Annotated in this window: 168 protein-coding genes and 1 tRNA gene; 60 read left to right on the forward strand and 109 right to left on the reverse strand. The window is 68.6% G+C overall.

Annotated elements, in window-relative coordinates:
- The first annotated feature begins 427 nt into the window (after positions 1-427).
- From H521_RS0111880 to H521_RS26675, 3 genes are all read left to right on the forward strand, one after another.
- The gene (locus H521_RS0111880; RefSeq protein ID WP_022893243.1) at positions 428-2101 is read left to right on the forward strand and encodes an HAD domain-containing protein; all 1674 of its coding nucleotides are present in this window, start codon (positions 428-430) and stop codon (positions 2099-2101) included.
- Positions 2102-2202: 101 nt separating this feature from the next.
- Positions 2203-3072, forward strand: a complete 870-nt coding sequence (locus H521_RS0111885) for a hypothetical protein (protein ID WP_156891404.1) — start codon at positions 2203-2205, stop codon at positions 3070-3072.
- Between the two features lie 244 nt (positions 3073-3316).
- Positions 3317-3577, forward strand: coding sequence for an HNH endonuclease signature motif containing protein (locus tag H521_RS26675; RefSeq protein ID WP_425393594.1), 261 nt, complete (start codon positions 3317-3319; stop codon positions 3575-3577).
- A gap of 15 nt (positions 3578-3592) precedes the next feature.
- Here the strand turns inward: H521_RS26675 and H521_RS23080 are convergent, their stop codons facing one another.
- On the reverse strand, positions 3593-4339 hold the full coding sequence (locus tag H521_RS23080; RefSeq protein ID WP_084512313.1) for a class E sortase: 747 nt from the start codon (positions 4337-4339) through the stop codon (positions 3593-3595).
- A gap of 116 nt (positions 4340-4455) precedes the next feature.
- Here H521_RS23080 and H521_RS0111900 point away from each other — a divergent pair, with 116 nt between their 5' ends.
- The 6 genes from H521_RS0111900 to H521_RS23085 all read left to right on the forward strand — a co-directional run bounded on the left by H521_RS0111900 (position 4456) and on the right by H521_RS23085 (position 8448).
- Positions 4456-5232, forward strand: a complete 777-nt coding sequence (locus H521_RS0111900) for a metal-dependent hydrolase (protein WP_169513990.1) — start codon at positions 4456-4458, stop codon at positions 5230-5232.
- Between the two features lie 373 nt (positions 5233-5605).
- Entirely contained in the window at positions 5606-6112 is a 507-nt protein-coding gene (locus H521_RS0111905; protein WP_022893248.1) for a DUF7239 family protein, read from the forward strand.
- Entirely contained in the window at positions 6109-6624 is a 516-nt protein-coding gene (locus H521_RS0111910; RefSeq protein ID WP_022893249.1) for a hypothetical protein, read from the forward strand. The genes H521_RS0111905 and H521_RS0111910 overlap by 4 nt, the downstream gene beginning before the upstream one ends.
- Positions 6625-6634: 10 nt before the next feature.
- Positions 6635-6904, forward strand: a complete 270-nt coding sequence (locus H521_RS0111915) for a hypothetical protein (RefSeq protein ID WP_211215505.1) — start codon at positions 6635-6637, stop codon at positions 6902-6904.
- Positions 6901-7128 (forward strand): hypothetical protein, encoded by a 228-nt coding sequence (locus H521_RS0111920; RefSeq protein ID WP_022893251.1) that lies wholly within the window; start codon positions 6901-6903, stop codon positions 7126-7128. The genes H521_RS0111915 and H521_RS0111920 overlap by 4 nt, the downstream gene beginning before the upstream one ends.
- Before the next feature lie 300 nt (positions 7129-7428).
- Entirely contained in the window at positions 7429-8448 is a 1020-nt protein-coding gene (locus H521_RS23085; protein ID WP_022893252.1) for an ArdC-like ssDNA-binding domain-containing protein, read from the forward strand.
- Positions 8449-8771: 323 nt separating this feature from the next.
- Here H521_RS23085 and H521_RS0111930 read toward each other — a convergent pair whose 3' ends face one another.
- From H521_RS0111930 to H521_RS0111960, 6 genes are all read right to left on the reverse strand, one after another.
- A complete protein-coding gene (locus tag H521_RS0111930) occupies positions 8772-9122 on the reverse strand; it encodes a hypothetical protein (protein WP_022893253.1) in 351 nt (116 codons plus the stop codon).
- A 182-nt stretch (positions 9123-9304) separates the two neighbouring features.
- On the reverse strand, positions 9305-9766 hold the full coding sequence (locus tag H521_RS0111935; RefSeq protein WP_022893254.1) for a hypothetical protein: 462 nt from the start codon (positions 9764-9766) through the stop codon (positions 9305-9307).
- 207 nt (positions 9767-9973) lie between these two features.
- Entirely contained in the window at positions 9974-11455 is a 1482-nt protein-coding gene (locus H521_RS0111940; RefSeq protein WP_022893255.1) for a UvrD-helicase domain-containing protein, read from the reverse strand.
- A gap of 496 nt (positions 11456-11951) precedes the next feature.
- Positions 11952-12257 (reverse strand): glutaredoxin family protein, encoded by a 306-nt coding sequence (locus H521_RS0111950; RefSeq protein ID WP_022893257.1) that lies wholly within the window; start codon positions 12255-12257, stop codon positions 11952-11954.
- A 128-nt stretch (positions 12258-12385) separates the two neighbouring features.
- Positions 12386-12892: a hypothetical protein gene (locus H521_RS0111955; RefSeq protein WP_022893258.1), complete on the reverse strand. Its 507-nt coding sequence runs from the start codon at positions 12890-12892 to the stop codon at positions 12386-12388.
- A 12-nt stretch (positions 12893-12904) separates the two neighbouring features.
- Complete coding sequence (locus H521_RS0111960) at positions 12905-14659, reverse strand: PD-(D/E)XK nuclease family protein (protein WP_084512316.1); 1755 nt, start codon at positions 14657-14659, stop codon at positions 12905-12907.
- A 626-nt stretch (positions 14660-15285) separates the two neighbouring features.
- Between H521_RS0111960 and H521_RS0111965 the strand changes: the two genes are divergently transcribed.
- From H521_RS0111965 to H521_RS0112005, 9 genes are all read left to right on the forward strand, one after another.
- The gene (locus H521_RS0111965; protein WP_156891408.1) at positions 15286-16224 is read left to right on the forward strand and encodes a hypothetical protein; all 939 of its coding nucleotides are present in this window, start codon (positions 15286-15288) and stop codon (positions 16222-16224) included.
- Positions 16225-16242: 18 nt separating this feature from the next.
- Positions 16243-17925 (forward strand): FtsK/SpoIIIE domain-containing protein, encoded by a 1683-nt coding sequence (locus H521_RS0111970; protein WP_022893261.1) that lies wholly within the window; start codon positions 16243-16245, stop codon positions 17923-17925.
- Positions 17926-18006: 81 nt separating this feature from the next.
- Positions 18007-18525, forward strand: a complete 519-nt coding sequence (locus H521_RS0111975) for a hypothetical protein (RefSeq protein ID WP_022893262.1) — start codon at positions 18007-18009, stop codon at positions 18523-18525.
- Positions 18526-18829: 304 nt separating this feature from the next.
- A complete protein-coding gene (locus H521_RS0111980; RefSeq protein ID WP_211215506.1) occupies positions 18830-19969 on the forward strand; it encodes a Fic family protein in 1140 nt (379 codons plus the stop codon).
- 48 nt (positions 19970-20017) lie between these two features.
- Positions 20018-21019 (forward strand): hypothetical protein, encoded by a 1002-nt coding sequence (locus H521_RS0111985; protein ID WP_022893264.1) that lies wholly within the window; start codon positions 20018-20020, stop codon positions 21017-21019.
- Positions 21020-21217: 198 nt separating this feature from the next.
- A complete protein-coding gene (locus H521_RS0111990) occupies positions 21218-22435 on the forward strand; it encodes a hypothetical protein (RefSeq protein ID WP_022893265.1) in 1218 nt (405 codons plus the stop codon).
- A 350-nt stretch (positions 22436-22785) separates the two neighbouring features.
- Positions 22786-25041, forward strand: coding sequence for a hypothetical protein (locus H521_RS0111995; protein ID WP_022893266.1), 2256 nt, complete (start codon positions 22786-22788; stop codon positions 25039-25041).
- An 801-nt stretch (positions 25042-25842) separates the two neighbouring features.
- Positions 25843-26973 (forward strand): tyrosine-type recombinase/integrase, encoded by a 1131-nt coding sequence (locus H521_RS0112000; protein ID WP_022893267.1) that lies wholly within the window; start codon positions 25843-25845, stop codon positions 26971-26973.
- 241 nt (positions 26974-27214) lie between these two features.
- Complete coding sequence (locus H521_RS0112005; protein ID WP_022893268.1) at positions 27215-28174, forward strand: hypothetical protein; 960 nt, start codon at positions 27215-27217, stop codon at positions 28172-28174.
- Positions 28175-28183: 9 nt separating this feature from the next.
- Here the strand turns inward: H521_RS0112005 and H521_RS23090 are convergent, their stop codons facing one another.
- The 12 genes from H521_RS23090 to dusB form a co-directional block, all read right to left on the reverse strand.
- Positions 28184-29437: a tyrosine-type recombinase/integrase gene (locus tag H521_RS23090; RefSeq protein ID WP_169513991.1), complete on the reverse strand. Its 1254-nt coding sequence runs from the start codon at positions 29435-29437 to the stop codon at positions 28184-28186.
- A 4-nt stretch (positions 29438-29441) separates the two neighbouring features.
- Entirely contained in the window at positions 29442-29648 is a 207-nt protein-coding gene (locus H521_RS0112015; protein ID WP_026482225.1) for a helix-turn-helix transcriptional regulator, read from the reverse strand.
- A 194-nt stretch (positions 29649-29842) separates the two neighbouring features.
- Positions 29843-29915: transfer RNA gene (locus H521_RS0112020), tRNA-Asn, on the reverse strand.
- 88 nt (positions 29916-30003) lie between these two features.
- Positions 30004-31023: a D-isomer specific 2-hydroxyacid dehydrogenase family protein gene (locus H521_RS0112025; RefSeq protein ID WP_022893271.1), complete on the reverse strand. Its 1020-nt coding sequence runs from the start codon at positions 31021-31023 to the stop codon at positions 30004-30006.
- Positions 31020-31877 carry an ATP-binding cassette domain-containing protein gene (locus H521_RS23095; protein WP_022893272.1) on the reverse strand — a complete coding sequence of 286 codons (858 nt, stop codon included), beginning with the start codon at positions 31875-31877 and terminating at the stop codon, positions 31020-31022. The genes H521_RS0112025 and H521_RS23095 overlap by 4 nt, the downstream gene beginning before the upstream one ends.
- Positions 31877-33568 (reverse strand): ABC transporter ATP-binding protein, encoded by a 1692-nt coding sequence (locus H521_RS0112035; protein ID WP_022893273.1) that lies wholly within the window; start codon positions 33566-33568, stop codon positions 31877-31879. The genes H521_RS23095 and H521_RS0112035 overlap by 1 nt, the downstream gene beginning before the upstream one ends.
- Positions 33565-34638, reverse strand: a complete 1074-nt coding sequence (locus H521_RS0112040; protein ID WP_022893274.1) for an ABC transporter permease — start codon at positions 34636-34638, stop codon at positions 33565-33567. The genes H521_RS0112035 and H521_RS0112040 overlap by 4 nt, the downstream gene beginning before the upstream one ends.
- A gap of 1 nt (position 34639) precedes the next feature.
- Complete coding sequence (locus tag H521_RS0112045) at positions 34640-35731, reverse strand: ABC transporter permease (protein ID WP_022893275.1); 1092 nt, start codon at positions 35729-35731, stop codon at positions 34640-34642.
- Positions 35732-35830: 99 nt separating this feature from the next.
- Complete coding sequence (locus tag H521_RS0112050) at positions 35831-37459, reverse strand: ABC transporter substrate-binding protein (RefSeq protein ID WP_022893276.1); 1629 nt, start codon at positions 37457-37459, stop codon at positions 35831-35833.
- Positions 37460-37650: 191 nt separating this feature from the next.
- Positions 37651-39516: a DNA primase gene (gene dnaG, locus H521_RS0112055; protein WP_022893277.1), complete on the reverse strand. Its 1866-nt coding sequence runs from the start codon at positions 39514-39516 to the stop codon at positions 37651-37653.
- 55 nt (positions 39517-39571) lie between these two features.
- Positions 39572-40828 (reverse strand): deoxyguanosinetriphosphate triphosphohydrolase, encoded by a 1257-nt coding sequence (locus H521_RS0112060; RefSeq protein ID WP_022893278.1) that lies wholly within the window; start codon positions 40826-40828, stop codon positions 39572-39574.
- Positions 40829-40830: 2 nt separating this feature from the next.
- The gene (gene dusB, locus H521_RS0112065; protein WP_022893279.1) at positions 40831-41988 is read right to left on the reverse strand and encodes a tRNA dihydrouridine synthase DusB; all 1158 of its coding nucleotides are present in this window, start codon (positions 41986-41988) and stop codon (positions 40831-40833) included.
- A gap of 92 nt (positions 41989-42080) precedes the next feature.
- Here dusB and H521_RS0112070 point away from each other — a divergent pair, with 92 nt between their 5' ends.
- Positions 42081-42557: an aminoacyl-tRNA deacylase gene (locus H521_RS0112070; protein WP_022893280.1), complete on the forward strand. Its 477-nt coding sequence runs from the start codon at positions 42081-42083 to the stop codon at positions 42555-42557.
- A 60-nt stretch (positions 42558-42617) separates the two neighbouring features.
- Here the strand turns inward: H521_RS0112070 and H521_RS26590 are convergent, their stop codons facing one another.
- Positions 42618-42749, reverse strand: a complete 132-nt coding sequence (locus H521_RS26590) for a hypothetical protein (protein ID WP_022893281.1) — start codon at positions 42747-42749, stop codon at positions 42618-42620.
- Positions 42746-43411 (reverse strand): DsbA family oxidoreductase, encoded by a 666-nt coding sequence (locus H521_RS0112080; protein WP_026482227.1) that lies wholly within the window; start codon positions 43409-43411, stop codon positions 42746-42748. The genes H521_RS26590 and H521_RS0112080 overlap by 4 nt, the downstream gene beginning before the upstream one ends.
- A 116-nt stretch (positions 43412-43527) precedes the next feature.
- Between H521_RS0112080 and H521_RS0112085 the strand changes: the two genes are divergently transcribed.
- Genes H521_RS0112085 through H521_RS0112095 form a run of 3 tightly spaced genes read left to right on the forward strand, consistent with a single transcriptional unit; the run spans position 43528 to position 46494 of the window.
- The gene (locus tag H521_RS0112085) at positions 43528-44097 is read left to right on the forward strand and encodes a P-loop NTPase family protein (protein WP_022893283.1); all 570 of its coding nucleotides are present in this window, start codon (positions 43528-43530) and stop codon (positions 44095-44097) included.
- Between the two features lie 46 nt (positions 44098-44143).
- Complete coding sequence (locus H521_RS0112090) at positions 44144-44728, forward strand: PadR family transcriptional regulator (protein WP_022893284.1); 585 nt, start codon at positions 44144-44146, stop codon at positions 44726-44728.
- A 50-nt stretch (positions 44729-44778) separates the two neighbouring features.
- Positions 44779-46494 (forward strand): ABC1 kinase family protein, encoded by a 1716-nt coding sequence (locus tag H521_RS0112095; protein WP_022893285.1) that lies wholly within the window; start codon positions 44779-44781, stop codon positions 46492-46494.
- Positions 46495-46536: 42 nt separating this feature from the next.
- On the opposite strand, the gene H521_RS0112100 is transcribed toward H521_RS0112095, so the two are convergent.
- On the reverse strand, positions 46537-47340 hold the full coding sequence (locus H521_RS0112100) for an isoprenyl transferase (protein ID WP_022893286.1): 804 nt from the start codon (positions 47338-47340) through the stop codon (positions 46537-46539).
- Positions 47337-48074 (reverse strand): DNA repair protein RecO, encoded by a 738-nt coding sequence (recO, locus tag H521_RS0112105; RefSeq protein ID WP_022893287.1) that lies wholly within the window; start codon positions 48072-48074, stop codon positions 47337-47339. The genes H521_RS0112100 and recO overlap by 4 nt, the downstream gene beginning before the upstream one ends.
- Before the next feature lie 125 nt (positions 48075-48199).
- On the opposite strand from recO, the gene H521_RS0112110 reads away from it, so the two are divergent.
- Together H521_RS0112110 and H521_RS0112115 are read left to right on the forward strand one after the other, a co-directional pair.
- The gene (locus H521_RS0112110) at positions 48200-48946 is read left to right on the forward strand and encodes an SDR family oxidoreductase (RefSeq protein WP_022893288.1); all 747 of its coding nucleotides are present in this window, start codon (positions 48200-48202) and stop codon (positions 48944-48946) included.
- Positions 48943-49602: a trimeric intracellular cation channel family protein gene (locus H521_RS0112115; protein WP_022893289.1), complete on the forward strand. Its 660-nt coding sequence runs from the start codon at positions 48943-48945 to the stop codon at positions 49600-49602. Before H521_RS0112110 ends, H521_RS0112115 begins: the two co-directional genes overlap by 4 nt.
- 78 nt (positions 49603-49680) lie before the next feature.
- Here H521_RS0112115 and leuA read toward each other — a convergent pair whose 3' ends face one another.
- From leuA to hrcA, 13 genes are all read right to left on the reverse strand, one after another.
- Complete coding sequence (gene leuA, locus H521_RS0112120; RefSeq protein WP_022893290.1) at positions 49681-51456, reverse strand: 2-isopropylmalate synthase; 1776 nt, start codon at positions 51454-51456, stop codon at positions 49681-49683.
- 224 nt (positions 51457-51680) lie between these two features.
- On the reverse strand, positions 51681-53078 hold the full coding sequence (locus tag H521_RS0112125) for an FtsX-like permease family protein (protein ID WP_022893291.1): 1398 nt from the start codon (positions 53076-53078) through the stop codon (positions 51681-51683).
- A complete protein-coding gene (locus H521_RS0112130) occupies positions 53078-53839 on the reverse strand; it encodes an ABC transporter ATP-binding protein (protein ID WP_022893292.1) in 762 nt (253 codons plus the stop codon). Before H521_RS0112130 ends, H521_RS0112125 begins: the two co-directional genes overlap by 1 nt.
- A 76-nt stretch (positions 53840-53915) precedes the next feature.
- Complete coding sequence (locus H521_RS0112135) at positions 53916-54593, reverse strand: response regulator (protein WP_022893293.1); 678 nt, start codon at positions 54591-54593, stop codon at positions 53916-53918.
- A complete protein-coding gene (locus tag H521_RS23100) occupies positions 54590-55780 on the reverse strand; it encodes a sensor histidine kinase (protein ID WP_040424645.1) in 1191 nt (396 codons plus the stop codon). The genes H521_RS0112135 and H521_RS23100 overlap by 4 nt, the downstream gene beginning before the upstream one ends.
- Positions 55781-55896: 116 nt before the next feature.
- Positions 55897-56805 (reverse strand): GTPase Era, encoded by a 909-nt coding sequence (gene era / locus H521_RS0112145; protein WP_040424628.1) that lies wholly within the window; start codon positions 56803-56805, stop codon positions 55897-55899.
- A complete protein-coding gene (locus H521_RS0112150; protein WP_022893296.1) occupies positions 56783-58099 on the reverse strand; it encodes a hemolysin family protein in 1317 nt (438 codons plus the stop codon). The genes era and H521_RS0112150 overlap by 23 nt, the downstream gene beginning before the upstream one ends.
- Before the next feature lies 1 nt (position 58100).
- A complete protein-coding gene (ybeY, locus tag H521_RS0112155; RefSeq protein ID WP_022893297.1) occupies positions 58101-58562 on the reverse strand; it encodes an rRNA maturation RNase YbeY in 462 nt (153 codons plus the stop codon).
- A 22-nt stretch (positions 58563-58584) separates the two neighbouring features.
- Positions 58585-59601, reverse strand: coding sequence for a PhoH family protein (locus H521_RS0112160; protein ID WP_084512335.1), 1017 nt, complete (start codon positions 59599-59601; stop codon positions 58585-58587).
- Between the two features lie 70 nt (positions 59602-59671).
- Complete coding sequence (locus H521_RS0112165) at positions 59672-60034, reverse strand: HIT domain-containing protein (RefSeq protein ID WP_022893299.1); 363 nt, start codon at positions 60032-60034, stop codon at positions 59672-59674.
- Positions 60035-60058: 24 nt separating this feature from the next.
- Entirely contained in the window at positions 60059-60793 is a 735-nt protein-coding gene (locus H521_RS0112170) for a 16S rRNA (uracil(1498)-N(3))-methyltransferase (RefSeq protein ID WP_022893300.1), read from the reverse strand.
- Positions 60794-60805: 12 nt separating this feature from the next.
- On the reverse strand, positions 60806-61906 hold the full coding sequence (gene dnaJ / locus H521_RS0112175) for a molecular chaperone DnaJ (RefSeq protein WP_022893301.1): 1101 nt from the start codon (positions 61904-61906) through the stop codon (positions 60806-60808).
- A 73-nt stretch (positions 61907-61979) separates the two neighbouring features.
- Positions 61980-63002, reverse strand: coding sequence for a heat-inducible transcriptional repressor HrcA (gene hrcA, locus H521_RS0112180; RefSeq protein ID WP_022893302.1), 1023 nt, complete (start codon positions 63000-63002; stop codon positions 61980-61982).
- Positions 63003-63198: 196 nt separating this feature from the next.
- On the opposite strand from hrcA, the gene H521_RS0112185 reads away from it, so the two are divergent.
- Both H521_RS0112185 and H521_RS0112190 read left to right on the forward strand, forming a co-directional pair.
- A complete protein-coding gene (locus tag H521_RS0112185; RefSeq protein ID WP_022893303.1) occupies positions 63199-63603 on the forward strand; it encodes a DUF4870 domain-containing protein in 405 nt (134 codons plus the stop codon).
- A gap of 108 nt (positions 63604-63711) precedes the next feature.
- Positions 63712-64095 (forward strand): DUF4870 domain-containing protein, encoded by a 384-nt coding sequence (locus tag H521_RS0112190; protein WP_022893304.1) that lies wholly within the window; start codon positions 63712-63714, stop codon positions 64093-64095.
- On the opposite strand, the gene hemW is transcribed toward H521_RS0112190, so the two are convergent.
- The 4 genes from hemW to lepA form a co-directional block, all read right to left on the reverse strand.
- Entirely contained in the window at positions 64079-65329 is a 1251-nt protein-coding gene (hemW, locus tag H521_RS0112195) for a radical SAM family heme chaperone HemW (RefSeq protein WP_022893305.1), read from the reverse strand. The two genes, H521_RS0112190 and hemW, sit on opposite strands and share 17 nt — an antisense overlap.
- 3 nt (positions 65330-65332) lie before the next feature.
- Positions 65333-65983: a DUF1990 domain-containing protein gene (locus H521_RS0112200; protein WP_022893306.1), complete on the reverse strand. Its 651-nt coding sequence runs from the start codon at positions 65981-65983 to the stop codon at positions 65333-65335.
- Positions 65984-66102: 119 nt separating this feature from the next.
- Positions 66103-67077, reverse strand: coding sequence for a S66 peptidase family protein (locus H521_RS0112205; RefSeq protein WP_022893307.1), 975 nt, complete (start codon positions 67075-67077; stop codon positions 66103-66105).
- Positions 67078-67164: 87 nt separating this feature from the next.
- Entirely contained in the window at positions 67165-69018 is a 1854-nt protein-coding gene (gene lepA / locus H521_RS0112210; protein ID WP_022893308.1) for a translation elongation factor 4, read from the reverse strand.
- 85 nt (positions 69019-69103) lie between these two features.
- On the opposite strand from lepA, the gene H521_RS0112215 reads away from it, so the two are divergent.
- From H521_RS0112215 to rpsT, 4 genes are all read left to right on the forward strand, one after another.
- A complete protein-coding gene (locus H521_RS0112215) occupies positions 69104-70375 on the forward strand; it encodes a sensor histidine kinase (protein WP_245560983.1) in 1272 nt (423 codons plus the stop codon).
- Positions 70372-70995, forward strand: a complete 624-nt coding sequence (locus tag H521_RS0112220; protein WP_022893310.1) for a response regulator — start codon at positions 70372-70374, stop codon at positions 70993-70995. The genes H521_RS0112215 and H521_RS0112220 overlap by 4 nt, the downstream gene beginning before the upstream one ends.
- A gap of 3 nt (positions 70996-70998) precedes the next feature.
- Complete coding sequence (locus H521_RS23105) at positions 70999-71811, forward strand: alpha/beta fold hydrolase (protein WP_022893311.1); 813 nt, start codon at positions 70999-71001, stop codon at positions 71809-71811.
- 117 nt (positions 71812-71928) lie between these two features.
- Complete coding sequence (gene rpsT / locus H521_RS0112230) at positions 71929-72189, forward strand: 30S ribosomal protein S20 (RefSeq protein WP_022893312.1); 261 nt, start codon at positions 71929-71931, stop codon at positions 72187-72189.
- A gap of 98 nt (positions 72190-72287) precedes the next feature.
- Here rpsT and holA read toward each other — a convergent pair whose 3' ends face one another.
- The 10 genes from holA to H521_RS0112280 all read right to left on the reverse strand — a co-directional run bounded on the left by holA (position 72288) and on the right by H521_RS0112280 (position 88239).
- Positions 72288-73331: a DNA polymerase III subunit delta gene (holA, locus tag H521_RS0112235; protein ID WP_022893313.1), complete on the reverse strand. Its 1044-nt coding sequence runs from the start codon at positions 73329-73331 to the stop codon at positions 72288-72290.
- A 26-nt stretch (positions 73332-73357) separates the two neighbouring features.
- On the reverse strand, positions 73358-75802 hold the full coding sequence (locus tag H521_RS23110) for a ComEC/Rec2 family competence protein (protein ID WP_022893314.1): 2445 nt from the start codon (positions 75800-75802) through the stop codon (positions 73358-73360).
- 1 nt (position 75803) lies between these two features.
- On the reverse strand, positions 75804-76493 hold the full coding sequence (locus H521_RS0112245) for a ComEA family DNA-binding protein (protein WP_022893315.1): 690 nt from the start codon (positions 76491-76493) through the stop codon (positions 75804-75806).
- A 104-nt stretch (positions 76494-76597) separates the two neighbouring features.
- A complete protein-coding gene (gene leuS, locus H521_RS0112250; RefSeq protein WP_022893316.1) occupies positions 76598-79171 on the reverse strand; it encodes a leucine--tRNA ligase in 2574 nt (857 codons plus the stop codon).
- A 73-nt stretch (positions 79172-79244) separates the two neighbouring features.
- Positions 79245-80693: an aminodeoxychorismate synthase component I gene (gene pabB, locus H521_RS0112255; protein ID WP_022893317.1), complete on the reverse strand. Its 1449-nt coding sequence runs from the start codon at positions 80691-80693 to the stop codon at positions 79245-79247.
- A 73-nt stretch (positions 80694-80766) separates the two neighbouring features.
- Positions 80767-82302: a M20/M25/M40 family metallo-hydrolase gene (locus H521_RS0112260; protein ID WP_022893318.1), complete on the reverse strand. Its 1536-nt coding sequence runs from the start codon at positions 82300-82302 to the stop codon at positions 80767-80769.
- A gap of 106 nt (positions 82303-82408) precedes the next feature.
- Complete coding sequence (cydC, locus tag H521_RS0112265) at positions 82409-84163, reverse strand: thiol reductant ABC exporter subunit CydC (protein ID WP_026482232.1); 1755 nt, start codon at positions 84161-84163, stop codon at positions 82409-82411.
- Positions 84156-85808: a thiol reductant ABC exporter subunit CydD gene (gene cydD / locus H521_RS0112270; RefSeq protein ID WP_026482233.1), complete on the reverse strand. Its 1653-nt coding sequence runs from the start codon at positions 85806-85808 to the stop codon at positions 84156-84158. The genes cydC and cydD overlap by 8 nt, the downstream gene beginning before the upstream one ends.
- Before the next feature lies 1 nt (position 85809).
- Positions 85810-86814, reverse strand: a complete 1005-nt coding sequence (gene cydB, locus H521_RS0112275) for a cytochrome d ubiquinol oxidase subunit II (protein ID WP_022893319.1) — start codon at positions 86812-86814, stop codon at positions 85810-85812.
- Positions 86815-86826: 12 nt separating this feature from the next.
- A complete protein-coding gene (locus H521_RS0112280; RefSeq protein WP_022893320.1) occupies positions 86827-88239 on the reverse strand; it encodes a cytochrome ubiquinol oxidase subunit I in 1413 nt (470 codons plus the stop codon).
- A 108-nt stretch (positions 88240-88347) separates the two neighbouring features.
- Between H521_RS0112280 and H521_RS0112285 the strand changes: the two genes are divergently transcribed.
- The 3 genes from H521_RS0112285 to H521_RS23115 all read left to right on the forward strand — a co-directional run bounded on the left by H521_RS0112285 (position 88348) and on the right by H521_RS23115 (position 90506).
- A complete protein-coding gene (locus H521_RS0112285; RefSeq protein WP_022893321.1) occupies positions 88348-88722 on the forward strand; it encodes a BlaI/MecI/CopY family transcriptional regulator in 375 nt (124 codons plus the stop codon).
- A gap of 2 nt (positions 88723-88724) precedes the next feature.
- Entirely contained in the window at positions 88725-89660 is a 936-nt protein-coding gene (locus tag H521_RS0112290) for a M56 family metallopeptidase (protein WP_022893322.1), read from the forward strand.
- Between the two features lie 117 nt (positions 89661-89777).
- On the forward strand, positions 89778-90506 hold the full coding sequence (locus H521_RS23115) for a DedA family protein (protein WP_022893323.1): 729 nt from the start codon (positions 89778-89780) through the stop codon (positions 90504-90506).
- Here H521_RS23115 and H521_RS0112300 read toward each other — a convergent pair.
- From H521_RS0112300 to H521_RS0112320, 5 genes are all read right to left on the reverse strand, one after another.
- Positions 90503-91429, reverse strand: coding sequence for an ABC transporter substrate-binding protein (locus H521_RS0112300; protein WP_022893324.1), 927 nt, complete (start codon positions 91427-91429; stop codon positions 90503-90505). The genes H521_RS23115 and H521_RS0112300 overlap by 4 nt on opposite strands.
- Positions 91426-92169 carry an ABC transporter permease gene (locus H521_RS0112305; RefSeq protein ID WP_022893325.1) on the reverse strand — a complete coding sequence of 248 codons (744 nt, stop codon included), beginning with the start codon at positions 92167-92169 and terminating at the stop codon, positions 91426-91428. The genes H521_RS0112300 and H521_RS0112305 overlap by 4 nt, the downstream gene beginning before the upstream one ends.
- Positions 92166-92855, reverse strand: a complete 690-nt coding sequence (locus tag H521_RS0112310; RefSeq protein ID WP_022893326.1) for an ABC transporter permease — start codon at positions 92853-92855, stop codon at positions 92166-92168. Before H521_RS0112310 ends, H521_RS0112305 begins: the two co-directional genes overlap by 4 nt.
- On the reverse strand, positions 92852-93664 hold the full coding sequence (locus H521_RS0112315; protein WP_022893327.1) for an ABC transporter ATP-binding protein: 813 nt from the start codon (positions 93662-93664) through the stop codon (positions 92852-92854). The genes H521_RS0112310 and H521_RS0112315 overlap by 4 nt, the downstream gene beginning before the upstream one ends.
- A 106-nt stretch (positions 93665-93770) precedes the next feature.
- The gene (locus H521_RS0112320; RefSeq protein WP_022893328.1) at positions 93771-94433 is read right to left on the reverse strand and encodes a TetR/AcrR family transcriptional regulator; all 663 of its coding nucleotides are present in this window, start codon (positions 94431-94433) and stop codon (positions 93771-93773) included.
- Positions 94434-94542: 109 nt separating this feature from the next.
- Between H521_RS0112320 and H521_RS0112325 the strand changes: the two genes are divergently transcribed.
- Entirely contained in the window at positions 94543-95601 is a 1059-nt protein-coding gene (locus tag H521_RS0112325) for an App1 family protein phosphatidate phosphatase (RefSeq protein ID WP_022893329.1), read from the forward strand.
- A 61-nt stretch (positions 95602-95662) separates the two neighbouring features.
- Here H521_RS0112325 and H521_RS0112330 read toward each other — a convergent pair whose 3' ends face one another.
- From H521_RS0112330 to H521_RS0112445, 24 genes are all read right to left on the reverse strand, one after another.
- Entirely contained in the window at positions 95663-96715 is a 1053-nt protein-coding gene (locus H521_RS0112330; protein ID WP_022893330.1) for a quinone-dependent dihydroorotate dehydrogenase, read from the reverse strand.
- Positions 96716-96755: 40 nt separating this feature from the next.
- Positions 96756-97229, reverse strand: a complete 474-nt coding sequence (gene nrdR / locus H521_RS0112335) for a transcriptional regulator NrdR (RefSeq protein ID WP_022893331.1) — start codon at positions 97227-97229, stop codon at positions 96756-96758.
- A gap of 70 nt (positions 97230-97299) precedes the next feature.
- Positions 97300-98607, reverse strand: a complete 1308-nt coding sequence (hisD, locus tag H521_RS0112340; RefSeq protein WP_022893332.1) for a histidinol dehydrogenase — start codon at positions 98605-98607, stop codon at positions 97300-97302.
- A 43-nt stretch (positions 98608-98650) separates the two neighbouring features.
- Entirely contained in the window at positions 98651-102184 is a 3534-nt protein-coding gene (gene dnaE, locus H521_RS0112345) for a DNA polymerase III subunit alpha (protein ID WP_051159295.1), read from the reverse strand.
- Between the two features lie 101 nt (positions 102185-102285).
- Positions 102286-103206, reverse strand: a complete 921-nt coding sequence (locus tag H521_RS0112350) for an RluA family pseudouridine synthase (protein ID WP_022893334.1) — start codon at positions 103204-103206, stop codon at positions 102286-102288.
- Positions 103206-103832 (reverse strand): signal peptidase II, encoded by a 627-nt coding sequence (gene lspA / locus H521_RS23120; RefSeq protein WP_022893335.1) that lies wholly within the window; start codon positions 103830-103832, stop codon positions 103206-103208. The genes H521_RS0112350 and lspA overlap by 1 nt, the downstream gene beginning before the upstream one ends.
- Positions 103822-104514: a DivIVA domain-containing protein gene (locus tag H521_RS0112360; RefSeq protein ID WP_022893336.1), complete on the reverse strand. Its 693-nt coding sequence runs from the start codon at positions 104512-104514 to the stop codon at positions 103822-103824. The genes lspA and H521_RS0112360 overlap by 11 nt, the downstream gene beginning before the upstream one ends.
- A gap of 114 nt (positions 104515-104628) precedes the next feature.
- Complete coding sequence (locus H521_RS0112365) at positions 104629-104946, reverse strand: YggT family protein (protein WP_022893337.1); 318 nt, start codon at positions 104944-104946, stop codon at positions 104629-104631.
- Positions 104947-104952: 6 nt separating this feature from the next.
- Positions 104953-105429, reverse strand: coding sequence for a cell division protein SepF (locus tag H521_RS0112370; RefSeq protein WP_022893338.1), 477 nt, complete (start codon positions 105427-105429; stop codon positions 104953-104955).
- Between the two features lie 33 nt (positions 105430-105462).
- Positions 105463-106170 (reverse strand): YggS family pyridoxal phosphate-dependent enzyme, encoded by a 708-nt coding sequence (locus H521_RS0112375; RefSeq protein WP_022893339.1) that lies wholly within the window; start codon positions 106168-106170, stop codon positions 105463-105465.
- The gene (gene ftsZ, locus H521_RS0112380) at positions 106167-107357 is read right to left on the reverse strand and encodes a cell division protein FtsZ (protein ID WP_022893340.1); all 1191 of its coding nucleotides are present in this window, start codon (positions 107355-107357) and stop codon (positions 106167-106169) included. The genes H521_RS0112375 and ftsZ overlap by 4 nt, the downstream gene beginning before the upstream one ends.
- 178 nt (positions 107358-107535) lie before the next feature.
- Positions 107536-108663 carry a cell division protein FtsQ/DivIB gene (locus H521_RS23125; protein ID WP_022893341.1) on the reverse strand — a complete coding sequence of 376 codons (1128 nt, stop codon included), beginning with the start codon at positions 108661-108663 and terminating at the stop codon, positions 107536-107538.
- Positions 108664-108676: 13 nt separating this feature from the next.
- Positions 108677-110080 (reverse strand): UDP-N-acetylmuramate--L-alanine ligase, encoded by a 1404-nt coding sequence (gene murC, locus H521_RS0112390; protein WP_022893342.1) that lies wholly within the window; start codon positions 110078-110080, stop codon positions 108677-108679.
- A 112-nt stretch (positions 110081-110192) separates the two neighbouring features.
- Complete coding sequence (murG, locus tag H521_RS0112395; RefSeq protein WP_022893343.1) at positions 110193-111293, reverse strand: undecaprenyldiphospho-muramoylpentapeptide beta-N-acetylglucosaminyltransferase; 1101 nt, start codon at positions 111291-111293, stop codon at positions 110193-110195.
- Positions 111290-112570: a putative lipid II flippase FtsW gene (gene ftsW, locus H521_RS23130; RefSeq protein WP_022893344.1), complete on the reverse strand. Its 1281-nt coding sequence runs from the start codon at positions 112568-112570 to the stop codon at positions 111290-111292. Before ftsW ends, murG begins: the two co-directional genes overlap by 4 nt.
- A complete protein-coding gene (murD, locus tag H521_RS0112405) occupies positions 112530-114071 on the reverse strand; it encodes a UDP-N-acetylmuramoyl-L-alanine--D-glutamate ligase (RefSeq protein ID WP_022893345.1) in 1542 nt (513 codons plus the stop codon). Before murD ends, ftsW begins: the two co-directional genes overlap by 41 nt.
- Positions 114071-115168, reverse strand: coding sequence for a phospho-N-acetylmuramoyl-pentapeptide-transferase (mraY, locus tag H521_RS0112410; RefSeq protein WP_026482235.1), 1098 nt, complete (start codon positions 115166-115168; stop codon positions 114071-114073). Before mraY ends, murD begins: the two co-directional genes overlap by 1 nt.
- A gap of 151 nt (positions 115169-115319) precedes the next feature.
- Complete coding sequence (locus H521_RS0112415) at positions 115320-116732, reverse strand: UDP-N-acetylmuramoyl-tripeptide--D-alanyl-D-alanine ligase (protein ID WP_026482236.1); 1413 nt, start codon at positions 116730-116732, stop codon at positions 115320-115322.
- Positions 116729-118276 carry a Mur ligase family protein gene (locus H521_RS0112420; RefSeq protein WP_022893348.1) on the reverse strand — a complete coding sequence of 516 codons (1548 nt, stop codon included), beginning with the start codon at positions 118274-118276 and terminating at the stop codon, positions 116729-116731. The genes H521_RS0112415 and H521_RS0112420 overlap by 4 nt, the downstream gene beginning before the upstream one ends.
- A gap of 13 nt (positions 118277-118289) precedes the next feature.
- Complete coding sequence (locus tag H521_RS0112425; protein WP_026482237.1) at positions 118290-120098, reverse strand: peptidoglycan D,D-transpeptidase FtsI family protein; 1809 nt, start codon at positions 120096-120098, stop codon at positions 118290-118292.
- A 26-nt stretch (positions 120099-120124) separates the two neighbouring features.
- A complete protein-coding gene (gene ftsL, locus H521_RS23135; RefSeq protein ID WP_022893350.1) occupies positions 120125-120694 on the reverse strand; it encodes a cell division protein FtsL in 570 nt (189 codons plus the stop codon).
- On the reverse strand, positions 120691-121644 hold the full coding sequence (gene rsmH / locus H521_RS0112435) for a 16S rRNA (cytosine(1402)-N(4))-methyltransferase RsmH (RefSeq protein WP_022893351.1): 954 nt from the start codon (positions 121642-121644) through the stop codon (positions 120691-120693). The genes ftsL and rsmH overlap by 4 nt, the downstream gene beginning before the upstream one ends.
- Positions 121645-121747: 103 nt before the next feature.
- On the reverse strand, positions 121748-122179 hold the full coding sequence (gene mraZ / locus H521_RS0112440; RefSeq protein ID WP_026482238.1) for a division/cell wall cluster transcriptional repressor MraZ: 432 nt from the start codon (positions 122177-122179) through the stop codon (positions 121748-121750).
- A gap of 320 nt (positions 122180-122499) precedes the next feature.
- Positions 122500-122889 carry a DUF3040 domain-containing protein gene (locus H521_RS0112445; protein WP_022893353.1) on the reverse strand — a complete coding sequence of 130 codons (390 nt, stop codon included), beginning with the start codon at positions 122887-122889 and terminating at the stop codon, positions 122500-122502.
- A gap of 74 nt (positions 122890-122963) precedes the next feature.
- Between H521_RS0112445 and H521_RS0112450 the strand changes: the two genes are divergently transcribed.
- On the forward strand, positions 122964-124076 hold the full coding sequence (locus H521_RS0112450) for a polyprenyl synthetase family protein (RefSeq protein WP_022893354.1): 1113 nt from the start codon (positions 122964-122966) through the stop codon (positions 124074-124076).
- Between the two features lie 30 nt (positions 124077-124106).
- Here H521_RS0112450 and H521_RS0112455 read toward each other — a convergent pair whose 3' ends face one another.
- Complete coding sequence (locus H521_RS0112455; RefSeq protein WP_022893355.1) at positions 124107-124445, reverse strand: Rv2175c family DNA-binding protein; 339 nt, start codon at positions 124443-124445, stop codon at positions 124107-124109.
- A 174-nt stretch (positions 124446-124619) separates the two neighbouring features.
- On the opposite strand from H521_RS0112455, the gene H521_RS0112460 reads away from it, so the two are divergent.
- Complete coding sequence (locus H521_RS0112460; protein ID WP_022893356.1) at positions 124620-125873, forward strand: muramidase family protein; 1254 nt, start codon at positions 124620-124622, stop codon at positions 125871-125873.
- Positions 125874-125967: 94 nt separating this feature from the next.
- Entirely contained in the window at positions 125968-127899 is a 1932-nt protein-coding gene (gene pknB, locus H521_RS0112465; RefSeq protein ID WP_022893357.1) for a Stk1 family PASTA domain-containing Ser/Thr kinase, read from the forward strand.
- Positions 127900-128000: 101 nt separating this feature from the next.
- On the opposite strand, the gene H521_RS0112470 is transcribed toward pknB, so the two are convergent.
- From H521_RS0112470 to H521_RS0112480, 3 genes are all read right to left on the reverse strand, one after another.
- Positions 128001-129371 (reverse strand): class II 3-deoxy-7-phosphoheptulonate synthase, encoded by a 1371-nt coding sequence (locus tag H521_RS0112470; protein WP_022893358.1) that lies wholly within the window; start codon positions 129369-129371, stop codon positions 128001-128003.
- Positions 129372-129451: 80 nt separating this feature from the next.
- Positions 129452-130141, reverse strand: a complete 690-nt coding sequence (locus H521_RS0112475) for a lysophospholipid acyltransferase family protein (protein ID WP_022893359.1) — start codon at positions 130139-130141, stop codon at positions 129452-129454.
- A gap of 49 nt (positions 130142-130190) precedes the next feature.
- Entirely contained in the window at positions 130191-131147 is a 957-nt protein-coding gene (locus H521_RS0112480; RefSeq protein ID WP_022893360.1) for an ROK family glucokinase, read from the reverse strand.
- Positions 131148-131297: 150 nt separating this feature from the next.
- Between H521_RS0112480 and H521_RS0112485 the strand changes: the two genes are divergently transcribed.
- Positions 131298-133130 (forward strand): AMP-dependent synthetase/ligase, encoded by a 1833-nt coding sequence (locus H521_RS0112485; RefSeq protein WP_022893361.1) that lies wholly within the window; start codon positions 131298-131300, stop codon positions 133128-133130.
- A gap of 83 nt (positions 133131-133213) precedes the next feature.
- On the opposite strand, the gene def is transcribed toward H521_RS0112485, so the two are convergent.
- The 3 genes from def to H521_RS0112500 are packed head-to-tail and all read right to left on the reverse strand — an operon-like array spanning position 133214 to position 138548.
- On the reverse strand, positions 133214-133705 hold the full coding sequence (gene def, locus H521_RS0112490; protein WP_022893362.1) for a peptide deformylase: 492 nt from the start codon (positions 133703-133705) through the stop codon (positions 133214-133216).
- 12 nt (positions 133706-133717) lie between these two features.
- On the reverse strand, positions 133718-135106 hold the full coding sequence (locus H521_RS23140; RefSeq protein WP_022893363.1) for a MinD/ParA family ATP-binding protein: 1389 nt from the start codon (positions 135104-135106) through the stop codon (positions 133718-133720).
- 37 nt (positions 135107-135143) lie between these two features.
- Positions 135144-138548, reverse strand: coding sequence for a pyruvate carboxylase (locus tag H521_RS0112500; protein WP_022893364.1), 3405 nt, complete (start codon positions 138546-138548; stop codon positions 135144-135146).
- Between the two features lie 74 nt (positions 138549-138622).
- On the opposite strand from H521_RS0112500, the gene H521_RS23145 reads away from it, so the two are divergent.
- Entirely contained in the window at positions 138623-139456 is an 834-nt protein-coding gene (locus tag H521_RS23145; RefSeq protein WP_022893365.1) for a ParA family protein, read from the forward strand.
- 110 nt (positions 139457-139566) lie between these two features.
- Here the strand turns inward: H521_RS23145 and H521_RS0112510 are convergent, their stop codons facing one another.
- The 4 genes from H521_RS0112510 to H521_RS0112525 all read right to left on the reverse strand — a co-directional run bounded on the left by H521_RS0112510 (position 139567) and on the right by H521_RS0112525 (position 142072).
- Positions 139567-140121 carry a MerR family transcriptional regulator gene (locus H521_RS0112510; protein WP_022893366.1) on the reverse strand — a complete coding sequence of 185 codons (555 nt, stop codon included), beginning with the start codon at positions 140119-140121 and terminating at the stop codon, positions 139567-139569.
- Positions 140122-140233: 112 nt separating this feature from the next.
- Positions 140234-140926, reverse strand: a complete 693-nt coding sequence (ftsR, locus tag H521_RS0112515; RefSeq protein ID WP_022893367.1) for a transcriptional regulator FtsR — start codon at positions 140924-140926, stop codon at positions 140234-140236.
- Entirely contained in the window at positions 140926-141339 is a 414-nt protein-coding gene (locus H521_RS23150) for an FHA domain-containing protein (RefSeq protein WP_245560989.1), read from the reverse strand. The genes ftsR and H521_RS23150 overlap by 1 nt, the downstream gene beginning before the upstream one ends.
- A gap of 109 nt (positions 141340-141448) precedes the next feature.
- A complete protein-coding gene (locus tag H521_RS0112525) occupies positions 141449-142072 on the reverse strand; it encodes a CDP-alcohol phosphatidyltransferase family protein (protein ID WP_022893369.1) in 624 nt (207 codons plus the stop codon).
- A gap of 32 nt (positions 142073-142104) precedes the next feature.
- Here H521_RS0112525 and H521_RS0112530 point away from each other — a divergent pair, with 32 nt between their 5' ends.
- Positions 142105-142935, forward strand: a complete 831-nt coding sequence (locus H521_RS0112530) for a DUF1295 domain-containing protein (RefSeq protein WP_022893370.1) — start codon at positions 142105-142107, stop codon at positions 142933-142935.
- A gap of 24 nt (positions 142936-142959) precedes the next feature.
- On the opposite strand, the gene H521_RS0112535 is transcribed toward H521_RS0112530, so the two are convergent.
- The gene (locus H521_RS0112535) at positions 142960-143409 is read right to left on the reverse strand and encodes an NUDIX domain-containing protein (protein ID WP_022893371.1); all 450 of its coding nucleotides are present in this window, start codon (positions 143407-143409) and stop codon (positions 142960-142962) included.
- 55 nt (positions 143410-143464) lie between these two features.
- On the opposite strand from H521_RS0112535, the gene H521_RS0112540 reads away from it, so the two are divergent.
- Together H521_RS0112540 and H521_RS0112545 are read left to right on the forward strand one after the other, a co-directional pair.
- Positions 143465-143836, forward strand: coding sequence for an RNA-binding S4 domain-containing protein (locus tag H521_RS0112540; RefSeq protein ID WP_022893372.1), 372 nt, complete (start codon positions 143465-143467; stop codon positions 143834-143836).
- 24 nt (positions 143837-143860) lie between these two features.
- Entirely contained in the window at positions 143861-144154 is a 294-nt protein-coding gene (locus H521_RS0112545) for a GNAT family N-acetyltransferase (protein ID WP_022893373.1), read from the forward strand.
- A gap of 96 nt (positions 144155-144250) precedes the next feature.
- Here H521_RS0112545 and H521_RS26085 read toward each other — a convergent pair whose 3' ends face one another.
- Both H521_RS26085 and H521_RS25500 read right to left on the reverse strand, forming a co-directional pair.
- Entirely contained in the window at positions 144251-144394 is a 144-nt protein-coding gene (locus H521_RS26085) for a hypothetical protein (RefSeq protein WP_022893374.1), read from the reverse strand.
- 66 nt (positions 144395-144460) lie between these two features.
- Positions 144461-145303, reverse strand: coding sequence for an aggregation-promoting factor C-terminal-like domain-containing protein (locus H521_RS25500; protein ID WP_022893375.1), 843 nt, complete (start codon positions 145301-145303; stop codon positions 144461-144463).
- Positions 145304-145453: 150 nt separating this feature from the next.
- Between H521_RS25500 and H521_RS0112560 the strand changes: the two genes are divergently transcribed.
- Entirely contained in the window at positions 145454-145870 is a 417-nt protein-coding gene (locus H521_RS0112560) for a YchJ family protein (RefSeq protein WP_022893376.1), read from the forward strand.
- 24 nt (positions 145871-145894) lie between these two features.
- Here the strand turns inward: H521_RS0112560 and H521_RS0112565 are convergent, their stop codons facing one another.
- The 3 genes from H521_RS0112565 to H521_RS0112575 all read right to left on the reverse strand — a co-directional run bounded on the left by H521_RS0112565 (position 145895) and on the right by H521_RS0112575 (position 147605).
- Positions 145895-146359 (reverse strand): VOC family protein, encoded by a 465-nt coding sequence (locus H521_RS0112565; RefSeq protein WP_022893377.1) that lies wholly within the window; start codon positions 146357-146359, stop codon positions 145895-145897.
- A 34-nt stretch (positions 146360-146393) separates the two neighbouring features.
- Positions 146394-147017, reverse strand: a complete 624-nt coding sequence (locus tag H521_RS0112570) for a flavodoxin family protein (protein ID WP_040424667.1) — start codon at positions 147015-147017, stop codon at positions 146394-146396.
- 96 nt (positions 147018-147113) lie between these two features.
- Positions 147114-147605, reverse strand: coding sequence for a carboxymuconolactone decarboxylase family protein (locus tag H521_RS0112575; protein ID WP_022893379.1), 492 nt, complete (start codon positions 147603-147605; stop codon positions 147114-147116).
- 47 nt (positions 147606-147652) lie between these two features.
- On the opposite strand from H521_RS0112575, the gene pdxR reads away from it, so the two are divergent.
- A complete protein-coding gene (pdxR, locus tag H521_RS23155; protein WP_022893380.1) occupies positions 147653-149095 on the forward strand; it encodes a MocR-like pyridoxine biosynthesis transcription factor PdxR in 1443 nt (480 codons plus the stop codon).
- Positions 149096-149120: 25 nt separating this feature from the next.
- On the opposite strand, the gene H521_RS23160 is transcribed toward pdxR, so the two are convergent.
- Positions 149121-149957, reverse strand: a complete 837-nt coding sequence (locus tag H521_RS23160; protein ID WP_022893381.1) for an MBL fold metallo-hydrolase — start codon at positions 149955-149957, stop codon at positions 149121-149123.
- A gap of 131 nt (positions 149958-150088) precedes the next feature.
- Between H521_RS23160 and H521_RS23165 the strand changes: the two genes are divergently transcribed.
- On the forward strand, positions 150089-150814 hold the full coding sequence (locus H521_RS23165; RefSeq protein WP_022893382.1) for a GTP pyrophosphokinase: 726 nt from the start codon (positions 150089-150091) through the stop codon (positions 150812-150814).
- Here the strand turns inward: H521_RS23165 and H521_RS23170 are convergent.
- Entirely contained in the window at positions 150793-151515 is a 723-nt protein-coding gene (locus tag H521_RS23170; RefSeq protein ID WP_022893383.1) for an ArsR/SmtB family transcription factor, read from the reverse strand. The two genes, H521_RS23165 and H521_RS23170, sit on opposite strands and share 22 nt — an antisense overlap.
- 65 nt (positions 151516-151580) lie before the next feature.
- Here H521_RS23170 and H521_RS25855 point away from each other — a divergent pair, with 65 nt between their 5' ends.
- Positions 151581-152513 (forward strand): cytochrome P450 family protein, encoded by a 933-nt coding sequence (locus H521_RS25855; protein WP_022893384.1) that lies wholly within the window; start codon positions 151581-151583, stop codon positions 152511-152513.
- Positions 152497-153297 (forward strand): isocitrate lyase/PEP mutase family protein, encoded by an 801-nt coding sequence (locus H521_RS0112605; protein WP_022893385.1) that lies wholly within the window; start codon positions 152497-152499, stop codon positions 153295-153297. The genes H521_RS25855 and H521_RS0112605 overlap by 17 nt, the downstream gene beginning before the upstream one ends.
- A gap of 1 nt (position 153298) precedes the next feature.
- Here the strand turns inward: H521_RS0112605 and ligD are convergent, their stop codons facing one another.
- The 4 genes from ligD to H521_RS0112625 all read right to left on the reverse strand — a co-directional run bounded on the left by ligD (position 153299) and on the right by H521_RS0112625 (position 156120).
- Positions 153299-154318 (reverse strand): non-homologous end-joining DNA ligase, encoded by a 1020-nt coding sequence (gene ligD / locus H521_RS0112610; protein WP_022893386.1) that lies wholly within the window; start codon positions 154316-154318, stop codon positions 153299-153301.
- 62 nt (positions 154319-154380) lie between these two features.
- The gene (locus H521_RS0112615) at positions 154381-154671 is read right to left on the reverse strand and encodes a DUF2277 domain-containing protein (RefSeq protein WP_022893387.1); all 291 of its coding nucleotides are present in this window, start codon (positions 154669-154671) and stop codon (positions 154381-154383) included.
- A 65-nt stretch (positions 154672-154736) separates the two neighbouring features.
- On the reverse strand, positions 154737-155531 hold the full coding sequence (locus tag H521_RS0112620; RefSeq protein WP_022893388.1) for a lysophospholipid acyltransferase family protein: 795 nt from the start codon (positions 155529-155531) through the stop codon (positions 154737-154739).
- Positions 155532-155613: 82 nt separating this feature from the next.
- The gene (locus H521_RS0112625; protein WP_022893389.1) at positions 155614-156120 is read right to left on the reverse strand and encodes a nitroreductase family deazaflavin-dependent oxidoreductase; all 507 of its coding nucleotides are present in this window, start codon (positions 156118-156120) and stop codon (positions 155614-155616) included.
- A 148-nt stretch (positions 156121-156268) separates the two neighbouring features.
- On the opposite strand from H521_RS0112625, the gene H521_RS0112630 reads away from it, so the two are divergent.
- Positions 156269-156502, forward strand: a complete 234-nt coding sequence (locus H521_RS0112630) for a hypothetical protein (protein WP_022893390.1) — start codon at positions 156269-156271, stop codon at positions 156500-156502.
- A 48-nt stretch (positions 156503-156550) separates the two neighbouring features.
- Here H521_RS0112630 and H521_RS0112635 read toward each other — a convergent pair whose 3' ends face one another.
- Both H521_RS0112635 and H521_RS26440 read right to left on the reverse strand, forming a co-directional pair.
- Positions 156551-157615: a YihY/virulence factor BrkB family protein gene (locus tag H521_RS0112635; RefSeq protein ID WP_022893391.1), complete on the reverse strand. Its 1065-nt coding sequence runs from the start codon at positions 157613-157615 to the stop codon at positions 156551-156553.
- A gap of 112 nt (positions 157616-157727) precedes the next feature.
- Positions 157728-158645, reverse strand: a complete 918-nt coding sequence (locus H521_RS26440; protein WP_245560984.1) for an aggregation-promoting factor C-terminal-like domain-containing protein — start codon at positions 158643-158645, stop codon at positions 157728-157730.
- A gap of 254 nt (positions 158646-158899) precedes the next feature.
- Here H521_RS26440 and msrB point away from each other — a divergent pair, with 254 nt between their 5' ends.
- The gene (msrB, locus tag H521_RS0112645; protein ID WP_022893393.1) at positions 158900-159361 is read left to right on the forward strand and encodes a peptide-methionine (R)-S-oxide reductase MsrB; all 462 of its coding nucleotides are present in this window, start codon (positions 158900-158902) and stop codon (positions 159359-159361) included.
- Positions 159358-159879, forward strand: a complete 522-nt coding sequence (msrA, locus tag H521_RS0112650) for a peptide-methionine (S)-S-oxide reductase MsrA (RefSeq protein WP_022893394.1) — start codon at positions 159358-159360, stop codon at positions 159877-159879. Before msrB ends, msrA begins: the two co-directional genes overlap by 4 nt.
- A gap of 120 nt (positions 159880-159999) precedes the next feature.
- On the opposite strand, the gene H521_RS0112655 is transcribed toward msrA, so the two are convergent.
- The 3 genes from H521_RS0112655 to H521_RS25510 form a co-directional block, all read right to left on the reverse strand.
- Positions 160000-160935, reverse strand: coding sequence for a serine hydrolase (locus tag H521_RS0112655; RefSeq protein ID WP_022893395.1), 936 nt, complete (start codon positions 160933-160935; stop codon positions 160000-160002).
- The gene (locus tag H521_RS23180; RefSeq protein ID WP_156891414.1) at positions 160892-161458 is read right to left on the reverse strand and encodes a hypothetical protein; all 567 of its coding nucleotides are present in this window, start codon (positions 161456-161458) and stop codon (positions 160892-160894) included. Before H521_RS23180 ends, H521_RS0112655 begins: the two co-directional genes overlap by 44 nt.
- A gap of 86 nt (positions 161459-161544) precedes the next feature.
- A complete protein-coding gene (locus H521_RS25510; protein ID WP_084512332.1) occupies positions 161545-161697 on the reverse strand; it encodes a helix-turn-helix domain-containing protein in 153 nt (50 codons plus the stop codon).
- A 211-nt stretch (positions 161698-161908) separates the two neighbouring features.
- Between H521_RS25510 and bla the strand changes: the two genes are divergently transcribed.
- The 7 genes from bla to H521_RS0112695 all read left to right on the forward strand — a co-directional run bounded on the left by bla (position 161909) and on the right by H521_RS0112695 (position 170505).
- Positions 161909-162682 carry a class A beta-lactamase gene (gene bla, locus H521_RS0112665; protein WP_425393595.1) on the forward strand — a complete coding sequence of 258 codons (774 nt, stop codon included), beginning with the start codon at positions 161909-161911 and terminating at the stop codon, positions 162680-162682.
- A gap of 122 nt (positions 162683-162804) precedes the next feature.
- The gene (locus tag H521_RS0112670; protein WP_022893397.1) at positions 162805-164142 is read left to right on the forward strand and encodes a purine-cytosine permease family protein; all 1338 of its coding nucleotides are present in this window, start codon (positions 162805-162807) and stop codon (positions 164140-164142) included.
- 58 nt (positions 164143-164200) lie between these two features.
- Complete coding sequence (locus tag H521_RS0112675) at positions 164201-165748, forward strand: hydantoinase/oxoprolinase N-terminal domain-containing protein (RefSeq protein ID WP_022893398.1); 1548 nt, start codon at positions 164201-164203, stop codon at positions 165746-165748.
- Between the two features lies 1 nt (position 165749).
- Positions 165750-166853: an S-methyl thiohydantoin desulfurase family protein gene (locus tag H521_RS23185; protein ID WP_022893399.1), complete on the forward strand. Its 1104-nt coding sequence runs from the start codon at positions 165750-165752 to the stop codon at positions 166851-166853.
- Positions 166850-167947: an S-methyl thiohydantoin desulfurase family protein gene (locus H521_RS0112685; protein ID WP_022893400.1), complete on the forward strand. Its 1098-nt coding sequence runs from the start codon at positions 166850-166852 to the stop codon at positions 167945-167947. The genes H521_RS23185 and H521_RS0112685 overlap by 4 nt, the downstream gene beginning before the upstream one ends.
- A 9-nt stretch (positions 167948-167956) precedes the next feature.
- Positions 167957-168997, forward strand: coding sequence for an S-methyl thiohydantoin desulfurase domain-containing protein (locus tag H521_RS0112690; RefSeq protein WP_022893401.1), 1041 nt, complete (start codon positions 167957-167959; stop codon positions 168995-168997).
- Complete coding sequence (locus H521_RS0112695; RefSeq protein ID WP_022893402.1) at positions 168994-170505, forward strand: PucR family transcriptional regulator; 1512 nt, start codon at positions 168994-168996, stop codon at positions 170503-170505. Before H521_RS0112690 ends, H521_RS0112695 begins: the two co-directional genes overlap by 4 nt.
- A gap of 54 nt (positions 170506-170559) precedes the next feature.
- Here H521_RS0112695 and soxR read toward each other — a convergent pair whose 3' ends face one another.
- Complete coding sequence (gene soxR, locus H521_RS23190) at positions 170560-171060, reverse strand: redox-sensitive transcriptional activator SoxR (protein ID WP_022893403.1); 501 nt, start codon at positions 171058-171060, stop codon at positions 170560-170562.
- A gap of 59 nt (positions 171061-171119) precedes the next feature.
- A complete protein-coding gene (locus H521_RS0112705) occupies positions 171120-171803 on the reverse strand; it encodes an SDR family NAD(P)-dependent oxidoreductase (RefSeq protein ID WP_022893404.1) in 684 nt (227 codons plus the stop codon).
- A gap of 152 nt (positions 171804-171955) precedes the next feature.
- On the opposite strand from H521_RS0112705, the gene H521_RS0112710 reads away from it, so the two are divergent.
- From H521_RS0112710 to fdxA, 3 genes are all read left to right on the forward strand, one after another.
- Positions 171956-172816 (forward strand): helix-turn-helix domain-containing protein, encoded by an 861-nt coding sequence (locus H521_RS0112710; RefSeq protein ID WP_022893405.1) that lies wholly within the window; start codon positions 171956-171958, stop codon positions 172814-172816.
- Complete coding sequence (locus H521_RS0112715) at positions 172813-173466, forward strand: NADPH-dependent F420 reductase (RefSeq protein ID WP_022893406.1); 654 nt, start codon at positions 172813-172815, stop codon at positions 173464-173466. Before H521_RS0112710 ends, H521_RS0112715 begins: the two co-directional genes overlap by 4 nt.
- A gap of 87 nt (positions 173467-173553) precedes the next feature.
- Positions 173554-173741: ferredoxin (gene fdxA, locus H521_RS0112720; protein WP_022893407.1), on the forward strand; the 188-nt coding region annotated here is incomplete at its 3' end.

Consider the following 173741-nt stretch of genomic DNA (forward strand, 5'->3'; position numbering starts at 1 on the left):
GTCGTCGTATGCAAAGTCGGCGCTGCTGTGACCGGAGAAGTCGAAGAGGAAGACCTCGGCCCCCGCGTAGACCCGGGCTGTCGCAATCCGCTCAGGGGCGGTCACAGGAGACAGGGTGACTACGAGGTCCTCGCCCGCGCCCTTCCCCGACGTCAGCGTCCACTCTTGCCCCGGATGCCGAGCCATGAAGCCTGGGACCAGGGCGGCAAGTTCAGGTGTGTCCACAGGCGAAAGTAAAGCACGGCCAATGAAGGCCCCGGTGTATGGCAGGAGACCAACCGGATGCGGCCGCCGTCCTCCACGCTGGCATTGTCTGGGCAAAGCACTTGTCAGACATGCCCTAGGCCTGTTCGGCACGAGTGGCGCCGGGAAGACCGCGTCAGCGCAAGGACTCGTCTACGCGGCGCTCTCAAATCGTGCCGACACAGTGATCATCGACACGCAAAAGCATGGCGCGGATTTCAAGTTCGCGAAGTCCCGGTCGATCGCGTTCGTCACCTCGCTCCACGAGGCGGCCGCCACGATGAGAGCGATCTATGCGGAGGTGCAAAAGCGCGCGCGGTTGAACGCGGAGTACGGAGTCGGCTCCTGCCGTGATCTGCCAAGCGCGGTGCGCCCACGCACGATTGTCGTGTTCATCGATGAGTTCCTCGGGGTCATCATGGCCGGCAAACAGCCGCCCCGACAGCCTGAGGATGAACCGGAGCGCGAAGCACGGCGCATGGCGAAGTGGGCTGAATTCAACGCGAAGAAGGACATCGCGTTCCTGTCGGGCCGCATTGCGGCAGAGGCCCGGTCCGGTGACGTGCACCTGTTCCTCATGACGCAGAAGCTCATCGCCGCCGTCCTCGACGATGAGGTTCGCGACCTCAAGACGAACATGGCGAGGATTCTGCTTGGCAAGGCGAACTCTGGTGAGCGTATGAGCGCACTCCGGGATCCAGAAAGCGCCCCGGACCTAGGCGATGAGGTCCCGAAGGGCCGCTGCATCTGGGAATCAACGATGGAGGCGCCTCAACTCGCGCAGTTCTGGTACGCCGAGCAGGACACGTACTCCGCGGAGCTGGAGAAGCGAGTGCCTGAGCTCAGAGCCGATCAGTTCCTCGACATAGCTCCGTTCCAGGAAACTTCTGCCGGTGGATCGTTAACCGCCGATGGCACAGCACCGCAGGATTCGGGGGCGTCCTCGGACCCGTTCGCCGACTTTGAGGGCGAGCCGGATGTCGAGGTGCTTGAGGAGTTCGAGTTCGAATTGGACCTCGACGACCTCAATCTCGACGGCCGAGGCGAGAACGAACACACACAAGCACGAGCACTCGTCACGTCCGACTTTGAGGGCGATGACGAGGCTGTCGACACGGTTCGGAGCCAGCGCCTTGGTACGGAGCCCAAGCGCAAAGATACGGCCGGCATACGTGCGAGCGCGGCGATCTTGGATGCTCCGCCGATTGACTTGAGCGCGATCCTCTTGGACGTTGACGGGGTGGTCAGCCCGATCGGTGGCAACGTCGACACATGGCCGGACGGTGACCTCATCGACTCTCCCTTCGGCGCCGCCTGGTGCTCGCCTGAGATGCTCCGCGCGGTGCATGCGATTGGGGTTCCGGTCCTTTGGGCGACCGATTGGAAGTCAAATGCTGAGGTCGTGTTCGCGCCTATCGCCGGTACCCGTGCGGCCGCAACGCTGCTGCCCGGCTCGGGCGACGGCGGTTGGTGGAAGCTAGACGCGATGTCGCGGCTCCTCGACAGGTACCGCGGAATCCGGTCAATCGTGTGGGTTGACGACCTGCTCGACGCCGAAGACGACATAGGCGTGCGATACTCCGTGATCGCGCACGAGATCGCCGACCACTATGGAGTTCGTCTCAAGCTCATCGTCCCCGATAGCGCGGTTGGACTTACACCAGGAGACGTCGACCGGATCGCTACGTTTCTCGGCGCCCCGATTCAGTCTTCGTTCGCTGAAGAGATCTCGGCGGAGGAGCCGGAGCGGTCCCACGGCACCGAGCCAACTCCGACGGAGCCGCCAGCGACTGACCGAGCAACGATCGTCTCCCTAGCCGGGAACCCGAACGTCGACGACGATGATCCGTTCGCCTGATGTCGCAGCATTACGCATGAGCAGCTGCCCCAAGACAGGCCGGGAGGCATGCACGATCGCTCCCCTGCCCGTTTTAGCTATCCGCCGCCCTTATCAGTGGCATGAGCATTCAGACCCGCCAGCCTCCCGGTCAGCCGATCGGCGGCCAGTTCGCCGCTGCCAACCGCGCCGAGTCCGGCGTCGGTCTAACATCCACTTCATCGAGCTCTGCGACCGATGCTGCTCTCGCGAGGTACCAGGAGGCGGAGGCTCGGATGGACCTCGCTCGCCAGGCAGTGCACCAGGCCGCGCTCGATTCGCTCGAACAGGAGGCCGCCGAGCGGTTCCCGGAGGCCCGGGCCGTGCACCTCACCTACCTCGAGCAGTTCGACGGGACGATGGGCATCCAGATCGACAGCCTCGTCGACGAGGACGGCAACGAGGTCGCCCACGGCAGCTCGCTCCGCTCGCAGCTCCGGTCCTTCGAGGACTATGAGGACGTCGGGCGCACCTTCGATGCACGCGACGAAGCCCCGAGCCCCGAGTACGGCGAATTCAGTTATACCCTCACCGCACCGTCATCCGATGATCCCGCGACGACGACCGTCACCAGGCGCGACCGGCGGGCGACGGCCTGGGTGGATGCGCAGGTCGAAGAGGTCGATCGGCAAGCTCGCGAGCTCAATCAGCGCACCTTCGAACTCGGACGGGATGGAAGCATCGCCGTCGTGCTCTCCAAGTTCCCCGACGCGACAGAAATCTCCGTCTGGAACGCCGGTGCCGACGACGGCGAGATCCTCTTCGAAGTCGACGAGGTCCGCGGGCCGAACGGGGTCTGCTGGAGCAGCCAGGTTGACGGCGGCTGGGAGAATCCCTTCGCGGAGCAGCTCCGCGAGTACACGGTCATGACCGATCGACTCGGGATGGAACACCTCCTCCAGCCAGCCGACGAAACCCACGACCGACCCTGGCACGGGTTCGTCATCCGCTGAGCTCAGAAGGAATTGGCGCATGAACGCTTATCGTCATCCCGCAGCTCAGCCGATCGGCGGACGATGGGTGAGAATTGCCAGAGAATTCCGGCAGCGTCGGAGTTGCGCTTGACGGGAGGGTGCCACGGTCGTGTTCAACCTCGAGCAGCTTCCAGAGTGCGTTCGCGACCGTGTCCAGGTCAGCAGCGGCTGTTGGATCTGGACCGGCGAGAACAACGGACACCCTGTGCGACCGTACGGGCGGATGTCCGTACTTGGACGCCGGGTGCGAGTTCATCGATGGGTCTATGAACTGGCGAACGGCCCGATTGCTCACGGGGACGTGATCGACCATGTTCAAGCGCGGGGGTGTGGCAGCACCTTGTGCTGCAATCCAGCGCACTTGGAATCCGTTTCGGTCGCGGAGAACACACGACGTGGGCGGCTCGCCCGCTGCGCAAGGCTCGGCAGCTGCGGGCCATTCCTCGGCAGGGGTTCGTGGTGCCAGACCTGCACTCTCAGGTGAAACGGCCCGGAGCCGTCACTGTTTGTCTGCGAAAACGGCCGGGAACGTCGGAACGACCTCCTTCGGCGGGCCGTCCTCCAGCGGCTGCCAGGACTCGAGCGATCCGATCGCGACTATCCGCTCATCGGTCGAGTAAAGCGGGTTGCAGGTGATGAGCGTCACGTAGGACACATCGCCGAGGCGGCCCTCGACGCTCGGGAGCGGGTTCAGCACCTCGACCTGTGCGGGGTCGACGTAGATGTAGTTCCGGAACCGATAGGTGTACCAGCCCTGCGCGGTCTGAATCACGATCGGGTCTCCGAGTCGGAGCTGCTCGATCTCATGCATGCTGCCGCCATACGCAGAACGATGCCCGGAGATCACGAAGTTCCCCTCCTGCCCCGGGAGCTGGGTACTCGAATAGTGGCCGACGCCGAGCGTCTCCGAATCGAGCACGTCCGACTGGCTCACGCCCTCAGCGATGACGCGCTGCGAGTTCTCGCCGAACCGGGGCACGAACATCACCCCGAGAGGCTCGCCTGCGCCGGATGCCGGCAGCGTGACCGGCATCCCCTCAACACCGCGTTCGACCGGCTCCTCAGGACGCGATGACGCCAGCGTTCCGGAGAACTGACGCGCCTCGTCAGCCTGCGTTGATGCTGCGATCGCGTCTCCGATGAACAGTACCCACGCCATGTAACCGAGCCCTGATAGCCCGATCGCACCGAGCACGATCGCGGTGATCGTCCAGCCGCTCATCCGGCGCCTATTCTTCTCTGCCATGCGCACCTCCGACCTGCATATGCGCGGCGACGAAACGGCGAGGGTCCGCCGCGCATATGCAGGTCGGATCGGGCGACCATTGCCCGTGAGGAAGGACCGACACCTCCATGATGGGCGTGAACCATGCCACCAGCGGCGCCGCAGTCTGGGTCGCCGTGACCGGGGCGATGCCGTACCTGACGACCGGCGCGTATCCGCTCACCCCCGTCAGCGTGATCGCTGGTGCATGCGTGTGTGCGGGAGCTGCGCTCCTGCCGGACGCCGATCATCACAACGCGACGATCGCCCACTCCGTCCCCGTCCTCGGCCGTGTCGCTGCAGGCGCAGTCGGAGGGATCTCCGGCGGGCACCGGCACGGCGCTCACTCCCTCGTCGCCGCGGCGATCGTCGGCGTCGGCGCGTGGGCACTCACCTTCCTCACCGTCACCTGGGACGTGATCGGCACGATCTCGCTCGGCACGGCCATCGGCTCCGCCGCGCTCATCTGCTTCGCACTGAAGGTTCGCGGCCTGGTGAAGTCGTGGCTGAAGGCGTGGATCGTCGGCGCCGTGTTCGGGCTGCTCATCGCGATGTTCGTGCCCGCGAGCGTCGTGTGGTTCCCGATCGCCGTCGTCCTCGGATTCGTCGCGCACCTCGGTGGAGACTTCCTGACGACGGGAGGCCTGCCGGGCCTGCTGTGGCCGATCAAACCACGGCCGCCGAAGGCGCTCCAGAAGATGCCCATCATCTCGAGCATCTGGATGCCGAACGGGTACGTCGCGCTCCCCTTGCTCGGCAACACCGGCTCCGCGCGCGAGATGATCCTCGGCTTCGCACTCGCGCTCTACGTCCTCTACGGGGCCATCCACGAGACCCTTCGCGGATTCGGCATTGACCTGTTGAACATCCTCTGACCGGTGCCGCGCATATTCACGGCATGAGCTTGAACGCATCCAGCAAGGTCCTCAGGACCTCACCGGCGACGACGTCCTGGAGGCTCGCGAGTGGTCTGAATGCCGGAAGACAACGATCGTGACTGAGGAGCGACTCTTCGTGTCCCAAATTACCCCCGACGTTGCAGAGGAGGCCGACCCTGGCCGCTGACGTGATCCCCGATGAAGACGGCAACCGCAATGTCGCGCACGCCGAGTGCGACGAGTGTCCCGAAGGGTGGCGCGGGCCGAACCGAAAATACTGGGCGGTTGCGAAGAGTGATGCGCTCCGGCACAACGGGCGACTCCACCCTGAACCCGACGATGCACCGTTTCATGCAGAGGAGGTCTGCCCTTGAGCCCGCGCGACTACTGGCTTGAAATCGAGGCCCCCGACGAGCGTGAATCCCGACTGCCCAAGTGGGCGCAACGCCGCATGCAGGCGCTACGCCGAGAGGCCGAGCGATTGCTTCGCGGCACCGTCGAGAAGGCGGCCATAGAATCGGAGGATCGGATTGCGCTCAACATCGGGAGCAACGGCCACGGGGAGAGTCTGGTCCGTGTGGTGCCGAATGGCTCGGAAGTGATCTTCCGAGTAACCGGCGGTGCGATGCACGTACAGCTCGCGAAATTCGGGAACCGGTATCGCTTGCGAGTTGTGGGCATGGGCGCATGGGATCACTTGCTCGGGGAGCGCAACGAAATCGCGGTATTGCCCGCCCTGGGGAACGTCGTCGAGGTCGCCTTCGTCATGCCAGTGCCAGAGACTCTAGCGCCGCCGCTGCTCGCATTAGAAGGCGGTACGTCAGCGCTCAACCCTGTACCGAATGGCCAAGCCGACGGGGCGGGGAGCGGTCAATGAGTACCGATCTGCCTGACCGGATCGCGCGCTATGAGCAGCGACGTGAGCGCGGCGCTGACACCGCGGTTGAGCATGAGGCGCTCTATGCGCGGATCAAAAGGGAGTGTGGTCCGGCGGTCGCTGAGTTCTTTGACCGAGAGCACATGATGCCGTACGAGACGCGCCCGCATTTGCCGTGGCCGATGCGACCACGCGGCGCATTGACGTTCTTCTTCTACAGGCTGCTGCTCACCGTTGGAGGCTTCCTCGCCGCCATGTTGGGCGCTGGGCACTTAGGCTTGTCTGGACTGGGGTGGAGCCTTACGGCGGGCTTCGTGGGCGCGGCGGTCGTCTACGGCTTCTTGACTGTGCTGCCGAAACTTGTCCCGCCGAGGGATTTGGAGCTTCGGGAACGTCTTGTGCAGGAGTTCACCTCGATGCTGCGTGCTGAGTCGGCTCAGGCAGAGCGTGCAGCACATGGACGACGAGACGAGCGGCGGCTTCGCGAGATGGGGGCAGCTGATGGGCAATAGCAACGGCTTCGTGAACGAAGCACTTATCGCATTCGCGATCCTGTCGGTGCTGGCTGGGATCGCAGTGCTGCTGCTCGCGCACAATCGTTTCGTGCGCACGCTCGGGGGTCTGAACTCGTTCTCCGGCGCGCTGTTGCTGATCGGAAGACTCGTTGAGTCATTTGGCGGGCCATCGTGGATGGTACTGGCACTGTTGGGCGGCCTGGCAGTCGTGGCTGTGATGGCTACGCTATACGTTTTCTGGGGCGGCCTTGACACCGCGGTTCGGAGGGCGAAGTGATCTCGGAGTGGGCCGCTGAAAATGCCGACCGATTGAACACCCTGGCGCTCGTCGTTGGAGCGGCCTTCGTGGTGGCATTGTTCGCGAAGGGAGCCTTCTGGGCGTTGGGGGCGGCGGCAGGTTGGTTGAACGCTCGCCACCGCGCAAAAGCCATGGAGGCGAAAGAGGCGGCATACGCGGCGGCGCGTGAGCGGGCTGTTCGCTCGCGGATCACGTTCGACTGACGCCTCCGCGTCCGCGCTGGCCCGGCTCTCGCTCTTCGGGGCGGGGCCGCTTTGCTGTGCGGGGCGGTGCCGCCGTCTCGCGCGTTCGAACCGCGACTGTGTATCGGGGCGGGCACGCGCACCGCGAGAACGCGAAGTTCCGGAAAGCGACCGACCCCGGCAGCTTCGGGTCACCGCATACGTGGGGTTCCGAGATCCGAAGCCGCATTGAGGCCAAGGTCTCTGAGCAGGCCGTGTAGAACCAGGTGCGGCGAAAGCTTGACCCTCTCACACCGAGCCAGCGCCGCCCTTATCCCGGGCATGAGCATCACTGCGCCGCGCACCCGCCAGCCCAAGGGCCAGCCGATCGGCGGTCAGTTCGCCCAGGAGACCCGAGGCGAGTCGGCCACAGGGCTGACCGCGCCCCCCGCTGAGGAGAGTGCCTTCCGTCGCCGCTACGACACGATGGAACAGAACATGCAGGCCTTCCACGGCGAGCTCGAGAAGCAGGTCGAGGATCTCGCCGATGACGAGAACTGGAACGCGTACCTGCGCACGATGTCGCAGTTCCATCGGTATTCGCTGTCGAACCAGCTGCTCATCGCCGTTCAGAGTCCTGGTGCGACCCGCGTCGCCGGGTTCAAGAAGTGGCAGGAGCTCGGCCGCCAGGTGAGGAAGGGCGAGAAGGGTATCGCGATCTTCGTGCCCAAGCGCATCCGCGTCGACCGCAAGGACGGCGAGGGCAAGGTGCTTCTCGGCGACAACGGGAAGCCGCTCAAGGACTCGATCACGGTCGGATTCACCACCGGCACCGTGTTCGACGTCTCGCAAACCGATGGCGAGGAACTGCCCGACATCGTCCGCGAGCTCAGCGAGACGCCGCCGGCAGGTTTCAAGGAGGACCTCCAGCACGCGATCCAGGACGCCGGCTTCACCGTCAGCTACGAAGACATCCCCGGGGGCGCCTCCGGCTTCACGACCGTGGACGGAAGCAACCGCGTCGTCATCCAGACTGGCCTCACGCGAGGATCGGAAGCAGAGGTGCTCGCGCACGAGCTCGGGCACATCAAGGCCGGCCACATCGAGCGGCATGACCAGTACCACACCGGGCACGCAGGGCACCGCGGCGCGATGGAAGTCGAGGCCGAGTCGATCGCGTACGTCCTCTGCCGCTCGAACGGCATGAGCACGAAGGTCGGCGAGGTCTCTGCGACCTACGTCGCCGGCTGGTCCCGCAAGGAGCCGGAGCACATCAAGGAGTCGGCGACGAAGGTCTCTTCGGTTGTCCGCGAGCTTCTCGGTAACGGCTCGTGGCGGAACGCGTTCGCGGATCAGAGCTGAGGCGACCCCAGCACGGCGGTCGTCACTTCCGGTGGCGGCCGCCTCTCGCGCGGACGCGGAGACCCTCGACGAGGGGAACGGGCTTGCCGGATCGCCTGGACGATGAGCGGTCCGATTTGCCGGGCGGCCTGGATGACGGAGGCGATGCAAGTGAGGGCGCGGGTGATCGCGATGGGATCCATCTCTGGCTCCTGACGTTGACGGTGATGGTTGGTCACCGAATACCCTGCGGCAGGTTCGCCATCTGCCAGACCAACCTCCGCCGCCCGCGCCGCGAGCTGGTGCCTACCGTTATCATCGGTAGGCCCGTGTCACCGCTGAGCTCAGACCGCATCGACCCAGTGGCCGAAGCTCCCGCGAGATACCGCCGTGAGCACGGCGTCGACGACCTCGATCGGGGTGTCGGTATCCATGAGCACCAGCGGCGCGCTTGCCCAGCCGCCGCGGCCGTCGAAGGCTTCGGGAGCGAGGATGACGATCGGCTCGGTGCCAATGCAGGTGTTCGTGTGCCGCTCAGCGCCGGACGGGCCGTCGATCGTGTGGACGGGACTCACGCTAACGAGGACCTGGTCTCGGTTTGCCGGGTCTATGTCGATGCGCACGTCAAAGTCAGCGGCATGGCGCGCGGCATCTGTCAGCTTGGCGGTCACCGCCGGCGCGATGGTCGTGTGCATGGTGTCCCCTTCCGGTGGGGCGATGACTCGCCCGTGCAGTCGGGATATGCGCGGCACGGATCACATTCAGGCCAACAGCCCCTCACCGGATCTCAACACGGACCGTGGATCGGGATTGAGTCGAATACCTCAACGTTGTCAGCCTGGGCTCCTCCCCGTGCCCGGCTCCTCGGCAAGGATCGCTACCGTGAATCCCGCTCAGGGTCAGGACGCGACCCGCCTCGAGATTCCATCCACCTGTCGACCAGGAAGATCGCGGTGAGCTGCTTGGCCTGAATGGCGGGGATTCTCACGAGTCCCGCCATGATCCACACACCGAGTCGAACGAACGCCTCCATGTTCAGAAGGGTGGAGGTCAGCATTGCAGCCACGACGATGCTGCCGAGGCCGGCAGCGTTCCAATCGTCCGCTGCCTTGAGAGCGTTCTGGTTGAGGTTGGCGAGCCACATCATGGCGTCGGCACCGCGGCTCAGCAGCGTTGCTGCGATGAGCTGAGAGGCGATCGTCAGTGGCTGTCGCACCCAGAACCGCCACCTGGTCTCAGAGGCGAGTGCACTGATCGAGCCAAGAATGCGCGAATCACCGGACGAGCGATACGGGGACGCTGCATTCAGGATGCTCTTGAAGAGTTGGATGATGAGCATTGGTCGATCCTTCCGTTGTGATCATCTTCTCGACGGCTGCTGATGGCGACGGCGCTCAGATCTCCTCGAACGTGCCTGTGTGCTTGCGGTTGTGATGCTTCTCGGAGTCGCAGACGCACGTTGCGCGCCCTCCCATGACGTCCCATCGGGCAGGGCACCAACGATGTAGGCCGACGATGCAGAGCACGTTCCAAGCCCACGTGTACATCAGACGAACCCGCCGGTGAACGTGTGGACCCAGGAGAGCGCCTTCGCGTCGAGGTGCCGCTTCGCGCGCGTGACGGCGACGTACGCGAGCATGGCCTCGGATTTCTGGAGCGGCTTCTGGTTGCCGTCTTCGTCGCGGCCGGGCTCGCGCCAGTCCTCCTCGGAGATGCGGACGTGCCGCCACTCGAGTCCCTTTGCGACGTGCCCCGTCGCGACGACGAGCTCGGCCTGATCGGCGGGCACGCACGAGTCGATCGCGGCGAGGATCGCCGGGGCGCCGTAGGTGTTGATGATGCCGACGAGCGGGGCGAGGTCGGCACCGTCTTCGGTCTCCGAGTATTCGACGACCGCACCCCACGTGGTGAACATGCAGAGGTCGGGATGCCGGGTCGGCTGGCCACTGAGGAGGTCGAGCGCCGCGGCCGCGAGTGAGCGGATCTGGTTCGCGCGGCTCTCCCCCGCGATGGCGACGGAGACGCCCGTCTCGTGCGCGCGCATGAGCTCGACGATGACGCCAGCGTTCGTACGGCAGAGGATCGCGTCCGGCGCTCGGTGCGAGTGCTTGTCGCGGTGGACCGACGAGCGGGCGCCTTCGAGCCCCCGCAGGCGGAGGTCGCTGCCGAGCAACTCCAGCCAGACGTTTGCCTCACCTGCGATCGCGTCGCCGAAGCGGAACGCCTGGGTGAGCCGGAGACGGTCGCCGCCGAAGCGGTCGAGAGCGTCGGTTGCACCGCGCCAGCCGTAGATCGCCTGGCATCGGTCGCCGACGGAGATGACCTGGGCGTGCTTCTGCCGGCGGACGACATCGACCATGAGAGTGTCCGCGTCCTGAGCCTCGTCGAAGAGGATGAAGTCGACGTCGAGCTGCGGCTTCGAGAGCGCCCACAACTTCAGGTAGTGGTCGTGGTCGACCGGGAGGCCGCCGTCGAGGTCGACGACGTCGTCCCAGTACGCCTGCGCGAACCGCATGATGGCCGGGGTGATCTGCTCGAGGTGCGCATCGGTGGCGCCGAGGCCGAGAAGCCGCGGGTGCATCGATACGTGGTCGGCGACGATCCGCTTCTTGCCTGACTTGCAGAACTGGTTCACCGTCTCCTGCACCATCGACATCACGATCGGTGCGGGGATCGCCGACAGGGCCGATCCCGGGATCGCGACGGGGAGGTTCCGGACGCCGAGGTAGCGCTGCTTCTCCCAGATCGGCATGCGGCCGCTGAGGCGGTCCCGACGCGGCGAGCCGAACTCGCGGAACGCGAGCGAGTGGGCAGTCTTCGCCAGCACGCCAGTACCCTCGAACGTGCGCTGTGCCTCGGTCGCGACCGACTTGTTGAACGCGAGGTACAGGCCTCGGCGCTTCGGAGTTGACCGGGCGATGAGCTTCAGCGCCGTCGTCTTTCCGGTGCCGGCGCCTGCTTCGAGGACGACGTTGCTTCCACTGCGGTAAGCGTCGATCGCGGCCTGCTGCTCATCGGTCGGCTTCATGGATAGTCCTTCTCTTCCGGAGTGCCGTCGTTCGTGGCGGCCAGCTCTTATATGCGCGGCGTCGGTTGTTCGCGGGCTCGCTCATCGCAGAGTGATGACGAAGGCATGATCGAGCACCCGACGGCATGAACAGCCGGGACGATGGTCGACCCGATGATGATCAGCGCGGCGGCTAGGGCGAGTACTACGATGACCCCGCTCGCGACGAAGAATCTGGCCTCGGCTCGGCTGACCACGGTTGCATCGCTGGAGGGAGCGAAGAGGAGCTCGATGTCCAAGTCGAAGTCGCCGCCCTCGGCCGTGCGGCTCTGAGGATCACGCGCTGGAGGTGCCGAAGGCCTCAGCTTCAGCCGTCTTCGGAAACACGCGATGCGGTCAGTGTCGGAGTCGAGCAATGCCGTGATCTCGACGTGAAGTGCTTTCGCGTGGAGCCGCTTGGGCTCCGGTCGGTCGATTCGAGGTACGGCGCCGGGGATGGTGCTGGGCTCCTGCCGGCTCACGCGTTGACGAGCGTTTCGCGCTGCGCGATGAGCAGTGCGGCGGCCTCTTCGATCTTCGACGGGTTGAACCCAGTCCACTGCTGGGATTCACCGGATTCGAGGTCGTCGACCATGAGTACGGGCATCTGGCGAAGGCCCGACTCCATGAGGAAGTCGTAGGCGTCCTTGTCCTCAAACGCGTCCCGCACGACGAAATCGGCGTGATCCGAGTCAGGCTTGATGCCCTTGCTCTCGAAATGGCGATAGGTCCCTGTGCATTGGACGCAGTCGGGCTTCGTGTACATCGTGACGGTTGTCGCCATGGAGATGCTCCTCGGTTAGTGTCGGGCGCCAATTGTGTGGGCCATCCCAGATAAGGGCGGCGACTCCCGCCTGAAAATGGTTCGGCCGCCGCACCGGCAGGTCAGGTGCGGCGGCCGTACTTCATCGATCAGTCGGCGCCTTCGGTCTCGGCGACACCGTTGTCCTCGAGGTGGCGGAGGATGCGGACCTTCTTGTTCGGGTCCTTCGCCATCTGCTCGATCTCCACCCACAGCGTCACGTCGTGTCCCTTCAGCGACCGTGCGAGGCGGGCCATCGACATGCCGTCAACGTTGTCGGTGCGCTCGGTGCGGACCTGCTCCTCACCGCTCGGGTTCTGCTCGGTGGGGCGGCCCTTCAGGCTGATGATCGCGCGCTTGGAGCTCTTCTCCAGCGAGACCCGGACGATCGTCGAGCGGAAGACCTTCGTGTTCGGGCCGCTGACGCTCGTGATGGTCTTCTGCTCGGCCGAGCTGTCGCCTAGGGCGATCGTGAACTCGCGGATGAGGCGTCGGACCTTCTGCTTCCACTCGGTGACGGGGTCGAAGCTCTTGTCATCGGGCGCGGGGCCGGGCGCGGGCTGCGGGCCAGCTGCCTGGAAGGCGGCGAGGATGACCTGCTGATTGATGTCGCTCATGGTGATTCCGATCTACTTGGTGGGGGCTTCGGTCAGCGGGGCGTACGCTTCAGCGCGGAACTTCTTGGCCTTGAACAGGCCGATGGCGGTGTCGGTGATCGTCTCGGTGAGCGTGGTCGCGTCGTCGATCCATTCCTCCCACGCCTCGATGGGCTTGCCGAACGGCAGCGGGTGGACGCGGATCGCCGTTCGCAGGGAGTCCCGCATGCGGTGGTTCGCGCCGTCCTCCCACCCGGTCTCTCCGGTTAGCTTTCGCTGACTGCTGATGACTACCTGCGCGAGCGTGGACGAGAGTGCGCGGACGTTCTTCTTCGTCGGCTCGTAGCCCGCAGCGACCACCAGTTCAGCGGCGTATTGCACGACCCAGAACACGGCGGTGGCTGCATACGAGTTCGGGTTCAGTGTGCCGCCGGCGGTGGGGTTCCACGGCTTGTCTTCCATGAGGGTCACGGTGTTCTCCTGATCTGCTGTGTGCTCGACCGGGATATGCGCGGCGGCCGCGGCTTCAGCGGAGACCTGGGTTCGCTGGTGTTCGACGGCGGTGAGCTCGGCCTCGCGCTGCGCGATCGCGGCGTCGGCTTCATGGTCTCCGCGCTTCCGCTTCACGGGCTTCGCCGGCTTGGCTGGCTTCTGCGTGTCGGTGGGCCTCTGGAACGACGGCAGGGCAGGCGCGGGCTTCTTCACCGTCGGGATACCGAGGTCGACCCTCGACGGGGCGGTCTTTACGAGGTTCGGGTCGACCACTCGCTTGGTGCGGCCGCCGGGGCTGGGCACCTTTACCGTGTCAGTGAGGTCTTCCTTCCCAGCGTCTTGCGCGGCGGGACACGAGTTCACAAGGCTGCACCATCCGCAAAGCGGGCTGACGGACACCTCGAAGAGGTCGTTATCGGCATACCGATGCATGGTCTGAGCAGAGTTCCTGAACCGCCGGCTGGACTTCGCGACTGCTTCGTCGGAAAGATCGATGTCGCGGATCTTGCCCTCCGCCACGTAGATGAGCTTCCCGCCGATGACGGGGAGTCCGGTGACGGCCTCGACGACAACGCGGTAGTCGCGCACTTGGTCGCCGTGGTCGTCCTCGACCGGCCTTCGGTACTTCTTCGACTCCTCCTCCGGATCCTTGAACTTCCCGAACTTGTAGTCGGTGACGATCAGGCCGATGATCTCGCCCGCCTCATCGCGGACAACCTCGATTCGGTCGACTTTTCCGCTGAAAGGGATGCCTTTGATGGACGCCTTCAGCTCGTTCGGTCGCTTCTCCGCCCAGTTCCAGCCGCCGATCGCGAGCTCGTTCGCGTAGACCTCGACCGTGGTCGGGTCCTCGACTTCGAAGATGCCGACGGCGCGAGTGTGGACTTCGACGTACCAGCGCTCGCGATGTTCAACTTCTAGCGCGGCGACGTTGCCTGAGAGGATCTCGCCGAGCATCTCGGTCCGGAAGCCGTCGTCGTCTTGGAGGCGGGAGGTGATCGCGGCCACCGTGTCTCGGGTACGCGCGTGAGGCTCGCCACTGAAGAGCGTCTCGAGGACAGCGTGCGCGGCGGTGCCGAGTGAGTTCGCTCCGAACGCGAGTTCCTCGCGCGGCATGAGCCGGTCGGCAGCCATCGAGGCGCCGCATCCGTCGAGCGCGAAGGACATCGACGGGCTGAGCTCACGCCTCCGGAGCTTCTTGCCGAGGGCCGCCTCGGTAATGGTCAGGCCGCCCTTGGTCCACGCGGTACCGGGGAGCAAGGACGTGGATGTCTTCGATTCGGTCACATCAGGCATATGCGCGGCGCCAGTTCACAGTGGCCAGGCGTCGGATATCCCGCGGAATCACGCGGAAGTTGAGGCGGCGGCGGGGCTCAGGCTGTCACCGGAACACTTTTCTGAAGCCGAACGGAACGGCAGAATCCGCGGAATCACGCGGAAGTTGGGCGCTGGAACACCATTTCCGGAACACTAGATCACTTTTCAGAAGTGAAAAGTGATCCGGCAAAACCCGCGCCGTTGCTGGGCAAGAGGCCCCTATAAGTAAGTAAGTATTAGTGGAACATTCCGAGACATATATATATAAGAGAGAAGGGGTTGCATATCCCCCTCAGAGCACCCATATACAACACCCCACTTCTCTCTATATAGGTCCTGTCCGGGGTGAAACGGTGTTCTTCTGTTCCAAAACCCCCAGATCCGCATGATTCCGCGGAACTTCGCCGGAACAGCAGAAATACACCCCTTGACCCCCAAACTGTGCCGAACCGCGAAACCCCAGATCAACGCGAAAAGTCGAGTGTTCTAAAGTGTTCCAATCCTGATGTCGGCAACTGTGCCGGTCGCCGCTTGCAGTTTCGCCGCATTGGCACCTGTGAACGCATGTACCGCCTCCGGGCGGCGATCACAGACGGAGACCGGACATGACCAGCACCTACCGACGACGCCCGTTCCTCACCGAACCGGGTGAGCGGCTCATAGTCGCTTCAAACGCGTGGGACGTTGCGACCCGTTTCACCGACATGGTTGACGCGACCGGCCTGCCCGGCGACTTCATCCACACCACCCCGCTCGTAGCTGTGCCCCTGCCGATCCGAACCGTGCACGGCGACGAGCGCACCGGCCGCCGCTGGCCCTCGACTGTCCACCCCGAGTTCATGTGGCACCCGTTCATGTGGCTGCCCGACCGTGTCGCCCTCCGATACCGGATCGCGAGCGACGACGACCCCCGCGGGTACACGCTCGAGACGGATGCCGAGTGGGCCGTCCGCGTCGCGCTCGAGGTGACCGCTACCGGTCTCTACGACACCGCGACCGGCACCTGGCTTGACGTGCTCGACACCGTCGGACTCGACATCGACAACAGCGTCGACCTCGCCCGAGTCGAGGAGTGGCTGAACGGTGAGCCCGATGCGGACCTCGACCGGATCGACATCAGCGACGCCTTCGCCGCCGACGGCGAGGACGAGCACTGGGCGTTCGAGGTCGCATCCGGCCTCATCCCCCAGCTGCAGCCCGCCTCGTGGGCGATCATGGCCGACAGCCTCATCGCCACGGTGAGCAACGACATCCAGGCGAACGCCGACACGGCCACGATCGCCAAGGAGGCCCGGTGGGTCGTCGGACTCGCGAAGGGCATCCTCAGCGAGGTGCCCGCTGGTGAGGACGGCAAGTCGCCCGAGTCAACCTGGGACCGTATCGACGAGGAGCTCGGCGCGCCCGGACTCAGCGCTGCGGCGATCATGGCCGGCCCCGTCAACGAGTTCACCGAGGCTCTCTACGGCATCCGTGACGACTACTGGTCGTTCGTCGACCAGTTCAGCAAGGTCGCCGCCGAGCAGCCGGCCGGCGCCCCCGCCTGACCCACCCGAGGATCCGTGATGAACCGCATCCAGCGAATCTCCGTGAAGCTCCCGAAGGAGTTCGACGCCGACCGGCATGTCCGGGCCATGGAGCGAAAGGTCACCGACAAGCATGGCGCCGGGTGGGAGCTCTCTCACATCGACCCTGCAGAACGCGTCGCGATCTTCGAGCGCCAGACGAACGTCGCCGAGGTCACCCGATCGCAGAAGATTGCCGACACCCTCGACGTGTCCCTGCCGAAGGGTTCGAAGCCCGCCGACGGCGACCGGATCGCGACGAAATACGAGGCCCAGTACGATGGCTACGTCCTCACGCGCTTCGAGCCGTATCTCGGCACAGCGGTGATGTCGAAGCTGCGGCCCGAGACGATCCGTGCACGAGGAGCGATCGCGAACGTCCTCGGCGTGAAGCCGTGGGAGGTCCAGATCCGCGACCGCGTGGACGGTGGCTTCGACCTCATCCTGCCAAACCGTTACTCATCGTCGAAGCACGACGAGAAGCTGTTGGACACGGTCGAGAATGACATCGGCTCCCCCGGCTGGTACGTCGTAACCAATTCGCAGAAGCTCACCGCTTCGATAATTCCGGCCGAGCCGCCCAGCTTCCCCGCCGCGATCAAGTACCCGTTCGGCGCGAAGATCACCGCAGGCGACGCTCGCCTTCCGATCGGCGTCCAGCTCGGCAAGGGCAAGGAGCCCGGGCCGATCCAGTACCTCGACCTCGACGCCGCGCCGCACTCCCAGGTCTCGGGTACCAGCGGGTCTGGGAAAACGGTTGGGTTGAACGCGATGATCGCAGGCGCGCTCGCGCGGGGTATGGAACTCGTCGTCGTCGACCTGCCGAGCAAGTCCGTCGACTTCCTCTGGTGCAAGCCCTACGTCCGCCCTGGCGGATGGGGGTGTGACTCGCTGAAGGCGTCCGTGGCGACGATGTCGATGCTCTACGAGGAGGGCGGTCGACGCGCGGCGCTGCTCGCTGAGCACAGGGTCACGAAGATCGTTGAGCTCCCAGCGCGGCTGCGCCCTCCGGACATCTTTGCCGTGGTTGACGAGGTCACCGGACTCTTCATGCAGGAGGCGGTGCCTCGCGGTCTGCCGAAGGACCACGAGCTCGTCATCGAGCCGCAGGAGGTGAACCTCCACAAGGCGGTCCTCGAGTCGAAGATCGCGAAGGCCGCCGCTGAGCTCCGATTCGTCGGAATCAAGCTCGTGCTGAGCTCCCAGGTCTCGTCGACGACGACCGGTGTGTCCACCGCGATCCGGCTGAACCTCGCGAACAAGATGCTGCTCGGGACGAACCCGACCGATAACAACCGGAAGATGTCCCTCTCTGACTCCCTCGCTGCGCCGAAGGTGCCCGACAACATCCGGTCAGACGAGTCGGGCTCCGGCCGCGGTGTCGGCGTAACCGAGTTCGAAGGGCAGAAGGCCGCGGTCTTCAAGAGTTACTACGCCTCGACCACCGACTACGCGAAATGGCTCGCCAAGCTCGGGGTGTCGAGAACAGACCGTCCTGCCCCGACCCCCACGGAGATCGCTCGCTATACACCGTCGCTCGACGACCGCAGCGCCGACGTGCGCCAGACTTCGCGGTTCGATGAGGGCGGGTTCGGTCAGGACGGGCGTGATGCGCCGGCGCCGAGGCTGAAGGGAGCAGCGGCCGCCGCTCAGGCACTGAAGGCCGCCGAGACCGGCCACTGAGACGAATCCACACCTGTTGGACCACCTGCTGCATAGGACTAGGCGAGGGCAAATTTTCGGCCCCGAGAGATTGGATCGACCATGACCACCCTGACCACCACCGATGACCTGTCGGCGGGCCTGCCCGCGCGCGCGGACGGCACGCCTTGGCCGCTCGCGATGACGACCGCTGAGCACACTGTCTTCGCCGACACTGCGACCGAGCTCGTCAGCCACCTCATCGACGGCTACGACCAGATCGACGACAGCGACGAGGGTCACGACCGCGCGCTCGTCGCACGCCGCGACGCCGCCGCCTCCCTGGCCGCCCAACTGCAGGCGGGGATCGCGGCCGCGCTCACTGAGGAGCAGAAGTTCGACCCGGCAACCGAGACCGAGGAGACGCTCACCGCGATCTTCAGCGACCGCGAGACATTCGTCGCAGATTTCCCGACCTGGGACCACACGGTGCCGCTCATCCTCGTGCGCACCGACTACGCCCCGTTCACGGAGCGCCCCGCGCCGGAGGGCAATCTCGGCTGGATCGACCCGGCGACGGAGACTTCGCTGCTGCGCAGCCTCGACGAACTCGGCGCGATCACCTTCCTCGGGCACGCGTAGCCAGGCAGTACCTCGACCTCGTCCCGTAGTCGGTGATCGGCTGCGGGGCGCGGTCGTTCGATGGTGTCGCCGTCAAGACCCTCGGGTGAACATTCACCTGCCTCTAGTTTTAGTGAATGTTATGCTTCTATTATTCACTAATACCGCGAGGAAGTGAAGGATGCAGATGGTCCAGCCGAGGAGGCCGAAGGGCCAGCCGGCCGGGGGCGAGTTCGCCGCCCGAGACCGGTCTGAGTCGACCGCGTCGCTGCCCGCGGCGGTGACGACTGCCGTCACCTACGAGGAGCGCCCCTGGGAGCCGACCGTGCCACTCGACGCGTTGCCGGTGAGCACTCGAGATCGCATCACGCGGCCGTATGGGGCCGCCGTCACTCCGCGGATCGCTGACCTGCAGCTCACGCTTCCGGGGGATCTCGCGGACGCCGTGCAGAATGCGCAGCAGCAGCTCCTCCGCTTCGACACCGAGGTGGGCTCGATCACTGCCCCGTTCGCATCGATCCTCCTGCGGAGCGAGTCCGCCTCGAGCTCCCAGATCGAGAACCTCACGAGCGGCGCCAGGGCCATCGCCGAGGCCGAGCTCGGCGAGCGAATCGACGGGAACGCCCCGCTGATCGTCGGTAACGTCCGCGCAATGGAGGCAGCCCTCAATGTCGCGCACGACCTCAACCAAGACGCGATCATCGCCATGCACAGGGAGCTCCTCGAGCGCACGGACCCTGCCATCGTCGGCCGATACCGCACCGAGCAGGTCTGGATCGGCGGCGGCAACCTCACGAACTACTCTCCGCACGGCGCCGACTTCATCCCGCCGCACCACACCCGGGTCGAAGCCGCGCTGGACGACATGATTGACTACTCGCTGCGGCCGTCGGCGATTCCGCTGGCGAGCATCGCCGTCGCGCACGCGCAGTTCGAGACGATCCACCCGTTCCCCGACGGCAATGGCCGCACCGGTCGCGCGCTGGTACAGGCAGCTCTCCGCCGGTCGGGCCTGACGCGGTCCGTGACTGTACCGATCTCGGCCGGCATCCTCCAGCAGCGCGACCGGTACTTCGACGCTCTGGGCAGCTTCCGCCGCGGCGACTATGGGCCGATCGTGGAGGTGTTCGCAGACGGCGCGGTTCTCGCCGTCGTGAATGGACGACAGCTCGTACGCGACATCCAGTCCACGAGGGGCGCCTGGGAGGAGAAGATGCAAGGGATCCGCTCGGACGCCGTTGCCCGCCGCATCGCCGACCTTGCGGTCGAGCATCCTGTCCTGAACTCACGGCTCATCCAGGACAGGCTCCCTCAGTCCGGGCGCGCTATCTTCACGGCCATCGACACGCTGGTCCAGCGCGACATCCTCGTTCAGGGCAACTCGAAGCAGCGCAACCGCATCTGGGTCGCGCGCGAAATCATCGCGAACCTCGACGCGTTCGCCGACCGCAGCCGCCGAACGTAGCGCCACTCAACCTGCAGTCCCGGCTTTGCCGCCGCGCTTATGCGGTGCATGAGCACTCAGAAGCGTCAGCCCGCTGGCCAGCCGATCGGCGGCCAGTTCGCGCAGGAGCCGCGAGGCGAATCCACCATCTCGCTCGGTCCAAGCGGCCGAACCCTCGAGGAGCGCGACGTCCGGCGCACAGCGCTCGAGAACGGCGGGTACGTGAGCCCGATGGCCGGCCGTGCGCTCGACGCGCCGGCATCCTCGGAGGGCCGAGGTCAGTGGTGGGATACGCACTTCGTCCGCGCCGAGTACCAGCAGGTGGGCGCTGGCTACCCGCAAATGCCCGACGACTACACCCCATCGATGACGTCCGGCCACTCGATCAGCGGGAATCGGCGCACTCACCGAATGGCGTACGCGGGAGCCGGCGTGACGCTCCGCATGCCGTCGGTGACCTCGCTCAAGCGGTTCGCCGACGAGCAGCACGGGCGTACTTTCGATGTACCTGTCTCCGCCGAGTTCCCCGGCGGTACCGTCTCCGGATGGGTACGGGTCACCCGTCATGGGAAGCACGAGTGGTCGGTGTCCGGTCTCGGGTTCGGCGAGCAGGAGAAGGCGTACGTCACAGAGGCGGTATCCGCGGTGCTCGAGGCGCGTCGCCCGTCCCGTGCGCTCGCGCAGGTCGGCAATCTCCTGGAGCGACGTCGGGCCCGGTTCGCGGCCGGCGGCACGAAGATCGACCCGACCGAGCGGTCCTCGTTCATTTCCGGCGTCGGCTACGACCGCGGCAGCGGTTCGATGCTCGTGAAGATCGGATCCCGCTCGTACGGCTACAAGGTTTCGATGCAGAAATTCGAGGCCGTGCGCGGTGCGAAGCATCCCGGCCAGGCGTACAACGCGATCGTGAAGGGCCAGACGCGAACCGAGATCGCCTCGTGCGAGAAGTGCAGCCGCTTCTACTCTGCCGGCACCGCGCACCGTTGCCCGTCGCGCCATCGCGACCCTAGCGAGGCACCCTCACGGCAGAATCTGGCGGCTCGGGCACGTGCCACGAAGTCGGTTGTCTAGATCACGTCACGATTCGGCCGGACCGGCATCTCTTCAGTGTGAGGTGGTCGAGCACGGCACTAGCGGCAACGGATGCCGCGCATATAGCAGTCGACAGCAACGCGGGTCGACGGAAAGTCCTCGACCATCCCACCCCAAAGACCGGGGTGGCGTTCGCTGCGCGATGCCTACCTGGTCCATAATTCCAGGAGACATCCCATGAGCACCGACAACACAGAGAGCGCTGAAGGCGCCGACAGCGCCGCCGCTGAGGTGGAGACTCCCGAAACGAAGGGCGCTTCCTTCTTCGCCCGCATCCCGAAGCCGGCCAAGATCGGTATCGCTGCTGGCCTCGCCCTCGCGCTGATCGTGGGCGGCACCGCTGCCGGGTTCGCCGGAGCGAGCGCGATGCAGGAGCAGGCCGCGAAGGATCGCTACGCGAGCGCCGTGGCCGAGCTGCGAGCTGCCATCTCCGCTGACGCGAGCGCGACCGGCGACCTGGCAGCAGCGTTCACCGCCGCCGCCGAGTCACACACCGCCAGCGCTGCGCTGGCGCACGCTCTCACTGGCCTCGTCGACCAGACGAAGCTCGACGAGCTGAACTCCGCGGTCGCGGCTCTGCAGGAGGCGACCGACAAGGCTGCTGCCGACGCTGCAGTCGACCTGGCCGCTGAGAAGCTCCTGGTCGAGTCCGGCTCCCAAGTGAAAGTCGACAAGACTTCCACGACCGCGTTCAGCATCGAGAAGCTTGACGCGCGCACTGCGGTCGCCGAGAAGGGTACTTCGGCTGAAATCGAGTCGGCCGAGGAGCAGCTCGCCCTCGCCGCGAACCTCACGGATGCAATCACCGCGGTGGACGAGACGATCATCGCCCTGTCTGCGGGTCTCGGTGACCTCGCAATCGCTCAGGTGAACGCGAACCCGTCGGCTGGCCAGGCGGAGAAGGACGCGACCACCAACACTGCGACCGCGGCGGTCAAGGCCGCCGCAGAGAAGAAGCCGTCCGCTGGCGACGTGGCCGAGTCCCTGACGACCTACGCGACTGCGGTCGCGGCGCTGAAGAACTCGCACACTACTGCCGAGGCTCAGAAGGCGGCCGAGGCAGCGCTGAAGGCCGCGCAGGAGGCTGGCGAGGCCACGTACACCGATCCGAGCACCGGGGAGGTTCGCCAGAACCCGTCGTACAACGGGGGCGGCGACTCGGGTGGCTCGTCGGATGGCGGCGACTCTGGCGGATCCTCGGGTGGCAACAGTGGCGGTGACATCCCGCCGAAGCCCTCGATCTCCTACTACGGCACTTGTCATTCGGGCCAGTACGGCACGAACACCGGTGGCGGCGTCCCGACTGGAGCAAGCGTCGTGAACCAGTACTGGGACGGCAATTCATGGAAGGCCGACTGGCAATGCCCGACCGACCCGATCGGCGAGGACTGGTGACAGCCCGCTGATCGACCCGAACCGCGCCTCCTTGATCCGATTTGAGGGGGGCGCGGTTCCGCGTTTCCAAGGCAACAGATCCCGGAGTCGGAGCCGTCGATCGGGGTGATTTCGCTAGCACCCATGAGGCTCGCCACGTTCGGCACGACCCGGGTATACGCGGACCTACTCGCGCACGGGCCGCCTGATTGCCGCGCATATCCGCCGCTGAGACCTACCCGACCCCCGGGAGGTCCAGGAAAAATTCAGCCCGAATCGGGGCTCGACCGCCGTTCTTCTCGTTTTCGCCGCATTTGTAATAGTGAGGCGCTGACCCGAGATGCGCCTGTCGAGTCCTGGAGAGGAACAACATGGAACAGACCATCGCGTCGCGTCGACGACGCGTCCCGACGAAGACGAAGGGTGTCGTTGCCGCATTCGCGGCTGCGTCCATCGTCGCGACGGGCGCGTTCGGCGCCGTACTCGCATCCACCGGATCACCCGCCCAGGCCGCGCCGCTCGCGGCCGGCTACGACGGCGCTGACGGACTCCTCGGCGGTGTGTGGCTGAACGGGAAGATCGTCTACTGCGTGAACCCGTGGGGTTCGGAAGCGACGAGCATCCCCGATGGCACACCGTCGGCTGGCTACAGCAGTGTCGGCCTGAGCGCTGATAACGCGGCCAAGCTGAATTTCGTCGTCTCCACGTACGGACAGCAGGGTGACAACGTCGCATCTGCTGCGACCGAGCTCTATTCGTGGACCGCGGTCGGCCAGATTGTGCCGTACGCCCAGTCGACCGGCTACTCAGGCTCCGACCCTCGGGGCGCAGCGGAGTGGTTCTCGGTTCGGGCCGGCGGCGACGCCAACGCTGTCATGGCAAAGTACGACGAGATCATCGCCGCGGCCGCGGGCGTGACCGCAGGTTCGTCGAACGGCGGCAGCTTCGGAGACATCCGACTCAACGTCGACTCTACGAACAACTACGTCGGCACCATCGACGTGTCGAACGTCACTCCCGCCGGTGCGACCGGCACGATCACCCTCACACACGGCATCTTCGACGCCACGGGGACGAACACTATCAGCGGGGTCGGTGAGGGCTCACTCGCCATCCGGGGAGTTCCGCCGGAGGGTGAGGTCGAGTACAAGATCAGCGCGGCCCTCGCCTACACCGGCGGCGGGTCGGGATACGCAGGTAACGTTGAGCACTACCCAAACTCCGCTCAGGATGCTGTCGGCCCGGGTGAGCGCAGCAAGGTTGACTTTTCCGATCAAGTAAGTGACCCCGCACCGCGAACCACGATCTTCAGCCCCGCGCTCACGACCGAGGTCGGCTCGAAGTTCTACCCGAACGGCGAGAAGCCCGTGGACGTCGTGGACTTCCGTGCGATCGCTGATCCGAGCGGCCGTATCAACGAGTGGCTCCGCTCCACCAAGACGGGCAACTACGCCCCGATCACTGCGAAGGGCACCTACTACTACTCGGAGACCAACCCCGAGCTCGCGCAGGGTGCCATTCCGGATGACGCGATCGTCGCCGGTCACGCGGAGGTCACGACCGACGCGCAGGGCCCGACTCACTCGTATGAGGTGACCGGCGACACGGCGATCGAGAAGGCCGGCTACTTCACCTGGGTGTGGGAGATCGAGTTCGCTGACCAGATCGACTCGGTCAAGAAGTTCCTCCCAGCCGACTACTCGTTCGTCGACGAGTACGGCCAGCGCGCCGAGACCTCGATCATCGCCCCGAAGGTGACGACCGAGTCGAAGCCGCTCGAGGCGCTCGGATTCCCTGCGCACGACACCGCGATCGTCGAGGGCGCAGTCTTCGACGGCGCCACGGTCGGCTTCGAAGCGTTCAAGCAGGACATCGACCCGGAGACCGGCCAGCTCGTCGGCGACCCGATCTGCACCCCGGACACGCTCGTGTTCACCTCGGAGCAGAAGGAAGTCACCGGCCCTGGAAAGGTGGACTCCGACAAGGTCGTGTTCGAGGAGATCGGCAAGTACTTCTGGGTCGAGAAGCTCTTCTACACGGACCCGGACACCGGCGACCAGACCGTCGTGCACGAGGGCGAGTGCGGTGCTGAGAACGAGACGACCATCATCAAGCAGGTCATCGTGAAGACGAAGGCCACGCCCGAGGTCGAGCTCGGCACCCCCGCGAAGGACACCGCGTCGATCCGCGGCACCCTCCCGGACGGCGCCAAGCTCACGTTCAACGCCTACAAGCAGAACGGCGCTGAGCCCGTCTGCACTCCGGACACGCTCGTCTTCGACGGCACGAAGCAGCCCGTGGGCGTCACCCCCGGCGTAGTCGACGGCGTCGAGTACACCGGTCCGTCCACCGTGTTCAACGAGATCGGCACTTACTACTGGGTCGAGACCCTCATCGATCGCGACGGCAAGGTCGTCCACGAGGGCGAGTGCGGTGCTGAAGGCGAGACGACCATCGTCAAGCCCGTCGCCGGCAACGGCAACTCCGGTGCGGCCGCCCAGCTCAAGAACACCGGTGTCGACGGCAACGTCTTCGTGGTGGCCGGTGCGGGCCTGCTTGCGCTGATCGCGGCAGGCGTTGCGCTGCTCATCGCGAAGCGTCGACGCGCTTCGCGCCAGGGCGAGTAACCCACGCCCCGCAGGGACCCTCCTCTCCACAGGGCGAGGAGCGGCCTCTGAGGGTCGCTCCTCGAACGCCCGGCATCTTCCACTCGGACGGTGCCGGGCGTTCCCTCGTTGTGCCGCGCATATCCGGACCAATGAAGAGAACGCGGAAGCCCATGACGCCGGTACGCCATCGGGCGGGCCGGGAGCCGGGCAGACCCCGCAGACGACCGGGCCGTCACTCGAACGGAAAGGTACGGGCGCGAACAGAGCTCGACATCTGGCTGGGCAGGAGCGCCCGCGGTCGCGTGCTGCTCGCCTGCGTCGTCGTCGCCTTGGCGATGCAACTGCTCGCGATGCTCGGGACGTGACCGCGACTCCGCGTGTGGAATCCGTCTCCGCGGCTGGTCGGGCGCTTTCGATCGTCTCGCTTCACCCCCACCCGGGATTGACTACGATATTTCTACTTATCCGAGCAATACCCTGTGGCGGTCGTACTGCGACAACGAACGGCTCCAAGCCGATTCCGGCCGCATGAGAGGCTCTTCTTGAACCGCGCCGGATTGGCTAGTGTCGGTGAACCCTCGCGGCATCGAGAAAGATATCCAGATGCTCGTTCCTGCCGGCTGCGACGTAGCCGGGGCCGCTTGGAGTGGTAACCCGCTGGCCGCACTTGAATCGGATGTGCGTAACGCTCATGCCGTGATGAATGCGGCGGGCTGACCGCACCGAATAGACACGGGGACGATGCCGTTTCGTGCGGTCTAGGGTCAGCTTCGCCGCATTGGAGAGGGTGAGGAGCGCGCACGGCCAGCGCGGCGGAGCATGAACGACGTCAATCCCAGTACCGCGGAACCCGGCAAGCTTGAACAGCCCAGGCCGGATCTCCTCCGGCTTCTTGGCGCGCGGGATCGCGCGCTCGAGTTCGAGGCCGAGTCGCAGGCGCCGAACACTCGCCGCGCGTACGAGAGCGACTGGGCCGCGTTCGAGACCTGGTGCGCAGAGGTTGGCGCGAATGCGCTCCCGGCGTCGTGGGAGTTGCTCGCGATGTACGTCTCGGAGAAGGCATCCATCCAAACCGTGAGCGGCGGATGGATGTACGCTCCGTCGACGATCAGCAGGTGGGTGACAGCAATCAACGGCAGGCATGCGATCGAAGGGCTCCAGCGGCCGGGGTCCGACCGACGATTCCAGGCCGTGCTCGCCGGCATCCGTCGCGACCACGCACGCCCGACCAGACGGATGGCGCCGCTCCTGCTGGCCGAGCTTCGCCAGATCGTCGCTGCGATCGACATGGCCGGCTATCCGGCCGGTGTCATCGGCGTCCGCGACCAGGCAATCCTCGTCATGGGCTTCGCAGGAGCGTTCCGCCGTTCCGAGCTCGCCGCTCTCCGAATCGACGATGTCTCTCGGCATCCGGAAGATGGCCTGCACGTCCGCGTGCAGCGTTCGAAGACGGACCAGGAAGGCGAGGGTCGCGTGAAAGGTCTGCCGTACGGCGCGAATCCGGCGACGTGTCCGCCGTGCGCATGGGCGCGGTGGTTGCGCGTCCTCGCAGCGTCCCCGTCACGCGCAGCAGTCATGGCCGTGCTCCGTGCGACGACGCTCGACGAGCACGTCTGCCGAGGGCCTCTCCCCCAGCTGCCGGAGGCGATCGATGCGACGGGCCACCTCTTCAGACGGATGGTGAAGGGCGGCACGGTCACCGACCAGCCCATGAGCGGCCACGCTGTGAACGAGATGCTGAAGCGCAGGGTGACCGCGGCAAGCCTCGACGCCACTCGATTCGGCGGGCACAGCATGCGCGCCGGCTTCGTCACTCAGGCGCTCCGCGCGGGCGCCAGCACGTCTGAGGTGATGCGACAGACATTCCATCGGGACCCCGCGATGGTCGAGGTCTACGCCCGCGAGTACGACCCGTTGAAGGGCAACGCGGTCACGAGGCTCGGGCTGTGACCGCTGACATCGGACTCGCAGCAGACACCGCGGACGATTGCCGGGCCGCGCGGTCGACAGCGCCCGCGGACATGGCCGTCCCTGCGAGAGGGACCGCTGACCGCCGTCACGGTCGCCTCGATCTCGCTGACATCCCCGCGTTTCCGCGGATGTCTGGCTCGCCTGTAAGTCTCCAGTGCGGCCGAAGCGGACGCATCAGCCGGACACTCGGTGGTGCATTGAGCCCTGCTGGGCGGACACGGTGACCAACGAACACGGCGGCGAGCCCCGCCCCAGAACCGACACGGACACGGACAGGGCGGCAGTGTCCGAGGCGATGTCCGTGCGCCTGTCCGCGCATTGGTCGCTGTACGTCGACTGGCAGGCGTCACATGGCCGGGCGACGGGCCCCGCTGACCTCGAGCAGATGCAAGCGTTCGCGAACGAGTGCCCGGCGTCCAGTGAGGTGCTCGCCGAGCGGGTCCGAGCCGTCCGTCTCGGCCACGAGCTCCAGGGCATGCCGTGGCTCGCGGCGGAGGCCAACGTAGCTCCTCGTGCGTTCCCGCCCGGCTGGCTCGACCCCCGGGAGGTACTGGCTGGCCTTCCGACCAGGCGATTCCCGGTCGGGTTCCGGGGCCGCCGCGACGGCTACCTCATCGTCCTCGCCGCCGAACTACGCATACCCCGTCGCAAGGTGCTCGCAGTCGAGCACGGCGACGTTGTGCTGCAACCGACGCTCGTGGTGGCTGGCCGAACGATCCCCATGGACGACGACCCTCGGCGCTGCCCACGGTGTGCCGTGACCCGTTGGATGCGCGTGCTCGGTGAAGTAGGCTTCGGCGGCCGCGGCGCTGGGCACGCGACACTCGCCCCCTCGGTGCCCTCGGGCGGCCACGACTGTGAGCTGCCGCTTGACGGGTGGTGGCGCCGAGCAGCGGCACTGGCGCCACAGATCGACCGGTACGGCTGGATGGGCGCGACGCTGTCTCAGCGATCGCTGACCGCTATCCTCAGCAGCCGTCTGCGTGATAGCGGCCTCCCCGCCGGCGAGCACCCGGACGCGTGGACCGAGCGCGGTTACTCGGGCCGGTTTGCGGGCTCCTCGAGCGCGGAGCTCGCGGACGCACAGGACGACGTCGATGCCCGTCTCGCAGCGCTTCTCGCCAGATCGAACGAGCTCATCGACCAGGCGAACCGCGATCTCGACTTCCTCGGCGGGTGAGGCCGCCGTCTACTCGAACCCAAACGCGTTCGGGTCGAACTTCAGCTCGTTGGTACCGAACATCGAGTTGAGCAACGTCGCAGTCAACGGGTTCACCTGGTCGAGTGGCTGAACGTAGTGCCTCTTGGTCGTGGACTCGTTCGCGTGACCGAGCGCCGCGGCGGCGAGGGCAAGGCCAGCCTCGGCGGAGAGAGCGCTCGCGACTGTCTTCCTGAACACGTACGGAGGCATCTTCTCGAGGTCGTCCGTGCCAGCGAGCCTCGGGTGCTGTGCTCTGAACGCTCGCCACTGCCGGCCTATGTTGTTCGGCCAGACCGGGCGCCCGTTGCGCGTCTGGAAGAGGAACGCGTTGTCTGGTTGTCCAGCTGTGCTGAGAACGAGTTCGCGGATGGCATCCGCTGCGAAGCCAGGGAGCACGAAGATGCGGTGTTGGCGAGGATCCTTCGTGTGCTCCTGCCGTTCGATCGTGCCATTCACACGTACGAGCGTGCCCGTGATGCGAATCCGCGTCTCCTCGGCCGACAGGTCGCAGTCGTTGCGGCGGAGCGCGAGTACCTCACCTGGCCGCGCCGAGGTGCCGAGCATGATGTCGACGAACTGACGGAGTTGTCCGTTCGGGCGCGGACCAGGCCTGTCATACTCGCGCGCCCATCGGCGGAGCGTGAGGCGGATTTCAGCGACTTGCTCGGTCGAGAGCGCCATGACCTTCTTGACCGCATCGGTCCGCTTCCGTTTCGACCAATCGCGCGTCTCCCGCATCGGATTCGTGGCAATGGCTCCCTTCCGGACCGCGAGACTCATCATCTGCTTCAGGATGATCCTGGCGATCTTCGCGGCTGTCGGTGACCTGTCACGACGCACCGCGGCGAGGAAAGCGTCTGCAGTACCCACTGTGAGCTCATTGAGAGGGAGGTTCCCCAATGAAGGTGCGATGATCCGGCGAATGTCGCCTTCGTACTTCGCAAGCGACTGAGGAGCGAGGCGCTCTTCGTGCTTCTCCTCGTCGAGCCAGTACTGCGCGAGCTCTGCGATCGTGGAGTCACACGTAATCGCATCGATGCCGCCGAGTCCGCGCATGATCTCAGTGGCAGTGCGCTTCAGGTCTTCGAGCGCCTCTGTTTCCGAGCGTCCGTAACCTCGCGGCCTCCTCTGGACCCCGAAGAGGTCCCGCATCCTCGCGCGGGCTATTACGGTGCCGTCGGGCTTCGTCTCGAATGCCGGGCTACCGATATCCCCAATGCTTGTGCGTGGTCGTCCGGTCACGAGGTTATTCCGCCTCTGTCTGCAACTCGAGCCAAGCATCGACCGCTTCGCGACGCCACCGAAGGTGTTTCCCCAGCTTGATCGCGGGCGGGCCCTTCTTCTTCTTGGCTGCGCGCCAGTCGTAGATCGTCGTCACAGGCACCTGGAGGTAGTTGGAGAGTTCCGTGATCGACATCAGGTTCATGCTCGGCGCTGCTGTGTTGCTGCTCATGTCCCAGATAAGGGCGGCGGATTCTGAAACCACCCACACCCTGATCCGGGACAACCCAAAAGGACAGCGCAGGGTTCGGACTAGATTCTGCCGTCGGCCATTGAATAGTGCGTTTCCGGCCCACTTTCCGGCCCACGCATGTGATTTGATTCAACATAAAAGCCCCGCATTCACTTGGAATACGGGGCTTCTCGCTCCCCCACTTGGACTCGAACCAAGAACCTACCGGTTAACAGCCGATTGCTCTGCCAATTGAGCTATGGAGGATCGCTTGTTCAGCATCGATACTCTAGCAAAAGGTTGGCGCGAGTCCCAATCCGAGGCGGCCTCGACAACGCGCCCACCGCCGCACTGCTCAGTAGCCTGCACCGAGATCGATTCGGCCCTCGAAGTCGCCGGCGCCGAGGAACGCGCGCACGTTCGAGGCGATGCGTTGAGCGAACAACGGCACTGTCATCTCTTCAGTGTCGGCCACGTGCGGGGTCACGATGCAGTTCGGCGCGCTCCACAGCGGATGCCCCGCCGGCAACGGTTCCGGGTCGGTCACGTCGAGACCTGCGCCACCGAGGTGACCGGACTCGAGGGCTGCGACGAGGGCGTTCGTGTCGACGAGCGCCCCGCGCGCGACGTTCACGAGCACCGCGCCCCGAGGCATCCGCTGCAGTTGGTGCGAACCGATGAGGCCGCGCGAGTCAGTCGTGAGGGCGGCGGCGAGCACCACGACATCGGCATCGGCAAGCGCCTCGCCGAGCTCGGCCACCGGCAGCGTGCGCGTCGCACTCGGCACGAGTGCCGCGCTTCGGCGGACGACGGTCGTGCGGGCGGCGAACGGCTCGAGCAGGCGCAGCAGCTCCATCGCGATGCCACCGGCGCCCACGATGACGACGTTCGCGCCGTAGAGCGTGCGGCCGGCCTCGTCGGCGTGCCAGGCACTCGCCGAGACCCTCCGCGGCAGTTCGCGCAGCAGTGCGAGCACGAGCATGAGGGCGTGTTCGGCGACGGGCTGAGCGTAGGCGCCCTTCGCGCTGGTCCAGACACGTCCGTCACCGTCGGCGCGCGCGAGCAGCGGTGCGAACGCGTCGACGCCCGCCCACGGCAGCTGCACCCATGCGATCGATGGATGCGCATCGAGCATCGCCTCGAGATCAGCGTCTCCCGACGCAGCGGTCCACACGAGCCCACGGGTCGCGGCCGAGAGCGGTGCCACCGTGCCGCCGGCCTGCTCGACGGCATCGACGAAGGCTGTGGCTGCATCGGGCACGATCGCGATCGGCCCGGCCGTGACGGGTGTCGGCGCGTCAGGCTCGATGGCCTGCGCCCCGGCGACGACGCGGTGCCGAGCGCGCCGCTCGGGCACCGCGGCATCCGTGGTCATGCCGAAGGGCCGAGATCGAGATCGTCGATCACCGCGTGGCCGGCATCGAGTGCACCGGCAAGGGCCTTCACGTACGGATGCTTCGGGTCGTCGAGCACCTCGTCGATCGTGCCGATGGCCGCCAACTCACCCTTGTCGAGCACGGCGACGCGCGCGGCGGTGCTTCGGAGCACCGGCAGGTCGTGGCTGATGACCACGGCCGAGAACGTGTGCTCCTGACGGAGTTCGCCGATGAACTGCGCCACGACGTCGCGAACGGTGAGATCGATGCCCGCCGTGGGCTCGTCGGCGACGAGCAGCGACGGCCCGAGCACGAGCGCGCGGGCGAAGGCGACACGCTGCCGCTGCCCGCCCGAGAGCTCGTAGGGGTACTTCTCGAGCATGCCGAGCGAGAGCCGCACGCCATCGAGCATCGTCGCGACCCTCGTCGCCAGGGCGCGCCCGTTGTAGCGCCGGTCGCGCTCGAGGATCGGCTCCCCGATGATCTCGGCGACGGTTCGGTCGGCCGGCAGCGTCGACGCGGCATCCTGCGGAAGGTATCCGACATGGAAGCGGTACTCGGGCACCTTGCGCTTCGGGATGCCGCGCAGCGGGTGCCCGAGCACAGTCGCGTCACCCCCGGTGATCACGGGACGTCCGTCGGTCGATCGCGTGTCGAACGCGGCTCCGGAGAGCACCTTCGCAAGCGTGCTCTTGCCGCTGCCTGCACTGCCGAGCACGCCGAGCACCTCCCCCGGCGCCACGGTCAGCGTGAGGCCGTGGAGCGCGACGTACGCCGGACTCGCTCCGTGCGCCGGATACTCGACCGACAGGTCGTTCAGCACGATCGGGAAGCCATGGGCGGCACTCCGCATCACACGGCCTCCCGCAAGCGGCGGAGCTCTTCTCGCCGTGCGGCCTGCGCCACCGGGTCGGGAACCGGCAACGAGGCGAGCAGGCGCTGGGTGTACGGATCACTCGGGGCGCCGAGCACTTCGGCGCCGGTGCCCTCCTCGACGAGTGAGCCGCGATACAGCACTGCGATGCGATCGGCGAGGATGTCGACGACCGCGAGGTCGTGGCTGATGAACAGCGACGCGAAGCCGAACTCGCGCTGCAGTTCCGCGAAGAGTTCGAGCACGCGCGCCTGCACCGAGACGTCGAGCGCCGAGGTGGGCTCGTCGGCGATCAGCAGCTCGGGTTCGAGCGCGAGGGCCCGTGCAAGGCTGGCGCGCTGGCGCTGCCCGCCCGAGAGCTCATGCGGGTATCGGTCGCCGTAGGCACGGGGCAGCTGCACCGCCTCGAGCAGTTCATCGACTCGAGCGCGTGCCTCTCGAGGGTTCGCCGCCCGGCCATGGATCACGAGCGGTTCGGCGACGCACTCGGCGATCGTCAGCAGCGGGTTGAAGCTCGACGCGGGGTCTTGGAAGACGAAGCCGATGCGACTGCGCAACGGCCGGAACTCGCGCTCGCGCAGTCCGTTCATCTCGTGGCCGAGCACTCGCAACGAGCCGCCCGTCACCTTCGTCAGGCCCGCGATGGCACGGCCGATCGTGGTCTTGCCCGAACCGGACTCCCCCACGAGACCGAGTACCTCGCCCGGTCGGATGACGAAGTCGACACCGTCGACGGCCCGGAATCCAGGTCGACCGAACCGGCCCGGGTAGACGATCTCGAGACCGGATGCCTCGACGACCGGCGCCTGCTCGGCCCAGCCCGCTGGCCGTTGCTCGGCTCGCTCGATCGCACTCGCCGTTCCGGTGCCCACGTAGGGCACCGCAGCGAGCAGGGCCTTCGTGTACTCGGCCTGCGGCGACGCGAACAGCGTCTTGGCGTCGGCCTCCTCGACGACCTGCCCCTGGTACATCACGGCGACGCGGTCGGCGAGATCGGCGACCACGCCCATGTTGTGGGTGATCAGCACGATGCCCATGCCGAATTCGTCGCGGCAGCGGCGCAGGAGGTCGAGGATCTCGGCCTGCACGGTCACGTCGAGCGCGGTCGTGGGCTCGTCGGCGACGATGAGCCCGGGATCGAGCACGAGTGCCATCGCGATCACGATGCGCTGCTTCTGACCGCCCGAGAACTGGTGCGGGTAGTGGTCGATGCGGTGCTCGGGGTCGGGGATGCCGACCCGGCCGAGGATCTCGACGGCTTTCGCGCGAGCCTCCTTCTTCGAGAGCTTGTCGTTGTGGGCGCGAATGCCCTCGATGATTTGCCACCCGACGGTGTAGACGGGATTCAGCGCCGACGACGGCTCCTGGAACACCATCGCGACATCCGTGCCCCTGACCGCGCGCAACTGCTTCTTCGACAGGGTGATGACGTCGCGCTCGGCCGTGCCGGCCTTGTTCGAGAGCACGACGGCGCCGCTCGCGGTCGCCGTCTCGGGCAGGAGCCCGAGAATGGTCTTCGCGGTCACGGTCTTGCCGCTGCCGGACTCGCCGACGATCGCGAGCACCTCACCGCGCTCGACCTTCAACGAGACGCCATCGACGGCCTTCACCGGGCCGGCGTCGGTGGCGAACGAGACGCCGAGTCCTTCGATGCTGACGACCGTGCTCATGAGCGGACCCCGATTCCGTGCTCGTCGAATGATTCGCCGTCTTCGAGGCCCGAGAGCCCGCCAGGACCGGCGGAGAGCGTGCCGCCCGGAACGACGGAGGTCTCGGCGACCACGCCCGAGGCCTGGGCGACTCGACGACGCCCGCGCAAGCGAGGATCGGCGAGGTCGTTCAGGCTCTCGCCCACGAGCGTGATGCCGAGCACCACGAGCACGATGGCGAGGCCGGGATACAGCGCGGTCCACCAGATGCCGCTCGAGACATCCGACAGCGCCTTGTTGAGGTCGTAGCCCCACTCCGCCGCCGCCGTCGGCTCGATGCCGAATCCGAGGAAGCCGAGACCCGCGAGCGTCAGGATCGCCTCGGACGAGTTCAGCGTGAAGATGAGCGGCAGGGTGCGTGTCGCGTTGCGCAGCACATGGCGGAACATGACCCGGCCACTCGATGCACCGAGCACCTTGGCCGACTCCACGTAGGCCTCGGCCTTGATGCGCACCGTCTCGGCGCGGATCACACGGAAGTACTGCGGAATGAAGACGACGGTGATCGAGATCGCGGCCGCGAACACGCCGCCCCAGAGGTTCGACTGACCGCCCGAGATCACGATGGACATGACGATCGCGAGCAGCAGCGACGGGAACGCGTAGATCGCGTCGCAGACGACCACGAGCACGCGGTCGAGCCAGCCGCCGAAGTATCCGGAGACGAGACCGAGCAGCACACCGGCGAAGATCGACAGGATGACCGCGATCACGATGACGAACAGCGCGGTCTGCGCACCCCACAGCACACGCGACAACACGTCGTAGCCGCCGACGGTGGTGCCGAACAAGTGCTCGGCCGACGGCGCCTGCTGGCTGCCGAAGGGGCCCTCGGCATCGCGCAGCTGTGCAAAGCCGAACGGAGCGATGAGCGGCGCGAACACCGCCGTCAGGATGAAGAGGCCGGTGAGCACGAGGCCGGCGATGAGCATGCCTCGCTGCAGGCCGACGCTCTGGCGCAGCTGGTGCACGACGGGCAGTCGGTCGCGAAGACGCCGTTTCGGCGCGCGAGTGACGATGTCGGTCGACATGTCAGTACCTCACCCTCGGGTCGATGAGCGCCGCGATGATGTCGACGATGAAGTTGGTGAGCGCGACGATCACGGCGAGCAGGGCGACGATGCCCTGCACGGCGACGAAGTCGCGGGCCTGGAGGTACTCGGCGAGCATGAAGCCGAGGCCCTTCCACTCGAAGGTCGTCTCGGTGAGCACCGCGCCGCCGAGCAGGAGTGCGATCTGCAGCCCGATGACCGTGATGATCGGGATCAACGCCGGCCGGTAGGCGTGCTTCTGCACGAGCCGGTACTCGCTGACACCGCGCGATCGCGCCGCGTCGACGTAGTCGGTCGCGAGCGTGCCGATGACGTTCGTGCGAACGAGCCGCAGGAAGACGCCGGCGGTGAGCAGCCCGAGCGCGATGGCCGGCAGCACGGCGTGGGCGAGCACGTCGCCGAGTACGGCCGGATTGCCCGTCATGATCGCGTCGATCGTGTAGAGGCCCGTCTTGTTCGGCAGCACCTCCATCTGCAGTTGCGCGCTCGTCGAAGCGCGCCCGGCGACCGGCAGCACCTTCAGCCAGACCGAGAAGATGAGCTTCAGCAGCAGGCCGGCGAAGAACACCGGGGTGGCGTAGCAGAGGATGGCGAAGATGCGCAGCGCGGCATCTTGACCTTTGTCGCGGAAGTACGCGGCGACGAGACCGAGCGGGATGCCGACGACGAACGCTACGAGCAACGCGTAGAACGCGAGCTCGAGGGTCGCGCTGCCGTACTTGACGAGGATGTCGGTGACGGGGCGGTTATCGGTGATCGTCGTGCCGAAGTTGCCGGTGAAGATCTGCCCGAGGTACTCGAAGTACTGCACGAGGATGGGCCGGTCGAAGCCGGCTGCGTGGATGCGCTCGGCGAGCTGGTCGGGCGGCAGCTGGCCGCCGAGTGCCGCGGTGATCGGGTCACCCGTCGATCGCATGAGCACGAAGACGAGGGTGACGAGGATGAACACCGTCGGGATGATGAGGAGCGCCCGCACGATGATGTATCGGCCGAGGCCGCCACCGGAGGATTTCGGCGCTCGCCGTGTTTCAGGGGACGCGCTGCTGGCGGGCGCCGTCGTCGTTGAGGTCAATGTTCGCCAATCGGGAGTGGGCCGGAACACAGGGTGGCCCGCTCCGGAGAGCGGGCCACCCGTTCCTTGCGTAGAAGAGACTCTAGCCGTTCAGCCGGCTCAGCCCTTCGAGAGCGCCGCGTACCGGAACTTGAACGATGCGTCGAGCGTCTGGTCGGTGCCCTCGACATCGGTGCCGGTCACGGCGACCTGAGCGCCCTGCAGGTAGGGCACGGTCGACAGGTCGGCCGCCACCTTCTGCTGGATCTCCTCGATCTGCGCGGTGCGCGCGGCGGGGTCGGGCTCGGACGCCTGCTTGATGATCAGGTCGTTGACTTCCTGGTTCACGTAGTGGTTGCCGAGGAAGTTCTCGATCAGGAAGAACGGCGTGACGTAGTTGTCGGCGTCGGAGTAGTCGGGAAACCAGCCGAGCTGGTACGCCGGGTACACGTCGGACGTGCGGTCCTCGGAGTACTGCACCCACTCCGTGGTCTGCAGGTTCACCGTGAACAGGCCGCTCGCCTCGAGCTGGTCTTTGATCAGCGCGTACTCGTCGGCCGACGAGGGGCCGTAGTGGTCGTTCGAGTACTGCAGGTTCAGCTCGATCGGGGTGGTCACGCCTGCAGCCTCGAGTGCCGCCGTCGCCTTGTCGGCGTCGGGTGCACCGGCGCCGTCGCCGTAGAGCTCCTTGAGGGGCTCGATCGAGCCGGCGATGCCGGCCGGCACGTAGGAGTACAGGGGCGTGTAGGTACCCTTGTAGACCTGCTCGGCGAGCTCGTCGCGGTCGATGAGGTCGGCGACCGCCTGGCGCACGGCGAGCGCCTTGGCCGGGTCGGCCTCGGGCGTCTTGGCACCGTAGGGCTGCGTGTCGAAGTTGAAGACGATGTAGCGGATCTCGCCACCGGGGCCTTCGACCACGTTCACTGCATCGTTGCCCTTGAGGTCGTCGATGTCGGTCGCGGAGAGGCTGCGGTAGGCGACGTCGATGCCGCCCTCCTGCACGTCGAGCTTCAGGTTCGACGACTCGGCGTAGTACTTCAGGTTGACCGTCTCGGTCTTCGCCTCGGCGAGCAGGCCCTTGTACTCGGGGTTCTTCTTGAACGAGATGAGCGTGTTGAAGTCGTAGCTCGTGATCATGTACGGGCCGGCGAACGCGTTGGCCGCGACGATGTCGTCGTCGGACGTCAGCTCATCGGCGGCGAAGACCTCTTCGTCGACGATGGCGCCAGGGAAGCTCGTCAGGATGAGCGGGAAGACCTGGTCGTTCTCGGCCTTGAGGTGGAAGACGACGGTCGTGTCGTCGACGGCCTCGGTGCTGTCGAGGTTGTACAGCAGGCTCGATGCACCGTTCGGGTCAGCGATCGCGATCTGGCGGTCGAACGAGAACTTCACGTCGGACGCGGTGAGATCGTTGCCGTTGGCCCACTTCAGGCCCTCGGGAAGCGTCACCGTGTACTCGGTCGGCGCGGTGAACTCGGCCGACTCGGCGAGGTCGGGCACGACCTCGGTGCTCTGGTAGTCGGTGTTCAGCAGGTACGGGAAGACCTGCGTCTGCACGGCGAGCGAGCCGTTGTCGTACGAGCCGGCCGGGTCGAGCGTCGTCACCTTGTCGGTCGTGCCGATGGTGAGCGTGCTGCCCGAGGCCTCCTCGCCGCCGCCTGCCGAGCAACCGGCGAGTGCGAGGGCTGCGACCGAGAGACCGGCCACGACGGCGAAGCCGCGGCGCCCGTTCTTGGATGCGGATGTCATATCCGTCTACCTCTTCCTGTCAGGACTGAATCGCGCCCGCGCACAGCGCCGACACGTTTTCGTATCCCCAAGACCTAGCACACGGCGTCTGAATGCTGCTTGGTGCGGCGCCTGGACGGGCGAATATTTACCGATCTGCAACCTTCGACGCAACCGATGCGCGTTGAAGGCCATCTTCGAGCGGATGCCGCTCAGTCGACCTTGAGCGCTTCACGCTCGCGATCGATCTCGACGATCGCGCGACGCACGCTGTCGTACGTCGCCGGATCACTCGGCCCGAGCCGGGTGAGACGCCCGGTCAGCTCGGCCTTCTGGCGAAGCAGCTCACGGTCGATCAACGAAGCGAGCACGCCGCGCACGTAGCCCGCGATGCGAGCCTGGGTGCTCTGCGGCACCGGCAGCACCGCGAGCTGCTGCACGAGCCCTGCGAACGGCGCAGGAACCTCGGCCATGACCCGGTCGACGCGAATGGCGGGATCGGGCGAGGCGAGCACCGAAGCGATGCCGTCGCGGATGACGGCGAGCGACGGGTTGCCGAACCGGCTGTCGATGGCCTGGCGCAACAGATCGAGGCCGACGGAGTCTGGGTACTGCAGCATCGCCTGCAGTGCGTCGCGTTCGAGACGGGTCGCCGGGTCGGCCGGCAGTTGCGTGATCGAGAACGGGCGCTCGGCCGGCTCCGCCGCGGGTGCCGCGCCCGCCGTGCCGGAGGGCGTCGATCGTTCGCCGTCGGGCTTCGCGCGACCGGTCGCCGAGCGCACCGCCCGGGTCACCTCGGCCAGTTCGACGCCGAGCATCCTCGCGAGCTCGCGAGTGTAACCCGGCCGCATGGCGGGGTCGCGGATCTCGGCCACCACCGGGGCAGCGGCCCGGAGCGCCGCGACGCGGCCCTCGACGGTCTCGAGGTCGTAGCGGGCCAGCGTGTGCTTGATCACGAACTCGAACATCGGGATGCGCGAATCGATGAGGGTGCGCACCGACGCGTCGCCGCGCGCGAGCCGCAGATCGCACGGGTCGAGCCCGTCGGGCGCGACCGCGACGAACGTCTGCGCCGCGAACCGCTGCTCTTCGCCGAATGCGCGAATCGCGGCCTGCTGGCCGGCCGCGTCGCCGTCGAAGGTGAACACGACCTCGCCGACACCGGAGTCGTCGCCGAGCACGCGCCGCAGCACCTTGATGTGGTCGACGCCGAAGGAAGTGCCGCACGTGGCGATCGCGGTCGTGACACCGGCGAGATGACACGCCATGACGTCGGTGTACCCCTCGACCACGACCACCCGGTGCGTCTTCGAGATGTCGCGCCGGGCGAGGTCGAGCCCGTAGAGCACCTGCGACTTGTGGTAGATCGCCGTCTCGGGGGTGTTGAGATACTTGGGCCCCTTGTCGTCGTCGAGCAGCCGCCGGGCGCCGAACCCGACCGTCTGCCCGGTGACATCGCGGATCGGCCACACCAGGCGGCCGCGGAAGCGATCGTAGATGCCGCGGTCGCCTTGCGAGACAAGGCCGGATGCCGCGAGCTCATCGGTCGTGAACCCGCGACCCTTGAGGTGGTCGGTGAGGGCGTCCCAGCTCTTCGGCGCGAACCCGACGCCGAAGTGACGCGCCGCCTCTGCGTCGAAGCCGCGCTCGCCGAGGAAGCGGCGGCCGACGTCGGCGTCGGGCGCGCTCAATCGCTCGAGGAAGAACTCGGATGCAGCCTGGTTCGCGGCGAGCAGCCGCGCCCGGTTGCCGTGATCGGAGGCCTGGCCGCCGTCTTCGTAGTGCAGCTCGAGGCCGATGCGACCCGCAAGGCGCTCGACGGCCTCGGTGAACGAGACGTGATCCATGCGCTGCAGGAAGGTGTAGACGTCGCCCGATTCACCGCACCCGAAGCAGTGGTAGTAGCCGAGACCCGGGCGCACGTGGAAGCTCGGGCTGCGCTCGTCGTGGAACGGGCAGAGCCCCTTCATCGAGCCGACGCCGGCGGACTTCAGGCTGACGTGCTCGCCGACGATGTCGGCGATGTTGGTGCGGGCCTTCACCTCATCGACATCGCTCTGTCGAATTCGGCCCGCCATGGCTCTCATCCTAGTTCGCCGTGGCGATGCTGCGACCGGTCGGCCGCACCAGTGGTCACCGCTGCACGAGACGCTCGTACCAGGCGAGCGCCGACTGGTCGGTGAGGCTCGCGACCTGGTCGACCACGACGCGCTTGCGAGCGGCGTCGTCGTCGGCCGCGCGCCAGTCTTCGGCGAAGCCGGCGTCGAGGTGCTGCTCGCCACTCGCGTGCAGCACGTCGGCCAGCGAGGTGAGCACCTCGCGCTGCTGGTGGTAGATCGGCTGCCGGGTGTTCTTGGACATCACGAACGCCGCCACGATGCCCTTCAGCACGGCGATCTCCGCCTGGATCTCGCGGGGGACGACGACGTCGGCGTCGAACCGGATGAGGCTCGCCAGCGGGTACGCCGACCGCGTCGCCGACGTCGCGGCATGGGCGAAGCGACCGATGAGCTGGCTCGTGAGGTTCTTCAGCCGGCCCTGGTCGAAGCGGCTGCCATTCCAGGTGTCGAGCCAGCCGTCGAGGGAATCGAGGCGGTCGAACGCCGCGATGAGCTCGTCATGCGAGACCGACCCGCCGATCCACTCGTACATCGAGGTGACGAGGCTCTCGTGATCGACCCGGGCGCCGAGTGCTGCGACGTCGATGTAGCCGTTGACGATGGCGTCTTCGAAGTCGTGCACCGAGTAGGCGATGTCGTCGGAGAGGTCCATGACCTGCGCTTCGATGCAGAGGCGTCGTTCGGGAGCGCCGGCGCGGAGCCAGCGGAAGACCTCGACGTCGCTCGCGTAGAAGCCGAACTTCGCGCGGCCCGACGGGTCGGCGACGCTCGTGGTGTCGGGCCAGGGGTACTTGCAGCTCGCGTCGAGGCTCGCCCGCGTGAGGTTCAGCCCGTAGCTGCGGCCGTCGGGGCCGAAGACCTTGGGTTCGAGCCGAGTCAGCAGGCGCAGCGTCTGGGCGTTGCCCTCGAACCCGCCGACATCGGCCGCCCAGGTGTTGAGTGCCTTCTCGCCGTTGTGGCCGAACGGCGGGTGACCGAGGTCGTGGGCGAGACATGCCGTGTCGACGACGTCGGGATCGAGACCGAGACTCGACGCGAGCTCACGACCGACCTGGGCCACCTCGAGCGAGTGCGTGAGCCGGTTGCGGGCGAAATCGAGCCCTGCCGTGGGGCTCAGCACCTGCGTCTTCGCCGCGAGCCGGCGCAAGGCACTCGAGTGCAGCAGTCTCGCCCGATCTCGCGCGAAGTCGCTGCGACGCGACGAGTGCTCTTCGGGCAGCCAGCGTTCGGTGTCGGCGGCCTCGTAGCCGCCGAAGAGTCGTTCGCGCACGCTCAGCCGCCGCTCGTGTCGAGTTCGGCGTCGACGAGCGTCACTCGGTCGTGGCCGACGAGCTCTTGCGAGTCGAGCCACCCCTCGGGCAGCGCCGGCTTCTTCGGCGTGCCGGCTCGGCCGCGCGGGCCCTCGGCCCCCTCGCCGGGATACGGCATCGACCAGTCGAGCGTGCCGAGCAGCTCGTCGAGCTGGGCGAGCGACTCCACGGTCGCGAGGCGCGCCCGTGGATCACCGCCCACCGGGTAGCCCTTGAAGTACCAGGCGACGTGCTTGCGGATGTCGCGGCAGCCGCGCTCTTCGCTGTCGAAGAACTCGGTCAGCAGCTCGGCGTGCCGGCGGAAGGTCTGGGCGACCTCGCCGAGCCCGGGCTGGGCGGTGTGCTCCTCACCACGGAACGCCGCGGCGAGATCGCCGAACAGCCACGGCCGCCCGAGGCATCCGCGCCCGACGACGACGCCGTCGCAGCCGGTCTCTGCGACCATGCGCACCGCGTCGGCCGCGGACCAGATGTCGCCGTTGCCGAGCACGGGCACGCTCGTGACCGCCTCTTTCAGCTTCGCGATGGCCGACCAGTCGGCCTCGCCGGAGTAGAACTCGGCGGCCGTGCGCGCGTGCAGTGCGACCGCGGCGACACCAGCACCCTCGGCGATGCGACCGGCCTCGAGGTAGGTGAGGTGATCGGCGTCGATGCCCTTGCGCATCTTCACCGTGAGCGGGATGTCGCCTGCGGCTCGCACCGCACCCTCGACGATGCCGCGGAAGAGCTCGTTCTTCCATGGCAGAGCTGCTCCCCCGCCCTTGCGGGTGACCTTCGGCACGGGGCATCCGAAGTTCAGATCGATGTGATCGGCGCGGTCTTCGGCCACGAGCATGGTGACCGCCTCGGCGACCGTCTTCGGGTCGACGCCGTAGAGCTGGATCGAGCGCGGCGTCTCGGACTCGTGGTGCGTGATCAGCCGCATCGACTCGGGGGTGCGCTCGACGAGCGCACGCGAGGTGATCATCTCGCTGACGTAGAGGCCGGCGCCGAACTCGCGGCAGAGCCGCCGGAACGCCGTGTTGGTGATGCCCGCCATGGGAGCGAGCACGACGGGCACGTCGAGGGCGAGCCCGCCGATCGTGAGCGGGCCAGCAGGAAGCGTGGTGGTTGAAGACATCACCGTCGATTCTCCCAGAGTTCGGGGGCGTCTCGCCCGCTCCGGGCTCGCGCGCCTAGGATTCACGGGAGGACGAGGCTGGGGAGGACGAGATGTCAGAGCTCACGGGCACCGATCGGGTGCGAGCGGATGCCGCGGCGCGCGGCCTCGACGTCGAGATCATCGAGCGACCTGCCGCGAGCAGCCTCGAAGAGGCCGCCGAGCTGATGGGCATCACGCCCGCCGACATCGTCAAGTCCCTCGTGGTCAAGCGGAGTGATGACACCTACGTCTTCGCCCTCGTTCCCGGCGGTCGCAAGATCTCCTGGCCGAAGCTGCGTGCGCTCCTCGGCGTCAACAAGCTGCGCCTGCCCGAGGCGTCGCTCGCACTCGCCGCCACCGGGTACGAACGCGGCACGATCACGCCCCTCGGTTCGACGAGGGCGTGGCCGGTCGTGGCCGACGAGTCGATCACCGGGCGGCGGGTGTCGATGGGTGCCGGCGAGCACGGGCGCAGCCTCTTCGTCGACGCCGACGCGCTCATCGTCGCGTTGGACGCGACCGTCGCCGACATCAGCGACGCCGAGTAGGGCGAGGTCTCGATACGGCGCCGAGGCGCCTACTCGACCGGCGGGTCGGGGCGCGAGCGCCTACTCGGCCGACGCGCCGGGGATGTAGCAGACGTCGCCCTCGCACACCATCGCCGACGGGTCGCCCGCGATCATCGCGAACGGCGTCGGCGTCGCGGCATCCGTCGCCTGCGTCGTCTCGGGCGCACTCATGCGGCCGCCCCGTCGCGCTCGCCGGCGACCTGGGTGAGCGCCTGCGCGAAGACCTCGGCGGGCTGCGCGCCCGAGATGCCGTACTTGCCGTCGATGACGAAGAAGGGCACGCCGTTGATGCCGTAGGCCTGCGCCTGAGCGATGTCGGCCTGCACTGCGTCGCCGTATCGGCCCGACTCGAGGGCGTCGCGTGCCGCGTCGGCGTCGAGGCCGACCTCGGCCGCGTAGGCGACGAGCTCATCGATGCGGTTGACTCGCCCGCCTTCGACGAAGTACGCCTTCAGGAGACGCTCCTTCAATTCGAGCTGCTTGCCCTCGGACTTGGCGAAGTGCAGCACCTCGTGGGCCTTGAGCGTCTTCGTGTGGGCAACCTTCTCGAAGTGGTAGTCGAGCCCGGCCTGCGCCGCAACGCCAGTGACATGGTCGAGCATCTGCTCGACGCGCTCGACCGGCATGCCCTTGCGATCGGCGAGGTACTCGACCGTGGATCCCTCGAAGTCGAGCGGAGTGTCGGGCGAGAGCTCGTACGAGTGGTACGTGATGTCGACCTCGGGCGCGCCGTCACCGAGCGAGGCGATGCCGCTCTCGAGGTGGCGCTTGCCGATGTAGCACCACGGGCACGCGATGTCGGACCAGATGTCGATCTTGATGGGTTCACTCACGAAGTATGCGAACGGATGCTTCGGCTCGCGTATTCCCGCGTCGGCGCCGTGCTTGCCCGCGAGCCCGCGCGTCATCGACCGAGGCATCGTGAGCAGACCCGGTTTAGGGTGAGCGGATGCCTCACGCCGCCGATGCCCCACGCGAACACGTACCCCGGCGCATCCTCGTCGCCGGCACCAGCGGAGCTGGCAAGTCGACCCTCGCACGGCGGATCGCCGCGGCATCCGGAGTGCCGTACGCGGAGATCGACGCGCTGTTCCATGGCCGGGATTGGACGCCGCGTCCGACCTTCGTCGCCGACGTGGACGCGTTCACCTCGCAGCCCGGCTGGGTGACCGAATGGCAATACGACCCCGTTCGGGAACTCCTCGCCGACCGGGCGACGACGATGGTCTTCCTCGACTACTCCCGGGCCCGTGTGATGCGGCAGGTCGTCGCGCGCACTGTGCGGCGCCGCACACAGCGCGAGGTGCTCTGGAACGGCAACGTCGAGGCGCCGCTGCACACGATCTTCAGCGACCCCGAGCACATCATCCGCTGGGCGTGGAACACGCACGCCACGCGAGGCGAACTCGTCGCGGAGGCCGCCCGCCGCCGGCCGCACCTCGACGTCGTGCGACTGCGGCATCCGCGCGAGGCCGAAGCCTGGCTCGCCGCGACATTCCCCTTCCATCTGGAACCGTAGCGATATATCGTTGAGTATCGTTCAAGTCGAACTCCGGGAGGTCATCATGAACAGTCAGCGCCCGACAGGCGGATTCGGTGGAGCAGGTTTCGGGGGTGAGCGCGGCTTCGGCGCCGGCAGCCCCGGCGCTGCGATCTGGGAGGCGATGGAGCAGTTGCGCTCCACGTTCGACCCGCGGCCGGGAATGAAGCGGATGGCGCGAGGCGATGTGCGCGCTGCCGTGCTCGCCTTGCTCGCCGAGCAGCCGATGCACGGCTACCAGATCATCCAGGAGATCGAGGAGCGCAGCGGCGGCGCGTGGAAGCCGAGCGCCGGATCGGTCTACCCCACACTGCAACTGCTCGCCGATGAGGAACTGATCGTCGCCGAGGAGCTCCGCGGCCGCAAGACGTACTCGCTCACCGATCTCGGCCGCGCCGAGGTGGAGGGCGCCGCCGACCGTGCCGCCCCCTGGGAGTCGTCGTCGCCCCACGGCGCCGAACACCATCGCGCGCTCTCGAAGGCCGCCGTCGAACTCGCGGCTGCCGCCGCGCAGCTCGGCCGCAGTGGAACGCCCGACCAGGTGAAGCAGGCCGTCACCGTGCTCGACGGCGCCCGTCGCGCGCTGTACTCGATCCTCGCCGAGAGCTGACACGTGCCGCTGCTGCCTCCCCGTCGGAGTACCGACGAGAGCACGGTGCGATGAGCGACGGTGCACGCCGTGCGCGCTCGCGCCGCATCCTGACGTTCGCCGCCCGACGGCTCATCCAGCTCTGGTGGTTCGAACTCGCGCTGCCGAAACTCGGCCTCGCCGGCGTCGCCGAGCGCACGCGCGAGCGACGCATCAGACGGCTCGCCGAGGACTTCCGCACGCTCGCGGTCGAGCTCGGTGGCCTCATGATCAAGGTCGGACAGTTCCTCTCCTCCCGGCTCGATGTACTACCGCCCGAGATCACCTCGGAGCTCGAGGGGCTGCAGGACGAGGTGCCGCCGGTGCCGTTCCCGGCGATCCGCGAACTCGCGGAGGCCGAGCTCGGGGCACGTCTCGGGCAGGTCTTCGATCGGTTCGACGAGGTGCCCGTGGCGGCAGCATCGCTCGGGCAGGTGCACCGCGCCCGGCTCTCCGACGGAGACGCCGATGAGACCGGCCTGCGTGACGTCGTCGTGAAGGTGCAGCGCCCCGGCATCGACCAGATCGTCGCCGTCGACCTCGCCGCGCTCCGACGGGTCGCCGGCTGGCTGCGACGGGTGCGCGTCGTGTCCGACCGAGTGGATGCCCCCGCCCTCGTCGAGGAGTTCGCCCAGACGAGTCTCGAGGAGATCGACTACCTGCACGAGTCCGCGAGTGCCGAGCGCTTCGCGGAGTCGTTCGCCGACGATGCCCGCGTGTACGCCCCTGCCGTGGTGTGGGAGCGCACGACACGTCGGGTGCTGACTCTCGAAGACGTCACGGCGATCAAGATCAACGACACCGACGCCCTGAAGGCCGCGGGCATCGCGCCCGCCGACGTCGCCCGGGTCTTCGCCGAGATCATGTTCGACCAGGTCTTCACGCACGGCTTCGTGCACGCCGACCCGCACCCGGGCAACATCTTCGTCACCCCGCTGGCGCCCGTGGCCGCTCGCGGCGACGGGCAGAGCGACACGTCCGGCCCGGCCTGGCGGCTCACGTTCGTCGACTTCGGCATGATGGCCGAGGTGCCGACCGAGCTGCGCTCTGGCCTTCGGGCACTCGTCATCGCCGTGGCCGCCCGTGACGGCCGAGCGATGATCGAGGCCGCCCGCGAGATCGGGGTGCTCATGCCGTCGGCCGCGACCGGCGAACTCGAGCGTGCGCTCGCGCAGCTCTTCGAGCGCTTCGGCGGCATGGGCTTCGCCCAGCTGAAGGACGTCGATCCGCAGGAGTTCCGCGAGTTCGGCACGGAGTTCGGCGATGTCATGCGCTCGCTCCCGTTCCAGCTGCCCGAGCGGCTGCTGCTCCTGATCCGATCGATGGCCCTCACCTCGGGCATGTGCAGCGGGCTCGACCCCGAGTTCAACGTGTGGGATGCCGTCGAGCCCTACGCCGCCCGACTCCTCGACGAGGAGCGGGTCGACATCGCGCGAGATCTCGCTGCTGAGGCGATGAAGAGCGCGGGACTCCTCTGGCGCATGCCGCAACGCGTCGACGCGCTCATCACGAAGGCCGACCAGGGCCGGCTCTCGTTCGACACGTCACGTCTCGAACGGCGACTCGATCGACTCGAGGGCGTCGCCCGCCGTGTCGTGTCGGCGGTGCTGTTCGCCGCTCTGCTCATCGGCGGCGCGGTGCTCGCCGGGCCGAACCCCGTGCTCGGAACGACGCTGATGATCGCCTCGGCCCTGCCGCTCATGCACGCCCTGTTCGCCGGGGTGATGGGCCGCCGCGGACGCCGCTAGTCGGTCACTCAGCCGTCACCCGGTCGTCAGCCCGTCGGCGCGTCAGCCCGTCGGCGCGTCGATCGCACCGCCGAAGCGGCGATTGCGTCCCGCGTAGAGCTCGATGGCCTGCCAGAGATCGGTGCGCGAGAAGTCGGGCCAGAGGGTGTCGAGGAAGACCATCTCGGCGTAGGCCGACTGCCAGAGCATGAAGTTCGAGGTGCGCTGCTCACCCGAGCTGCGCACGAAGAGGTCGACGTCGGGCAGCTCGGGCACGTAGAGCCGGTTCGCGATGAGCTTCTCGGAGACAGCTGACGGGCGCAGGCGACCGGATGCCACGTCGTCGGCGATCGACCGCACGGCGTCGGCGATCTCGTTGCGACCGCCGTAGTTGACGCACATCGTGAGCGTCAGCGTGTCGTTCCCCGCCGTCAGCTTCTCGGCGAACTGCAGTTCGCTGATGACCGACGCCCACAGGCGAGGGCGGCGCCCGGCCCAGCGGATGCGCACCCCCCACTCGTTGAGCTGGTCACGGCGGCGGTGCAGCACGTCTCGGTTGTAACCCATGAGGAACCGCACCTCTTCGGGTGAGCGCTTCCAGTTCTCGGTCGAGAAGGCATAGACCGAGAGGTGCTTCACGCCCGCCTGGATGGCGCCGGCCACGACGTCGAGCAGTGCGACCTCGCCCGCCTTGTGCCCCTCGATGCGCGTGAGTCCGCGACGATTGGCCCAACGCCCGTTGCCGTCCATGACGATGGCGACGTGCGCCGGCACCGCGCCCTTCGGCAGCTCGGGCGGGTAGAGCCCAGTCCAGTCGACGGGTCGGTAGGCGACCGCGTCGCGGTGCGTGTAGGGCTTCGGGCTCACTGGTCGGTCGTCTCCCTCGAAACGTGGGGCAACGAGCGGAGGCCGCGCTCGAGATGCCATTGGGTGTAGGCGGCGATGATGCCACTCGCTTGACCGCGATCGCGATCGCTCGACGCCTTCGCGAACACCCAATCGCCCGAGAGCAGGGCGCCGAGCAGCGCCACGGTCGAACTCGCGATGCGCGGGGTGCCGGGCGGCGCGCAGTCGTCGCAGACGACACCTCCGAGCTGCACGACCACGGCGGTGTGTTCGCCGACCCGGCCGCACCGGGCGCAGTCTTGAAAACTCGGCGCCCAGCCGGCGAGGGAGAGCGCTCGCAGCAAGTACGAATCGAGCGTGAGGCTCGCCCCGTGCTCGCGCCTCGACAGCGAACGGAGAGCCCCCACGAGCAGCAGGTACTGCTGCAGCGACCCCTCGGACTCGGTCAGCTTGTCGGCGGCCTCGACCATGGTGTTCGCCGCGGTGTAGGCCGAGTAGTCCTGTGTGATCAGCGCGCCGTAGGCGCCGAGCGACTCAGCCTGCGTCACGACGTCGAGGCTGCGACCCTCGTAGAGCTGCAGGTCGGCGACCATGAAGGGCTCGAGTCGCGAGCCGAACTTCGAGCCGGTGCGCCGCACGCCCTTGGCGACCGCGCGGACCTTGCCGTGCTGCCGGGTGAGCAGGGTGATGATGCGGTCGGCCTCGCCCAGCTTGTGGGTGCGGAGCACGACGGCTTCATCTCGATAGACGGGCACCCTTCATTCTCCCACCCCGCAGCGGCGAACTGACTGAAGCGGATGCCGCGGCGGGCCGGATCCGCATGCTTGACTTGGCTCGGCCGTACCCGCCGCGGCCGAGCCCCGAACCGGAGAGGCAGCGCATGGGAGACATCCTCGTCACCGGAGCGACCGGAAGGGTCGGTCGCCTGCTCGTCGATCGGCTCCGCGCCCGCGGCGACGTGGTGCGTGCGCTGAGCCGCCGCAGCGGCCGCGGCCTCGTGACGGGCGATCTCACCACGGGCGCGGGCATCGAGGCCGCGGTCGACGGGGCCGAAACGATCGTGCAACTTGCGACGACGAACCGTGACGACTCGGGAATCGCCAGAACCCTCGTGAAGGCGATCGGCCCCGACCGCCGCCCGCACCTCGTGCTGCTCTCGATCGTGGGCATCGACCGCAACCCGCTCCCGTATTATCGCGGCAAGCTCGCGACGGAATCGGTCGTGACCGCCTCAGGAGTGCCGCACACGATTCTCCGGGCGACGCAGTTCCACACCTTCGTGACCTCGCTCCTCGACGCGCAGCGGTACTCCCCCGTGCTCATCACTCCGTCGATCAGCCTGCAGCCGGTCGACGTCGGCGAGCTCGTCGATCGCCTCGTCGAACTCGTCGACTCCGCCCCGGCTGGGCGGGTGCCCGACATCGGGGGCCCCGAGGTTCGCTCGTTCCGCTCGCTCGCCGAGTCGTATCGCGCGTCGCGAGGCTGGCATCGCCCGATCATGCCGTTGCGGCTGCCCGGCGCGACGTTCCGCGCCTTCCGCTCCGGCGCCGCGCTCGTGCCCGAGGGCGAGACCGGCGAGCGAACCTTCGAGCAGTTCCTCGCGACGCGTGATTCACTGGTGCCGTGAGCTCCGCACTCTTCGTCATTCCGCTCTGGCTCGACCTCACCGCCGTGGCGATCGGAGCCATTCAAGGAGCGATGTTCGCGGCCCGCCTCACCGAGCGCCGCATCGATCTGCTCGGCGTCGCGCTCATCGGCGTGCTCGTCGGGCTCGGCGGCGGTCTGCTCCGCGACGTGCTCCTGAACCAGCCGCCCGCGGCGATCTTCGACAACTGGTACCTCCCTGTCGCGACCGCCGCCGCACTGCTCGGCATGCTGCTGCTCCGGGTGTTCGCTCGGCTCAACGGGCTCATCATCGCCCTCGACGCGGTCACGATCGGCCTCTTCGGCGCAATCGGCACGACGAAGGCGCTCGCCTTCGGGGCGCCCGTGGTGCCGGCCGTCTTCGTCGGCGTGCTCTCGGCCGTCGGCGGCTCGATCCTGCGCGACGTCGCCCTGAACCTGCCGATCGCGCTCATGCACGTCGGCTCGCTCTACGCGATCGCCGCGACCGTCGGAGCGGCGCTTCTCGTCGTGCTCGTCGCCCTCGGGGTCAACGTGGTCGTGGCCGGCAGCGCCTGCGTGGTCGTGACCACCCTGATCAGGCTCGGCTCCGTGCGCTTCGGCTGGAGCCTCCCCGAGCAACGAGCGCTCGGCTCATGGAAGGTCTGGCGCCGCGCCTGACGCCCGCGCCCTGAAACGAGCGGATGCCGCGTGCGCACCTCGTGCACGCGGCATCCGACCTCGATCAGATCTCGACGATCAGACCGCGACGACCTCGCGCTCGGCACCCGACGGAACCGTGTTGCGGAGCGCGCGGTTGACCGCTGAGACGACGGCCTTCAGCGACGCCGTCGAGATGTCGGCGTCGATGCCGACACCCCAGAGCACCCGGCCCTCGACCTCGAGCTCGACGTAGGCGGCAGCGAGCGAGTTGCCGCTCGCGGCGAGCGTGTGCTCGACGTAGTCGCGCAGCTGCACGTCGACACCCTCGGTGCCGAGCACCGCGAGGAACGCCGAGATCGGTCCGTTGCCGCTCGCGTCGGCCTCGACGCGCTCGTCGCCGTCACGGAGGCCAACCCGCACGTTGACCACGCCGTCGAGCGCGCTCTCGGTGCGCAGCGACAGCAGTTCGAAACGGCCCCACTTCTCGTCGGGGTGATCAGCCGGCGCCGGCAGGTACTCGTCGTTGAAGACGCGCCAGATCTCATCGCTCGAGACCTCGCCGCCCTCGGCGTCGGTCTTGGCCTGCACGACGCCCGAGAACTCGATCTGCAGCCGGCGGGGCAGGTCGAGGGCGTGGTCGGTCTTCAGCAGGTACGCGACGCCGCCCTTGCCCGACTGGGAGTTCACGCGGATGACGGCCTCGTAGCTGCGACCGAGGTCGCGCGGGTCGACCGGCAGGTACGGCACCGCCCACTCGAGTTCGCCGAGGCTCACGCCGCGGCGCTCGGCCTCGGCGTCCATCGCCTCGAAGCCCTTCTTGATGGCGTCTTGGTGCGAGCCCGAGAACGCCGTGTAGACGAGGTCGCCGGCCCACGGGTGGCGCTCGGGAACGGGCAGCTGGTTGCAGTACTCGACCGTGCGCTTGACCTCGTCGATGTCGGAGAAGTCGATCTGCGGGTCGATGCCCTGGGTGAAGAGGTTCACCCCGAGGGCGACGAGGTCGACGTTGCCGGTGCGCTCGCCATTGCCGAAGAGGCAGCCCTCGATGCGGTCGGCGCCCGCCAGGTAGCCCAGCTCGGCGGCCGCCACGGCGGTGCCCCGGTCGTTGTGGGGATGCAGCGAGAGGATCACGTTCTCGCGGTGTGCGAGGTGCCGCGACATCCACTCGATGGAGTCGGCGTAGACGTTCGGCGTCGCCATCTCGACCGTCGCCGGCAGGTTGATGATGACCTTGCGCTCGGGAGTCGGCTCGAAGATCTCGATGACCTGGTTGCAGACGTCGACCGCGAACTCGAGTTCGGTGCCGGTGTAGCTCTCGGGCGAGTACTCGTAGAAGACGGTGGTGCCGGGCACCTTCGCCTCCATCGCGCGGCAGGTGCGCGCACCGTGCAGGGCGATGTCGATGATGCCCTGCTTGTCGGTGCGGAAGACGACCTCGCGCTGCAGGATGCTCGTCGAGTTGTAGAGGTGAACGATGGCCTGCTTGGCCCCGGCGATCGACTCGTAGGTGCGCTCGATGAGGTGATCGCGAGCCTGGGTCAACACCTGGATGGTCACGTCGTCGGGGATCGCATCGCCCTCGATGAGGCTGCGCACGAAGTCGAAGTCGGTCTGGCTCGCGCTCGGGAACCCGACCTCGATCTCCTTGTAGCCCATCTTGACCAGGAGGTCGAACATGATGCGCTTGCGCTCGGGGCTCATCGGATCGATGAGGGCCTGGTTGCCGTCGCGGAGGTCGACGGCGCACCAGCGCGGTGCCTGCTCGATGCGCTTGGCCGGCCACGTTCGATCGGGCAGGTCGACGCGGATCTGCTCGTGGAACGGGCGGTAACGATGCACTGGCATCGACGACGGCTTCTGAGTGTTCTGCATGGGGTGCTCTTCTCGCTTACGGATGGGTTTCAGCCGACGACGAACTCCGCAGCGAGGGAGGCCTGAGAACTAGGACTCGCTGCGGCAGCTAAGGAGAAGCAGGCCGTGAAGCACGAGTCAAGGCTAACACCGCACGTCGCCGGGTGCGCAACATGACGGACGAGCGGATGCGTCCCCGACGCATCCGCTCGTTCCGGCCCCCGGCGTCTCGCGGTCGGGTTCCCTCAGTCGACCGCGAGCGCGACGACCGGCGAGACGCGCATCGCGCGACGCGCCGGTGCGATGGAGGCGACGAGCGTGAGCACTCCCGCCGCGAGGAGCAGCCCACCGAAGAGCGCCCATGGGATGCCGGGGAAGACGAAGACGGGCTCGGCCTGCGCGCCGCCGAGCAGCGCCTGCGCCCCGGCCCAGCCGTACCCGAAGCCGAGCACGATGCCGGTGACCGTCGCGGCGAGGGTGAGGGCGGCACTCTCGACCACGATCATGCGCCGCAACTGGCGACGGTCGAAGCCGAGCGCCCGTAGCAGTCCGAGCTCACGAGTGCGCTGCATCACGCTGAGCGAGAGCGTGTTGACCATGCCGATCGCGGCGATCAATGCGCTGAAGCCGATCAGCACGGTGAAGACCGCGACGGTCACGTTCAGCATCTCGTCGATGCCGGCGTAGACCTCTGGGTGCGCCTCCTGGGCGGCGAGCAGCATCGCGCGGTACGACTCCATCGTCACCGAGAAGGTCGTCACGAGCGTGACGCCGATCACGAGGCCGATCGTCATGCGCGAGCTCCGCTCCGGGTGGCGCACTGCATTCTCGGCGGCGAGGCGGGCGGCGGGTGAAGCGCCGAAGAGTCGGCCGACGAGCCGAAGTACCGGCGGCATCACGACGTGGGCGCCGAGCACGATGCCGGTGAACGAGACGAGTCCGCCGACCATGCCGATGAGCACGCCGGTCGGATCGCTGAGCCCCCAGATCACACCCGCGACGAGCAGTGCGATGCCGAGCACGAACAGCACGAGCGCCGTGACGTTGCGGCCCCGGTGACGGGCCAGCTCCTCTCGATCCTGCTCATTCGAGTTGCCGATCGCCTGGATCGGTCGAACCCGCAGCACGCGCCGCGACCCGACCCACGAAGCGAGCCACGTGGTGACGACCACGGCCACCGCCGGCAGCACGATCGAGACGTTCACGTAGTCGTAGTCGGTCGCCGGCATGAGGTCGTTCGCCACCGCGAAGGCCGAGAGGCCGAAGGCGACGCCAGTGCCGAGCACGACGCCGATCGCCGCCCCGATGAGCCCGATGAGCAGCCCCTCTCGGGCGATCTGCGCTCGCTGCGCCCGAGCGCTGGAGCCGATGAGCCGCAGCAGAGCGATGAGCCGCGTGCGGCCGGCCACCACGGTCGCGACGGTGTTGGCCGTCACGATGGCGCTGACGTAGATCGCGATCACGATGAACACGAGCGCGACGATGCCCAGCATGAGTGCCACGGTGTCACTGCCGCCGGTCACGTCGTCGGCGGCGATCGCAGCGCCGAGCAGACCCGTGATGTGCAGCAGCGCCACGCCGAACGTGCCGGCAAGCGCGGCGACGAGCAGCGTCGGCCACTGGTCCTTGAGTCGGGTGTGCATCAGGCGGCGACTTCCATGGAGAGCATGAACGAGGAGATCTCCTCGGCCGACGACCGACCCGAGTCGCGCACGATGCGACCGTCGGCGAGGAACAGGATGCGGTCGGCGTGGCTCGCGGCGACGGGGTCGTGGGTGACCATGGCGATCGACTGACCGTAGCGCGCGCTCGCGGCGGCGAGCAGGCCGAGCACCTCGCGGCCGGTGCGCGAATCGAGATTGCCGGTCGGCTCGTCGGCGAACACGAGGTCGGGGCGGGTGGCGAGGGCACGTGCGATCGCGACCCGCTGCTGCTGCCCGCCCGAGAGTTCGTGCGGGCGGTGCCCGATGCGCGAGCGCAGGCCGAGCGTGTCGAACAGTTCGTCGATCCAGGCCTGCTCGTCACGCGTCGGCCGGCGGCCGTCGAGGTCGAACGGCAGCATGACGTTGCCGCGCACGTCGAGCGTCGGCACGAGGTTGAACGACTGGAAGATGAAACCGATCCGACGACGGCGCAGCACCGTCAGCGCGGAGTCGGGAAGTTCGGTGATGTCGGTGTCGCCGAGCCACACCCGGCCGGTCGTCGGAGAATCGAGGCCGGCCATGATGTGCATGAGGGTGGACTTGCCCGAGCCCGAAGGGCCCATGATGGCGGTGAACTCGCCGCGTCGGAGGCCCAGCGAGACGGCGTCGAGGGCGGTGACGGTGCCCGAGCCGTCTCCGTAGCGCTTGCCGAGTTCGGCGACGCGAGCGATCAGGCCGAGGTCAGAGGGTTGGATCTGCATGTCTTCGACGCTACGGATGGCGCGAGCGCGCGGCATCCGGCCGACGGATGGTTCGCCGTCATCCCAGCGGATGACGTCACTCGACCGGCGGAACCGGCACCTCGTGCTCGTAGGCGAACACCACGAGCTGCACGCGATCGCGCAGCCCGAGCTTGGCGAGGATGCGGCTGACGTGCGTCTTGACCGTCGCCTCCGAGAGGAACTCGGATGCCGCGATCTCGCCGTTGCTGAGCCCGCGTGCCGCCAGCGCGAAGATCTCCCGCTCGCGCGGGGTCAGCTCCGACCACGCCGCGGGCGCCGGGCGGCGACCGCTCCCCCGGCCGACGTGCGCGAAGAGCGCGCGGGTCGCAGCCGCGGCGATCACCTGGTTGCCCTGGTGCACCGTGCGAACCGCCGCGAGCAGGAACTCGGGGTCGGCGTCCTTCAGCACGAATCCGCTCGCACCCGCGCGAATCGCCCGCGCCGCGTTCTCGTCGAGGTCGAAGGTCGTGAGCACGAGCACGCGCGGCGGTGCGACGCCGTCGCGATCGGCGGCGGCGAGGATCTGCTCGGTCGCGGCGATGCCGTCTTGCGCCGGCATCCGCACGTCCATGAGCACGACATCGGGGCGCTCGCGACGGGCGAGCTCGACGCCCGCGACGCCGTCACCGGCGTCGCCGACGACCTCGAGATCGGGTTGGGATTCGAGCAGCATGCGCACACCGGCGCGGAACAGGGCCTGGTCGTCGACGAGCGCGACGCGGATGCCGCTCACGCGAGCCTGCTCGTCTGTGCGGGGATGCGGGCCATCAGCCAGAACATGCCGTCATCACCGGCCTCGACCCGCAGGGTACCTCCGGCGAGTTGCGCGCGTTCGCGCATGCCGGGGATGCCGTGCCGGAACGCATGCGACTCGGGCGCCGCGGCATCCGCTCGCCTGGCGTTCACGAGCGTGACCGCGACGCCGTCGGCGTCCCAGGCGAAGGTGAGGTGCACCGGTTCGGTGACGTCTCCGTGTCGAAGTGCATTGGTGAGGCCTTCCTGGGCGATTCGGTACACGGCGATCTGATGCCCGGTGCCGAGCTGCAGGCGCGCGCCGGTCTCGGTGAAGCGCACGTCGAGGCCCGCGGAACGCACCTGATCGAGCAGCTCGTCGAGATCGTCGAGCACGGGCTGCGGCGCTCCGGCCTCGTCGTGGCGCAGTTCGGCGAGCAGCAGGCGAACGTCGCCGAGCGCACCGCGCGCCACGCCGGCGATCGTGCCGAGCGCGTCGACGGCCGATTGCGGGCGCGCGGCGGCGGCGAAGCGCGCGCCGTCGGCCTGTGCGATGACCACCGCGAGCGAGTGCGCGACGACGTCGTGCATGTCGCGCGCGATGCGGTTGCGCTCCTGCTCGACGACGTAGCGGTACTCGACGAGCTCGCGCTCGCGGTTGGCGGTCTCCTCGCGGCGGCGCACCTCCCGCGTGTCGCGCACGGAACGCACGAGGAGCCCGGCGGTCCACGCGAGCACGAGCACGGCGATCGACGCGACCAGAAGAACGACCGACAGGATGAACGTGCTGACGGCGTCTTGACCCGCGAAGCCGGCGCTGTCGAACAGCGGTTTGACGACCGCGAGGTACGCCGTCGCGAGCAGCGCGCCAGCGCCGGCCGAGGCCAGGCCCAGCCACTTCACGAGGCGGCCGCCATGCGCGGCCGTGGAGTACAGCACCCCGATCACCGCGGCGTCGTAGAGCTGGAGATCGCGCAGCATCAGCATCTGCGAGAGCGCGGCGACCCAGGCGACGCCGAGCGACCAGGCGGGTGAGAACCGGCGAACGGCGAGGGCGCCGGTGAACGCCGCGAGCACCGCGATGTCCGCCCAGCCGCCGAGCGCCGCGAAGGGAGAGCACACGAGCGCGAACACGCCGGCGAGCACGATGTCGGTCGTGAGCTTCGCGCGGCTGATCGTGGTGGGCACCGATCCACCGTACGCGCTCACGAACGCGAGAAGCTCAGCGGGCGCGCGGAATCATCCTCGAGTCGTACGCGAGAGGGTCGCGGCGCCGGGGCGGACGCGCCCCACAGCAGCGAACATCAGAACCCGAGGCGCCCGAGCTGCTTCGGGTCGCGCTGCCACTCCTTGGCGACCTTCACGTGCAGCGCAAGGTGCACCTTGCGGCCGAGCAAGCCTTCGATCTGCGCCCGAGCGGTCGTGCCGACCTCGCGCAGGCGCGAGCCGCCCTTGCCGATGATGATGCCCTTCTGACTGTCGCGCTCGACGTAGAGGTTCGCGTAGATCTCGAGCAGGTCTTTGTCGTCGCGCTCGATCATGTCGTCGACCGTGACCGCGATCGAATGCGGCAGTTCGTCGGAGACACCCTCGAGCGCGGCCTCGCGGATGAATTCGGCGATGCGCTCGGCCGGGTCTTCGTCGGTGATGGTCTCGGCCGGGTACAGCGGCTGCTCCGACTCGGGCAGGAGCGCCAGCAGTTCGGCGACGAGCACGTCGAGCTGCTCGCCGCGGGGGGCCGAAACGGGGATGATCGCCGCCCACTCGCGGAGCTCCGACACGGCGAGCAGGTGCTCGGCGATCTGCTTCTTCGACGCGGCATCCGTCTTCGTGACGATCGCGACCTTCTTGGCGCGCGGGTAGTGCTCGAGCTGCTCGTTGATGAATCGGTCGCCCGGGCCGATCGGCTCGTTCGCCGGCACGCAGAACGCGATGACGTCGACGTCGCCGAGCGTGGACTGCACGAGGGAGTTGAGACGCTCGCCGAGCAGGGTGCGCGGCCGGTGCAGCCCCGGGGTGTCGACGAGGATCAGCTGCCCGTTCTCGCGGTGCACGATGCCGCGGATGGCGCGGCGCGTCGTCTGCGGCTTCGAACTCGTGATCGCCACCTTCTCGCCGACGAGCGCATTGGTCAGCGTCGACTTGCCGACGTTCGGCCGCCCCACGAATGAGACGAATCCGGCACGGTACTCAGCCACGGCTGTTCCTTCCATCGGTGTCGCTCGATTCGAACGCGCTCTGCACGTCGATGAGCGCCTGATCGCGTTCGACGAGGATCGTCGAGATGCGCTTGCGCCGGCCCTCGGTGCGCTCGGCCTCGAGCACGAGGCCCGAGACGGTGACCCGTTCGCCGGGCTGCGCCAGCCGACCGAGCTCCTTCGCCAGCAGGCCACCGGCCGAGTCGACGTCTTCGTCTTCGATGTCGAGCCCGAAGAGCTCGCCGAGTTCGTCGATCGGGAGCCGCGCGTTCACGCGGAACCGGCCCTCGCCGAGTTCTTCGACCTGGGCGGCTTCACGGTCGTACTCGTCGGAGATATCGCCCACAAGCTCTTCGATGACGTCTTCGAGGGTGACGAGACCCGCGATGCCGCCGTATTCGTCGACGACCATCGCGAGGTGGTTCGACTCGAGCTGCATCTGGCGCAGCAGGGCGTCGGCCTTCATCGACTCGGGCACGAAGAGTGCAGGGCGCACGAGCTCGCCGACCGTGAGCCCCTCGGCGTCGAGCGGGCGCTCGAACCCGAGCCGGGCGAGGTCGCGCAGGTAGAGCACGCCGGTCACGTCGTCGGCATCGCGCTCGATCACCGGGATGCGCGAGTACCCGGCGTTCAGGAACACGGCCATTGCGTGCTGCAAGTGCGCCGACGACTCGATCGTGACCATGTCGGTGCGCGGCACCATCACCTCGCGCACGACGGTGTCGTTGAACTCGAAGATGGAGTGGATCAGTTCGCGATCGCCCTCTTCGAGCACGTCGAGCTCGGTGGCCTCGTCGACCATGCTGAGCAGTTGCTCTTCACTCGAGACCCCCGCGAAGCGGATGCGGCCCGGCGTCACCCGGTTGCCGAGGGTGACGAGCGCGTTCGCCAAGGGGCCGAGCAGCACCCGCAGGAAGTGCACGAGCGGCGCCGTGAGCTGCAGCACTCGCGTGGCGTTGACGCGCCCCACACTGCGAGGGCTCGCGCCGACGAGCACGAACGACACCGCGGTCATGATGAGCGCCGCGAACAGCAGCACGAGCCACACGTTGTCGAAGAACGACGTGAAGGCGAGCGTCACGAGCACGGCCGCGGTCGTCTCGGCGATGATGCGCATGAAGTTGACGGCGTTGACGTGCGCGCCGGTGTCGTCGGCGATCGCCAGCAGCGAGCGCCGGGCGCGGGACTCGAGCGCGAGCTCGGTCACGTCGGCTCGTGAGCTCGATGCGATCGCCGAATCGACGGCGGCCATGAGCCCGCCGAAGGCGACGAGCACGAGAGCCGCGCCGAGGAAGAGCCAGGGCTGCATGTCAGCGGCGCCGCTCCTGCATGGAGAAGCCGACCAGGATGTCGCGCTGGATGCCGAACATCTCTTTCTCTTCATCGGGCTCGGCGTGGTCGAAGCCGAGCAGGTGGAGGATGCCGTGGGTCGTGAGCAGCATCAGTTCGTCGACGAGCGGATGCCCCGCTGCACGCGCCTGGGCCTCGGCCACCTGCGGGCACAGCACGACGTCGCCGAGCAGCCCGGGAGGCGTCGGCGACTCTTCAGTGCCGGGGCGCAACTCGTCCATGGGGAAGCTCAGCACGTCGGTGGGGCCGGGCTCGTCCATCCACTGCACGTGCAGTTGCTCCATGGCGCCCTCGTCGACGAGCACGATCGCGAGCTCTGCATCGGGGTGCACGTGCATCGCGTCGAGCGCGTAGACGGCGAGCCGCTGGATGGCGGCCTCGTCGACCTCGATCGCCGATTCGTTGTTGATCTCGATGCTCACGACGTGAACCTCTCCGTCTCGCTCAGTTCGACTTGCGCGGCAGGTGGTCGCGCGGACCCTGGTGGCCGCGCCGCTCGGCGCGGTTCGCGAACTCTCGCGCCTGATCGCGTTCGAATCGCTGCGCCTGCTGACGTGCGTCGTATTCGGTGTAGGCGTCGACGATGCGGCCGACGAGCGTGTGCCGCACGACGTCGTCGCTCGTCAGGCGCACGAACTCGATGTCATCGACGCGGTCGAGGATGCGGGTCACGAGCCGCAGACCGCTCGCGCCGCCCGGCAGGTCGATCTGGGTGATGTCGCCCGTGACGACCATCTGCGAGCCGAAGCCGAGCCGCGTGAGGAACATCTTCATCTGCTCGGGCGTGGTGTTCTGCGCCTCGTCGAGCACGACGAACGAGTCGTTCAGCGTGCGCCCGCGCATGTAGGCGAGGGGCGCGACCTCGACCGTGCCCGACGCGAGCAGCTTCGGCACGAGCTCGGGGTCCATCATCTCGTTGAGCGCGTCGTAGAGCGGCCGCAGGTACGGGTCGATCTTGTCGGTGAGCGTGCCGGGCAGGAAGCCGAGTCGCTCGCCGGCTTCGACCGCCGGCCGCGTCAGGATGATGCGGCTGACCTCTTTGCGCTGCAGCGCCTGAACGGCCTTCGCCATCGCCAGGTAGGTCTTGCCGGTGCCGGCGGGGCCGATGCCGAACACGATGGTGTGTTCGTCGATGGCGTCGACGTAGCGGCGCTGCCCCTCGGTCTTCGGCCGGATGGTCTTGCCCCGGCTCGAGACGATGACCTGCCCGAGCAGTTCGGACGGCTTGGCATTCGGATCGGCGTCGAGCATGCGGGCCGAGCTCCTCACTTCGGTGGGTGTCGGATCTTGCCCGCCCCGAACGAGCTCGAGCAGTTCTTCGATCAGGCGCCGCACGTGCATGCGGCCGTCGACATCGCCGCGGATGGCGATCTCGTTGCCGCGCACGTGCACCTGCACGTCGGGGTATTCGCGCTGCACCTGCGTGAGCAGGCGGTCTTGCGGGCCGAGCAGGCGCACCATCGCGATGCCGTCGATGCTGAGCCGTTCCTCGTCGGCCGGCGCGGACTGCTCGGCGTCATCGCCGATCGCGTCACTCACCGGCAAGCGTCGCCTCCTCGAGGCCACCCGCGAGCACGTGCGCGTGCACGTGGAACACGGTCTGGCCGGCAGCGGCGCCTGTGTTGAAGACGAGCCGGAACTGGCCGTCGGAGAGCTCTTCGGCGACCGAGCGGGCGACCGCGACGAGTTCGGCGAGCAGGCCTGGGTCGCCCTCGGCGAGCTCGACGACATCGCGATAGGTGCCGGCCTTCGGGGTGACGACGACGTGCACGGGCGCCTTCGGCGCGATGTCACGGAACGCGATGACCCGATCGGTCTCTGCGACGAAGCTCGCGGGGATCTCTCGGGCGGCGATGCGCTCGAAGAGGGTCGGTTCTGCGCGGGACTCGGTCATCCCCCCATCGTAGCGACGGATGCCTCACCACCGCCCGAGTGCCGCGTTGAGCACGGCGATCGCGGCAGGGCCGGCCGTCGAGGTGCGCAGCACGGAGGCACCGAGTCGCACGGGCTCGGCTCCCGCCTCGGTGAGGCGCCCGAGCTCGGCAGGCGTGATGCCGCCCTCGGGCCCGACGACGAGCGCGATGTCGCGTTCGTCGGGGCGGAGGTCGGTGAGCCGGGTCGACGCGGTCGGTTCGAGCAGCAGCACGCGCTGTCCGTCGAGCCGGCCAGGGAGCTCAGCCGTCGTGGTGAGCGGTGCCACCGCCGGCAACCACGCCCGAATCGACTGCTTGACGGCCTCGCGCACGATGCTCGCCCATCGCAGCCTGCCCTTCTCGGCCTTCGCTCCATCCCACCGCGAGACGGAGCGGGCTGCGGCCCACGGCACGATCGCGTCGACGCCGAGCTCGGTCGCGGCCTGCACCGCGAGTTCGTCGCGGTCGCCCTTCGCGAGCGCCTGCACGAGCGTGATGCGCGGCGACGACGCCTCGACCGAGACGACCTCGTCGACGATGAGCTCGAGCTCGCGAGCACCGGTCGAGACGACCTCGCCGGAGACGAGGGTTCCGCGGCCGTCGCCGATCGCGATGCGCTCGCCGGCGCGCACGCGCGACACCGTCACGGCATGCCGGGCCTCGTCTCCGGAGAGCACGACGCTGCCGCCGGGCTCGCTGGCGGCGAGATCGAGCGACTCGTCGAGGTAGAGGTGGCTCACCGGGGCATCCGCCTAGCCGAGGAACCGGTCGCGCAGCCGGGCGAAGATGCCCTGCTGGAAGTGGCTGAGCTCGGGCGCGGGAGCCTTCTTCGCCGCGGCGAACTGCTGCATGAGCTCACGCTCCTTCGACGAGAGCTTCGTGGGCGTCACGACCTGCACGCCGACCTTGAGGTCGCCGCGGCCGGCTCCGCGAAGGCGCGACACGCCCCGGTCCTTCACCGTGAGGATCTCGCCGCTCTGCAGGCCGGCCTTGAGCTCGAGCTCGACGTCGCCGTCGAGCGCGGGGATCGTCGAGTTCGTGCCGAGGATCGCGTCGGTCATCGACACTTCGAGCGTGCACAGCAGGTCGTCGCCGTGTCGGCTGAAGACGTCGTGGCTCTTCACCTTGATCTCGAGGTAGAGGTCGCCGTTCGGTCCGCCGGCCGGGCCGGCCTCGCCGGAACCGGGCATCTGCAGGCGCACGCCCGTGTCGACGCCGGCCGGGATGTCGACGGGCACCGTGCGGCGCGCGCGAACGCGGCCCTGGCCCTGGCAGGTGACGCACGGCGTGGCGATGACGGTGCCGTAGCCGCGGCAGGTGCCGCACGGGCTCGAGGTCATGACGTTGCCGAGCAGCGATCGCACCGAGCGCTGGATCGAGCCGGTGCCGTGGCAGATGTCGCACGTCACGGGCGACGTGCCCGGCTGGCAGCACGAGCCGTGACACGTCTCGCAGGTCACGGCCGTGTCGACCTCGATGTCGCGGTGCGTGCCGAAGATCACCTCGTCGAGGCCGACCTCGACCCGTATGAGCGCGTCCTGACCGCGCTCGCGTCGTGATCGCGGTCCCCGGCTCTGCTGACCGGCCCCGAAGAAGGTCTCGAAGATGTCGCCGAAGCCGCCGAAGTTCTGGCCGCCGCCGAAGCCGCCCTGGCCACCGAGGTCGTACTGCTCTCGCTGCCGGGCATCGGAGAGCACGTCGTAGGCGTGCGTGACCTCTTTGAAGCGTTCGGACGCCTCGGCGCCCGGGTTGACGTCGGGGTGCAGCTCGCGCGCAAGACGACGGTAGGCCTTCTTGATCTCGTCGGGGGTAGCGTCGTGCGAGACGCCGAGGACCTCGTAATGGTCGGCCACGGAGGGCTTGTCCTTTCGATTGCCGGAAGTGCCGGTCGGATGCGTTGCCGGTCAGATGCGACGGGCGGCGGGTTCAGCTCTCGCCGAGCGTGCGGGAGAGGTATCGGGCGACGGCGCGAACGGCCGCCATGCTGTTGGAGTAGTCCATGCGTGTGGGCCCGACGATGCCGAGCCTCGAGATGTCGCGACCTGGGATCTCGAAGGAACTGGAGACGACCGAGGTCTCGCCGAGGCCGAACGAGGCGTTCTCCCGGCCGATGCGCACGGTCACCGCGTGCTCGTCGGTCGCCATCTCGCCGAAGAGCTTCAGCAGCACGACCTGTTCTTCGATGGCCTCGATCACGCCGAGGATCGAGCCGGCGAAATCCTGCTCGGTGCGCACGAGGTTCGCCGCCCCCGCCACGACCAGCCGGTCTTGGCGCTGCGCCCGCGCCTGCTCGGCGAGGGTGGCGGCGAGGGTGTGCAGCAGCGCTGCATGGCGCCGGTCGACGTTGTCGATCTCGCCCGAGAGCGCCTCGGCCGCATCGGCCATCGCCCGCCCACCGGCGATCTCGTTCAGGCGGGCCCTGAGCTCTCCGAGGGTGTGCTCGTCGACGGGGTGCTCGAGCTCGGCGAGCCGCTGTTCGACCTGGCCGGAGTCGGTGATGAGGATGCAGAGCACGCGGTCGGGCGCGAGGGCGATGAGCTCGACGTGTCGCACGCGCGCGCTGCCGAAGCTCGGGTACTGCACGACCGCGAGCTGATTGGTCAGTTGCGCGATGAGTCGCACGGTGCGGGCGAGCAACTCGTCGAGATCGCTCGACTCGCCGAGGAACGTCTCGATCGCCTGGCGCTGAGCCGCGCTCATCGGGCGCACGTCGGTGAGCTGGTCGACGAACACCCGATAGCCCTTGTCGGTCGGGATGCGGCCCGACGAGGTGTGCGGCGCCGCGATCAGCTCCTCTTCTTCGAGGAGGGCCATGTCGTTTCGGATCGTCGCTGCGGACACGCCGAATGCGTGGCGCTCGACGATCGACTTCGAGCCCACGGGTTCGCGCGACGCGACGTAGTCCTGCACGATCGCGCGCAGTACGGCGAGGCTGCGTTCCGAGACCATGACCCTCGCTTCCGTCGAAACTTGGCACTCGAATCGAGTGACTGCCAATCATATCGCGACATCCTGCGACGATGCCGTTGCCAGCTGCGGGGCGGCGGCGCTACCGTATGGGTATTCCGCGAGTCATCATCTCGGCGACGACCTCATCCATCGCGCGAGACGCGGGTCATCTGAGAACCCCTGAAAGGCACGCACCATGACCGATCCCAACTCCCCGGCTCCCGATGCCAACGTTCCGCCGCAGCAGCCCGGTGCACCGCAGCCGGTCGCCGCAGCACCGCTCGCTCCCGAGCAAGACGTGCAGTGGGGCTCCTTCGCCCACCTGGGCGGCATCCTCGGCCCGCTGCCCGCGCTGATCATCTGGCTGATCTTCAAAGACCGCGGCGCCTTCACCAACACCGAGGGCAAAGAAGCGCTGAACTTCCAGATCACGATCTTCATGGCCTACGTCGTCGGCTGGATCCTGACCTTCATCCTCATCGGCGTCGTCGTCGTCTGGGCTGCCTGGATCCTCAGCGTCGTCTTCTCGATCATCGCCTTCCTGAAGGCGAAAGACGGGCAGCACTACCGCTACCCGTTCGCGATCCGCCTCATCAAGTAGCACACGGCACGCGAGCGCGCCGGGCAGGTACTCGCCCGGCGCGCTCCACTGTGCCAGCATGAAGTTGTTCGACCCCTCGCCCACCGGGCGCCCGATCAAGGAGACACCATGTCAGACACGACCCCGCCTCCCCCGCCGCCGGCGAGCCCCTATCAGGGCAGCGCACCGCTGAGCCCGTCAGATGAGAAGCTCTGGGCGACGCTGATCCACATCGGCGGCATCTTCTTCAGCTTCATTCCGGCGCTGATCGGCTACCTGGTGCTGAAAGACAAGGGACCGTTCATTCGCGCGCACACTGCGACGGCGCTGAACTTCCAGATCACGATGGCGATCGCCTACGTGGTCGGCATCATCCTGACGTTCCTCATCATCGGCATCTTCCTGGTGATCGCGGTCGGCATCGTCACGATCATCTTCAGCATCATCGCCGCGGTGAAGGCCAACCAGGGCCAGCCCTACACGTACCCGCTCTCGATCAAGTTCGTGAGCTGAGCTCCGACGATTCGTCGAGCAGTCGCCGCACCACGGCGTCCGCGAGCAGCCGTCCTCTCATGGTGAGCACCAGCGCACCCGAGAGGGCGGCTTTCGCGTCGACGAGGCCGTCGGCCATGAGGCCCGCCACCGCGTGACGGCCGCTCGCAGACAACGTCGCAAGGTCGATGCCCTCGCGGATGCGCGTGAGCAGCAGCACGCGCTCGGTCTCGCGAGCGGCGGCGTCGAGCACCTCGCGGCCCACCGCCGGCGACACTCGGGCGGTGACGCGATCGGCATAGGCCGACGGATGCTTCGCGTTCCACCAGCGCACGCCGCCGACGTGGCTATGCGCGCCGGGGCCGACGCCCCACCAGTCGTCGCTCCGCCAGTAGCCGAGGTTGTGGCGTGAGCGGTGCGCGGCGTCGGTCGCCCAGTTGCTGACCTCGTACCACTCGTAGCCAGCGCCGGCGAGCAGTTCGTCGGCGAGCTCGTACATGTCGGCCTCGAGGTCATCGGAGGGCGTCGCGAGTTCGCCGCGACGGATCTGCCGTGCGAGCTTCGTGCCCGCTTCGACGATGAGCGCGTAGGCGCTGACATGGTCGGGGCCCTCGGCGATCACGGCATCGAGGCTGCGCCGCCAGTCGTCGATCGACTCCCCCGGCGTGCCGTAGATGAGGTCGAGGCTGACGTCGAGACCGGCGTCGCGCGCCCAGCCGACGACGAGCGGCACTCGAGCGGGGTCGTGCGTTCGGTCGAGGGCGGCGAGCACGTGCGGCACCGCCGACTGCATGCCGAACGACACCCGGGTGAACCCGCCCTCGGCGAGGCGCGCGAGGTCGGCTGGGCCGACGGAATCGGGGTTCGCCTCGGTCGTGACCTCTGCGCCCGGCTCGAACCCGAATTCGTCGCGAACGGCGCCGAGCATTCGCACGAGGTCGGCGGCCGGCAGCAGGGTGGGCGTGCCCCCACCGAAGAAGACGGTCGACGCAGCGCGAGCAGGCAGGTCGGATGCCTCGAGCATCTGCCGCGACATCCGGATCTCGGCGATCGCGTGGTCGGCGTAGTCGGCCTGACGCGCACCGCGCAGTTCATCGGAGGTGTAGGTGTTGAAGTCGCAGTAGCCGCACCGCACCCGGCAGAACGGCACGTGCACGTAGACGCCGAATGCTCGGTCGGCAGCGCCGGCCGCCGCCGATTCGGGCAGCAGGCCGTCGGCGGGCGCAGGGTCGCCGAGCGGCAGCGCGGACGCCACGGGCTAGACGCCGCCCGCGGGGTGCAGCGCCCGCAGTTCGAGCTTCGTGAGCTCTCGGCGCTGTCGGCGCTGCCTCGGCGCGAGCACGGCGCGCGGGCCCCCGGCGGTCGCCAGAAGCGAGCGGATGGTCAGCCACACGGTGTCGTCGTCGCGATGCTCGAGGATGAACGACTCCTCGCCGCTCTCGGGCCCGTCGGCCGTGGTGCCGTAGGCGAAGCCGATGCGATCGGGCTCGTCGATCACGTAGACCACGAGCACCGGCGTCTTCGCGACCCCGAACCGGCGCTTGCGCTCGAGGGTCGCGGTCATGCCCGCGGCGATGTACGGCGTGCCGTCGGCACCGAACCGCTCTTCGCTGCGCGGTGCGGGCTGGTCGTTCAGCGGCGTGCCGTCGGCGCCGTAGACGATGCCGGGGTACTGCGCGCCGGTGCCGCTGGCGATCTCGGTGACCTCGAAGCCGGCGCCGCGCTGGATGCCCCACGTCATGAGGGCCTCGGCCGCCCGCTGGAAGCGTTCGGTGCCCGAGCCGAGGCGCACGGCGTCTTCGGCGGGGCGGTACCCCGCCGGCGGATAGCGCAGCAGGTCGGGGGCGAGCGTCGCCCCGATCGCGCCGTAGGTGACCGACTGGTCGGTGAACGTGCTTCGGCGGGTCATCCGTGGGCCTTTCCTGTGGTGCGGCGCCTGCCGGGCGCGCGGCTGGGCCGAGATGGTGACGCGGCAGGCATCCGTCGATTCTACGGAGGTCTCCTGAGAGGCGGCGTCACCGGCGCCGATCAGTGTGCTGCGACCGCGGCTTCGAGCAGCGTGATGGTCGAGGCATCGGCGTCGAGCTCGGCTCGCACACCGAGGGGCAGCGGGATGTCGGGCGGAGCATGCCCGATCTCGACTTCGGCGATCACCGGGATGTCGCGCTCGCCGAGCACGTCGAGCACGATCTCCCGAGAGCCGGGCCCGCCCTCGGTGACCTCGAATTCGGTGGTCGGGCCGACGATCATTCCCGCGATGCGATCGAGGACGCCCGCGTGGCGGAGCATGTGCAGATCGTTCCAGATCGCGGATGTCGCGGTGTTGACGTCTTCCCAGAACAGGATGGCGCCGTCGAACCGCTCGAGCGGCAGCGCGAACGGGGTCGCCTGAAGCCGCACGAGGCGATTCAGGAGTCCGCCGATGAGCGGGCCGGCAGCGCGCCCAGGCCGCCAGGTCTGCCAGGCCTCGCTGCGCGGCAGTGCACCGACCGCCGTCGTCTGCGTCAGCACTCGCCGGTAGACCTCGGCCAACTGCCCGCGGCGCCCCTCGGTGGCGTCGCTCCGGTCGCCGAAACCGTACGTCACGAGGTCGCCGTGCACCGAGGCGAGGCCGGTTCGAGCGTGCAGCGCCAGGTGCAGGCTGTCGATGTCGCTGAACCCGATGAGCGGCTTCGGGTCGGCGATGACGGCGTCGTAGTCGATCAGGTCGAGGTAGCCGAGCGTCATGCGGCCGCCGGTCAGCGCGAAGATCGCGCGCACCTCGGGGTCGCGGAGCAGTTCGTTGAGCTCGGCGGCGATCTCGACGGGTCGGGCAGCGCCCCACCACCAGTGGCGGCCGATCTCGACGAGCGGCGAGATGCGCACGCGAAAGCCGAGCGCCTCGATCTCACCCACCCCGCGGCGGAAGAGCGCCTCTTCTTCGGCGTCGAGGCCACCGGAGAGCGCCGCCACTGCCACGACGTCACCGGGTCGCAACGCCCGCGGCCGCAAGGTCTGCACCATCTCGTGCCCCGTCTCCGGGCGGGGTGGGCGCGGCACCGTCGCCTGCGCGCAGCATCCCGCCGACGACCACCACGTTAGCGCGAGGGGCTACTTCTTGTCTTTCTTCTCGACGTCGCCCGAGAGCGCGGCGATGAACGCCTCTTGGGGCACCTCGACACGGCCCACCATCTTCATGCGCTTCTTGCCCTCCTTCTGCTTCTCGAGGAGCTTGCGCTTACGGCTGATGTCACCGCCGTAGCACTTGGCGAGCACGTCTTTGCGCATCGCGCGAATGGACTCGCGCGCGATGATGCGGGCGCCGATCGCCGCCTGGATCGGCACCTCGAACTGCTGGCGCGGAATGAGCTCCCGCAGTCGCCCGGTCATCAGCACGCCGTAGGCATAGGCCTTGTCGCGGTGCACGATGGCGCTGAACGCGTCGACCTGCTCGCCCTGCAGCAGGATGTCGACCTTCACGAGGTCGGCGGCCTGGTCGCCCGTGGGCTCGTAGTCGAGCGAGGCGTAGCCGGCGGTCTTCGACTTCAACTGGTCGAAGAAGTCGAACACGATCTCGCCGAGCGGCATGTTGTAGCGGATCTCGACGCGGTCTTCACCGAGGTACTCCATACCGATGAGGGCGCCGCGGCGGCTCTGGCAGAGCTCCATGATCGTGCCCACATAGTCTTTCGGGGCGAGGATCGCGGCGCGCACCATCGGCTCGCGCACCTCGACGATCTTCGTGCCGGTCGGGAACTCGCTCGGGTTGGTGACGGTGACGGTCTTCTTGTCTTCGGTCGTGACCTCGTAGATCACCGACGGCGCCGTGGCGATGAGGTCGAGCCCGAACTCGCGCTCGAGGCGCTCGGTGACGATCTCGAGGTGCAGCAGGCCGAGGAAGCCGCACCGGAAGCCGAACCCGAGCGCGACCGAGGTCTCTGGCTCGTAGACGAGCGCCGCGTCGGAGAGCTTGAGCTTGTCGAGCGCCTCGCGGAGCTCGGGATAGTCGCTGCCGTCGATCGGATACAGGCCCGAGAACACCATCGGCAGGGGCTCGGTGTAGCCGGGCAGCGCCTCGGTGGCCGGCCTCGCGGCGGTCGTGACGGTGTCGCCGACCTTCGACTGGCGCACGTCTTTCACCCCGGTGATGAGGTAGCCGACCTCGCCGATGCCGAGTCCCTTCGAGGGCGTCGGCTCGGGCGAGCTCACGCCGATCTCGAGGATCTCGTGGGTCGCCTTCGTCGAGAGCATCTGGATGCGCTCTCGCGGGTTCAGGTGCCCGTCGATCATGCGCACGTAGGTGATGACGCCGCGGTAGCTGTCATAGACGGAGTCGAAGATCATCGCCCGCGCCGGAGCATCCGCTCGCCCGACCGGAGCCGGGATGCGCTCGACGACGCGATCGAGCAGTTCTTCGACACCGACACCTGTCTTGCCCGAGACCTTCAGCACGTCGTCAGGCGAGCCGCCGATGAGGTCGGCAAGCTCTTTCGCGTACTTCTCGGGCTCTGCCGCGGGCAGGTCGATCTTGTTCAGCACGGGGATGATCTCGAGGTCGTTCTCGAGGGCGAGGTAGAGGTTCGCCAGCGTCTGGGCCTCGATGCCCTGCGCCGCATCGACGAGGAGGATCGCACCCTCGCACGCCGCGAGCGAGCGGGAGACCTCGTAGCTGAAGTCGACGTGACCGGGCGTGTCGATCATGTTGAGAGCGAATGAGGTGTCGCCGACCTGCCACGGCATGCGCACCGCCTGACTCTTGATCGTGATGCCGCGCTCGCGCTCGATGTCCATGCGGTCGAGGTACTGCGCACGCATGTCTCGGTCACTCACGACACCCGTGATGCCGAGCATGCGGTCGGCCAGCGTCGACTTGCCGTGGTCGATGTGCGCGATGATGCAGAAGTTGCGGATCAGCGCGGGGTCGGTGGCAGCAGGCACCGGCGGGTTCATGGCTCTCGGGGACATCCTGTCGATTCTCCCATGACTTCGGTTCCGACTTTCGACGGATGCCCCGTTGCAGGCCTGCGGGCTACGCTCGGAGCAAATGTCGGTGATCGAAGTCCCCAGCTCACGCGTGGCGCCATCGGCGCTGCGGCCCGTCTTCACGGCGCTGCGGATGGGACTGCACGTGCTCGTCGTGGGGCTCGCGCTCTTCGTCGTCGTGCGTGCGCTGATCGCCGACGCGCCGAACGAAGTCTCGGTGACCGTGCTCGCCGTCGCCTTCCTCGCCTGCTACGGCGCGGGCATCGCTGCGGCCCATCGGCACCTGCCCACCTGGGCGCGCGTGGTGTGGCTCGTGAGCCTCCTCGTGCTCTGGGTCGGAATGTCGGCGCTGACGCCCGACGCGGCGTTCCTCGCCTTCCCGCTCTTCTTCCTCGAGTTGCACGTGCTCGCCGCACCGATCGCCGTGCCGCTCGTGGTCGTCACCTTCGGGCTCTCGGTCTGGGGCACCGCCACGCACCTCGGGTTCGAGGTCGGCTCGATTCTCGGCCCGCTGATCAGCGCCGGGGTCGCGATCGTGATCGGCCTCGGCTACCGCGCCATGGAGCAGGAGACACAGGAACGCCAGGCGCTCATCCTCGATCTCATGGCCACGCGCGAGGAACTGTCGAATGCGAGCCGCGAGGCCGGGGCGCTCGCCGAACGCGAACGGCTGGCACGAGAGATCCACGACACCGTGGCGCAGGGTCTGTCGAGCATCCAGATGCTGCTCCACGCGGCGGAGCGCGACGTGGCCGACGCCACGACCCGGCAGAAGCTGCAGCTCGCGCGTGAGACCGCGGCGCAGAACCTCGGCGAGACCCGACGATTCATCCGCGAGCTCGCTCCACCCTCGCTCGACGCGCAGACGCTGCCCGCCGCGCTTCGCCGGCTGACCGAGGCGACGACCGAGCAATCGGCGCAGGCCGGCACCGCCCTCAGCGTCGAGTTCATCGCGAGCGGCGAACCGGTGCTGCTGCCGATGTCGACCGACGCGGCGCTGCTGCGCATCGCCCAGGGCTCGCTCGCCAACGTGCTGCAGCACGCGCGCGCCTCGCGCGCCTCGGTGACGCTGAGCTACCTCGGCGACGAGATCGCGCTCGACGTCGTCGACGACGGGGTCGGGTTCCGGCTCGCGGAGCGCAGCGCCGCTGTGGCTCGCGATGGTCTCGATCGGGTCGGCGACGGTGGGGGCGATGCCGACGAGCCCGCCTCGGCGGGGGGATTCGGTCTGCGCGCCATCCGGTTGCGCGCCGAGGCGCTCGGCGGCACCGTGCACATCGAATCGGCCCCGGGCGACGGCACCGCCGTCTCGGTGCGCATCCCCGCGGTGACCGCATGATCCGGCTGCTCCTGAGCGATGACCATCCCGTCGTGCGGGCCGGCATCCGCGCGATGCTCGAGAGCGAACCGGACCTCCTCGTCGTCGCCGAGGCGACGACGGCTGAAGACGCGGTGCGATCGGCGGCGACACTCGAGATCGACCTCGTGCTCATGGATCTCCAGTACCCCGGCGCCATGCAGGGCGCCGAAGCCACCCGCCGCATCCGTTCCCGGCCAGGCGCTCCGCGGGTACTCGTGCTGACGAACTACGACACCGACGCCGACATCCTCGGAGCGATCGAGGCCGGGGCGAGCGGCTACCTGCTGAAAGACGCTCCACCGGGCGAGCTCATCGCCGCCGTGCACGCTGCCGCGGTCGGCGACGCCGCGCTCGCCCCGGCGGTCTCGTCGCGCCTCGACGCGTCGAGATCGAGCGACGAACGACTCACGGTACGTGAGGCCGAGGTGCTCACGCTCGTCGCTGAAGGTCGCACGAACCGCGAGGTCGGCCGTGTGCTCTTCCTCAGCGAGGCGACCGTCAAGTCGCACCTCGTGCACATCTTCACGAAGCTCGATGTCGGCTCGCGCACCGCCGCCGTCGCGCGGGCGCGCGAACTCGGCGCGATCAGGGCGGGCTGACGGATGCCCCGCTGCCGCGTAGTGCTCGTGCACGGCCTGCGCACCTCATCGTCGATGTGGCGTGCGCAACTCGCGCTTCTCGGCGGCCACGACCTCGACGTCGTGGCGATCGACCTGCCCGGGCACGGCAGCCATATCGGCGAGCCGTTCTCGGTCGACGCCGCCCTGGAGGCGATCGACGAGGCGTTGAACCCGGCTGAAGCCGACGGTGCACCGCGCCTCCTGGTGGGGTTGAGCCTCGGTGGCTACCTCTCGATGGAGTTCGCGGCACGCGCTTCCGACCGGCTCGACGGCCTCGTCGCCGCCTCCTGCAGCACCCGCCCTCGCGGGGCGGCACTCGGCGGGTACCGGCGACTCGCCGCGCTCATCGGTCGACTGCCCGATCGTGGCCGCGGCATGAACGATGCGATGGCGAGGCTGTTCCTCGCGCCGGCCGCGGTCGACGACGTGCTCGCGGGAGGCGTGGCGCTCGACGTGATGGCCCCGGTGCTCGAAGCGGTCGGCCGGCTCGATCCCGTGGCCGCTCTCGGCAGCATCGACGTGCCGGTCTGGCTCGTGAACGGCCGCTTCGACCACTTCCGGTTCGAGGAGCGGCGGATGCTCCGTTCCGCGCGCGATGCGCGACTCGTGATCGTGCCTCGCGCGACGCATCTCGTGAGCCTCATCCGACCCGACGACTTCGCGGCGATCGTGCTCGGCGCCGTGGCGGAGCTCGATCGACGAGCCGCGATTCGGCATCGGGCTGCCAATCGATCGGGCGCCGCGGCACCCCTCGATCGACTCGCTCGCAGTCGCGTTGGTGACGCGCGCGCTTAGCTGGTATCGTTGTCTGTTGGCTTCCGTGTGGGTCCCACCCCGCACGATTCGCCGGTGAGGCCCCTCTACCTTCCCGGCACGTCCGGTACCCGCACAAGAACGAAAGACGAACTCCACGTGGCAAACATCAAGTCGCAGATCAAGCGCATTCGCACGAACCTCAAGGCTCAGGAGCGCAACAAGGCGGTCAAGAGCGAGCTGAAGACCGTCATCCGTCTCGCGAAAGACGCGATCACGGCCGGCGACAAGGAGCAGGCGACGACCGCCCTCCGCGCCGCGACCCGCAAGCTCGACAAGGCGGCCAGCAAGGGCGTCATTCACAAGAACCAGGCTGCGAACCGCAAGTCGGCTCTCGCGAAGCAGGTTGCCGCGCTCTGACGCGACACGCATTCGAAGAAGGCCCCGGCACTCGTGCCGGGGCCTTCTTCGTGTGCGGTCAGGGCTCGGTGCCACCCGTGAGCACCACGGGTCGCACGCTAGGAGCGCTCGCGACCTCGTGACGAGATGATTCCCACGAGCCGTTCGAGGGCGAACACGGGGTCGCGCTCGGCGCCCTTCACGGCGGCATCGGTGGCGGCCAGCGCCTCGATGGCACGACCGAGCCCCTCGTCGCTCCAGCCGGCGAGGTCGCGCCGCGCTCGGTCGACCTGCCAGGGTGCGAGACCGAGCGAGCCGGCGAGCTGCGGCCCGCCGCCACGAGTGCCGGCGACCTTGGCCATGGTGCGCACCTTCATGGCGAACGCGGCCACCATGGGCACGGGGTCGGCGCCGCTGTCGAGGGCGTGCCGCAGCGCGATGAGCGCCTCGCCGTGACGACCGGCGATCGCGGCATCGGCCACGGCGAAGGAGTTGGTCTCGACCCGGCCGCCGTAATAGCGCGCCACGACGGGCTCGGTGATGTCGGCTGGGGCGTCGGCGAGCAGTTGGCGGCAGGCAGCCGAGAGCTCGCGCAGATCGTCACTGAAGGCGCCGACGAGGGCGCGGAGCGCGCCGGGGCTGATCTTGCGACCCGCCGCGCGGAACTCGGCAGCCGCGAAGTCCTGCTTCTCGGCGTCTTTCTTGAGCTCAGCGCAGACGATCTCGATGCCGGCTCCCCCGCCGGCACGCACGGCGTCGAGGAGTTTCTTGCCGCGCACTCCGCTTCGGTGCCGAAGCACGAGCGTCGTCGATTCGGCGGTCTGGCCGAGGTAGTCGAGGGCGTCGATCAGGAAGTCGTCGCTCGCCCGCTCGACTCCGCTCACGCGGATGAGTCGGGGCTCGCCGAACAGTGAGGGGCTCGCGAGCGTCATGAGTTCGCCGCGCCGGTAGCCGTCGGCTTCGAGATCGCTGACCTCGAGTGCAGGGTCTTCAGTGCGCAGGAAGTCGCGCAGCATGGTGATCGACCGCTCGGCGAGCACGTCTTCTGCGCCGGAGACGAGCACCACCGGAGCCGGTCTGATGGCATGCCACGCGAGCTGCGGGATCGCCGCTTTGGTCTTGGGCGATGCCCCTGCGCGCGATGCGCTTGTGCGCGATGCCACCGCACCTCCCGATCTTCGCTTCGAGTCTACGGGCCGGGGCCGACATCGCCGGTCGTGCGCTCGCTCCACAGCCCGAAGTCGCCGTCAGCTGCGGTGAGCAGCAGCGTTCCCGAGTTGTCGGTGCGAACGACGGCCGTTCCGTCGTCGCGCAACAGATCGAGGATTCGTTCGGTCGGGTGACCGTAGCTGTTCTGGGCACCGACACCGATCACGCCCACCGTCGCACCGAGTTCGGCGTAGAGGCGCTCGCTCTGGTCGGCGGAGCCGTGGTGGGCGACCTTCACGAGGTCGACACGACCGATCGGAGCTGCGCGGAGGAGCCTGTCTTGAGCGCCCTCGCCGAGGTCGCCGAGGAAGACTCCGCGATACTCGGGCGTCGAGACATCGAGCACGACGCTGGCATCGTTGCCGGGCACGGCGTTCGGCCTCGGCCAGAGCACTCGCCATCGCGCCTCGCCCAGGGTGCCGCCGAATCCGGCGACGACCTCGACCGGTTCGGCGCCCGCATCGACGAGCGGACCGAGGGCGCGGTCGGAACGGCCCCCGTCGAGCGGCCCGTGCAGCACTGTGCCGACCATGCCCGCCACCGCCGATGCGCCGCCGGCGTGATCGGCGTCCCAGTGGGTCAGCACGAGCAAGTCGATGCGCTCGATGCCGAGCAGACCGAGGCATCGACGAAGCGCGGGGGCATCGGGACCGGTGTCGATGAGCGCCGTCGCCAACCCCGAACGCAGGAGGATGGCGTCACCCTGCCCGATATCGCAGGCCGCGACGTCCCACTCGGCCGGTCTCGTCGCAGCCCCGATGAGCGGGGCACCCGTGAAGAGGCCCACCGGCACTGCGAGGCCCACGAGCAGTGCGGTGACCGCGAAACCGCGAAGGCGTCGGCGGCGTCGATCTCCGAGCACGAGCCACACGGCGATCGCCGTGCAGCCCGCGAGCAGCAGGGCGCCCTGCGCGTCGGGCAGCCATTCGAAACGAGCTGCCGGCATCGCGGAGGAGGCGCGCGCGAGCAGCGCGATCCACGACGCGGGCAGCCAAGCGAGCTGCAGGCACGCGAAGCCGACCGACGGCAGCACGGGCAGCAGGAGACAGCCGATGAGGCCGACGACCGTGCCGACCGGTGCAGCCGGGGCCGCGAGCAGATTCGCCGGCACGCCGTACAACGCGAGGGCGGGATCGAGGAGCACCAGCACCGGCTGGCAGGCCAGTTGCGCGGCCAAGGGCACACCGATCACGGCGGCGACGGGAACCGGCATCCATCGGGCCAGTGCGCGGCTCAGCGGGGCGGCGAGCAACAGGAGCCCAGCGGTCGCGCATACCGATAGTGCGAAGCCGTAGTCGCGGGCGTACCAGGGGTCGACCGTCAGCAGCACGATGACCGCGAACGAGAGTGCCGCGACTCCCCCGCCCGGGCGACCGACCGCGACCGCGATGAGCACCACGACGGCCATCGCCGCCGCCCGCACGACGCTCGCCTCGGGCGTCACGAGCGCGACGAACCCGGCAAGCGCCAGGAGGGCGACGACGACTCGCGCTCGGCGCGGCAGACCGAGCAGCGCGGCGAGAGCGAACGCGGCGGCCGTCACGATCGCGCAGTTCGCCCCGGAGACTGCCGTGAGATGGCTCAGCGAACTCGCCTTCATCGCGGCATCGAGGCTCTCGTCGACCGCACTCGTGTCACCGATCGCGAGCCCGGGCACGAGCGCTCCGCCATCGCCCTCGAGGGCGACGGCCGCGTCGGCGAACCCGGTGCGGAGGCCACCAGTCCACGACAGCCACGGCGGTGGCGAGTCGACGACGTGCACCTCGCCGATCGCGCTGAGCCGGAACGCGGACTGCTCATCGCCCGGCAGCGCGGTCACTCGCGCCTCGAAGGCGATGCGCCCGCCCAGCTGCAGCTGCTCGTGCGGCAGTGCGACGACGGCGTTCACCGGCGCCCCTGGAGCCGGCTCGCCATCGATCACCACCGCGCTGCCGTCCACCCTGAGCGGCGCCTGCTGGCCGTCGGCGAACCAGCTCGCCCGCATCGAACGCGGTGCCGCGGTCAGCACCACCACGGCGTCGACCGTGCGGTGCTCGCGTGCGGCATCGGCGAGGGGCGAGGCCTCACGTGCCCCGAGACCGAGCGCTGCGGCGGTCGCCACGAGACCGCTCGCGGCGAGCACGACGAGCATCGTCGACATCGTGCGCACCAGCAGCGGGGACGCCGCAACGACGCGCCGCCGGTCGCCTCCGTCCTCCTGCACCCGCCGGCCGCCCGAACGCCGTGTCGCGCCGAGTCGGCGGTGGCCATCCACGACGGCCACCGGTGCGAACGCCACGACGGCCAACGCGACGCCCACGGCTCCGCTCGAGGCCCACACGGCCCACGCGAGCACCGCTGCGCCTTCGGCGCCGGGGAGAGCGATGGCGCACCAGGCCGCCACCCACGCGGCCGCCGCGGGGAGGAGCAGTCGAACGTCGCGCACGTCAGAGCGCCACGAGATTCGCAAGCCCGGCGAAGACCGCATCTCCGATGCCCGCAACGTCGAGCAATTGGTCGACCGAGGTGAACGGCCCGTTCGTCTCACGCCAGTCGAGGATGCGTTGCGCGAGCGCCGGGCCGATGCGCGGCAATGTGTCGAGCGCGGCGAGATCGGCCGTGTTGAGGTGCACGAGACCGTCTGCCGGAGTCGACGAGCCAGACGAGCCTGGCGCGCCGGGAGCCGCCGCGGCCGGCACCTGGCCGACCACCGGCACGGCGAGTTGCTCCCCATCGACGAGCACGCGCGCGAGGTTCACCCCGGCAGGGTCGGCATCGGCGGCGAGTCCGCCGGCCGCGGCGATGGCATCGGCCACCCGGGCACCGGCCCCGAGCTCGACGAGCCCCGGGCGGGCGACTGCACCGAGCACATGCACGAGCACCGACGGCGCACCGACGACCGGCGCACCGTCGATGCCGATGGCAACCTCGGAGTCGGCGCCCTCTTGGCCCACAGCGGCTTCGATGCGCGCCTGGTCACCACCCCCTGACGCACTGAACGACATGACCGCCGCCACCGCGACGGAGGCCACGAACAGCACCACCGCAGCACCGACCGCCACCCGAACCCGCGGTGCCGCACGCCGCGCCGCAGGATCGAGCGCCGCCAGGGGGTCGGCGGCATCACTCGCGGGCATGCAAGCACGCTACGAGGCGGGACGCCGCCGGTGCCGCCGGCCGGGGCGCTCAGCGCGCAACCGGCGGCGTCCTCACCCTGTCGAGGAGGAGTCGCGCGCCGGGATCAGCCCTTGGTCGCGATGTTCACGAGCCGGGGCGCGCGCACGATCACGTTGACGATCTCGCGCTCTCCGATCGAACGGGCCACGGCGGCCGAAGCGCGCGCGAGCGCCTCGAGGTCGTCACCCGTGATCTTCGGCGACACCTCGATGCGGTCGCGCACCTTGCCGTCGACCTGCACGATCGCCGTCACCGACTCCTCGACGAGCAGCGCGGGGTCGGCCTTGCGCCACGGCACGAGCGCAACCGTCGGCTCGTAGCCCAGGCGCTGCCACATGTCTTCGGCCGTGAACGGAGCGAAGAGATCGAGGATCATCGCCGTGACCTCGGCCGCCTCGCGCACCGCAGCGTCACCGGCGCCCGCGCCGGAGTCGATCGCCTTGCGGGTGGCGTTCACGAGCTCCATGAGTCGCGCGACGACGACGTTGAACTTGAAGGCCTCCACGAGGCTCGGGGCGTCGGCGAGCAGGCGGTGCGTGACACGGCGGAGCGCCGCGTCGCCTGTCTTCCAGTCGACATCAGGGCTCGAGGCGACCTCGCCCGAGATACGCCACGCACGCGCGAGGAACTTCGAGGCGCCGACCGGCGAGACATCCGCCCAGTCGATGTCGTCTTCGGGCGGGCCCGCGAAGGCGAGCGTGACGCGCAGCGCATCGGCGCCGTGCGCCTGCAGCTCGCTCGCGAACTCGACGAGGTTGCCCTTGGACTTCGACATCTTCGTGCCGTCCATGATGACCATGCCCTGGTTGAGCAGCGACGTGAACGGCTCGGTGAAGCTCAGGTAGCCGAGGTCGAAGAGCACCTTCGTGATGAATCGCGAGTAGAGCAAGTGCAGGATCGCGTGCTCGACACCGCCGACGTACTGGTCGACAGGCGCCCACTTCTCGGCTTCGGCGGGGTCGAACGCGCGCGCGTCGTCGGTGGGGTTCAGGTACCGCAGGTAGTACCACGAGCTGTCGACGAAGGTGTCCATGGTGTCGGAGTCGCGGCGCGCAGCTCCCCCGCAGTTCGGGCACGCGACGTTGACCCAGTCTTCGGCGGCACCGAGCGGGCTCGCGCCCTTCGGCTTCAGGTCGAGCCCCGCGGCATCCGGCAGCCGCACCGGCAGCTCGGCCTCGGGAACCGGCACCTCGCCGCACTCCGGGCAGTGGATGATCGGGATCGGGGTGCCCCAGTAGCGCTGGCGCGAGATGAGCCAGTCGCGAAGGCGGTAGTTCTTCGACGCACGACCGAGTCCGCGTTCGGCGAGGAGTTCGATCACACGACGGATCGCGTTTGACTTCGACAGCCCGTCGAGCGGGCCGGAGTTCACGAGCCGCCCTTCGCCGGCGAGCGCGATGCCGGTCGACGCCGGGTCTTCGCTCGGCAGGTCGTCGGGCAGGTACGGGTCGCCGTTCTCGTCGAGCGGGATGACGGGGATCACGCCGGTGACGGGTGCGTTCGTGTCGACCACGACCCGCACCGGCAGGCCGAACGCGCGCGCGAAGTCGAGGTCGCGCTGGTCGTGCGCGGGCACGGCCATGATCGCGCCATGGCCGTAGTCGGCGAGCACGTAGTCGGCCGCCCAGATCGGGAGGCGCTCGCCGTTCACCGGGTTGATCGCGTACCGCTCGAGGAAGATTCCGGTCTTCGGCCGGTCGGTCGACTGCCGGTCGATGTCGCTCTCGGCGCGCACCGATTCGAGGTAGTCCTGGAAGCGCGTCTGCACCTCGGCGGACGCCCCGCCCGCGAGTTCGGCCGCGATCTCGGAATCGGGCGCGACGACCATGAAGGTCGCGCCGAACAGCGTATCGGGGCGCGTCGTGAAGACCGAGACGCGCTCATCGCGCCCCTCGATCTCGAACTCGACGTCAGCGCCCGACGACCGGCCGATCCAGTTGCGCTGCATCGACAGCACCTTCGACGGCCAGGCGCCCTCGAGCTGGTTGAGGTCGTCGATGAGGCGGTCGGCGTAGTCGGTGACCCGGAAGTACCACTGCGTGAGCGCCTTCTTCGTGACGACCGCGCCGCAGCGCTCGCAGTGACCGTCGATGACCTGCTCGTTGGCGAGCACCGTCTGGTCGTTCGGGCACCAGTTGACCTGCCCGGCCTTGCGATAGGCGATGCCCTGCTCGTAGAGCTTCAGGAACAGCCACTGGTTCCACTTGTAGTACTCGGGATCGCTCGTGTGGAGCTCACGCGACCAGTCGAACGAGGGCGCGTACTGGCGGAACGACTTCTTCTGCTGCTCGATGTTCGCGTAGGTCCAGCCGCGAGGGTCGATGCCACGCTTGATGGCCGCGTTCTCGGCGGGCAGGCCGAAGGAGTCCCAGCCGACCGGGTGCAGCACGTCGAATCCCTGGTGACGCCAGTACCGCGCGACGGTGTCGCCGTAGCCGAAGGCCTCGGCGTGCCCCATGTGCAGGTCACCAGAGGGGTAGGGGAACATGTCGAGGATGTACTTGCGCGGCCTCGTGTCGCCGGGAAGCCCGGCGCGGAACGGTTCGGACTCATCCCACACGGGAAGCCACTTCGCCTGGATGGAGGCGAAGTCGTACGCGCCGGCGTCGGCGTGCGCTGGGTCCTGGTCGTGTGCCACGTGACTCTCAATCGTGTATCGCTCGGGGATTCCGGGCGCGCCGGAACACGGCGCGCTCGAAGGTCAAGCCTACTCACTCCGAGGTGGGCAGCTCCGCGCCGAGCACCGCGAGCAGCGCCCTCGCCTTCACCCGGGTCTCCTCGACCTCCTCGGCGGCGACCGAGAGGGCGGTGATGCCTCCGCCGGTGCCGATGCTCGCACCACTCGGGGTGAGCACGATCGAGCGGATCACCATCGCGAGGTCGGCGCTGCCGTCGACGCCGAGATACCCGAAGGCACCCGAGTACACGCCGCGCGCGCCGCCCTCGAGCTCGTGCAGGATCGTCATCGCGCTGCGCTTCGGCGCGCCCGTCATCGAGCCCGCCGGGAACGCCGACTGCACTGCATCGAGGGCAGTGAGCGGATGCCGCAGCTGAGCGGTGACCGTCGAGACGAGTTGATGCACGTGGGCGTACTGCTCGACGTCGAGCAGCACGGGCACCTCGACCGTGCCGAGCTCGGCGACGCGACCGAGGTCGTTGCGCATGAGGTCGACGATCATGAGATTCTCGGCCCGCTCCTTGTCGCTCGCGAGGAGTTCGCGTCGCAGCTCGGCGTCGGCCGCGGGATCGGAACTGCGCGGCCGGGTGCCCTTCATCGGCTTCGTGGAGACACGGCCCTCGGTGTCGACGAGCAGGAACTGCTCGGGCGAGGCGCTCAGCAGTGCCGTATCGCCGAACCGGAGGAATCCACCGTGATGGCTCGGGCTCGAGGCGCGCAGAGCCAGGTACGTCGCCGTGGGATCGGGATGCACGTCGACGTCGACCCGATTCGTGAGGCAGAGCTGGTACGCGTCGCCGCGAACGATCGCAGCCTGGCACTCGGCGATGAGCCGTGTGTACTGCTCGGCATCGTGTCGCCACCGCGTCGGTGCATCGCCAGGCCGTATATCAGCCGGGACCGACGACTTCATCAGCGCGTCTGCCACTTCGAGCCGCTCGATCTTGGCAGCAAGATCAGTCGACCACGCCTCCAGTGCCGCTCTCGTGGCCGAGTCACCGTCGTCGTCGATCCAGACGAGCCGCACCGAACGAGCCCGGTGGTCGAAGACGATCGCCCGGTCGACGAAGAGGAATGCCGCATCCGGTGTCTCAGCCGGCTCGACGGGCACGTCGTTCAGGATCGCGCCGAGCTCGTACCCGAACCAGCCGAACCAGCCCAGGACACCGGGAACCTCCACACCGTCGCTCCCGACCGAGGCGTCCCGGAGCCCGGTGGCCAGCACGTCGAAGACGGATGCCTCGCGCGTCACGCTCCCGGCATCCGCCCCCGCCGGGACGCTGCGCGTGACGGTGCCTCGCGTCGCGTCGGCGGTCACGAACTCACTCGCGGCGTGAGCGGCGGCGAGCACGCTGATGCCTGACATGGCATCCGCTCCACCGTCGAGCCACACGGCGTACTCCGCATCCGCGAACAGGCCCCGGAAGACGAGCTCGGGGTCGCGCCACCCGGAGAGCAAGCGGGTTCGGATGCGACGCGACACGCTCCCAGCCTAGGCCGCTGATTCGCCTGACGGGGCGGCGCGATCGCTCGCGCAGCCCCGTCAGTGCCGATGATCAGCGGAGTGAACGGTTGCCCTTGAACTCCCAGTCGATCTGGCCGACCGCCTTGCCCTTGCCCGTGCCGTTGACCGCGGACGTGGTCTCGGCGAACGTGAGCGTCGCGTGGGCGATCGCATCCGCCATCAGGTCGAGCGTGTCCTCGTCGACGTTCGTGATGTCGTCGCACGCGGCGTGATAGCAGGGGTCGTACGGCTCGCCGGCGGTGCCGCCGAAGATCGCCGCCTGCTCAGCCGACTTGATGCCCTCCGCGCCGGTGAACAGGCCGCCCGCCGGGATGCCCGCCTCGATGAAGCCGAAGTAGTCGCTTCGACCGTCGAAGTCGGTCGGTTCGGACGGTTCGCCCACGCTGCCGAAGAAGTCGGTGAAGACGTCCTCGATCACGCCCGACCCGTTGGGTCCCGAGACGCCGAGCGCGTCGCCGTCGCCGTCGTAGACGAAGTTCACCGCGTTCGTCGAACCCACCATGTCGAAGTTGAGGTTCAGCGCGGTGTCCTTGATCTCTCGGGGCGTCAACTGCGAGACGTAGTAGCTCGACCCGATGAGGCCGTCCTCCTCACCGCTCCAGAAGGCGAAACGCACGCGGTTCTGGGGCTCGATGCCGAGCTCGGCCATCGCGAGCGCCGTCTCGAGGATCGCAGCAGTGCCCGAGCCGTTGTCGTTGATGCCGGGACCTTCGGCCACCGAGTCCAGGTGACCGCCGACCACGACCGTGCGGTCGGTGCGACCGGTCGGGGTGTCGGCGAACAGGTTCTCGGTCGTCACCTGCACGACCTCGGCCTCGAGGTTGAGTCGCAGCTCGAGTCCATCGGTCGTCGCCCACTCGGCGCCCAGCGCGTACGGTGCGCTCACGACCGGGATCGGTCGCACCGGCGGGTCGAGTGTGCCGCCGAAGAGTCCGAGCCGGTCATCGCCCGGCACCACGTTGCCCTGGTTGAAGATGATGACACCTGCTGCCCCTGCGGCGATGGCGTTGTCGGCCTTGACCGAGAAGTTGCAGGTGCCGCGCTGGATGAGTGCGATGTCGCCCGCGGGGAAGCCGACGAAGTCGGCCGCTTCGCAGCCGCTCGTCGTCGCGTGGTCTCCGGAGAGGTTCACGTCGACGACGGTCACCGACGCGGTGACGTCGCCCTCGCCCGAGAAGTCCATCGGGAAGAAGTCGACACCGAGCACGTAGTCGACGGCGTTCGGCGCGGTCTGCTGCAGTGCTGAGGCGCCGAAGTCGGTGCGCTCATAGGTGAACTCCTGCGTCCACGTGTCGTAGCCGGCGGCGTCGAGCAGACCCTGCATGTAGTCGAGGGACGCGACGTGGCCGGGAGTGCCGGCCGCACGGTTGTCGCCGTTGGCGTCGGCGATGGCCTGAAGCGCGTCGAGGTGGGTCATCACGCCTTCGACGGTCACGGCATCCCGAAGCTCTCGGGTGTCGACGACCGGGGCGGCTTGGGCGGGTGTCGCGATCGCGAAGGCGCCGCAGACGGCGAGCGAGGCCGCGATGGCTCCGATGCGCGTCGTGTTTCGGGTTCGAGTGTTCACAGCTGCTCCTTCGTCGGAGATTGTGTGTTCGCGACGTCCGCGGGCCGGACATCGCAGCGGCGCCGCATCGATTCGGGCCGATCAGTGCCGATTCCGTGAGATTACCTCAGGAGATCGTCGAGGGGTAGGGGTGTTCCTCGGCGACACGCCCGCCCTCGAGCGTGACGACCCGGTCGACGAGCCGCTCGTCGACGTCGGCATGGGAGATGAGCACCACCGAGCGGCCGGCTCGACTCGCCGCCTCGGTGATGTCGCGCAGGAGCGCATCGGCTCGCGCGGGGTCGACGCTCGCCGTCGGCTCGTCGAGCACGAGCACCGGGAAGCCTGCGAGCATCGCCCGGGCGAGTGCGAGTCGCTGCGCCTGCCCGCCGGAGACGAGCGCGCCGCGCTCGCCGACTGCGGCGTCGAGCCCACCGCGCTCCTCGACCCATTCGCGGAGGCCCACCCGCTCGAGCACCTCGAGAAGTTGCTCGTCGCTCGCCGTGTCACGGGCGAAGATCAGGTTCTGGCGCACGTCCTCATCGAAGAGCCACGGCCGTTGCTCGACGAGGCCGACGATGGAGCGCACGTCGGCGGGATCGAGCGTCGAGGCCTCGATGCCGCCGAGGCGGTACGACCCCTCGTAGTCGAGGAAACGCACGAGCACGTGGGCGAGGGTGGTCTTGCCCGCTCCGGAGCCACCGCGCACGAGGATCCGCTCGCCGGGCGCGATCACGAGGTCGACGCGGGTGAGCGCCGCTCCACGGCGATCGCCGGTCCCAGCAGCGGTCGATGCGCCGCGGCCACCTTCAGGGCTCGCGAGCACCGGCCAGCTCGCCTGCACACCGCGCAGCTCGATCGTCGGCGGCGCGTCCCCCGCGGGCGGCGCCGCAGGCGAGTCCGGCATGACGGGGATGCCGGCCGGAACGACGTCGGGCACGGCACCCGCGACCCGGGCGGCGCTCGCGCGTGCGAGCCGAAGCGCCGATGCGGCGAGCGGCACGGCCGTCGCGACCTCGGCGATGGCGAGCGGCACGAGGCAGAGCACCGCGAAGGTCGGGCCGTCGATGCGGCCGGACTGCAGCAGCGGCACCGCGGCGGCGAGACTCGCGGCCACGGCGAATCCGCCGATCGCGCTCATCGCCGCCGCTGCGACACCGGTTGCCGCCGCCCGCGAGCGGGTCGCCTCGGCATACCTGGCTCCGAGCTCGTCGATGCGGCGACGTCCGGCGCCCGCTGCATCGAAGGCCACGAGCACCTCGAGTGCCTGCACGTGCTCGACGATCGCAGCCTGGAGCTCGCCGCGCAGGGGTGCCGTCGTGCGTTCGGCGCGGGCGACCGCCCGCTGCTGCACCAGGAGCGCGGCCCCGATCCCCACCACGAGGCAGACCAGCACGGCCAACGCCGACTGGGGCGCGATGAGACCGATGCCGATGACGGCGGCGACGAGCACGATCACCGCGCTCACGAGCGGCTGCACGGCGCGCAGAGGAACGTTCTGCAGTTCGTCGACATCGCTCACGAAGCGATCGAGCAGATCTCCCCGGCGCGTCGCCGTGATGCCATCCGGCGCGATCGGGAGCATGCGCTCGAATACGCTCGCGCGGATCGTGGCGAGCTGCCGGAACGAGGCGTCATGACCGGTCAACCGCTCGAGGTACCGGAACACCGAGCGACCGAGCGCGAATGCACGCACGCCGACGATCGCCATCGAGAGGTAGAGCACCGGGGGCTGCTCGTCGGCGCGGGCGATCAGCCATGCCGAGCACGCGAGCAGCACGATGCTCGACCCGGCGGACCCGATGCCGAACAGCACGGCGGGAAGGAGTCGGCGCGGGCTCGGAATGGCGCGGCGCAGCATGGTGCGGGCGGGATCAGACATGCGCGGGCTCCAACTCGATGATGCGGTCGGCACGGGCGGCGAGGGCGGGCCGGTGAGTCGTGACGACCACGATGCGGCCCGCGGCAGCGAGCTCGTGGAGCGCGTCGCCGAGCGCGGCCTCACGGCCGGCGTCCAGCGCCGAGCTCGGTTCGTCGAGGAGCAGCAGTGCGGCGTCGCGTGCGAGCAGTCGGTGGATCGCACGAGCGGTCGCGACGCGCTGCGCCTGGCCACCCGAGAGGCCCGAGCCGCCCGGCCCGAGCCGAAGTTCCGGGTCGAGCTCGGCCCCGGCCAGCCGGCACGCGCGCGTGCACAGCGCCGGGTCGGCATGCTCTTCGCCGAGACGCACGTTCGAGGCGATCGTGCCGGCGAGGAGGGCCGGCATCTGGCCTGACCACGCGACCCCCGACCGGCCGCCGGCACCGGCACCGAGCCGCGCTCCGTCGAGCCGCGCAACGCCCTCGATCGGCACGAAGCCGAGCAGCGCCGCGAACAGGCTGGACTTGCCGGAGCCACTCTCCCCCGTCACCGCGACGACTTCACCGCGAGCAGCATCGAGGTCGAGATCGTCGAGCACGACCCGGTCGCCTCGCACGACCCGGATGCCACGGAGATGCAGGCCGCCAGCGGCATCCGTCACCTCGTTCGTCGCATCGGCGACGGCCACCACGCGGAGATCCGAAGACCGGCCCGTCTGCTCGGCCGCGTCGAGCAGGTCGAACGCGTCGACCGACGCGGCGACCCCTTCGGTCGACGCGTGGAATGCGGCACCGACGTTGCGCAGCGGCAGGAAGACCTCCGGTGCGAGCACGAGCACGAAGAGCCCGGCGATGAACAGCATGTCGCCCGCGACGAGCCGCAACCCGATCGAGACCGCGACGAGCGCCACCGAGAGACTCGCGGCGAACTCGAGGGTGAACCCCGAGAGGAACGTGACGCGCAGCACCTTCATCGTGTGCGAGCGGTAGTCGTCGGTGACCGCCCTGATGCGCGCGGTCTGGCGCTCGGCGCGACGGAAGAGCATCAGCGTCGACAGACCGCCGACGACCTCGAGGAATCCGCGGGAGAGCGACGCGAGACTCTCCCACTGCCGACGCTGCACGGCCTGGGTGGCCATGCCGATGAGCGCCATGAAGACGGGGATGAGGGGCAGCACGATCACGAGCACGAGCCCCGACAGCGGATCGGCGATCCACGCCATCGCGATGAGGATCGGCGTGACGACGATCGTCGACACGAGCTGCGGCAGGTATTGCCCGAAATAGGCGTCGAGGGCGTCGAGGCCTGGGCCGAGCAGTGTGGCGATGCGCGCCGTCGGGAACCCGGAAAGCCCCTCGGGCTCCGCCTCGAGCGCCGTGAGCAGCTCGCTCCGGAGTTCGGCCTTCACCCTGGTCGCGCCGGCGGATCCGACGACGTCCCAGACCCACGCGGCGACGGCGCGAACGGATGCCGCGGCGACGAGCAGCACGAGGAACGGCACCGCATCGGCCGGCGGCATGCCGTCGATCAAGCCCGTCACGAGGGAGGCGAGCGCCCAGGCGAACGCGACGATCGCCGCACTCTGCACGAGAGCGAGTGCGGCACCCGTCGCGAGGAACCCGCGCGCGGAGCGCGAGCGGCGGATCAGGCGTGGATCGAGCGGCTTCACCTCAGTGCGCCGACGCTTCGACGGACGCCCGCGAGACGCGCTTGCGGAACACCCAGTAGGTCCAGCCCTGGTAGACGAGCACGAGCGGCAGCGCGATCACCGCGACCCAGCTCATCACGGTGAGGGTGTACGCGGAACTCGAGGCGTTCTCGATCGTCAGGCTGTTGGCCGGGTCGTTCGACGCGGGCATCACGTCGGGGAAGAGCGAGGCGAACAGCGCGAGCACGGCTGCGGCGATCGTGATCGCGAGCATCGTGAACGCGACGCGTTCGGCGCCTCGCGCGTTGGCGAGCCACCCCCCGATCAATGCGAGCGCTGCGACGGCCGCGAGCACCCAGAACCAGAAGCTGCCGAAGGCGAAGCCGGTCCACACGAGGAACACCGCGGCGACCACGATCGTGCCCAGTCCGGAGCGCGCCGCCAATCGCCGCGCACGCTCACGCAGCTCGCCCTCGGTCTTCAGCGAGGCGAACACCACGCCGTGGGTGAAGAACAGCAGCAGGGTCGTGAGTCCTCCGAGCAGGGCGAACGGATTCAGCAGGTCGAAGAGCGTGCCCGTGTAGTTGTGTCCGGCGTCGAGTGGCACGCCCTGCACGATGTCGGCGAACGCGACGCCCCACAGCAGTGCGGGTACCGCCGAGCCGACGACGATCATGCCGTCGAACCACTTCTTCCACTGTGATTCGGGCCGCTGGTGGCGGTACTCGAACGACACTCCGCGTGCGATGAGCGCGAGCAGGATCAGGAGCAGCGCGAGGTAGAACCCGGAGAACAGCGTGGCGTACCACTCGGGGAACGCGGCGAAGAGCGCGGCTCCGGCTACGATCACCCAGGTCTCGTTCAGATCCCAGACCGGCCCGATCGTGTTGATGAGCACGCGACGATCGGTGTCGTCCTTCGCGAGGAACGGGAGCGACATGCCGACGCCGAAGTCGAACCCGTCGAGCACGAAGTAGCCCACGAAGAAGAAGGCGACGATCCAGAACCAGAGCACCGTGAGATCCATGTCCGTCTCCTTCTAGTAGACCGTCGTGGCGGGTTCGTGGCGACCGGTTTCGGGGTCTGGTTCCCCGACGTCGGGCGGGCCCTTCCTGATGGCTCTGAGCACGAGCCTGACCTCGACGATCGCGAGCGCGCCGTAGACGACCGTGAAGGCGACGAGCGAGATGAGCACCTCGAGGCCGGTCACATTCGGCGAGACGGCCGACTCGGTGGGCAGGAGGCTGAACACGATCCACGGCTGCCGGCCCATCTCGGTGAAGATCCAGCCGACGATCATCGCGCCGAGCGACAGGGGGAAGCTCCAGATGGCGACCTTCCAGATCCATGCCTGCTTCGGCATGCGACCCTTGCGGGTCACCCACAACCCGACGACCGCGACGAAGACGTGCGCGAGGCCGAGGCCGATCATCCATCGGAACGCCCAATAGGTGACCCAGATGATCGGGGCGTAGTCCCCCGGCCCGTAGAGCTCCTGGTACTGCGCCTGCAGGTCGTTGATGCCCTCGACGCAGCCGTCGAAGGTGTGCGTCGAGAGGAACGAGAGCAGATACGGCACGCGAATCGAGAACAGCTCGCTCGAGCCGTCGGGGGTGCCGAGGGTGAAGAGCGAGAACGAGGCATCCGCCCCGCAGACCGTGTTGTACGTCGCCTCGGCCGCGGCCATCTTCATCGGCTGGGTCGCGACCATCGCGAGGCTCAGCTGGTCTCCGAAGAGCGTCGTGAGGATGCCGGAACCGACCATGACCCACAGGCCGAACTTCAGCGCGGGACGCATCGTGTCGAGGTGCTGGTTGCGCGCGAGATGCCACGCCGCAGCGCTGATGATGAGCCCGGCGGCCACCATGAAGCTCGCGGCGATCGTGTGCGGGAACGCTGCGAGAGCGACCGGGTTGGCGAGCAGCGCGCCGATATCGACCAGCTCGGCCCTGCCGCGTTCGACGTTCATCTGGTAACCGACCGGATTCTGCATGAACGCGTTCGCCGCGATGATGAAGTACGCCGAGGCGATCGAGCCGATCGCCGTCGCCCAGATCGTCGCCAGGTGCACGCGGCGAGGCAGTTTGTCCCAGCCGAAGATCCAGAGCCCGATGAACGTCGCTTCGAAGAAGAAGGCGAGCAGGCCCTCGAGCGCGAGCGGCGCCCCGAACACATCGCCCACGAAGCGCGAGTACTCCGACCAGTTCATGCCGAACTGGAACTCCTGAACGATGCCGGTGACGACGCCCATCGCGAAGTTGATCAGGAAGATCGAGCCGAAGAACCGGGTGATGCGCAGGTACTCCGCCTTGCCGGTTCGGTACCACGCCGTCTGGAAGACGGCGGTGGTCGTCGCGAGGCCGATCGTCAGCGGAACGAACAGGAAGTGGTAGACGGTGGTGAGGCCGAACTGCCATCGGGCCAGGAGCAGCGGGTCGAGCAGCTCGTTCACGAATGTCCTCTCGCACGTCTCACGCCGTGATCTCGCGAGTTCTACGCGTCGTAGAACTATCTTCTACAGAGCGTAGAACATTTGGCTGGTGAACGGTAGTCTGGTGCCATGGCAAGTCTCGGCGAACTCGAGCGCTCCGTGATGGAGGTGCTGTGGTCGCGCGACGCCGGCCTCACAGCGAACGACCTTCGCGATGCCCTCGCGCTTCGCGACGGCGAGTCCGGCCGTGCCGTCGCCACGACCACGGTGCTGACCGTGCTGTCGCGTCTCGAGCGCAAGGGCTTCGTGACTCGCGCACGCGAAACGCGCCCGCACCAGTACCGCGCCCTGCTCACGCGCGAAGAGCACACGGCCGAACTCATGCACGAGGTGCTCGACCGCTCGAGTGATCGCGATGCCGCGCTCGCACGGTTCGTCGGCACGGTCAGTGCGGGTGAAGCCGCAACGCTGCGCCGGCTCCTCGACGAACTCTCCCGATCCTGACCATGCTCGCCGTCGCCGCGCTGCTCGGCGTCTTCGCGCTCCTCCTCGCATGGCCGGTGCCGGTTGTGCTCTCCCGTGCTGCATGGCCGTCGCAGTCGCCCGCTGTCGCACTCGCGCTCTGGCAGGCCATCGCGCTCGGCGGCGGCCTGTCGATGATCGGCTGCCTGCTGGTGTTCGGCTCCTCCCCCGCCGGGTCATTGCTCGCCGCAACCGGTGCCCTGCTCCCGCACCTGTTCATCGGGCCGATCCCACCCGAGTTCGGGGTCGTGCACCTGGCGGCGCTCACGCTTGCGGCGGGACTGGCGGCTCATCTCGCGCTCAACCTCGCCCTCACCGCGGTTCGGGCCGAACGTGAACGCCGGCGGCAGCACCAGCTCATCGCACTGCTCGGCGACCCGCTGCCTGGCGAGCCGCGCACCCGCGTGCTCGCCCATTCGCTCCCGCTCGCCTATTGCGTGCCCGGCATCCGCACGGCCACCGTGCTCACCGAGGGCCTGATCGAGGCACTCGGAGAACTCGAACTCCGAGCCGTGATCGCCCATGAACGAGCGCACCTCGATCAGCTCCATCACCTCGTGCTGCTCGCTTTTCGCGCATGGCACAGTGCGCTGCCCTGGTTTCCGATCGCCAACCGGGCTGAACGCTCGGTCGCGCTGCTCGCCGAGATGCTGGCCGACGACGAGGCGCGCCACGCCGCCGGCGACGACGCACTTCGGCGCGCGATGCTCCAGGTCGGCAGTGGCGGCGAGCCGGGCGCGTACGCCGACTCCGGCGGCGTGGTGCCTGACATCGAGATGCTCGAGGCACGGCTCGCCCGCCTCGGCGGACCGGTACGGAGGCCGCCGCGCGCGCTCCGGCTCGCGGTCGTCTCGGCCGCGGTGCTCATCGTCGCGTTGCCCATCGCAGCGCTGCTCGTGAGCCTCGGCGGCATCTCGTAACGCTGCGCAGTCCCGCGGCCATCCGACGCGGCTGCGGTACCGCCGTATGATCACCGATCACTCCGAATCCCCCCACAGTCTGACGTCGTCGCCAGCGCGCGTCGGTACGCTCGAACGATGAACGAGATCCTCGATTGGATCCTCGACACCGTGCAGGATGTCGACCCCATCGCCCGAACCCTGCTCGCCGGCCTCGGCATACTGCTCGAAACGTCGGTGCTCATCGGGCTCGTCGTTCCCGGCGACACCGTGGTGATCGTCGCCTCCACCGCGGTCGACGGTCTCGGCGAGTACTTCGCCCTCACGATCACCGTCATCGTCGGCGCGTTGATCGGCGAGAGCATCGGTTTCGCACTCGGCCGCTGGTTCGGGCCACATATCCACGCATCGTGGGTCGGCCGCAAGATCGGCGACGAGAACTGGGATCGTGCGCAGCGCTATCTCGAGCGCCGCGGCGGCCCTGCCGTGTTCATCTCCCGCTTCCTGCCCGTGCTGCACTCACTCATCCCGCTGACGGTCGGCATGAGCACCATGCGCTACCGACGCTTCATCGCCTGGACGGTGCCGGCGTGCGTGATCTGGGCCTTCGCCTACGTCACGGTCGGGTGGCTCGCAGCAGGCAGTTACCGCGAGCTCAGCCGAGAGCTGCACTGGGCGGGCTACGTCTTCGTCGGCGTGATCGCCGTGTTCCTGCTCGCGGCCTGGGGCGTGAAGAAGCTGCTCGTGCGGTCGGAGGCCAAGCACATGGCACCGGTTGCGCCGGCAGCCGCACATGACGACGGGCCGGATGCCGCAGCATCCGACCCGTCGAACCTCGACGTGGAGCCGAGGAGCCCGAAGGCCTAGAAGAGCGCCTTCTCGGCGAGCCAGTCCTTCGCGATCTGATCGGCCGACTGCTGCTCGTTGACGCTCAGGGCGTTGAGCGCGACGAGGTCTTCGGCCGTCAGCGCTGCACTCACGGTGTTGATGACGTCGGCGATCTCGTCGGTCACCTTCTCGCTCACGACCGGCACGACGTTCGAGGCCAGGAAGAGCCCTTCGGGGTCTTCGAGGGTCACCAGCTCGTTCGCCGCGATCTCGGGGTTGGCGCTGTAGATGTTCACGAGCTGCACCTGGTCGTCGACGAGCGCCTTGAGGGTCAGCGGGCCGCCGCTGTCTTCGATCGGCGTGAAGGCCACGTCGACGCCGTAGACCTCTTTCAGCCCCGCGGGACCGTACGGGCGCGTCTCGAGCTCGGAGTTGCCGCCGAGGGTGAGCGGAGTCGTGACCTTCGCGAGGTCGGCGAGGCTCGTGACACCGTTCGCCTCGGAGAACTCCTTCGTCACGTTGTACGAGTCCTGATCGGTGGCGGGCGCCTGGTCGAGCACCCGAAGGCCCTCGGGCAACGAGGTCTCGAGCTCGGCGTAGACGTCGTCGCTCGTGGTGGCCTCGGTGTCGGGCACGTAGTACTGCAGCAGATTGCCCGTGTACTCGGGGAAGACGTCGATCTCACCGCCCTCGATCTCGGGGATGTAGACCTCGCGCTGCCCGATGAGGAACTGCCGATCGACCGTGAAGCCCTGGTCTTCGAGTGCCTGGGCGTAGATCTCGGCGATGATCTCGTTGGAGTAGTAGTCCTGCGAGCCGACGACGATGGTCTCCGACGTTCCGCCGCCGTCACCGGATCCGCTGTCCAGCGGATCGCCCGACGCGCACCCTGCCAGGGCCACTGTCGCCCCGACCGCGACCGCTGCCAGGGCAGCCAGCCGGCCTTTTCCTGCTGTGTTCATTCTCGATTCCCTTCGGTGATGGGTTGCCCCACGACCGCTCGGGGCCGGGCCGGCCGCGAGCGGAGCTCTCTGGTGCGGGTCGCGCGCACACCGGCGGGCACGACGAGACGCTGGGTGATGGCGAAGATGCCGTCGACGATGAGGGCGAGCAGGATGACGAGGATCGAGCCGCCGAGCATCTCGTCGTAGTTGCGCGTTTTCAGCCCGGCGAAGATGAATCGCCCGAGGCCGTCGTCGGCGATGTAGGCGGCGAGGGTCGCGGTCGCGATGATCTGCAGTGTCGCCGAGCGGATGCCGCCGACGATGATCGGGAGGCCGAGGGGAACCTCGACTCGGCCGACGAGCTGCAGCTCGCGCATTCCCATCGCCCGTGCCGCGTCTATCGTGCGGCGGTCGACCGATTCGAAGCCTGCGTAGGCACCTGCGAGGAGCGGCGGAATCGCGAGGATGACGAGGGCGATGATGGGGGCGCCGAGACCGATGCCGAGCCAGAGACCGAAGAGCGTCAGCACGCCGAGTGTCGGCAGCGCGCGCAGACCGCCCGACACCATCACGGAGAACTCGCGTCCCTTGCCCGTGTGGCCGACGAGCGCCCCCGTCGGGAGCGCGATCGCCGAGGCCAGCAGGAGCACGACGGCCGAGATCCAGATGTGCTCCCAGAGGCGCTGCGGGATGCTGCCGGTGCCGCTCCAATTGGCGGGATCGAGGATCCATGCGATGCCGTCGATGAAGAGGTTCATGCGGCGTCCGCCTGCTTCACGAGCGTGGTCGACACGGCTCTCGCTGTCGCGGTGTTCGGTCGCGACCAGGGCATGAGCAACCGGCCCGCCATGACGCACAGCCAGTCGAGCACGAGGGCGAGCACCATGGTGGCGACGATGCCCGTGATGATCTCGGCCTGGATGTTGCGCTGGAAGCCGTTGGTGAAGAGCGTGCCGAGGCTGGGCACGCCGATGACCGCACCGACGGTCGCGAGGCTGACCGTGCTCACGATCACGACGCGCAGTCCCGACAACAGCACGGGGCCGGCGAGAGGCAGTTCGACTCCCCAGAAACGGCCGACGGCCGAGTATCCGACCGCAGTGGCCGACTGGCGGATGTCGCGCTCGACGGCGTCGAAGGCGTCGGCCGAGGTGCGCACGATGACGGCGATGCCGTAGAGCGTCAGGGCGATCACGAGGTTGAGCGGTGACCGGAGCGGCAGGCCGGTGATCGGCGGCAGCGCGATGAAGAGCGCGAGCGACGGGATCGCGTAGAGCAGCGCGCAGAGCCCGAGCAGCACGCCACGCGACCATCGGTAGCGGTGCGCGAGCCAGCCGATCGGAACGGAGATCACGAAGCTCAGTATGATCGCGGGCACCGACAACGCGAGATGGGTGAGCATCAGCTCGCCGACCAGGTCGAGGTTCGACCAGAGCCAGTTCACGAGGCGAGCACTCCAGCCGGGCGGCCGTCGGCGTCGACCACGAGCCGTCGTCCGCCGAGCTCGGTGACATGCAGGGCGCGTTTGCCGCGGTCGGCGCCAACGAAGTTCGCGACGAAGTCGTCGGCCGGATTCGCGAGGATCTCGGCGGGCGACGCCGCCTGCGAGATCTGGCCGCCCTGCTGCATGATGACGACCTGGTCGCCGAGGAGGAACGCCTCGTCGATGTCGTGCGTGACGAAGACCACGGTCTTGCCGAGATCGCCCTGCAGACGCAGGAGCTCCTGCTGGAGCTCTGCCCGCACGATCGGGTCGACGGCGCCGAACGGCTCGTCCATGAGCAGGATGTTGGGGTCCACGGCGAGCCCACGTGCCACCCCGACTCGCTGCTGCTGACCGCCCGAGAGCTGGCTCGGGTACTTGTCGGCGAGCGATCGGTCGAGCCCGACCGTGTCGAGCAGCTCGAGCGCGTGCGCGTGCGCGTCGCGCCTCTTCTGGCCGCGCAGCATCGGCACGGTCGCGACGTTGTCGATGACCTTGCGATGCGGCAGTAGCCCCGAGTTCTGCATGACGTAGCCGATGCTGCGGCGGAGCGCCACGGGCTCGCGGGTCGCGACATCCGTGCCGTCGATGAGCACCTGGCCCGACGTGGGATCGACCATGCGGTTGATCATGCGCAGCAACGTCGTCTTGCCCGAACCCGACGACCCGACGAACACCGTGGTCTTGCGGGGAGGAATGACGATGTCGACGCCCGCGACGGCCACGGTGCCGTCGGGGAACTGCTTCGTGACGCTTCGGAACTCGATCATGCTGCCTCATTCCATGCCCGGCGGTCGCCGAACCCGACGTCCAGCCAAACACCAATCGCGTGCCGAGGCAACGAGCACGGTGCGGCGCGTCGCCGCTGGCGCGCGTTCAGGCGGCGTTGCTGGAGGCGGCGGCTTCGCCCAGATGCTCGGTCAGGTAATCGCGAACGAGTCGCTTCGCCTCGGCGAGGTACCGGTCGTCGCCGGCGGCATCGCGTTCGAAGGCACGGCTGATCAGCGCATCGCCGAGCTCGATCGAGATGCCCAGCCGGAATCGGAGCTCGGCCTCATCGGCGGTGCCGCCGAACTCGGCCTCGATGAGCCGCGCCATGCGGTGGGCGAACTCGGGCTCGATGTCGCCCTCGGCCGTCTCGCGGCGTGCGGCGTGCACGACGCTGAAGCCTGGCTCGTCGCGGTACATCGTCGCGCAGGCATCGAGCGCGACGTCGACGACGTGCCACCAGGTGGCGAGGTCGGCGCGCTCCATGTCGTCGGCGACGCGTTCGCGGTACCGGCGCACGGAGCGCTCTCGAAGGGCATGCAGCACCGCGACGCGGTCGGGGAAGTACCGGTAGACGGTGCCGATGGATGCACCGGCGCGCTCGGCGACCATCTGCGTCGTCAGGCGTTCGAATCCGGACTCGTCGACGATCTCGGCCGCGGCATCGAGCAACGCGTCGAGCCGCTGCGTGCTGCGTCGCTGCGTCGGCTCGGTGCGGATCGACCGTCTCCGGCTCGGATCGGCCCCCAGGATCAGGTCGACATTCGGCACGGAACCTCCTCAGTAGCGCGTCTACTCTACCCGGAGCGGCACCCCGCCTCAGACCACTCGTGCACCCTCCGTTTCGCGGCTCGACACCGGCGCATGACAGACTGAGTGGATGCCGGCGAGCTCCCCCCTACCGGCCGGACAACGAGAGCGCCAGGTCCGGCATCGTGCTGCGCGCCTCGAAGACCGGATCCACGACATCCGCGAGCGTTGGGCGCGTCGGCGCGGTCAGGTGCCCACCGTGGTGCCATACACCGGCTATGGATCGACCGCCTGGGTGCGCGTGCTCTGCCGAGTGCTGCTCAGCCGACCCGTCGATCCCGACGAACGCTCGAAGCGACGTCGCCGACGGGGCGAGCAGGGCATCCGCGGCTGGCGCAGCTTCACGAGCGTGCCGGTCGGCGACGTCGCCGTGACCATCGAGGTCGGCGGCCAGCGCATCGAGGTGCTCGCCGACCGCGGCGGGGTCGTCGACACGAAGGTGCCGGTCTCGCTCGAACCCGGCTGGCACCGCGTCACCCTCACCGCAGAGGGGTCGGAGCCGGTCGAGGCACCCATCTGGATCGTCGGCCCAGACGTCGACTTCGGCATCATCTCCGACGTCGACGACACGGTGATGGTCACGGCGCTCCCCCGCCCCTTCGTGGCGTTCTGGAACACCTTCGTGCTCGACGAGCACGCGCGCATCCCGACTCCGGGCATGGCGGTGCTCTTCGAACGCCTCGTCAGGTCGCACCCGGGCTCGCCGGTGATCTACCTCTCGACGGGGGCATGGAACGTCGCACCGACGCTCACGAGGTTCCTCTCGCGCAATCTCTATCCAGCAGGCCCCCTGCTGCTCACCGACTGGGGACCGACGCACGATCGCTGGTTCCGAAGCGGACGCGAGCACAAGGAAGACAATCTCCGACGCCTCGCCGAGGAGTTCCCCGACATGCGTTGGCTGCTGATCGGCGACGACGGCCAGCACGACGAAGAACTCTACGAGCGTTTCGCCACCGATCACCCCGGCCGCGTGACGGCGATCGCGATCCGTCGTCTCTCCAAGGGCGAGGCGGTGCTCGCCGGCGGGCGCACGAAGGGCGAGCAGCACGCTGCAGGCGTGCCCTGGGTCTCGGCGAGCGATGGTTCGGCGATCGCCGACCAGCTCGCCGACGTCGGCGTGCTCTGAGCTACTGCGCCCCGCGACGACCGCGCGCGCGACCGCGCCGAGCGGCTCGGCTCGGAGTCGGTCAGGCGGCGATTGCGGTGCGACGACTGCGGGCGAACCGCGCGAGCCCCCGATTGACCTGCCTCGCCCACAGCGGGCCCCGGTAGATGAACGCGGAGTACCCCTGCACGAGCGTGGCCCCGGCGTCGAGCCGGTCTTGCACGTCGGCGGCGGTCTCGACCCCGCCGACCGACACGACGCACAGCTCGGCCGGCACCTGCGCGCGGATCAGGCGCAGCACCTCGAGCGAACGTGCTGCGAGCGGCGCCCCCGAGAGGCCGCCGGCACCGATCGCCTCGACGACGGATGGCGCGGCACGAAGCCCCTCGCGTGAGATCGTCGTGTTCGTGGCGATGATGCCGTCGAGGCCGAGGCGCTGCACGAGCTCGCAGATGCGCACGATCTCGGCGTCGGCGAGGTCGGGCGCGATCTTCACGAGCAGCGGCGTCTCGCCGGAGGCGGCGCGAACCGATTCGAGCAGCGGTGCGAGCGAGTCGATCTCCTGCAGGCCTCGCAGGCCTGGCGTGTTCGGCGAGCTGACGTTGACCACGAGGTAGTCGGCGAAGGGGGCGAGCACCCGCGCGCTGCGCACGTAGTCGGCGACGGCGTCTTCGACCGCGGTGACCCGGCTCTTGCCGATGTTGACTCCCAGCACCGGGCGGTCGCGACGGCGTGCGAGCCGCGAGAGACGACCGGCTGCGGCATCCGCACCGCCGTTGTTGAAGCCCATGCGGTTCACGAGCGCACGGTCGCTCACGAGGCGGAAGAGCCTCGGGCGCGGGTTTCCCGGCTGCGCGACCGCCGTGATCGTGCCGACCTCGACATGGCCGAACCCCAGCTGGCCGAGGCCTCGCACGGCGTAGCCGTCTTTGTCGAAGCCTGCAGCGACGCCGAACGGCGATGGGAAGCGGAGCCCGAGGGCTTCGACCGCGAGCGCTGCATCGGGCGCGGTGAATCGTTCGACGAGCTTGCCCACCCCGAGCGTCGGCAGGGCGCGAATCACCCGGAAGGCGAGATGGTGGGCGTCTTCGGGGTCCAGGTGAGACAGGACGGCGGAGAAGAGAAGTCGATACATCGCGCCTCAGGCTACCGGAGTCGTCGCGCGCCGACCGACATCACTCCACGGGTCGGGCGGGCAGGCGGCCGTGCTCTTCACGGAGCTGTTCGATCGCCGACTCGAAGTCGTCGAGCGAGTCGAAGGCCTGGTAGACGCTCGCGAATCGCAGGTACGCCACCTCGTCGAGCTCGCGCAACGGCGGCAGGATGGCGAGGCCGATGTCGTTGGCCTCGATCTGCGACGCACCGGTCGAACGAATGGTCTCCTCGACCTTCTGCGCGAGCACCGCGAGGTCGGAATCCGTCACCGGCCGCCCCTGGCACGCCTTCTTCACGCCCAGCACGACCTTCTCACGGCTGAACGGCTCGATCACGCCCGACCGCTTGATGACCACGAGGCTCGCGGTCTCGGTCGTGGAGAACCTGCGCCCGCACTCGGGGCACTGGCGACGACGTCGGATCGAGAGTCCGTCATCGCTCGTACGTGAGTCGATGACTCGGGAGTCGGGGTGTCGGCAGAACGGACAGTACATGGTGCTCCCAGCCTAGCGGCGGTCGTCGAGGGCGATGGTGGGGCGCAGGGCGCTCAGGATGGCGCCGGGCTCATGCCTCGAATCGGGCGGTGACCGCCTCGCCGTGCGCCGGCAGGTCTTCTTCGGCCGAGAGCGCGGCGATCACGGGCGCGACCTCGCGCAGCGCCTGCTCGTCGTACCGCACCACCTGCTGCGGCCGCAGGAAGGTCGCCGCAGAGAGTCCTGAGGCGTATCGCGCCTGCCCGCCGGTCGGCAACACGTGGTTGGAGCCGGCGGCGTAGTCGCCGAGACTCACGGGCGAGTACGCTCCCATGAAGATCGCGCCGGCGTTCTCGATGCGGGCGAGGGTGGCATCGGCGTCGCGCACCTGGATCTCGAGGTGCTCGGGCCCGAAGGCGTTCGCGAAGTCGGCGGCCTGCTCGAGGTCGTCGACCAGCACGACCGCCGACTGAGCGCCCTCGATCGCCTGGCGCACGCGTTCGCTGTGCTTGGTGGCCGCCACCCTGACTTCGAGGCGTCGGGCGACCTCGGCCGCGAGCTCGGCCGAGTCGGTGACGAGCACGGATGCCGCGAGCTCGTCGTGCTCGGCCTGGCTCACGAGGTCGGCCGCCACGAAGTCGGCGTCGGCGCCGTCGTCGGCGATGACGAGGATGTCGGTCGGCCCGGCCTCGGCGTCGATGCCGGTGACGCCCTGCACGACCCGCTTCGCCGCGGCGACGAAGACGTTGCCGGGCCCGGTGACGCGTTGCACCGGCTCGAGGCCGATGCCCTCGACGCCGTACGCGAAGGCGCCGATCGCGCCCGCGCCACCCATCGCGTAGACCTCGTCGATGCCGAGCAGCGCGGCGATCGCCGCGATCGTCGGGTGGATGCGCCCGCCGAACGCCGCTTGCGCAGGTGAGGCCAGTGCGATCGACCGCACGCCGGCGACCTGCGCCGGAACGACGTTCATGATGACGCTCGACGGATAGACCGCCTTGCCGCCCGGCACGTACAGGCCGACGCGCGTGACGGGCTGCCAGCGCTGTTCGACCACCGCCCCACTGCCGAGCCGGGTCACCCGCGGCTCTGGCACCTGGGCCGTGCTCGCGGCACGCACGCGTTCGATGGTCTGCAGCGCCGCGGCCCGCACCTCTGGCGCGAGCGCCTCGAGTGCGTCGGCGAGCTCGTCCGCAGGCACGCGCACGGCGGCCGGTCGAACGCCGTCGAATCGCTCGGCCTGGTCGAGCAGCGCCGTCTCGCCGTGCTGGCGAACCTCGTCGATGATCGCCCGAACGGTGTCGAGCGCGGCCGAGACGTCGGTCGCCGAGCGCGGCACGAGGGCGAGCAGGCAGGCCGGCGTCGGGCGGGTTCCACGGAGATCGATGGTGCGCAGCATGATGCATCCAGCCTATCGACGCGTCGCGGTGTGCTCGCCCGGGTCAGACGAGGCAGTTGGGGCCCAGCAGGCTCTTGAGCTCACCGTAGAGGTCGGCCGTCACCTTGACCGGGTACTGCCCGATCTCGAAGACGCGACCGACGCGCCCCTTCGTCAGCACCATGCGCACCTCGGTCTCCCCGCGATGACGTTCGAGCACCTCGCGGAGCGCCTCGGTCGTCTCTTGCGTCGCCCGCTGGTCGGGCAGCGTGATCTTCACGATGCCTGACTCCTCGTCTTGGCCGATCTCAGGCGTGAGCACGCTGTAGGCGTGCAGGTTCATGCCGTCGTCGCGCATGCTGACGCGCCCACGCACGACCACGATCGAATCGGCCTGCAGTCCGGGCGCGAACTCCTGGTAGGCCTTGCCCATGAACATCACCGTGATCTCGCCCGAGAAGTCCTCGACCGTGATCATGCCGTACTGGTTGCCCGAGGATTTCGCGATGCGGTGCTGCACGCTCGTGACGAGACCCGCGACGGTGACGGTGTCGGCATCCTGCGTCGAATCCGACGTGGTGAGGTCGAGGATCGACGTCGATGCGTGCTTCGCGAGCGGGGCCTCGAGTCCGGCGAGCGGGTGATCGGAGACGTACAGCCCCAGCATGTCGCGCTCGAAGGCCAACTTCTGCTTCTTCGGCCATTCCGGACGCGCGGGCACGAGCGACGGCGCGGCATCCCGCTCGTCGTCGTCGAAGAGACTGTCGAAGTCGAAGCCGAAGTCGCCGACCTCCTCGGCCCGCTTCTCCTTCACGACCGACTCGACTGCGCTCTCATGGATCTCGACGAGCGAGCGACGCGTGTGCCCCAGGGAGTCGAACGCGCCCGCCTTCGCGAGGGACTCGACCGTGCGCTTGTTCGCCACCGGCAGCGGCGACTTCTTCAGGAAGTCGTGGAACGACTCGAACCTGCCCTTCGCCTCGCGTGCGCCCCGGATCGCGTCGACCACGTTCGACCCGACGTTGCGCACCGCGCCGAGTCCGAATCGGATGTCTTCGCCGACGGCGGCGAAGTAGCCGATCGACTCGTTCACGTCGGGCGGCAGCACCTTGATGCCCATGCGGCGGCATTCGTTGAGATAGAGCGCGAGCTTGTCTCGCGCATCGCCGACGCTCGTGAGCAGTGCCGCCATGTACTCGGCCGGGTAGTGCGCCTTGAGGTAGGCGGTCCAGTAGCTCAGCACGCCGTACGCGGCCGAGTGGGCCTTGTTGAACGCGTAGTCGGAGAAGGGAAGCAGGATCTCCCAGAGCTTCTGGATCGCGGCCTCCGAATAGCCGTTCGCCTTCATGCCCCCCGAGAAGCCCTCGTACTGCTTGTCGAGCTCCGACTTCTTCTTCTTGCCCATCGCGCGACGAAGGATGTCGGCCTGGCCGAGTGAGAACCCGGCGACCTTCTGCGCGATCGCCATGACCTGCTCCTGATAGATGATCAGGCCGTAGCTCGTGTCGAGGATCTCGCGGAGCGACTCCTCGAACTCAGGGTGGATCGGGGTGATCTCCTGCAGACCGTTCTTACGCAGGGCGTAGTTGATGTGCGAGTTCGCGCCCATCGGCCCCGGTCGGTACAGCGCGATGACGGCCGAGATGTCTTCGAAGTTGTCGGGCTTCATCTGGCGCAGGAGCGACCGCATCGGCCCGCCGTCGAGCTGGAACACCCCGAGCGTGTCGCCCCTCGCGAGCAGGTCGTAGGCGCCCTGGTCGTCGAGGGCCAGGTCTTCGAGCACCGGGCGATGGCCGCGGTTCGCCTCGATGTTGTCGAGCGCGTCGTCGATGATGGTGAGGTTGCGCAGCCCGAGGAAGTCCATCTTGATCAGGCCGAGCGACTCGCACGCCGGGTAGTCGAACTGCGTGACGATCTGGCCGTCTTGCTCGCGCTTCATGATCGGGATGATGTCGACGAGCGGGTCGCTCGACATGATCACGCCGGCCGCGTGCACGCCCCATTGGCGCTTGAGGTTCTCGAGGCCGAGTGCGGTCTCGAAGACGGTCTTCGCCTCGGGGTCGGTCTCGACGATGGCCCGGATGTCGGAGGCCTCTTTGTACCGCGGATGCTTCGTGTCGAAGATGCCGGTGAGCGGGATGTCTTTGCCCATGACGGCGGGCGGCATCGCCTTCGTGAGCTTCTCCCCCATCGAGAACGGGAAACCGAGCACGCGGCCCGCGTCTTTGAGCGCCTGCTTCGCCTTGATCGTGCCGTAGGTCACGATCTGGGCGACGCGCTCGTCGCCGTACTTCTCGGTGACGTACCTGATGACCTCGCCGCGGCGACGCTCGTCGAAGTCGACGTCGAAGTCGGGCATCGAGACGCGGTCGGGGTTGAGGAAGCGCTCGAAGATGAGGCCGTGCTGCAGCGGGTCGAGGTCGGTGATGCGCATCGCGTAGGCGGCCATCGAGCCGGCACCGGAGCCACGACCAGGGCCGACGCGGATGCCGTTGTTCTTCGACCAGTTGATGAAGTCGGCGACGACGAGGAAGTAGCCGGGGAAGCCCATCTGCAGGATGACGCCGACCTCGTAGTCGGCCTGCTTGCGCACCTCGGCCGGAATGCCGTTCGGATAGCGCACGGCGAGGCCCCGGTCGACCTCTTTGACGAACCAGGTCTCTTCGCTCTCGCCCTCTGGCACCGGGAAGCGCGGCATGTAGTTGGCGTTGGTGTTGAACTGCACGTCGCAGCGCTCGGCGATCAGCAGCGTGTTGTCGCACGCCTCTGGATGGTCGCGGAAGACGTGCCGCATCTCTGCCGCGGTCTTCAAATAGAACTCGTCGGCGTCGAACTTGAAGCGATTGGGGTCGTCGAGCGTCGAGCCCGATTGCACGCACAGCAGCGCGGCATGGCTCTTGGCGTCGTGCGCGTGCGTGTAGTGCAGGTCGTTGGTCGCGACGAGCGGCAGGGCGAGGTCTTTCGCGAGCCGGTGCAGGTCTTCCATGATGCGGCGTTCGATGCCGAGCCCGTGGTCCATGATCTCGGCGAAGTAGTTCTCTTTGCCGAAGATGTCGCGGAAGTCGGATGCCGCCTTGACCGCCTCGTCGTACTGCCCGAGCCGGAGCCGGGTCTGCACTTCGCCCGACGGGCAGCCCGTGGTCGCGATGAGCCCCTTGGAGTACATCGAGAGCAGTTCGCGGTCCATGCGGGGCTTGAAGTAGTAGCCCTCGATCGAGGCGCGGCTCGAGAGCCGGAAGAGGTTGTGCATGCCCTCGGTCGTCTCGGAGAGCAGCGTCATGTGCGTGTAGGCGCCCGAGCCCGAGACGTCGTCGCCGCCACCGCCACCCCAGCGGATTCGCGTCTTGTCGCCGCGCGCGGTGCCCGGCGTGATGTAGGCCTCGGTGCCGATGATCGGCTTGATGCCGGCGTCGGTCGCCTGCTTCCAGAAGTCGTAGGCGCCGAAGACGTTGCCGTGATCGGTCACCGCCACGGCGGGCATGCCCTCGCCCTTCGCCGCCTGGATGAGCTCCCCCACCCGGGCCGCACCGTCGAGCATGGAGTACTCGCTGTGCACATGCAGGTGGACGAAGGAATCGGTGGCCACTGGGCTCCTCATCGGGTACGGCGAGTGTGGGTCTGGGGTCTTCGAAGTCTACGGGCGACCACCCTCACCCGGGTCGCGTGGAACGCGGTTCGGTCGCCGCGCTCGGTCGGCGCTCAGTCGCCGCGGAGCAGCTCGAGCGCACGCGCGAGGTCGGCCGGATACTCCGACACGAACGTCGTCCAGGCCCCGTCGGCGGGGTGCGCGAACGCGAGCTGCTTCGCATGCAGCCATTGCCGTTCGAGGCCGAGCCTCGACGAGAGGGTCGGGTCGGCGCCGTACATCGAGTCTCCGGCGCACGGATGCCGCTGCGCCGCCATGTGCACGCGGATCTGGTGTGTGCGGCCCGTCTCGAGATGCACCTCGAGCAGGGAGGCGTACGGGAAGGCCTCGATCGTCTCGTAGTGCGTCACCGCGTGCTTGCCTTCGGCGGTCACCGCGAACTTCCACTCCGAGCGGGGGTGGCGGCCGACGGGCGCGTCGATCGTGCCGGCGAGCGGGTCGGGGTGCCCCTGCACGACGGTGTGATAGATCTTCTCGACCTCGCGGTCGTGGAACTGACGCTTCAGGTCGGTGTAGGCGCGCTCGGACTTGGCGACGACCATGAGTCCGCTGGTGCCGGCGTCGAGCCGGTGCACCACGCCCTGCCGCTCGGAAGCGCCGGACGTGGAGATGCGGAACCCCGCCGCGGCGAGTGCCCCGACGACGGTCGGGCCGTTCCAGCCCACCGACGGGTGCGCGGCGACGCCCGCCGGCTTGTCGACGACGACGAGATCGTCATCGTCGTGGATGATGCCGAGGTCGGGCACCTCGATCGCTTCGATCGTGAGGCCTCGCGGCTCCTCCCAGCTCACCTCGAGCCAGGCGCCGGCGCGCAGTCGATCGGACTTGTCGACGGTCGCGCCGTCGAGTGCGACACCGCCCGCCGAGGCGATGTCTGCTGCCAGGGTTCGGGAGAATCCGAGGAGCTTGGCGAGGCCGGCATCGACACGGGAACCCTCGAGCCCGTCGGGGACGGGGAATGAACGATGCTCCATCAGGCGCCGTGCGCGGCTTCGCGGAGCGGCAGGCTCTCGTCAGCCGTGGTGCCGGTGGCATCGCCGGCCCCGGCGACGGGAGCGTCGGCCCGGTCGACCGTGGTCTCCCGCGGCTGCCTCGCCCCGTCGAGGCCGATTCCTCGAATCGTGAGGATCATGAACAGCACCATGCTCGACACGATGGCCATGTCGGCGACGTTGTAGATGGCCGGAATCAGCCACGGCGTGGAGATGAAGTCGACCACGTGGCCGAGCCCGAACGACGGCTCTCGGAAGAGCCGGTCGGTGAGGTTGCCGAGCACGCCGCCGAGCAGGAGCCCGAAGACGATGGCCCAGGCGGTCGAACGGATGCGCCGGGCGAACCAGACGATGAAGGTGATGACGCCGGCCGCCAGGATCGTGAAGATCCAGGTCATGCCGCTCGCCAGCGAGAAGGCCGCGCCCGGATTACGAACGAACTGCCATTGCAGCGCCGATCCGAGCACCGGCACGATCTCACCCTCGGTGAGGTTCGCGACGATGAAGAACTTGCTCAGCTGGTCGAGGCCGTACGCCGCAAGCGCGGCGCCGGCCACGACCAGGAGAGCAGTGGTGGAGCCGAGCTTCGCGGCTCGCTCAGCCTCCAAAGCCCTGGAAGGTCGGCGCAGGCTGCTCGGTGGGCAGGCCCGACGCGCCGACCGGAGCCGAGAAGCCCTGGTTGCCCGAGACCTGCACCGGAGCCGCCGTGTCGAGGTCTCGCAGCTGACCCTCGATGTAGTTCTTCAGCTTCGCGCGGTAGTCGCGCTCGAACACGCGGAGCTCGTCGACCCGCTTCTCGAGGGCGACGCGCTCCTGGTCGAGCACGCCGATCTGCGCGCGCTGCTTGGCCTCGGCCTCGGCGACGACCCGCGCAGCAGTGGCGTGGCCCTCGGCGATCAGCGCATCGCGCTTCTCGACGCCCTCGCGCACGTGCTCCTCGTGCAGGCGGCGAGCCAACTGCAGGAGGTTCGTGGTGCTCGTCTGCTCGTCGAGCTCCGACTGCGGCGATGCGGGCTGCTGCATCGGCACCGCGACGGTGGGCGGCGGAGCGGCCGGTTCGGTGTAGACCGCGGGTGCCTGCACGGCGGCGGCAGGAGCTGATCCGACCTCCGCAGCACGCGCCTCGGCCGCGGACAGCCGCTGACGCAGCTCTTCGTTCTCCCCGTTCAGTCGACGAAGCTCCACTACGACCTCGTCGAGGAAGTCGTCGACCTCGTCTTGGTCGTAGCCTTCCCGGAACTTCGTCGCCTGGAAGCGCTTGTTGACCACATCTTCCGGAGTTAGCGCCATGGCTTTCCACCCTCAAATCTGTCGAACTGTTCGATCACGTTCAGCTAACGGTAGCAAAGACATCCTCAGAGTCGTGAGTGTCGATCGTCTCGACCTCACCCTCGCAGGAGATCGTCAGCCGGAAACGGCTGCAGCTTGCGCCAGCAGGGACACCACGGTCATCGCGACGATCACGACGAGCATGGCCAAACTCCAGCCGAGGTCCAATGCGACCTGGCCGATTCTGATCGGCGGCACGAGCCGCCGGAAGAAGCGCACGAGCGGATCGGTGAGGCTGTAGACGGCCTCCACGATCACCAGCCATGCGCCACGAGGACGCCATGACCGGTTGAACGTCCGCACGAGGTCGAGCACGAAGCGCCCCCACATCACGAAGAAGTAGATGAGGAGGAGCGCGTAGAGCAGGTTCCAGACGACGACGAGCACGCCCACGGTGGGCTACGCGTGCGTGAAGAACGACGCGTCCACGTCGCCTTCGCTCTCGCCGGTCTCCCCGGAGACGACGACGTGCGCGGGCGAGAGCAGGAACACCTTGCTCGTGACTCGCTCGATCTTGCCGTAGAGCCCCTGCGACAGGCCGCTCGCGAAGTCGATGAGGCGCCGTGCATCGGCATCCGACATCTGCGAGAGGTTGATGATCACCGGCACTCCCTCGCGGAAGGACTCGGCGATCACCTGAGCGTCACGGTATTGACGCGGGTGCACGGTCAGGATCTCGTTCATCTCCACCTGCGGTGTGCTCGGTTGGACGTGGTTCTTGCGCAGCGGGGTGACCGCCGCACCGGTCCGTGGTGCGGGCGCCGCGTGCACGACCGGGGCTACCGGTGCGGGCGCGTGGGCCTGCGGGGTCTCGTCTTCGAACTCCTCATCGGCGAGTCCGAGATAGACCATGGTCTTCTTGAGCGGGTTGGACATCGCTGCCTCCGTCTATGTGCCGTCTCTTCGAGGTTAACCGGCGACCGGCCGATTCCCGGTGATTGCCGTTCCTATTCGCAGGTGTGTCGCACCCTCCATGATCGCGTCGCGGAAATCGTGCGACATCCCCATGGACAGATCGTGCGCATCGGGTGCGAGTCGCCGGACCCGATCGGAGAGCACGCGCACGCGCGCGAACGCCGGGCGCGCCGGGGCGTCGAGCGGTGCCACCGCCATGAGACCCCGAAGCCTGAGCCCCGGCGTCTCGAGCACGCGTTCGACCAACGACTCGAGCGCGTCGGGCGCGGTGCCGCCGCGACCGGGGTCGTCGGTGAGGTTCACCTGCACGAAGCAGTCGACGGATGCCTCGTCGGAACGCAGCGCGTCCACGAGCGCCGGGCGGTCGACCGAGTGGATCGCCGAGGCGTATGCACGCACCTGTCTGGCCTTCTTGCTCTGCAGCTGACCGATGAAGTGCCAGCGCAGATCGAGGGCCGCGAGCTCAGCGGCCTTGGCCTGCGCCTCCTGGTGACGGTTCTCGCCGATGTCGCGGACACCGAGCTCCGCGAGCTCGGCGACGAGCGACGCCGGGTGGAATTTCGTGACGACGATGGTCGTGATCTCCTCGATGCCGCGGCCCGCTTCGGCCGCGGCATCCGTGATTCGCCCCGCCACCTCGGCGAGGCGACCGGCCAGGGTGTCGTCGGCCGCAGAGGCGCTCGCGCCACCGGCCCCGCTCACTTCAGGAAGTCGGGGATGTCGAGGTCGTCGTCGTCGCTGTCGAAGGCGGGGTCCGAGACGATCTGGTCGGCGGTCGCGGGTTCGACCTCGCCCCAGTTCGCCGTCTCGACGAGTTCGTCGATATCGATCTCGGCGATCACGTCGGCGGCTTCGCCGGAGATCGCGCCGCCACCGGCGGCCACGCCCACCGCGGCCGGTACGAAGTTCGTGCGCCGTGCCTCGGCCGGTTTCGCGTTCGGTTCGCCACCGTCGAAGCCCGCCGCGATGACGGTGACGCGCACCTCGTCGCCGAGCGTGTCGTCGATGACCGCACCGAAGATGATGTTGGCCTCGGGGTGCACGGCCTCCTGCACGAGTCTGGCGGCGTCGTTGATCTCGAAGATGCCGAGGTTCGAGCCACCCTGGATCGAGAGCAGCACACCGTGCGCGCCGTCGATCGATGCCTCGAGCAGCGGGCTCGCGACGGCGAGTTCCGCCGCCTTGATCGAGCGATCGGCGCCGCGCGAGGAGCCGATGCCCATGAGCGCGGATCCCGCTCCCTGCATGACCGACTTGACGTCGGCGAAGTCGAGGTTGATGAGCCCGGGCGTCGTGATCAGGTCGGTGATGCCCTGCACACCGGCGAGGAGCACCTGGTCGGCCGTCGCGAACGCCTCGAGCATCGAGATGCCGCGATCGCTGATCTCGAGCAGCCGGTCGTTGGGCACCACGATGAGGGTGTCGACCTCTTCCTTCAGCCGCGCGACGCCCTGTTCGGCCTGGGTCTGGCGGCGCTTGCCCTCGAAGCCGAACGGCTTCGTGACGACGCCGATCGTGAGCGCGCCGATGGACTTCGCGATGCGCGCGACGACCGGGGCACCGCCGGTGCCCGTGCCGCCGCCCTCACCGGCGGTCACGAAGACCATGTCGGCCCCCGCGAGCGCCTCTTCGATCTCTTCTGCGTGATCTTCGGCGGCTCGACGCCCGACCTCTGGGTCGGCGCCGGCGCCGAGACCGCGCGTGAGATCACGCCCGACGTCGAGCTTGACGTCGGCGTCCGACATGAGCAGCGCCTGCGCGTCGGTGTTGATCGCGATGAACTCGACTCCGCGGAGGCCGAGTTCGATCATGCGATTGACGGCGTTGACACCGCCGCCGCCGATACCGACGACCTTGATGACGGCGAGGTAGTTCTGGTTTGTCGACATGACCGGCCTTCCGTGCGAACTCTGAACCCTGAACCTCTAGTCGAAGGTTAAAGTTTTGCTGAGTATGCAATTCCTGAGATGACGCTAAGCGCCAGACGGGAGCGCTGACGAACGGCGCGCCCGCGTGTCGCGAATCGCCTCGCGGATCGGGCCGGAATCGCGCGATTCGGGCCGAACATCACCGCGTGACAGCGCTCTTGGGCGACGAGACGTCGTACTCGTCGACGGTGTCGGGGGGCGCTGCAGCCATGAGCTTCGCAAGAACGGCCGCCTTCTGCGTCGACTCCCCTGCGCTGCCCCAGACCACCGTCGCGCCCGACGCGAGCTCGAGGTGAACGTCGTCGGCGGTCGCCGCCGACGCCCCGACGAGCTGCACTCGCACCTCGGCCGGCAGACTCCTGATGACCGCCGCGGCGGCCCGGAACCCCTCGCCCGCGATGCCGCCCTCTGCGGTGATCAGCGGTTGGCCCTCCGGCCGTTCGGCCGGGCGCTCGATGACGACACCCGCGGCGTCGACCAGTTCGAGCCCCTCGCCCGTCTCGATCACTCCGACGGGCACGCGCTCGACGATGCGAACGACGAGCGTGCCCGGCGGGATCGTCTCGGTGGAGTAGGTCTCGATGAGCGCGAAGTCCGAGAGCGCCGCGAGCACATCGGCCCTCGAGATGAGCGGGAGCGGTGTGCCGAGGGTGTCGTCGAACGCCGCCTGCACCTCGGCCACCGGAATCCGCGATGCCCCTTCGACGCGCACGTCGCGCAACGCCATCAGTGGCGAGTAAGCGCCGACGGCGACCACCAGCACCAGCGCGACGATCGAACCCAGCACGATCGTCCAGACGATACGGCGCCGACGGGACCGCTTGGTGAAGCGCCGCACCTCGAGTCGTTCGTACCGCCGACGCTCGCGCGCCGCGGCCGCGAGTTCACGTCTGGCGGAACGGGCGCTCCGCTCCGGGGTGCGGGCGACCGAGCCGACGTCGTGCGTGAGCGCCGGATCTCCCGCGGTCGGCCGGGCCACGGGTTCCGAGGCGACCGCTGCAGCGGTCGCCACGCGGGGAACAGGTTGGGACGGAACCCCGGGCGTCGCCCGCACGACGTCGATCGGCTCGGTCGAGATCCGATCGGGATCGAATGATGCGGCCCCGGTGCCCGAACGCACGCCGATCGCCGGCGTCGCGCGCGAGAGCTTCGCCGGCACCTGGTTCGATTGCGGTGCCCGATCCGAGTCGGCGGCGACATCGGACTCGGCACGTCGGCTGCGCGATGGACGCGCGGCCGACCCGTCGAAGCCCTGTGGCCGCTTCACGAGGGCACCGTCGTCATCCGCGCTCCCGCTCGAGCGAGCCGAGCAGCTGCGGCACGATGCGATAGACGTCTCCGCAGCCGAGGGTGATCACGAAATCGCCCTCGCGCGCGATGCTCGCGGTGTAGTCGGCCGCCTGCTGCCAGTCGGACACGAATGCCACGTGCGACGCATCTCTGAACCGCTCGCTGACGAGCGCTCCGGTCACTCCGGGCTCGGGGTCCTCCCGAGCCCCGTAGACATCGAGCACGACGGTCTCGTCGGCGTACTGCTCGAGCACCTCGGCGAACTCCTTCGCGAAGAGTCGGGTGCGGCTGTAGAGGTGCGGCTGGTGCACGGCGATGATGCGCCCCTCCCCCACGACCGTGCGCGCAGCCGAGAGTGCAGCAGCCACCTCGGTGGGGTGGTGGGCGTAGTCGTCGTAGACGCTCACGCCGCCGACAGTGCCGTGCAGCTCGAAGCGCCGGCCGGTGCCCGCGAACCGGGCGATGCCGGCGAGCGACGCTGCCGGGTCGAGCCCGAGGCCGACGAGCACCGCGAACGCGCCGGCAGCATTGATGGCGTTGTGCCGACCGGGAATGCGGAGCTGAGCGTCGTAGTCGACGCCCTGGTAGGCGACGGTGAACGACACCGGGCCCTCGGTGCCGATCGAGTGCACCCGCACCGTGGCATCCTGCGCCTCGCCGAAGGTGATGACGCGTTCGTGCGCGAGTCGCGCTGCGACCCGGGTCGCCCCGGCGTCGTCGGAGGAGATCACGACGAACTCGCGAGCTCGATCGGCGAAGTCGACGAACGCCTGCTCGAAGGCCTCGAGCGATCCGTAGTGGTCGAGGTGGTCGGGGTCGACGTTCGTGACGAGAGCCACCGAGGTGTCGTAGAGCAGGAACGACCCGTCGGACTCGTCGGCCTCGACCACGAACAGCTCTCCCTCGCCCGCGGCCGACGAGACGCCGAGTTCTTCGATGACACCGCCGTTGACGAAGCTCGGGTCTTCGCCGAGGGCGAGCAGGCCGGTGACGACCATGCCCGTCGAGGTGGTCTTGCCGTGCGCACCGGCCACCGAGACGAGCCGCTGACCCGCGATGAGCGCCGCGAGAGCCTGGGAGCGGTGCAGCACCGGGAGTCCGCGCTCGAGGGCGAGCTGGTACTCGGGGTTGTCGAGCCAGAGCGCCCCGGTGACCACGACCGTGTCGACATCGTCGGAGAGGTTCTCGGCCGCGTGTCCGATGGCGACCTCTGCGCCGAGCGCCCGCAGCGCTGCGATGTTGTCGGAGTCGCGCACGTCGGAACCGGTGACCCGATGTCCGGCCTTCAGCATGAGTCTCGCGATGCCGCTCATGCCCGAACCGCCGATGCCGACGAAGTGCGCGGCGCCGAGTTCGGCGGGGATCTGGGCTGAGAGATCGGGCTTGATCGTCACGGTTCGGCTGTTCTTCCTCGGTGCGGTCGGGATGCGGTCGGGTCGGTCACTGAGTGCGCTGATCGGCGCACGTTTCGTGCGAGCGGATGCCGCGGCATCCGCTCACTCAACGTTACGCGCCTTGCCGGTGGCCATCGGCTGGCTCGCCGAGCGCCTCGTCGACGAGGGCGACCATGCGGTCGGTGCCGTCACGGAAGCCGACGGATGCGGAGGCTGCGGCCATCGCCCGCAATCGAGCGGCATCGGCGAGCAGGGCGAGCAGTTGCCCCGACACCCACTCGGGAACGAATGCGGCATCGTCGACGAGCACTGCACCGCCCGCGTCGACCACTCCGGCCGCATTGAAGCGCTGCTCGCCGTTGCCGACGGGGTACGGCACGAACACGGCGGGGATGCCGAGGGCGGCGAGCTCGCTCACGGTCGCGGCACCGGCCCGCGAGACGGCGGCGTCGGCCACGGCCATCGCGAGGTCCATGCGGTCGGCGTACTCGAGCACGTGGTAGCCCGCGATGCCCGGATCGGTGATGTCGGCATTGGCGCCCGTCACGTGGAGCACCTGCCACCCGGCGCCCGTGATGGCCGCCGCCGACTCGACCATGGTGCGGTTGATGCGCCGGGCACCGAGGGATCCGCCGGTGGCGAGGAGCACCGGCCGCTCGGGGTCGAGCTCGAAGTGGACGGCGGCCTCGACACGGCGCGACGGCGGATCGAGTGTCTCGATCTCCCGCCGGAGCGGCATGCCGACGAGACGCGCACGCGGCAGCGGAGTGCCCTCGAAGGCGACGCCGACCGTCGCGGCGAAGCGGGCGCCGAGCTTGTTCGCGAGACCCGGCCGAGCGTTCGCCTCGTGGATCGCGACCGGAACGCCGGCGCGGCGCGCGGCGAGGTACGCGGGCGTCGACACGTAGCCGCCGAAGCCGACGACGACATCGACCCCGCGTGCATCGATGATCTTCCGCACCGCAGAGACGGATGCGCGGAATCGCGCAGGGAATGCGAGGGCTGCCCGGTTCGGGCGTCGAGGGAACGGCACCTTCGCGATCGTCAGCAGCTCGTACCCGCGCGCGGGTACCAATCGGGCCTCGAGCCCTTCGGCCGTGCCGAGCACGAGCACGGATGCCGCGGGATCACGTTCGCGGAGGCGGTCGGCCACCGCGAGCAGCGGGTTCACATGACCGGCGGTGCCGCCGCCGGCGAGCAGGTACGTCGTCATCGCGCCGCCCGCGTGCCAGACGCGCGGCTCGCCTTGCGCGCCGCTGCTCGGGCCTCGGCCTTCGCTGCCAGGCGAGAGGCCGCCTCGGGGTCGCGCGCGACCGAGAGCACGATGCCGATCGCGAAGAGCGTGGTGAGCAGCGCAGTGCCGCCGGCTGAGACGAGCGGCAGCGGAACGCCGAGAACAGGGAAGACACCGAGCACGACACCGATGTTGACACATGCCTGGCCGATCACCCAGACGAGCACCGCTGCCGAGACGGTTCGCGCGAACGGGGTGCGCGCCGCGCGCAGCACCCGGCCGAGCGCCACCGCGAGCACCACGAACATGGCGATGACCACGATCGCCCCGACCAGGCCGAGTTCTTCGCCGATGATGGCGAAGATGAAGTCGTTGTCGGCGGCGGGCAGCCACGACCACTTCGCCGTCGAGTTGCCGAGACCCACGCCGAAGATGCCGCCGTTCGCGAGGGCGAACGAGCCGTGCAGGATCTGCCAGCAGTCGTTGACCGCGTCACCGCCGCCCCCACTCTCGCAGTTGGCGTCGAGGAAGGAGGTGATGCGCCGCATGCGATTCTCGCTCGAGACCGCGACGAGCACGAAGACGATGATCGCGGCGAAGATCGGGGGCAGCAGCAGCCGCAGCCGCACGCCGATGAGGAAGAGCGCACCGAGCAGCATCGCGCCCATGACCATGACCGTGCCGAGGTCGCCGCCGAGCAGCACGAGGCCGATCGCGCCGCCGCCCACGAGGATGATCGGCAGGATGCCGTGCACGAAATCGCCGAGCAGCGCCTCTTTCTTGGTCACGATGAGGCCGAGCCACATGACGAGCGCGACCTTGATGAGTTCGGAGGGCTGGAACTGCACCGGGCCGAGCTGGATCCAGTTCGTGTTGCCGCCGACCGTGATGCCGAGGCCGGTGGCCACCACGAGGAACTGCAAGAGGCACGAGACGAGGAGCGCCGGCCACGCCAGCCGCATCCAGAACTGCTCGGGCATTCTGCTCGCGATGAGCATGATGGGGATGCCGAACACCGCGTAGAGCCCTTGGCGCATCGCTTGGGCGAAGAAGCTCTCGTCTTCGAGGTGCGATTGCACCACCGACGCTGAGAGCACCATCACGAGGCCGAAGACCACGAGGAAGAGTGTCGTGCCGAGCAGCAGGAAGTAGTCGGCCGATTCGACGCGGAACACGCGTCCGAGCCGGATGCGGGCGGCGGAGATGCCGGGCCGGTCAGGCTCCTGGGAGCGGTTCACGCGGGGCGGAGTCGCCACCCGCCTCACCTCCCAGCATCGATCCGACGGCTTCGTGGAAGCGCCGCCCCCGGTCGCCGTAGTCGGTGAACTGGTCCATCGACGCTGCCGCGGGAGCGAGCAGCACGGTGTCGCCGTCTTCGGCGACCGCCGCTGCCAGCGCCACCGCGTCGGGCATCACCGTTTCAGTGTCATCCGTCACCACTTCGAACAGCGGCAGCTCGGGGGCGTGTCGGCGGAACGCGGCCACCAGCGCTGCACGGTCGACGCCGATCACGATGGCTGCACGGAGTCGACCGACGTGTGCTGCGACGAGCGCATCGGCGTCGACACCCTTCAAGAGGCCGCCGACGATCCAGACGACCGTGCCGAACGCTCGCAACGACGCTTCGGCCGCGTGCGGGTTCGTCGCCTTCGAGTCGTCGACCCAGCGGATGCCCCCGGACACCGCCACCGTCTCGATGCGGTGCGCGTCGAGCCGGAACTCGCCGAGCGCGTCGTGGATGGCCGCGACCGGAACGCCGAACGAACGGGCCAACGCCGAAGCGGCGAGGATGTTCGCGACGACGTGCGGAGCGGCAAGACCCCGCGGCTCGAGCTCTGCGAGCGTCGTGATCTCGAGTGCCGCAGAGCGCCGGTCGTCGAGGAACGCGCGGTCGCAGAGGATTCCGTCGACCACTCCGAAGTCGCTCGGTCCGGGAACATCGAGGCCGAACCCGATGGCGCGGGCGCCCTCTTCGACCTCTGCCTCTTCGACCATGCGGCGGGTGACCTCGTCGGCCCGGTTGTAGACGCACGCGATCTTGGTGTTCGCGTAGACCGTCGCCTTCGCGGCGCGATACGCCTCGGGAGACCCGTGCCAGTCGAGATGATCGTCGGCGATGTTCAGCACGACGCTCGACCAGGGGTGCAGCGCCCCAGGGCCAACGGCCGGCAAGTGGTGCAGTTGGTAGCTCGAGAGCTCGACGACGAGCACGTCGAAGCCGCCCGGATCGCGCACGGCGTCGAGCACCGGCACTCCGATGTTGCCGCACGGCGCGGCGCGCAGGCCGCCGGCAGCGAGGAAGGTGGCCGCCATCTGCACGGTCGTGGTCTTGCCGTTCGTGCCGGTGACGAGGATCCACTCGGCGGCGTTGACCTTGTCACGCACGCGCCACGCGAGTTCGATGTCACCCCAGACGGCGACCGACCCGGCCTCCGCCCACTCGAGCACGGGGTGATCGGGATGGAACCCTGGCGAGGCGACGATGAGCTCGGGCGCGAAGTCGATGAGCTCGGCGGGCACGGCATCGAGCGGATGCCGCAGCAGCTGCGCCCCGATGACCTCGAGGATGCGCGCACGATCGTCGTCGACCTCGGGCGCCGCGACGAGCACCGTCGCCCCCAGCTCGGTGAGCGTGTCGGCGACCGCGAAACCGGTGACCCCGAGTCCGAGCACCACGACGCGGAGCCCCGACCAGTCGGCGTTCCAGCTGGTCAGCGAGTCGAGACGATCGGGCACGGGCGAAGCGGCATCCGTCATCAGCTCTGCAGCCACTCGAAGTAGAAGGCGCCGACACCGGCCGCAACGAGCAAGCCGCCGATGATCCAGAAGCGCACGACGATCGTGACCTCGGCCCAGCCCTTCAGCTCGAAGTGGTGGTGGATCGGGCTCATCAGGAAGATGCGTTTGCCATGGGTGAGCTTGAAGTACGCGCGCTGCACGATGACCGAACCGGTCTCGATGACGAAGAGGCCGCCGATGAGCAGCAGCAGCAGTTCGGTGCGGCTGACGATCGCGAGCGCCGCGAGTGCGCCGCCGAGCGCGAGCGAGCCCGTGTCGCCCATGTAGATCTTGGCCGGGTTCGTGTTCCACCAGAGGAAGCCGATGAGCCCGCCGACGATCGCCGTGGCGACGATCGCGATGTCGAGCGGGTCGCGCACGTCGTAGCAGCGGTACTCGTCATCGGGATTCAGTCCGATCGCCGCACACGACTGGTTGAACTGCCAGAAGCCGATGATGACGAATGAGCCGATCGCCAGGATCGAGGCGCCGCCCGCGAGACCGTCGAGGCCGTCGGTCACGTTGACGCCATTCGAGGTGCCGACGGCGAGCAGGCAGATCCAGAGCACGTAGAGCACGACGCCGACGATCGTGCCGAAGACCATGAAGTCGAGGGGCAGATCGCGGATGAACGAGATCTTCGTGTCGGCGGGCGTGACACCGCGATTGTTCGGGAACTGGATCGCGAGCAGCGCGAAGGCGCTCGCGATGACCACCTGGCCCACGACCTTCGCCCAGCCGCCGAGCCCGAGGCTCTGCTTCTTGCGGGTCTTCAGGAAGTCGTCGACGAAGCCGACCACGCCGAGACCGACCATCATGAGCAGCACGAGCAGCCCCGAAGCCGTGGGCTTCTCATCGCTGACGAGCAGCGTTGCGACGAAGTAGCCGAACAGCGTGCCGAGGATGAAGATGATGCCGCCCATGGTGGGCGTGCCGCGCTTGACGTGGTGGCTCTTGGGCCCGTCGTCGCGGATGAACTGACCCCAGCCCAGGCGCACGAACAGCCGGATGAACAGCGGGGTCAGGAACAGCGTGAAGGCGAGCGACAACGCCCCAGCGGTCAGCAGTGCTCTCACGCGAGCCACTCTCCCAGTCGGTCATCGAGCAGGCCGGCGCTTCGCCCAGCCCCGCCGCGTTCCTGAACAGCGCTCACGCGAACCACGCTCTCCAGACGGTCGTCGAGCAGGCCGGCGCTTCGCCCAGCCCCGCCGCGTTCCTGAACAGCGCTCACGCGAACCATTCTCCCAGTCGGTCGCCCAGCAGGCGCAGACCCGCCGAGTTCGAGGATTTCACCAGAATCGTGTCGCCGGGGCGCACGGTGGACGTGACGAGGTCGAACGCCTCGTCTGCAGACTCGACGAAGGCGGACTCGCCGTCCCATGAGCCTTCGTTGATCGCCGTGATGTGCAGGCGACGAGCGCCGGCTCCGACGACGACGAGTTGCGAGATACCGAGGCGCACGGCCAGGAGGCCGATGCGATCGTGCTCCTCGCCCGAGAACTCGCCGAGCTCGCTCATCTCGCCCAGCACCGCGATGGTGCGGGAGCCGGGGTTCTTCACCTGAGCGAGCGTCTTGATCGCGGCCGACATCGAATCGGGGCTCGCGTTGTACGCGTCGTTGATGATCGTCACGCCGTCGCGGCCACCCATGACCTGCATGCGCCAGCGCTCGGCGAGCGTCACCTGTTCGAGCGCGTCGACGATCGCGGGCAGCGGCACGCCGAGCTCGAGTGAGGCCGCGATCGCGGCGAGTGCGTTCATGACGTGGTGCTCGCCGAGCACAGAGAAGTGCACCTGAGCCGAGCCTCCGCCGGGCACGGTGACGGTGAAGTCGGTGCCGCGAGCGTGGGTGCGGATGTCGGTGGCGCGCACGTCGGCCGTGTCGCCGAGTCCGAACCAGACTGCACGTGCAGCGGTGAGGCCCGCCATGGGCACCACCCGCGGGTCGTCGGCGTTCAGCACCGCGACATCCGTGTCGAGCAGCTCGGTGACCATCTCGGCCTTCGCCCGCACCGTCTGCTCGATGCCGCCGAACTCGCCGGCGTGTGCGAGGCCGACCTTCAGCACGATGCCGACGTCGGGTCGCGCCATGCGCACGAGCCGTGCGATCTCACCGACGGCGGACGCGCCCATCTCGGCCACGAGGAACTCGGTCGTCTCGGTGAGCTCGAGCATCGTGATCGGCGCACCGACCTCGTTGTTGAACGACGCTCGTGCTGCGACCGTCGGGCCGACACGCTCGAGCACGGTGCGCAGGAGGTTCTTCGTGGTCGTCTTACCGTTGGAACCGGTCACGCCGACGATGCGCAGCCGCCCCAGGCTGCGCACGCGCCGCACCACTTCGGTCGCCAACGCGCCCAGCGCATCGACCGAGTCGTCGACGATGATCTGCGGCACGGCGAGATCGAGCGGGTGCTCGACGATGAGCAGTGCCGCGCCCTGTTCGGCTGCGGCCGGTGCGAAGCGGTGGCCGTCATCGAACTCGCCGCGCTTGGCGACGAAGACTCCCCCGTCGCCGACCTCCCTGGAGTCGGTCGTGACGGTGCCGTCGATGATCGTGTCGGGTGCGTGCGTCGTTCCGTCGAGCCGGAGCGTGCCGCCGACGGCCGAGGCGATCTCGGCCAGGGTCAGGGCGATCACGCGAGCCACCCCGCATCACGCAGTGCCTGTTTCGCGTCGTCTCTGGCCGAATACGGAATCTTCACGCCCTTCACCTCGTGGTAGTCCTCGTGGCCGGGCCCGGCGTAGAGGATCGCGTCGCCCTCGCCCGCGAGGGCGAGCGCTGCCCGGAAGGCCTCGCGCGGGTCGGCGATCTCGTGGATCTCGCGATCGGGCACAGCGACCCGGGCGCCGTCGATGAGTGCGGCACGGATCGCCGCCGGATCCTCGAAGCGCGGGTGGAAGTCGGTGACCACGACGACATCGGCGCCGCGCGCGGCGATGGCACCCATCTCGGCGCGCTTCGTCGTGTCGCGGTCGCCGTCGGCGCCGAAGACCATGACCACACGGCCGTTGGTGCTGCGGCGGATCGCGCCGAGGGTCTGCAGGAAGGCATCGGGACTGTGCCCGTAGTCGATGTAGACGACGGGTCCGCGGTCGCCCGAGATGCGTTCGGCCCGGCCCGGGATGTACGCGTCGACGCCACCGTCGCGCTCGAGCGCGGCGGCGATGACGTCGAGGTCGTAACCCGCCTGGGTGAGCATCACGATCGCGAGGGCGGCATTGGCGGCCATGTACCAGCCGAGCAACGGCACTTGCGTCTCGAGACGGCGCCCGCCCGGACCCTCGAGCAGGAAGGAGGTGTGATCGGCACCCTCTTCGAGCACCGTGATGCGCCAATCGGCATCGACGCCGTCGACCGTCGTGAGCGTGGTGACCGGAATGCGCGACTCGGCGACGAGCCGGCCGCCCCACTCGGAATCGATCGTGATCACACCGCGACGCGATCGCTCGGGCTGGAAGAGCTCTCGCTTCGCCTCGAAGTACTCGTTCATCGAGGTGTAGTCGTCGAGATGGTCGTGGGTGAGGTTCGTGAAGCCCACCACGTCGAAGACGAGCCCGTCGACGCGGTGACGCGAGAGCGCCTGCGCCGAGACCTCGACGCCGACGGCTCGAACCTCGACCTCGCGCATGCGGGCCAGCAGCGCGTGCAGTTCGCTCGCCTCGGGCGTGGTGAGCGAGCTCGTCACGGCTTCGTCGCCGATGCGGCGCTCGGCCGTCGAGGTGAGCCCGGCCATCACGCCGAGCTGGCGCAGCATGCCGTAGAGCAGGTAGACGACGCTCGTCTTGCCGTTCGTGCCGGTCACCGCGAAGAGCGTGGCTGGATTCTCGGCAGTGCGGTGGATCCACGCGGCGACGTCGCCGAGTGCCGCACGCGCGTCGTCGGTGACGAGGATCGGCAGGCCCGCTTCGGCGGCGTGCACTGCACCCGCGGAATCGGTGAGCAGCGCGACGGCCCCGGCGTCGCGCGCCGCTGCGGCGAACTCGGCACCGTGGGCGTTTCGGCCGGGAACTCCGACGTAGAGGTCACCCGGTTGCACGGCCTTCGACGACAGGCCGACACCGGTCACCTCGATGCCGTCGATCTCGCCGAGCACGGTGAACTCGAACGCGTCGGCGAGGCCGGAGAGCGATCGGGGACTCGGGTGCTTCGGCCGGAGAGCCGTGAGAGGCGATCCGGTCACGAACCCAACTTTCTCACCAGGTAGCTGGCAGCTCGGGCGCCGGGGCGCCGGATGGAACGGTCCGGTACTTCTTCAGCACTTGGCTCATCACCTCTTGGAAGACGGGAGCGGATGCGGCGGACGAATTCATCTTAACGGCATTCATGTAGCTCACCGAAACGACGAACTGCGGGTCATCGGCGGGCGCAAAACCCGACACCGAGACGAGGTACTCCTTGAGGTAGCCGCCCTCGCCGTCGGGCACCTGTGCCGTGCCCGTCTTGGCCGCGACCCGGTACCCGGGAATGTTCCACTCGTCGGAGAGCCATGCGTCCTGATAGACCCGCTCGAGCATCTGGCTCGTCGCGTTCGCCGCTTCGGGCGAGATCACCTGTTCTCCTTGCGAGGCAGGGGAGGTCGCAGTGCCGTCGTCGCCGACGCATCCGTCGACGAGGCTGACCGGCATGCGGACCCCGCCGTTCGCGATCGTCTGGTAGGCGCTCGCGATCTGCACGGCGGTCGTGGTGAGCCCCTGGCCGAACATGGTCGCGTATTTGGTCTGGTTGTCCCAGTCGTCGGGGTCTCCGTGCAGGTCGCCGGGTTCCTCCGCGGGGAAGTCCACCTCGGTCTTGGCACCGAGTCCGAACTTCAGCATGTCGTCGTACCGCGCCCGGTCGGTCATGAGCTCGCCGAACTGCGACATGCCCGTGTTCGACGACTCCACGAGCACGCCCGTGAGAGTCAGGTTCTGGTCGTCGTGACCGGAACTGTCATTGATGTTCGCCCCGTTGGGGAAGACGATGCGATACGGCGCGACGACCTGGCTCAACGGGTCGGCTTTGCCTGCGTTGATGACGGATGCAGCGGTCAGCGCCTTGAACGTCGACCCGGGCTCGAACGGAGCGGTGAAGGAGCGAGAGCCGCGATCCGCCTTGTCGGTCGCCGAGGGATCGTTCGGGTCGACCGTCGGCACGTCGGCGACAGCCAGCAATCGCCCGGTCTTCACCTCCATGACGGTGACCATCGCCCAGGATGCCCCGACCGCTTGCCGTTGCGCCTCTGCGATGCGCTGCACTTCCCACTGCAGATCGGTGTCGATCGTGAGTTTCAGCGTGCCGCCGTCGTGCGCCTGCTCGTGGACGATCTCGGTCCCGGGGATCTTCACCCAGTCCTGCAGGCTGTGCAGGTAGCTCACTTCGCCGTTGGCACCGGCGAGGCACTTGTCTTCGGCGAGCTCGATACCGGCGACCGGAGCGCCATCAGGGTCGACCCAGCCGACGAGGTTGCCGGCGACGGCGCCGTTCGGGTACCGGCGGCTCGGGTGCTCGTCGGCATAGACCCACGGGATGTCGAGCGCCTTGACCCGTTCGTAGGTCTCGGTGTCGACGAGCTTGGCGACGTAGGCGTAGTCGGAGTCGGGATCCGCTGCGAGCTCGGACGCGATGATGCCCTGCACCTGGTCGCCGGTGAGCCCGACCTCGGCGCCGAGTTCGGCCGCGAGCTGCGCAAGCGGCACTTCGACCTCCATCGTCTTGTCGGGATTCTCGGGATCGGGCACGTCGCGCTCGACGAGCGCCTTCGACGCCTGCTTCGGCGACAGCACGATGTCGTAGCGCATGACACTGTCGGCGAGCACCTTGCCGTTCGCGTCGACGATGTCGCCACGTGAGCCCCAGACGGTGACGGGCTGAGACCGCGCATCCTGAGCCTGTTCATTGAGTTCCGAGGCGCGAACGACCTGGATGTCGACGAGCCGCACGACGAACACGCCCACGAGCGCGATCAGCAGTGCCGCCGAGAGCAGGATCCGCCGCATCGGATGACGACTGGTGCGGTTCTTCACTTCGATCCTCGCAAACGATCGTGCGGTCAGTGCGTGGCGGGCGTCGGGAGGGCCCCCTCGACCGGCGCCTGCGTCGCCGCGTCGGCGGCCTGATCAGGGATTCCCCCGGTCGGAGTCTGCCCCGAAGCCTGCTCGCCGCTCGGCGGCACGCCGTCGATGAGCGCATTCGGGACGAGCGGTGCAGACGCCGAAGCGCCGCCAGTCGCCGCGGTGGGCTGACCGAGCACTGCGCCGTCGGAGAGCCTGAGGTAGACCGGGTTGGCGTTCGGGACCATGCCGAGCCCTTCGGCCTTCGTCGCGAGGAACTGCGGCGACTCGACGCGGTCGAGCTCTTCGGCGAGCTTCTGCTCCTCACGGGTGAGCGTGCCCTGCTGGGTCTGCAGTCCGTCGATCTCGTACGCTCCCTGCGTGACGGCGATCGAGAGCAGGAGCTGCGCGACGATGATGATCGCCACCCCGCCGAGCGCGATGACCGCATAGGCGAGGCGCGGCTTCTGGCGGACGGCCCGTTCGGGGGCGGGGCGCAAGCGGCGCGGAGCACGTTCGGGTCCGACCCGGCGCGGTGCCGGAATGGACTGGGCCGGCAGTGCGCTCATGACGGCCTCCTGACTCGTTCGGCGGCTCGGAGCCGCACGGGCTTCGCACGCGGGTTCTCAGCCTGCTCGGCCTCGCTCGCGAGTTCGGCCCCTCGCACGAGGAGCTTGAACACGGGGCGATGCTCGGGCAGCTCCATCGGCAGCCCGGCGGGTGCCGTGGAACTGGAGGCGGCGCTGAGCGCGCGCTTGACGATGCGGTCTTCGAGCGACTGGTAGGCCAGCACGACGATGCGACCGCCGACGGCGATCGTGTCGAGGGCGGCGGGCATCGCCCGCTCGAGCACCGAGAGTTCTTCGTTCACCTCGATGCGGAGGGCCTGGAAGACGCGTTTCGCCGGGTGTCCCTGGCGCTGGATCGCGACCGGAGTCGCCGCCTGGATGATGGAGACGAGCTCGGCCGAACGGTTGATCGGGGCCTCCGCTCGCGCTCGGACGATCGCGCGTGCGTATCGTGCGGCGAGCTTCTCCTCGCCGTAGTCGAGGAAGATGCGACGCAGTTCCTCTTCGCTCTCTTCGGCGATGACGTCGGCCGCTGTGCGGCCGCTCGTGAAGTCCATGCGCATGTCGAGCGGCGCATCCTTCGAGTAGGCGAAGCCGCGCTCGGCGCGGTCGAGCTGCAACGACGAGACGCCGAGGTCGAAGAGCACGCCCTGCACCTCGCTGAAGCCCTCCGAACGCACGGCGCGCGCGATGCCGTCGTACACGGTGTGCACGAACCGTGCACGATCGCCGAATCTGGCGAGTCGCTCGCGGGCGATGTCGAGGGCATCGGTGTCGCGGTCGAGACCGATGACGGTGAGACGCGGGAAACGCTCGAGGAATGCCGCGGTGTGACCGCCCATGCCGAGCGTCGCGTCGACGAGCACGGCGTCATCGCCCTCGAGGGCTGGAGCCAGGAGTTCGAGCGTGCGCTCGAGCATGACCGGGGTGTGAATGCGTTCGATGTCCATGATTCCTCCTCGCCTTCCGGGCCTCGGGTTCGGATCCCCATCCGTTCGTCCTGATGCGGGGAAGTGCACCAGGCGCGGCCGGCTGGGAGTCGGAGCCCGAGGATCAGAAGAGCCCGGGGATCACCTCCTCCGCCGTATCCGCGAAGGCCGCCTCTTGCTCGGCGAGGTAGCTCTGCCACGCCGTCGCGTCCCAGATCTCCACCCGGCTGCCCGTTCCGATGACCGTGAGGTCGCGGTCGAGGCCGGCGTACGCACGAAGCGTGGCGGGGATGGTGACGCGATGCTGCTTGTCGGGGGTCTCCGCGGAAGCCCCCGAGAGGAAGACGCGCATGTAGTCGCGCGCCTGCTTGCTCGTTACCGGGGCCTGGCGGATCTTGTCGCTCATGCTCTCGAACTCACGCGCACTGAACACGTAGATGCAGTGCTCCTGCCCACGCGTGAGCACGAGACCGCTCGAGAGCTCCTCCCGGAACTTCGCCGGAAGAATGACGCGGCCTTTCTCATCGAGCTTCGGTTCATAGCTGCCGAGGAACACCACACCACCCCCTTTCCTCCGGCCAGAATCCAGGTAACCCCACTTTACTCCACTCTCATCCACCGATCAACGACATTCGCTCGTTTTCGGCACTTTTCAGCTGGGAGTTCCCCGTCAACACTGGAATCCGCGCCGTGGAGCGGAGTGGAGGAAATGCGGTCGGGGGTGGATGCCCAGCCGGCGTGTTCGTGGGAGGCCACGGCGCAGCGGGCCGGAGTTCAGCCTCGGGCGCGCTGAATTCCGGCCTTCAGGCCGACGCGCGCACGAAAAAACGGGCCGATCCGAAGATCGACCCGTTCAGGTGGTGCGAAGTGGAGGGCTCAGTCATGGCCGTCTTGACGGCGGTCCCAGCGATCGTTCATGCGGTCCATGAAGCCCCCGCCGGTGGTGCGACGACCCGACTGGGCATTCGCGGCCGGCTCGGACGGAGCGGCAGACACAGCCCCGCGCTTCGACGGCGTGGTCGCAACGAGTACCCCGGCGAACATCACGGCGAAGCCGATGACACCGATGACGAGCAGCTGCGAAGCCACCCCGGCGATGAGTGCGCCGGCGCCGGCGACGGCGAGCAGCACGCCGAGCACGATGGCTCGGTAGTTCGGTCGGCGTCCCCGAACGCCGCCGACTGCATGCACGAAGTCGGCGTCATTGCGATAGAGGTTGCGCTCCATCTCCTCGAGAAGACGTTGCTCCTGCTCTGAAAGCGGCATCTCATTCCCCTCAGGCTCGGGATCGACGCATCCGAGTCCATTCTAGCCCTGCCCCGCCTCGCTAGGCTAGGCGGGTGGCTCACGGTTCCCGGCTCGTCGATTTGGTGCACGAACGCATCGAGGATTTCCTCGCCGAACGCACTTCCATTCTCCGGGAGATCAGCCCCGACCTCGAACCGTTGGACGCGTTCTCAAGGCGGTTTCTCAGCGGCGGCAAGCGCTTCCGCGCGCTCTTCTGCTACTGGGGCTGGGAAGCGGTCGGCGGGCGCGGGTTCGACCCGTTCGCAGACGATCGCGGCCGTGATCGATTCCCCGTCGTCTCCGCGGCCTCAGCGCTCGAGATCTTCCACGCAGCGGCACTGCTTCACGACGACATCATCGACAACTCCGACACGCGCAGAGGTGCGCCATCGGCGCACCGCCTGTTCGAGGGGTTGCACGCCGAGTCGGGCTGGGCGGGCAGCTCGGGCGAATTCGGCCGGGCTTCGGCGATCCTGCTCGGTGACCTGCTCCTCGGGTGGAGCGACGAGCTGCTCGACGAGGGACTCGCCGCCCTTCCCGACCGCGACGCCGCTCGCGCCGCACGTGCCGCGTTCATGCGCATGCGCACCGAGGTGACCGCAGGCCAGTACCTCGACATCCTCGAGGAACGAGCCTGGCTCACCCAGTCCGACTCCGAGCAGCGCCTTCGCGCTGAACGCGTGATCATCTACAAGGCGGCGAAATACAGCGTCGAGGCGCCCCTCGTGATCGGTGGCGCCATCGCGGGCGCCTCGAGTGCGCAATTCGCAGCCCTGCGCGCGTTCGGGCTGCCGCTCGGCATCGCCTATCAGCTGCGCGACGACCTGCTCGGCGTCTTCGGGGACCCCGAGGTCACCGGCAAGCCGAGTGGCGACGATCTCAGAGAGGGCAAGCGCACGATGCTGATCGCGAGCGCTCGCGAACGACTCGCCCCTGGGCAGCGACGCCTGCTCGACGAGTTGCTCGGCGACCCCGAGCTCGAATCCGAACAGGTGCGGATGCTGCAGCGCACCATTCGCGAATGCGGCGCGGTCGACGAGATCGAAGCGCTCATCGCCGCGAACGTCGCGACAGCCATGTCGGCGCTCGATGATGCTCCGCTTAGCCGCGACGCGCGCGCCGAACTCGGCTCACTCGCGAGAGCGGTCACCCGCCGCACGAGCTGAACGACGCGTCGGCCGCCTTGCAGCCTGGTCTCAGGCGAGCGCCTGGGCGATGCGGCGAACCTCGGCCTTGCGACCGGCACGGAGTGCGGCGATCGGCGAGGTGCCCAGGCTGTCTTCCTCGGCGAGCATCCACTCGAGGGCCTCGGTATCGGTGAACCCGGCGTCGGCGAGCACGTTGGCCGTGCCGTGCAGCTCGGGCAACGGCTCGTCGTCGCGCAGGAATACGGCGGGCACCTTCAGCACGCCGTCGATGCGCGCGGCGAGCAGGTGCCTGTCGTCGATGAGCCGGCGGATGCGGCTCGGGCTCTGCCCGAGCATCTCGACGAGGTCGGGAACGGTCAGCCAGTCGGTTTCGGCAGCTTCGGTCACGGGTCAAGACTGCCATGAGCCGGTGGCGTCCGGGAACAGGGTCGCGGTGCACTCGGGTCGAATCGCGGATCGAACGGCTTCGACGGACTCGCGCAGAGGTGTTTGACTCGCCCATATCGCTATGCGACGGTTGCCGCGGGGCCGGGAACGCGACGACCGGCGAAGGGGGAGTTGATGTCGTACGAAGCCGAGATCGAGGGCGGGCCTGCCGCCGACTCACCTCGAACCGCCGCGGATGCATCGCGCCGCCGCCGCGGCATCCGTCGCCTGATCACGTTGCCGCTCGCCGTCGTGTCCACGATCGCCGTCACGCTCGGCATCGCCCAGCCTGCCGACGCCGCTCCGCAATCGGCGAAGCGACAGCCCAAGGCGAAGGCCACCGACGGAACTGCGGCACGCGCCGCCTCGGTCGCCGCGACCGCAGCCGCCGCCTCGGTGCCGGGCGAGGTCACCGTCGGCGACGGCGACACTGTCAGCGGCATCGCCGAGCGCTACGGCGTCGCCACCGCCGACATCCTCGCGATGAACGGCCTCGGCTGGTCGAGCCTGATCTTCCCCGGCCAGCGACTCGCGCTTCCGGGCGGCGGCACCGCTGCCGCCGCGCCGACTCCCGTCGCCGCCGAACTCTCGCGCCACACGGTCGTCAGCGGAGACACCATGAGCGGCATCGCGGCCGCGCACGGCGTCTCGCTCGACAAGGTGCTGAGCGCCAACGGACTCAGCCGACAGAGCCTGATCTTCCCCGGCCAGTCGATCGTGCTCCCACCAGTGGGCGCGGCCCCGGTCGCCCCCACGCCGGGTCCGGTCGACGCTGCATCGGCGCCACCGGTCGCGCCCGCCGGCGATTCCTACACGGTCGCCGACGGCGACACGCTCTGGGACATCGCCGCGCGGCACGAGCTCAGCGTGCAGGATCTCGTCGCCGTCAACGGCCTCGACCCGGCCGTGGTGATCCGTGCCGGCCAAGTGCTGCGGGTCGCACGACCCGTCGCCGCCGTGACCGTGGCTTCGGTGAGTGTCGTGCTCACCGATGAGATGCGCGCGAATGCCCGCGTGATCATCGATGTCGGCAGAGCACTCGGCGTGCCCGACGACGGCATCGTCGTGGCCCTCTCCGCCGCAGCTCAGGAGTCGGGACTCAAGAACCCCGACTACGGCGACCTCGACTCGCTCGGCCTGTTCCAGCAACGACCGAGCCAAGGTTGGGGAACCGTCGAAGAGGTGCTCGACCCGGTCCGATCCGCGATGGCGTTCTACGGCGGTGCGACGAACCCGAACGCCGGCATCACCCGCGGCCTGCTCGATATCGAAGGCTGGGAGTCGATGAGCGTGACCCAGGCCGCGCAGGCGGTGCAGCTCAGCGCCTATCCGGAGCACTACGCGAAATGGGAGGTCTCGGCGCGGGCCTGGCTCTCCGAGATGGGCTGACGCACGCCCGACGTCGCATCACGATGGGATTGCGATCGGCGCGTCTTCGGCGTTTGCGCCGATTGCGGCATATGCCTCTTCGTAGAATCAATGGGTGACCACCGCACCCGTCGACCCCATGATCGGCCGTCTCATCGACGGCCGCTATCAGGTGCGCTCGCGGATCGCCCGTGGCGGCATGGCGACGGTCTACCTCGCAACCGACCTTCGCCTCGAGCGTCGCGTCGCACTGAAGATCATGCACGGCCACCTCGCCGACGACAACACGTTCAAGACCCGCTTCGTGCAAGAGGCCCGGTCGGCGGCTCGCCTCGCCCACCCCAACGTCGTCAACGTGTTCGACCAGGGTCAAGACGCCGACATGGCCTACATGGTCATGGAGTACCTCCCCGGCATCACGCTGCGCGAACTCCTGAAGGACTACCAGAAGCTCACCCCCGAGCAGACCGTCGATATCATGGACGCCGTGCTCGCAGGTCTCGCCGCCGCGCACAAGGCCGGCATCGTGCACCGCGATCTGAAGCCCGAGAACGTGCTGCTCGCCGACGACGGTCGCATCAAGCTCGGCGACTTCGGCCTGGCCCGTGCCGCGAGCGCCAACACGGCGACCGGCCAGGCCCTGCTCGGCACGATCGCCTACCTCTCCCCCGAACTCGTCACCCGCGGCGTCGCCGATGCACGCAGTGACATCTACGCCATCGGCATCATGATGTACGAGATGCTCACCGGCGAGCAGCCCTACGTGGGCGAGGCGCCCATGGCGATCGCCTACCAGCACGCGAACGACCAGGTGCCGACGCCGAGCTCGAAGAACCCCGCGGTGCCCGTCGAGCTCGATGAGCTCGTGCTCTGGGCGACCGCGCGCGACCCCGAAGAACGGCCGAACGACGCCCGCGAGATGCTCGAGCGCCTGCGAGAGGTCGAGCCGTCGATCCGCTCATCGCATCGTCCGCTGACGACGCAGGCCACGATGGTGCTGTCGGATGCCGCGCTGCCGACGGGTGCCGCGACGGCCGAGACTCGCGTGCTCGGCGCCGGCGGGGCGCCCGTCGCCCTCGCGACGACGAACCCCGAGGCATCCGACGGCGACGACACGGTCGCCCTCGCCAAGAGCGCCGATCGACGCAAGCGGCGCGGCTACTGGATCATCGCCCTCGTGCTGCTGCTCACCGGCCTGGCTGCCGGCACCGGCTGGTACTTCGGCGCGGGCCCGGGCGCGCTCGCACAGGTGCCCGAGACCGCGACCCTCGCCCCCGAGGCCGCGACGCAGGTACTCGAGGAGGCCGGCTTCACGGTCGAGCCGAGCGAGCGGAACGACCCGGTCGTGCCGAAGGGCCAAGTCTCGGGCACCGACCCAGAAGGCGGGTCCGAGGCGCAACGCGGCTCAACGGTCACGCTCTTCGTCTCGCTGGGCCCGAGCATCCTCGACGTGCCAGAGGTGCGCGGCTCTCCGTCGGCAGCGGCTCGAGCGGCCCTCAGCGATTTCAGCGTGGCGGAGAAGAACGCGCTGCAGTTCTCGGCCGACGTTCCCGCCGATATCGTCATCGACGTGCTCGACGCCGACGGCAACGCACTGGGAGCGGAATACCCCGAGCTCGGAGCGGTCACCCTCGTCGTCTCGGCGGGGCCAGTGCCCGAGATCGTCGGCATGCCGAAGGCCGAGGCCCAAGCTGCCCTCGAGGCCGTCGGGCTGACCATGAACGAGGTCGGGTCGGAGTTCGACAATTCCGGTGCGGTCCCGGCCGACGCCGTGCTGAGCGCGACCGCCGTCACCGATCCGGTGCGGCCGGGCGACGCGATCGACGTGGTCATCTCCAAGGGGCAAGACCTCGTCACGGTGCCGAACGTCGTCGGCTCCAAGTTGTCCGACGCGATCACGGTGCTCGAAGAAGCAGGTTTCACGGTCGCGCACAGCTTCCCCGCACCGTTCCTGCAGTTCGTGAGCGTGACGTCGCAAGACCCCGCAGCCGACGCGCAGGCCGTGCGCGGCAGCGAAGTGAAGCTGGTCGGCACGCTCACACTCTGAGCACAGCCGGCTCGCCGCCCGGCACTGCCCGACGACGAGCTCTTGCGCGACGACGAACGATGGCACGGGGCATCCGTCACCGGACGCCCCGTGCCAAAGGGTCAGCGAGCGGCGAGCTCCTCAGCCACGAGGAACGCGAGCTCGAGCGACTGCATGTGGTTCAGGCGCGGGTCGCAGAGCGACTCGTAGCGCGTGGCCAGCGTCTCTTCGTCGATGTGCTCCGAGCCGCCGAGGCACTCGGTGACGTCATCACCGGTGAGCTCGACGTGAATGCCACCGGGGTGCGTGCCGGCATCGCGGTGCGCCTCGAAGAAGCCCTTGACCTCGTCGACCACGTCGTCGAAACGACGCGTCTTGTAGCCGTTGGGCGTCGTGATGCCGTTGCCGTGCATGGGGTCGGTGACCCACAGCGGGTTGGCATCGCTCGCCTTGATCGCCTCGAGCAGCGGCGGCAGGGCGTCGCGGATCTTGCCGGCGCCCATGCGCGTGATGAAGGTCAGGCGCCCTGGCTCGCGCTCGGGGTCGAGCTTCTCGACGAGTTCGAGCATGGTCTCGGGCGTCGTCGACGGCCCGAGCTTCACGCCGATCGGGTTGCGCACCCGTGAGAGGAAGTCGACGTGCGCGCCATCGAGTTCACGCGTGCGTTCGCCGATCCAGATGAAGTGGCTCGACGTGTCGTACGGCGTGCCCGTGCGCGAGTCGATGCGCGTCATCGGCCGCTCGTAGTCCATGAGCAGACCCTCGTGACCGGTGTAGAACTCGGTGTGCTTGATCGCCTCGAAGTCGGCGCCGCACGCCTCCATGAACTTGATCGCGCGATCGATCTCGCGGGCCATGTTCTCGTACCGGGCGTTGGCCGGGTTGGAGGCGAAGCCCTGGTTCCAGGAGTGCACCTGGCGCAGGTCGGCGAAGCCGCCCTGCGTGAACGCGCGGATGAGGTTCAGGGTCGAGGCGGCCGTGTGGTAGCCCTTGATCAGGCGTGCGGGATCGGCGGCGCGCGACTCGGGCGTGAAGTCGTAGCCGTTCACGATGTCACCGCGGTAGGCGGGCAGCGTGACGTCTCCGCGCGTCTCGGAGTCGCTCGAGCGGGGCTTGGCGAACTGGCCCGCCATGCGGCCCATCTTCACCACCGGCATCGAGGCACCGTAGGTGAGCACGACGGCCATCTGCAGCACGGTCTTGACCCGGTTGCGGATCTGGTCGGCGGTGGCGCCTGCGAACGTCTCGGCGCAGTCGCCGCCCTGCAGCAGGAACGCCTCACCGCGCGATGCCGCCGCCAGGCGGTCGCGCAGGATGTCGACCTCACCCGCGAAGACGAGCGGGGGCAGCGATGCGAGCTCAGCGGATGCCGCGTGCGCGGCCTCGGGGTCCGGCCACGACGGCTGCTGCTTGATGGGGAGCGTGCGCCAATAGTCGAGGCCGGCAATCACGGAGGGATCTGCATTCACGACCGGCTCGACGAGCTGTACCACGGGACGTCCTGAGGGTTCGGGGCGCGTGATCGCGCCGGGAAACGGAACGGCGACGCACGTTGCGCCGCCGCAGAACGAGCCTACCGTGATTGCGTGGCGCGCTTCTCCTTGACGGAGCTCGCGTAGATGTCGACGTACTGCTGACCGCTCAACGCTCGCAGGTCGTAGACGAGCTCGTCGGTCACGGAGCGCAACACGAAGCGATCACCCTCGAGACCCTCGAAGCGGCTGAAGTCGAGTGGTTCGCCGATGATGATGCCGATTCGGCGCACCTTCGGCAGGCGCACACCGATGGGCATAACGTGCTCGGTGCCCATCATCGCGACCGGGATCACGGGAACCCCCGCCTCGAGCACCATGCGGGCGACACCGGTGCGGCCGCGGTAGAGCTTGCCGTCGGGGCTGCGAGTGCCCTCGGGGTAGATGCCGAGGATCTTGCCGTCGCCGAGCACGCGCAGCCCGGTCTCGAGCGACGCCTCGGATGCCTTGCCGCCCGAGCGGTCGATGGGCAACTGGCCCGCCGCCTGGAAGAAGACCCGCGTCGCCCAGCCCTTGAGGCCCTTGCCGGTGAAGTACTCGCTCTTGGCGAGGAAGACCACCGGGCGGTCGACGATCAGCGGAAGGAAGATCGAGTCGATGAAGGAGAGATGGTTCGAGGCGAGCACGACGGCCCCCTCTTTCGGCACGTTCTCGAGCCCGACGACCCAGGGGCGGAAGATCGAGAGCAGGATCGGCCCGATGACGAGGTGCTTCATGATCCAGTAGAACACCGTGAAGCCCCTTCTCTCTGTGGCATCGACTCAGCCTAGCGCCGCCCGTTCAGGCGTGCTCGGCGACCCAGACCCTGGCGAGGTCGGCGGCGCCGACGACACCGGCGTCGTTCACGAGTTCGGCGATCACGAAATCGGGTTCGGGGTGATAGCCCCGAGCCGGGAGGTGATCGAGGTAGGCGGCACGGATCGGCTCGAGCAGCAGTTCACCGGCCACGGCGACGCCGCCGCCGAACACGAATCGCTGCGGATCGAGCACGGCCGAGAGGCTCGCGGCGGCCTGGCCGAGCCAGTTGCCGAGTTGGCGCAGCGCGGCGATCGCGCCCGGGTCGCCGGCCTCGATGAGCCCGCCCACGAGCCCGCCGTCGAGTGATCCGTGCTCGGAACGTAGTCGGGCGAGGCTCTGGCCGATGCCACCGGCGTCGGCGATCTCGTTCGCCATGCGCAGCAGTGCGCGACCCGAACCGTACTGCTCGATGCATCCGCGCTGCCCGCAGCCGCAGGCGAGACCGTCGGGCACGACCCGAAGGTGGCCGAGCTCGGCACCGGCACCGAAGCCGCCGCGGAACAGTCGGTCACCCGCGACGATCGCGCCGCCGACGCCCGTGCCGATGGTCAGCATCACCATGTCGCTGACCAGGCGGCCGGCACCGAAGCGGAACTCCGCCCAGCCTGCTGCGTTCGCGTCGTTGTCGACGACGACGGCCGTGCCGACCCTCGCTTCGAGCTTCTCGCGGAACGGTTCGTTGCGCCAGTCGATGTTCGGCGCGTAGTACACGGTGGACTGCGCTGCGTCGACGAACCCCGCTGCGGCGACGCCGATGGCCACGACCTCGGACTCCGCGCTCGTGCGGAGCGACTCGATCATCTGCACGACCGCGTCTTCGAGCAGGGTGGCATCACCGGCGGGCGTCGGCACCCGCTCGCTCGTGACAATGGTGCCGAACTGATCGACGACGGCTCCGGCGATCTTCGTTCCACCGATGTCGATACCGATCGCGTGCACCAGGGGGCTGCCTTTCAGAGGGAGGAAGGATGATCGAGCCGGCGCCTGGGGCGGCGCATGAGCAACGACTAGAGTGTAGTAGACCCAAATGCCGAGGTTCGCGCTGGCGCCCGAGCCTCGCGCAGCCCTCCCGGTGCCGAAGGAGCTACCGTGATCGAATTCGCTACCCCACCCGTGGTCGCAGCTGACCCTGAAGCGAACACCACCGACCTGCTCGTCGATCGCGTCGCAGCGACGCCCGACTCCGTGCTGTTCTCGCTCCCCACCGCCGACGGCGGCTGGTCGCCCGTGACCACGAAGGAGTTCTACGACCAGGTCATCGCGCTCGCCAAGGGCCTCGTCGCGGCCGGCATCCAGCCGGGCGACAAGATCGGGCTGATGTGCAAGACCCGATACGAGTGGACCCTCATCGACTTCGCCACCTGGTTCGCCGGTGCCGTACTCGTGCCGGTCTACGAGACGAGCTCGCCCGCACAGGTTCGCTGGAACCTCAGCGACTCGGGCGCCATCGCCATCATCGTCGAGACACCCGACCACTTCGCGCGCTTCGACGAGGTGCACCCCGACCTTCCGCTGATCCGCAGCTCGTGGCAGATCGACCTCGGCGACCTCGACAAGCTCGTCGCCGGTGGCATCGACGTGCCCGATGACGAGATCGAGCGCCGGCGCAACCTCGCCGTCGGCTCCGACATCGCCACGCTCATCTACACATCGGGATCCACGGGCAAGCCCAAGGGTTGCGTGCTCACGCACTCCAACTTCGTCGAGACCTCGCGCAATTCCGCGGTCGCCCTCAACGAGGTCGTGCTCGATCCCAACGGGGCCTCCACGCTGCTCTTCATCACCACGGCGCACGTGTTCGCCCGCTTCATTGCGGTGCTCTCGGTGCACGCCGGCGTCCGCGTGGGCCACCAGCCCGACACGAAGCAGCTCCTTCCCTCGCTCGGCAGCTTCAAGCCGACCTTCCTCCTCGCTGTGCCACGCGTGTTCGAGAAGGTCTACAACGTCTCAGAGCAGAAGGCCGAAGCCGGCGGCAAGGGCAAGATCTTCCGGGCCGCCGCCGACACGGCGGTCACCTACTCGATCGCCAAGGAGGCAGGCAAGGTCCCCCTCGGGCTGAAGCTGAAGTTCAAGCTCTTCGATGCGCTCGTGTTCTCCAAGCTCCGCGCTGCGATGGGCGGCAACGTCAAGTACGCCGTGTCGGGCTCGGCGCCGCTCGGGCCGCGCCTCGGCCACTTCTACCACTCCCTCGGCATCACGATCCTCGAGGGGTACGGCCTCACCGAGACCACCGCTCCCGCAACGGTGAACCTGGCGAACAAGTCGAAGATCGGCACCGTCGGCCCCACCCTGCCGGGTGTCGCCGTACGGCTCGCCGACGACGGCGAGATCCAGGTCAAGGGCGTCGACGTCTTCAAGGAGTACTGGAAGAACCCTGAGGCGACCGCTGAGTCGTTCGACGGCGAGTGGTTCAAGACCGGCGATCTCGGTTCGTTCGACGCCGACGGCTTCCTGACCATCACCGGCCGCAAGAAGGAGATCATCGTCACCGCAGGTGGCAAGAACGTCGCTCCGGCCGCCCTCGAAGACCCGATCCGCGCCAATCCGCTGGTCGGCCAGGTCGTCGTGGTCGGCGACAAGAAGCCGTTCATCGCCGCGCTCATCACGCTCGACCCCGAGATGCTGCCCGTGTGGCTCAACAACAACGGTGAAGACGCCGGCATGTCGCTCGAAGAGGCCATCGTCAACCCGGCGGTCCTCGCCGAGGTGCAGCGTGCCATCGATGCCGCGAACGAGACGGTGTCGCGAGCGGAGTCGATCCGCAAGTTCACGTTGCTGCCCCTCGAACTCACCGAGGCGAGCGGGCACCTCACTCCCAAGATGAGCATCAAACGCAACATCATCCTCGAAGACTTCGCACCGCACATCGAGGCGATGTACTCCGGCGCTCCGGCCACCGAGGGCCACTCGATCGTGCACTGAGCCGACTCGGCGACGCGTCGACGCACGCACGACGAAGGCCCCGCGGGAATCCGCGGGGCCTTCGTCATGTGCGGGGCGAGAGGTCAGAACCAGTCGGACTCGCGCACCTGCCTCATCGCCACCCGGCGCTCGGCCTTCTCGAGGCGATCGAGGTAGAGCAGCCCGTCGAGGTGATCGGTCTCGTGCTGGAGTGCCTGCGCCATGAGCCCGGTGCCCGACAACTCCATCTCGTTGCCGTCGAGGTCGATGCCCCGCACACGGGCGAACGGATGCCGCGGGGTCTTGTGCCAGAGGCCCGGAACCGAGAGGCATCCCTCGTCGATCAGTTCCTTGTCACCCGACACCTCGACGATCTCGGGGTTCAGGATGTACCCGACCTCACCGTCGACGTTGTAGCTGAACGCCCGCAGGTTCACGCCGATCTGCGAGGCGGCGACCCCGGCCCGGCCCGGCATGCGAACGCTGTCGAGGAGGTCGTCGACGAGCGCGCGCACCCGGTCGTCGATCTGTTCGACGGGGGTGGAGACGGTCTTCAAGACGGGATCGCCGAACAGGCGAATGGGTCGTTCCGGCACTCGTGCTCCGTTTCAGTGCTCGCGCTCGGCGGGCATGCCCTCGACCACGAGCGCTGCGAGCTCACGAGCCGCGTGCTTGGTGACCGGGCGAAGTTCGTGCCAGTTCACCACGGAACCGGCGGCGAGCTGGGGGTCGTAGGGAATTCGGACGATCTCTCGCACGCGCGACTGGAAGTGCGCCTCGATCTCGTCGACCTTGACGAGGTGGGTGCCCTGCGTGGCGAGGTTGATCGCCACGATCGCATTGCGCACGAGATCGCCGTAACCGTTGGCCTCGAGCCACGTGAGCGTCTCCGACGCGAGCCGCGCCTCATCGACACTGCCGCCCGAGACGATCACCACGGAGTCGGCGCGCTGCAGCGTAGCCCGCATGACGGAGTGCACGATGCCGGTGCCGCAGTCGGTGAGCACCAACGAGTAGTACCGCGCCGCGAGGCCCGCGACGACGTTGTAGTCGTTGTCGTCGAACGCCTCGGAGAGCGTCGGGTCGGTGTCGGATGCCAGGATATCGAGACGTGTCTCGTCTCGCGAGACGAAACGCGAGAAGTCGGTGTAGCCGCTGATCGACGACGCCTTCGCCACGACATCGCGCACGGTCTCGCGCGTCTGCCGGTCGACCCGCTCGGCGAGCGTGCCGCGATCGGGATTGGCATCGATCGCGATAACGCGGTCGTCGCGCGCATCGGCGAGGGCCATGCCGAGCAGAGCCGTGATCGTCGTCTTGCCGACTCCGCCCTTGCGGGTGAGCACGGGCACGAAGCGCGCACCACCCTCGAAGCGCTTCTGGATGCGATGGCTCAGTGCCTTGTGCGCCTGCACCTTCGCGGAGTCGCCGAGATTCACGAGATGCAGGGATGCCTCGTAGACGAAGCGATTGAGCCCGCCCTGCGGCGCCGGACGCGTCGTGCGATTCAGGTCGATGAGCCGGTCGGCGGTGAGCGAATCGGCCGACTCCGGCACCTCGGCCGGCAGGCCGGGTTCGCCCGGCACCTCGACGATCGCGACATGGCTGCCCGTGTCGGTGCTCACACGCTCGCGCCGGAGCTTGGTCGCGTCGGAGGCGAGCAGGGCGCTGTACGGCGAGGCCTCGCGCCGCGCGCCGCCGCGATAGCCGACACCGCTCAGCGCGGGCGTGATGACCTCGACCGAGGTGGTGGAACTGCCGCTGCCGACGAGGCTGCCCGGATTGACCGCGACGTCGTCGATGGCCACGGCGACCTCGTCGTCTGGCATCTCGTGCACGGGCGCGGGCGGCAGGTCGACCCGCACATCGGGATTCTCGGCGAGCTCGGCCGCCGTGTGCGCGCCGGCCGCCGATCTGCGGGCGCGGTCGAGCGCCGACGTGCGCGTGCTCGGGCCGCGACGTGTCGCGGCCGCGTCTTCGAACGTGTCTTCAGCCACCGATACCCCTCCTCATCAGTGTCGATCCGTGCTCAGCCTAGCGCGGGCGCACCACCACGAGGAGATCGCCCGCCTCGACCTGCTGCGTCTTCGGGATCGCGACGCGCTCGACGACGCCCGCGATGGGCGAGGTGATGGCGGCCTCCATCTTCATCGCCTCGATCGAGGCGACGCTCTGGCCTGCTGCGATCTCTGCGCCGGCCTCGACCTGCAGGGTGACCACGCCCGAGAACGGCGCCGCGATCTGGCCCGGCTGCGAGGCATCCGCCTTCTCTGCCGCTCGCGTCTCGACGACGATCGAGCGGTCGCGCACGAAGACGGGGCGCAACTGGCCGTTCAAGATCGTCATGACGGTGCGCATGCCCTTGTCGTCGGCCTCGCCGATCGCCTCGAGCCCGGCGTACAGGCGCACGCCGGGCTCGATCTCGACGACGTGCTCGGCGCCCTGACGGAGACCGTACAGGTAATCGGCGGTGTCGACGACGGACAGATCGCCGAAGAGCTCGCGGATCTGCTCGAACTGGCGCGTGGGCGCCGGGAACAACAGGGCGTTCAGGGTCGCCCGCCGAGTGACGCTGTCGGCCTCGAGCGCCTCGCGCTGCTCGCCCGTGAGCTCGGTGACGCCGATGCGCACGTCTTTGCCCGCGAGCACCTTGGTGCGGAACGGCTCGGGCCATCCGCCCGGAAGGTCGCCCAGTTCACCGGCCATGAAGCCGATGACCGAATCGGGCACGTCGTACTTCTCGGGGTTCGCTGCGAAGTCTGCCGGGTCGGCCTTGACCGCCGCGAGGTGCAGCGCGAGATCGCCGACGACCTTCGACGACGGAGTGACCTTGGGCACCCGACCGAGGATGCGGTCGGCCGCGGCGTACATGTCTTCGATGAGCTCGAAGTCATCGGCGAGGCCCAGCGCGATCGCCTGCTGGCGGAGGTTCGACAGCTGACCGCCTGGGATCTCGTGATGGTAGACGCGGCCGGTCGGGCCGGGCAGCCCCGACTCGAACGGGCGGTAGAGGCGTCGCACGGCCTCCCAGTAGGGTTCGAGGTCGGCGACGGCGTCGAGCGAGATGCCGGTGTCGCGCTCGGTGTGCGCGAGCGCGGCGACGAGCGACGACGCGGAGGGCTGGCTCGTGGTGCCCGCCATGGGAGCGCTCGCCACGTCGACGGCGTCGACACCGGCGCGGCTCGCCGCCAGGAGGGTCGCCAGCTGGCCACCGGCGGTGTCGTGCGTGTGCAGGTGCACCGGGAGGTCGAAACGGTCGCGGAGGGCTGTCACGAGCTTCTCAGCGGCCGTGGGCCGCAGGAGCCCGGCCATGTCCTTGATCGCGAGCACGTGAGCGCCCGCGTCGACGATCTGCTCGGCGAGTCCGAGGTAGTAGTCGAGCGTGTAGAGGTCTTCGGCCGGGTCGAGCAGGTCGCCCGTGTAGCAGAGCGCCACCTCGGCGACGGCGTGCCCGGTGGCGAGCACCGAGTCGATCGCCGGCCGCATCTGCGAGACGTCGTTGAGCGCGTCGAAGATGCGGAAGATGTCGACGCCGGTCGAGGCGGCCTCGCGCACGAACGCGTCGGTCACCTCGGTCGGGTACGGCGTGTAGCCGACCGTGTTGCGCCCGCGCAGAAGCATCTGGATGTTGATGTTCGGCAGTGCCGTGCGAAGGGCGGCGAGGCGTTCCCATGGGTCTTCGCCGAGGAAGCGCAACGCGACGTCATAGGTCGCCCCGCCCCAAGCCTCCACCGAGAGGAGCTCGGGAGTCATGCGAGCGACGTAGGGGGCGACGGCGACGAGATCGCGGGTGCGCACCCGGGTCGCGAGGAGCGACTGGTGCGCGTCGCGGAAGGTCGTCTCGGTGACGGCGAGCGGCGTCTGCGCACGCAGTGCCTGCGCGAACCCGAGCGGACCGAGCTCGAGCAGACGCTGACGCGAACCCGCAGGCGCATCGAGCGTGAGGTCGATCGACGGCAGCTTCTCGACGGGGTGGACGGTCGTCGGCGCCGGGCCGTTCGGCTGGTTGACCGTGACATCCGCGAGCCAGTTGAGGATCTTGGTGCCGCGGTCTTTCGAGACTCGACCACGCAGGAGCTGCGGGCGCTCGTCGATGAACGAGGTGCTGAGATCGCCGGCGACGAATGCGGGGTCTTCGAGCACGCCCTGGAGGAAGGAGATGTTGGTCGAGACGCCGCGGATGCGGAACTCGGCGAGGGCGCGCTTGGCCCGTGCGACGGCCGCCGGGTAGTCGCGGCCTCGGCAGGTGAGCTTCGCGAGCATCGAGTCGAAGTGCGGGCTGATCTGCGCACCGGGGTTGATCGTGCCACCGTCGAGGCGGATGCCGGCGCCGCCGGGCGAACGGTACGTGGTGATCTTGCCCGTGTCAGGTCGGAACCCGGCCGTGGGGTCTTCGGTCGTGATGCGGCACTGCAGTGCCGCGCCGCGGAGGCGGATCGAGTCCTGCAACAGGCCGAGCTCGGCGAGAGACTCCCCCGCCGCGATGCGGATCTGGGAGACGACGAGGTCGACGTCGGTGACCTCTTCGGTGACCGTGTGCTCGACCTGGATGCGCGGGTTCATCTCGATGAACACGTGCTGGCCGGCACGCTCGCCGGCGGTGTCGAGGAGGAACTCGACCGTGCCCGCGTTGACGTAGCCGATCGACTTCGCGAACGCGATCGCGTCGCGGTAGAGCGAGGTGCGCACCTCATCGGAGAGGTTCGGCGCAGGAGCGATCTCGATGACCTTCTGGTGACGGCGCTGCACCGAGCAGTCGCGCTCGAAGAGGTGCACCGTCTCGCCCGAGGCATCCGCGAGCACCTGGACCTCGATGTGACGCGGTCGGAGCACCGCCTGCTCGAGGAACATCGTCGGGTCGCCGAAGGCGCTGTCGGCCTCGCGCATCGCCTCTTCGAGAGCGGCGCGGAGGCCGTCTTTCGTAGCGACGCGGCGCATGCCGCGACCGCCGCCACCGGCGACGGCCTTGGCGAAGATCGGGAAGCCGACCTCGTCGGCCTGGCTGACGAGAGTCTCGATGTCGCGCGAGGGCGGCGTCGACTTCAGCACGGGCACGCCCGCGGCGATCGCGTGCTCCTTGGCCGTGACCTTGTTGCCCGCCATCTCGAGCACGCGCTTCGGCGGACCGATGAAGGTGATGCCCGCGGCCTCGGCGGCCTGCGCGAGCTCGGGGTTCTCGGAGAGGAAGCCGTAACCCGGGTAGATCGCGTCGGCACCCGACAGCTTCGCCACGCGGATGATCTCGGCCACGTCGAGGTAGGCGCGCACCGGATGCCCGGGCTCGCCGATCTGGTACGCCTCGTCGGCCTTCAGGCGGTGCAGCGAGTTGCGGTCTTCGAATGGGTACACCGCAACCGTCTTCGCACCGAGCTCGACGGCGGCACGGAACGCACGGATGGCGATCTCACCGCGATTGGCAACCAGGATCTTCGTGAACATGCAGGCCTTTCAGACGGGTTTCCGCACAGCGAACGTTTAGGTATCGCCCGAGTAGTAAAGGTAACGTATCTGCCGTGCACGTACTCAGCGTCAGCTCTCTGAAGGGCGGTGTCGGCAAGACGACCGTCACCCTCGGACTGGCGTCGGCGGCGTTCGCGCGCGGCGTCCGTACCCTCGTCGTCGACCTCGACCCGCAGTCCGACGTCTCGACCGGCATGGACATCCAGGTCGCCGGTCACCTCAACGTCGCCGACGTGCTCGCCTCTCCCAAGGAGAAGATCGTGCGTTCGGCCATTGCGCCGAGCGGATGGGCGCGCTCGAATCCGCAGTCGACGATCGACGTGATGATCGGCAGCCCGTCGGCGATCAACTTCGACGGGCCGCACCCGTCGATCCGCGACATCTGGAAGCTCGAAGAGGCACTCGCCAACGTCGAGGCCGACTACGAACTCGTGCTGATCGACTGTGCGCCGTCGCTGAACGCCCTCACCCGCACGGCCTGGGCGGCGAGTGACCGCGTGGCCGTCGTGACCGAGCCCGGGCTCTTCTCCGTCGCGGCCGCTGATCGCGCCCTCCGCGCCATCGAAGAGATCCGCCGGGGGCTCTCCCCCAGGCTCCAGCCGCTCGGCATCATCGTGAACCGGGCGCGCGTGCAATCACTCGAGCACCAGTTCCGCATCAAGGAGCTGCGCGACATGTTCGGGCCGCTCGTGCTGTCTCCGCAGTTGCCCGAGCGCACCTCGCTGCAGCAGGCCCAGGGCGCCGCGAAACCGCTGCACATGTGGCCCGGCGAGAGCGCCGAAGAGATGTCGTCACATTTCGACCAATTGCTCGAACGCGTGCTGCGCACGGCCCGCATCGGCGAATTCGCCGGCCTTCCGCTCGACGCCCCGACACCGACGGCCTGAGCGGCCGCCGACGCCTCGGCCCGTGACTCGAGCACGGCGCAGTCCGTCGCCGGTGCGGGTCACGACTACGGGGGTACGACCTCTCGAGGACGCGCCTCGGAGCGTCGTGGCTAGGAGATCTTGCGCGAGCGTTCGCCGCGACGCACGGCGAGTTCATCGAGCGGATCGGCCGGCTGCGTATCGATCTCGACGAGGGTCGATTCGACCTCTCGCAGTACTTTGCCGACGGCGATGCCGAAGACACCCTGTCCGCGGTTGACGAGGTCGATGACCTCATCGTCTGAGGTGCAGAGGTAGACGCTGGCTCCGTCGCTCATGAGCGTCGTCTGCGCGAGGTCGTCGATGCCCGATTCCCTGAGCTGGGTGACCGCCGTGCGGATCTGCTGCAGCGAGATGCCGGTGTCGAGGAGTCGCTTGACGAGCTTCAAGACGAGGATGTCGCGGAAGCCGTAGAGCCGCTGCGAGCCGGACCCCGCGGCACCACGCACGGTCGGCTCCACGAGCTGGGTTCGCGCCCAATAGTCGAGTTGACGGTAACTGATGCCGGCAGCTCTCGCTGCCACGGCGCCGCGGTATCCTGCGGCATCGTCACGATCGGGCATGCCATCGGTGAACAGCAACCCGAGGTCGTAGCGCGAGCGTGGAGTCCGGTCGAGCTCACTCATCCGATTCGCCCCTCACTCTCGCGTCGGCACCCCGTCGACGCGAGTTCCACGCTACCGAGCGTGCGGGACTCTGTCGAACACATCGGGCCGAACGTCACGGCGTGTCGCGAGATCATCTCGAGAGCCGGCCGAGGGTCGCGCGCACGACACTCGCATGCACGGCCTCGAGGTGGCCCGCGAGCTCGATGCCACGTTCTGCGGCACGTGCCTTGTCGGCGGCATCCGCTCGACGCGACGGCGCGATCGCCCGCTCGATGAGCCCGGCCTCGCGCTCGGCAGCCGCGCGCACCCCACGGAGGTGCCGCGGCTCGATGCCGACGCCTCTGAGGGCCACGAGCGACCGCAGCACGCCGAGCGCCTCGTCGCCGTAGTACTCCGCCGCGGGCAGCAGCGAGGCCGAGACGGCGTCGTCGAGCAGCGAAGCCGTCGCGCCCGTCTGGGCGAGCAGCTCGTCGCGCCGGAAACGCTTGGCGCCCGCGAGGAACGCAGCGGCGCTCGTGGCGCCCGGAAGTGCGGGAGTCTCGCCGGCGTCGATCGCCTCGAGGTGGGTGCGGATGACCTTCAGTGGCAGGTAGTGGTCGCGCTGCATCGAGAGCACGACCGTGATGCGCTCGACATCGCTCGTGGAGAATTTGCGATAGCCGGCGGCCGTGCGCGCCGGTGAAACGAGGCGTTGCTCTTCGAGGAATCGCAGCTTCGACGGCGTCAGGTCGGGGAACTCGGGCTGAAGCCGTGCGAGCACCTGACCGATGCCCAGAAGTGGCGCCTGGCCGCTTGCGCGCGTCGACGCAGCGGGAGCCGTCACTAGTCGCTCGCCACCGGAGCCAGGTCGCGGCGCGAGGCGTAGAAGGTGAGACGGAACTTGCCGATCTGCACTTCTGCGCCATCGCTGAGCAGGGCGGTCTCGATGCGCACGCCGTCGTAGTACGTGCCGTTGAGCGAACTGAGGTCGCGCACTTCGAAGGCCGAACGGTGCCGCACGAACTCGGCGTGCTTTCGCGAGACGGTCACGTCGTCGAGGAAGATGTCGGCGTCGGGATGACGACCGACGACCGTGACATCGGTGTCGAGCAGGAACCGGGCACCGCTGTTCGGCCCGCGGCGCACGATGAGCAGGGCCGAGCCCGATGGCAGGGCAGCGATCGCCTCCTGCTCCTCTGCCGTGATGTCAGCGTCGAGAGCGCTCAGCTGAGCCGCCGTCTCGCGGCTGAAGCCGATGGTCGTATCGGTCGCACCGTCGCCGGAGACCGGCGTCGACGTAGTCGTCGACGGCTCGCCCCCGGTCTCGTTCGTACCGCCGGCCTGAGTGATGTCGGAATCCGCCACACTAACCTCCCTGTTCCAGCGTATCGGATCGAGACTCGTCCGCCACCCGCGGTATGCGGATGACTCGCACGGTCTCGATCGCGTAGATGATGCCCGCCCACCAGTAGAGGAACGCCCCCCACAGAGTGATCGCCCAGCCCACCGGCTGACTGATGTCGGCGACGACCGGGAAGGCGAGTCCGAGCATGATCACCGGAAGGCCGAAGAACAACGCGAAGGTGGCGACCTTGCCGAGCTGGTGCACCGGGAGCGGCCCGTACCCGTGGTTCGCGAGCACGATGCCGAGCGCGAGCAGGAACACATCGCGGGCGACGATGACGACGACGATCCACCACGGCACGAGTCCTTGGGCGGCCAGGCCGAGAAGGGCGGCGAAGATGTAGAGCCGGTCGGCGGCGGGGTCGAGCAGTTGCCCGAGGCGGGTCACCTGCCCGAGTCGCCGCGCCAGGTACCCGTCGAGCAGGTCGCTCGCGCTCGCGACGATGAGCACGACGAGCGACACGACGTAGTCGCCGCGAACGATGAAGACGAGGAAGACGGGCACGAGGGCGAGTCGGAGCATGCTGAGGATGTTCGGGATCGTCCAGATCTCCGAACCGACCTCCCCCGAGCGCTCCCCAGCCACATCTCGATCCTATCGATCCCTAGAATGCCGCCATGGGTCCTCTCCTCGTGTGTCTCGTCATCGGCGCCACGATCACGCTCGCGACGTGGCTCGCCTCCGTCGCCACGCGCGAATACTCCTGGGTCGATCGCATCTGGTCGATCGCGCCGATCGTCTACGTGTGGGTGTTCGCGGCCGCGAGCGGCTTCGACGCCCGGCTCGTGCTGATGTCGGTGCTCGTGAGCGCATGGGGCATCCGTCTCACGCTCAACTTCGCACGCAAGGGCGGGTACCGCCCGGGCGGCGAGGACTACCGCTGGTCGGTGCTGCGCGGCCGGATGTCGCGCGCGCAGTTCGCCGTCTTCAACCTGCTCTTCATCTCGATCTACCAGAACGCGGTCATCCTGCTCTTCTGCCTGCCCGCCTACACCGTCTTCGAGGCAGGTGCATCGTCGCTCGGCACGGCTGATGTCGTGCTGTCGATCATCTTCGTGGCGCTGCTCGCCGGCGAGACCCTCGCCGACGAGCAGCAGTGGGCCTTCCACCGCTGGAAGGCCGCAGAGCGGGCAGCCGGGCGAACGCCGCAGCCGGGATTCCTGCAGTCCGGACTCTTCCGCTACTCACGGCACCCCAACTTCTTCTTCGAGCAGGCGCAGTGGTGGGTCTTCTACGGATTCGCCGTTGCGGCGACCGGCGTGTGGCTGCACTGGAGCGTCTCCGGCGCGGTGCTGCTGACGACGCTCTTCGTCGGATCGACGATCTTCACGGAGTCGATCTCACGATCGAAGTACCCCGACTACGACGCGTACCGGGCGCGCACGTCGCCGATCGTGCCGTGGATCCCGCGGGCGCGATCATCGCGCGCCGACGAGCGGGTCGCCTGAGTTCTTCGACGCGGGCGCGAGTGCTCAGAGTCGCGCAGCGAGCGACGGCCAGGCCTCCGCGAAACGCGGATGCAATGAGAGCGAGTCGACCCGGCCGACCGCGATCCAGCGCAGCTCGATGCTCTCGGGGTCGCTGACGACGGGCTCGAAGCGCTCCCTCGCATCGACCACGACCGTGGTGTAGGACCAGTACCCGAGGTCGAGCACGGTACTGAACCGCACGTCGAGCAGCGTCGCCGGCACGCCGGCTTCCTCGCCCGCCTCGCGCACGGCCGCCTCGACGGCGGTCTCATGCTCATGACGCGCTCCGCCGGGCACTCCCCACGTGCCGCCGAAATGACTCCAGAGCGCCCGATGCTGCAGCAGGACCTCTGCGTCGGGGCTCACCACGAGCAGGCCGGCTGCGCCGTACCGTCCCCAGTAGCGAGCGCCATCGGGCCCCTCCACCCATTCGTCGCCACTCGCTCCGCTCATGTCTCCAGCATGCCGCACGCCCCGCCGACCGAACCTCCGCACGTAGGCTGGGGACATGAACGGCGAATCCCCGGTGCGCGTCGACGCCTGGCTGTGGGCGGTGCGCCAGTTCAAGACGAGATCGGCCGCGACCACGGCGTGTCGGGCCGGGCACATCCGCGTCAACGGAGAGCGGGCCAAGGCTGCTCAGGCCGTGCGACCGGGCGACGAGGTGCGGGTGCGCATCGACGGGTTCGACCGAACCCTCATCGTGCGGCAGACGCTCGTGAAGCGCGTGTCGGCGACACTGGCGGCTGCAGCCGTCGAGGACCGCACACCGCCCCCGCCGCCGCGCGAGACCGTCGCGACGGTGGCATCCCGCGATCGCGGAGCCGGCCGGCCGACGAAGCGCGAGCGGCGTGACCTCGAGCGACTGCGCGGTCGCTGAGCCGAGCGGCGTACCCTGATCGACGTGCACAAGGAACTGAGCCACGAACCGGACGCGCGTCGATACGTGCTGCGCGTCGACGGCGAGATCGCGAGCGTACTCGACTACCGGGAACTCGGCGACGCAGTCGCGTTCACCCGCACGTTCACGAATCCGCCGTACCGCGGCAGCGGCCTCGCAGGCGAGCTCGTCGAGTTCGCGGCCGACGACGTCGGGGCGAACTCGACCCGGCGAATCGTGCCGAGCTGCTGGTACGTCGGCGAGTGGTTCGATCGTCATCCCGATCGAGCCGGGCTGCTCGACCCGCGCGCCGTGTGAACGGTGCGCTACCCGCGCGGTGGGTGTTCGACGGTCGCGGCTTGCAAGCCGCCGTCGTTGCCGACGCCCTGACGGGTGGTCGGCAACGACGCCGGTTCAGCGCTTGCGGTGCGTTGCCTCGGTCACGGCATCGGAATTGGCGCGGCCGTCGACCTTGGCCTTCTTGTCGGCGCGCTTCTCTTTGAGGGTCTTGCTCGCTGCCGTCTTGGAGGACGACTTCTTCGGCGACTTGTCTGACATGGATTCGCCCTTTGATCGGAGGCCTGGACGGCCCCGTGCCGCAACCCTACGCGAGGCCGCTGCTCGTCAGTACCAATTCATCGACTGCGAGTGCGACCAAGCGCTGCACGGCGTGCCGTAGCCGCGGGCGATGTAGTCGAGGCCCCAGGCGATCTGGGTCGCAGCATTGCTCTGCCAGTCGGCGCCGGCCGTGGCCATCTTGCTTCCGGGCAGGGACTGCGGAATGCCGGTGGCGCCGCTCGATGCGTTGTAGGCGGTGTACGACCAGCCCGACTCCTTCTGCCAGAGCTGATTCAGGCACTGGAACTGCGAATCGTTCCAGCCGTACTTCGAAGCGGCGAGGGCACGGGCGGTCGCGCGGGCGCCATCGGGAGTGTTGGCCTGCGCGAGTGCCGCCGCGGCAGCAGCCTGCTGCTCGGCCTGCAGGCGGTCGAACTCGGCCGCGGCCGCTGCCGTCTTCTCCGTCTCGGTGCGCGTCTGCTTCGCGAGGTCGACGATGGAGTCGAGCGGGAGCCGCTCGTACTCTCCGAGCGAGGCGACGGATGCCGCGAGCCCGCTGGCATCGACCTTTCCGTCGGCAGCAGCCAATGCGGCGTTGGCCGCCACGATGGTGTCCTGCGCGCTGTCTCGGGTGCGTGCTTCGGCGATGGCGCTGTACGCCCCGAGCTGCTCGGCGCGCACGCCGCTCGACTCGGTGAGCGAGGCCGTGGCGTCGATGCTCGCCTGCGTGGCGAGCGCGGCCTGCACGGTGAACCCGGTTCCGACGAGGAGGCCGGTGGCGACGAGGGCGCCGGCGACGACGAGCCGCTTTCGGCCGGTGCGGCGGAGGCGGGTGCTGCGGCGCGAGCGTTCGGATACGGGGATCGTTTCGGAGGCGATTTCGGGCGTGGGGGAAGTTTCGTTGCGCATAGGTACCGGGTGCTCGATCAGGTTTCTGTTTGGGGGACGGCCCCCGAGCGAGGGCACAAGTCAGCCACTCTGCCCCGAGTTTCTGAACAGTTCCTCAGTTCTTCCTGTGCAGATCATGATGGTCGCGGCGGCAAACCGCATACTTGAGCGGTGCCGACCATCGTTCATTCCCCCGTCCCGGGCCCCGGCGGCCCCTGCCCGTGCGGGAGCGGCGACGTCTTCACGGAATGCTGCGGCCGCTTCCTGAGCGGCGCTGCGGATGCTCCGACGGCGGTGCAGCTCATGCGCTCGCGCTACACGGCCTTCGCGCTCGGAGACGCCGGGCATCTCCGGTCGACGTGGCATCCCGACACGCTCCCAGACGAGCTCGATCTCGACCCAGATGTCGACTGGTACCGCCTCGAGGTCGTCGGCACCGCGCAGGGCGGCCCCTTCGATCGCGCCGGCGAGGTCGAGTTCAGGGCGTTCTACGGCTCGGGTGGCGAACGGGGTGAGTTGCACGAACGAAGCCGGTTCCGGCGCGAGGGGCGTCGCTGGCTCTACGTCGACGGCGACGTCGACGCCTGACACCTCGAACCGGCCCGACCGCGTTCAGTCGCGTTCGGCGTCGGTTGCGAAGCCGCCCAGCAGCGCTCGCTCCTCGGAATCCTCGAGCTCCTCGAACACGGTGATCTGCATGCCGGCCGGTGCATCGAGGCGGGCGTTGAGCGACCGCCACGGCGTCTCGACCGGCTCGGCGACGATCGCGGCGCCGGCCTCGGCGAGTCGGCGTGTGGTTCCGGCGGCGTCGGTGACCTCGAACGCGAGGCGGATGCGCTGGCTCGGCGAGCCCCCAGCCTCGAGCTCGTCGATCACGCGCTTGTGCGTGGGATTGGCGATCTCGATCGTCGCGCGCCCGGCGTCGAGGATGGAGACCCGGTCGTCGCCGCCCTCGGCGTAGGCGATGAGTTCGGGCATGCCGAGCTCGTCGCGATAGAACGCGACGGCCCGATCGAAGTCCTCCGCCTCGATCACGACACGCAGTTGCAGGACAGGTGGGCGCGCGGCATCCGTCATGCCTGCATCATTCCAGATCGAGCGGAACGCGGTCTCATGCAGGACCGGGAGCCGGGTACGGACGCTCGCGGAGCACTCCTGCGAGATGCACGGCGTTCGCGACGAGGGTTGCGTTCGCCTGGGCGACCGGTTCGGGAGTGGCGTCGAGGTCTTTGTAGTCGACCTTCTCCATCGCGCGGCCGTTCCAGTACGTGCCGCCCTGGGCGGGCAGCGTGAACCCGACGTCGTTGAGTGCCTGGTGCAGGTCGGCGGTGATCTTGTGCGCGCCGTCTTCGTTGCCGAGCACCGCCGTGGCCGCCACGTGCCCGAAGAGGATCGGGCGCCCCTCGTCGTCGGTCGCGGAGAGCTCTGCGTCGAGTCGCTCGAGCACGCGCTGCGCGACGCTCGACATGTGCCCCAGCCAGGTCGGCGTGGCGATGACGAGGATGTCGCTGTCGAGGATGCGCGTGCGCAGCGACGGCCACTGGTCGCCACCGCCCATGTCGGACTTCACTCCCGGCGCGATGTCGAGATCGACGACGCGCACCACATCGCCCACTGCGCCAAGCGACGTGAACCCGTCGAGCAGTTGCTGCGCGATCAACTGGCAACTCGATTCCTCGGGCGATGGCTTCAGCGTGCAGTTCAGGATGAGTACCCGCTGTTCGGTGATGCGCATGCCGTCCTCTCCCGGCGCGTCGATCGCGCCCACCTCCTTGGTACGCGTGCCCGCCGCGATCGTGAAGGGGTTGACAGTGTCGGCAGCGCCCGTCGATCAGGCCTCGTCGCGGGAGACCGGCCAGCACCGGGTGGTCACGCCGATCGAGTCCCACACGTTGATGGTGACGATGAGCGCGACGAGCGCTGCTGCGCGTTCCTCGCCGAAGATCGCCACGACGGCGGCGAGATCGGCTTCGGGCACATGCGTCTCCGAGAGGCGCGTGATCGACTCGGTGAGGTGGAGGGCCGCCCGTTCTGCGGTGGTGAACAGCCCGGAGTCCCGCCACACGGCCACGGCGTGCAGTCGCTGCTCGCCGACGCCCGCGGAGCGCGCGTCCTTCGAATGGAGGTCGACGCAATACACGCAGCCGTTGATCTGGGAGGCGCGCAGACGCACCATCTCTCGGAGCCCGGCGTCGAATCCGACGCGATCGAGCTCGGCGGTCGCTGCGTGGTCGAGCGAGGCGACGGCGCGGGAGAACCGCGGAACGATCGCGTCGAAATCGAGGCGCACGGGAATGTCGACGAGGGCATCGGTGATGGTCATGATGTCGACGCTAGACGTCGATCGGCCCACTGGTACAGTCCAATTCCATGCCGAACACTTGGGCCATTGGCGGCCTCGATCTGCACCTCGAACTCGATTCGCGCCGAAAGTCGGCCTCACTCGAAGACGCCCTGCGCGCCGCCGCACGCGATGGGCGTCTCGAGGCCGGCACTCGACTGCCGGCGAGCCGTTCGCTCGCCGCCGATCTCGGCATTGCCCGCAACGTCGTGGCCCAGGCATACACGCGGTTGGCGGCCGAAGGCTGGCTCGAGTCGCGAGTGGGTGCCGGTACGTGGGTCGCCGAGCGCTCCACCGCCGCCACTGCCGCGAGCGCTCCCCCTCGTGACGGCGCACCGCTCGCCCTGGACCTTCGCGGGGGCATCCCGGATGCCTCGGCCTTCCCGCGGCGCGGATGGGCGACGGCCGCCCGGCGCGCGGCACTGGATGCACCCGCGTCAGCCCTCGGGTACGGTCCGGCGCGGGGCTCGATGGCGCTCCGCGCCACACTCGCCGAGTATCTCGCCCGCACCCGTGGCGTGTGGGCGAACGGCGACCGGATCGCCGTGACGCACGGATTCGGCGCTGCGCTCGGCACGATCGCTCGTGTGCTCGCCGAGCGGGGAGCGCGTCGCATCGCGGTCGAGGAGTACGGGCACGAATCGCATCGGGCCATCCTCCGCGCCGCCGGCCTGGAGGTGATCCCGCTGCGGGTCGACGGTGAAGGAGCGGTCGTCGCCGCGCTCGAGACGCTCCCCGTCGACGCCGTACTCCTGACGCCGGCGCATCAGTTCCCGACCGGCGTGGCACCCGCTCCCTCACGGCGACTCGATGCGGTCGCGTGGGCGGAGCGCGCCGGCGCCTTCGTCATCGAAGACGACTACGACGGCGAGTTCCGCTACGACCGGCTGGCGATCGGCGCCCTGCAGTCACTCGCCCCGGAACGCGTCGTCTATCTCGGCACCGCATCGAAGAGCCTCGCGCCGGCGGTGGGTCTCGGCTGGGCGGTCGTGCCCGAGCGCCTCGTGGCGGGGTTCGACGAGCAGCTCGCCGCGACAGCCGGCCTCGCCGACGGCCTGAACCAGGCGACGCTCGACGTGTTCATGCGGGCCCACGACTACGACCGCACCGTGCGCCGGCGACGCGCCGAGTACCGTTCGCGTCGCGAGCGACTCGAGATCGCCGTCGCCGCCGGCCTCGAAGGGTGCCGCGTCAGCGGCATGCGCGCCGGACTGCATTGCCTCGTCGAACTGCCGGCCGATGCGGAGGAGCACCGCATCGCTGCGGCCGGTGCACGGCTCGGCGTCCGCCTCAGCGGTCTCGGCTCGTACCGTCTCGGAGAGACGGGACCGAAGCGGGCACCTGCGATCGTGATCGGCTACGGAGCTCCGCCGCCGCACCGATTCGAGACCGCGCTCGATCGTGCGATCGCCGCCATCCGCGCAGGGCTCGATCGCGGATCGAACGAGGGCCGGCCTGCAGCGGCCCGGTGAGGCCACCGCACGGGATCAGCGAGAATCAGGCCTCGTCGAGCGCGAGATAGGCGCGCTCGACCGCGCCGACCAGCCCGTCGACCGGAATCGACCAGTCAGCGTGCGCGGCGAGCGCCTCTGCGGCCGTGAGGCCTGCGTCGTGCGCTGAGCGGAATCGGTCGGCGATGACTCGGAGCCCGGCTGCCTGACGGTCGACGAACGATCGGTCGACGACGCGGCCATGACCGGGGACGACGCGGTCGCTCGGCTGCATCTCGTCGGCGAGGGCGTCGAGCACGCCCGGCCAGCCGAGCGGAAAGCTGCCGGAGCCGTACATGACCGGGCCCGACTCCTCGATCAGGTCGCCCAGCAGCCACACCCGTTCGTCGGGCACGAACAGCACGAGATCGGTGTCGGTGTGCGCCGGCGGCTGCGGGCGGAGTTCGACGATGCGGTCGCCGAGGTCGAGTTCGACCCTGCGGTCGATCGGATGCGTCGGCGGGGTGAGTTCGACATCGTGCCACTGCCGGTCGGGCTCGCGCGCGGGGTCGGCTCGCCACGCGGCCAGGCGGGGCTCCTCGAACTCGGCGAAATGCGCGGCGATGCGGGCATGCCCGTAGATCGCGGCATCCGTCGTCGAGCCCGGACCGAACACCTGGTTGCCGAAGGTGTGATCGAAGTGCGCGTGCGTGTTGACGACCCAACGCACGGGCCGGGCGAAGCGCGCAGCGATGTCGGCGGCGAGCTGCTCGGCCTCGCTCGGCTGCGCTCGGGTGTCGACGAGGAGAAGCCCGTCGCCGCCCTCGATGGCGACGACCGAGATGTCGAACGGATCGTACCTGCGCTGGTGGATGCCCGGCGCCACGGTGAGCCAATCTGCCATCCTCCGAGACTAGCGATGCGCCGACGGCGAACGAGCGCGGCGATCAAAGGGAATGCAGAGCTTCACGTCGTAGCGTGGCATCCGTGACTCCGCTCGACGGTACCCCGCCCACCCGGCACGGCACTCCGCCCATGCTCACGGCGCGTGCACAACGCACGCTCGAGACCATCGACGGTCAGACGCTCGACGAGATGCGCGCCCTCCGCGACGAGACCGAGCGCTTCATGCTGCGCTACAAGTTCGGCATGGACGAGGTGATCACGAAGCTCTCAATCCTGCGCGAGGAGTTCAGCCAGACGCATGACTACAACCCGATCGAGCACATCTCGAGCCGATTGAAGAGCCTCGACAGCGTCATCGAGAAGATGCAGCGCAAAGGTGTCGACCCGAGCTTCGAGACCATCCGCGAGACGATCACCGACATCGCGGGCGTGCGCGTCACCTGCAGCTTCGTCTCGGATGCGTACCGCATCTTCGAGCTGCTCACGGCGCAGCGCGACATCCGCGTGCTGCGAGTGAAGGACTACATCAAGGAGCCGAAGGAGAACGGCTACCAGAGCCTGCACGTCATCGTCGAGGTGCCGGTGTTCCTCTCCACCGGCGCGCACCCGGTCGCCGTCGAGGTGCAGATCCGCACGATCGCCATGGACTTCTGGGCGAGCCTCGAGCACAAGATCTATTACAAGTACGACCGGCAGGTGCCGCAGGAACTGCTCGACGGGCTCACCGATGCCGCGCACACCGCAGCCGAGCTCGACGCCCGCATGGAGCGACTCCACCGCGAGGTGCACGGCGCTCCCCCCGCCACGGTGCTGGGCGTGCACCCCGTCGCGGGTCAGGCCGGCATCGACGTCTGAGCGGTATACCGCGCTCGCGCGGCAAGGGCGAGCGCGGCGAACACCCGGTCGCCGGCTTCGGTGACCCGGAGCGAACGATCACCCGACCGACGTACGACCCAGCCTTCGGCGAGCAGTTGCTCGAGCAGGTGCATGCCGAGGCGCCCCGCGATGTGCGGTCGGCGCTCGGTCCAATCGAGGCAGCCGCGCACTGCCGGGCGACGTGAAGCGCCGTCGAGCTCGGCGAGCCGGAATCGCACCGCGAGCGGCGTGCCGGCATCGAGAAGTCGGCCGGGCTCACCGGCGACGAGCTGGGCGAGCGCGCCGTCGGCCACGAGTGCGTCGGCGAGGTCGAGTGCGAGCCGGCCGGCGAAGTGGTCGTAGCACGATCGAGCCAGCGCCAGGCGTTCGCCGGCGGTGGCTTGCGCGTAAGAAGTGACGGTTCGGCGCGGCGCGATCTGCTGCAGCGCCTCGACGGCGTTGGCGACGTCGGGGCCCGAGAGGGCGAAGTATCGATGCCTGCCGAGCTTGCGATCGGTCACGAGCCCTCCGGCGAGCAGTTGCGAAAGGTGCGAGCTCGCGGTCGGCGGCGCGACACCGGCGATCGCCGCCAGTTCGCTCGCCGGCAGCGACCGCCCGTCGAGCAGCGCCACGAGCATCGCGGCGCGGGCGGGCTCGCCCATGAGTCGGGCGGGCTCGGCGAGGTCGGCATCTCCGTGCATGCCCCAACGATACGGCGGGCACGGTTCGCCCGACATCGAAGCATCACGGCTATAGCGTCGAGAACATGACCACGATCATGACCGAGATCACCGATCGCGCCGACGTCGAGCGCGTTCTCGCCGACCCGGCGTCCCCGGTTCCCGAGGCCGGTTCGGACGACTCCCCCATGGGCCGCTTCCGCGCCCGGGTCTCGAGATTCGTGAACGGGTCCGTGCACGAAGCACGTCGAACGCTGCTGCAGGCGATGCTCGACGAGCTCTCTCCAGCGGAGTTGGCCCGGATCGCCGCAACGCGCACCGCCGCGGTGCTGGAGGCGGCTCTCGCGACGGCAACGGCGATGGCGGCGACGGATGCGATGCCGCATCGAGTGGTCGTGGACTCGTGCGCCAGGCACGTTCCCGTCGCCACGCTCGCCGGGGCACTCGGCTTCGCCGATCCCGACGTGCTGCCGCCACTCGTTGCGACGGTGGCAGCGGTGTACCCGACCGGTGAGGCGAGCCGGGCCGCGGATGCCGCGGTGACCGAGTTGCTCGAGGCGGCCGGCGCTCACGACGACGACGGCCGCGCGCTGCTCGTGCAGTTGCTCGTGCAGGCGTACGCAGCGACCGCGGGCCTGATCGCGCGGGCGCTCGAACTCGCAGCGGGTGACGGACGCGCGCAGCCGACGCGGCGGTTGCTCGAGGCCGTGCTGCGCGACCACTCGCCTGTGCCGTTCACCCGACGAGTCGTCGGGCGGGCACGAGACGGCGGAGCGCGCGACGCAGGCGAACTCGTCACGCTCCGGCTCGACGGACCCGACCGGGGAGCTGGGCAGGGTCGTCCGGCCCGGATCCTCGCCTTCGGCGCCGGTGCTCGAGCGTGCCCGGCGCCGCATCATGCGCTCGCGATCGCCGAAGCGATCGTGGATGCCGTGCGAGACCATGACGAGCGTCGCCGATCGGTCGGCGCCGCGCCGATCGATTCCAAGGGGGCTGTGTTCGATGCTCACGCCGAATGAGTTCCGTGCCCTGCATCGGCCGGGCACGCCCTTCGTGCTGCCGAACGCGTGGGATCTCGCGTCGGCTCGTTGGCTGCACGCTGCGGGCCACCGAGCGATCGGCACGACGAGCCTCGGCATCGCCGTCGCGGCCGGAAAAGGCGACGGCGCGGGCGACATCGCGGCGGCCTCGCTCGTGCTCGCCGAGCGAGCCGCCGAACACGGCATCGCGCTCTCCGTCGACCTCGAGGCCGGCTGCTCCGACGATCCCGACGAGGTGGGCCGTCTCGCCGCCGAGCTCGCGATGATCGGCTGCGTCGGCGTCAACATCGAGGATTCGGACACCGCCGGTCGGCTCGTCGACCCCGAGCTCGCGTCCGCGAAGGTCGCGGCGATCGCAGCGGCGGCGCCCGCCCTCTATCTGAACGCCAGGGCCGACCCGTTCTGGGTCGAGGCCGGTGGCGACACCGACGACCGACGGTCTGACGCCGTCGCCCGCGCCCGCAGCTACCTGGCCGCAGGCGCGACCGGCGTCTTCGTGCCCGGCGTGCTGGCTGAGAGCATGATCAGCTCACTGGCCGCCGAGATTCCGGCGCCGCTCAACGTGCTCGTGCAGCCCGGTCTCGCGCTGCCGCGGCTCGCGCAGCTCCGGGTGGCGCGAGTGAGCACCGGATCATTGCTCTTCCGAACCGCGCTCGGCGCGGCGACGACCGCCCTCGCCTCACTCACCGGTTCGGCGGAGGACGGTTCGTCTCACGTGCCGTCGTACGCGGAACTCGCCGGGTTACCGCTCGCGCAGAGTTGAGTCAGGGTTCCTGCCGCGCACGGCTGGGCTGCACGCGCATCGGCTCGCCCGGCATCTTCGGGAAGTCGGGCGGGAACGGCAGCTCTCCGAGCCCGTCATCGAGGTCGCGCTCCCACCACTCGAGCAGGGTGTCGATGCTGCCGGGCGCGCTCTGCATGCCGTGCCACGGGTCGCCGAGGCTGCGCAGCCGCTCGGGCACGGTGCGTACGGTGTGGCTCGCTGGATCGGTCGACTCGAGCTCGTCCCACTCGAGGGGACACGACACGGAGGCCTGAGGTAGTGGACGCGGGCAGTACGCCCCCGCCATGGTTCGATCGCGATTCGCCTGGTTGTAGTCGATGAAGATGCGGTCGCCGCGTTCCTCTTTCCACCAGTTGGTGGTCACCTGATCGGGCATGCGACGCTCGAGCTCGCGGCCGAGCGCGATCACGGCGTGGCGAACATCGAGGAACTCGTGCTCCGCTTCGATCTGAGCGAACACGTGGATGCCGCGGCTGCCGGAACTCTTCACGAAGGCCGTGAGCCCGACCTCGCCGAGCAGTTGCCTGAGCGCGAGTGCCGCAGGCACCGCCTCGGCGAATCCGGTGCCGGGTTGCGGGTCGAGATCGATGCGCAGCTGATCGGGGTAGTCGGGGCGATCGGCACGCGAAGCCCATGGATGGAACACGATGGTGTTCATCTGGGCTGCCCAGACCGCTGCCGCCGGCTCATCGATGACGAGCTGCGGGTGCGTGCGCCCGCTCGGATACGTGACCGGCACCGAACGCACCCATTCGGGCGCCCCCTTCGGCGGGTTCTTCGAGAAGAAGTGCTCTCCGTCGGCGCCGCCGGGAAACCGTTGCAGCGACACCGGCCGGTCGCCGTTGGCCTCGACGAAGGGCGCTCCCACTGCGATGAAGTACTCGGCGAGCTCGAGCTTGGTGATGCCCGATTCGGGCCAGAGCACCCGCGTCGGACTGGAGATGCGCACGTCGCGATCGCCGTGCGGACCGGGAACGGTGAGAATGACAGCGTCGGCCATGGACCCGACGCTACTCCCCCGCCGCTGGCCGCGCCCGGCTGCCGCGCTGGTTCGCCTCGGCTTCAGGCGGTCTGCGCGGTCGCCTGCGTGGCGTACCGGCGCGCTGCCCGCTCCCTGGCCTTGGCTGCCTCGACCTCGCGGTTCTTCGGCGGTGCACTGCTGACGAGATCGTCGAGCAGATGCCGCGTGATGTGCGCGATCTCGGCCACTGCACGGTCGAACGCCTCGGCGTTGGCCTTGGACGGCTTCGTCGACCCGCTCACCTTGCGCACGAATTGCAGCGCGGCAGCGTGCACCTCGTCATCGGTCGTGGCGGGCTCGAAGTTGTGGAGGGTGTGAATGTTCCTGCACATGCTTCGAGCCTAACCCGCGGAAGCGAGGATGTCTCGGGCCGACCGCGTTGATCGAATGCTCTGCGTCAGCGGTGCCCGGCATCGTCGGGGCGAGCGGCGCGCGCTGCAGCCCGGGCGGCATCTCTCGCGGCGTCGGCCGCCGCGGCCTCCTCGGGCGTGGGGGCGGTGCCGCCGAGCGCGCGCGGCTGCCACCATGCGCCAGTGCCGTCGACGGGATACTCGGCCTGGAGCCGGTCGACGAGACCCTGCATCGTCGAGCGCAACCGCTCGGTCACCGATCGCGGGTCTTCATCGGGCGCCACCTCGATGGGCGCACCGAACGCGAAGCTCACGGGCACGCCGAAGCGTTCGAAGAACCTGACGCGATGGCCCTTGGTGAAGAGGCGGTGGCCGCCCCACACCGCGACCGGGATGATGGGCACGCCGGCCTCGGCGGCGAGGCGAGCGGCACCGGTCTTCAGCTCTCGTACCGTGAACGATGCGCTGACGCCGGCTTCGGGGAACACACCGAGCAGCTCGCCGCGGCGCAGTGCGTCGACGGCATTCGCATAGGCGGCGGCGCCGGCCTTCATGTCGACCGAGATGTGCTTCATGCTGCGAAGCAGCCAGCCGACCACGGGAGTGTCGAACGCACCCTGCTTGGCCATGAAGCGAATGCGACGACGGTTCGCGAGCCAGGTCGCCCATTCCACGAGCGCGAACTCGAAGTACCCGAAGTGGGTCATCGCGAGCACGGCACCACCGTTCGTCGGCACGTGCTCGATGCCCGACACCCTTCGCTTCAGTCCCCAGAACCCGAAGAGGCCACGACCGGCTGCGATCGCCGTGCTGTAGATCGGTTCACTGGGGCGTCGCGTCATCCGTTCAGCGTAGTTGTATGGTCTGGACGGGGCCTGTGGCTCCGACCAGCCAATCCTGCCCCTTCAGCGCACCGAACGGGCGTCACATCGAGGCGCGATGCAGCCCTTCGACGGGCTGCAGCCGGAACAACCGAACGACGCGACCCGAGTCGCGCTCGTAGGCCCGGTACCCCGGCCACTGCGCCTCGATGCGTGCCCACGCTGCCTCACGATCGTCATCCGGGATGAGGCTCGCGTGCACCGGCATCCGTCGGCCTCGCACGGTGATGGCGGCGTCGGGGTGCGCCAGCAGGTTGTAGGTCCAGCCGGGATGCCGGTCGCGCGCGAAGCTCGTGCCCGCGACGATCGCGCGCCCACGGCCGTCGGGGGTGTACATGAGCGCGCTCTCGCGCGGCTCGCCCGACCTCGCTCCCGTCGTGTGCAGCACGAGCGACGGCACGAGCAGTGCGCTGACCTGCACTCGGCCGCCCGAGACCCGGCTGATCAGACGCTCGACCGGAGGGAGCACCCGCGGCCCGGCCCAACGGAAGAGGCGGGTGCGGGTCAACGGAGAAACGACGGAACGAACGACATGCAGCACGGTCGGCATCTGCCCATTGTGCCGTGCCGGAACTCGGAGCGCCGGCTAACCTGCTCGGCAGGCGCGCGTCAATCCCCTTCACCGCGCGCGGGCGGGCACCTAACGTTGGCGGTGCCTGCCGCGATCCGGCGACGAGCACCTGTTGATCGGAGGGAAGATGTCCGACCCGATTGTCCCTGGCGACCCGATCGGTGGCGAGTACACCGACTCGGAGCTGCCCCTGAGCGCCGAAGTGCCGAAAGACGACGCCGAGGAGGTCGAGAACGCCACCGACGTCGACGCATCGGCGGCGGGCCGACACGTCGACGTCGACACGGTCGAGATGGAGGTCGACGAGGTCGAGATCGTCGAACCCGACGCCGTCATCCGCCCGGGACGAAAGCCCCTGTGAGCTGAGGCCCCCGGGTACGACGGGCGCTGAGCGCCGGGCGTAAGCGACTCACGCTCCTTCGCGCTCGCGCTGCACCGCCTCACGCGCGTCGGCGAGTTCAGCCGACGCATCCGCCGCGCGTCGCTCGGCATGCTGCATGCGACGAATGGCCACCGTCGGCGCGCCGTGCCGGGCGTGCACGCGATCACGCTCCTCGTCGATGCCGGTCACGATGTACGCCGCGGCGAGCAGGATCACCTGGCTCGACAGGTTCAACCAGATGAGGAGCGCGATCAGCGAACCGAACGAGGCCAGCAGCGGATTGCTCGTGGCCCCGCCGACGAAGAGACTCGACAGCACCTGCAGCACCGTCAGCCCGATGCCGCCGATGACCGCGCCGGTCCAGAGCGACCGGGCGCTCGGGCGCATGCCCGAGAGCAGCCGGAACATCACGGCGATCACGAGAGTGTCGATCGCGAAGATCACGAGAATCGAGACGGCTCGCGTGCCGGCGTCGGCGAGCGGATCATGCCTCGCGATGCCGAGCCAGTCGAAGGCGGCGTCGAGTGCCGACGTGCTGAGGAAGGTCACGGCCGCCGCTGCCGCGAGCAACGCACCGAACCCGATGGCAAGGAGCAGGTCGCGCAGCAGCAGCCACAGGAAGAATGTTCGGTCGTCGGGCTGGTCGCCGATCGCGCGGAATGCCGTACGCAGTGATCCGATGGCCCCGATGGCGGCCCCGACGAGTCCCACGAGGGCCACGACACCGGCGATGCTGAGCGTCAGCGGCTGCACGATGTCGGCGGGAGAGATCAACCCGTCGTCGCCGACGAGACCCGGAATCGCGGCGCCGACCGTCTCGACGAGCGCAGCGAGCGCGTCGGGATTGCCCGACAGCCAGATGCCCGCGACCGCGAAGCCGAGGAACACGCCGGCGAAGACCGAGAAGAGCACCCGGTAGGTCACGCTGTCGGCGAGCATCGCACCGTGGTGCTCCTGGTAGAGCAGGAACGCCCGCACGGGCTTGCGCGCCAGCGCCCATGCCGTCACCCGCTTGCCGAGACCGGCGATGCCGCCCGTCGAGCGTGCACTGTTGTGCGCCGTGCGCTCGCCATCCACCCCGTGCTCGCTCATCACGACAGGCTATCGACGACGGATGCCCCGCGCAGGAGGTTGACACGGAACGCGAAACGGCGGTGCCCCGGGCATCAGCCCGACGACACCGCCGCTCGTCATTCGCCTGGAATCAGTACCAGCCCGCGGACTCCGAGTGGTCCCACGCGCCGCACGGCGTGCCGTAGCGGCCGGCGATGTACCCGAGCCCCCAGGTGATCTGGGTGGCGGCGTTGGTCTGCCAGTCGGCGCCCGCGGAGCCCATCTTGCTGCCGGGCAGCGCCTGCGGAATGCCGTACGCACCGCTGGAGGAGTTGGAAGCATAGACGTTCCAGCCCGACTCGCGGTCCCACAGGGAGACGAGGCAGCCGAACTGGTCGTCGCCCCAGCCGTACGAGGAGGCCATGAGGTCACGGGCGATCGCCTGGGCGCCGCTGGGGTTCGAGGGCCCGCTCGGGCGCGATGTCGGGGTCGGCGCGGCTTGCTCCTCTGCGGCCTCCGCGGCTGCAGCGGCAGCTGCGGCAGCTGCGGCAGCTGCGGCCGCGGCTTGCTCGGCCGCCACGCGATCGACCTCGGCGACGGCGGCCTGCACCGGTGCGACGTGCGCCTGGGTGAGATCGGCGAGCTCGAACACTCGCTCGGGCGCCAGCAGGCGGTAGTTGCCGAGAGCGGCGACCGAGGTGGCCAGCGCCGTGGCGTCGGCCTTGCCCTGCGCAGCGGCGAGGGTGTCTGACGCGGCGACGATCGTGTCGTTCGCCTCCTTGACGGCGCGCGCCTCGAGAATGCCGGCGTGCGAGCCGAGCTGCTCGATGTCGAGGTTCGCGGCAGCCGTCAGCGCCTCGGTCGCTGCGATGCTCTCGCTTTGCGCGGCGACGGCGGACTGCACCGCGAATCCGGTGCCGACCATGGCGCCGACGACGGCGACAGCACCGGCGGCGAGGATCGGCCCGCTCCGCCAGAGTGGTCGATTTCGGCGCGGGCGCAGGCGAAGGGCTTCAGCTTCGCGACGTTCGGGCGTTGGGGTTTCAAGAGATGAGGGCTGGTTCTGCATGACTTTCACGAGGCGGAGCGCCGCAGCGCGAGCACTGGGCTTCCTTGATCGACGTTCCACGGGCGGGGGCGCCCGGGCGAAGTGGCCAGTCTGGCGAGGCCTTCTGGAAAGAACCTCAGCTTTACCTGTGAAAGTCATCCACGTCCGTTCACAGGGAATCCACAGTCTGACCGCCGAAATCACGGAACAGCCCCGCTGTCGTCGTCGTTTTCCCTGATGACGCCGCAGCCAGCGGCGCCGATCAAGGAGGAACCGTGTCAACCGAGTACCGCAAGACTCCCGAGGCCGTCGAGCGCCTCACTCCCAATCAGTACAAGGTCACGCAGGAGGACGGCACCGAGCCCGCCTTCCGCAACGAGTACTGGAACCACCACGAGCCGGGCATCTACGTCGACGTCGTCTCGGGCCAGCCCCTCTTCGCGTCGACCGACAAGTACGACAGCCGCTCGGGCTGGCCGAGCTTCACGAAGCCGATCGAGCCCGACGCGGTGACCGAGAAGACCGACCGCTCGTTGTTCATGAAGCGGGTGGAGGTGCGCTCGGCGGCCGCTGACAGCCATCTCGGCCACGTCTTCGACGACGGGCCGGCCGACGCGGGCGGCCTGCGCTACTGCATGAACTCCGCGGCCCTCCGTTTCGTTCCGCTCGCCGAGCTGGAGGATGCGGGCTACGGTCGATACCGCGCACTGTTCGAGAACCAGGAGAACGCACGATGACCACACGAACCGAGACCGCCATTCTCGCCGGCGGATGTTTCTGGGGCATGGAGGATCTGATCCGCAAGCGTCCCGGCGTGCTGAGCACTCGAGTCGGGTACACCGGTGGAGACGTTCCGAACGCGACCTACCGCAATCACGGCACGCACGCCGAAGCGATCGAGATCGTGTTCGACCCCGAGGTGGAGTCGTTCCGCGGCCTCCTCGAGTTCTTCTTCCAGATCCACGACCCGTCGACGAAGAACCGGCAGGGCAACGACATCGGCACGAGCTATCGCTCCGCGATCTTTCCGACGAGCGACGAGCAGGAGGTCATCGCGCACGAGACCATCGCCGACGTGGATGCCTCTGGCCTCTGGCCCGGCCCGGCGACGACCGAGGTCTCCCCCGCCGGCCCCTTCTGGGAGGCTGAGCCCGAGCACCAGGACTACCTCGAGAAGTATCCGAACGGCTACACCTGCCATTTCGTGCGGCCGGGCTGGAAGCTGCCGAAGCGCGACAGCGAGTCGGTCGCGTAGCCACAACGAATCGGCCCCGAGTCGACGCGACATCGAGCCCCGCCGGCCTGAAACCGGCGGGGCTCGGTGCATTGAGCGAGGGATGGACGCCAACCTGCCATGGCTATCGTTCGCGGCGGCTCACGCCGCTGAACGCACCCGGTCGTGCAGCAGTTTGGCGGCACGGCCGAGCGCCTGTTCGGCCGCCGGCTGACGCCTCGCAGGCACCGAGGACTCGCTCAGCACCGCGATCGCGAAGACGCCGCCATCCGCGTGCTCGAGCACGCCGACCTCGTGCCGGAGGTGCAGGAACGTGCCGGTCTTCGAGTGCCACGCAGCGTCATCGGACTCGAGGTCGGGAGCAAGTCGCTGACGCATCATGTTCAGGCCGAGCAGGCGACGCAACGGCGCCTTGACCGCAGAGAATCGCGTGTCGCACCAGATCGATTCGAGCAGCTGGATGAGCGCCCTCGCGGTTCCCGCGTTCGCGTTGGTCACGTCGAGCTGCGGAATCAGATGCCCTTTGCCGGCGGTGGACGCCTGGATTGCGAGAGCGAGCGCTTGCGGCATCTCGTCGGGCGCGAGCCGATCGGCCAGCGTACGATGCAGCTCGCTGATGGAATGGCGAACCGTGATGCCGGTCACGCCGAGCTCCCGAAGCATCGCAGTGACCGCCTCGGGCGGGCAGAACCTGAAGAGCGCGTCGGCGGCGGTGTCGTCGCTCGCGCACACGGCGAGGCCGAGCAGGTCTTCGACGGCGACCGTGGCCGGATGCTCGAACTGCGAGAGCCCCGTCGGTCCCGGAGTGCGCTCAGTGGCGTCGAGTTGCACCGGCGACGCCGGGTCGAGGTCTCCGTCGCCGAAACGGCGGAGCACTGCGAGCGCGAGCGGCAGCTTCACGACCGACGCGAGCGGGTACGGCTCGTCGGCCTCGATCGCGAGTCCCCGGCCCGATCTGAGGTCTTTCACGGCGACCGATGCGCGTAGCCCCGCCTCGCCGAGTACGGCTGCTGCTTGCCGCAGGACCGCCTGATCACCCTGCATGATCACCCACGAGCGTGCCGTCGTCGACCGCATGTCGGTCGACCTCCGGTGCGCCCATTCCGAGCAGTTCCGCGAGGAATGGACCGACTGCCGCGACGAACTGCTCCCCCAGGTGCGCATCTCGCGCGGCGAGCGCATAGCCGCGTCTGAGGTGCAGGTCGCCGAGGGCGCGCCAGTGAAGACCGAACTCGTGTGCCTCGCGTGGCGAGCAGAGCACGAGGTCGTCTCCGAGTGCCTCAGACATCGCGGTGATGACGGAATCGGCCACTCGCATCTGCGACGGGATGAGGCCCGCACCGTTGCGAGCACGCTCGATGCGATCGCGCACGGGCGGCACATCGTCTTCCGGTTGCAGCCAGATGCGCCGCACCGTGTCGTTCCCACGCCGCGGCCGAAGTTCGGCGAGGAAGAAGTCCCCCTCCGTGGCGGATGACGCGGCTCCCGCGATTCCCAGAAGGATCGACCACCGCGCACGGTCGGGCTCCACGGGCTCGAGTGCGAGCGAGATGCGTCCGCTCGCGAGCGCCTCGGCGCGATCCGTGGGTCGCGCGGGCATGAGCTCCACCTGCATGCGCTGCTCGCGCGCTGCAGCCCGCAGCCGCGCCGTCGCCGCCGCATCGCAGCCGTTCGGCACGCCGACCGTCAGCGGTAGCCGCGTTGCGCGAGCGCCGCGACGCGCCGGCTTGCGACCGATTGGGTGAGCCCGGCCGCGGTCGCTCCGGCCGTGAAGCTCTCGCGCTCGGCAACGGCGACGAACGCCTCGCAGGCCGAGAGCACGTCGAGCTGTCGAGGCATGCATGCGATTCTTGCATGAATGAGCACTTAATTCGCTTTGTGCGCATCGATACGCCGACGAGAGACTGCCGCCATGACGAATCGCACCTCCCGAACGCCCATCACCCGACGCTCGCTCATCGCGCTCGGCGGCCTTACCGCCGCAGGAGTCGCGAGCGCGTCGACCACCGCACCGGCCATCGCCTCCCCCTCGTTCAGCGGTCGAGGACGCATGAACGAAGCGCTCCGCGCACTGGAGCAGTCGAACGCCGTCACGATCGGGGTCACCGCGCTCGTGCATGGTTCACGGCATGCCTTCCGCTACCGCGGGAACGAGCTGTTCCCGATGTGCTCGCTGTTCAAGAGCCTGGCCGCTGCAGCGCTCGTGCAGGCCCGCGGGTACGACGAGGTGTACTGGTCCACGCCGATCCCGTTCACGATCGCCGATCGGGTCGGCGACTCGACGAAGCTGAACACCGACACGTGGCAAGCGACACCCGAGGAACTCGCCGATGCGGCGATCAGGTACAGCGACAACACCGCGGGCAACCTGCTGCTGCGGGAGCTCGGGGGCACGCAAGCGGTGACGACATTCGCCAGATCCCTCGGCGCGCAGCGAACCCGTCTCGACCGGGCGGAGCCCGAGGTCAACGAGGCGCTCCCGGGCGACGAGCGGGACACCTCGACGCCTGACGACATCGCCTTCCTCTTCGAGCTCCTCATGCTCGATCACGGCGCCGGCGCTCTGACCGGTGCACGATTGCAGGAGTGGATGCTGCGCAACACCACGTCGGGTCGGCGCATACTCGCCGGTCTGACACCGCCCTTCGAGCTCGCCGACAAGACCGGCCTCGGCGGCTACGGCGTGGTCAATGACGCCGGCATTGTGTGGCGGCCAGGCGAGGCCCCGGTAACCCTCGCGATCATGACTCGAACCGATCGCGCCGACGCACCGAACAACCAGGATGTTCTCGCCGAGGTCACTCGCATCGTCGTCGCCGAGTGATTGGGCCGAGCGCAGTGCAATGTGCTGAATCTGATGCACTTCTGGTGCAGCATGCACATGGGATGCAACGCATCCGATGGCTAACGTGGGCGCAACCATTCCCCCACTCCTGAAGGACGCTCATGGCTCGCTTGGCTCACGCAGACGACTTCGCCCTCTCCCGCGTCACCCCCGATGCACAGAAGCCGTGGTTCGGCATCGCCGTGCAGCGCTTCGGCCAGGTCTCCGCACTCTCGCAGTTCCTGCTCGGTGCGACCCTCGGTTACAGCATGACGTTCGGCGAAGCCGCGCTCGCACTGCTGCTCGGCTCGATCATCCTCGAGGTGATCATGTGCATCGTCGGCATCATCGGCCAGAAGGAGGGCCTCAACACCGCCCTCCTCGCGCGGTGGACGGGCTTCGGCGAGATCGGCGCCTCGCTCGTCGGCCTCGCGATCGGCATCAGCCTCATCGGATGGTTCGGAATCCAGAGCGCCATCTCGGCCGAGTCGCTCGACGCGCTCATGCCCGGGGTCATGCCCGCATGGTCGTGGAGCCTCATCTTCGGCCTCGCCGTGACCGCGATCGTCGCGTTCGGGTTCAAGGGCATGCAGTGGCTCGCGAACATCACCGTGCCCCTCTTCCTGATCCTCGTCGGCTGGTCGGTGATCAGCGAGCTCGCCCAGCACGACCTCGGTGAGCTGCTCACCGGCCCGGCGCCCGGCCCTGCCATGAGCGTCTGGACCGGCACCGGCATCGTCGCCGGCGGCCTCATCGTCGGAGCGATCATCACGGCCGACATGACCCGGTTCAACCGCTCGCCCGCCGATGTGGTCAAGCAGACGGTCGTGGGCGTGAGCCTCGGTGAATTCGTGATCGGGCTCGCCGGCGTGCTGCTCGCGCATGCCGCGGCATCGGGCAACATCGTCGCCATCGTCACCTCGTCGATCGGCTTCATCGGCCTCATCATCGTGATCACCGGCACGCTGAAGATCAACGACTGGAACCTCTACTCCTCGACCCTCGGTCTCGTGAACTTCATCTCGACCGCCTTCAACCGCAATCTGCACCGCGTCACCACGACGATCGTGCTCGGTGTCGTGGGCTCGGTGCTGGCCGCGGTCGGCATCCTCGGGCAGTTCACCGAGTTCCTCATCATCCTCGGTGTCGCCTTCCCGCCCATCGCCGGCATCATGGTCGCCGAGTACTTCGTGGTGAAGCGCTGGCGCGGTGAACTCGACGCCACGCGCGCAACCGGCAGACTGCCCGCGACCGCTCCCCGCCTGGTGCCGGCCACCATCGTGATCTGGCTCGCCTCGGCGCTCGTCGGCTACTTCGTCACGTGGGGCATCCCTCCCGTGCTCTCCCTCGTCGTCTCGATGGTGCTCTACATCGTGGCCGGCAAGCTCGGCTGGGTGAAGGGCATCGGCACGGCGCGCACCCATCAGGTCGAGGAGTCGGTCGAAGAGGTCTCGGCCTAGCCCGCGCCCGCCCGCGCACCACGAACTCTGCACCCCGCACCACCAGAAAGCGAGAATCATGCATATCGGCATCGACGTCGGCGGCACCAACACCGACGCAGTGCTCATGGACGGCACGCGAGTCCTCGCCGGCGTCAAGCACTCCACCACTCCGGATGTCACGAGCGGCATCGTGCAGGCGATCGAAGACCTTCGATCGGGCCACGCGTTCGCCGGAGCCGACATCGATGCGGTCATGATCGGCACGACCCACTTCATCAACGCCCTCGTGCAGGCGAAGCGACTCGCACCAACGGCGGCACTCCGGCTCGGGCTGCCCGCGACGAAGGCGCTGCCACCGCTCGTGGACTGGCCGGAGGCCCTCGTAGCTGCGATCAGCGCGAGGAGCTACCTCGCCCACGGCGGGTACGAATTCGACGGGCGCCCGATCTCTCCGCTCGACCCCGACGAGCTGCGTGCCCACGCTGCCGACATGAAGGCAGCCGGCATCCGTTCAGTGGCCGTCTCGTCGGTGTTCAGCCCGGTGAACCACGATCTCGAGGTCGAGGCCGGGCGCATCATCGCCGAGGAGTTGGGACCAGACGTCGCGATCTCGCTCTCGCACGAGATCGGACGCATCGGGCTGCTCGAGCGCGAGAACGCGACGATCATCAACGCAGCGCTGCGCGAGCTCGCCGCCGAGATCGTCGACGGCCTGAGCACCGCGGTGCGGAAGCAGGGCATCGAGGCGCCCATCTTCCTCAGCCAGAACGACGGCACGCTGATGGACGAGGACTATGTGCGCCTCTACCCGGTTGCGACGTTCGCCTCCGGCCCGACGAACTCGATGCGTGGCGCCGCCCTGACGAGCGGGCTCGAGACCTGCGCCGTCGTCGATGTGGGCGGCACGACCGCCGACATCGGTCTGCTCATCAACGGATTCCCGCGCGAGACCTCGAATGAAGTCAAGGTGGCCGGCATCCGCACGAACTTCCGCATGCCCGACGTGCTCTCGCTCGGCATCGGCGGCGGCAGCATCGTCGACATCGAGACCGGCGAGGTCGGGCCGGAGTCGGTGGGCTACCGCCTCACGAGCGAGGCGCTGGTCTTCGGCGGCTCGACGCTCACGGCGACCGATATCGCGGTCGCCGCGGGGCGCGCCGACATCGGCGACCCGTCGAAGGTCGCGCACCTCGACCCGGCGCTCGTGCAGCGAGTGCTCGCACGCATCGCCGAGCGGGTCGCCGAAGCCGTCGACCGCATGCGCACCTCGCCGGAGCCGATTCCGGTCGTCGCCGTCGGCGGCGGCTCCATCCTGCTGCCCGATGAGCTGACGCTCTTCGGAACGGTGCACCGGCCGGAGAACTACGCGGTCGCCAATGCGATCGGCGCCTCGATCGCCCAGGTCGGCGGTGAGATCGACAAGGTGTACGCGATCGAGCCGGGCCGACGCGACGCGGCGCTGGCCGAAGTTCGCGCCGAAGCGATCGACAAGGCGATCGCCGCGGGCGCCTCCCCGAAGACGGTCACGATCGTCGACTTCGACGAGGTGCCGATCCCCTACCTGCCCGGCAACGCGACGCGCATCCGCGTGAAAGCGGTCGGCGACCTCGACATGGGGGTGTGAGATGAGCTGGACGATCAGCGCCGAGCAGATTCCCGATCTCGCGCGTGGGGCGGCAGTGCTCGGCACGGGTGGCGGCGGCGATCCGTACATCGGCGCCCTCCTCGCCACGCAGGCCCTGCGCGAGCACGGCGACGTCACGGTCGTCTCGCTCGACGAGGTGCCCGAGAACGCCGTCGTACTGACGGTGGCCATGATGGGCGCCCCCACCGTGATGGTCGAGAAGCTGCCGAGCCTCGACGAGGTCACCGCGCCGGTGCACGCGCTCGGCACGTATCTCGGCCGGCCGGTGACCCACATCGCCTGCGCAGAGGTGGGGGGCGTGAACTCGACGATCCCGATCGCCGCCGCTGCGGCCCTCGGCCTGCCGCTCCTCGACGCCGACGGAATGGGGCGCGCGTTCCCCGAACTGCAGATGGTGCTGCCGACCCTCTACGGAGTCACGGCATCGCCGCTCGCGTTCAGCGACGAGAAGGGCAACATCGGCGTGCTGCAGACCGTCGACAACAGCTGGACCGAACGCATCGCACGGGTCGCCTGTGTCGAGATGGGGTGCTCGATCATGATCTCGGGGTTCCCGATGTCGGGCCTGCAGGCCCGCGAAGCACTCGTGCCCGGTTCGCTCAGCCAGTGCGTCGAGATCGGCCGCACGATCACGACCGCCCGCGACGACAAGGCCGACCCGGTCGACCGCACGGTGCGCCTGCTCGGCGGCCGTGAGCTCTTCGCGGGCAAGGTCGTCGACGTGCAGCGGGCGACCACCACCGGGTTCGCGCGGGGTCGCGCACGCATCGAGAGCGCGGATGCCTCGGTGACGCTCTCGTTCCAGAACGAACACCTGATCGCCGAATCCGACGGTACGGTCCTCGCGACGACGCCCGACCTGATCATGGTGCTCGATCACGATTCCGGCGAGCCGATCACGACCGAGGCCCTCCGCTACGGCCAGCGAGTTCGCGTGATCAGCGCGCCGAGCGACGAGCGCTGGCACTCCGCCGAGGCGCTGGCGATGGTGGGGCCGGGGTACTTCGGCTACGACCTGCCCGCGCACCGCTTCGACGGCACCGTCGACGCGGTTGCCGCGGCATCCCTCGAAGGCGCCGCATGAGCTGGCAGTTGACCGCCGCCGACCTGCCCGACCTGGCACGTGGCGCGACCCTGCTCGGCACCGGCGGCGGCGGCGACCCGTACATCGGCAAGATGCTCGTCGAGCGGGTGCTCGGCGACGGGTCGATCACGATCCTCGACCCCGATGAGCTCGCCGACGACCTCTTCGTGATCCCGACCGCCCAGATGGGGGCGCCGACGGTGATGATCGAGAAGATTCCGGCCGGCACGGAGCCGACGCTCGCCCTGCGCACGCTCGAAGACCATCTCGGCCGGCGGGCCGATGCCACCATGCCGATCGAGTGCGGCGGCATCAACTCGATGATCCCCCTGATCGTCGCGGCCGAGACCGGCCTGCCGGTCGTCGATGCCGACGGCATGGGACGCGCCTTCCCCGGGCTCTCGATGGAGACGTTCGCGGTGTACGGCGTCCACGGCTCCCCGCTCGCCCTGGCCGGTGAGCGGGGTGAGCGGGTGATCATCGACACCGGAGACGATGACCGGCAGATGGAATGGCTCGCCCGTGGCATCACCATCCGTCTCGGCGGCGTCGGGCACATCGCCGAGTACGCCATGAGCGGCGCCGACGTGAAGCGCACCGCGGTGCCCCGCACGATCTCGATGGCGCTCGACCTGGGTCGCGCCATCCGGCTCGCGCGCGAGTCGCACCGATCGCCGTTCGATGCCATCGCCGAGACCCTCGCGCCGACGCTCTACTCGCACGTGCGCGAGCTGTTCGTCGGCAAGGTGACCGACGTCGAGCGACGCACGACGGATGGGTTCGCGAAGGGTCGTGCCGAGATCTCCTCGCTCGATCCGGGGAGCGCGGAGCGTTTCGAGATCTCGTTCCAGAACGAGAACCTCGTCGCACGACAAGACGGCGTCGTCGTCGCGATCGTGCCCGACCTCATCTGCGTCGTCGATCACGAATCGGCCGAGCCCATCACGACCGAGGGCCTGCGCTACGGCCAGCGCGTGCGGGTGCTCGGCATCTCGACACCCGAGATGATGCGCACACCCGCCGCCCTGGCGGCGTTCGGCCCGACGGCGTTCGGACTGAACGAGCCCTTCGTGCCCGTGGAGTCGCGCGCCTAGGCTGGCGGCATGGCGAGAACCCTCGAACGCGCGCAGCTGCCGGCGCTCGCGCGCGGGTACTCCTTGCTCGGTTCGGGCGGAGGAGGGGCGACGACCATGCTCGAGCTCGCCCTGGCCGGCGCCGACGACTGGCCGATCACGCTGTACGACCTCGACGAGCTCGACCCGATGCTGCCGTGCCTCGGCGCGGCCTTCGTCGGCTCGACGATGCTGCTGGGCGAGCGTCTTCCCGGCGACACTCCGTTCGCCCCGCTCATCGCGGCCGCTGAGCGCTGGCTCGGGCATCGGGTGCCGGTCGTCTGCTCGCTCGAAGGCGGAGGCCTGAACGGGCTCACTCCCCTGACGCTCGCGCACGAGCGCATCCTCGTCGACGCCGATCTCACGGGGCGTGCCGTGCCCGGTCTCGACCAGATGTCATTGCTCGTCGACCAGGTGCCCGGCGTGATCGCCACGTGCGACACGGGAGCCGGCGGCGTGATGCTCGTGCAGACCGGCCGCCCGGTCGACCTCGAGCGGGTCATCCGTTCCGCCATCATCCAGGCCGGCGGGGCAGGCGGCACCGTCTTCGCCGGCTTCACCGTGGGCGACCTCACCGAGCACGCCATGCACGGCGGCACCGTTCGGGCGTTGCAGCTCGGGCTGGCCTTCGATGCAGCGGCATCCGCGCCCCTGACCGAGCTCGCTGCCGCGCTCGGCGGCCGGGTGCTCGGCCACGGACGCGTCACGGCCATCGCGCCCGACGCCGGCGATCCGCATGTCAATTCGATCGAGATCGGCGGAGCCGGCGGCGAGGTGCATCGCCTCATCACGCGATCCGAGACGCTCGCTTTCATGACCGACGGGCGCCTCGCGGCGGCGGCTCCGACCATCATCGTCGTGCTCGATGCCATCTCACGCGACATCCTCGAGGCGACTGAGCTCACCATGGCGCGAACGATCTCGGTTCTCGAGCTGCCCGCGCCGGAATGGTGGTCGGCGTCGAACGACCGCCTGCGACGCGTCGTTCCCTCCGCGTACGGCATCGCCGAACTCGACGGAGTGGAGACGTGAGCGAACAGCTTCGATTGAGCGCGCTGCTCGCACACCCGGCGAACGGCGGCCTACGCGTCGTGGCCGGTCCGGGCGACGCCGCGTGGAGCGACGTCGTGATCGAAACGGCCGAAGCCGAACTCCCGGCGGCAGGCGGCGACCGCCTCGCGATCCTCACCGCACCACCGCCGGGCACCCCGTGGCAGCAGGATGCCCTGGTCCGTCGGACTCGCGATCGTGGATTCCGAGCACTCGCGGTGCCGAATGCCGACGGATTCGGCGCCGGCACCCGCACGCTGGCCGGCCGACTGCACCTCGCCCTCTTGCACGTCGACAAGCCCATGGTGCTCGCGAAGGCCTGCTGGCAGTTGCTCGAGGCCCGCGATGCGCTCACCCTGAGCTATGTGCGCAAGGTGGCGCAATCGATCGAATACCACGCCGACGGCCTCGCCGATCTGTTGCGACACCTCAGCTCGAGTGTCGGCCACGGCATCGCCCTCGTCGACACCGAAGGCGTGCTGCTCGAATCGGGTGGCCATCTCGATGCGGCCGTCCACTCCGCCATCGACTTCGCACCGTGGGTGGATGTCGCACGGGCCGGCACCGGCACCGCGGCATCCGTGCGCGTCGACAGCCCGAGTCGAGCGGGCCTGCGCATCGCATTCTTCGGCGACGGTCTCAGCGACCCGCAATTGAGCGCGCTCGCGGTCGCGGCGGAGGTCGCGATGCCGGCCGTCGCGGCGCGGATCCTCATCGACGAGGTGGCCGAGGTGAGCGACGCCTCGGTCTCGTCGGCGGTGCTGCGGGATTTCGTCGACCTGCGGGGAGCCGCCGATCCCGAAGTGGAGCGGCGCATGCTCGAACGGGGCTGGCGCACCACGGGGTACCACCTCGCCTTCCGTGTCATCGGCCGCTCTCGCGTCGACACGTTCCAGTTGCTCCGTTTCGTGACGCACGAGCTCGGCGCGATCGCGGCCGACTCGCACGCGACGACGAGCGGGCGCGGGGTCAGCGGCTGGCTGACCTTCACCGAGCCGCCGACCGCACAGCAGGTCGAACTGCACGTCACCTCCCTTCGCGAGCTGCACATCGCGGCTCGACGCGACTTCAACGTCGCCACCGGCGTCGGGTCCATCGAGGCGGGCGCTCTCGGGCTCACGACATCGCTCAGCGAAGCGTCGGATGCCGCCCGCATCGCGGTCGACCGCTCGACGACGGGTTGGTTCGTTCGCGTCGACGGTCTCGGGCTCGAGCAGTTGCTGCTCGCGTGGACCGGCAACGACACTTTCGTGCCCGCGGCGAAGTCGCTGCTCGCGCCGCTGCAGTCGGGAGGTGGCGAGCTGCTCACCACACTGTCGGCGTATCTCGACCACGAGTCCGGTATCGCCGCGACGGCCGCAGCGCTCGGGCTGCATCGCAACACGGTGGCCACTCGCGTGCAGCGCGCACAGGAGTTGCTCGGTGTGGACATGGCCGACCCCGAGGTGCGCCTCGCCCTGCATCTCGCCTGCCGGGCCGTTCGCAGCTGAGAGCGCTGATGGCTGCACGACGTGCAGGCTCGCCGCACTCTCGTGCACTGCTGCTCAGTCGACGGCGTCGGTCTCGAGCCTTCGCGGCCCGGCCCCGGCATTGCCGAGGGCGTCATCGGGGTTCAGCAGGCCGCACGCCTTCATCGAGAGGCATCCGCAGCCGATGCATCCCGTCAACTCCCGCTCGAGCCGCTCGATGCCGAGGCGTCGCTCTTCGAGGCGGCGCTTCCACCGGCGCGACGCGCGCTGCCAGTCATCGTGGCTCGGAGTGGTGTCGAGCGGCACGTTCTCGAACGCCGAGTGCACGTCGGAGAGCGGAATGCCGAGGCGTTTGGCGACCGCGATGAGCGAGACCCTGCGCAGCATGTGACGGGGGTAGCGTCGCTGGTTTCCGCCCGTGCGATGCGACGCGATGAGCCCGAGGTCTTCGTAGAACCGCAACGCCGAGGGCGCCACACCCGTGCGGCGACTCATCTCGCCGACCGTCAGCAGTTCATCAGGTGCGTGCCGTGCACTCTCGAGCCGATCCGCTTCGTGTGCGTCATGCTGCGACATCCGTGCCCTCTCGCTTTGACCTCAAGGCTACTTGAGGTTTCTGCTCATCGAGGACGGAGTCACCAGCGCAGATCCCCTGCATCGTCCCGGAACGTGCCGGTCGGTCCATCGGCGTCGAGAGTCGCCAGGCGCACGACGGCCCGGGCGCTCTCCTCTGCCGGCCTTCCGCCCGCGAACGCCGCGGTCATGTCAGTGGCGGTGTAACCGGGCTCGAGGGCGTTGAACCTGATGCCCTGCTGGGACTTGGCGTACTGGAGCGTCAGCATGGTCGCCGCCGCCTTGGACGCGGCGTAGACCGCGTTCGTCAGGTGGAACTCGACTCGGTCGGGGTTGGTCACCGCCCAGAACGACCCCGCGCTGCTCGAGACGGTGACCACGTTCGGGTTCGATGACTTGCGCAGCAGGGGCAACGCCGCTTCCGTGACCCGTCCGATTCCCACCACGTTGGTGTCGAAGGCCCGTAGAGCAGTCGGACCATCGGCACCGATCTCTTGGATGCCCGCGTTGTGCACCAGAATGTCGAGGCGGGCTTCGACCGAGTCGATCGTCGCCAGCGCACGGCTCACCAGAGCGTCGTCGGTCACGTCGAGCTCCACGAACCGCGCGCCGAGTGTCGCCGCGGCCCTCTCGCCCCGTTCGACATCGCGTGCGCCGACGTAGACGACGTGGCCCAGTTCCACGAGCTGTCTGGCGGTCTCGAAGCCGATGCCCTTGTTGGCCCCGGTGATCAGTGCGATGCTCATGCGCTCTTTCCTCCTGAAATACGTGGCCCGAACGGACCGTTGGAAACGTTATGAGCGATCGCGCAGGCCAACGAGAGCCCCCTCGAACCTGGGGTGCAGCAGGGCCCCCTCTCGGCCGCGCCGCCCGTCCTGCAGAGCCATACGGTGGTCATATGCGCGAAACGACGAATGCCCTCGGTGCGTTTCTGCGCGCCCGGCGCGAGCTGGTCACGCCTCGCCAGGCGGGGATCCCCGACGCAGGTGCGCGGCGTGTGCCCGGGCTGCGTCGAGAGGAGGTCGCCATGCTCGCCGGCATCAGCGCCGACTACTACCTGCGGTTGGAGCGCGGCCGTGATCGCAACCCATCGGCACAGGTGCTCGAGGCGATCGCCCGTGTACTCCAGCTCGACGATGACCATGTCGCCCACCTGCGAACGCTGGTTGCGGAATCGCCCAGGCAGCGCCGACGCCGACCGCGCAAGGAGACCGCACCGGCCGGCGTGGTCAAGCTCGTGGACTCCCTCGTTCAGCCCGCCTTCGTCGAAGGACGGTATTTCGACATCCTGGCCTCCAACGCCCTTGCACGAGCGATCTCGCCCCGCCTCGCGGTCGGGGGAAATCAGCTGCGCGACCTGTTCCTGGAGCCGGCGGAGCAGGCGCTGCACCCTGGCTGGGAAGACGTCACGGAATGCCTCGTCGCAAGCTTGCGACAGGCGGTGGGCAACGAGATCGACGATCCTCGCTTCATCGAACTGACCGGTGAGCTGTCTCTGGCAAGCCCTCGGTTCCGCCAGCTCTGGGCGCGCCATGAAGTACGGGGACAGCGCGGCACGCCACTCCGAATCGATCACCCGCAGGTCGGGGAGCTGACGCTGAACCGCGAGCGGTTGAGCATCGGCGGGGCCGAGGGCCTGACGCTCGTCGTGTATCACCCCGACGCCGGATCCAGCGATGCAGACAAACTCGCCGTGCTGGCTTCCGCGCACCTCCCCGCCCCGTCGGCTCACATCCGACTCCAGGAGTCCCGCGCATGACGACCATCGGGATCATCGGCGCCGGCGAAGTGGGAAGCCAGATCGCACGCGCGGCGATCGCCAACTCGTACGAGATCGTCATCGCGAATTCCCGCGGACCGGAAACCCTGAACGGTCTCATCGACGAGCTGGGTCGGCGGGCGCGTGCCGCATCTGCTGCGGATGCCGCGGCGGCGGGAGATTTCGTGATCATCGCCGTGCCCCTCAGTCGTGTCAACGACATGCCGGCCGCCGAGCTCGCGGGCAAGATCGTGCTCGACACGAACAACTACATGAGCTGGCGCGACGGCCATTTCGTCAGGGTCGACTCCGGCGAGACGACTGTCCACGAGTTGCGCCAGGAGCAGCTCCCCGCGTCGAAGGTCGCCAAGGCGTTCACGCACATCCAGGCCCCGAGCCTGCTCTCCACGAGCCGCCCCGCAGGCGACCCTGCCCGGCGCGCGTTGTCGGTCTCGAGCGACTTTCCCGAAGCGGTCGAACTCGTCACGAGGCTGTACGACCAGTTCGGATTCGACACGGTCGACAACAGCCCGTTGAGCGAATCGTGGCGTTCTGCTCCGGGGCAACCCGCGTGGATCGATCACGCCCGGCAGAATCGCGAAGAACTCGCGCTCAATCTGCGAAGGGCCGTGCCCGTCTTCCCGACGTGATGCGACATCCGCGCCCTCGTTTTGACTTCAAGGCTACTTGAGGTTTTACGGTAGAAGCATGCGAGAGATGAACCGGGTGATCCAGCCGTGACCTACGTGATCGCCCTCCCGTGCGTCGATGTCAAAGACAAGGCGTGCATCGACGAGTGCCCGGTCGACTGCATCTACGAGGGCGAACGTTCGCTCTACATCCACCCCGACGAGTGCGTCGACTGCGGGGCCTGCGAGCCCGTGTGCCCCGTCGAGGCGATCTACTACGAAGACGACCTTCCCGA

Origin of the sequence: Agromyces subbeticus DSM 16689, assembly GCF_000421565.1 — a bacterium.
GTDB lineage: Bacteria > Actinomycetota > Actinomycetes > Actinomycetales > Microbacteriaceae > Agromyces > Agromyces subbeticus.

Excerpts from the sequence above, each read along its gene's own strand:
- H521_RS0112245 (WP_022893315.1), bottom strand. The coding sequence starts at position 76,493 with ATGCCCGCGAGTGATGCCGCCGACCCCCTGGCGGCGCTCGATCCTGCG.
- msrA (WP_022893394.1), top strand. The coding sequence starts at position 159,358 with ATGACCACACGAACCGAGACCGCCATTCTCGCCGGCGGATGTTTCTGG.
- H521_RS0112370 (WP_022893338.1), bottom strand. The coding sequence starts at position 105,429 with ATGTCCAACCCGCTCAAGAAGACCATGGTCTATCTCGGACTCGCCGAT.
- H521_RS0112670 (WP_022893397.1), top strand. The coding sequence starts at position 162,805 with ATGGCTCGCTTGGCTCACGCAGACGACTTCGCCCTCTCCCGCGTCACC.
- soxR (WP_022893403.1), bottom strand. The coding sequence starts at position 171,060 with ATGTCGCAGCATGACGCACACGAAGCGGATCGGCTCGAGAGTGCACGG.
- H521_RS0112360 (WP_022893336.1), bottom strand. The coding sequence starts at position 104,514 with ATGGCGCTAACTCCGGAAGATGTGGTCAACAAGCGCTTCCAGGCGACG.
- murG (WP_022893343.1), bottom strand. The coding sequence starts at position 111,293 with ATGACGACGTACCTGCTCGCCGGCGGCGGCACCGCCGGTCATGTGAAC.
- H521_RS26085 (WP_022893374.1), bottom strand. The coding sequence starts at position 144,394 with ATGTCAGACAAGTCGCCGAAGAAGTCGTCCTCCAAGACGGCAGCGAGC.
- ligD (WP_022893386.1), bottom strand. The coding sequence starts at position 154,318 with ATGGCCGACGCTGTCATTCTCACCGTTCCCGGTCCGCACGGCGATCGC.
- H521_RS0112625 (WP_022893389.1), bottom strand. The coding sequence starts at position 156,120 with ATGCCGACCGTGCTGCATGTCGTTCGTTCCGTCGTTTCTCCGTTGACC.
- H521_RS0112150 (WP_022893296.1), bottom strand. The coding sequence starts at position 58,099 with ATGCAGCCCTGGCTCTTCCTCGGCGCGGCTCTCGTGCTCGTCGCCTTC.
- dusB (WP_022893279.1), bottom strand. The coding sequence starts at position 41,988 with ATGTCTTCAACCACCACGCTTCCTGCTGGCCCGCTCACGATCGGCGGG.
- H521_RS0112565 (WP_022893377.1), bottom strand. The coding sequence starts at position 146,359 with ATGACGGATGCCGCGCGCCCACCTGTCCTGCAACTGCGTGTCGTGATC.
- hrcA (WP_022893302.1), bottom strand. The coding sequence starts at position 63,002 with ATGGTCTCGGAACGCAGCCTCGCCGTACTGCGCGCGATCGTGCAGGAC.
- cydC (WP_026482232.1), bottom strand. The coding sequence starts at position 84,163 with ATGTCTGATCCCGCCCGCACCATGCTGCGCCGCGCCATTCCGAGCCCG.
- H521_RS0112200 (WP_022893306.1), bottom strand. The coding sequence starts at position 65,983 with ATGACCCGCCGAAGCACGTTCACCGACCAGTCGGTCACCTACGGCGCG.
- H521_RS25510 (WP_084512332.1), bottom strand. The coding sequence starts at position 161,697 with ATGCCTCGACAGCTCGACGTGCTCTCGGCCTGCGAGGCGTTCGTCGCC.
- H521_RS0112305 (WP_022893325.1), bottom strand. The coding sequence starts at position 92,169 with ATGAACCTCTTCATCGACGGCATCGCATGGATCCTCGATCCCGCCAAT.
- H521_RS23080 (WP_084512313.1), bottom strand. The coding sequence starts at position 4,339 with ATGGCAGAGAAGAATAGGCGCCGGATGAGCGGCTGGACGATCACCGCG.
- H521_RS0112535 (WP_022893371.1), bottom strand. The coding sequence starts at position 143,409 with ATGAGCGGAGCGAGTGGCGACGAATGGGTGGAGGGGCCCGATGGCGCT.
- H521_RS0112000 (WP_022893267.1), top strand. The coding sequence starts at position 25,843 with ATGAACGACGTCAATCCCAGTACCGCGGAACCCGGCAAGCTTGAACAG.
- H521_RS0112570 (WP_040424667.1), bottom strand. The coding sequence starts at position 147,017 with ATGCGCATCACCGAACAGCGGGTACTCATCCTGAACTGCACGCTGAAG.
- H521_RS0112350 (WP_022893334.1), bottom strand. The coding sequence starts at position 103,206 with ATGGAGCATCGTTCATTCCCCGTCCCCGACGGGCTCGAGGGTTCCCGT.
- H521_RS0112655 (WP_022893395.1), bottom strand. The coding sequence starts at position 160,935 with ATGCGGTCGACGACGGCACGCTCGTGGGTGATCATGCAGGGTGATCAG.
- H521_RS0112095 (WP_022893285.1), top strand. The coding sequence starts at position 44,779 with ATGAGCGACGGTGCACGCCGTGCGCGCTCGCGCCGCATCCTGACGTTC.
- H521_RS0112675 (WP_022893398.1), top strand. The coding sequence starts at position 164,201 with ATGCATATCGGCATCGACGTCGGCGGCACCAACACCGACGCAGTGCTC.
- H521_RS0111975 (WP_022893262.1), top strand. The coding sequence starts at position 18,007 with ATGACCACCCTGACCACCACCGATGACCTGTCGGCGGGCCTGCCCGCG.
- H521_RS0111970 (WP_022893261.1), top strand. The coding sequence starts at position 16,243 with ATGAACCGCATCCAGCGAATCTCCGTGAAGCTCCCGAAGGAGTTCGAC.
- H521_RS0112300 (WP_022893324.1), bottom strand. The coding sequence starts at position 91,429 with ATGAACACAGCAGGAAAAGGCCGGCTGGCTGCCCTGGCAGCGGTCGCG.
- H521_RS0112035 (WP_022893273.1), bottom strand. The coding sequence starts at position 33,568 with ATGAGCACGGTCGTCAGCATCGAAGGACTCGGCGTCTCGTTCGCCACC.
- H521_RS0112635 (WP_022893391.1), bottom strand. The coding sequence starts at position 157,615 with ATGAGCGAGCACGGGGTGGATGGCGAGCGCACGGCGCACAACAGTGCA.
- H521_RS0112315 (WP_022893327.1), bottom strand. The coding sequence starts at position 93,664 with ATGATCGAGTTCCGAAGCGTCACGAAGCAGTTCCCCGACGGCACCGTG.
- H521_RS0112220 (WP_022893310.1), top strand. The coding sequence starts at position 70,372 with ATGATCCGGCTGCTCCTGAGCGATGACCATCCCGTCGTGCGGGCCGGC.
- H521_RS0112530 (WP_022893370.1), top strand. The coding sequence starts at position 142,105 with ATGGGTCCTCTCCTCGTGTGTCTCGTCATCGGCGCCACGATCACGCTC.
- bla (WP_425393595.1), top strand. The coding sequence starts at position 161,909 with ATGAACGAAGCGCTCCGCGCACTGGAGCAGTCGAACGCCGTCACGATC.
- pdxR (WP_022893380.1), top strand. The coding sequence starts at position 147,653 with ATGCCGAACACTTGGGCCATTGGCGGCCTCGATCTGCACCTCGAACTC.
- H521_RS0112330 (WP_022893330.1), bottom strand. The coding sequence starts at position 96,715 with ATGTATCGACTTCTCTTCTCCGCCGTCCTGTCTCACCTGGACCCCGAA.
- H521_RS0112460 (WP_022893356.1), top strand. The coding sequence starts at position 124,620 with ATGTCGTACGAAGCCGAGATCGAGGGCGGGCCTGCCGCCGACTCACCT.
- H521_RS0112205 (WP_022893307.1), bottom strand. The coding sequence starts at position 67,077 with ATGGTGCAGACCTTGCGGCCGCGGGCGTTGCGACCCGGTGACGTCGTG.
- H521_RS23180 (WP_156891414.1), bottom strand. The coding sequence starts at position 161,458 with ATGCCCGCGCGACCCACGGATCGCGCCGAGGCGCTCGCGAGCGGACGC.
- murD (WP_022893345.1), bottom strand. The coding sequence starts at position 114,071 with ATGACGGATGCCGCTTCGCCCGTGCCCGATCGTCTCGACTCGCTGACC.
- H521_RS0112015 (WP_026482225.1), bottom strand. The coding sequence starts at position 29,648 with ATGAGCAGCAACACAGCAGCGCCGAGCATGAACCTGATGTCGATCACG.
- rsmH (WP_022893351.1), bottom strand. The coding sequence starts at position 121,644 with ATGGACATCGAACGCATTCACACCCCGGTCATGCTCGAGCGCACGCTC.
- H521_RS0112575 (WP_022893379.1), bottom strand. The coding sequence starts at position 147,605 with ATGACCATCACCGATGCCCTCGTCGACATTCCCGTGCGCCTCGATTTC.
- H521_RS0111935 (WP_022893254.1), bottom strand. The coding sequence starts at position 9,766 with ATGCTCATCATCCAACTCTTCAAGAGCATCCTGAATGCAGCGTCCCCG.
- H521_RS0112710 (WP_022893405.1), top strand. The coding sequence starts at position 171,956 with ATGCGCGAAACGACGAATGCCCTCGGTGCGTTTCTGCGCGCCCGGCGC.
- H521_RS0111955 (WP_022893258.1), bottom strand. The coding sequence starts at position 12,892 with ATGAGCGACATCAATCAGCAGGTCATCCTCGCCGCCTTCCAGGCAGCT.
- H521_RS0112090 (WP_022893284.1), top strand. The coding sequence starts at position 44,144 with ATGAACAGTCAGCGCCCGACAGGCGGATTCGGTGGAGCAGGTTTCGGG.
- H521_RS0112500 (WP_022893364.1), bottom strand. The coding sequence starts at position 138,548 with ATGTTCACGAAGATCCTGGTTGCCAATCGCGGTGAGATCGCCATCCGT.
- H521_RS25855 (WP_022893384.1), top strand. The coding sequence starts at position 151,581 with ATGACCACGATCATGACCGAGATCACCGATCGCGCCGACGTCGAGCGC.
- H521_RS23115 (WP_022893323.1), top strand. The coding sequence starts at position 89,778 with ATGAACGAGATCCTCGATTGGATCCTCGACACCGTGCAGGATGTCGAC.
- H521_RS0112715 (WP_022893406.1), top strand. The coding sequence starts at position 172,813 with ATGACGACCATCGGGATCATCGGCGCCGGCGAAGTGGGAAGCCAGATC.
- dnaE (WP_051159295.1), bottom strand. The coding sequence starts at position 102,184 with ATGAGGAGCCCAGTGGCCACCGATTCCTTCGTCCACCTGCATGTGCAC.
- H521_RS0112540 (WP_022893372.1), top strand. The coding sequence starts at position 143,465 with ATGAACGGCGAATCCCCGGTGCGCGTCGACGCCTGGCTGTGGGCGGTG.
- H521_RS0112025 (WP_022893271.1), bottom strand. The coding sequence starts at position 31,023 with ATGACCACGGATGCCGCGGTGCCCGAGCGGCGCGCTCGGCACCGCGTC.
- H521_RS0112620 (WP_022893388.1), bottom strand. The coding sequence starts at position 155,531 with ATGACGCGACGCCCCAGTGAACCGATCTACAGCACGGCGATCGCAGCC.
- H521_RS0112050 (WP_022893276.1), bottom strand. The coding sequence starts at position 37,459 with ATGACATCCGCATCCAAGAACGGGCGCCGCGGCTTCGCCGTCGTGGCC.
- H521_RS0112705 (WP_022893404.1), bottom strand. The coding sequence starts at position 171,803 with ATGAGCATCGCACTGATCACCGGGGCCAACAAGGGCATCGGCTTCGAG.
- H521_RS0112190 (WP_022893304.1), top strand. The coding sequence starts at position 63,712 with ATGTCAGACACGACCCCGCCTCCCCCGCCGCCGGCGAGCCCCTATCAG.
- H521_RS0112085 (WP_022893283.1), top strand. The coding sequence starts at position 43,528 with ATGCCTCACGCCGCCGATGCCCCACGCGAACACGTACCCCGGCGCATC.
- cydB (WP_022893319.1), bottom strand. The coding sequence starts at position 86,814 with ATGGATCTCACGGTGCTCTGGTTCTGGATCGTCGCCTTCTTCTTCGTG.
- H521_RS0112160 (WP_084512335.1), bottom strand. The coding sequence starts at position 59,601 with ATGGTGCGCCTGCTCGGCCCGCAAGACCGCCTGCTCACGCAGGTGCAG.
- H521_RS0112040 (WP_022893274.1), bottom strand. The coding sequence starts at position 34,638 with ATGTCGACCGACATCGTCACTCGCGCGCCGAAACGGCGTCTTCGCGAC.
- H521_RS0112685 (WP_022893400.1), top strand. The coding sequence starts at position 166,850 with ATGAGCTGGCAGTTGACCGCCGCCGACCTGCCCGACCTGGCACGTGGC.
- H521_RS0112605 (WP_022893385.1), top strand. The coding sequence starts at position 152,497 with ATGCTCACGCCGAATGAGTTCCGTGCCCTGCATCGGCCGGGCACGCCC.
- hisD (WP_022893332.1), bottom strand. The coding sequence starts at position 98,607 with ATGCTGCGCACCATCGATCTCCGTGGAACCCGCCCGACGCCGGCCTGC.
- H521_RS0112290 (WP_022893322.1), top strand. The coding sequence starts at position 88,725 with ATGCTCGCCGTCGCCGCGCTGCTCGGCGTCTTCGCGCTCCTCCTCGCA.
- H521_RS0112325 (WP_022893329.1), top strand. The coding sequence starts at position 94,543 with ATGCCGGCGAGCTCCCCCCTACCGGCCGGACAACGAGAGCGCCAGGTC.
- H521_RS0112165 (WP_022893299.1), bottom strand. The coding sequence starts at position 60,034 with ATGACCGAGTCCCGCGCAGAACCGACCCTCTTCGAGCGCATCGCCGCC.
- H521_RS0111930 (WP_022893253.1), bottom strand. The coding sequence starts at position 9,122 with ATGCACACGACCATCGCGCCGGCGGTGACCGCCAAGCTGACAGATGCC.
- H521_RS23170 (WP_022893383.1), bottom strand. The coding sequence starts at position 151,515 with ATGCACGGAGATGCCGACCTCGCCGAGCCCGCCCGACTCATGGGCGAG.
- H521_RS0112510 (WP_022893366.1), bottom strand. The coding sequence starts at position 140,121 with ATGAGTGAGCTCGACCGGACTCCACGCTCGCGCTACGACCTCGGGTTG.
- H521_RS23185 (WP_022893399.1), top strand. The coding sequence starts at position 165,750 with ATGAGCTGGACGATCAGCGCCGAGCAGATTCCCGATCTCGCGCGTGGG.
- H521_RS23105 (WP_022893311.1), top strand. The coding sequence starts at position 70,999 with ATGCCCCGCTGCCGCGTAGTGCTCGTGCACGGCCTGCGCACCTCATCG.
- H521_RS0112690 (WP_022893401.1), top strand. The coding sequence starts at position 167,957 with ATGGCGAGAACCCTCGAACGCGCGCAGCTGCCGGCGCTCGCGCGCGGG.
- H521_RS0112110 (WP_022893288.1), top strand. The coding sequence starts at position 48,200 with ATGGGAGACATCCTCGTCACCGGAGCGACCGGAAGGGTCGGTCGCCTG.
- H521_RS0112070 (WP_022893280.1), top strand. The coding sequence starts at position 42,081 with ATGTCAGAGCTCACGGGCACCGATCGGGTGCGAGCGGATGCCGCGGCG.
- H521_RS0112285 (WP_022893321.1), top strand. The coding sequence starts at position 88,348 with ATGGCAAGTCTCGGCGAACTCGAGCGCTCCGTGATGGAGGTGCTGTGG.
- ftsL (WP_022893350.1), bottom strand. The coding sequence starts at position 120,694 with ATGAGCGCACTGCCGGCCCAGTCCATTCCGGCACCGCGCCGGGTCGGA.
- H521_RS0112615 (WP_022893387.1), bottom strand. The coding sequence starts at position 154,671 with ATGTGCAGGAACATTCACACCCTCCACAACTTCGAGCCCGCCACGACC.
- H521_RS0112125 (WP_022893291.1), bottom strand. The coding sequence starts at position 53,078 with ATGCACACCCGACTCAAGGACCAGTGGCCGACGCTGCTCGTCGCCGCG.
- dnaG (WP_022893277.1), bottom strand. The coding sequence starts at position 39,516 with ATGGCGGGCCGAATTCGACAGAGCGATGTCGATGAGGTGAAGGCCCGC.
- H521_RS26590 (WP_022893281.1), bottom strand. The coding sequence starts at position 42,749 with ATGAGTGCGCCCGAGACGACGCAGGCGACGGATGCCGCGACGCCGACG.
- leuA (WP_022893290.1), bottom strand. The coding sequence starts at position 51,456 with ATGCAGAACACTCAGAAGCCGTCGTCGATGCCAGTGCATCGTTACCGC.
- H521_RS0111940 (WP_022893255.1), bottom strand. The coding sequence starts at position 11,455 with ATGAAGCCGACCGATGAGCAGCAGGCCGCGATCGACGCTTACCGCAGT.
- H521_RS0111965 (WP_156891408.1), top strand. The coding sequence starts at position 15,286 with ATGACCAGCACCTACCGACGACGCCCGTTCCTCACCGAACCGGGTGAG.
- H521_RS0111910 (WP_022893249.1), top strand. The coding sequence starts at position 6,109 with ATGAGTACCGATCTGCCTGACCGGATCGCGCGCTATGAGCAGCGACGT.
- H521_RS25500 (WP_022893375.1), bottom strand. The coding sequence starts at position 145,303 with ATGCGCAACGAAACTTCCCCCACGCCCGAAATCGCCTCCGAAACGATC.
- H521_RS23095 (WP_022893272.1), bottom strand. The coding sequence starts at position 31,877 with ATGCGGAGTGCCGCCCATGGCTTCCCGATCGTGCTGAACGACCTGTCG.
- H521_RS26440 (WP_245560984.1), bottom strand. The coding sequence starts at position 158,645 with ATGCAGAACCAGCCCTCATCTCTTGAAACCCCAACGCCCGAACGTCGC.
- nrdR (WP_022893331.1), bottom strand. The coding sequence starts at position 97,229 with ATGTACTGTCCGTTCTGCCGACACCCCGACTCCCGAGTCATCGACTCA.
- H521_RS23160 (WP_022893381.1), bottom strand. The coding sequence starts at position 149,957 with ATGGCAGATTGGCTCACCGTGGCGCCGGGCATCCACCAGCGCAGGTAC.
- H521_RS23085 (WP_022893252.1), top strand. The coding sequence starts at position 7,429 with ATGAGCATCACTGCGCCGCGCACCCGCCAGCCCAAGGGCCAGCCGATC.
- H521_RS0112130 (WP_022893292.1), bottom strand. The coding sequence starts at position 53,839 with ATGCAGATCCAACCCTCTGACCTCGGCCTGATCGCTCGCGTCGCCGAA.
- H521_RS0111985 (WP_022893264.1), top strand. The coding sequence starts at position 20,018 with ATGAGCACTCAGAAGCGTCAGCCCGCTGGCCAGCCGATCGGCGGCCAG.
- ftsZ (WP_022893340.1), bottom strand. The coding sequence starts at position 107,357 with ATGTCGACAAACCAGAACTACCTCGCCGTCATCAAGGTCGTCGGTATC.
- H521_RS0112445 (WP_022893353.1), bottom strand. The coding sequence starts at position 122,889 with ATGCCGCTTTCAGAGCAGGAGCAACGTCTTCTCGAGGAGATGGAGCGC.
- H521_RS0111995 (WP_022893266.1), top strand. The coding sequence starts at position 22,786 with ATGGAACAGACCATCGCGTCGCGTCGACGACGCGTCCCGACGAAGACG.
- H521_RS0112630 (WP_022893390.1), top strand. The coding sequence starts at position 156,269 with ATGTCCGACCCGATTGTCCCTGGCGACCCGATCGGTGGCGAGTACACC.
- era (WP_040424628.1), bottom strand. The coding sequence starts at position 56,805 with ATGGAAGGAACAGCCGTGGCTGAGTACCGTGCCGGATTCGTCTCATTC.
- H521_RS0111950 (WP_022893257.1), bottom strand. The coding sequence starts at position 12,257 with ATGGCGACAACCGTCACGATGTACACGAAGCCCGACTGCGTCCAATGC.
- H521_RS0111990 (WP_022893265.1), top strand. The coding sequence starts at position 21,218 with ATGAGCACCGACAACACAGAGAGCGCTGAAGGCGCCGACAGCGCCGCC.
- H521_RS26675 (WP_425393594.1), top strand. The coding sequence starts at position 3,317 with ATGTCCGTACTTGGACGCCGGGTGCGAGTTCATCGATGGGTCTATGAA.
- H521_RS0111885 (WP_156891404.1), top strand. The coding sequence starts at position 2,203 with ATGAGCATTCAGACCCGCCAGCCTCCCGGTCAGCCGATCGGCGGCCAG.
- H521_RS23165 (WP_022893382.1), top strand. The coding sequence starts at position 150,089 with ATGCTCACGGCGCGTGCACAACGCACGCTCGAGACCATCGACGGTCAG.
- lepA (WP_022893308.1), bottom strand. The coding sequence starts at position 69,018 with ATGTCCCCGAGAGCCATGAACCCGCCGGTGCCTGCTGCCACCGACCCC.
- H521_RS0111960 (WP_084512316.1), bottom strand. The coding sequence starts at position 14,659 with ATGCCTGATGTGACCGAATCGAAGACATCCACGTCCTTGCTCCCCGGT.
- H521_RS0112185 (WP_022893303.1), top strand. The coding sequence starts at position 63,199 with ATGACCGATCCCAACTCCCCGGCTCCCGATGCCAACGTTCCGCCGCAG.